Annotated in this window: 140 protein-coding genes, 1 other RNA gene, 3 pseudogenes and 1 riboswitch (1 of these 145 running past the window's edge); of the genes and pseudogenes, 93 read left to right on the top strand and 51 right to left on the bottom strand. The window is 72.7% G+C overall.

Annotation, left to right across the window (positions count from 1 at the left end; translation table 11 throughout):
• The 4 genes from glnA to ACGFS9_RS13220 all read left to right on the top strand — a co-directional run.
• A protein-coding gene (glnA, locus tag ACGFS9_RS13205; RefSeq protein WP_393252853.1) for a type I glutamate--ammonia ligase crosses the window boundary here: on the top strand, positions 1–164 show its end. 1,246 nt of this gene lie to the left of the window's left edge; only the last 164 of its 1,410 coding nucleotides appear in the window; its start codon lies beyond the left edge, outside the window; it ends in the stop codon at positions 162–164.
• 209 nt (positions 165–373) lie between these two features.
• Complete coding sequence (gene htpX, locus ACGFS9_RS13210) at positions 374–1,318, top strand: zinc metalloprotease HtpX (RefSeq protein WP_393252854.1); 945 nt, start codon at positions 374–376, stop codon at positions 1,316–1,318.
• 4 nt (positions 1,319–1,322) lie between these two features.
• Positions 1,323–1,907 (top strand): hypothetical protein, encoded by a 585-nt coding sequence (locus tag ACGFS9_RS13215; RefSeq protein ID WP_393252855.1) that lies wholly within the window; start codon positions 1,323–1,325, stop codon positions 1,905–1,907.
• A gap of 157 nt (positions 1,908–2,064) precedes the next feature.
• A complete protein-coding gene (locus tag ACGFS9_RS13220; RefSeq protein ID WP_393252856.1) occupies positions 2,065–2,805 on the top strand; it encodes a DUF1269 domain-containing protein in 741 nt (246 codons plus the stop codon).
• Positions 2,806–3,344: 539 nt separating this feature from the next.
• Here the strand turns inward: ACGFS9_RS13220 and ACGFS9_RS13225 are convergent.
• Positions 3,345–4,718 carry a DUF2252 domain-containing protein gene (locus ACGFS9_RS13225; RefSeq protein ID WP_393253075.1) on the bottom strand — a complete coding sequence of 458 codons (1,374 nt, stop codon included), beginning with the start codon at positions 4,716–4,718 and terminating at the stop codon, positions 3,345–3,347.
• The gene (locus ACGFS9_RS13230) at positions 4,715–5,221 is read right to left on the bottom strand and encodes a hypothetical protein (protein WP_393252858.1); all 507 of its coding nucleotides are present in this window, start codon (positions 5,219–5,221) and stop codon (positions 4,715–4,717) included. Before ACGFS9_RS13230 ends, ACGFS9_RS13225 begins: the two co-directional genes overlap by 4 nt.
• A gap of 185 nt (positions 5,222–5,406) precedes the next feature.
• Here ACGFS9_RS13230 and ACGFS9_RS13235 point away from each other — a divergent pair, with 185 nt between their 5' ends.
• Complete coding sequence (locus ACGFS9_RS13235) at positions 5,407–6,597, top strand: winged helix DNA-binding domain-containing protein (RefSeq protein ID WP_393252859.1); 1,191 nt, start codon at positions 5,407–5,409, stop codon at positions 6,595–6,597.
• Between the two features lie 107 nt (positions 6,598–6,704).
• Here the strand turns inward: ACGFS9_RS13235 and ACGFS9_RS13240 are convergent, their stop codons facing one another.
• Positions 6,705–7,013, bottom strand: a complete 309-nt coding sequence (locus ACGFS9_RS13240) for a hypothetical protein (RefSeq protein WP_393252861.1) — start codon at positions 7,011–7,013, stop codon at positions 6,705–6,707.
• A gap of 268 nt (positions 7,014–7,281) precedes the next feature.
• On the opposite strand from ACGFS9_RS13240, the gene ACGFS9_RS13245 reads away from it, so the two are divergent.
• The 7 genes from ACGFS9_RS13245 (at position 7,282) to ACGFS9_RS13275 (ending at position 13,861) form a co-directional block, all read left to right on the top strand.
• Positions 7,282–7,644, top strand: coding sequence for an ArsC/Spx/MgsR family protein (locus ACGFS9_RS13245; RefSeq protein WP_393252862.1), 363 nt, complete (start codon positions 7,282–7,284; stop codon positions 7,642–7,644).
• 189 nt (positions 7,645–7,833) lie between these two features.
• Entirely contained in the window at positions 7,834–8,520 is a 687-nt protein-coding gene (locus ACGFS9_RS13250) for a hypothetical protein (protein WP_393252864.1), read from the top strand.
• A gap of 413 nt (positions 8,521–8,933) precedes the next feature.
• Positions 8,934–9,962: a glutamine synthetase gene (glnII, locus tag ACGFS9_RS13255; protein ID WP_393252865.1), complete on the top strand. Its 1,029-nt coding sequence runs from the start codon at positions 8,934–8,936 to the stop codon at positions 9,960–9,962.
• A gap of 105 nt (positions 9,963–10,067) precedes the next feature.
• Positions 10,068–10,190 (top strand): hypothetical protein, encoded by a 123-nt coding sequence (locus ACGFS9_RS13260; RefSeq protein WP_393252867.1) that lies wholly within the window; start codon positions 10,068–10,070, stop codon positions 10,188–10,190.
• Positions 10,191–10,306: 116 nt separating this feature from the next.
• Positions 10,307–10,900 carry a winged helix-turn-helix domain-containing protein gene (locus ACGFS9_RS13265; RefSeq protein ID WP_393252868.1) on the top strand — a complete coding sequence of 198 codons (594 nt, stop codon included), beginning with the start codon at positions 10,307–10,309 and terminating at the stop codon, positions 10,898–10,900.
• Between the two features lie 109 nt (positions 10,901–11,009).
• Entirely contained in the window at positions 11,010–12,017 is a 1,008-nt protein-coding gene (locus ACGFS9_RS13270) for an NAD-dependent epimerase/dehydratase family protein (RefSeq protein WP_393252870.1), read from the top strand.
• Between the two features lie 308 nt (positions 12,018–12,325).
• Positions 12,326–13,861: a DUF1996 domain-containing protein gene (locus ACGFS9_RS13275; protein ID WP_393252871.1), complete on the top strand. Its 1,536-nt coding sequence runs from the start codon at positions 12,326–12,328 to the stop codon at positions 13,859–13,861.
• Positions 13,862–13,929: 68 nt separating this feature from the next.
• Here ACGFS9_RS13275 and ACGFS9_RS13280 read toward each other — a convergent pair whose 3' ends face one another.
• Entirely contained in the window at positions 13,930–14,364 is a 435-nt protein-coding gene (locus tag ACGFS9_RS13280; protein WP_393252873.1) for a hypothetical protein, read from the bottom strand.
• A gap of 158 nt (positions 14,365–14,522) precedes the next feature.
• Here ACGFS9_RS13280 and ACGFS9_RS13285 point away from each other — a divergent pair, with 158 nt between their 5' ends.
• The 5 genes from ACGFS9_RS13285 (at position 14,523) to ACGFS9_RS13305 (ending at position 20,044) form a co-directional block, all read left to right on the top strand.
• The gene (locus tag ACGFS9_RS13285) at positions 14,523–15,032 is read left to right on the top strand and encodes a tetratricopeptide repeat protein (RefSeq protein WP_393252875.1); all 510 of its coding nucleotides are present in this window, start codon (positions 14,523–14,525) and stop codon (positions 15,030–15,032) included.
• Between the two features lie 52 nt (positions 15,033–15,084).
• Positions 15,085–17,013 (top strand): hypothetical protein, encoded by a 1,929-nt coding sequence (locus ACGFS9_RS13290; protein WP_393252877.1) that lies wholly within the window; start codon positions 15,085–15,087, stop codon positions 17,011–17,013.
• A gap of 312 nt (positions 17,014–17,325) precedes the next feature.
• Positions 17,326–18,237 carry a metal-dependent hydrolase gene (locus ACGFS9_RS13295; RefSeq protein ID WP_393252879.1) on the top strand — a complete coding sequence of 304 codons (912 nt, stop codon included), beginning with the start codon at positions 17,326–17,328 and terminating at the stop codon, positions 18,235–18,237.
• Entirely contained in the window at positions 18,234–19,286 is a 1,053-nt protein-coding gene (locus tag ACGFS9_RS13300; RefSeq protein ID WP_393252881.1) for a PDR/VanB family oxidoreductase, read from the top strand. Before ACGFS9_RS13295 ends, ACGFS9_RS13300 begins: the two co-directional genes overlap by 4 nt.
• Before the next feature lie 56 nt (positions 19,287–19,342).
• Positions 19,343–20,044: a TetR/AcrR family transcriptional regulator gene (locus ACGFS9_RS13305; RefSeq protein ID WP_393252883.1), complete on the top strand. Its 702-nt coding sequence runs from the start codon at positions 19,343–19,345 to the stop codon at positions 20,042–20,044.
• A gap of 221 nt (positions 20,045–20,265) precedes the next feature.
• On the opposite strand, the gene pulA is transcribed toward ACGFS9_RS13305, so the two are convergent.
• From pulA to ACGFS9_RS13335, 6 genes are all read right to left on the bottom strand, one after another.
• Positions 20,266–25,665 (bottom strand): pullulanase-type alpha-1,6-glucosidase, encoded by a 5,400-nt coding sequence (gene pulA, locus ACGFS9_RS13310; protein WP_393253077.1) that lies wholly within the window; start codon positions 25,663–25,665, stop codon positions 20,266–20,268.
• Positions 25,666–25,809: 144 nt separating this feature from the next.
• Positions 25,810–27,192, bottom strand: a complete 1,383-nt coding sequence (locus ACGFS9_RS13315; RefSeq protein ID WP_393252885.1) for an alpha-amylase family protein — start codon at positions 27,190–27,192, stop codon at positions 25,810–25,812.
• A 236-nt stretch (positions 27,193–27,428) separates the two neighbouring features.
• A complete protein-coding gene (locus tag ACGFS9_RS13320) occupies positions 27,429–29,108 on the bottom strand; it encodes a glycoside hydrolase family 13 protein (protein ID WP_393252887.1) in 1,680 nt (559 codons plus the stop codon).
• A gap of 250 nt (positions 29,109–29,358) precedes the next feature.
• Positions 29,359–30,267, bottom strand: a complete 909-nt coding sequence (locus ACGFS9_RS13325) for a sugar ABC transporter permease (protein ID WP_393252888.1) — start codon at positions 30,265–30,267, stop codon at positions 29,359–29,361.
• A gap of 13 nt (positions 30,268–30,280) precedes the next feature.
• A complete protein-coding gene (locus ACGFS9_RS13330) occupies positions 30,281–31,285 on the bottom strand; it encodes a carbohydrate ABC transporter permease (RefSeq protein ID WP_393252889.1) in 1,005 nt (334 codons plus the stop codon).
• 136 nt (positions 31,286–31,421) lie between these two features.
• A complete protein-coding gene (locus tag ACGFS9_RS13335; RefSeq protein WP_393252891.1) occupies positions 31,422–32,696 on the bottom strand; it encodes an extracellular solute-binding protein in 1,275 nt (424 codons plus the stop codon).
• 466 nt (positions 32,697–33,162) lie between these two features.
• Between ACGFS9_RS13335 and ACGFS9_RS13340 the strand changes: the two genes are divergently transcribed.
• Both ACGFS9_RS13340 and ACGFS9_RS13345 read left to right on the top strand, forming a co-directional pair.
• Positions 33,163–34,197, top strand: coding sequence for a LacI family DNA-binding transcriptional regulator (locus ACGFS9_RS13340; RefSeq protein WP_393252892.1), 1,035 nt, complete (start codon positions 33,163–33,165; stop codon positions 34,195–34,197).
• Between the two features lie 125 nt (positions 34,198–34,322).
• The gene (locus tag ACGFS9_RS13345; RefSeq protein ID WP_393252894.1) at positions 34,323–35,192 is read left to right on the top strand and encodes a phosphatase PAP2 family protein; all 870 of its coding nucleotides are present in this window, start codon (positions 34,323–34,325) and stop codon (positions 35,190–35,192) included.
• Here ACGFS9_RS13345 and ACGFS9_RS13350 read toward each other — a convergent pair.
• Positions 35,180–38,176 carry a bifunctional [glutamine synthetase] adenylyltransferase/[glutamine synthetase]-adenylyl-L-tyrosine phosphorylase gene (locus ACGFS9_RS13350; protein WP_393252896.1) on the bottom strand — a complete coding sequence of 999 codons (2,997 nt, stop codon included), beginning with the start codon at positions 38,174–38,176 and terminating at the stop codon, positions 35,180–35,182. The two genes, ACGFS9_RS13345 and ACGFS9_RS13350, sit on opposite strands and share 13 nt — an antisense overlap.
• Before the next feature lie 274 nt (positions 38,177–38,450).
• Here ACGFS9_RS13350 and ACGFS9_RS13355 point away from each other — a divergent pair, with 274 nt between their 5' ends.
• The 4 genes from ACGFS9_RS13355 to ACGFS9_RS13370 all read left to right on the top strand — a co-directional run bounded on the left by ACGFS9_RS13355 (position 38,451) and on the right by ACGFS9_RS13370 (position 43,145).
• Entirely contained in the window at positions 38,451–39,323 is an 873-nt protein-coding gene (locus ACGFS9_RS13355; protein WP_393253078.1) for an alkaline phosphatase family protein, read from the top strand.
• Between the two features lies 1 nt (position 39,324).
• A complete protein-coding gene (locus ACGFS9_RS13360) occupies positions 39,325–40,968 on the top strand; it encodes an MFS transporter (RefSeq protein WP_393252897.1) in 1,644 nt (547 codons plus the stop codon).
• Complete coding sequence (locus ACGFS9_RS13365) at positions 40,965–41,984, top strand: TolB family protein (protein WP_393252899.1); 1,020 nt, start codon at positions 40,965–40,967, stop codon at positions 41,982–41,984. The genes ACGFS9_RS13360 and ACGFS9_RS13365 overlap by 4 nt, the downstream gene beginning before the upstream one ends.
• A gap of 330 nt (positions 41,985–42,314) precedes the next feature.
• Positions 42,315–43,145 (top strand): hypothetical protein, encoded by an 831-nt coding sequence (locus ACGFS9_RS13370; protein WP_393252900.1) that lies wholly within the window; start codon positions 42,315–42,317, stop codon positions 43,143–43,145.
• A gap of 83 nt (positions 43,146–43,228) precedes the next feature.
• Here the strand turns inward: ACGFS9_RS13370 and ACGFS9_RS13375 are convergent.
• A pseudogene (locus ACGFS9_RS13375) lies at positions 43,229–43,315 on the bottom strand (glutamine synthetase); the annotation flags it as partial.
• Between the two features lie 433 nt (positions 43,316–43,748).
• On the opposite strand from ACGFS9_RS13375, the gene ACGFS9_RS13380 reads away from it, so the two are divergent.
• Positions 43,749–44,798: an HNH endonuclease gene (locus tag ACGFS9_RS13380; RefSeq protein ID WP_393252902.1), complete on the top strand. Its 1,050-nt coding sequence runs from the start codon at positions 43,749–43,751 to the stop codon at positions 44,796–44,798.
• A gap of 311 nt (positions 44,799–45,109) precedes the next feature.
• Here the strand turns inward: ACGFS9_RS13380 and ACGFS9_RS13385 are convergent, their stop codons facing one another.
• Both ACGFS9_RS13385 and ACGFS9_RS13390 read right to left on the bottom strand, forming a co-directional pair.
• On the bottom strand, positions 45,110–45,907 hold the full coding sequence (locus tag ACGFS9_RS13385) for an HNH endonuclease (RefSeq protein WP_393252904.1): 798 nt from the start codon (positions 45,905–45,907) through the stop codon (positions 45,110–45,112).
• A 195-nt stretch (positions 45,908–46,102) separates the two neighbouring features.
• A complete protein-coding gene (locus tag ACGFS9_RS13390) occupies positions 46,103–46,924 on the bottom strand; it encodes a class I SAM-dependent methyltransferase (protein ID WP_393252906.1) in 822 nt (273 codons plus the stop codon).
• Positions 46,925–46,980: 56 nt separating this feature from the next.
• On the opposite strand from ACGFS9_RS13390, the gene ACGFS9_RS13395 reads away from it, so the two are divergent.
• The 6 genes from ACGFS9_RS13395 (at position 46,981) to ACGFS9_RS13420 (ending at position 50,487) form a co-directional block, all read left to right on the top strand.
• Positions 46,981–47,697, top strand: a complete 717-nt coding sequence (locus ACGFS9_RS13395) for a GntR family transcriptional regulator (protein WP_393252907.1) — start codon at positions 46,981–46,983, stop codon at positions 47,695–47,697.
• A 461-nt stretch (positions 47,698–48,158) separates the two neighbouring features.
• Positions 48,159–48,422 (top strand): DUF6284 family protein, encoded by a 264-nt coding sequence (locus ACGFS9_RS13400; protein ID WP_393252908.1) that lies wholly within the window; start codon positions 48,159–48,161, stop codon positions 48,420–48,422.
• Positions 48,419–48,760 carry a hypothetical protein gene (locus ACGFS9_RS13405; RefSeq protein ID WP_393252910.1) on the top strand — a complete coding sequence of 114 codons (342 nt, stop codon included), beginning with the start codon at positions 48,419–48,421 and terminating at the stop codon, positions 48,758–48,760. Before ACGFS9_RS13400 ends, ACGFS9_RS13405 begins: the two co-directional genes overlap by 4 nt.
• Positions 48,753–49,787: a DUF2637 domain-containing protein gene (locus ACGFS9_RS13410; protein WP_393252911.1), complete on the top strand. Its 1,035-nt coding sequence runs from the start codon at positions 48,753–48,755 to the stop codon at positions 49,785–49,787. Before ACGFS9_RS13405 ends, ACGFS9_RS13410 begins: the two co-directional genes overlap by 8 nt.
• Positions 49,787–50,128 carry an RRQRL motif-containing zinc-binding protein gene (locus ACGFS9_RS13415; RefSeq protein ID WP_393252912.1) on the top strand — a complete coding sequence of 114 codons (342 nt, stop codon included), beginning with the start codon at positions 49,787–49,789 and terminating at the stop codon, positions 50,126–50,128. The genes ACGFS9_RS13410 and ACGFS9_RS13415 overlap by 1 nt, the downstream gene beginning before the upstream one ends.
• A complete protein-coding gene (locus ACGFS9_RS13420; RefSeq protein ID WP_393253080.1) occupies positions 50,128–50,487 on the top strand; it encodes a DUF6251 family protein in 360 nt (119 codons plus the stop codon). The genes ACGFS9_RS13415 and ACGFS9_RS13420 overlap by 1 nt, the downstream gene beginning before the upstream one ends.
• A gap of 6 nt (positions 50,488–50,493) precedes the next feature.
• Here the strand turns inward: ACGFS9_RS13420 and ACGFS9_RS13425 are convergent, their stop codons facing one another.
• Complete coding sequence (locus ACGFS9_RS13425; protein WP_393252914.1) at positions 50,494–50,679, bottom strand: hypothetical protein; 186 nt, start codon at positions 50,677–50,679, stop codon at positions 50,494–50,496.
• A 362-nt stretch (positions 50,680–51,041) separates the two neighbouring features.
• On the opposite strand from ACGFS9_RS13425, the gene ACGFS9_RS13430 reads away from it, so the two are divergent.
• From ACGFS9_RS13430 to ACGFS9_RS13450, 5 genes are all read left to right on the top strand, one after another.
• The gene (locus tag ACGFS9_RS13430; protein WP_393252916.1) at positions 51,042–52,883 is read left to right on the top strand and encodes an ATP-binding protein; all 1,842 of its coding nucleotides are present in this window, start codon (positions 51,042–51,044) and stop codon (positions 52,881–52,883) included.
• Between the two features lie 94 nt (positions 52,884–52,977).
• Positions 52,978–53,841, top strand: coding sequence for a bifunctional DNA primase/polymerase (locus ACGFS9_RS13435; RefSeq protein ID WP_393252918.1), 864 nt, complete (start codon positions 52,978–52,980; stop codon positions 53,839–53,841).
• A complete protein-coding gene (locus ACGFS9_RS13440; protein ID WP_393252919.1) occupies positions 53,834–55,309 on the top strand; it encodes an ATP-binding protein in 1,476 nt (491 codons plus the stop codon). The genes ACGFS9_RS13435 and ACGFS9_RS13440 overlap by 8 nt, the downstream gene beginning before the upstream one ends.
• Before the next feature lie 461 nt (positions 55,310–55,770).
• Complete coding sequence (locus tag ACGFS9_RS13445) at positions 55,771–56,016, top strand: helix-turn-helix domain-containing protein (protein ID WP_393252920.1); 246 nt, start codon at positions 55,771–55,773, stop codon at positions 56,014–56,016.
• Between the two features lie 72 nt (positions 56,017–56,088).
• Positions 56,089–57,354, top strand: coding sequence for a tyrosine-type recombinase/integrase (locus ACGFS9_RS13450; RefSeq protein WP_393252922.1), 1,266 nt, complete (start codon positions 56,089–56,091; stop codon positions 57,352–57,354).
• Positions 57,355–57,431: 77 nt separating this feature from the next.
• On the opposite strand, the gene ACGFS9_RS13455 is transcribed toward ACGFS9_RS13450, so the two are convergent.
• Positions 57,432–58,793 (bottom strand): glutamine synthetase family protein, encoded by a 1,362-nt coding sequence (locus ACGFS9_RS13455; RefSeq protein WP_393252924.1) that lies wholly within the window; start codon positions 58,791–58,793, stop codon positions 57,432–57,434.
• Positions 58,794–59,734: 941 nt separating this feature from the next.
• Here ACGFS9_RS13455 and ACGFS9_RS13460 point away from each other — a divergent pair.
• On the top strand, positions 59,735–61,675 hold the full coding sequence (locus ACGFS9_RS13460) for a protease pro-enzyme activation domain-containing protein (RefSeq protein WP_393252925.1): 1,941 nt from the start codon (positions 59,735–59,737) through the stop codon (positions 61,673–61,675).
• 253 nt (positions 61,676–61,928) lie between these two features.
• Entirely contained in the window at positions 61,929–63,983 is a 2,055-nt protein-coding gene (locus ACGFS9_RS13465; protein WP_393252926.1) for an NAD(+) synthase, read from the top strand.
• A gap of 167 nt (positions 63,984–64,150) precedes the next feature.
• Here ACGFS9_RS13465 and ACGFS9_RS13470 read toward each other — a convergent pair whose 3' ends face one another.
• The 4 genes from ACGFS9_RS13470 to ACGFS9_RS13485 all read right to left on the bottom strand — a co-directional run bounded on the left by ACGFS9_RS13470 (position 64,151) and on the right by ACGFS9_RS13485 (position 69,165).
• Positions 64,151–65,377: an MFS transporter gene (locus ACGFS9_RS13470; protein ID WP_393252928.1), complete on the bottom strand. Its 1,227-nt coding sequence runs from the start codon at positions 65,375–65,377 to the stop codon at positions 64,151–64,153.
• Between the two features lie 167 nt (positions 65,378–65,544).
• Positions 65,545–66,582: an endonuclease/exonuclease/phosphatase family protein gene (locus ACGFS9_RS13475; protein WP_393252929.1), complete on the bottom strand. Its 1,038-nt coding sequence runs from the start codon at positions 66,580–66,582 to the stop codon at positions 65,545–65,547.
• 200 nt (positions 66,583–66,782) lie between these two features.
• Positions 66,783–67,403, bottom strand: a complete 621-nt coding sequence (locus ACGFS9_RS13480; protein WP_393252930.1) for a TetR/AcrR family transcriptional regulator — start codon at positions 67,401–67,403, stop codon at positions 66,783–66,785.
• A gap of 151 nt (positions 67,404–67,554) precedes the next feature.
• Positions 67,555–69,165, bottom strand: coding sequence for an MFS transporter (locus ACGFS9_RS13485; protein WP_393252931.1), 1,611 nt, complete (start codon positions 69,163–69,165; stop codon positions 67,555–67,557).
• A gap of 309 nt (positions 69,166–69,474) precedes the next feature.
• On the opposite strand from ACGFS9_RS13485, the gene panB reads away from it, so the two are divergent.
• The 3 genes and pseudogenes from panB (at position 69,475) to ACGFS9_RS13500 (ending at position 72,726) form a co-directional block, all read left to right on the top strand.
• Positions 69,475–70,362 (top strand): 3-methyl-2-oxobutanoate hydroxymethyltransferase, encoded by an 888-nt coding sequence (gene panB / locus ACGFS9_RS13490; protein WP_393252932.1) that lies wholly within the window; start codon positions 69,475–69,477, stop codon positions 70,360–70,362.
• A 510-nt stretch (positions 70,363–70,872) separates the two neighbouring features.
• Positions 70,873–71,905: pseudogene (locus ACGFS9_RS13495) on the top strand (ATP-binding cassette domain-containing protein).
• The gene (locus ACGFS9_RS13500; RefSeq protein ID WP_393252934.1) at positions 71,902–72,726 is read left to right on the top strand and encodes an ABC transporter permease; all 825 of its coding nucleotides are present in this window, start codon (positions 71,902–71,904) and stop codon (positions 72,724–72,726) included. The pseudogene ACGFS9_RS13495 and the gene ACGFS9_RS13500 overlap by 4 nt, the downstream one beginning before the upstream one ends.
• 99 nt (positions 72,727–72,825) lie before the next feature.
• Here ACGFS9_RS13500 and ACGFS9_RS13505 read toward each other — a convergent pair whose 3' ends face one another.
• The gene (locus ACGFS9_RS13505) at positions 72,826–76,353 is read right to left on the bottom strand and encodes a BTAD domain-containing putative transcriptional regulator (protein WP_393252936.1); all 3,528 of its coding nucleotides are present in this window, start codon (positions 76,351–76,353) and stop codon (positions 72,826–72,828) included.
• A gap of 266 nt (positions 76,354–76,619) precedes the next feature.
• Between ACGFS9_RS13505 and ACGFS9_RS13510 the strand changes: the two genes are divergently transcribed.
• Positions 76,620–77,420 (top strand): site-2 protease family protein, encoded by an 801-nt coding sequence (locus ACGFS9_RS13510; RefSeq protein WP_393252938.1) that lies wholly within the window; start codon positions 76,620–76,622, stop codon positions 77,418–77,420.
• Here ACGFS9_RS13510 and ACGFS9_RS13515 read toward each other — a convergent pair.
• Positions 77,410–77,598 (bottom strand): hypothetical protein, encoded by a 189-nt coding sequence (locus ACGFS9_RS13515; protein ID WP_393252940.1) that lies wholly within the window; start codon positions 77,596–77,598, stop codon positions 77,410–77,412. The two genes, ACGFS9_RS13510 and ACGFS9_RS13515, sit on opposite strands and share 11 nt — an antisense overlap.
• Before the next feature lie 119 nt (positions 77,599–77,717).
• Positions 77,718–78,422 carry an NADPH-dependent F420 reductase gene (npdG, locus tag ACGFS9_RS13520; protein WP_393252942.1) on the bottom strand — a complete coding sequence of 235 codons (705 nt, stop codon included), beginning with the start codon at positions 78,420–78,422 and terminating at the stop codon, positions 77,718–77,720.
• Positions 78,423–78,710: 288 nt separating this feature from the next.
• Here npdG and ACGFS9_RS13525 point away from each other — a divergent pair, with 288 nt between their 5' ends.
• Positions 78,711–79,313 carry a hypothetical protein gene (locus tag ACGFS9_RS13525; protein WP_393252944.1) on the top strand — a complete coding sequence of 201 codons (603 nt, stop codon included), beginning with the start codon at positions 78,711–78,713 and terminating at the stop codon, positions 79,311–79,313.
• A 196-nt stretch (positions 79,314–79,509) separates the two neighbouring features.
• A complete protein-coding gene (locus ACGFS9_RS13530) occupies positions 79,510–80,835 on the top strand; it encodes an MFS transporter (RefSeq protein ID WP_393252946.1) in 1,326 nt (441 codons plus the stop codon).
• Positions 80,836–81,164: 329 nt separating this feature from the next.
• On the opposite strand, the gene ACGFS9_RS13535 is transcribed toward ACGFS9_RS13530, so the two are convergent.
• A complete protein-coding gene (locus ACGFS9_RS13535; RefSeq protein ID WP_393252948.1) occupies positions 81,165–81,398 on the bottom strand; it encodes a hypothetical protein in 234 nt (77 codons plus the stop codon).
• 58 nt (positions 81,399–81,456) lie between these two features.
• Here ACGFS9_RS13535 and map point away from each other — a divergent pair, with 58 nt between their 5' ends.
• Together map and ACGFS9_RS13545 are read left to right on the top strand one after the other, a co-directional pair.
• On the top strand, positions 81,457–82,314 hold the full coding sequence (gene map, locus ACGFS9_RS13540; protein ID WP_393252950.1) for a type I methionyl aminopeptidase: 858 nt from the start codon (positions 81,457–81,459) through the stop codon (positions 82,312–82,314).
• A gap of 231 nt (positions 82,315–82,545) precedes the next feature.
• Positions 82,546–83,229: a heme oxygenase (biliverdin-producing) gene (locus ACGFS9_RS13545; RefSeq protein ID WP_393252951.1), complete on the top strand. Its 684-nt coding sequence runs from the start codon at positions 82,546–82,548 to the stop codon at positions 83,227–83,229.
• A gap of 37 nt (positions 83,230–83,266) precedes the next feature.
• Here the strand turns inward: ACGFS9_RS13545 and ACGFS9_RS13550 are convergent, their stop codons facing one another.
• Positions 83,267–83,911, bottom strand: coding sequence for a PhzF family phenazine biosynthesis protein (locus ACGFS9_RS13550; protein ID WP_393252953.1), 645 nt, complete (start codon positions 83,909–83,911; stop codon positions 83,267–83,269).
• A gap of 340 nt (positions 83,912–84,251) precedes the next feature.
• Between ACGFS9_RS13550 and efeO the strand changes: the two genes are divergently transcribed.
• From efeO to ACGFS9_RS13570, 4 genes are read left to right on the top strand one after another with little or no spacing between them, the layout of a single operon-like run.
• Positions 84,252–85,400, top strand: a complete 1,149-nt coding sequence (gene efeO, locus ACGFS9_RS13555; protein ID WP_393252956.1) for an iron uptake system protein EfeO — start codon at positions 84,252–84,254, stop codon at positions 85,398–85,400.
• A 22-nt stretch (positions 85,401–85,422) separates the two neighbouring features.
• Entirely contained in the window at positions 85,423–86,706 is a 1,284-nt protein-coding gene (gene efeB, locus ACGFS9_RS13560; protein WP_393252958.1) for an iron uptake transporter deferrochelatase/peroxidase subunit, read from the top strand.
• 2 nt (positions 86,707–86,708) lie between these two features.
• Positions 86,709–87,584, top strand: coding sequence for an iron uptake transporter permease EfeU (gene efeU / locus ACGFS9_RS13565; protein ID WP_393252960.1), 876 nt, complete (start codon positions 86,709–86,711; stop codon positions 87,582–87,584).
• Positions 87,541–88,563, top strand: a complete 1,023-nt coding sequence (locus ACGFS9_RS13570; protein ID WP_393252962.1) for a hypothetical protein — start codon at positions 87,541–87,543, stop codon at positions 88,561–88,563. The genes efeU and ACGFS9_RS13570 overlap by 44 nt, the downstream gene beginning before the upstream one ends.
• 37 nt (positions 88,564–88,600) lie before the next feature.
• Here the strand turns inward: ACGFS9_RS13570 and ACGFS9_RS13575 are convergent, their stop codons facing one another.
• Entirely contained in the window at positions 88,601–89,338 is a 738-nt protein-coding gene (locus ACGFS9_RS13575; RefSeq protein ID WP_393252964.1) for a bifunctional DNA primase/polymerase, read from the bottom strand.
• A gap of 360 nt (positions 89,339–89,698) precedes the next feature.
• Between ACGFS9_RS13575 and ddaH the strand changes: the two genes are divergently transcribed.
• Positions 89,699–90,520 carry a dimethylargininase gene (gene ddaH / locus ACGFS9_RS13580; RefSeq protein ID WP_393252966.1) on the top strand — a complete coding sequence of 274 codons (822 nt, stop codon included), beginning with the start codon at positions 89,699–89,701 and terminating at the stop codon, positions 90,518–90,520.
• Between the two features lie 202 nt (positions 90,521–90,722).
• Here ddaH and ACGFS9_RS13585 read toward each other — a convergent pair whose 3' ends face one another.
• The 3 genes from ACGFS9_RS13585 to ACGFS9_RS13595 form a co-directional block, all read right to left on the bottom strand.
• Positions 90,723–91,715 carry a small ribosomal subunit Rsm22 family protein gene (locus tag ACGFS9_RS13585; protein WP_393252967.1) on the bottom strand — a complete coding sequence of 331 codons (993 nt, stop codon included), beginning with the start codon at positions 91,713–91,715 and terminating at the stop codon, positions 90,723–90,725.
• 246 nt (positions 91,716–91,961) lie between these two features.
• The gene (locus ACGFS9_RS13590; protein WP_393252969.1) at positions 91,962–93,143 is read right to left on the bottom strand and encodes a serine hydrolase domain-containing protein; all 1,182 of its coding nucleotides are present in this window, start codon (positions 93,141–93,143) and stop codon (positions 91,962–91,964) included.
• Positions 93,089–94,462 (bottom strand): multidrug effflux MFS transporter, encoded by a 1,374-nt coding sequence (locus ACGFS9_RS13595; protein WP_393252971.1) that lies wholly within the window; start codon positions 94,460–94,462, stop codon positions 93,089–93,091. The genes ACGFS9_RS13590 and ACGFS9_RS13595 overlap by 55 nt, the downstream gene beginning before the upstream one ends.
• 82 nt (positions 94,463–94,544) lie before the next feature.
• On the opposite strand from ACGFS9_RS13595, the gene ACGFS9_RS13600 reads away from it, so the two are divergent.
• On the top strand, positions 94,545–95,555 hold the full coding sequence (locus ACGFS9_RS13600) for a Gfo/Idh/MocA family protein (RefSeq protein ID WP_393252973.1): 1,011 nt from the start codon (positions 94,545–94,547) through the stop codon (positions 95,553–95,555).
• A gap of 37 nt (positions 95,556–95,592) precedes the next feature.
• On the opposite strand, the gene ACGFS9_RS13605 is transcribed toward ACGFS9_RS13600, so the two are convergent.
• Positions 95,593–97,239, bottom strand: coding sequence for an alkaline phosphatase D family protein (locus ACGFS9_RS13605; protein ID WP_393252975.1), 1,647 nt, complete (start codon positions 97,237–97,239; stop codon positions 95,593–95,595).
• A 145-nt stretch (positions 97,240–97,384) separates the two neighbouring features.
• Here ACGFS9_RS13605 and ACGFS9_RS13610 point away from each other — a divergent pair, with 145 nt between their 5' ends.
• On the top strand, positions 97,385–98,170 hold the full coding sequence (locus ACGFS9_RS13610; RefSeq protein WP_393252976.1) for an SDR family oxidoreductase: 786 nt from the start codon (positions 97,385–97,387) through the stop codon (positions 98,168–98,170).
• A gap of 434 nt (positions 98,171–98,604) precedes the next feature.
• Here ACGFS9_RS13610 and ACGFS9_RS13615 read toward each other — a convergent pair whose 3' ends face one another.
• Entirely contained in the window at positions 98,605–99,795 is a 1,191-nt protein-coding gene (locus ACGFS9_RS13615) for a D-alanyl-D-alanine carboxypeptidase family protein (protein ID WP_393252978.1), read from the bottom strand.
• Positions 99,796–100,047: 252 nt separating this feature from the next.
• Between ACGFS9_RS13615 and ACGFS9_RS13620 the strand changes: the two genes are divergently transcribed.
• The 3 genes from ACGFS9_RS13620 (at position 100,048) to ACGFS9_RS13630 (ending at position 102,681) form a co-directional block, all read left to right on the top strand.
• Positions 100,048–100,593, top strand: coding sequence for a DoxX family membrane protein (locus tag ACGFS9_RS13620; RefSeq protein ID WP_393252979.1), 546 nt, complete (start codon positions 100,048–100,050; stop codon positions 100,591–100,593).
• A gap of 75 nt (positions 100,594–100,668) precedes the next feature.
• Positions 100,669–101,148, top strand: coding sequence for a MazG-like family protein (locus ACGFS9_RS13625; RefSeq protein ID WP_393252981.1), 480 nt, complete (start codon positions 100,669–100,671; stop codon positions 101,146–101,148).
• A 138-nt stretch (positions 101,149–101,286) separates the two neighbouring features.
• Entirely contained in the window at positions 101,287–102,681 is a 1,395-nt protein-coding gene (locus ACGFS9_RS13630) for a hypothetical protein (RefSeq protein WP_393252983.1), read from the top strand.
• A 686-nt stretch (positions 102,682–103,367) separates the two neighbouring features.
• Here ACGFS9_RS13630 and ACGFS9_RS13635 read toward each other — a convergent pair.
• Positions 103,368–103,982, bottom strand: a complete 615-nt coding sequence (locus tag ACGFS9_RS13635) for a LuxR C-terminal-related transcriptional regulator (protein ID WP_393253082.1) — start codon at positions 103,980–103,982, stop codon at positions 103,368–103,370.
• 257 nt (positions 103,983–104,239) lie between these two features.
• Between ACGFS9_RS13635 and ACGFS9_RS13640 the strand changes: the two genes are divergently transcribed.
• On the top strand, positions 104,240–107,344 hold the full coding sequence (locus tag ACGFS9_RS13640; protein WP_393252984.1) for an AAA family ATPase: 3,105 nt from the start codon (positions 104,240–104,242) through the stop codon (positions 107,342–107,344).
• A 294-nt stretch (positions 107,345–107,638) separates the two neighbouring features.
• On the opposite strand, the gene ACGFS9_RS13645 is transcribed toward ACGFS9_RS13640, so the two are convergent.
• From ACGFS9_RS13645 to ACGFS9_RS13660, 4 genes are all read right to left on the bottom strand, one after another.
• Positions 107,639–108,238, bottom strand: a complete 600-nt coding sequence (locus ACGFS9_RS13645) for a copper resistance protein CopC (protein ID WP_393252986.1) — start codon at positions 108,236–108,238, stop codon at positions 107,639–107,641.
• Positions 108,217–108,978 carry a superoxide dismutase family protein gene (locus ACGFS9_RS13650; RefSeq protein ID WP_393252988.1) on the bottom strand — a complete coding sequence of 254 codons (762 nt, stop codon included), beginning with the start codon at positions 108,976–108,978 and terminating at the stop codon, positions 108,217–108,219. The genes ACGFS9_RS13645 and ACGFS9_RS13650 overlap by 22 nt, the downstream gene beginning before the upstream one ends.
• Before the next feature lie 208 nt (positions 108,979–109,186).
• Positions 109,187–109,888, bottom strand: coding sequence for a hypothetical protein (locus tag ACGFS9_RS13655; protein WP_393252990.1), 702 nt, complete (start codon positions 109,886–109,888; stop codon positions 109,187–109,189).
• Between the two features lie 647 nt (positions 109,889–110,535).
• Complete coding sequence (locus tag ACGFS9_RS13660; RefSeq protein WP_393252991.1) at positions 110,536–111,129, bottom strand: DUF4291 domain-containing protein; 594 nt, start codon at positions 111,127–111,129, stop codon at positions 110,536–110,538.
• Between the two features lie 505 nt (positions 111,130–111,634).
• Here ACGFS9_RS13660 and ACGFS9_RS13665 point away from each other — a divergent pair.
• A pseudogene (locus tag ACGFS9_RS13665) lies at positions 111,635–111,995 on the top strand (transposase family protein); the annotation flags it as partial.
• A gap of 17 nt (positions 111,996–112,012) precedes the next feature.
• On the opposite strand, the gene ACGFS9_RS13670 reads toward ACGFS9_RS13665, so the two are convergent.
• Positions 112,013–113,866 carry a DUF262 domain-containing protein gene (locus ACGFS9_RS13670; RefSeq protein ID WP_393252993.1) on the bottom strand — a complete coding sequence of 618 codons (1,854 nt, stop codon included), beginning with the start codon at positions 113,864–113,866 and terminating at the stop codon, positions 112,013–112,015.
• A gap of 183 nt (positions 113,867–114,049) precedes the next feature.
• On the opposite strand from ACGFS9_RS13670, the gene ACGFS9_RS13675 reads away from it, so the two are divergent.
• The 6 genes from ACGFS9_RS13675 (at position 114,050) to ACGFS9_RS13700 (ending at position 126,518) form a co-directional block, all read left to right on the top strand.
• A complete protein-coding gene (locus ACGFS9_RS13675) occupies positions 114,050–114,454 on the top strand; it encodes a hypothetical protein (protein ID WP_393252995.1) in 405 nt (134 codons plus the stop codon).
• 365 nt (positions 114,455–114,819) lie between these two features.
• Entirely contained in the window at positions 114,820–116,091 is a 1,272-nt protein-coding gene (locus ACGFS9_RS13680; RefSeq protein WP_393252997.1) for a protein kinase, read from the top strand.
• A 207-nt stretch (positions 116,092–116,298) separates the two neighbouring features.
• Positions 116,299–119,211, top strand: coding sequence for a DEAD/DEAH box helicase (locus ACGFS9_RS13685; RefSeq protein WP_393252998.1), 2,913 nt, complete (start codon positions 116,299–116,301; stop codon positions 119,209–119,211).
• A gap of 83 nt (positions 119,212–119,294) precedes the next feature.
• The gene (locus ACGFS9_RS13690) at positions 119,295–124,544 is read left to right on the top strand and encodes a class I SAM-dependent DNA methyltransferase (protein ID WP_393253000.1); all 5,250 of its coding nucleotides are present in this window, start codon (positions 119,295–119,297) and stop codon (positions 124,542–124,544) included.
• Positions 124,545–124,617: 73 nt separating this feature from the next.
• Positions 124,618–125,844 (top strand): AAA family ATPase, encoded by a 1,227-nt coding sequence (locus ACGFS9_RS13695; RefSeq protein ID WP_393253002.1) that lies wholly within the window; start codon positions 124,618–124,620, stop codon positions 125,842–125,844.
• Entirely contained in the window at positions 125,844–126,518 is a 675-nt protein-coding gene (locus ACGFS9_RS13700) for a hypothetical protein (RefSeq protein ID WP_393253003.1), read from the top strand. The genes ACGFS9_RS13695 and ACGFS9_RS13700 overlap by 1 nt, the downstream gene beginning before the upstream one ends.
• A 25-nt stretch (positions 126,519–126,543) precedes the next feature.
• On the opposite strand, the gene ACGFS9_RS13705 is transcribed toward ACGFS9_RS13700, so the two are convergent.
• From ACGFS9_RS13705 to ACGFS9_RS13715, 3 genes are all read right to left on the bottom strand, one after another.
• The gene (locus ACGFS9_RS13705) at positions 126,544–126,738 is read right to left on the bottom strand and encodes a DUF397 domain-containing protein (protein ID WP_393253005.1); all 195 of its coding nucleotides are present in this window, start codon (positions 126,736–126,738) and stop codon (positions 126,544–126,546) included.
• Positions 126,735–127,574 (bottom strand): helix-turn-helix domain-containing protein, encoded by an 840-nt coding sequence (locus tag ACGFS9_RS13710; RefSeq protein WP_393253083.1) that lies wholly within the window; start codon positions 127,572–127,574, stop codon positions 126,735–126,737. The genes ACGFS9_RS13705 and ACGFS9_RS13710 overlap by 4 nt, the downstream gene beginning before the upstream one ends.
• A 144-nt stretch (positions 127,575–127,718) precedes the next feature.
• Entirely contained in the window at positions 127,719–128,708 is a 990-nt protein-coding gene (locus ACGFS9_RS13715; protein WP_393253007.1) for a hypothetical protein, read from the bottom strand.
• A 630-nt stretch (positions 128,709–129,338) separates the two neighbouring features.
• Between ACGFS9_RS13715 and ACGFS9_RS13720 the strand changes: the two genes are divergently transcribed.
• From ACGFS9_RS13720 to ACGFS9_RS13750, 7 genes are all read left to right on the top strand, one after another.
• Positions 129,339–131,132 (top strand): hypothetical protein, encoded by a 1,794-nt coding sequence (locus tag ACGFS9_RS13720; protein ID WP_393253009.1) that lies wholly within the window; start codon positions 129,339–129,341, stop codon positions 131,130–131,132.
• A gap of 138 nt (positions 131,133–131,270) precedes the next feature.
• Complete coding sequence (locus ACGFS9_RS13725; RefSeq protein ID WP_393253011.1) at positions 131,271–132,497, top strand: DUF262 domain-containing protein; 1,227 nt, start codon at positions 131,271–131,273, stop codon at positions 132,495–132,497.
• Positions 132,490–133,629: a DUF3696 domain-containing protein gene (locus tag ACGFS9_RS13730; RefSeq protein WP_393253013.1), complete on the top strand. Its 1,140-nt coding sequence runs from the start codon at positions 132,490–132,492 to the stop codon at positions 133,627–133,629. The genes ACGFS9_RS13725 and ACGFS9_RS13730 overlap by 8 nt, the downstream gene beginning before the upstream one ends.
• A gap of 144 nt (positions 133,630–133,773) precedes the next feature.
• Positions 133,774–134,628, top strand: a complete 855-nt coding sequence (locus tag ACGFS9_RS13735) for a hypothetical protein (RefSeq protein ID WP_393253014.1) — start codon at positions 133,774–133,776, stop codon at positions 134,626–134,628.
• A gap of 45 nt (positions 134,629–134,673) precedes the next feature.
• Positions 134,674–136,086 (top strand): CBS domain-containing protein, encoded by a 1,413-nt coding sequence (locus ACGFS9_RS13740; protein WP_393253015.1) that lies wholly within the window; start codon positions 134,674–134,676, stop codon positions 136,084–136,086.
• Positions 136,087–136,201: 115 nt separating this feature from the next.
• Complete coding sequence (locus ACGFS9_RS13745) at positions 136,202–136,771, top strand: ATP-binding protein (protein WP_393253016.1); 570 nt, start codon at positions 136,202–136,204, stop codon at positions 136,769–136,771.
• A gap of 10 nt (positions 136,772–136,781) precedes the next feature.
• Complete coding sequence (locus tag ACGFS9_RS13750; protein ID WP_393253017.1) at positions 136,782–138,188, top strand: hypothetical protein; 1,407 nt, start codon at positions 136,782–136,784, stop codon at positions 138,186–138,188.
• A gap of 43 nt (positions 138,189–138,231) precedes the next feature.
• On the opposite strand, the gene ACGFS9_RS13755 is transcribed toward ACGFS9_RS13750, so the two are convergent.
• Positions 138,232–139,272, bottom strand: a complete 1,041-nt coding sequence (locus ACGFS9_RS13755; protein ID WP_393253019.1) for a beta family protein — start codon at positions 139,270–139,272, stop codon at positions 138,232–138,234.
• Between the two features lie 277 nt (positions 139,273–139,549).
• Here ACGFS9_RS13755 and ACGFS9_RS13760 point away from each other — a divergent pair, with 277 nt between their 5' ends.
• Positions 139,550–146,602, top strand: coding sequence for a DEAD/DEAH box helicase (locus tag ACGFS9_RS13760; protein WP_393253020.1), 7,053 nt, complete (start codon positions 139,550–139,552; stop codon positions 146,600–146,602).
• Complete coding sequence (locus tag ACGFS9_RS13765) at positions 146,599–148,860, top strand: UvrD-helicase domain-containing protein (RefSeq protein WP_393253021.1); 2,262 nt, start codon at positions 146,599–146,601, stop codon at positions 148,858–148,860. The genes ACGFS9_RS13760 and ACGFS9_RS13765 overlap by 4 nt, the downstream gene beginning before the upstream one ends.
• 235 nt (positions 148,861–149,095) lie before the next feature.
• Here the strand turns inward: ACGFS9_RS13765 and rnpB are convergent.
• Positions 149,096–149,498: RNase P RNA component class A (rnpB, locus tag ACGFS9_RS13770), an RNA gene on the bottom strand.
• A gap of 177 nt (positions 149,499–149,675) precedes the next feature.
• On the opposite strand from rnpB, the gene yaaA reads away from it, so the two are divergent.
• Together yaaA and eda are read left to right on the top strand one after the other, a co-directional pair.
• Positions 149,676–150,476, top strand: a complete 801-nt coding sequence (yaaA, locus tag ACGFS9_RS13775; RefSeq protein ID WP_393253022.1) for a peroxide stress protein YaaA — start codon at positions 149,676–149,678, stop codon at positions 150,474–150,476.
• A 73-nt stretch (positions 150,477–150,549) separates the two neighbouring features.
• Positions 150,550–151,194 carry a bifunctional 4-hydroxy-2-oxoglutarate aldolase/2-dehydro-3-deoxy-phosphogluconate aldolase gene (eda, locus tag ACGFS9_RS13780; protein WP_393253024.1) on the top strand — a complete coding sequence of 215 codons (645 nt, stop codon included), beginning with the start codon at positions 150,550–150,552 and terminating at the stop codon, positions 151,192–151,194.
• 122 nt (positions 151,195–151,316) lie between these two features.
• Here eda and ACGFS9_RS13785 read toward each other — a convergent pair whose 3' ends face one another.
• The 3 genes from ACGFS9_RS13785 to ACGFS9_RS13795 are packed head-to-tail and all read right to left on the bottom strand — an operon-like array spanning position 151,317 to position 154,323.
• A complete protein-coding gene (locus ACGFS9_RS13785; RefSeq protein ID WP_393253025.1) occupies positions 151,317–152,705 on the bottom strand; it encodes a bifunctional RNase H/acid phosphatase in 1,389 nt (462 codons plus the stop codon).
• A 26-nt stretch (positions 152,706–152,731) separates the two neighbouring features.
• Entirely contained in the window at positions 152,732–153,475 is a 744-nt protein-coding gene (locus ACGFS9_RS13790; RefSeq protein ID WP_393253084.1) for a zinc ribbon domain-containing protein, read from the bottom strand.
• Positions 153,472–154,323 (bottom strand): Nif3-like dinuclear metal center hexameric protein, encoded by an 852-nt coding sequence (locus ACGFS9_RS13795; protein WP_393253026.1) that lies wholly within the window; start codon positions 154,321–154,323, stop codon positions 153,472–153,474. The genes ACGFS9_RS13790 and ACGFS9_RS13795 overlap by 4 nt, the downstream gene beginning before the upstream one ends.
• A gap of 378 nt (positions 154,324–154,701) precedes the next feature.
• Here ACGFS9_RS13795 and ACGFS9_RS13800 point away from each other — a divergent pair, with 378 nt between their 5' ends.
• The 10 genes from ACGFS9_RS13800 to ACGFS9_RS13845 all read left to right on the top strand — a co-directional run bounded on the left by ACGFS9_RS13800 (position 154,702) and on the right by ACGFS9_RS13845 (position 167,390).
• Positions 154,702–157,770, top strand: coding sequence for a hypothetical protein (locus ACGFS9_RS13800; protein ID WP_393253027.1), 3,069 nt, complete (start codon positions 154,702–154,704; stop codon positions 157,768–157,770).
• 37 nt (positions 157,771–157,807) lie between these two features.
• Positions 157,808–157,984, top strand: coding sequence for a hypothetical protein (locus tag ACGFS9_RS13805; RefSeq protein ID WP_393253087.1), 177 nt, complete (start codon positions 157,808–157,810; stop codon positions 157,982–157,984).
• Between the two features lie 430 nt (positions 157,985–158,414).
• Positions 158,415–159,326, top strand: a complete 912-nt coding sequence (locus ACGFS9_RS13810) for an ABC transporter ATP-binding protein (RefSeq protein WP_393253029.1) — start codon at positions 158,415–158,417, stop codon at positions 159,324–159,326.
• Positions 159,326–160,045, top strand: coding sequence for an ABC transporter permease (locus ACGFS9_RS13815; protein ID WP_393253031.1), 720 nt, complete (start codon positions 159,326–159,328; stop codon positions 160,043–160,045). The genes ACGFS9_RS13810 and ACGFS9_RS13815 overlap by 1 nt, the downstream gene beginning before the upstream one ends.
• A 14-nt stretch (positions 160,046–160,059) precedes the next feature.
• Positions 160,060–161,316, top strand: a complete 1,257-nt coding sequence (locus tag ACGFS9_RS13820) for a sensor histidine kinase (protein ID WP_393253033.1) — start codon at positions 160,060–160,062, stop codon at positions 161,314–161,316.
• Between the two features lie 165 nt (positions 161,317–161,481).
• Positions 161,482–162,123, top strand: a complete 642-nt coding sequence (locus tag ACGFS9_RS13825; protein WP_393253034.1) for a response regulator — start codon at positions 161,482–161,484, stop codon at positions 162,121–162,123.
• A gap of 614 nt (positions 162,124–162,737) precedes the next feature.
• Positions 162,738–164,483, top strand: a complete 1,746-nt coding sequence (locus ACGFS9_RS13830) for an MFS transporter (protein WP_393253036.1) — start codon at positions 162,738–162,740, stop codon at positions 164,481–164,483.
• 139 nt (positions 164,484–164,622) lie between these two features.
• The gene (locus ACGFS9_RS13835) at positions 164,623–165,273 is read left to right on the top strand and encodes a class I SAM-dependent methyltransferase (RefSeq protein WP_393253038.1); all 651 of its coding nucleotides are present in this window, start codon (positions 164,623–164,625) and stop codon (positions 165,271–165,273) included.
• Between the two features lie 147 nt (positions 165,274–165,420).
• Positions 165,421–166,395, top strand: a complete 975-nt coding sequence (locus ACGFS9_RS13840) for an N-acetylmuramoyl-L-alanine amidase (protein WP_393253040.1) — start codon at positions 165,421–165,423, stop codon at positions 166,393–166,395.
• Positions 166,396–166,568: 173 nt separating this feature from the next.
• Complete coding sequence (locus tag ACGFS9_RS13845; protein WP_393253041.1) at positions 166,569–167,390, top strand: hypothetical protein; 822 nt, start codon at positions 166,569–166,571, stop codon at positions 167,388–167,390.
• Between the two features lie 287 nt (positions 167,391–167,677).
• Here ACGFS9_RS13845 and ACGFS9_RS13850 read toward each other — a convergent pair whose 3' ends face one another.
• The gene (locus tag ACGFS9_RS13850; protein ID WP_393253043.1) at positions 167,678–168,238 is read right to left on the bottom strand and encodes a hypothetical protein; all 561 of its coding nucleotides are present in this window, start codon (positions 168,236–168,238) and stop codon (positions 167,678–167,680) included.
• 160 nt (positions 168,239–168,398) lie between these two features.
• Between ACGFS9_RS13850 and ACGFS9_RS13855 the strand changes: the two genes are divergently transcribed.
• Positions 168,399–168,692, top strand: a complete 294-nt coding sequence (locus ACGFS9_RS13855) for a hypothetical protein (protein ID WP_393253045.1) — start codon at positions 168,399–168,401, stop codon at positions 168,690–168,692.
• A gap of 54 nt (positions 168,693–168,746) precedes the next feature.
• Here the strand turns inward: ACGFS9_RS13855 and ACGFS9_RS13860 are convergent, their stop codons facing one another.
• From ACGFS9_RS13860 to ACGFS9_RS13870, 3 genes are read right to left on the bottom strand one after another with little or no spacing between them, the layout of a single operon-like run.
• Entirely contained in the window at positions 168,747–169,823 is a 1,077-nt protein-coding gene (locus tag ACGFS9_RS13860; RefSeq protein WP_393253046.1) for a prenyltransferase, read from the bottom strand.
• On the bottom strand, positions 169,820–170,593 hold the full coding sequence (locus ACGFS9_RS13865; RefSeq protein WP_393253047.1) for a class I SAM-dependent methyltransferase: 774 nt from the start codon (positions 170,591–170,593) through the stop codon (positions 169,820–169,822). The genes ACGFS9_RS13860 and ACGFS9_RS13865 overlap by 4 nt, the downstream gene beginning before the upstream one ends.
• Positions 170,587–172,017 carry a glycosyltransferase family 4 protein gene (locus ACGFS9_RS13870; RefSeq protein WP_393253049.1) on the bottom strand — a complete coding sequence of 477 codons (1,431 nt, stop codon included), beginning with the start codon at positions 172,015–172,017 and terminating at the stop codon, positions 170,587–170,589. The genes ACGFS9_RS13865 and ACGFS9_RS13870 overlap by 7 nt, the downstream gene beginning before the upstream one ends.
• A gap of 238 nt (positions 172,018–172,255) precedes the next feature.
• Between ACGFS9_RS13870 and ACGFS9_RS13875 the strand changes: the two genes are divergently transcribed.
• On the top strand, positions 172,256–172,951 hold the full coding sequence (locus ACGFS9_RS13875) for a TetR family transcriptional regulator (protein ID WP_393253051.1): 696 nt from the start codon (positions 172,256–172,258) through the stop codon (positions 172,949–172,951).
• A 378-nt stretch (positions 172,952–173,329) separates the two neighbouring features.
• Here ACGFS9_RS13875 and ACGFS9_RS13880 read toward each other — a convergent pair whose 3' ends face one another.
• On the bottom strand, positions 173,330–173,998 hold the full coding sequence (locus tag ACGFS9_RS13880) for a phosphotransferase (protein ID WP_393253053.1): 669 nt from the start codon (positions 173,996–173,998) through the stop codon (positions 173,330–173,332).
• A gap of 101 nt (positions 173,999–174,099) precedes the next feature.
• Positions 174,100–174,165: riboswitch (cobalamin riboswitch) on the top strand.
• A gap of 132 nt (positions 174,166–174,297) precedes the next feature.
• Here ACGFS9_RS13880 and ACGFS9_RS13885 point away from each other — a divergent pair.
• The 6 genes from ACGFS9_RS13885 (at position 174,298) to ACGFS9_RS13910 (ending at position 181,020) form a co-directional block, all read left to right on the top strand.
• Entirely contained in the window at positions 174,298–175,533 is a 1,236-nt protein-coding gene (locus tag ACGFS9_RS13885) for a prenyltransferase/squalene oxidase repeat-containing protein (protein ID WP_393253055.1), read from the top strand.
• On the top strand, positions 175,530–176,201 hold the full coding sequence (locus ACGFS9_RS13890) for an SCO2322 family protein (RefSeq protein ID WP_393253057.1): 672 nt from the start codon (positions 175,530–175,532) through the stop codon (positions 176,199–176,201). The genes ACGFS9_RS13885 and ACGFS9_RS13890 overlap by 4 nt, the downstream gene beginning before the upstream one ends.
• 373 nt (positions 176,202–176,574) lie before the next feature.
• Positions 176,575–177,648 (top strand): CbiQ family ECF transporter T component, encoded by a 1,074-nt coding sequence (locus tag ACGFS9_RS13895; protein ID WP_393253085.1) that lies wholly within the window; start codon positions 176,575–176,577, stop codon positions 177,646–177,648.
• Entirely contained in the window at positions 177,645–179,351 is a 1,707-nt protein-coding gene (locus ACGFS9_RS13900; RefSeq protein ID WP_393253059.1) for an ABC transporter ATP-binding protein, read from the top strand. Before ACGFS9_RS13895 ends, ACGFS9_RS13900 begins: the two co-directional genes overlap by 4 nt.
• Complete coding sequence (locus ACGFS9_RS13905) at positions 179,348–180,229, top strand: ECF transporter S component (protein WP_393253060.1); 882 nt, start codon at positions 179,348–179,350, stop codon at positions 180,227–180,229. The genes ACGFS9_RS13900 and ACGFS9_RS13905 overlap by 4 nt, the downstream gene beginning before the upstream one ends.
• Positions 180,230–180,600: 371 nt before the next feature.
• Positions 180,601–181,020 carry a transglycosylase SLT domain-containing protein gene (locus ACGFS9_RS13910; protein WP_393253062.1) on the top strand — a complete coding sequence of 140 codons (420 nt, stop codon included), beginning with the start codon at positions 180,601–180,603 and terminating at the stop codon, positions 181,018–181,020.
• A gap of 711 nt (positions 181,021–181,731) precedes the next feature.
• On the opposite strand, the gene ACGFS9_RS13915 is transcribed toward ACGFS9_RS13910, so the two are convergent.
• Positions 181,732–183,783: a bifunctional glycosyltransferase 87/phosphatase PAP2 family protein gene (locus ACGFS9_RS13915; protein WP_393253064.1), complete on the bottom strand. Its 2,052-nt coding sequence runs from the start codon at positions 183,781–183,783 to the stop codon at positions 181,732–181,734.
• 403 nt (positions 183,784–184,186) lie between these two features.
• Between ACGFS9_RS13915 and proP the strand changes: the two genes are divergently transcribed.
• Complete coding sequence (proP, locus tag ACGFS9_RS13920; protein ID WP_393253066.1) at positions 184,187–185,572, top strand: glycine betaine/L-proline transporter ProP; 1,386 nt, start codon at positions 184,187–184,189, stop codon at positions 185,570–185,572.
• Positions 185,573–185,705: the final 133 nt, after the last annotated feature.

The raw sequence follows: 185,705 nt of genomic DNA on the forward strand, positions 1-185,705 counted from the left end.
CCGTCCTGGACCGTCTGGAAGCCGACCACGAGTTCCTCCTCGCGGGCGACGTCTTCACGTCCGACCTGATCGAGACGTGGATCGACTACAAGCGCACGAACGAGATCGCGCCGCTCCAGCTGCGCCCGCACCCGCACGAGTTCGAGATGTACTACGACGTGTAAGCCCGTCGCCCCGGCGTACCGGCCGTGCCCTTCCTCCGGGAGGGGCACGGCCTTCGTGCTGTCCGGGGCGAGACGCCGGGGCGGCCGGCGCACATGACGTGCCGCAGGGCGGTTCTTTGCCCGGCCGGGGAACATCGGCCCTCGGCACCACGGGGGCGCGGGCGCACAATGGAGGTGGGACGAGTGCCCTGACTGCGGGGTGATGCGAGATGCGGAGCCGTTTCCACAGCGATCGGCAGCTGACCGTGCGGATGACGGTCACGCTGTTCCTGCTCGGACTGCTGTACGTGGCGTTCGTCGCCGCGCTGGTCGTGCTGCTGAAGTCGTGGGTGCTGGTCGTGGTCGTCGCGGCCGGGCTCCTGATCGCGCAGTACTGGTTCTCGGACCGGATCGCGCTGTGGGCCATGCACGGGCGGATCGTGGAGCGCGAGGAGTACCCGCAGCTGCACGGCGTGGTCGACCGGCTGTGCGCGGTCGCCGACATGCCCAAGCCGCTCGTCGCCGTGTCGGACGTCGACATGCCGAACGCGTTCGCCACCGGCCGCAACCCCGACCACGCGGTGCTCTGCGTGACCACGGGGCTGCTGCGCCGGCTGGAGGCGGACGAGCTGGAGGGCGTCCTCGCGCACGAGCTGTCGCACGTGGCGCACAAGGACGTCGCCGTGATCACCGTGGCGTCCTTCCTCGGTGTGCTGGCGGGCCTGATCGTACGGTTCGCCTTCTACTCGCAGCTGTTCGGCGCCCGCGGCCGCAAGGACCAGAACACCGTCGCGATCTTCGTGGCGGTGATGGCGGTGTCCGCGGCCGTGTACGCGATCAGCTTCGTGCTGATCAGAGCGCTCTCCCGGTACCGGGAACTGGCCGCCGACCGGTCCGCGGCCCTGCTCACCGGCCGGCCCTCCGCGCTGGCGTCCGCCCTCACCAAGGTCACCGGTGAGATCGGCCGCATCCCCACCCGCGACCTGCGGACCGCGCAGGCGTTCAACGCGTTCTACTTCACCCCGGCCCTCGGCCGGGAGCCCGGCATCGCCAACCTCTTCTCCACCCACCCGAGCCTGGAGCAGCGGCTGGAGCAGCTGGCCCGCATCTCCGTGGAGCTGGGCGGGCCCGCGGCGCCGGACCCGATCACCCGCACTCCCGGAGAGGCCGTCTGACCGCATGGGGTTCCTGGACATCCTGCTCGGCCGGAGCAAGCCCGCCGCACCGGACCTCGACCGGCTCTTCGGCCTGCCGTCGGCGGCGGTGACCCTGGAGGCCGCGGCGGGTTTCACCCCGACCGGCACGGGAGCGGTGTGTTTCGCCTCCGCGGAGGGCGCGGCCTTCCTCGAGGCGCAGCGGGAGGCGCAGGCCCTGCTCGACGCGGACAGCGAACGCACGGGGCCGCCGGTCGAGAGCAGCCGGGACGAGTACGGCTACTCCTGGCTCGTCTCCCGGCGCTCCCCCGGCGACCTGCCCGCCCTGGTGAGTGATCTGCACGCGGTCAACAGCGCCCTGGAGGGCACCGGGTTCGGGCCGCAGCTGCTGTGCTCGGTGGCCGCCTTCCAGGACGGCCGGCAGCGCCGCCTCGGACTCGTCTACCTCTACAAGCGCGGGACCTTCTATCCCTTCGCCCCGCTCGGCGGAGCGGGTGAGCGCCGCGACAACGCGCTGGAACTCCAGATCAGGGCGGTACTGGCGGACGACCTGCGCATCGAGGAGGACCTCGGCCGCTGGTTCCCCATCTGGGGGGCGCCGGGGCTGTGACCGGGCGGGACCGGCGGGCCGGGGCGCCGCGGCCGTAGGCCGGTGCCGCTCCCCGGTGCCGACGGGCGCCGGCCCTGGCCCGTCCGGGTTTCTCCCGACTGCACCTCATCGGATATCGCTATAAAGTCGACCGAAATCGACATAAGGGGTATCCCTCATGAGCAACCTGTTCGTCGTCGCCTACAACGACGTCGCCACCGCCAACCAGGTGCGCGACAAGCTGTTCGAGCTCTCGAAGCAGCATCTCGTCGAGCTGGAGGACGCGGTCGTCGTCGAACGGTACGAGGACGGCCGGATCAAGCTGCACCAGGCGGTCAGCCACACGGCCGTGGGCGCGGCGGGCGGGGCGCTGTGGGGCGGCGTGATCGGACTGCTGTTCCTCGCGCCGCTGCTGGGCGCCGCGGTGGGTGCGGCGGCCGGTGCGGCCGGCGGGGCGATGACGGACACCGGAGTGGACGACCGGTTCATGAAGGACCTGAGCCAGAACCTGCGGCCCGGTGCCGCCGCGCTGTTCGTGCTGGTGAAGCAGGCGGCCGGGGACAAGGTCGTCCCCCGGATCGCCGAGTTCGGCGGGCAGTTGGTGCAGACGTCGCTGAGCCAGGAGCAGGAGGACGCGCTGCGCGACGCGGTCGCGGCGGCCCGGTCGCGGGCCGCGGAGCCCGCCGCGGCGCCGGGCGCGGGCGCCCCGGCCGCGTCCGGCGCCCAGCCCGGATCTCCCGCCGGCCCCCCGCCCGCTCCGCCCGCCGGTGGTGCGGGAGGGGGAACCGGCGGCGCGGGCGCGGGCCCGGCGCCGAAGGCGGGGGCCGCCACCCCGCCCAAGCCGGCGCCGCCGAAGCCCGGCCCGCCGAAGCCCGCTCCGCCCTCCCCGGGACCGAGCAGCGCGGCCGCCTCCTCCTGACGGCCCGTCGCCCTCGCCGGCCGGGTGGCCGCCCGCCGGGTGCGACGCTCACGGCACCACACCGCACGCCGCCGTCCGAGACCGGATCATCCGCGTCCCGGACGGCGGCGTCCGGCGTCCACGGGCCGCGGCTCGCTCCCCCGTGGAACACGCGTCCCTCCGGCCCGTCCACCAGGTCGGCTCGGCCTCCGTGACGGGCCCGCAGGCGGTGAGCCGGCGGCCCGGCCGGGCGGACCTGGCCCCGTCGGGCGGCACGGCGGGGTGCGGCGAGGCCGCCGGCCGGCGGACACCGGGCCGCGGAGGCGTCGCCGGAGGACACCGGCCGCCGAGCAGACCGGCCGCGGCGAGACCCAGCGGAGCAGGGGCCGGCAGCGGCGGGCGGCCGACGAGCCCGGCTCCGGAGCGACAGGCCGCGGAACGGCCCGTCGGGGCGGGGCCGCGCGGACGGGGGGTGCGCGGGTTGCCGGCCCCGGGGGCCCCGCCGCCCGGCGGGGCCCCCGGGCGGGGTGCGGCAGCCGCGCCGGCCGGGCGGCCCGGTGTCACACGCCGGGGGCCGCCGGCACGACTCCCGCCATCACGGCCGCGCCGAGCGCCGCGTGGTCGGCGGCCGTGCGCTCGGCGTAGCGCAGCGCGAACGCGGCGAGGGCGCGGTCGAAGGTGTCGGCGCCGCCGAGGTACGCGGCGATGGCGACGCGGTCGCCCGACCGGGCGTGCGCGCGGGCCAGCGCGGTGCCGCACAGCCCGGCGTAGCCGCGCAGGTCCGCGGGGCCCATGCCGGCCACGTCGGCGGAGCCCTTCACGTCGCGCACCTGGCGCCAGTAGAACGCGCGCCCCTCCGGGCCGGTCGTCCAGCCGAGGAAGAGGTCGCCGGCGGCCTGCATGAGCCGCTGCCCGGCGACGACGCGGCGCCCCGGGTGCAGGTAGGGGCCGCTGGGCAGGTGCTCCTCCAGGACGGAGCGTCCCGCCTGCTTGATCTGGAGGAACAACGGGTCGCCGGCGTCCCGTCCGGCCAGCAGCACGAGGAAGCAGCGGGTGCCGACGCTGCCCACGCCGACGACCTTGCGGGCGGCGTCGACGAAGCGGTACCGGTCGAGCAGGAGCCGCCGCTCCTCCGACAGGGTGGAGCGGTAGTCGTGGAAGATCTTGCGGAGCGAGGCCGTGTCGAGCGTGCCGGCCGGTTCCAGCAGCGGCGGGTCGCGGACGATCCGGGGACGTCCGTCCACGGTCTCGACGAGCTTGCCCAGCGCGTGCAGGCTGGTGCGGCGGCGGGCCCGGGTGAGTGTGGCCTCCGCGCGCCGGCGTCCGCGGCCCGAGCGGACCAGCGGCAGCAGCAGGTCGGCGTCGACGTGCTCGTACCAGACGGTGAGTTCGCCCTGCCGGGCCAGGCGGCGCATCGTCTCGCGGTAGTGCCGGGCGACGGCCCGCGCGGCGGCGAAGGCGTGTTCCTCCTTGTGCCCGTTCTCGCGGGCGGCCACGGCCGCGCTGGCCGCGAGCCGCTTGACGTCCCATTCGAAGGGGCCCGGATACGTCTCGTCGAAGTCGGCGAGGTCGAACAGCAGGGGGCGCGCGCGTTCCGGCGACGCGTAGAGGCCGAAGTTCAGCAGGTGGGCGTCGCCGCAGAGCTGGACGGTGAGCCCGGTGTGCGGCTGCGCGGCCAGGTCGGCGGCCATGACGGCGGCTGCGCCGCGCAGGAAGGCCGCCGGTGACGCGGCCATCCGCCCGTAGCGGACGGGCAGCAGCTCCGGGAGCCGGTCGCGCCCCTGGCGCTGGAGCACGCCGACCGGGTCGGGACGGTCGGCGGCGGGGATCCAGGTGCCGTGGGCGGAGCGGGAGACGCGTTTGCGGGCCGCGCGCCCGCGGGCGGCCCGGTCCGCCGGGGTGGCCGTGACGCCGGTGCGGAGCACGGCCGTCAGTGCCGCACGGCGCGGGCGACGGTGGCCTTCACGTCGCCTTCGAGGTCGCGGTTGCTGCGGGCGGTGGCGTCCTTGGAGGCGTTCGCGGCCACGTCGTCCACGGTGAGGACGGTGGTGTCGAGGAGGTTGCCGCCGGTGTCGCGGAAGTCGACCTGCACGACGTAGGAGCGCGTGGACGACGTCGGGTTCGACGCCGTCACGGTGACGGCGGCGCGGCCGTCGGAGCCGGCCTTCGCGGCGCCGTCGGTCCTCACCTCGTCCTTGGCGTCCGTTCCGTCCTTGAACTCCTCGAACCTCCGGCCGGCCTCGGCGGTCGCGGAGGCGAGCGCGTCACCGGCCCGGGTGGCGGCGGACGCGGCCCGGGAGGCGGCCGAGGCGGCCTTGGACGCGGCGCCGGAGGGGCCGCCGTCGTCCGAGCACGCGGTGAGCGACGCGGCCAGCGACACCACCGCGAGCGCGGCCAGGGCGAGCCGGACCGGTCCTCGTGCGCCGTTGGTCTGCATCGCGTCTCCCGTCGTGTTCCCGGTCGGCCTCCGGGTCCGCTCCCCGCGGTGCGTCCCAGTCAAGGCGGCGGCGGCGCCCGCCGCATGCCCGCGGGGGACGAACGGGTGAGAGGGGCCGCGCCGCGGGCGGGGGTCGGGGAGGATGGGCGGCACGAGCACGACCGGGACCGGCGGGAGGCGGCACGGTGGGACGTCCACGGCACATCGGGGTCCCGGAGCGGCGGGCGCGGCTGGCGGTGCGCCACCGGCTCGCGGTGGCGGCGCGGGCGGAGCGCCCCGAGGAGGTGGCCGACTCGCTGGTCGCCCTGCACGGCACCGATCCGGCGACGGTCTACCTGGCGGTGGGCGCCCGGCTCGCGGAGTGCGGGGCGACGGTCGCCGAGACCGAGCGCGCCCTGTACGAGGACCGGACACTCGTGCGGATGCACGGCATGCGGCACACGGTGTTCGTGTTCCCGTCCCCGCTGGCCGCCGTCGTGCACGCCTCGACCGGACTCGACATCGCGGCGAAGGCGCGGGCCGCGCTGGTGAAGGACATGGCCGCCGGGAGCGACGGGAGGCTGACCGGGGACTGGCTCGCCCGGGTCGAGGAGTCCGCGCTCGCCGCGCTGGCCCGCAGGGGCGAGGCCACCGTGGACGAACTCACCCGGGACGAACCGCGGTTGAGGGAGCGGTTCACCTACGCCGCGGGCAAGAGCTACGAGGCCCCGCACACGGTGTCGTCCCGGCTGATGCGGGTGCTGGGCGTCGAGGGCCGGGTGGTGCGGGGGCGCCCGCTCGGTTCCTGGACGTCGAGCCGGTTCCGGTGGGCGGTGGCACCGCCGCACCCCGCGATGCCGCCCGACGAGGCCAGGTCGGACCTGCTGGGCCGCTGGCTGACCGCCTGCGGGCCGGCCACGGAGGCCGACCTGGTGTGGTGGACGGGCTGGAGGGTCGGCGACGTCCGGCGCGCGCTGTCCGCGGTCGACGCGGTGGCCGTGCTGCTCGACGGCGGGGTCACCGGCTACGTGGCGGCCGGTGACGAGGAGCCGGTCGCGGCGCCGGAGCCCTGGGCGGCGCTGCTGCCGGGCCTCGACCCGACGCCGATGAGCCGCCGGGAACGGGACTGGTATCTCGACCCGTCGCTGCGGGGCGCCCTGTTCGACCGCAGCGGGAACATCGGGCCGACGGTGTGGTGGGACGGCCGGGTGATCGGCGGCTGGGCGCAGCGGCCCGACGGGGAGATCGTCTGGCGGCTGATGGACACGGAGGGCGTCGGGCGCGAGGCCCGCGACGCCGTGGCGGCGCAGGCGGAGCGTCTCGGGGAGTGGGTGGGCGCGACCCGCGTCACGCCGCGCTTCCGGACGCCTCTGGAGCGGGAGTTGGCGGCGGGCTGAGGCCCGCGGCGCCCTGGCGGCCCCGGCCCGGCGGTGCGGGCGCTCCGCCCCCGCCGGGTGCCCGCCCCGCCGCCGGGGCCGGTCCGGCGGGTGGGCGGGCGGTCGGGTCAGCGCGTGTACCGCATCAGCGCGCGGACCATGTGACAGGTGGTGGCCGACGGCGGGTGGACGCCGATGCGTTCGGCGGCGCCGCGGATCGTCTCGTCGCGGGCCTGGTTCGGCACGTACACCCCGGAGTCGAGCAGGGCGATGGCCAGGCGCATCGCCTTGAGCCTGCGGTTGTGCGCGACGTACCAGTCGCGGGGGCGGCCCGGCGGCAGCCGGCGCTTCTCCAGGGGTTCGTGACGCAGGTCCGGCCGGACCTGCCTCCGGGCGGTGGACCGGGTGGGCGGCAGATTGAGTGCGGCAGCGGGCACGGGCATCCTCCTGTCGCGTCAGAACCCCTCCGGACCGCCCGGCGGGGCTCTCGAACACTGCTCTCAGTCTACTGCGCGGCACTGACATCGAGGGAGTGCGGAAGACGACTGAAACAGCATGTGGGAACGGTGTTTGATGATCCGTCAGCCCTGTTTCGGATGGGACGCAGGAGGTCGCCATAAATCGAACACCGAGGGGGTTGGGCCGTCGGGCGCGGGCGGTGCTCCGGTCCCACGAGGCGGCGGAGCCTGCCGTAGCGTGTGCGCCATGGAGATCTGGATCAACCCGGCCTGCTCGAAGTGCCGCGGCGCGCTCGGGCTGCTCGACGCGGAGGGTGCGGCCTACACCGTCCGCCACTATCTGGAGGACGTGCCCGGCGAGGACGAGATCCGCGCCGTGCTCGACCGTCTCGGTCTCGAACCCTGGGACATCACCCGGACCCAGGAGGCGGCGGCCGGTGAACTCGGGCTCGCCGCATGGGCGCGCGACGCCGGTTCACGGGACCGGTGGATCGCCGCGCTCGGCGCCCATCCGACGCTGATCCAGCGGCCGATCATCACCGCGGACGACGGGACGGCGGTGGTGGCCCGCACGGACGCGGCGGTGCGGGAGGCGCTGTCCCGGCGCTGAGCGCCCACCGCGGGTGGCGGCGGTCGCCCGCCGGCGGCCGTCCGCGGCCCCGCGCCCGGGCCGGCCGCCCGGGCCGAGCCGCACTCCGCTGTGAGCCAGGTTACGCGGACGTGCCCCGCGGCCTTTGAGCAACTCCGTTCGGCATCCCGTACATAGCGGCGTAACGCTCCCCCCGTACTGGAGGCGCGCATGTCGCGTAGGAGAACACTCGGCACCAGGAAGAAGATCGCCCTGCTGACCGGGGCGGCCGTCGTGGCCGGAGGCGGGGCCTTCGCCCTCGCCGCCACCTCGAACGCCGCGTCGGTGCAGAACGCGCAGACCTCGACGGTCTGCAAGGGCCTGGCCACCGCGCTCGGCAACAACGAGAGGTTCATCGCGGACCAGCGGGCCGCTCCGGACGCGCAGTCGGCGGCCCGGATCACCAACCGCGAGGCCGTCATCGCACAGATCAAGGTGCAGCAGGAGGCGTCCGGGTGCGAGGTCGGGGAGTCGGCTCAGGACTCCCAGACCGCTCCGCAGCCGGGCGGGTCCGCTCCCGCCGAGGCGGCGCCCGCGCCCTCGGCCGCGGACCAGAGCGACCAGGCCGGGACCCCGCCCGCCGGCGACGCGGGCGGCGGCGCCGCGCAGGGGCAGCAGGTCTGCGCCGGATCGACCGTCACGCTCTCCGGCGAGGGCGGCGCGCCCGCGGCCTCCAGCGACCGGTTCCCGGCCGGCACGAAGCTGAAGGTCACCAACCTGGACAACAACAAGTCCACGACGGTGGAGGTCACTTCGGTCTCGGGCAGCTGCGTCCTGCTGAACGACGCGGCCTTCGAACAGGTCCGGGAGCCGGGCAAGTTCCTGATCCGCAAGGCCCGCATCGAGAAGGTGGGGTGACGGCGGTCCGGTAGCGGACGCAACGAGCCCGGGCCCTGTCGCCGGCGGTTCCTCCGGACCGCGGGCGGCAGGGCCCGCGCACGCCCGGGCAACCCGTGCGCAACGGGACGACACCGCCCGTACCGCCGTCACGCCCATCGCATACGAGCCGGCGGCGGCCCGGGCCTTTTGGGGCCGGGCGCGACGGCGGGCGGCGGATCGCGGTCGCGAACACCGGGGCGCCGGCCGCGGGGTGCGGGGCGGGGCGCGTGAGACGGGGCACACACAGGGCGGGTAACACGGGGTTCACCTTCGGGCAACGGCCGGGAAATCGCCGGTTGGCAGGCTGCCGGGCATCCCAGCGGCGTCCCGGTGCCGCAGCGCCGCAGCACCCGCGAAGTGCGCCCCAAGACACACCCCGAAGGATGTGGCCCGTGACCTTCAAGGCTGAGTACATCTGGATCGACGGCACCGAGCCGACGGCCAAGCTCCGTTCCAAGACGAAGATCCTGGGCGACGACGCCAAGGGCGCTCCGCTGCCGATCTGGGGCTTCGACGGTTCCTCCACGAACCAGGCCGAGGGCCACGCCTCCGACCGCGTACTCAAGCCGGTGGCCACCTACCCGGACCCGATCCGCGGCGGCGACGACGTCCTCGTGATGTGCGAGGTCCTGAACATCGACATGACGCCGCACGAGTCCAACACCCGTGCCGCGCTCACCGAGGTCGCCGAGCGGTTCGCCGCCCAGGAGTCGGTGTTCGGCATCGAGCAGGAGTACACGTTCTTCCAGGGCACCCGCCCGCTCGGCTTCCCCGAGGGCGGCTTCCCCGCGGCGCAGGGCGGCTACTACTGCGGCGTCGGCTCGGACGAGATCTTCGGCCGTGACATCGTCGAGGCGCACCTGGAGAACTGCCTGAAGGCCGGCCTCGGCATCTCCGGGATCAACGCCGAGGTCATGCCCGGCCAGTGGGAGTTCCAGGTCGGCCCGCTGTCGCCGCTGGAGGTCTCGGACCAGCTGTGGGTGGCCCGCTGGCTGCTGTACCGCACCGCCGAGGACTTCGGCGTCTCCGCGACGCTGGACCCGAAGCCGGTCAAGGGCGACTGGAACGGCGCGGGCGCGCACACCAACTTCTCCACGAAGGCGATGCGCGAGGGCTACGACGCGATCATCACCGCCTGCGAGTCGCTCGGCGAGGGCTCCAAGCCCATGGACCACGTCAAGAACTACGGCGCCGGCATCGACGACCGCCTGACCGGCCTGCACGAGACCGCCCCGTGGAACGAGTACTCCTACGGCGTCTCCGACCGCGGCGCCTCGGTCCGCATCCCCTGGCAGGTCGAGAAGGACGGCAAGGGCTACATCGAGGACCGGCGCCCCAACGCGAACGTCGACCCGTACGTCGTGACGCGCCTGATCGTCGACACCTGCTGCACCGCGCTGGAGAAGGCCGGCCAGGTCTGATCCCCCCCACCCGTTTCGGGCTTCCGGGTTCCGGCGCCTCGGCGGGGGCGTCCGGTCCGTGGAAAGCGCCTGCCCGTGGGGCGGTTCGTCTGCTTCAATGGCGGCATGGTCGGCTACCGGAGGGGCATCGTGACGGGCCGTCACGACCTCGAACCCTTCTGGCCCTCCCGTCAGCACCACGACTTCGACCGGCTCTGTCGCCGCGCGACGCACGCGCCGGCCCGCTGAAGCCGCTCCGCTCCGGCCCGGCCAGGCGCGCACGACGTACCTCCCCGGCGGCCCGCCCACGCTCGCGCGGCCCCCGGCCCCCCGTCGGACCCCTCGCGCGAAAGAGCTGACCTCTCATGGCGACCACGCGTTCCCTCCCGTCCCCCGCGACGACTCCCGCCCCCGCCTCCCCGGCCGAACCGGGACGGCACCGGCTGCGTGCCGTCGACCGGGACGAGCCGGCCGGCGTCCCCGGCCTCCTGCCGCCGGGCACCACCTGGCTGCCCGCTCCCCCGCACACGCTCCCGGTCCTGCCGGGGCAGCCGCCGATGATCGGTTACCTGGTGCTCGTACCGGCCGACCATCCGTCCGCGCCGCCGGCGGCCGTACCCGGCCCGGTGGCGCCCCCGGCCCCGGCCACCGGCGGCGCGGACGCCGACCCGCTGGTGCGCGTCGGCCCCCTGCGGCGCACCGCCGAGGTCGACGGGCGGCCGCTGGAGCTGACGTACCTGGAGTTCGAGCTGCTCGCGCACCTCGTGCGGCATCCGCACCGGGTGCATACCCGCGACCAGCTGGTGTCCACGGTGTGGGGATACGGGCACGTCGGCGACGGACGGACCGTCGACGTCCACGTCGCGCGCCTGCGCCGCAAGCTCGGAGCCGACCACCGGCACGTCATCCGGACGGTGCGCCGGGTGGGCTACCGGTACGCCCCGCCGGGCGGCCGCTGACCGGGACCGGGCGACGCGGCCCGCTCCGCGACCGTGGCACGCCGCTCCCGGTTCTCCTGTCGGCAGATTCCCGTTCCGCCCGCCGGGCGGGGCGGGCAGAGTCGTCGCCATGACACGGAGACTTCTGGTGCTGGGCGGAACGGAGTTCGTGGGACGCGCCGTCGTGGAGGCGGCACTCGGCCGGGGGTGGGAGGTCACGGTCTTCCACCGCGGCCGGCACGAACCACCGGCCGGGGTGCGGCAGGTGCTCGGCGACCGCACCGCCCCCGGCGGAGCGGACGCGCTCGCCGCGGAGCCGGGCGGCGGCTGGGACCTCGTCGTCGACACCTGGTCGGGGGCGCCTCGCGCGGTCCGGGACGCCGCCCGCCTGCTGGCCGGGCGGGTCTCCCGGTACGTGTACGTGTCGAGCTGCTCCGTGTACGCCTGGCCGCGGGCCGCCGGGGCCGGGGAGGACGCACCCGTGGTGGACGGGGCGTCGCCCGGGGCGGAGGCGACCGACTACGCGCGGGACAAGCGCGGCGGGGAACTGGCCGTGCTGGACGCCTTCGCCGCGCGGGACGCGCTGCTCGTGCGGTGCGGGCTGATCCTCGGTCCGTACGAGAACGTCGGGCGGCTGCCGTGGTGGCTGGAGCGGATCGCCGCGGGCGGTCCGGTCCTCGCGCCGGGACCGCGGGACCTGCCCGTCCAGTACGTCGACGTGCGGGACCTGGCGGAGTGGACGCTCACGGCGGCGGAGGCCGGGCGCGGCGGCGCCTTCGACGTGGTGAGTCCGCGCGGGCACGCCACGATGGGGGCGCTGCTCGACGCGTGCGCCGAGGTCACCGGCGGGCGGGCACGGCTGCGGTGGACCGACCCGGAGGCGGTGCTGGCGGCGGGCATCGAACCGTGGACGCAGTTGCCGGTGTGGGTGCCGCCCGCGAGTGAACTGCACGACGCCCTGCACGCCGTCGACGTCTCCCGGGCGGTCGGCGCGGGACTGCGCTGCCGGCCGGTGCGGGAGACCGTCGCCGACACCTGGGCGTGGCTCCGCTCGCTGGGCGGCGCGGCCCCGCTGCGCCCCGACCGGCCTCCGGTCGGCCTCGACCCGGCGGTGGAGGCCGCGGTCCTGGGCGGGTGAGTTCGCGGCGCGTCCGGCGGGCGCCGGCGGGGGCCCGGGAGCCGGCGGGCGGCACCCTCCCGCCGTGCTCCGCCCGGCGTCAGGACGCCCGCTGAATTCCAGTCAAAAAGCGCCCTCAAACCTTTTCGACGAGATCAACTTCCTTGAATTCGCCGCCTTCTGAGCCCATTGTTCCCGAATTGGGCTTGCGTTGCTCCAGGTTTCTTCCACGGTTTCTGAACACCCCACCCGCACCCCGCGTATGAAGAGGAGCCGCTTCACTCCTGTCGGGCGCCCTCGATGCCCCGCAAGGAAGTCAGAGGAGTTCCATGGGACGCAATATTCGAAAACGCCGCTCGCCGCTGGCCGTCCGGGCCATCGCCGCATCGGCAGCGCTCGCGATCGGCGGGGGCGGACTGGTCTGGGCGAACTTCTACGCCTCTGCCCACGAGGAGAATTCCTCGACCGGCACCACGAAGGCCGCCACCGCCCAGGTGGCCACCATCACCTGCCCCGACGTGGGCCAGCGGCTGACCGACGTGCCGAGCCGCGCCCGGGGAGAGGTCGACGGCGAACTCGCCACGCTGGACCAGCAGATCACCTCGGCCTACCAGCGGCTGGCCACCACCCGGGACGCGCAGACGCGCGACGCGAACTTCGTTCAGAACGCCATCCTCGGGCCGCTGAAGAACAACCGGTCGGTGATCATCGACCGGATCAAGCTGGAGATCAGCCGGGTGGGCGGCAAGGCCCCGTCCTCGCTCGACGGCCTGTCCTCCTGCCAGGGCACGCCCGCCGACCAGACCAACGCCGGGCAGGACAACGGGGGTCAGGGCGGCGGCGGATCGGCCGATCCGGCCCCGTCCGCCTCCGCGGGCGACGGCGGCCAGCAGAACGGCGGGGGCCAGCAGGGCGGCGGCCAGCAGGCCGGCAACGGCGGCCAGGCCGGCAACGGGCCCGTCGCGGCGGACTTCGTGGACATCACCAAGGTCAGGCCGAACGTCCCCCGCAAGGCGCGCACCCGGTCGGGCGGCTCGACGGGCGTGTTCACCTCGTCCTGCGGCGTCAACGCCAACAAGAAGTACAACACCGACAACATCATCGTGGCGCCCGGCGTGACCAACGGCGCGCACCACACCCACGACTACGTCGGCAACCAGTCGAACGACGCCTTCGCGAACAACGACACGTTCGCCGCGGCCCGGACCACCTGTGCGAACCAGGGCGACAAGTCCTCGTACTACTGGCCGGTCGTGCGGATCCAGAACGGCAAGCAGGACTTCGACCAGAACAACGACGGCGGCGGCAAGGAGGGCAACGTCGGCATCATCCAGCAGGCCAGGCAGGCGCAGATCAAGTTCGTGGGCAACCCGCGGAGCAAGGTCGTCGCGATGCCGAAGTTCCTGCGGATCATCACCGGCGACGCGAAGACCACCACCAACGGCCTGGCGAACGCCAACGCCCACTGGAGCTGCACCGGCTTCGAGAGCAAGGTGCAGCTCACCGAGCAGTACCCGATCTGCCCCAGGGGCAGCAGCGTGGTGCGCACCTTCGCCTTCCAGAGCTGCTGGGACGGGGTGAACACCGACAGCGCCAACCACCGCACCCACGTGGCCTTCGCGGACGCCCGGGGCAACTGCTCGGGCGGCTTCAAGGCGATCCCGCAGCTCACGATGCGCCTGGTCTACGACCTGCCGGCGCCGACCGTGCAAAACGGGCAGATCAAGAACGCCTACGCGGTGGACGGGTTCCCCGAGCAGCTGCACAAGGCGGCCACCGACCACGACGACTTCGTCAACGTCTTCGACGAGGGTCTGATGAACAAGGTGGTCAACTGCATCAACAGGGGCCAGCGCTGCAAGTGACCCCGTGAGGAAGCCGGTGGCGGGATCGTCCGCCACCGGCTTTCCCGTGTGCCGCGGGGGCCGGGCCGTCAGCCGCCGTGCTCGTGGTCGCCGTGCCCTCCGTGCGCGATGCCGGCCTCCACGGTGCCGCCGAGCCGGCCGCGCAGCGTCGTGACCGTCTTCCGGTCGCCGATCGCCACCCATTTGGTGCCGACCAAGTACAGGCCGCCGTAGTCCTTGGCCCCGTCGAGCCACTCGCGCTGGCCGCGGTCGGTGGCGAAGGTCGCCAGGATGAACCGGCCGCCGGCGACCTTGCACACGCCCTGGCGGATCTCGTCCGCGTCGGTCTGGATGTCGGGACGGCACTCCACCTCGGCCGCCAGGTTCTCCAGGCTGCCGGTCATCGTGACCGGGACGCTCTCCCGCGCGGTGTCCGCGCCGTCGCCCGATCCGCCGCAGCCGGTCAGCGTCAGCAGCGCGGCCACGGCCGCCCCGGCCAGCAGCCGCTCGCGTGTCAACCTCATACGTCCCTCCGGTGCCTGTCGGCGCTCACGCCGAAGCGAGCCCCCGGCAGGGGCTCAGCCATCGATACGGCCCCGGTCCCCGCGCTGCTCAACGGGAGGCCGTCTTCCCGCGGGGAACCCGATACCGCCGGGCGCACGGCTGTGCGAGGGTGTCCCCCGTGAACGAAGACTGGGAAGCGCGCGCCGAGGCCGCCTGGGCAACTTTCGACAGCTACGAGGAGGACCGGGCCGCGGAGTTCCGCGCGGTGATCGACGCCCTCGTCGCCGAGCTGCCCGACGACAGCCCCCTCGGCCCCTTCGAGCGGGCCTGCGCCTGGGACTCCACGGGGCACTCCGACCGGGCGGTGCCGCTCTACCGTGAGGCGCTGGCCCGCGGGCTCGCCGGATACAAGGGCCGGCGCGCCCGCATCCAGCTCTCCAGTTCGCTGCGCAACATCGGCCGGCCGGAGGAGGGCGTCCAACTGCTCACGCCCGAACTCGTCGCGCCGTCGGACGAGTTGGACGACGCCGTACGGGCCTGCCTCGCGCTCTGCCTCGCCGACCTCGGCCGCGAACGCGAGGGGCTCGCCCTGGTGATCGGCGCGCTGGCCCCGCACCTGCCGCGCTACCAGCGGTCGATGGCGAACTACGCCCGCCTGCTGGTGGAGCCGGGGGAACCGCCGGCCTGAGCGGCACGCCGGGGGCCGGTGACCATCCACCCGTTCGCTCGTTTTGCTGAACGTGCAGTCACAGGATGTAGCCAAGCGCCCCGCACCCGCCTCCGGAGCTGTCGTCGACGTCGCGCAGGCCGAGGCGGCCCTCGTCGAGCACTACCCGCGGCTGGTCCGGCTCGCCTACCTCGTCCTGCCGCCGAGCCTCGGGCGCAACAGGCGGGTCCTCACCGCGCACGCCCTCGCCCAGCGGGCCCTCCCCCGCGGCCGGGCGTCGGGCGACCCGTCGGTCATCCCGGCCCAGCAGAGCGGCTCCGGGCGGGACGGCGATCCGGGATACTCCTTCGTCCGCCTGCGGGTGATCCGGACGGCGCTCGACGCGGGGGCACCGCTCGGCTGGCGGGCGTGGCCCAAGCGGGCCCAACTCCCGCCGCTGCTCCCCCAGGTGCGGGGGCTGCGGCTGTTCCCCCGCTCCGGCGGAGCCGAGGAACTCGCGCTGGACCAGCGGCTGTCGGCGCTCTCCGGGCCGGCCCGCGCCGCCTACGTGCTGCGCGGCCTGGAGAAGCTGGCGGACCCGCAGCTGCGCACGGTGCTGTCGGCGGCCGGTGTCGCGGACCCGGCGGCGGCGCTGCGGGAGGCCGCCGGCGTGCCGCCCGCGGACGCGCTGCTGAACTCCGCCGAGTTCGACCCCTGCTCCCTGCACGCGCGCCCCACCGACCTGATGCGGCGCAGGCAGCACACCCGGGCCGCGCTGGCCGCCGCCGCCGCGCTGGCGGTGTGCGGGGCGCTGGTCGCCCTGCCGGGCGACGGCTGGGGGCCGGACGGCGCGGCGGCCCCCTCCTACGCGCGCAATCCGGCGGCCGAGGCCGCACTCGACCCGGCGCGGCTGGAGCGGGTGGCGCCCGCCGCCTGGGAGTCGTCCGCGCGCACCGACTTCTCGGTGTGGCCGGCGCGCGGCGACCTCGTGCGGGACACCGGGCTGCTGCGCCGGGCGCTGGCGGTGTGGGCGCGGCCCGGGGAGTCCGTCCAGGCGTCGGCCACACCCGGCACACCGTCGGGCGGCCCGGCCGGTCCGCCGCAACTGCTGTACGCGGGGACCGTGGACGAGGCGCGGGTGGTGCTCCTCTACGACGGCCTGCGCATCGCCCGGTACGCGGAACCGAAGGACGGCACGGGCGGGGCGGCGCTCGACTTCGCCCGGGTCGACGGGGCGACGCGGGCCGAGGCGAGCGCGGTGGTGCTGAGCCGCGCCGACGGCAACGTCCGCTATCTGACGGCGCCCTGGGTGAAGAAGGCCGCCGAGCGCGACCTGCTGAAGCCGAACGCGGGCGCGATGGACCTGACCCTGACCGCCGACGGTGCGACCTCGCCGCTGGCGGGCCCGCCGCAGACCGGCGCGTGCACGTCATGGAACGTGCTCCAGGTCTCCGACGGCACGGGCACCCGCCTGCTGAGCGACCTCGGGGAGCTGGTCCCGGCCCACCTCACCTCGGGGCGGCCCGGTGCCCCCGAGGAGGCGTCGGGTGCGGCGAACCTGCGGGGCTGGGCGCCCTACGCGTGCTCCCTGGCCTCGGTGCGCTCGCAGGGCGTGCGGTCGGTGAACGCCTGGCGGTTCGCGGAGCAGGCGCTGCCCGACGCGAGCGGGTCGGCGGCCTGGGTGTGCACCCGCGCCGACACCTGGCGGGGCGGCGGCACCCGGGTGCTGGCCCAGTTCCGGACCCCCGGCGGGACGTACGGGGCGGTCGCGGCGAAGGCCGAGAACTCCCCCGCGTGCGGCCCGCGGGACCCGCACGTCCTCGCGGGGGTGCTGTGGAAGTCGGGTGCGGGGTCCTGGTACCTCCTCGCGGCCGGGACGCGGGACACGGCGTCGGTCACGGCGAGCGGCGGGGTGACCGGCTCGGCGCGCGGACCGGTCCTGGCGGTACGGGCCGAACAGGGGGCCCAGGCCCGGTTGAAGGGGACCCTGAAGGACGGCCGGAGCGTCGCGGGGCTGCGCTGAGCCAGTGCCGTGGCCGGAGGTTCGCCGGACGGCTCGCGGCGTCCGGTGCGGTGCAGCGCACGGCGATGCACCGCACGGCGGAGCGTCGCCCGCTACGGGAGGTACTCGGGTGACGCGGCACCGCGGCGAGCGGCCGTGCCGGGCGTCGCGCGCCGGTGAACCCTTCCGGCCAGGGCACCGGACGACCGCGGCGCGGCCGGCCTCCTCGGGCGGGGTGGCCGGCCGCGCCGCACCCCGGCACTGTTGACAGTTTCGTAAACAAGTCCGCGCAGAGGGGTTCTCCGCGCGCCTACCCGTCAGTACATTGACGCCATGTCCAACACGCAGGCCCGGCCGGTCGAGTCCGAGCGGACGTCGCTCAAGGCGCGGAAGGTGTCGTTCTCCTGGGACGGCACGCCGCTGCACTGGGTGCCGGACGACCCGTTCGCCACCCACACCATCAACGTCCTGCACCTGCTGCTGCCCGCGGGTGAGCGCTGGTTCGTGCACGTCTACCGGCAGGCCCTGCCGCTCGTCCGCGACGAGCGGCTGCGCGCCGACGTCATCGGGTTCATCGGCCAGGAGGCGATGCACGCGCAGGCGCACGACGAGGTGCTCCCGCACCTCCGGCGGCTGGGCCTCGACCCGACGCCGTACACCGCACAGGTCGACTGGCTGTTCGAGAAGCTGCTCGGCGACCGGACGCTGCCACCGGGCAGGGCCCGACGGTGGTGGCTGCTGGAGCGGGTCGCCCTGATCGCGGCCATCGAGCACTACACCGCCTTCCTCGGCGACTGGGTCCTGAACGCGACCGAACTGGACCGGCGCGGCGCCGACCCGACCATGCTGGACCTGCTGCGCTGGCACGGCGCGGAGGAGGTCGAGCACCGCTCGGTCGCCTTCGAGCTGTTCCAGCACCTCGACGGCGGCTACCGGCGGCGCGCCCGCACCTGGGCGACCGCGTTCACCGCGCTCGTCTTCCTCTGGCAGCGCGGTGTGCGGTTCTTCATGGAGAACGACCCGACCCTGGCGGACGGCCGCGCGACGTTCAAGGACTTCCACGTCCGCGGCCGGTGCGGGGTGCTGCCCTCGACCGGGGACATGCTCCGCTCGATCCCCCGCTATCTGAGCCGCTCCTACCACCCCTCCCAGGAGGGCTCCACCGAACAGGCCGTGGCCTACCTGGCGTCCTCGCCGGCCGCCGTGGCGGCCTCGCTCGCCGAGAAGGAGGCGGGTGCCGCGTGACGCCCCGGCTGCGGACCGCCCTCGCGGTCGCGGGCACGGCCCTGCTGGTCCGGCGCGGGCTGCGCCGCCGGATCGCGGCGTCGCCGCTGTGGCCGCTGCCCGCGCTGGAGGAACCGGTCTCGGGCCGTCCCCGCACCCGGGCGCTGCGTCTGCGGGTCGCCCGGTACGAGCGGATCGCCGACGGTGTGGTCCTGCTGCGCCTGGAGGGGACGGACCTGCCGTCCTGGGAGCCCGGCGCCCATCTGGACCTGGTGCTGCCCTCGGGGCTCGTGCGGCAGTACTCGCTGTGCGGCGACCCCGCGGACGGCACGTCGTACACCGTCGCGACGCGCCTGGTCGAGGACGGCCGGGGCGGCTCGCGGGAGGTCCACGAACACGTCCGGGAGGGCACCGAGGTGGAGGTGCGCGGCCCGCGCAACCGCTTCCCGCTGGTGGACGCCCCGGCCTACGTGTTCGTCGCCGGCGGGATCGGCATCACCCCCGTCCTGCCGATGCTGCGGAGCGTGCGCGACCGCGCCGACTGGCGGCTGCTGTACGGCGGCCGGACGCGCGCCTCGATGCCGTTCCTGGACGAGATCGGGAAGCTCGACGGCGCCCGGGTGAGCGTCGTCGCCGAGGACGAGGACGGACGGCCCGACCTGGACGCGCTGCTCCGGGACCTGCCCGAGGGCACGGCCGTCTACTGCTGCGGCCCCGACGGGCTGACGGAGGCCGTGGCCGCCCGTGTCCCCGGGCACGCCACGTTCCACCTGGAGCGCTTCTCGGCCCGTCCCGCGCGTACGGGGGACGGTGCCTTCGAGGTGGAACTGCGGCGCAGCGGGCGGACGGTGACCGTGCCCGCCGACTCCACGGTCCTCGCCGCCGTCCGCTCCGTGGCCCCCGACACCCTGTACTCGTGCGAGCAGGGGTTCTGCGGGACCTGCCAACAGCGCGTCCTGGAGGGGGAGATCGAGCACCGCGACGAGCTGCTGACGGACGCGGAGCGTGACGACTCCATGCTGATCTGTGTGTCCCGCGCGCGAGGGGAGCGCATCGTGCTGGACCTGTGAGCGCCGGCGAGCGGACCGGCCCGTTCCGGGCCGGATCCGGTCGGTAAGGTGTTCGCATGACAACCGGTGTGCGCCGCAGGATGGGTGTCGAGGAGCGACGGCAGCAGTTGATCGGCGTCGCCCTCGAACTGTTCAGCCGGCGCTCGCCCGACGAGGTCTCCATCGACGAGATAGCCTCCGCCGCCGGCATCTCCCGGCCACTCGTCTACCACTACTTCCCCGGCAAACTCAGCCTGTACGAGGCCGCCTTGCAGCGGGCCGCGGACGATCTGGCGGGCCGCTTCGTGGAGCCCCACGAAGGCCCCCTCGGGGCGCGGTTGCTGCGCGTGATGCGCCGCTTCTTCGACTTCGTGGACGACCACGGGCCCGGTTTCGCCGCGCTGATGCGCGGCGGCCCGGCCGTCGGCTCGTCCACCACCAACGCCCTGGTCGACTCGGTCCGGCAGGCCGCCTACCTCCAGGTGCTGTCCCACCTCGACGTGCGGGAGCCGCCGGCCCGGCTGGAGCTGGTGATCCGGTCCTGGATCTCGCTCGTGGAGTCGACCGCGCTGATCTGGCTGGACGGGCGGCGGATCGAACGCGGCGAGCTGGAGGTCCAGCTGGTGCACGACTTCGCGGCACTGGCGGCGGTGAGCGCCGCCTACGACGACGAGGTGGCCGCGCTGCTGCGCCGGGGCGTGGCGGGCGAGCCGGGCGACGGGCCGTTCAGCGACCTGGCCGTGCGGCTCATCGCCCTGGCCGGCCCGCCCGCGCCGTAGCGCCGCGGGCGAGCGGTCCGCGCGACGCGGTCACCGCCCGGACGGCCGCGTCCCGCGGTGCCGCCACGTGCGCCGTCGCCGGACGGCGCACGTGGCGGGCCGACGGCGTCTGCGAGGACGCTCCTCCCGAACAGTCCGGGACAGCGGTCACCCGTCCCGCCCGGCCGTGACGGCCGGGCGGGGCGGGTGGGTTGCGTGGAGCGCCGGAGCCCGGCGCCCGGTCACGGGGTCCGGGTGAACACCGCCACCGTGCGGGCCGGGACCGTGAAGGTGCCCGAGGTCCGCGCGTAGGACGAGGACTTCACGACCGGGTCGGCGCCCCGGGCCTGCACGGGGTGCAGCGCGTACGCCGTCCCCGCCGCGGAGCCGACCGTCTGCTCCTGCCGCCGCGGGGTCGCGTTGAAGACGATCACGAGATCGCCGAGCCGCGCGGTGACCACTCCGGGGGTCTCGTCCTTCCCCGACAGCGGGAAGGAGAGCTTCGACTGGACCTGCGCCGCCGTGGAGAGCGAGAAGACGTCCTCGCCCGTCCGGATGCGCTGAAGATCCCGGTAGGCGGCCGAGGCGCCCTCGATCTGGGCGCAGCCCACCGACACGGACGTCAGCAGCGGCTTGGCGTAGGGCCACTTCTCGGCGTTGTCGGCGGCCGGCGGCAGGCCGCGCCCGAACCCGTTGCCGTCCCGGCAGTTCCAGTGGACGGCGTTGAACCAGTCGCCGCTGTCGTAGGAGTTGCGGTCCAGCGACTTGGAGCGCAGCAGGTCGGAACCGGCCTGGGAGAGGGACGGTCCCTGCGAGAGGGTGGCCGTCGCCATCGCCAGGACCTGCATCCTGGCCCGGTCGGCGGCACCGGTGTCCGCCGGCAGCTTGTAGGTCAGCGCGTCGAACAGCGACTCGTTGTCGTGGGCGTCGGCGTAGGCGAGCGCGTCGCCCGGAGCCTCGGCGTAACCGGCCGGCCGGCCGTTGTAGTCGACCTCGGCGCCCGTGACCTCCTTGCCCGCGGAGTCGGTGAAGCGGTACGCGGCCAGGTTGCCGCTCAGGCCGATCTTGACGAGGTCCTGGTAGTGCAGCAGGCGGGCCTTCTGCTCGGCCGGCGTGCCGTTGGCGGTCGAGGAGTTGGGGTCGGTGAACAGGCCCGAGGCGAAGCCCTGGACGCCGGGGTCGGCGTCGAAGGGGCTGCCGCCGCGGACGGCGTCGCGGGCCCGGTCGGAGAAGGTCGCGATCCCGGTGCCGGCCATGTTCTCCTGGGTGGCCTGGACGAAGCGGGCGTCGTCGGCCACCTCGCCGAAGTTCCAGCCCTCCCCGTACAGCACGATCTTCTTTCCGTCGACGCCGTCCTTGGCGAGCGTGAGGGCGTCGAGGGCCTTGCGGACCGCCAGGATGTTGGCCTTGGGGTGGTGCCCCATGAGGTCGAAGCGGAAGCCGTCGACCTTGTACTCCCTGGCCCAGGTGACGATCGAGTCGACCACCAGCTTGCCCATCATGGCGTTCTCGGTCGCCGTGTTCGCGCAGCAGGTGGAGTTGGCGACCGATCCGTCGGCGAGCAGCCGCTGGTAGTAGCCGGGGACGATCCGGTCGAGGACGCTGGTGGCGGCCTGCCCGCTCGCCGCGGTGTGGTTGTAGACGACGTCCATGACGACCCGCAGGCCGTCCTCGTTCAGCGACTTGACCATGTCGCGGAACTCGACCGTGCGCCGGGTGCCGTCGGGGTCGGTGGCGTACGAGCCCTCGGGGACCGTGTAGTGGTACGGGTCGTAGCCCCAGTTGTAGGCGTCCTTCGCCGCGGTCTTCGCCACGCACTCCTGCTGCTTCTCGGAGTCGGCGGCGTAGGAGGCCAGGTCGCAGTCGGTGCTCTGCCGGTCCGCCTTCTTCTCGAGGATGGTGGCGATGTCGAACGCCGGCAGCAGGTGCACGTACGAGGTGCCGGACTCGGCCAGTGCCTTCAGGTGCTTGGAGCCGTCGCTGTTCTTGTCGGTGAAGGCGAGGTAGGTGCCCCGGTCCTTCGCGGGGACGGTCGTGTCCGCCACCGAGAAGTCACGGATGTGCAGTTCCTGGATCTGCGCGTCCCGCAGCGGCACGGCCTTGGGCTTCTTGAGCGCCGACCAGCCGGACGGGGCGAGGGACCCGGCGTCGAGGTCGACGACCAGGCTGCGCTCGGAGTCGGTGGTCAGGGCCACCGAGTACGGGTCGGTCACCTTGTTGGTGACGACCTTCCCGACGCTCGGGGCCCACACCTTCACGACGTAGCGGTAGGGCTTGCCCGTCCAGGACCGGCGGCCCCTGACGGACCAGACGCCGGTGGCGGCGTCGCGGTGCATGGCCACGGTGTCCCCGTCGAGGTCGAGGCTCACCGCCTGCGCCGTCGGCGCCCACACGGACAGAGTGGGGACGCCGTGGCGGAAGACCGGCCCGAGCCGCGCCGTCCGCGCGTCGTAGAGGTCGTCCAGCGCACCGGCGATCTGCACGCCGGTCGCCGCCAGCACGGCGCCGTTCGCCGCGCGCTGCGAGGCGACCAGCTGACCGCCCAGCGCCGCGCGGACCCGGTCGCGGTCCCGCGGGTCGACCGACCAGGCGGTGGACGACTTCAGGTGCGGGAAGGCGGCCTTCTGGGCGTCGGTCAGCGTGGTCTTCGCCAGTCGCAGCCAGCGCTCGTCGTCGCTGGTCAGCGTCCCGTCCTTGACCGTGATCGAGCCGTCGCGGGAGGACAGCAGCTGGGTGGAGGCAGCCGCGTCGGACCCGTTCCAGACGACCGTGTCGCGGTCGATCCAGATCGCCTTGGAGGTGGTGAGGTCCAGGGCGGCGGCGCTGCCCGCGGGCTGCGGGAGGAGGTAGCCCTCCCGGCCCGAGAGCAGCCACGCCTCGTGGCCGTTCGCCGTCAGGTCCAGGGACTGGTCGGCGGGCAGGTCCTTCTCGTCGCCCTTGTGGAGGATGTAGGCGAGGCTGGTCGCGCCCTCGGCGAGCGGCACCTCGAAGACCGCCCCGTAGGCGTCGGTGCGCACCGGCTCCAGGGGCTTGGTCCAGTCCGTGGGCGTCGCGGCCCCGGTCCAGGTGTGCAGGCCCCAGCCGGTGTAGTCGCCGTCGGCGCGGTGGTAGTGCAGCACCGCCTTGGTCTTGTCCTGGGCGGGCAGGTCCGGCCGCTCGGTGAGGACCGTCTCCTTGCCCTGTTCGACCCAGACCTCGCCGGTCTGGGTGACGTCGATCGTGCGGTCACTCGCGACGTCCTTGGTGCCGTCCTTGTCGATGACGAGGAAGCCGACACTGGAGGCTCCGGGCTTCAGCTTCACGTAGGCGAACGCGCCGTAGGCGTCCCGGCCGACGAAGTCGTGGCCGGCGGGCCAGGTCGTGGCCTCGCCGTCGGCGAGGTCGCCCCAGGCGTAGAGCCGCCAGTCGGTGTAGTCGCCGTCGGTGCGCCGGTAGTGGACGACCGCGTAGTCGCGGGAGGAGGCCGTCGGGACCTCCGCGGCGGCCGGGGTGCCGGTGACCGAGGAGGCGGTGGCGCTCGCGGTGCGGCCCGCGGAGTCGACGACGACCGCCTTGTAGCGCAGCGGGGTTCCGGCCGGCACGTCCGCGTCGAGGACCTGGGTGACCTTGTAGGGGGCGTGGTCGGCGGAGCCGAGGGTCCGCCAGGAGCCGTTGCCGACCTGGGCGGCGAAGACGACGCGGTCGAGCTGCCCGCCGGTGACGTCGGCGCCGAGTTCGACGGTGCCGGTGGCGCCGGCGTCCGGGGCGTTCAGGGTCAGCGACGGCTTCGCCGCGGGGGCGGCGAGCCGGCCGGCGGCCTTGAGGACGATCGCCCTGCCGGCCGGGACGGAGACGGTGACCTTCCTGTCCGCGTCGCTGCGCACCGTGGCGGAGGTGCCGTAGATCCCGCGGAAGTCCATGCCCGCCGAGCCGGTGGCGAACGTCGCCGACTTCGCCGCGTCCGCGTTGTTCACGGCGACGACGTACTCGGTGCCGGAGCGCGCGTCGGTGCGGGAGAAGGCGTACACGCCCGCCCCGTCCGCGGCGTAGCGCTCGGTCTGGACGCCGTCGGCGAGGGCCGGGTTGTCCTTGCGGAGCTTGGACAGGGTGCTGATGGTCTTGTAGAGCGGCGCGCTCGCGTCGTAGGCGTCGCTCGCGGCCGTGCGGTCGGTGCCGATCTCGTCGTCGTCGAGGTAGTCCGCGATCTTCGAGGCGAACATCGGCTGGCGGGCGTCCTTGTCGCCGCCGGAGCCGGTGAAGCCCTGCTCGTCGCCGTAGTAGACGACGGGGTTGCCGCGGCCGAGGAACATCAGCTCGTTGGCGAGCCTGTCCTTCTCCAGCAGCTCGGCGTCGCTCGCCTTGGGGTTGTCCTGGTTCAGGAAGTACCCGATGCGGCCCATGTCGTGGTTGCCGAGGAAGGTGACCTGCTCGTAGGCGTTGGCCTTGTCGGTCGTGTACTTGTAGTCGTCCCCGAACACGGCGGCGAGCTTCTGCGCGCTGCCGCCCTGCGAGGCGTAGGCGCGGGCCGCGTCCTGGAAGGGGAAGTCGAGGGTGGCGTCGAGCCGGCCCCGGGTGACGTACGGCGCGGTCACGGAGGTGTCGGCGGAGTAGACCTCGCCGAACATGAAGAAGTTCTTGCGCCCGTGGCGGGCGGCGTACGCGTCGAGGGCGGTCGCCCACTGGGTCCAGAACTCCATGTCGACATGCTTCACGGTGTCGATCCGGAAGCCGTCGACGCGGAAGTCCCTGACCCACCGCTGGTAGATCTTCTCCATCCCGCGGACGACCTCGGGGCGCTCGGTCCACAGGTCGTCGAGGCCGGAGAAGTCACCGTAGGTGGTGGACTCGCCCGTGTAGGTGGAGTCGCCGCGGTTGCTGTACATCGTCGGGTCGTTGAGCCACGACGGGACCTTGACGTCCTTCTTCGCGGCGGGCACCGTCGGCGTGCGCGGGAAGGAGTCGCCGTCCACCGCGGGGAACCCGCGGCCGCCGGCCGCGTAGTCCGCGTCGTCGAAGGGCCGGCCGTCCCGGGTCAGGTAGGGGAAGGCGCCCTTGGAGAGGTAGTCGTAGGACTTCTCCCGGTAGTCGACGACGTCGGCGGTGTGGTTGGTGATGACGTCGAAGAAGACCTTCATGCCCTTGGCGTGGGCCGCGGAGATCAGCTTCCGCAGGTCCGCGTTGGTGCCGAAGTGCGGGTCGACCCGGGTGAAGTCGGTGATCCAGTACCCGTGGTAGCCGGCCGAGGCGTCCTTGCCGGTTCCCTGCACGGGCTGGTTCTTGAAGATCGGCGCCATCCAGATGGCGGTGGTGCCGAGGCCCTTGATGTAGTCGAGCCGCTTCGTCAGCCCCTTGAGGTCGCCGCCCTGGTAGAAGCCCTTGTCGGTCGGGTCGTACCCGGTCGACAGCCGTGAACCGGTCAGCCCGCCCCGGTCGTTGGCGGTGTCGCCGTTGGCGAAGCGGTCCGGCATCACGAAGTAGAACTGTTCGCGGGTGGCGTCGTGCCGCGCCGGCTGGGCCGCGAGCCGGGCGTCGGACGGGGGTGCGGGCGGGGTCTGGGCCCGCGCCGCGAGGGGTTGCGCGAGCGATACGGCCAGTGCGGCGGCGAGGACGGCTGCGCGCAGCCGCGGACGGCCGGGGCGACGCGCCGGCCCTCTCGGTATCAGGTCCACAGCAGTGAACTCCTAGCGATGACGGCGTACTCGGGTCCGACCCCGCGCTGCGTTCCGGCCTCGGTGCCGGGCGCCCGCGTGACCGTATCGCTCACGCAAGGTTTACAGCAAGAGTCTTGCAACATGCGGAAAGGCTTTTCAGCAGCTGGACTTGCCCGCGTAGAGGGCGAGGGCGGTGTTGGCGCCCAGCATTGCCGTGAACTGCCCCGAACCGTTCACCGTGACCTGGGAGTTGTTCTGCACGTTGCAGTAGGTTCCGGCGGCGAGGGAGGTCTGGTACGTCCGGCTGAGCGAGGAGTTCTCGTGGTTCACGGCCACGAAGCCCTTGCTGCCGCGACCGAAGGCGATGGCGTTGTTGCCGTTGTCCCACCAGTTGCTCAGGCCCTGCCCGCGGGTGGCGTTGCGGAAGGCGACCATCGCCTTGATCTCCGGCCAGGCGTGCTGGCACTTCCAGCCGTCCTGCCAGCAGGCGTTGACGGTGCCGCCGTTGGGCGGTCCGGCGTCCGCGTTCGACCACTCGTAGCCGGAGTTGATGTCGGGCGCGCCGTAGGGGTAGGCGAGCATGAAGACGTTGGCCAGCATGTAGTTGGCGCCGCTCTTGTAGTTGAGGGTGGAGCCGTTGCGCTCGGTGTCGTGGTTGTCGACGAAGACGGCCGCGCCGGAGCTGTTCAGGTAGCCCCAGCCCTCGCCGTAGTTCTTCAGGTAGGCGAGCTTCTCGTTGTTGAAGACCCGCTTGAGGTCGTAGGCGTAGCGGAACTCCTGGACGTCGCCGTTGCCCGTGTACTCGGTGGGCTGGACCGCCTCGCCCGCGCCGTAGATGACCTCCTGCTTCCAGTAGGCGGAAGGGTTCGTCAGCCGGGACTTGATGTTGGCGAGGTCACCGGCGGGTATGTGCTTGGCCGCGTCGATGCGGAAGCCGTCGACGCCGTAGCCGAGCAGGGTGTTCAGGTACCCGGCGATGGTGGACCGGACGTACTCCTCGCCGGTGTCCAGGTCGGCGAGGCCGACGAGTTCGCAGTTCTGGACGTTGGCGCGGTTGCCGTAGTCGGTGATGCTGGCGGTGCAGTCGTCCATGTCGTACGAGGAGTACAGGCCGGGGTAGTTGTACTTCGAGTACGACGAGCCGCCGGTGCCGGTGCCGGAGCCCGCGGACATGTGGTTGACGACCGTGTCCGCCACCACCTTCACGCCCGCCGCGTGGCAGGTGTTGATCATGTTCTTGAAGGCGGTGGCGTCTCCGAGCCGGCCGGCGATCCGGTAGCTGACGGGCTGGTACGAGGTCCACCACTGCGAGCCCTGGATGTGCTCGGCGGGCGGGGAGACCTGGACGTAGCCGTATCCGGCGGGTCCCAGGGTGGTGGTGCACTCCTTGGCGACGGAGTCGAATTTCCACTCGAAGAGGACGGCGGTGACGTCCTTGGTTCCGGGCGGTGCCGCCTCGGCCGTGCCGGCGGGGAGGAGCGCGGACGCCGCCATGCCGGCGGCCAGCGCGAGCGCGGTGGCGAGGGGTCTCTTGGCCATGTCATCTCCTGCACGTCGTTGTGCGGTGGGGGTGTGCGAGCGCGGGTGACCGGGGCTCCGGGGTGCAAGTGGGGTGCCCGGGAAGGAAGTTGCCCGGTAAATCAGTCGGGCGTGTGCCGGAACGTATCTCTTGCCGGCAAGTTTCAGCAAGATGTCGTAAGGGTTTTCAGGGCGTCAAAAAAGCGGTGCCCCGGTCCGGGAGGACCGGGGCACCGCTCGGCAGTGGCGGGACAGGGTCAGGCTGCCCACCACACGGTCGTGTCGGCGGGCAGCTTCGCCTCGCCGCCCTCCGGCACGCTCACCTCGCCGCTCGCGACGAGCATCCGGCCGTATACGGGGACGGTCGCCGCCCGGCCGCCGGTGTTCGCGGTGCAGACGAATCCGCCGCGCCGGAAGGCGAGCACGCCCTCCGGGGCGTCCAGCCACTCGACGGTGTCCCCCGCCCCGAGGTCGGAGCGCTCGCGGCGCACGGCGAGCGCCTCGCGGTAGAGCTCCAGCGTCGAGCCCGCCGCACCGGTCTGCGCCTCGACGCTCAGCTCGGCCCACTCGGCGGGCTGCGGCAGCCAGCTCCCGCCGTCACCGAAGCCGTACGAGGAGCCGGCGCGGGTCCACGGGATCGGCACCCGGCAGCCGTCCCGGAACCCGTCCTGGCCGGCGCCCCGGAAGTAGGCCGGGTCCTGGCGCACCTCGTCGGGCAGGTCCACGACGTCCGGCAGGCCCAGCTCCTCGCCCTGGTACACGTAGGCCGAGCCGGGCAGGGCGAGCATCAGCAGGCTCGCGGCGCGGGCCCGGCGCAGTCCGGCCTCGCGGTCGCCGGCGGTGCGGATCTGGGTGCCCAGGCCGGCCTCGTTGGCGAACCGGGTCGCGTGCCGGGTCACGTCGTGGTTGGACAGCACCCAGGTGGACGGGGCGCCGACCGGGCGCATCGCGTCGAGGGTGCGGTCGATCACCGAGCGCAGCTCGGCCGCGTCCCAGTGGGTGCCCAGGTACTGGAAGTTGAACGCCTGGTGCAGCTCGTCGGGGCGGACGTAGTTCGCGGTGCGCTCGATCGTCGGCGTCCACGCCTCGGCGACGAAGATGCGCTCGCCGGAGTACTCGTCGAGGATGGTGCGCCACTGCCGGTAGACCTCGTGCACGCCGTCCTGGTCGAAGAACGGCATGACATCGTTGCCCAGCAGTTTCAGCTGGTCGTGGTCCCCGAGGTCCGGCAGGCCCTCCGCCTTGACCAGGCCGTGCGCGACGTCGATCCGGAACCCGTCGACGCCCATGTCCAGCCAGAACCGCAGGATCGAGCGGAACTCGTCGCCGACGGCCGGGTGCTCCCAGTTGAAGTCGGGCTGCTCGGGGGCGAACAGGTGCAGGTACCACTCGCCCGGGGTGCCGTCCGGCTCGGTGACCCGGGTCCAGGCCGGGCCGCCGAAGATGGACTCCCAGTCGTTCGGGGGCAGTTCGCCCTCCGCGCCCTTGCCGGGCCGGAAGTGGTAGCGCTCGCGCACCGCGGAGCCGGGGCCCTCGCGCAGGGCGCGCTTGAACCACTCGTGCTGGTCGGAGGAGTGGTTGGGCACCAGGTCCACGATGATCCGCAGGCCGAGACCGTGGGCGTCGCGGATGAGCGCGTCGGCGTCGAGGAGGTTGCCGAACATGGGGTCGACGGCCCGGTAGTCGGCCACGTCGTAGCCGGCGTCGGCCTGCGGCGAGGCGTAGAAGGGGCTGAGCCACACGGCGTCCACGCCGAGGTCGCGCAGGTACGGGAGTCGGGAGCGTACGCCCTCCAGGTCGCCCATGCCGTCGCCGTTGCTGTCGGCGAAGCTGCGCGGATAGACCTGGTAGATCACCGCGTCCCGCCACCAGTCGCGGTGCGCGGCGACGGTGGCGAGAACGGAGTTCGGGGCCTGGTCGGCGGAGTGCTGGCTCATGGCGTCCTTGATGCGATGGGTTCCCCGGGGCGGGCTCGGCCGCCGGTGGGGAGGAGTTCGGTGGGGGCGGGCCCCGGCTCGCGCGGGGCGGGAGCGGGGGCGGAGGAGGTCCGGGGCGGGCCGGGGGGGGTCGGACGGGCGGATGAGGCGGCCGCGGAACCGGCGGGGTCGGATGGGCACCGCGGCCGCCACCCGCGCGTGAGGCACGCGCGGGAGTCTTTCGGGCGGGACCTTCCGGGCCCCGCCCGGATCAGCCCTTCGTGCCGCCGGCGGTCAGTCCCGTCACCAGGTTCTTCTGCACGAGGTAGAAGAACGCGGACACGGGTATCGCGACCAGGACCGCGGTCGCGGCCATCAGGTTGCGCTGGGCGTCGTGCTCGCTGACGAAGCTCTGGAGTCCGACGGCGAAGGTGTACTTCGAGTCGTCCAGCATGAACGTCGAGGCGAAGGCGACCTCGCCGAAGGCGGTGATGAAGTTGTAGAACGCGGCCACCGCCAGGCCCGGCTTGGCGAGCGGCAGGATCAGCCGGAAGAAGGTGCCGAAGGGGCTCAGCCCGTCGACGCGTCCGGCCTCGTCGATCTCGAACGGGATGGTGTCGAAGTACCCCTTGAGCAGCCAGGCGCTGTAGGGGACGGCCGTCGAGCAGTAGACGAGGATCAGGCCGAGGTAGGAGTCGATCAGCTGCAGGTCCGAGAGGATCTGGTACATCGGCACGATCAGCACGGCGATGGGGAACATCTGGGTGACCAGCAGGACCCACATGAACTTCCGGTAGCCGGGGAAGCGCATGCGCGAGACCGCGTAGCCGGTGCTGGCCGCCACCATCACGCCGATCACGGTGGTGCCGAGCGAGACGATCAGCGAACTCTTCATCCAGTCGAAGAAGTTCGTGTGCCCGAGCACGAAGGAGTAGTTGTCGAACGTCATCGTGTCCCAGATGCGTCCGGGGTGCAGGTAGTCGTCCTTGTCCGGGCCGAGGGACAGGAAGACCAGCCAGGCGATCGGGAACAGCGCGATCAGGCTCGCGACCGTCAGGATGCCGTGGGAGGCGAGCGAGCCGGCGAGGCCGCGCCGACCGCGCCGGCGGGCCGGACGCGGCGACTCGGCGGGGACGGGGGCCTCTTCGGCCGGTGGCGTCCGCAGGGTGGTGGTGCTCATGGAGACTCCCGCCTCAGATCGCGAGCTGCTGGTCATTGCGGTTCAGCCAGCGGCGGTAGAAGGAGGTGAAGACGACGAGGATGGCCAGCAGCAGGATGCCGTAGGCGGCGGACTGCGCGAAGTCCCGCGGCTGCTGCCCGAAGCCGAGGTAGTAGGCCCAGGTGACGAGGATCTGCGCGTCCGGTGCGGTGTTGCCGAACAGCAGGAAGATCACGGCGAACTGGTTGAAGGTCCAGATCACGCCGAGGAGCACCACGGTGGAGCTGACCGACCGCAGCCCCGGCAGGGTGACGTAGCGGAACTGCTCCCAGGCGTTCGCGCCGTCCATCTCGGCCGCCTCGTACAGCGTGGAGTCGATGGACTGGAGCCCGCCGAGCAGCGAGACCATCATGAACGGCACGCCGCACCAGGTGTTGACCATGATCGCCGCGAACCGCTGCCAGAAGGTGTCCTCCAGCCACAGCGGCGTGGGCAGGTGCACGGCCTCCAGCATGCCGTTGACGACGCCGCCGTCGGCGAGCATGAACCGCCAGCCGAAGACGGTGACGAAGGTCGGCACGGCCCACGGCAGCACCAGGATCAGCCGGTAGACGGTGCGTCCGCGCAGCTTCTGGTTGAGCAGCAGGGCGAGGCCGAGACCGATCGCGTAGTGCAGGGCGACGCACAGGACGGTCCAGGCGATGGTCCAGATGAAGTGCGACCAGAAGCGGTCGTACGACGTCGGGCCCCAGAGGATGTCCTTGTAGTTGTCCAGGCCGATGAACTTGTAGGTGGCGTCGATGTGGTTGACGCCGATCGTGCGGGCCGAGTTGAGGCTGTTGGCGTCCGTGAGCGTCAGGTAGAAGCCCCGCACCAGGGGATAGAGCACCAGACCGCCGAGGACGACGACGACCGGGGCGATCATCGCGTACGCGTACCAGTACCGCTGGTACGAGTGCTTCAGACGCTGCATCCGGCCGGGGCCCGGTGCTCGGTCACCGCGGCGCTTGCCGGTCGCTCGGTCGATGGCGACTGTCATGGTTCGACACCTTCTGCAAGATCAGGAGTTGGGCGCACACGGCCGGTGGCCGCCGGGTCCCTCCGCCCCGCTGGCGGGGTCCCCGCGGCCCGACCGGAGTCGGGCGCGGCGGGGTGGGTCCGGCGGCCACTCGGGCTCACTTGCTGAAGTCCGGGACCAGCTTGGCGATCGCCAGTTCGGCGTTGCTCAGGCCCTTGTCCAGGGACTCCTTGCCCCCGGCGATCTTCGGCAGCTCGGTGTCGAGCGGGCCCCACAGCGAGCTGTACTCCGGCAGCGCCGGACGGGGCTGGGCGGCGGAGAGGACCGTCTGGTAGCCGGCGATGCCCGGGTCGGCCTTGACCTCGGAGGTGTAGGCGTCGTCCCGCGTGGGGAGCGTGGAGTTCTTGAGCGCGATGGTCGCCTGCGACGTCGCGGAGGTCATGAACTTCACGAACTTCAGCGAGGCCTCCTGGTGGGCCTTGTCCGAGCCCGCGTACACGGAGAGGTTGTGGCCGCCGGTCGGGGCGCCCGCCTTGCCGCTGGAGCCGGCCGGGACGGTGGCGATGCCGAGGTTGGCCTTGTCCGAGAACGCGGAGCCCTTGTAGAAGTTCGTGATCTCCCAGGGGCCCTGGACGATGGCGGCGACCTTGCCGTTGACGAACGCGTCCTGGATGTGGGCGTAGGCGTCGGCGGTGGTGTCGGCCTTGTGCAGGCCCTTGCCGGAGAACAGGCCCTGCCAGGTGCCGTACGCCTTCTTCGCGGCGGCCGAGTTCACGGTGATCTTCTTGGCGTCGGCGTCGACGGTGTCGGTGCCCTCGCCGTAGAGGAAGGACTGCGCGTAGTAGGCCTGGGTCGAGCCCCAGTAGCCGTCGACGCCCGTCTTCGCCTTGATCTTCGCGGCGTCGGTCTTCAGGTCGGCCCAGGTCTTCGGGGCGTCGGTGATGCCGGCCTTCTCGAACAGCGCCTTGTTGTAGACGAGCGCGAGGGTGTCGGTGACGAACGGGACACCGTAGGTCTTGCCGTCGTACTTGGCCTGCTCGATCAGGTTCGACTTGAACTTGGCCTGGTCGGCGAGGGCCGCGGTGCCGTCGAGCGGCAGGAAGTAGCCCTTCTTGGCGAAGGCCGGGGTCCAGCCGACCTCGGAGCGCAGGATGTCCGGGGCGCCCTTGGAGCCGGCGGCCGTGTCGAACTTGTTCTGCGCCTGGTCGAAGGGCACGTTGACGTACTTGACCGTGATACCGGGGTTGGCCTTCTCGAACTTCTTGGCCAGGGCCTTGTACGTCGGCGCCTCATTGGTGGCGTTGGAGGTGTCCCACCAGGTGATGGTGAGGGGGCCGTCCGCCTTGTCGCTGCCGCTGTCACTGCCGCCGCAGGCCGTCGCCGCGAGGGCGAGGGACGCCACCAGCGCGGTGGCCGCTATGCCACGCCGCATGAGATCTCCTTGAGGGTGAAAGCCCGAGTAGGTGGGGATGCGGTCCCGCCCGATCCCCCTGCCGACTTGCCGACTGCGCCGTTGCGTCCGCCGGGCGACGTGAACGTAACAGCGTTGTAAGCGGCGCGAAAGACCTTGCAGCAAAAAAGTGCAAGAGCTGCCGAGAGTTACACCCCCGTGACCTCGGCTGCATCGGGCCGCAACCCGTCTGTGAGGCCGCTCAGCGGACATCCGCACGTCTGTGCAAGACTCTGCAAGCTCTTGCCATGGGCGGCGCGCACGGGGATCATCGGGCGTCAGCGCCTTGCAGGAGCCACCCTTTCCCGCGGCGCACGCCCGGGACGCCGATCCGACCGGAACACGAGGGAGCGCGATGACGCAGCAGCCCGCAGCGGGCCGCACAACCGCCCGCACACGGCGTCCGGTTGGTGGGCAGGGCGAGACGCGACCGGTACAGTCCAATCCCGTGACCACACGGCTTGCCGACATCGCAGCTCAGGCGGGGGTCAGCGAAGCGACCGTCAGCCGCGTCCTCAACGGGAAGCCGGGCGTCGCCGCGACCACCCGCCAGTCCGTGCTGGCCGCCCTCGACGTCCTGGGCTACGAGCGCCCGGTGCGTCTGCGGCAGCGCAGCGAGGGCCTGGTGGGCCTGATAACCCCCGAGCTGGAGAACCCGATATTCCCCGCGCTCGCGCAGGTCATCGGGCAGGCCCTGACACGCCAGGGCTACACCCCGGTCCTCGCGACCCAGACACCGGGCGGTTCCACCGAGGACGAGCTGACCGAGATGCTGGTCGACCGGGGGGTCGCGGGCATCATCTTCGTCTCGGGCCTGCACGCCGACACCTCGGCGGACATGCAGCGCTACGAGCAGCTGCGCGGCCAGGGCGTCCCCTTCGTCCTCGTGGACGGCTTCTCGCCGAAGGTGCAGGCTCCCTTCATCTCCCCGGACGACCGCGCGGCGATGGCCCTCGCGGTCACCCACCTCGCCTCGCTGGGGCACACCGGCATCGGCCTGGCCCTCGGCCCGAAGCGCTTCGTGCCGGTGCAGCGCAAGATCGAGGGCTTCGTGCGCACGATGCAGGAGCAGTTCGCTCTCGCGCCCGCCGACGTCGAGGAGCGACTGGTCCAGCACTCGCTGTACACCCTGGAGGGCGGCCAGGCCGCCGCGAGCGCCCTGATCGACCGGGGCTGCACGGCGATCGTGTGCGCCAGCGACATGATGGCGCTCGGTGCGATACGGGCGGCGCGCCAGCGGGGGCTGGAGGTCCCCACCGACGTCTCGGTGGTGGGATTCGACGACTCCCCGCTCATCGCGTTCACCGACCCGCCGCTGACGACGATCCGCAAGCCGGTGCCCGCCATGGGCCAGGCGGCGGTGCGCACGCTCCTGGAGGAGATCGGCGGGACACCCGCCCCGCACAGCGAGTTCGTGTTCATGCCCGAACTGGTGGTGCGCGGTTCGACGGCCTCGGCGCCCGGGGACCGGAGCCGCCCCTGAGGCGGATTCCGTCCCCTGAAGGACGGTCCGGGCGTTTTCGGCCTGATTCCGGTGCAGAACGTGCGACTCGACCCCATCCGCGGGATGATCGGTGGTCGAAGGCTTTTCTGGCAGACTCTGCGCCTATGGGTGAGACGACCGTGACGACACTGGAAGGCCGGGAAGCGGCCACTCCACAGCCCGTCGCGGAGGAGAAGGCGGGGCCCCACCTCCTGCGCCGTATGCGGGCTCCGCGTCGCCCCCGCCTCTGGTTCGAGATCCTGCTCATCGCCGTGAGTTACTGGACCTACTCGCTGATCCGCAACGCCGTCCCGGAGCAGCGGCGCGAGGCGCTGCGCAACGCGGACTGGATCTGGCGGCTGGAGCACCACCTCGGCATCGCCGTCGAGGAGTCGGTCAACCACGCCGTGAACTCGGTGACATGGCTGATCATCGGGATGAACTACTACTACGCGACGCTGCACTTCGTGGTGACGCTGGGTGTCCTCGTGTGGCTGTACCGCCGCCATCCGGGCCGCTACGCGGCGGCCCGGCTCGCCCTCTTCGCGACCACGGCGGTCGCGCTGGTCGGCTACTACTTCCTCCCGCTGGCGCCGCCCCGGCTGATGACCGGCGGCTCGTTCGTCGACACGGTCATGGTCCACCAGACCTGGGGGTCGATGGCCTCCGGCGACCTCAAGGACATGTCGAACCAGTACGCCGCGATGCCGTCGATGCACATCGGGTGGTCGCTGTGGTGCGGTCTGACGATCTTCGCGCTGGCCTCGGTCCCGTGGGCCCGCCTCCTCGGCCTGCTGTACCCGGCGGCCACCCTCCTGGTGATCGTGGCGACGGCCAACCACTTCTGGCTGGACGCGGTGGGCGGCATGCTCTGCCTCGCCTTCGGCTTCCTGGTGGCCCGCCTCTGGTACGGGGCGCTGCCCTACGCCCTCCCCCAGGGGGTGCCGGGCCCCGGCGCGGACACCGCACCGGGGCGCGAGGCTCACGCTCCGTAGAACAGCTCGTCCACGACCGCCCTCGCCCGGCGGGTGGTGCGCCGGTAGTCGTCCAGCATGTCCCCGACGTGGCCGGGGCCGTAGCCCAGGTAGCGCCCCACGGCGGCCAGCTCGCGGCCGTCGGAGGGGAAGGTGTCGCCTGCCCGGCCGCGCACCAGCATCACGGCGTTGCGCACCCGGGTGGCCAGCACCCATGCCTCGTCCAGGATGGCCGCGTCCTCGGCGGACAGCAGCCCGGCGGCACACGCGGCGGCCAGCGCCGGGCGCGTCCGGGTCGTCCGCAGGCCCGGCTCGGCCCAGCCGTGCCGGAGCTGGATGAGCTGTACCGTCCACTCCACGTCGGACAGCCCGCCCCGCCCGAGTTTGGTGTGCAGGGTCGGGTCGGCGCCGCGCGGCATCCGCTCCGACTCCATCCGGGCCTTCAGCCGCCGGATCTCCCGTACGGCCTCCTCGCCGAGCCCCTCCGCCGGGTACCGCAGCGGGTCGATCAGCTCGATGAACCGGCCGCCGAGGTCCGTGTCGCCCGCGACGACCTCGGCCCGCAGCAGGGCCTGCGACTCCCATCCCAGCGACCAGCGCCGGTAGTACGCCTCGTAGGACTTCAGGGTGCGCACCAGCGGGCCGGACTTGCCCTCGGGCCGCAGGTCCGCGTCGATCAGCAGGGGCGGGTCGGCGCTCGGGATCTGGAGCAGCCGGCGCATCTCGGCCACCACCGCGCCCGCGGCCCGCGCCGCCTCCTGCTCGTCGACGCCCTCGCGGGGCTCGTGGACGAACAGCACGTCCGCGTCGGAGCCGTAGCCGAGTTCGTGGCCGCCGAAGCGGCCCATGCCGATCACCGCGAACCGGGTGGGCAGGGTGTCGCCCCAGCCGTCGCGCACCACGGCCCGCAGCGTGCCGGCGAGCGTCGCGGCCGTCAGGTCGGACACCGCCCCGCCGACCAGGTCGACCAGCGCGCCCTGATCGGCGACCGCGGGGGTCTCCTCGGTGCCGTAGGAGGCGACGATGTCGGTGGCGGCCGTGCGGAACAGCTCCCGCCGCCGCACACCGCGGGCCGCGGTCACGGCCTGCTCGCCGCCGTCGGCCCGGCGCACCGCGGCGAGGATCTCCTGCTCCAGGTGGGCGCGGTCGCGCGGTTCGAGCCCGCCGCCGTCGCCGTCGCCCAGCAGCGCGACGGCCTCCGGGGCGCGCAGGAGCAGGTCGGGGGCGAGCCGCCCGGCCGACAGCACCCGGGCGAGGTTCTCCGCGGCGGCGCCCTCGTCCCGCAGCAGCCGCAGGTACCAGGGTGTCTTGCCGAGCGCGTCCGAGACCTTGCGGAAGTTGAGGAGTCCGGCGTCGGGGTCGGCGGAGTCCGCGAACCAGCCCAGCAGGACCGGCAGCAGGGTGCGCTGGATGGCCGCCTTGCGCGACACCCCGGACGCCAGCGCCTCCAGGTGCCGCAGGGCGGCGGCCGGGTCGGCGTAGCCGAGGGCGACGAGGCGTTCGCGGGCCGCACCGGGGCTGAGCCGGGTCTCGCCCGGAGCGAGTTGGGCGACGGCGTCGAGCAGCGGGCGGTAGAACAGCTTCTCGTGCAGCCGGCGGACCACGGAGGCGTGCCGTCGCCACTCCCGGTTCAGTTCCCTGACCGGATCGACGCGCAGGCCGAGCGAGCGCCCGATCCGCCGCAGGTCGGCGTCGTCCTCGGGCACCAGATGGGTGCGCCGCAACCGGAAGAGCTGGATGCGGTGCTCCATCGAGCGCAGGAAGCGGTAGGCGTCGTCGAGCTGGACGGCGTCGGCGCGGCCCACGTAGCCGCCCGCGGCGAGTGCCTTCAGGGCGCCCAGGGTGCTGCCGCTGCGCAGCGAGGTGTCCGCCCGGCCGTGCACGAGTTGCAGGAGCTGCACGGCGAACTCGACGTCGCGCAGGCCGCCGGGGCCGAGCTTCAGCTCCCGCTCGATCTCGGCGGCGGGGATGTTCTCGACGACACGGCGGCGCATCTTCTGCACGTCGGCGACGAAGTTGTCGCGTTCGGCCGCCTGCCACACCAGGGGGGCCAGGGTGGCGACGTACTCCCGGCCGAGGTCGGGGTCCCCGGCCACCGGGCGGGCCTTGAGCAGTGCCTGGAACTCCCAGGTCTTCGCCCAGCGCTGGTAGTAGGCGAGGTGGCTGCTGAGGGTGCGCACCAGCGGGCCGTTGCGGCCCTCGGGCCGCAGGTTGGCGTCGACCGGCCAGATGCTCCCCTCGACGGTGGTCTCGGAGCAGATCCGCATCAGGTGCGAGGCGAGCCGGGTGGCGGCCTGCACGGCCTTGGCCTCGTCGGCGCCGTCGGCGGCCTCGGCCACGAAGATGACGTCGACGTCGGACACGTAGTTCAGTTCGTGCCCGCCGGTCTTGCCCATCGCGATCACGGCGAGCCGGCACAGCGCGGCGTCGTCGGGCGCGGCGGCCCCGGCGATGCCGAGCGCGGCGCGCAGGGTGGCGGTGGCGAGGTCGGCGAGTTCGGCGGCGGACTGGGCCAGGTCGGTGGTGCCGCACACGTCGCGCGCGGCGATGGAGAGCAGGCAGCGGCGGTAGGCGACGCGCAGCTCGACGGGGTCGTCGGCGCCGGCGAGCCCGTCCTCGAACTCCGCGACGCCGGGGTGCAGGTCCGCCGCCTCGTAGGTGACGAGGGCCTGCCAGTCCCGGGGGTGGCGGGCGAGGTGGTCGCCGAGCGCCTCGGAGGCTCCGAGCACGCCGAGGAGGCGGTCCCGCAGCGGCTTGGCGGCGATGAGCGTGTCGAGGAGCTCCCGCCGGGCGGCGTCGCCGTCCTGCGCCTCGACGAGCCGGACGAGTCCGAGCAGGGCGAGGTCGGGGTCCGCGGTGGCGCCGAGGGCGTCCAGGAGGACCGGGTCGGTCCTGACCGGCGACAGCTCGGGGCTCTGGAGGAGGCGTTCGGCCGCCGACGGGTCGGTGAAACCGTGCCGGAGCAGCCGTGTGAAGGTACTGCTCCTGCGCCCCGGCGCCGTCATCCCGGCCTCCCGTCGGATCGGACCACGCACCGGCCTTCGGATCAAGGTCGTGCGAAGTGAGCCTAACCCCGGGGGGCGCGGTGGCGCCCCGTGCGGTCACGGGCTCGTGCGGTCCGGGCCGGGCGGCTCCGCGCGCGCCGGCGGGAGCCGTTCACCCGCTCTTCATCCCACCGGTTCGGGGACGTGGGGTCCGGGAATATTGGCGTGTGCATGCTCTGTCCGCACCGCCACCGTCGTCACCCCTCACCGGAGGTCTGCAGTGCCCGGCAGAAACGTGTACCGCCGCCGTCGTGCCGTCGTGGCATCCGCTCTCGCCTTCGCCGCGGCAGCGGCCGGTGTCTGGACCGGCCTGGCCGGCTCGGCCCCCGCGCACGCCGCGGCGGCCGTCCCGACCCCGGACCACGTCGTGGTCGTGGTCTTCGAGAACCACGCGTACAACCAGGTGATCGGCTCCTCCAGCGCCCCGTACCTCAACACGCTCAGGACCGGCGGGGCCAACCTCGCGCAGTCCTACGCCGAGACCCACCCGAGCCAGCCGAACTACTTCGCCCTGTTCTCCGGCTCCACGCAGGGGATCACGGACGACAGCTGCTACACGCCCGGCTTCTCCTCCGCCCCGAACCTCGCCTCCGAGCTGATCGCCGCGGGCAAGACCTGGGGCAGCTACAACGAGACGCTGCCCGGCCAGGGATCGACGACGTGCGGCAGCGGCAGGTACGCCCGCAAGCACAACCCGTGGTTCGGCTTCTCCAACGTGCCCACGTCCAGCGCCAGGACGTTCGCGCAGTTCCCCACCGACTACACGACGCTCCCCCAGGTCTCCTTCGTCATCCCGAACCTGTGCAGCGACATGCACGACTGCTCGGTGTCCACCGGCGACACCTGGCTGAAGAACAACCTCGGCGCCTACGCCACCTGGGCCAAGAGCCACAACAGCCTCCTCGTCGTCACCTTCGACGAGGACAACCGGCTCGCCGGGAACCGCATCCCCACCGTGCTGTACGGCGGGCAGGTGACACCGGGCTCCTCCTCGTCCACCGGCTACAACCACTACGACCTGCTGCGCACGCTGGAGGACATGCACGGCCTCCCGCACGCCGGCAACGCGGCCTCCGCCAAGGACATCACCGGCATCTGGACGTCCTGACATGTACGTCGCGGACAGCCGCGCCGGCACTCCGCGGAGTCCGGCCGCCGCGTCCGCGCAGGGCGCCGTCCGGCCCGTTGCCGGACGGCGCCGTGCCGCGGTCGCGCCCACCGTCCTGGCCCTCGGCACCGTCAGCCTGATCACCGACGTCTCCTCGGAGATGGTGACCGCGGTGCTGCCGCTGTACCTGGTGGCGGGCCTCGGCCTGTCCCCGCTGGGCTTCGGACTCCTCGACGGGATCTACAACGGCTTCTCGGCGCTGGTCCGGCTGGCGGGCGGCCACCTCGCCGACCGGGGCGGCGGACGCCACAAGTGGGTGGCGGGCGCCGGATACGCGCTCTCGGCCGCGTGCAAACCCCTGCTGCTGGTGGCACACACCCTCACCCCCATCGGTCTGGTCCTCGCCGCCGACCGCGCCGGCAAGGGCCTGCGCACCGCCCCGCGCGACGCGCTGATCTCCCTGTCGAGCACGCCGGAGAACCGCGGCCGGGCCTTCGGCGTGCACCGCGCGATGGACACCGCCGGCGCCCTGCTCGGCCCGCTGGCCGCCTTCCTCCTGCTGCGCGCCACCGTCGACGGCTACGACGCGGTGTTCACGGTGAGCTTCTGCGTCGCCGTCGCCGGGGTGCTGGTCCTGGTCCTGTTCGTACCGGGCCCGGTACGCACGCGGCGAGCCGCCGGACCGTCCGGGTCGGAGGCGCCCGCCGAGCGGGACGCCGAGGGGGCGGCCGGGTCCGGAACCGACGCGGACCCGGAGACGACGGGGGCGCCCCGGTGCGGCGCGATCACGGCACCCCCGGCCGACGGGACGGCCGGGCCCGGCGCGAACACGGCACACTCCGCCGCCGAGCCGTCCGAAGGCGACGCCGACGCGGACCCCACCCCCACCGGGCCACCCGGGTCCGGCGCGAACACCGCTCACCAGGTCGCCGAGCCTGCCCAGCCCGGCGCGGACACGGCACGCGAGACCGACGGGCCTGCCGGGTCCGGGGCGGGCGGACGGGCGGGCTCGGCCGCCGCGTCCGGCGGCGCGCCGCGTCCCACGCTGCGCGCCGCCCTGGCCCTGCTGCACCGGCCGGAGCTGCGGCGCGTCGCGCTGTGCGCGCTGCTGCTCGGACTCGCCACGGTCAGCGACTCGTTCGTGTTCCTGCTGCTCCAGCGCCGCCTCGCCGTGCCCGACCGCTGGTTCCCGCTGCTCCCCCTCGGCACCGCCGCCGCCTTCCTGCTGCTCGCCGTCCCGCTCGGCCGGCTCGCGGACCGGGCGGGCCGGTGGCGGGTCTTCCTCTGCGGCCACGGCGCCCTGCTCCTCGCGTACGCCCTGCTCCTCGGCTCCTGGCGGGGCACGACCGCCGCCTGCGCCGTCCTGCTGCTGCACGGCGCCTTCTACGCGGCGACCGACGGCGTGCTCATGGCGGCGGCCTCGGACAGCGTGCCGGGCGAGCTGCGCGCGTCCGGACTCGCCCTGGTCCAGACGGGCCAGGCGACGGCCCGCTTCGCCTGCTCGCTCTGGATCGGCGCGGCCTGGACGGCATGGGGGGACCGGACGGCGCTCGCCGCGTCGGCCGTGCTGCTCGCCGCCGGAGCCCTGTGCGCGCTCGGCCTGCGTCCGCTCCGCCCCGGCACCTCCCCGGAAGGTCTCGTATGACACCGCGCCACCGCGTCCTGGTCCTCGCCTGCGCCCTGGTCCTCCTCGCCGGCGTCGGGGCGGCGGCCGTGCTGCACGCCTCGGCGCGCGCCGAGCGCAGGAACCAGGCCCGGCCGGGCGGACCCCCGATCACCTCCGGACCGGTGTCGCTGACCGGCTCCCGGCGGCTGGTGTTCCGCAACATGGCCTGGGGCCCGCACCGCGACGAGCTGACGGCCGTCGCCCCCTCGGACCCGGCCGGCCCGCGCGTCGCCTCCAAGGTCACCTGCCTGCGCTTCCACGCGGCCGCCGGCACCGGGGTGTGCCTCCAGGCCGTGCACGGCGCGGTCCAGGACACCTACCGCGCGGTGATCCTCGACGCCTCCCTGCACGAGCGGGCCCGCTACGACGTGCCGGGCATCCCCTCCCGGGCCCGGGTGTCGCCGAGCGGACGGTACGCGGCCTGGACCGCCTTCGTCGGCGGCGACTCCTACGCGGGCACCGACTTCTCCACCCGGGCGGCGATCGTGGACACCCGCACGGGACGGCTGACCCCGTCGCTGGAGGCGTACCGCGTGATCAAGGACGGCCGGACCTACCACGCGTCCGACGTGAACCTCTGGGGCGTGACGTTCGCCGCCGATGACCGCACCTTCTACGCCACGCTGGCCACCCACGGCACCACCCACCTGGTCCGCGGCGACCTGCGGGCCCGCACCCTCACCACGCTGCACCCGAACGTCGAGTGCCCCTCCCTGTCCCCCGACGGCACCCGCGTCGCGTTCAAGAAGCGGGTCGAGGGCCTCCCCGCGGACGCCCCGTGGCGGCTGTACGTCCTCGACCTCGCCTCCGGCCGGGAGACTGCGCTGGCCGAGTCCCGCAGCGTCGACGACCAGGCTCTCTGGCGCGACGACCACACCCTCGTCTACGCCCTCCCGGGCGACTACGGAGCCGACCTCTACACCGTGCCCGCCGACGGCACCGGAGCGCCGCGGCGCGTCAGCACCGCGGCCGTCTCCCCCGCCTACGTCGGCTGACCGGGCACCGGGCGCACCCGGAGCCGGTCCGCCCGGCCGACGCCCGCCGGGGTGGCCGCCGCCGCGTGCGCCCGCCCCCGCACGGCGTGATCGGCCGGACCGGACGGCCGGTGGACGGGCGGCCGGACGGCCGGAGGCGGGCGTCCGGACGAACCCGCTATCGAACGCCTGAACGAAAGGGTGCGCCGGCAGGCCGGGCAGGCGAACAGCCGCGCGAACAGGCGCGCGGCCAATGTCCCGACTTCGCCACGGGAGCGAAGGACGGCCCGCCGTGCGGCCCCGGGCCCTGCTTCACTTCCGCCGACGGCCGACAACAGGATCGAGGGCGGCATGCCGACGTTCTCCGAGGGATATCTCGCCTCGAACGACTTCTGGAACACGGCGATCGGCGTCGTCGTGGCGGTGGCCCTGGCGGCGGTCGCCACCTGGGCGACGCTGCGCAGCGCGCACCCCCGCCGCGGTCTCGTCTGGCGGCAGCACGTCAACACCGCCCTCCTGTCGCACGTCGACCCGGCCTCGGGGATCGGCGTGTCGTTCGGCTCCCGTGCGCTGCGCGAACCGCGGCTGGTGGAGCTGCTGGTGAAGAACTCGGGCCGCCGGGACGTCCGGAGCGAGGACTTCACCCGGGCCGAGCAGTCCCTGGTCTTCGACTTCACCGTCCCCGTCGTCTCCGTCCTGGAGGCCCGGGTGCAGCCGGACACGGCGCCGCCGGCGGTCGTCTCCCACCGGGGAAGCCTGCTCGGCATCCATCCCGGGCTGATGTCGCGCGGCCAGATCGTGCGGCTCTCGGTGCTCGTGGACGGCGCCGAGCACGAGGCGCGGCTCGCCACGGCCGCGCTGGTCGACACCCCGGTGGCGAAGGGCGGGCAGAGCGATTTCGAGCCGGCCGGCAGGCGGCTGGCCCGCCTGGCGGTCCTGGCGGCCTTCGTCGTCCTGGCCGCCGGCACGGGGTACTCCTTCCACGCGGCCGGGGCGGCGGCCCGGTCGGCGGCCGACGCGCTCCGGCGCGACCAGGCGTATCTGCGGACCGCGGCGGAGAGCGTCCAGCGGACCGGCGAGACCCTGACCCTGTTGCAGAACTGCCGCTACTGGGACCTCCACGATCCCGAGCGGGCGCGGAGCCGGTGCCCCGAGATCGTCACCCCGCCCCTCGCCCCCTGACGGCGCCCGCAACGGCCGGAAGGCCCGCGGCCGAGACCGCGGACCCTCCCGGTGAAGACGGCGCAAACCGCCCTGACCTGCCCTTACAGCACCGGCAGGTTCTTCCGCAGCTCGAAGGCCGTGACCTCGCTGCGGTACTCCTCCCACTCCGACTTCTTGTTGCGGAGGAAGTGACGATGCGGCTTCTCTACCTTGACTGCCTGCTTGAGCTGTGGCTCTGACCATGAGAAACGCAGTCGTTGTCTGTCGTCGTTGGTGGTCGCTGGCTATCCTCGGACGGCCCAGAGACGGCCCAAAGGCCCCCACCGGCGGCCCTCGCGTCCCTTACTTCAACGGCCGCTTTGGAGGCACGCTGCGGGGCCATCCGCTCCGAGCCCAGTGACTGGCACCTGGCCTCACCTCACTGGCCTTAGGAACGGTCCCGGTGTCGATTCGGTGGCGGTCTTCTGGGGGTGGCGAACTTCGGAGACCCTGGCTGGTGGGTAGCTGAGGCGGGACCAGGAGACCTCGTGCCGCCCCCTGACGGCACGTTGCATGGTGCCTCGCCGCTACGGGGGCGGTGACTCCCAGTCGGTTGTCAGACCCAGCCGGTACGCTCCGCCCATGGAAAAAGGGGCCATCTCGCGTGACGACATCCTGAAGACGTTGCAGGAGTATGACGAACTGGGTGCGGAGGCGTTCCTCGGCCTCTACAACTTCAAGCCGGCACGGAAGTTCCTCATCTTGCACGAGGGTAAGGAATACGACTCGAAGGCTGTAGCTGCGGTGGCCCACAAGCACTCTCAGGGGCGGCCCCTGGCCTGGGACGAGCTAAGCGGCGGCATCGGGCACGCAGTTGACTGGCTCAAGCGCGAAGGCTTCCATGTGGGAGTCTCCCGTAGCCCCAAGTGGACGAGGGACGAACTGATCCTCGCCTGCGATGTCGTCGCCAAGAACGGGTGGCGAGGGCTCTCCTCCTCGGACCCGCGGATCGCCGAACTGTCCGACCTCCTCCAGCTTTTGGCTGCGTACCCACCGGAGCAGCGGGCGGCCGAATACCGCAACCGCAATGGTGCGGCGCTGAAGACGTTGAACATCGCCAGCTTCCACCCCGACTATCAGGGCAGTCCGACCAACGGCGGACAGTTGGATCGCGAGGTTCTACAGGACTTCTTGGACCGGCCGGCCGAGATGGTGCGCGCTGCTGAGCTGCTTCGCGAAGGACTGCGGTCCGGTGATCTGCAACCCGTAGTACAGCCTGAGGACGACGACATCGATGACGACGTCAGTGCACCTGAGGGTCGAGCGCTCTACCGACGCCATCGCACACGTGAGCGCAACAAGGGACTTCGCAAGAAGAAGATCGAGTCGGTACTCAAGCGGGGCGGCACCCTCGCTTGCGAAGCCTGCGGATTCGACTTCGCGAAGGTGTATGGCACGCGAGGGGAGGGCTACATCGAGTGTCACCACGTAGTGCCGCTCCACGTGGCGGGAGAGGGCACCACGAGGCTGGCGGACCTAGCTCTGATCTGCTCGAACTGTCACCGCATGATCCACCGCAGCGCGCCGTGGCCTACACCGGCGGAACTTCGCCGCCTGGTGCTGGAGCAGGTCAACGGAGGGCAACCCGATCTGCCGGGGCCCCGGTCGTCGGTGGCGCCCGCAGACGCATGACCGGTCCGACCGTTCTCCACAGTCACAACTGACCCCGGAGGCCGTGACCTGCGGCCGTCCACTCGATCACCCCTCTGAACTGCGGCGGACCCGTCGCCAGTTGTCAGCGGTGGTCACCAACGAGCGCCCTTCTACGGCCCCAGGACGGCCCGAGAGGGCGCTCGTTGCCGTTGGGCGCTGTACCGCAGGTTGGGCAGAGGTTTCTTGCCGGTTGACTCATGGCCTGCGTGAGACATCGGATTCTTCTGCGCCGGGAGCTTGGAAGCCAGGGCACGTGGTGCTTGTCTGAGGTCGAATGTGCCTGTGAAGATCTACTCATCCACGGGCATACACAAAAATGCACCTTCGCACCCATCGGTTTTGTGATGCTTGTCGTAGGCGACAATTCCCTTGGTGTAAGTTCCAGCCCAAATTCCCCCACCGAGATGGATATCGTGATCCGGCACATGGACGCCTTCGGGGTCGATTTCCACTTGTAGGCCGTCATGGTGGAATAGGGCTCTCTGGAGGTGCAGTCGCCGAGGAGGATCGAATGCCAGCCTGGCTCGAATCTTCCCCTTTCCTTCTCGCACAGTAAGGGCTCGCCCCTTGAATTGCACATCCCAACTGGCCGTCTTGTATGTCAGTTCGTTATCGTCGATAGTAACCAGAGGCGATCCGTCACTTCCGTAAAGCTTAAGGCTGACCAAGAGGCTACCTTGGTCAACCCTAAGGTTCAAAAGAGACTCCGAATTTACCTCCACGAGGTTGCAGGCTCCTCCCGGGCTGAGCGTTTGTGTAAATTGAGTAGATCCCATAAAAACCTCGAAGCTGTCTCCGTAGTAGTGAAGGACGTGCGCGGGTGATTCTGTCCTGGATCGGTTGAACGGATTCTTGTTAGCCTGTCTCACCTTTTCAGTAGGGAGCAGTTTCTTTGTCTTCTCTTCGTGGTGACTAGCGCAAAGTAGCGTCAAGTTATCCGGTTCATGAGTTCCGCCTTGTGACCATTCATGCATGTGATCGTATTGGTAAATTGGTGCACCGCAGAGCACGCAGCCAAATCCGCATCTTTTGCGGACTTCTCGCTTCACGGTTTCGTGAATATCGGGACGAGGTTGCCTGGCGGTCATCTTGATCCATTCTGTTGAGCGTCAACTGGCCGTTTCGCATGGTTTGATTAGTCTCATCGAAAGCTCGCGTGATTTGTTAACTACCCCAAAGATCGTTACCTGTGGTCACCAGTGCGGCGATAGTGGCAAGTGCCGCGATTGGGAACCCCTGCGCGAAGGAGGCTGCTGCTCCGTAAGTGCTCGCCACCGACGCCATCAGACGCTGATGCCAGAAAGGGTCCTTCCTACGGCCAGGAGATGTGAACTGGCAGCAAGCAGCTCCGGGTACGGCTCGGCCATGCGCGCCGCCTCCATTGCGGACGCGATCAGCTCATCGGTGGGCCCCTCGCCCGGTTGCTGCTCCGCCGCCTTCACCAGCGACCATGCGGGGCCCTCGATCCCGAACACCTGGACGTCGGTGAGTCCGGATGCCGTCAACTCCGCGGCCAGCTCCTGAGCCCGGTGGAAGTAACTCAGCGTGAATCCGCGTGCTCCGTCATAAACAGCTGTCTCAAGGATTTTGGAGACAGAGTCACGGATGCGTTCCTTCTGGAGGTGGGCATACGTCACATGCTCAAAGAGTGAGGCGTATCGGTTGATAGCTGCTGCGGCGACCAGGCCACCCGGCCGCACCACGCGCTGAGCTTCCGCCAGCGCGGTACGCCGGTCCTCGGGGTCGGGCAGGTGATACAGCGGTCCCAAGAGCTGTACGACGTCGAAGCTGTCATCTGGTTCGTTGAGAGCGCGGGCGTCTCCCACAACTGCTGAACACACGGCTGACGCGGTCTCGACATGACGGGGGACCGGGTCCACCAGCGTCACGTCATAGCCGTCTTTCACCAGCCATTCAGCATGGATTCCGGTCCCTCCGCCTACATCGAGCACGCGGGCCGGCGCAGGCGGGAGAAACCGCCGGAGAAGCTCTTGCGTCCGGGCCAGCTCCATCCGTCCGTCTGCCGAGGTGCGCAGGCGGTCGTCCTCGTTCACCGTCTCGCCGTAGAACCGCATCACGGAGGGAGCCAATTCGAGATTCGACATGGTCGCAGTATCGTGTGTACCGGTGGACCAGTCCAGTGTGCGAGGTAGAGGGAACCATGGCTGTTCTGAAGTACGAGGAGATCGCCGAGTCGCTTCGGGCACGCATCGCTGCTGGCGAGTTCGCCCCGGGCGAGACCATCCCGTCCGGCCGAGACCTGGCCGAGCAGTGGGACGTGTCGCGCGCCACAGCCATCAAGGCTGTGGATGTGCTCCGCAACGATGGCGTTGTGGTGGCCAAGCAGGGCACTGGCTTCGTGGTCACAGAGACGCCCGTGGCGAGGCCCGCTGGCGCACGCCGTGCGGGGTCGGCGCGCATTCTCGGCGGGATGCCTTTCCTGCGGGTCGGGACGCCCGACTGGGTCGAACCTCCCACGCGCGTGGCCAACGCGCTTGGCCTGGCGCCCGGCGTACAGGCCCTTCGTCGTGTCCGCATTCTTCAACTCCCCGACGGAAGTCCCAACAGCTGCGTGGAGGCGTGGTTCCCTCCCGAGATCGGAGAGGCGGCCCCCCGGCTTTCCGACACGGCACCCATTGCTGAGGGCACGACTCGCTACGTCCGCCGGCAGACCGGACGGTTCCCGGTCGAGGGAGTGGACGTAACGACCGTCCGACTGGCCACCGACGTTGAGGCGGAGCGGTTGGCGGTTGAGGAAGGCAGTGCTGTTGCCGTCCTCCTGCACACGGCGCATGACCAAGAGGGGCGACCGCTGGTCTGTGAAGAGGGTGTTACGCCTGCGTCGCTCTTCGAGCAGGTGGACACCTACGCGATGTAGGTCCGACGTCAACCAGAGCTGGACCGGTCCGCCGGTCCAGCTTTTTTGATGCCCTGTCAGTAGCTCTGAGCTGGCCAAACGTGCGAACTCGCTCACCAACTCAGAGTTCACCGCTTGACTGGACCGGTCCACCGGTCCAGTCTGTTCATGCGACGCCGCACCGCTCTCCGGCGGAACGGTTCTGGTTCGGGATGGCCTGCCGCAACGGGAGGCCCCGAGTTGGGAGTTGCTTGATAACTGCATAGGTGGGCCCCGCCTCCCCGAGTCGAAAAGGCGGACCGCGCGGCGATTGGCTGCGCTTCAACCTCGCGGCGTGCGCCGCGCCGGTTGCCTCCGCTGCTCGTCTCGTACGAGCAGCGCTGAGGGGAGCCGGATCTACCGACTTCAACGGCGCGCGGCCCCGGTGCTGGAACACCGGGGCCGCTGTTCGGGCCGTTCCTGTATGAGAGGAACACGACCCAATGAAGGACATCGTTACTGTTCAGGACGTTGTTACCGCGTTCGCTCCGTGGATGGAGCCGACGGACGCGGAGCTGGACGCGATCGAGACTGAGATGCCGGTCATCCTCGCGGACATCGAGCTGATCGACGCGTACATCATCACCATGGACCGGGTGCCGTCCGAGCTGGACGCGCGCCGGCTGCGCAGGGCCCGTCGCCGGGCGTTGGCCGCGCGGGTGGCGCTGACTCGCCGGTCCGCTTCGACCAAGGGTCTGGGCGCATGAGCGGCCTGTCGAGGCTGGCCGGCTTGTCCGTGCCGATGCGGGCCCTGGTTGCCTTGGCCGCCGAATGTGGCCATCTGCCCGCTCCCGCGGTGGGTGTGACGCCGATCTTCCCCGAGCGTGTGGACCTGGCCCTGCACAACGGGCTGGGGGAGTTCGAGGTGTGGCGGGTGGCTCTCGGTATCCGTCCGGAGTCGGTGGAGTTCGGTGAGCAGACCGGCGACACGTGGGTGCTTAAGGCGTTCGCCCGCTACGCCGGTGCGGAGGTTCGCCTCATCGCCTACGGGCCCACCCTCGCCAGCGTGCGGGCGGTCGCTGGGGACGGGGGTTGGGATGCTTGATTCCCTCTCCCCGGGGCAGATCCGCTCCGCTGAGAAGACGCTCTCTTGTGGGACGTGGGCCATCACCGCCGGTGCGGTGCTGTTCTCCGTCCTCACTGTCACGCCGCTGGTCGAGCGGGTCACCCCGGATGGCTGGACCGGCACGGCGCCGATCCTTCCCCTGGTTGTGGATACCGCGGTGGTCATCGTGGTCCGTCTCGATGCGACCGTGGCCCGCCTCGGGGGGAGTTCCGGGGCGTGGCCGGCGGTGCTGCGGTGGATGACCGGTCTGATGACGCTGCTTCTGAACATCGGGGACAGCGCGCTGGGCGGGGACGCGGTCGGCGTTGCCGTTCACTCGGTGGCGCCGCTTCTGCTGATCGTCACCGCTGAGGCGGGCCTGGCATATCGGCGGGCGATCAACCGGGCCATTGAGCGGATCGAGCGTTCACGGGCCACTGAGACCGAGCAGCGTGAACGGCAGGAGCGCGCCGACCGTGAACACGAACGGGCGGACCGTGAACACCGTGAACAGCAGGCTCGCGATCACGCCGAAAGGGTCGAACGCGAACGGGCGGATCGGGAGGCTTCCGAGCGTGCTGCGGAGCGCGAGCACGCCGCGCGGATGGAGCGTGAACGCCAGGACCGCGCGGCTGAGGAACGCCGTGAGCAGCGCGAATACGAGGAGCGGGTCCGGCGCGAGGAGCAGCAGCGCCAGGACGCGGTGCGACGTGAACAGCGTGAACAGGCGGAGCGTTCACGGCTCGAACAGCAGGCCCGCAACGTCGTCTCGATCGCCTCCCGCGAGGCTGTTGAGCGGGAGAGCGTGAACACCGCGAACGGCGCCGTGAACACCGCCGTGAACGGTGGTCCGGCCCCGGGCCGGAAGATGCGTGAGAGCGACGCTCGCTCCTACCTCCGCTCGTTCGGTGAGGGTGAGAAGTCGGTTCGCCAGCTTGCGGAAGAGACCGGCTGGTCGATCGGATGGGTCGCCAACCGGCTGCGCGAGAGCGCGCAGGACAGCGAGCCGGCTGAGGCTTCCGTCTGATGACCACGCTGCCCGTGTACCGGTGGCGCCTTGCTCCTGAGGGTCTGGCTACCCGCCGGCAGCTCCGCGCGATGGGGCTGCGTCCGGGTGGCCAGAGCGTTGCGGCTGAACTACAGCGCCCCCGCCGCCACCGGGGCCCGCTGGTCGCCTACCTCTACCGCGTCGACCGTGCGAAACCAGTGCGGCCGATGACGCCGGGCCGGTGGGCGGCCCTGGAGCGGGCGAATTCCGCCCGCCGCATCTGCCCGCAGTGCCGCCGCGATGTGGGGTACGTCATCCCGCCCACGCTCGGCACGTGTACGACCTGCGCTTTCCCTGACAACGCCCCGGAGGGTGCGTGATGGAGAACAACCTGCCCGCACAGCGGCCGTTGACCGTGATCCAGCTCCCCAACGGCCAGCACGCCTACACCGAGCCCGCCAATCTTCCCGCCCCGCAGCAGCCGACCGGCCCGCAGGTGGTCCACATCCACCAGGCCGCCCCGGACCGGACGGTGCAGCGCATCGCGCTCGGCTCCGGCGTCGGCGCCGGGACGGTCGCGGCCGGCGTCTACTTCGGCCCGCTCCTCGTGGGCGTGCTGACCGCGATCGCCGCGAACCTCGCGATGCTCGCCTTCATGGTCCTGATCCTCGGATGGGGCGTTGTCACCGTTGTCCGCGCGGTCAACGCTCCCCGGCCTGGGCGGCGTGGTCGCAATTGACCTGCGTCAACGCCGTTGGCTGTAGCGCTCCATGAGCCGATTGCCGGCCCAACCGCCCGCCACGGCGGCCCCGGCGGCTGCCGCCCACGTGAGCGTGCCCGGCGCTCCCAGGGTGGAGAGCACGAGCCCGACCGCACCGAACGCAGCCACGGCACCGGCGAACCACAGAGCCACCCGGAGCCGATCTGCCATCCACGGTTGCTGCGCCATTGATCCCCCATTCCGTCGGGTGCGGACGAAACCCGCAGAGGCCCCATAGGGCGCCGCATACCCCCTGTGGATGGGGTTTGACCCCCGACTCTCTGCGCGGCTCTCCATCGGCCCGCCAGGGGGTTGCACGGCCCTCTTTCCGCCCGCTCTACGCGCGCGTGCGCGTAGGGCCCCCACCCTTCCCCATCGCTCAACTCTGCAACTTCGCAGGTCACAGGTGGTTGCAGGGGGTCAACCGGTTCTGTCGACGCAACCGACAGTCGCGCCCCCTGCAACCAGGGCGGGCCGGTGACGCCACGCAACGGCGCACCGGCCCTCATCCACGGTCTTGAAGGGACCCTTTCGTGGACTGGAAACAAGCATGGTCGACCACCACCCACACCACCAACAGCGCGCTGGACGCGCTCGCCCCCGTCTGCGTCCCGTTCGCCGTCCGCTGGGATCTCGCGGCAGACCGGCGGGACAAGCTGCGCACCCCCGAGCACTTGAAGGCGCTCATGGCGGCGCAGAAAGAACACAACGCCGCACGGTCCACGCACGCCACGGCCAAGTCGCAGCAACTGACCGCGCGGGCCGCGTCGAACAACCCGTTCGCCGCGGGTCGTCGTGCGGCTCGGGTGGCGAGCAAGGCAGCCTCCCGACACGAGCAGGACACCCGGGCCAAGCTCAAGGCGGCGCGGGTGAACTACCCGAGCACCCTCAAGACTCGGGCGATCCAAGCACACGCGCTGCACACCGCGCCCACGGTCATCACGTCCGTCGTCATGTCCGCCTCGCATCTGACGGTGTGGCCGGCCGCCACGTCCGCTGTGCTGATCGGAGCGAACGTGGCCGGTCTCGCGCTCGGCCGCCGCAAGCTGCGGGTCCCAGTCGATGAGTCGGTCTCGGAGGAGGAACGTCAGCTCATGGAACGGCTCGACCCGTCGTACTGGGTGGAACACGCCCCGGACCGTGGCCTGTCCGGCACGGTGACCACACCGCCCGCGATGGAACCGGGCGGCATCCGCTGCGAGATCCGGCTTGACGGCACATGGACGGTCAAGACCCTCGCGGACAAGGCCGACTCCATCCGCGCCCTGCTCGGTGCCCGCACCGCGCTGCGCATACGGATCACGTCCGCCTCGCGCGGCGGGTGGGCTGCCCTCACGCTGGCGACGCGGTCGGCAGCCGCGGGCGTTTCCTCGCTGTGGACTCCGGACCGCATCCCGGCCGATCCGCTGTCGATGAGCCTCGGTCTGGACACCGAGACCGGCGATGAGGTCCTGATCCCCTTCGATGAACGGCTGCTGGTGTCCGGCGCGTCCGGCACCGGCAAGTCCTGGTCCTTCCGGCCGCTGATGGCAACCGCTCACCTGCGTGGGGACCTGCTGCTCATCGACGGCAAGGGCGAAGAGGCCACCGTCTGGGAGCACGCATGCCGCGTCGCCGTAGAGAGCGACGAGATCACCGACGCCGTGGACGACGCGCACGCGGAGATGACCCGCCGCAAGGCGGACATGAAGCAGCGCGGCATCTCGGTCTGGGACGGTCGTCAGCTCACCGTTGTGGTCGATGAGGGACAGGTGATCCTGGCTCTGATCAGCAAGGACAAGGACCGGCTGCAACGGCTGATCGAGCTGTCCTCGCTCGGTCGCTCGCGCGGTGTCGTCCTGTGGTGGGCGACGCAATATCCGCTCACCGATGGCGGGGCACCGGGCGTGCACAAGCTGATCGCGCCGAACCTCCTGACGCGTTTCTCGCTGCGGGTGGCCGGCACGACACAAGCACAGGTGGCGCTGGACGACTGCGCGCACTACGCCCCGCACCAGATCCCCGAGGGCCGCGAGTACCGCGGGCACGGCTACCTCAAGGGCTACGGGCCACGCATGCTCCGCACCTGGACCCTGGACGACGCGGGCGTCCGCACGCTGCCCAAATCGATCTGGGCTCCGGGCCAGTCGACCGGCGGACAGTCGCCGCGCCCCCTGGCCCTGGTCAAGGAGACGGCCGCACCGTCCGGGGCGCTGAGCAACCGGGACAAGGTGCAGGCCGCCGTGCAGGCCGGTGCCCGCACCGCGAAGGACGTCGTCGACCGGACCGGGCTGAACAAGGGCACCGTCTCCCGCGAGATCAGGGCACTGACCGCCGACGGAGCCGTGCACCGGACCGCCGACGGGCGACTCCTGCCCGGCCAGCAAGCGGCCTGACCACCCCCAACGAACGACAACGGCGGCCCCCTTCCGCCAAGAACTGGGGCCGCCGCAAATCCAGCACGCTTACACCGAACTGGAGACCCCCAGCATGACCCAACCGACCGACATTCGGCGAGACCTCCTGGCTACCGCTCTTTGGCTGGCAGCCTCCGGGGTGCCTCCGCTCCCGTTACGAGCGGGGAAGGTGCCGTTCGGCAACTGCCCGGCCTGCGCCAAGAACGCGTGCGGTGGCCGACCGAACATGAAGACCCCCGGCCCCTGCGCCTGCCCGGCGCCGTGCCACGGCTGGGCCGCCGCCACCACCGATCAGGGTGTCATCGGCTCGCCTAGGTGGGTGCCGGCGTGGCGAGAGGCGGCGGGCGTCGCCTACCACCCCGGCGGAGCCGGCCTCACCGTCGTGGACCTCGACAACGCCGAGGCCATCGCATGGGCCCGAGCAAGCCTGCCCACCACACGGACCGTGCCGACGACCCGGGGCGAACACTGGATCTACCGCGGCGCGATGCAAGGCGCCAACAACGTGCGGTCCGGCGTGGACATCAAATCGACCATGGCCTACACCCGATGGCTCGGACCCGGCACCGGCCTCATGGCGCCCCTGCCGGACGTAGTGCGGGCCCTGACCGTGAAGGCGCCAGCCCCGGTCCGCCCGGTGTCCGTCGCGGTGCCCGCACCGGTCGGGGGCGGGACGTGCCCGCACCGCACGCCGACCTACCTCGATCGCGGCATCGCCATGGCGGAGCAGCGCATCACCGAGGCCCGCAGCGCCGTGCACGCCACCGTCTACCGCACGTTCCTCGCCGTGCTGTCCACCCACGGCCGCTGCGGCTGCCTCACCGAGACACACACTGGCCGCCTGTTCACCGCAGCGCAGACCAAGGGCGAGACCGCCCGGCACTGCACCGAGGCGTGGACCAACGCCCTGACCACGTTGGGACTCACCCATGGCTGACGACGACAAGACACCCGCCCGCCAGATCATCGCCGACTACGCCCAAGACCACTTCCGCTACTTCCGCACCGCTGATGGGACCGTGTACGCGCAGCGCAACGGCCACCCCGTCGCACGGCCGATCCGCTCCCAGGGCACCACGGGCAGCCACCGGCAGGAACTCATGGTCGGCCTGTACCGGGACGGGCGCGGGGCGTTCAACGGGTCCGCGATCAGGGAGGCGTTGGACCTGATCGAAGCTCTCGCACTGACTGAGCAGGTCCAACCGGTTCATATTCGCGTGGCCCCGGGATTCGACGGGGCGACGTGGCTGGACCTGGGCCGCGACGACGGCAAGTCCGTCCGCATCCACCCCACCGGGTGGGACATCCTCACCCCCGACCCGCGGGAAGTCTGCTGGCGACGCACACAGCTCACAGGGGAACTCCCGTTGCCGGCCAAGGACACCGACGGCAAGGGCATCGACCTACTGATGCGGCTGTGCAACTTCGCCACCGCGGAAACCGAGTGCCTGGCCATCGTGTGGCTGATCGGCTGCCTCGGACCCTCCGTGCCGGTCCCCGCACCGTTCCTCACCGGACCGCAGGGCGCGGGCAAGTCGACCGGGGGCCGGATGCTCACCCGGATCATCGAGGGCATGAGCGGTGACCTGCGCCGGGCCCCGAAGGACGAGGAAAGCCTCATCGCGGCCGTAGCGGCGGGATGGGTCACCGCACTGGACAACCTCTCCCACGTCACACCGGACCTGTCGGATGCGATGTGCTGCATCGTGACCGGAGCCGAGAGCGTCAAGCGCGCTCTGTTCACCGACGGGGACGTCTTCCGCGTCGGCTACCGCCGGCCCCTCCTACTCACCGGAATCGACGTCGGCGTCATCCGCCCCGACCTCGCGGACCGACTCCTACCGCTGCGGTTGGAACGGCCCAATATCCGGCGGACCGAAGCCGAGCTGTGGGCCGACTACGCGGACGCTCTGCCGGTGGTCCTCGGCTCGCTCCTGGACCTCACGGTCAAGGTCCGGGCCGTGGAAGCGGACACCCCGACCGACCTGCGTATGGCGGATTTCGCTCACCTCTGCGCGCAGTTCGACGCGGCCACCGGCCTCGGGGCACTGCCCTCGTACCGGGCGAGCCTGGACGACTTGAACGACGACGTCATTGAAGGTGACCTCCTCGCCCAGACCGTCCTCCAGCACGCCGACACGATCGAGCCGGGCACGGCGCAGCGGATGACGTCGACCGAGTGGCTTGCCTGCCTCAGCAGCCTCTACAGCGGCGACGGATGCCGTCCCCTGCCGAAGGGGTGGCCGACCACCGGCAAAGTCCTCTCGGACCGACTCAAGCGCCTCCAGCCCACCCTGGCGGCGCGCCGCGTGGTCGTGGACGCGGGCCGTACCAAGGCGGGCCGCTACCTCGAAATGACCCGCACACTGCCCCCGGCCCCGCACGAGCAGTCGCGGGCGTTCTGACCCGCAGCCCGCAGGCTCAAGCGAACTGCAAGAGGAGCACCGGCCGCGGCGATGTGTGCTCCTCTTGCAGTTCGGCGGAACGCCGCCCAAGGGTCGCGCCGCGCAGCGGCTCCTTCTTCGCTCTGCAAGGGCAACCAACTACTACAGACAGCCCCTTCTTTGTCTTAAGTAGGAAGACGCTGCGTCACCCGCGTCACCCGGCCCGGAAAAAGGCCACTGACCTGCGACAACAGTGATGACGCAGACGGCTTTCTCTGCGTCATCGTGCGTCACCTGCGTCACCCGGTGACGCAACCGATGACGGACCGGTGACGCAGGGCCAATCCACCGTGTCACCCAAAACCGCAGGTCAGAGCCCCCAATGACGCTGATGGCGAGGGTGACGCAGAAACCCGAGCCTCGGACACATAGGGAGCCCGAGGTCCCCGACACCAACGTGACTCAACTTCTGAGGACACCCCATGAGCCGATCCCGCTCCGCTCAACCCGACCCTTGCGCCGCCCTCCGCGGCGGCTTACCCGATCGGTACCTCACCCCGGGCGACCTCGCCGAGATCTTCGGTGTCCCTCTCGAAACCGTCTACCAGTGGCGCAAGAAGCGGACCGGCCCGGCAGGGTTCCGGATCGGCAAGCACCTGCGCTACGACCCCACCGACGTTCAGGCGTTCGTCGCTCAGCAGCAGCGCGCCGAGATTGACGCCGCCTAGACCTGTCATCGCTGTTCCCTGGGAGGGCCATCTCGGTGGCCCTCCCTCTGTATGAGGAGACGCAGACACCACATGGCCGGCCACATCCAGGACCGCTGGTTCAAGACCGAGAAAGACGACGACGGCAAGACAGTCCGCACGAAGTCCGACCGCCACGGCACCGGTCTCCGCTACCGGGCCCGCTACATCGGCCCCGATGGCACGGAGAAGTCGCAGAGCTTCCCCGATGGGCAAAAGCGCAGAGCCGAGCAGTGGCTGACGAAAACCAAGGCCGACATGGACGGCGGCCGCTACATCGACCCCAAGGCCGGGCGAATCACATTTCGACAGTACGCGGAAAAGTGGCTTCAGTCGCAGACAACAGACCCCACCAGCAGGGAGCCAGTAGGCGTCCAGATCCGGCGTCACGCCATCCCCTACCTGGGGCCTCGTCCCCTCGGCACATTCAAGCCCGAGCACATCCGCAACTGGCTCGCCGACCTGGAGCGGGCAGTCCCCGCGTCCAGCTACCGGCGGGTCATCTTTGCGAGCGTCTCTGGAGTCTTCGCCGCGGCTGTGGAAGACGACCACTTGCACCGGAACCCCTGTAAATCCAGCACGGTCCGCGCCCCCGGCCCAAACAATCGCCGTGTAGTCCCGTGGACCGCCGAGCGCACGTTCGCCGTGCGCGCCGCCCTCCCAGCGCAGCACCGCGCGATCATCGACCTGGGGGCCGGCTGCGGGCTGCGACAAGGCGAGATCTTCGGGCTTCCGGCCGATGAGATCAGGTTCGACACTGGATGGCTGCACGTCGCGTACCAGGTGAAGGTGTCCAGCGGAAAGCTCGTGTTCGCTCCTCCGAAGCGGGAGAAGGAACGGGACGTGCCGCTCGCCGGCTCTGTCGCGCGCGTCCTCAAGGAGCACATGGCCGCTCACCCTCCCGTACCGGTGACATTGCCGTGGCAGCGTCCCGACGGCCGCCCCGTCACGAAGCAGCTTCTGTTCGTGCGGCCAGATGGCCGGGGTGCCTTGCGCCGAACGGACTTCAACACGCACTTCTGGAAGCCCGCACTCGTCGCAGCCGGCGTCATTCCTAGGCCCATGCCGGGCGAGCGTCACCAGTCAGCCCGCGAGCACGGCATGCACGCGCTGAGGCACTTCTACGCGTCCGTGCTCCTCGACGCGGGCGAGAACATCAAGGCGCTGAGTATGTACCTGGGGCACACCGACCCCGGCTTCACGCTCCGGGTGTACACACACCTGCTGCCGAGCAGCGAAGGCCGCAGCCGGAAGGCTGTGGATTCCGTGTTCCAACGCCCCGACTCAGCATCCGACGGCCCACAGACGGCCCAGCCGTAGCCGGACAGCCGACAGGGCCCGCGGCCGAGGCCGCGGACCCTCCCGGTGAAGACGGCGCAAACCGCCCTGACCTGCTCCTACAGCACCGGCAGGTTCTTCCGCAGCTCGAAGGCGGTGACCTCGCTGCGGTACTCCTCCCACTCCGACTTCTTGTTGCGGAGGAAGAAGTCGAAGACGTGCTCGCCCAGGGTCTCGGCCGCGAGTTCGCTGCGCTGCATGAGGGTCAGGGCCTCGCCCAGGTTCTGCGGCAGGGGCTCGATGCCCATGGCGCGGCGCTCGGCGTCGGACAGGGCCCAGACGTCGTCGTCGGCGCCCGGCGGGAGCTCGTAGCCCTCCTCGATGCCCTTCAGGCCCGCGGCCAGGAGCAGCGCGTAGGCCAGGTAGGGGTTCGCGCCCGAGTCGAGCGAGCGGACCTCGACCCGCGCCGATCCGGTCTTGCCGGGCTTGTACATCGGGACGCGGACCAGCGCGGATCGGTTGTTGTGGCCCCAGCAGATGTACGAGGGGGCCTCGCCGCCGGCCCCGGCGGTGCGCTCCGAGCCGCCCCAGATGCGCTTGTAGGAGTTGACCCACTGGTTCGTGACCGCGGAGATCTCCGCGGAGTGCTTCAGCAGGCCGGCGATGAAGGAGCGGCCGACCTTGGAGAGCTGGTACTCCGAGCCGGACTCGTAGAAGGCGTTGCGGTCGCCCTCGAAGAGGGAGAGGTGGGTGTGCATGCCGCTGCCCGGGTACTCCGAGAACGGCTTCGGCATGAACGTGGCCTGCACGCCCTGCTCCAGCGCGACCTGCTTCATGATCAGCCGGAAGGTCATGATGTTGTCGGCCGTGGAGAGGGCGTCGGCGTACCGCAGGTCGATCTCCTGCTGGCCGGGGGCGCCCTCGTGGTGGCTGAACTCCACCGAGATGCCCATCGACTCCAGCATGGTGATGGCCTGGCGCCGGAAGTCCTGGCCCACGTTCTGCGGGGTGTGGTCGAAGTAGCCCGAGTTGTCCGCGGGGGTGGGCCGCGAGCCGTCCAGCGGGCGGTCCTTGAGCAGGAAGAACTCGATCTCGGGGTGGGTGTAGAAGGTGAAGCCCAGGTCGGAGGTCTTGGCGAGGGCGCGCTTGAGGACGTAGCGCGGGTCCGCGAAGGACGGGGAGCCGTCCGGCATCAGGATGTCGCAGAACATCCGGGCGGTGCCGGGGGCCTCGGCGCGCCAGGGCAGGACCTGGAAGGTGCCCGGGTCCGGCTTGGCGATCATGTCGGACTCGTAGACCCGGGCGAAGCCCTCGATGGCCGAGCCGTCGAAGCCGATGCCCTCGTCGAAGGCCTGTTCCAGCTCGGCCGGGGCCACGGCCACCGACTTGAGGAAGCCGAGCACGTCCGTGAACCACAGACGTACGAACCGGATGTCACGCTCCTCCAGCGTCCGGAGCACGAACTCCTGCTGCTTGTCCATCTTCCGCTTCCACCCATCCTTGCTGGTCAGGCCGCCTGCTCCCACGCATCGGAGACGATCGGGGCACCTGAGCATCCCACCACAACACCATTTCGTGCGCGTTGCGGACCTTGATCGGCCGGGCGACCTCGGTCTGAACGCCCCGCGTACGGGGGGTGTCCCGCTCCGGTGCCCATACTGCCTGCTCACGGACCCTGCCGTAAGGCCCGCCCCCCACCGGCTCCCCGGCCCGCCGGGAGGGGCGCGGGCCGGGGAGCGGTCGGGGCCTCCGACGGGGCCCGGCGGGCCCGTACGGGCAGCGCACCGGCCGTCGCTCGCGTCCCGGCCGTCCCCTTCTCCGAGGGACGCGTCACGGGTTCCGCCCGGCCCGCGGTCACGGTGCCGCGCCGGGCCCGCGGGGAGGCCCGCGGCCGTGCCGGGCGGGTCCCCGCCCGGCGCCACCGGGTCGCAGCGCGCCTCCGCGGTGGTCGTGGTCGCGGGTCCCGCGGCGGGCGGCGCGGTGCTCGCGCCGCCCCGGTCCGCCGACGCGGCCGCTCCGCGAGCACCGCGAAGGGCGACGAGCACCCGTCGTCCGGGCGGCGTCCACGCGGGCCGAGGCTGCGTCGAGCGGTGCACGGCCCGGAGACCCCGGCCCCGGGCCGTGGCGTCCCGCTGCGCTAGCAGGCCCGCCGTCCCGCGCGGGAGCCGCTCCTGCGTGCCGCTCCGACAGACCGAGGGAAAACCCTCGTTCTTGGGCATGAGGTCACGTCAAATCGCCCCAAATGGCGGCTAAACAAGGCTACTTGGGGTTTCCTTGGCACTTTCATTCCCCTGGCATGAACGGTTCATCGCAAGAGTGGCCCCCATCCGTGATCCATTCCTCCCGCCCGGACAGGGCGCGGGGTCCCACGTGGTTCACCGACCGACCACTACATGCGACGAACCGCATCGCAGGGGGTTCTATGAGATCCAACCGCGCCACCAGGCGTGCCGGAGTGAGCATGGCGGCGACACTGCCGTTGCTCGCCGGCGCGCTGGCGTTCGGCATACCCGCGGCCCACGCCGCGGACGGTCCGAGCCGCGACACCCTCGCGGGCACCAAGCCCGCGTGGGCGACCGCCCAGGCCGACAAGGGCGCCGCCTCGGACGGGTCCCGGGTCTCGGCCCGGGTCTACCTCGCCGGCCGCGACGCCAAGGGCCTGGCCGCGTACGCCCGGTCCGTGTCCGACCCGAACTCGGCCTCGTACGGCAAGTACCTGAGCGCCGGGAAGACGCAGGCCCGCTTCGGCGCCACCAAGGCGCAGGTCGCCGCGGTGAAGTCGTGGCTGCGTTCCGCCGGCCTGAAGGTCACCGGCACCACGCAGCACTACGTCTCCGTGACCGGCGACGTGGCCGCCGCCGAGAAGGCGTTCGGCACCCGGCTGCACAACTACACCAAGAGCGGCAGGACCTACCGCGCCCCGTCGCGGACGGCCTCCGCGCCGGCCGCCCTGGACGGCGCCGTCCTGACCGTCACCGGACTGGACAACGCCCCGCACAAGGCGCGGCACGCCGACCAGCTGCCGCCCCCGGACGCGGTGTTCAAGAACTCCGGGCCGTTCTCCTCGTACTACGGCTCGAACACGGCGAGCAGCCTGCCCTCCGCCTACGGCGGCAAGATCCCGTACGCCGTCAAGGGGTACACGGGCAAGCAGCTGCGCGCCGCCTACGGCGCGGGCAGCCGCACCGGCAAGCACGTGCGGGTCGCCATCACCGACGCGTACGCCTCGCCGACCATCGCCTTCGACGCGGCCACCTACGCCCGCAAGCACGGTGACGCGGCGTACTCGACCAGCCAGCTCCGCCAGGTGCTGCCGGCCGGCTACACGAAGACCGAGGAGTGCGGGGCGGCCGGCTGGTACGGCGAGGAGACCCTCGACGTCGAGGCCGTGCACGCGGTCGCACCGGCCGCGAGCATCACCTACGTGGGCGCCGCCTCCTGCTACGACGACGACCTGCTCGACTCGCTGAGCAAGATCGTCGACGGTCACCTCGCCGACATCGTCTCCAACTCGTGGGGCGACATCGAGGCCAACCAGACCCCCGACCTCGCGGCCGCCTACGACCAGGTCTTCCAGTTCGGCGCGGTCGAGGGCATCGGCTTCTACTTCTCCTCCGGTGACAACGGCGACGAGGTAGCCAACACCGGCACGAAGCAGGTCGACACCCCGGCCAACTCGGCGTGGGTGACGGCGGTCGGCGGCACCTCGCTGGCGGTCGGCAAGGGCAACACGTACCTCTGGGAGACCGGCTGGGGCACCGAGAAGGCCTCGCTGTCGACCAACGGCAAGCGCTGGACCGGGTTCCCGGGCGCCTTCACCTCCGGCGCCGGCGGCGGCACCAGCAGGACCGTGGCGGAGCCCTACTACCAGCGGGGCGTCGTCCCGAACAAGCTGGCCAAGGCCAACAACGCGGCGGGCAACCGGGTCGTCCCGGACATCGCGGCGATCGCCGACCCCAACACCGGCTTCAAGGTCGGCCAGACGCAGTCCTTCCCCGACGGGACGGAGCAGTACAGCGAGTACCGCATCGGCGGCACCTCGCTCGCCGCTCCGGTGATCGCGGCGGTCCAGGCGCTCGCCCAGGAGGCGCGCGGCGGCAAGGCGATCGGATTCGCCAACCCGTCGATCTACGCCAAGGCCGGCTCGAAGGCGTACCACGACGTCACGGACCGGCCCACGGGCACCGGACTCGCCGTGGCACGCGTGGACTTCGCGAACGGCTTCGACGCGTCGGACGGTCTGCTGACCTCGGTCCGCAGCCTCGGCAAGGACAGCTCGCTGAAGGCCGTGAAGGGCTACGACGACGTCACCGGCGTGGGTTCGCCCGCTCCCGGCTACGTCGACTCCTACCGCCGTCACTGACCGGCACCCACCCACGATGCGCCCGTCTCCCCCGGGAGGCGGGCGCATCGCGCGTCCCGGGCGGCGGGGCCGCCGGCCGGCGGCGCGCCGGGGGCCGCCGTGGGCGAGGGCCTCCTGCCCACCGCGGGCCCGGAGCCGGAGCCGGGATGCGCCGGGACGGGACGTGGCCGAGGGCGGCCGTCGGGGGCCGTGCCGGAGGTCCGCCCGCCGCACCCGCCCGCCATCGCGTCGCTCTGACGATTACACTGGCCGGGTGCCTCCTTCGAACTTCCGGTCGCTCTATCAGCACGGCTTCGCCCGCGTCGCCGCCTGCACGGGCCACACCGTCATCGCGGACCCGCACGCCAACGCCGAGGCGGTCCTGCGCCAGGCGCGCGGCTGCTCCGAGGAGGGGGTCGCCGTGGCCGTCTTCCCGGAACTGGGCCTGTGCGGCTACTCCATCGAGGACCTGCTGCTCCAGGACGCGCTGCTCGACCAGGTCGAGCAGGCGCTCGCCGAGGTGGTCGCGGGGTCGTCGGACCTGCTGCCGGTGCTCGTCGTGGGAGCCCCGCTGCGCCGCCGCAACCGGCTCTACAACTGCGCGGTGGTCGTGCACCGGGGCCGCGTCCTCGGGGTGGTGCCCAAGTCGTACCCGCCGAACTACCGGGAGTTCTACGAGCGCCGGCAGATCGCCGCGGGCGACGACGAGCGCGGCGGCACGATCCGGGTCGGCGGGCAGGAGGTGCCGTTCGGCGTGGACCTGCTGTTCGCCGCGGACGACGTCCCCGGGCTCGTGCTGCACGCGGAGATCTGCGAGGACATGTGGGTGCCGGTGCCGCCGAGCGCCGAGGCCGCGCTCGCGGGTGCCACGGTCCTCGCCAACCTCTCCGGCAGCCCGATCACCGTCGGCCGGGCCGAGGACCGCAGGCTGATGTGCCGGTCGGCCTCCTCGCGGGGCATCGCGGCCTACGTGTACGCGGCGGCCGGACTGGGCGAGTCGACCACCGACCTGTCCTGGGACGGGCAGACCATGGTCTACGAGAACGGGGCCCTGCTCGCCGAGTCCGACCGCTTCCCGCTCGACGACCGCCGCTGCGTGGCCGACGTCGACCTCGACCTGCTGCGCCAGGAGCGGATGCGGACCGGCAGCTTCGACGACAACCGGCGCACCCACGCGGCCCGCACCGCGGACTTCCGGACGCTGCCGTTCCGGCTCGGCCCGCCGACCGGCGATCTGGGCCTGCGGCGCCGTGTCGAGCGCTTCCCGTTCGTCCCCGCGGACCCCGACCGGCTCGCCCAGGACTGCTTCGAGGCGTACAACATCCAGGTCGCCGGGCTCCAGCAGCGGCTCGCCGCCATCGGCGGCCCGAAGGTGGTCATCGGGGTCTCCGGGGGCCTGGACTCCACGCACGCGCTGATCGTCGCCGCCCGGGCCATGGACCGGGCGGGCCGCCCGCGCAGCGACATCCTCGCCTTCACCCTGCCCGGCTTCGCCACCAGCGACCACACCAAGGGAAACGCGCACGAGCTGATGCGCTCCCTGGGGGTCACCGCGGCCGAGCTGGACATCACGCCGACCGCCCGGCTGATGCTGCGGGAGATGGACCACCCCTTCTCCTCCGGGGAGCCCGTCTACGACGTCACGTTCGAGAACGTGCAGGCCGGGCTGCGCACCGACTACCTGTTCCGGCTCGCCAACCAGCGGGGCGGCATCGTGCTCGGCACCGGCGACCTGTCGGAGCTGGCGCTCGGCTGGTGCACGTACGGCGTGGGCGACCAGATGAGCCACTACAACGTCAACTCGGGCGTCCCCAAGACGCTGATCCAGCACCTCATCCGCTGGGTGATCGGCAGCCACCAGTTCGACGCGGACACCGAGCGGACGCTGGCCGCGATCCTCGACACCGAGATCAGCCCGGAACTCGTGCCGGGCGAGGAGCTGCAGTCCACCGAGTCGAAGATCGGCCCGTACGCGCTGCACGACTTCACGCTCTTCCACGTGCTGCGCTACGGCTTCCGGCCGTCGAAGATCGCCTTCCTGGCCTGGCACGCGTGGCACGACGCGGACGCCGGTGCCTGGCCGCCGGGCTTCCCCGCGGCGGAGCGGGTCGCCTACGACCTGCCGGAGATCCGCCGCTGGCTGGAGGAGTTCTGCCGCCGCTTCTTCGGCTTCGCCCAGTTCAAGCGCTCGGCCATGCCGAACGGGCCGAAGGTCTCGGCGGGCGGTTCGCTCTCGCCGCGCGGCGACTGGCGTGCGCCGTCGGACGGCTCGGCCCGCACCTGGCTGCGCGACCTGGCCCGCTTCGACCCCCCGGAGACGGCGAGCTGACGCCGCGGAGCCGCCCCGCTCCCGCGCAGTGGGCGGGGCGGCGCCGGCGCACGGAACGCGCCGCCCCCGCAAGCCGACCGAGGCCGCCGGGCCCCAGGGGGGGCGGCGCACGGCGCGGTGTGCCCCTCCGTCCGATCGGCCGCGCCCCACCGCCGCCGGGCGGCACGTCACCCGGTGCGCCGCAGCGCCTCCGCGCGCTCGGGGTGTCCGGTGGCCACCACACGGGCGGGACGGGCCGGCCGCCGCGTACGGCCGCGGTCCACGGCGTACGCCACGCCGGCCACGCCGATGCCCAGGACCGCGAGTCCCGCCCCGGCGACGGCCGGTGCCGTCACGCCGAAGCCGGCGGCCAGCGCGAGCCCGCCGATCCAGGCCCCGCCGGCGTTCGCCAGGTTGAAGGCGGCCTGGTTCGCGGACGACGCCAGCGACGGCGCCGCCGCGGCCTTCTCCATGGCCATGAGCTGGAGGGGCGAGCCGGTGACGAACGCCGCCGCGCCGAGCAGGGTGACGCCGGCGGCGGCGCTCCACCGGTCCGTCATCAGGACCGGGAACAGCGCGAGGACCGCGGTCATCGCGAGCAGTCCGCCGAAGAGCGTGCCGCGCGTGGAGTGGTCGGCCAGCCGGCCGCCGAGCAGGTTGCCGGCGGTGGCGCCGACGCCGAAGAGCGCGAGCAGCAGCGTGACGCTGCCCTCGCCGTAGCCGGCGGCGTCCGTCAGCATGGGGGCGATGTAGCTGTAGGCGGCGAAGAGCGCGCCGAAGCCCGCGACGGTGGTGGCGAGGGCGAGCCAGACGGGCAGGGAGCGCAGGGCGGCCAGTTCGCCGCGCAGACCGGCCTGCGAGGGGTGCGCGCGGTCGTGCGGGACGAGCAGGTACAGCGCGGCGACGGCGGCGAGACCGATCACGCTCACGCCGAGGAAGGCGGCCCGCCAGCCCAGGTGCTGCCCCAGGGCCGTGGCGACGGGGACGCCGGCGATGTTCGCGACGGTGAGGCCGAGGAACATCAGCGAGACGGAGCGGGCCTTGCGCTCGGGGGCGACCAGCCCGGTGGCCACGACGGCGCCGACACCGAAGAAGGCGCCGTGCGGCAGGCCGCTGAGGAAGCGGGCGGCGAGCAGCCAGTGGTGGCCGGGGGCGACCGCGGAGAGGGCGTTGCCGGCCACGAAGAGGACCATCAGGGCGATCAGGACGGTGCGGCGGGGCATCCGGGCGGTGGCCGCCGCGAGCAGCGGGGCGCCGACGACCACGCCGAGCGCGTACGCGGAGACGAGGTGCCCGGCGGTCGGCAGGGAGACGTGCAGGTCGTCGGCCACGTCGGGGAGCAGCCCCATCATGACGAACTCGGTGGTGCCGATACCGAACGCGCCCACGGCGAGGGCGAGCAGGGCCAGAGGCATGGTCGGCCTTTCGGACGAGCGGGGTGGGCGGGGTCCGTGCGGGGCGCGGGATCGCGGGGGCGTCCGCGCGCACGGCGGGGACCCGCACACGGCCCTGTGTGCGGGTTCCGGGACGAACGTTAAGTTCAGTCGCTAAACAAAGTCGAGGGGGCCCAGTATTCCAGACGTCAGGAACCGGTCGCGCCGAGGCGCACGCGGGCCGCGATCGGCAGGTGGTCGCTGCCGGTTCCGGGCAGGGTCCACGAGGTCACCGGCTCGACGCCCTTGACCATGATCTGGTCGATCCGCGCCATCGGGAACGACGCCGGCCAGCTGAACCCGAACCCGCTGCCCACCGCCCCCTGGGTGGAGCGCATCTGTGCGGTGACGGCGTTCAGGGCGCGGTCGTTCATGGTGCCGTTGAGGTCGCCGAGCAGGACGGTCCGCTTCAGCGGTTCGTCGGCGATGGCCTCGCCCAGCGCGTCGGCGCTCGTGTCGCGCTGCCGGGCGGTGAACCCGGCCTCCATCTTCACGCGCACCGACGGCAGATGGGCGACGTAGACGGCGACCCGGCCGGCCGGCGCGGTCACCGTCGCCCGCATGGCCCGGGTCCAGCCCAGCTTGATGTCCACCGGACGCGCGTCGTCGAGCGGGTACTTGCTCCACAGCCCGACGGTGCCCTGCACGGAGTGGTACGGGTACGTCGGGGCGAGCGCCCGCTCGTACACCGGCACGGCCGACGCGGTCAGTTCCTCCAGGGCGAGCACGTCGGCGCCCGAGGACGCCACGTCGCGGGCGGTGCCGACGGGGTCGGGGTTGTCGGCGTTGACGTTGTGGGTGGCGACGGTGAGGTCGCCCCCGGTGCCGGTCTTGTCGGTGAGCAGCCCGCCGAAGAGGTTGAGCCAGACGACGGCGGGCAGCAGCACCGCGATCAGGGCCGTGGCCGACCGGCGCACGAGCGCGAGGACGAACAGCACCGGGACCATCAGTCCGGCCCAGGGCAGGAACGTCTCGGTGAGACTGCCCAGGTTGCCGATCCGGTTGGGGATTTGGGCGTGCGCGAACATCACCAGGGCGAGGAGGACCGCGACGGCGGCGAGGACCAGGCCGCGGCGCCAGATGCCGCGGTCGCCGCGCCAGCCGTCGAACAGGCGCCGGATCCGGGACCCTCCGCGGTCCGGCCCCTGGCCGCCGCCGCCCGTCTCCGTCATATACGCCTGCGCCATTTAGTCGCCTCACAAACTGCCGTGCGCACCGTCTGCCCCTCGGCTACGACCCTAGGGGATGTCCGGTGTCGTTCTCGCCGTCCGGGACGGCCGTACAGGCAAGGGGACGAACGACGTCGCGTCCGGAGTTCCGCGGGACGGCCCGCACTGCGCCCTCTGTGACGAAACGCGCACATACGCACCGTCAGGAGGGGGCCCTGTCACGGCCGGGCGGGGCGCAGGCCCTCCAGGAGCGTGTCGACGACCTGTTCGGCGAGGCCCTCGGGGAGGTCGGTCTCGGGACGCAGCACGGTCCGCACGAGCAGCGGGCCGACGAACATGTCGTTGAGGAGTTCGATGTCGACGTCGTCGCGCAGTTCGCCGTCGCGCTGGCCGCGGCGCAGCACCTCGTAGCCGAGCCGGCGGCGGGGCGCGATGACCATCGCGTCGTAGGCGGCCCACAGCCGGGGGTTGCTCTTCATCTGGGCGTGCACGTTGTGCAGGATCGCCGAGGAGCGGCTGACCAGGCCGCGGCGGCGCAGCGATTCGAGCAGGACGACGAGGTCGTCGCGCATGGAGACGCCGGGGAGTTCGGGGTCCTGCGGCTCGGCGGCGCGCATCACGTCGACGAAGAGTTCGTCCTTGCCGCTCCAGCGGCGGTAGATGGTCGCCTTGCCGACGCCGACGGTGCGGGCGAGCCGCTCGATGGAGAGGTCGGCGAGCGGCACGCCCTCTTCGAGCAGCTTCATCACACCCTCGATGATGGCGCGCTCCACGGCCTCGCTCCGGGGCCTTCCCCGGCCGGGGCAGCCCTGCCTGTCCGGGCCTTCCGCGAGGCTCACGTCGAACTCCGTTCCCGTCGTCTGCCTGCTGTCATTGTCCCCGGTGGGCGGAACGGGCGGGCACCCGCCCCGGGCGGGGAGGCGCCCGCCGCTCCGCACGGCGCGGGTCCGTGGACCCTCCCGCCCGTCCGTCCCCCGGCGCGGGCCGGCCTCAGTCCTGTCCGGTCCGCCCGTCCGCGGCCGTCACCAACTCGGCCTGCTCCGCGCTCTCCTGGGGGGCCGGGGGGCGGCCGGGCAGGAAGAGCGCGACGACGACCGCGCCGAGGACCGCGACGCCGGCGCCGCACAGGGCGGTGACGTGCATGGCGTGCAGGAAGGCGTCGTTCGCCGGGGCGACGAGGGCGCTGCCCCGCGGGCCGAGCCCGGCGGCGACGCCGAGCGTCGCCTCGATCGACTCGCCGGCGGTGTGCCGCAGCGGGGCGGGGACGAGGGCGAGCTTGTCCTCGATGCCGTTGCGGTAGGCCGTGGAGAGCACGGAGCCGAGGACGGCGATGCCGAGGGCGCCGCCGACCTGGCGGAAGGTGTTGCTGAGGGCGGAGGCGGAGCCCGCCTTCTCGCGGGGCAGGGCCTGCATGATGACGACGCTGGTGGGCGTCATGATGTGCGCCATCCCGGTGCCCATCAGGAAGAAGACGACCTCCAGGATCCAGATCGGGGTGTCGGCCTCCAGCGTGGCGAACGCGGCGAGCATCGCGGCGATGGTCAGCAGGCCGGCGGTGCAGGTGGCCCGGTTGCCGAAGCGGTCGACGACCAGCCGGGCGCGGGGCGCGAAGACGAGCTGGGCGACGGCCAGCGGAAGCATCAGCAGACCGGTCTGGAGCGGCGAGTAGCCCCGCACGCTCTGGGTGTAGAAGACCGAGAAGAAGGTCACGCCCATGAGAGCGAAGAAGACCAGCGCGATGGCGGAGATGGCGGCCGAGAAGACCTTGTTGCGGAAGTGGGTGACGTCGATCGACGGGTGGTCGCTGCGCTTCTCGAAGACGACGAAGCCGACGAGGACCGCGAGGCCGGCACCGGTGGTCGCGAGGACCTGCGGGTCGGTGAAGTCGGCCAGCTGGCCGCCCTTGATGATGCCGTAGACGAGCAGGACGAGGCCGACGACCGAGAGGACGACGCCGATCGGGTCGATGCGTCCGGGGCTCGGGTCGCGGGAGTCGGGGACCAGCCAGATCATCAGGCCGATCGCGAGGACCACGATCGGCACGTTGACGAGGAAGACCGACCCCCACCAGAAGTGGTCCAGCAGCACGCCGCCGGTGATCGGCCCGATGGCGATGGCGAGCCCGACGCCGCCGGCCCAGATGCCGATGGCCTTGGGCTGCTCGTCGCGCTCGAAGACGTTCATCAGGACGGCGAGGGTCGCGGGCATGACGAAGGCGGCGCCCAGACCCATCACCGCGCGGAAGACGATCAGCTGCACCGGTGAGCCGGACTCGGCGGCCAGCGCGGAGCCGAGGCCGAACACGGCGAGGCCGGCGAGCAGGACCTTCTTGCGGCCGAGCCGGTCGCCGAGGAGGCCGGCCGTGAACAGCAGGCCGGCGAAGACGAGGGTGTAGGCGTTGATGGCCCACTCCAGCTCGCCCTGGGTGGCGCCGAGACCGGTGGGCGCCGGGGTCGAGATCGTCTTGATCGCGACGTTCAGGATGGAGTTGTCGAGCACCACGATCAGCAGGCTGAGCATGAGCACGCCGAGGATCGCCCAGCGGCGCCGGTGCACCGCCTCGGGGACACCCGTGCCGGACGGAGGAGCGGAGGTTGTCATGGCGACCACCCTAGACGTAATTCGATACGGCACCGTCTCGTATCGGAAATGCTTTACGCAGAACTTACGATCGGCACGGCCCCCGGCCCCGTCCCCGCCCGCCGGGGACGGGGCACGGCGGGGACGGCACGGCGCGCCCCGCCGGGGACGGGGCCGGGACCGGCCCGGCGGCGCGCCGGGGAGCGGCGTGGCGCGGCAGACACCCGGGCCGGCGGGCCCGGTCTAGCCGCGCGTGCCGTCAGGTGCCACCATGGGGGTGATCCGGGGACGCCGTCAGGGCGCCTCGAGATGACAGAAGGAGCCGTTGCGATGACGCAGCTTTCGGCTGCCCCCGAGCAGTCCGCGAAGGGTGCCCTCAAGTCCGCCGACGGCGGCAAGGCGCTGTACGGCGGCAAGAGCACCCGCCGCATCACGGTGCGCGACATCACCGCCGCCAAGGAGCGCGGCGAGAAGTGGCCCATGCTGACCGCCTACGACGCGATGACCGCCTCGGTCTTCGACGAGGCCGGCATCCCGGTCATGCTCGTCGGCGACTCGGCCGGCAACTGCCACCTGGGCTACGAGACCACCGTCCCGGTCACCCTGGACGAGATGACCATGCTGTCCGCCGCGGTCGTACGGGGCACCCGCCGGGCCCTGATCGTCGGCGACCTGCCCTTCGGCTCCTACCAGGAGGGTCCGGTCCAGGCGCTGCGCTCGGCGACCCGGCTGGTCAAGGAGGCCGGGGTCGGCGCGGTCAAGCTGGAGGGCGGCGAGCGCTCGCACCGCCAGATCGAACTGCTGGTGGAGTCCGGCATCCCGGTGATGGCGCACATCGGCCTCACCCCGCAGTCCGTGAACGCGATGGGCTACCGGGTGCAGGGCCGCGGCGAGGAGGCCGCGCAGCAGCTGCTGCGGGACGCCAAGTCGGTCCAGGACGCGGGCGCCTTCGCCGTCGTCCTGGAACTGGTCCCGGCGGAGCTGGCGGCCGAGGTCACGCGCACGCTGCACATCCCCACCGTCGGCATCGGCGCCGGTGCGGAGACCGACGCGCAGGTCCTGGTGTGGACCGACATGCTCGGGCTGACCGACGGCAGGGTGCCGAAGTTCGTCAAGAAGTACGCCGACCTGCGCCGGGTGATGGGCGACGCGGCCCGGTCGTTCGCCGAGGACGTGGTCGGCGGGACGTTCCCGCTGGACGAGCACGCGGTCCACTAGGGCCCCTCGGGCGGCGTCCGCCCGTCGGCGAGCGGCATCCGGTGCGCGCTCCGCGCGCGCCGGGTGCACCGCCCTCGTCCCGGACGTCCCCCGGACCCCGTACCCGGTGCGGCGGGCGAGCGCGCCGGGCGTCGCGGCGGGGTGAACGCCGACCCCCGGGACACCCCCTCGGGTCACCGTCCGAGGCAATGCCCGGCACGCCGGGCCCACGAGCCACTGCGGCACCACGGCAGCCCGCCGATCTTCCCCCGTCGGCGGGCTGCCGCCTTTCCGGGCGCTCCTGCGCACACCTCCTCCCGCGGCCGGCGGGGCGCCGGATCAGCCGGGTCCGGGCCCTCCTCGGGCGCGGACGCCCTCGGGCCGCGAACCGCCCGCGCCGTGGCCGCGCGCCCCGGGAGCCCCCTCGGCCCGCGCCGCACCGGCCGGCTGTCGGCGACCTGTCGGCGGCGGCCGGCGGGCTGTCGGCGTCCTGTCGGCCGTTTGTCGGTGGGCACCGGCACCGTGGTCGGCATGACGCGAATCGACAACACGTCCCGACACGCTGCGACCGGCCGCAGCGCCGTCACCGTACGGGGGCTGGTCAAGCACTACGGCGAGACCAAGGCGCTGGACGGCGTCGACCTGGAGGTGCGCGAAGGCACCGTCCTCGGCGTGCTCGGCCCCAACGGCGCTGGCAAGACCACCCTCGTCCGCTGCCTGTCCACCCTGGTCACCCCGGACGCCGGGCAGGCCACCGTCGCCGGGTACGACGTGCTGAGGCAGCCCCGGCAGCTGCGCCGGGTGATCGGGCTCACCGGCCAGTACGCCTCGGTCGACGAGAAGCTGCCCGGCTGGGAGAACCTCTACATGATCGGCCGGCTGCTCGACCTGTCCCGCAAGGACGCCCGCCGGCGGGCCGACGAGCTGCTGGAGCGCTTCTCGCTGACCGACGCCGCCAAGCGGCCCGCCGCCACCTACTCCGGCGGGATGCGCCGCCGGCTCGACCTGGCCGCGTCCATGATCGGCAACCCGGCCGTGCTGTACCTGGACGAGCCGACGACCGGGCTCGACCCCCGCACCCGCAACGAGGTGTGGCAGGAGGTCAAGCGCATGGTCGCCGACGGTGTCACCGTGCTGCTCACCACCCAGTACATGGAGGAGGCCGAGCAACTGGCCGCCGAGCTGACCGTCATCGACCGCGGCAAGGTCATCGCCGGCGGCCTGATCGACGAGCTGAAGGCGCGCGTCGGCGGGCGCACCCTGCGCATCCGGCCGCTGGACCCGCTGCACCTGCGCCCGCTGGCCGACCTGTTCGACGAGGCGGGGCTCACCGGCCTCGCGACGACGACCGTGGACACCGAGACCGGCAGCGTGCTCGTCCCGGTCCTCAGCGACGAACAGCTCACCGCCGTCGTCGGCGCGGTCAGCGCACGCGGCATCCATCGCCGCCATCTCCACCGAACTGCCCAGTCTGGACGAGGTGTTCCTGTCCCTCACCGGCCACAAGGCCAGTGCCCCGCAGGACGAGATCCCCGCCCGCGCCTACGAGGAGGTCTCCGCATGAGCACCGCCGTCGCCGAAACCCCGCTCGCCGTCGAGGGCGACGCGCGCATCTCGCCGCGCGCGCACGCGCGCCACGTCGGCGCCCTGGTCCGCCGCAACCTGCTGTGGATCCGCCAGGACCCCGAGTCGATGTTCGACGCGGTCCTGATGCCGGTGGTCTTCACCCTGCTCTTCGTGTTCGTCTTCGGCGGCTCCATCGGCCAGTCGCTGGGCGGCGGGCAGCAGCAGTACGTGCAGTACGTGGTGCCCGGCCTGCTCGCCATGATGGGCATGAACATCGCCACGGCCGTCGGCACCGGGTTCAACCAGGACTTCCACACCGGCGTCATGGACCGCTTCCGCACCCTGCCGATCGGCCAGGGCTCCGTGCTCTTCGCCAAGATCGTGGTGGAGTTGCTGCGCATGCTCGTCGCCACGACGGTCCTCCTCGTCGTCGGCGTGCTCGTCGGATTCGACGTCGAGAACTGGCCGGGCCTGTTCGCCGCCGTCGGCCTCGCGACGCTGTTCGGCTCCGCCCTGATGTGGATCTTCCTGGTGCTGGGCGTGACCATGAAGAACGCGCAGTCCGTGCAGGCGATGGGCTTCCTCGTCCTGATGCCCCTCCAGTTCGGTTCGTCGATCTTCTCGCCGACCGGGACCATGCCGGGCTGGCTGCAGACCTTCACCGACTACAACCCGCTGTCGGCCCTCGCGGACGCCGCGCGCGGCCTGATGGTCGGCGGTCCGGTCGCCCACGACCTGTGGGTGACCCTCGCCTGGACCGCCGGACTCACCGCCGTGATGGCGCCGATCGCGATCCACAAGTTCCGCACCAAGGCGTGACGCCCGGGGCGGGCCCCTGCCCTCCCCGGCCGGCACCGCCGCGCTCGGCGGGGAGCTCCCGCCCCGGTGCCCGACGCCGTGCTCGCGGCGCACGCCGGGTCAGACGAGGGCGGCGGCCTCCTCCTCGGAGAGGCCGCCGCCCTCCGCGTACGCCGAGGCGAACGCCGCCTCGTCCAGCAGGGCCCGCGCGCCCGCCTCGGCCCGCCGGCGCACCTCGGCCTCCATCGGCCCGGCGACGTAGCCCGGCGGCAGCAGACCGTCGGCGGCGCCGAGCAGCCGTGCGGCGTCCCGGACCCGCCGGCCGCCGTCCAGCCCGCCGAGCGCTATGGCCGCGGTGGTCAGATGCGCCGAGGTCATGTGCGGCGCGATCATCCGCGCCAGCGGGTCCAGGGACTGCGCCAGCGCCCGGCGCGCCTTGTCCAGGGCGCCGGCGTGGTGACCCTCGACGGTGTCCAGCCAGGCGTCCAGGCCCACCACGAACCCGTCGAAGACCGCGAACGAGACGGCCCCGAACTGCTCCCGCAGCAGCCGCAGCTGCTCACGCGCCTCGGCGACGCGGTTGCTGCGGCCGAGCCAGGTGGTGAGGAACAGCCGGGCCGCGGGCATCGCCTCGTTGTGCGCGCCGTCGCGGTCGGCCAGCACCTCGCGGAGCATCCGCTCGCCGCGTGCGGCGTCCCCCAGCTCGATGTGCATGCCGGCGAGCCGGACGGTCAGCACCGCCTGCTGGGCGCGGGCGCCGAGCCGTTCGGCGTGCCGGGCGGCCTCCGCGTAGTCCGCCGCCGCGGCGGCGTGGTCGCCGGTGCGTTCGTGGGCCTCGCCGCGGGCGGACAGCGACTCGGCCGCTCCCCAGGCGTCGCCCAGCCGGATGAAGATCTCCAGGGCCTCGTCGGCGTCCGCGGCGGCGTCGCCGGCCAGGTCCGCGCGGTTGGCGAGGATGTTGGCGCGCATCTGGAGGGCGGCGGCCAGCTCCCACGCGGAGCCGAGTTCGCGGCAGGTGCGCACCGAGGCGTCGACGACCTCGGTGACCTGCTCCAGCGTGCCGGTGAGCAGCACCGCGAAGAACCACAGGCTGCCGGGGCTGCGGCAGGTCTGCGGCGCGCCGGGTTCGTAGCTGGCGGCGATCGTGCGGAGCTTCTCCTGCGCCCCGGGGGTCTGCCAGGCCGCCATGTCCATGTCCATGTAGGCAAGATGGAACAGGTGGACCCCGCGCCGGGCCTCGTCGAGGATCTCCGGGCGCATCGGCGGCGGCGCGTCCGTGCACCGCTCGTACACCGGGGCGACCCGGACGGCGGGCGGCCGGAACGGGTCCGGGCCGAGCGCCATCACCTCGGCGGACCAGGCGCGCGCGTCGAGGCGCTGGTCGCGGATCTGCCAGTACCAGGCCAGCGAGAGCACCATGCAGAGCGCCTCCTGCTCGTCCCGGGCGGCGACGGCGCGCCGCAGGGCGGTGCGCAGGTTCTCGTACTCGCGCTCGATCAGGTCGATGGCGGCGCGCTGCCCGGGGCCGCGCAGCAGTGGATCGGTGGTGCGGGCCAGTTCGCGGTAGTACGTGAGGTGGGCGCGCTCGGCGGCCGCGCGGGCGCCGGAGGCGTCGAGGCGTTCCGCCGCGTACTCGGCGACGGTCTCCAGGAGCCGGTAGCGCATCCCGTGCCCGCCCGAGGGGGATGCCACGACCAGGGACTTGTCGACGAGCGAACCGAGCACGGGCAGCGCGGCGGGACCGCACACGGCCTCGGCGCCGGCCGGTCCGCAGCCCCCCGCGAAGACGGACAGCCGGCCGAGAGCGTCCCGTTCCTCCGCGTCGAGCAGGTCCCAGGACCAGTCGACGACGGCCCGCAGCGTCTGCTGGCGGGGCAGCACGGTGCGGCTGCCGGAGGTCAGCAGCCGGAACCGGTCGTCGAGCCGGTCCGCGATCTGCCGCGCGCTGAGCATCCGCAGCCGGGCGGCGGCGAGTTCGATGGCGAGCGGGAGGCCGTCGAGGCGGCGGCAGATCTCGGCGGACGACTCCGGATCGTCCTCGACGCGGAAGCCGGGGCGGGCGGCGCCGCCGCGGTCGGCGAGCAGCCGCAGCGCGACCGGCTCCGGCAGCGGTTCCACCGGGCGCAGCACCTCGCCCGGCACGCCGAGCGGTTCCCGGCTGGTGGCGAGCACCGTCAGCCCCGGGCAGCGTTCCAGGAGGGCCTCGGCGAGGTGGGCGGCGGCGTCCACGACGTGCTCGCAGTTGTCCAGGACGATCAGCATGCGGCGCCGGGCGCAGTGCTCGGCGAGCCGGGTGAGCGGGTCGTCGTGCCGCTCGGCCACGGCCCGCATCTCCTCGGCCCCCGCGCCGCGCAGCACGGTCTCCCGGGCGCCGACGGCGGTCAGCACGGCCTCGGGCACGTCCTTGGGGTCGTCCACGGGGGCGAGTTCGGCCAGCCACACGCCGTCCGGAAGCACCGGGGCCAGCGACTCGGCGGCCTCCTGCGACAGCCGGGTCTTGCCGGCCCCGCCGGGACCGAGCAGCGTCACGAGCCGGGCGCCCGCGAGGTCGGCGCGCAGGGCGTCGAGGTCGGTCTCGCGGCCGACGAACGAGGTGAGCCGGGCCCGCAGGTTGCCGGGCGGGGCCGAAAGGGGCACCGGGGGCTGCGGCTCGGGGACGGCGGGGGGCGTGCCGGGCCCGGCGCCGTTCCGGGACGGTGCCGGGGCCTGGGCCTGGGGGGCCGTGGGGCCGTCCGCGCCTCCGGCGCCGCCGGCCGGGTGGACGGCGAGGCCGCCGCCCGACGGGGCGCCGGACGCGGTCCGCGGGGCCGCGGCGCCGGGGGCCGGGACGCCGGCGCGGGCGTCCGCGGCGGGGCGGGCCGCCGCGTCGGCGGCTCCCGGCACGCTCCGGCCGGGCGCGCGGGCCGGTTCCGGGGCGGTGCCGCCGGTGAGCAGCTCGGCGTGCAGGGCGCGCAGCTCCGGTCCCGGATCGGAGCCCAGGCGGTCGGCGAGCAGGGCGCGGACGGACGCGTAGGCGGCGAGCGCGGCGGCGGACCGGCCGGCGTCCCGCAGCGCGCGCAGCCGCAGCACGTGCAGCGGCTCGTCCAGCGGGTGCAGGTCGCACAGGGCGGTCAGCTCGGGCAGGACCTGCTCGGCGCGGCCGAGGGCGAGGGCGGCGGCCAGCCGGGCCCGCTGGGCGTCCAGCCGCCGGGCCTCCCGGCGGACGGACTCGGCGGCCCGGTCCGGCAGGTCGGCGAGGGCCGGGCCCTGCCAGAGGGCGAGGGCGTCGTCCAGGAGGGCGACCGCCCCGGCGGGGTCGCCGTCGGCCAGGGCGCGGGTGCCCTCCGCGGCGAGCCGCTCGAAGCAGTGCAGGTCGACGTCGTCGGGGTCGGCCGCGAGCCGGTAGCCGCCCTCGGCCGACCGCACGGCGTCCGCGCCGAGCGCCCGGCGCAGCCGCCCCACCAGCGCCTGGAGCGCGCCGGGCGCGTCGGCGGGCGGGGCGCCGTCCCACACCTCGTCGACCAGCACGCTCGCCGGGACGGTCCGTCCGGGCCGCAGCGCGAGCACCGTCAGCAGGGCGCGCAGCCGCGCCCCGCCGACCGGGACGGCCGTTCCGTCGGGCCGGACTGCCTGGGTGGTTCCGAGGATGCGGTAGCGCACGGGGTCCATTGTCTCCGGTGGTGCGGGGCGCGGCCGCGGGGCCCGCCCGATCCGGGCGCGGCAGGGGCGGGCGCGGCGCCGGCCGGGACGGCGGCCGCCGCGCGTCGGGGCGCGGGCCCTCCGGGGCGCCCGTGCGCGGACCGGCCGGCGAGGGCCGCGGACCCCGCCCTCCCCCGGAACCCGGGGGACACGGCGAGACGTTCTCCGCGTGAGCCCGGTACGGTCGGGCAGGCCCGCACACCCGGGCCGTCGGTCCATCCAGTGCAGGGAGCCCCATGACCACCGCCGCGACACGCCGCAGCGACCGGAGGATCAGCCCCGTCTTCGTCGGGATCGTGGCCGTCATGGCGGTGACCGGCTGGGCGACCTGGACCGGGTTCGCCGAGCAGCCCGGTGTGGCCGTCTTCCTCTTCGTGACGGCCGCCTGGATCGTCTCCCTGTGCCTGCACGAGTACGCCCACGCGCGCACCGCCCTGCACAGCGGCGACATCTCCATCGGCGCCAAGGGCTATCTGACGCTGAACCCCCTGAAGTACACGCACGCCCTGCTGAGCATCGTGCTGCCGGTGATCTTCGTGATCATGGGCGGGATCGGTCTGCCCGGCGGCGCGGTGTTCATCGAGCGCAACCGCATCCAGGGGCGCTGGCGGCACAGCCTGATCTCGGCGGCCGGGCCGCTGACGAACGTGCTGTTCGCGATCGTGTGCACGGCGCCGTTCTGGCTGGGCGGCCTGGACGGCGTGCCGGACGCGTTCCGGTACGCGCTGGCGTTCCTCGCGCTGCTCCAGGTGACGGCGGCGATCCTGAACTTCCTGCCGGTCCCGGGCCTCGACGGCTACGGCGTGATCGAGCCCTGGCTGTCCTACGGGGTGCGGCGCCAGGTCGAGCCGTTCGCGCCGTTCGGTCTGCTCGCGGTGTTCGCGGTGCTGTGGATCCCGTCGGTGAACACCGCGTTCTTCGACGCGGTCCACGCGATCCTGGGCGGGCTCGGCATCGACGACGTGGAGCGGTACTGCGGTCAGGACCTCTACCGCTTCTGGGACGGCTCCGACCCCTTCTGCACCGTCAGCCGCTGACCCGGCCGGAGTCGCCGCGCATCCGGCCGCGGCGGGCGTAGTACCAGGTCATGTTGGACGACAGGCCCGCGAGCAGCACCCACACGACGCCCAGCCAGCTCCCCTGGACGAACGAGACGACGGCCGCGGCCACGGACAGGACGCAGACGGCGAGGGCGTAGAGGGCGAGGCGGGGCATGGGGGCTCCTGTCGGGGGGACACTGCTTGCCCCCCAGTGTCCCCCACCCGCGCCCGGCGGCCGTCCGCGGACCGCCCGCGCCGGGCCCCGGCCCGGCGGAGGTCCGGTCCTCCGCGGTCCTACACGTCCGTCACGCGCAGGCCGGCGTGGGCCTTGTAGCGCCGGTTCACCGAGATCAGGTTGGCGACGAGGGACTCGACCTGGTGCGCGTTGCGCAGCCGGCCCGCGAAGACGCCGCGCATCCCGGGGATGCGGCCGGCGAGCGCCTGGACGATCTCGACGTCGGCGCGCTCCTCGCCGAGGACCATCACGTCGGTGTCGATCCGCTCGATCCCCGGGTCGGCGAGCAGCACGGCGGAGAGGTGGTGGAAGGCGGCGGTGACCCGCGAGGCGGGCAGCAGGGCCGCGGCCTGCTCCGCGGCGCTGCCCTCCTCCGGCTTCAGCGCGTAGGCGCCCTTCTTGTCGAAGCCGAGCGGGTTGACGCAGTCGACGACGAGCTTCCCGGACAGTTCCTCGCGCAGCGCCGCGAGGGTGTCGCCGTGGCCCTCCCACGGAACGGCGACGATGACGATGTCGCTGCGGCGCGCGGTCTCGGCGTTGTCGGCCCCCTCGACGCCGTCGCCGAGTTCCGCGGCCGCGCTCCGCGCGCGGTCGGCGGCGCGCGAGCCGATGATCACCTTCTGGCCGGCCCGCGCGAGCCGGTGGGCGAGGCCCTTGCCCTGCGGGCCGGTGCCGCCGAGCACGCCGACGACGAGCCCGGACACGTCGGGCAGGTCCCAGGGGTCCTTGGCCGGGGCCTTCTGTGCACTGTCAGTAGAGGTCATGCGCCGACCCTACGTGCGGGCGACGGGCTCCGGCGTGCCGGTGCGTGCCGCGCCCCGGGCGCGGGCGGTGACCCGGGCGCGGACACCGGGACGCGGCGGGCGGCGGCGTCCCCCCGGCGGCCGGTGCGGGCCGCGTCCCGCCGCGCTGCCGGACGGTGCCGCTCGGACCGGTCACGGGGAGTCCTCCGGGGCCGCCGGCCGGGCCGGAGGGTGCGCTCGCGTCCCCGGGTCGGGCGAATTCGCGGTGAACCCCGGGCCACGGAGGGGCGGTTGCGCCAGGATGCGGACATGGACGCCGTTCGGGTCGCATTGCTGCGTGAGGTGCTCGCCGGGACCGAGTGGCTGGAGGCCACCCGCCGGTTCGGAGGGACCCTGCGCGGGTCCGCGGTGGCCCACGGCGGCGGGCTGCTCCTGGTCGGCTCCGAGCGGTACGAACCCTGGCACCTCGCGGCGCACCTGGTGGACGAGGCGGCGTGGTCGGGGACACCGGAGCTGGCGCCGACGCTGGTGCGGCACGGGGCCCGGGAGGCGGACCCGCCGCACCTGGCGGTCGGGCTCGGGCGCATCGAGGCGGCCCGGCGCGGCGAGACGCTGCTGGTGGTGGCGCCGGACGCGCCCGGGGCCCCGCTGCTGGAGCGGGTGCACGACGCCCGCCGCGCGGGGGCGACCGTCCTCGCCCTGTCGGCCTCGGGCGGTGACCTGCCGGCGCTCGCCCACGAGTCGCTGGCCGTGCCGCCCGATCCCGAGCTGGACCTCGACACCGTGCAGCACCTGGTCAGCGCGGCGGCCGGGGAGAGCGCGACGCCCTCGCCACGGGGCCGGCGGCGGCTGCGTGACCGCTTGTCACACCTGGTCGAGCAGCTCACGGCACCCCCGTCGTACCGCTGGTAGCCGGGGCGGCCGGGCCGCCCGTGCGTCCCGCCCCGCGCCTCCGGGCGCGGTGACGGCGCGCCGCCCCCGCCCGTGCGCGCTCCCGCGCGGCGCCCTCCGAGCCCGTCCCGGGGGTGACGGCGCCCGGCCGTGGCCCCGGGGCGGGGCGGGGAAAAGCATTTGCCCGGCCCCCGGGTTCGTCCGAGCATGTCCCCTCGTGAGTGATGACAGCCCCGCTTCCCGGCCGCGCGCCCTGCTGCCCGATCTGGCGCCCTGGCGGACGTCCGCCGACTTCCGGCGGATGTGGGTGGCGGGTCTGGTCACGAGCTTCGGCAGTTTCCTGACCTTCGTCGCGCTGCCGGTGCAGATGAAGGAACTGACCGGCTCGGCGGCGGCGGTCGGCGCGATCGGCGCCGCCGAACTGGTCCCGCTGATCGTCTTCGGGCTGTACGGCGGCGCCCTCGCCGACGCGCTGGACAAGCGCGCGCTGATCCTGGCGACGGAGGCCGGGCAGGGCGTGCTGTGCGCCGCCCTGCTCGTCAACGCGACGCTGCCGCATCCGGCGGTGTGGCCCCTCTACGCGATCGCCGCGCTGTCCGCCGCGCTGAGCGCGGTCCAGCGCCCGGCGATGGACGCCCTCACCCCGCGGATCGTCGCCCACGAGCACCTGACGGCCGCCGCCGCGCTGAACTCGCTGCGCTGGACGGTGGGCGGCGTGGCCGGCCCGGCGCTGGCGGGCGTCGTCGTGGCGTACGCCGGGCCGGGCTGGGCCTACGGCGTGGACCTGGTGACGTTCGCCGTGTCGGTGGCCGTGATCGCCCGGATCGCCGCGTCGCCCGCCTCCCACGCGGCGGCGAGACCGTCGCTGCGGTCCGTCGCCGAGGGCGCCCGCTACGCCTGGGGCCGCAAGGAACTCCTCGGCACGTACGCGGTCGATCTGGCGGCGATGTTCTTCGCGATGCCGCTCGCGGTGCTGCCGTTCCTCGCGGACGACCTGGACGCGGCCTGGTCGCTCGGGCTGATGTACGCCGCGCTTCCCGCGGGGGCGCTGGTCGTCAGCCTGACCAGCGGGTGGACCACGCGCGTGCACCGGCACGGCCGGATGGTGGCGCTCGCGGCGGCCTGCTGGGGTCTGGCCATGGTCGCCGCGGGGCTGGTGCACGGCGTCTGGCCCGTGCTGCTCTGCCTCGCCGTGGCCGGCGGCTGCGACATGGTCAGCGGGATCTTCCGGGCCGCCATCTGGAACAAGACCATCCCGGACGAACTGCGCGGGCGCCTCGCGGGGATCGAGTTGCTGTCGTACTCCGTCGGGCCGCAGCTCGGGCAGGTGCGTTCGGGCGGGATGGCCGCGTTGACGACCGTGCGGACGTCGGTGTGGGCGGGCGGCGCGCTCTGTGTCGCGGCGGTGGGGCTCCTCGCGCTCGGGCTGCCCCGGCTGATGAGCTACGACGAGCGGACGAACGAACACGCCCGGCGGATGCGGGAGCTGCGCGCCGGGGCGCTGCCGCCGGAGCCGCGGGAGAGGCCGGCGGCGGCTTCCTGAGCGTCCGGGCCGGACGGGCTCGCCGGCCGCGTCCGGGACCGCGCCCACCGGCGGGGCGCCGGACGGGCGGTGGCGGTCCCGCCGCCTGGGACGGCGGACCGGCGCGCCCCGGAGCGGAGGCGGACCGGGGCCGGCCCTGCCGTTCCGGCGTCCGGCCGCGGCCGTCGGGGAGGGCCCGAGAGCCGCGCGCGCCCGCCGGAAGGCGCGGGCCGGGGCGTGGGCGGCGGAAACCCGGCGCACGATGCGGTTGCGCGGGGCCGCACCCCGTGCCGCCGGCCGGCGTCAGGCCCGGGCGGCGGGCCCGGTCCCCGCGCCGCGCCCGGCCGGTGTCAGCCGTCCTCGGAGCCGGGTGCCTTCGGGGCGTCGTGCCACTTCGGGTCCGTCTCCCATTCGAGGTTGCGCTCCCGCGCGGTCTCCATCGCGTGCTGCGCCTCCTCACGGGAGGTGTACGGGCCGAAGCGGTCCTTGGCGGGGCAGTCGGGGCCCTCCTCGACCTTCTTGTGCTCCAGGCAGTAGTACCACTCACCGGGCTTGCCGGCCGTCCGCTTCTTGAACAGGGCCATCACCAGCTCCTTTCGCCAGGGACATGTTCCCCCAGGACGGCTGGTTAGACTCGCTGGCATGTCTGGCCAGTCGCTGCTCGTACCCGGGGAGCTCTCCCCCACCCGTCCCGTGCCGGGAAACATCAGGCGCCCCGCGTACGTGGGGAAGCCCGCTCCCGCGCCGTACACCGGACCGGAGGTGCAGACCCCCGAGACGATCGAGGCGATGCGCGTCGCCGGGCGGATCGCCGCGCAGGCGATGGCCGAGGCCGCGAAGGCCATCGCGCCCGGTGTCACCACCGACGAGCTGGACCGCATCGCGCACGCCTACATGTGCGACCACGGCGCCTACCCCTCGACCCTCGGCTACCGCGGCTTCCCCAAGTCGCTGTGCACGTCCGTCAACGAGGTCATCTGCCACGGCATCCCGGACTCCACGGTCCTGCGCGACGGCGACATCGTGAACCTCGACGTGACGGCCTACATCGGCGGCGTGCACGGCGACAACAACGCCACGTACCTGGTGGGCGACGTGGACGAGGAGTCGCGGCTGCTCGTGGAGCGGACCCGCGAGTCGCTCGCCCGCGCGATCAAGGCGGTCCGTCCGGGGCGGCAGATCAACATCATCGGCCGGGTCATCGAGTCGTACGCCAAACGGTTCGGGTACGGGGTCGTGCGGGACTTCACCGGGCACGGGATCAACACGTCGTTCCACTCCGGGCTGATCATCCCGCACTACGACAGCCCGCACGCGACGACCGTGATCCAGCCCGGCATGACCTTCACCATCGAACCCATGCTGACGCTGGGCACCCACGAATACGACATGTGGGACGACGGGTGGACGGTGGTCACCAAGGACCGCCGCCGGACGGCGCAGTTCGAGCACACGCTCGTCGTCACCGACACCGGCGCGGAGGTCCTCACGCTGCCGTAGCCGCCGACCCGCCCGCCGCGTCCGCGCACCCGCGGCCCGTCGAACCGGGCGTGTGAAATCCCGAGAGCCCGCCCTGTCCACAGGGCGGGCTCTCGCGTGTGGCCGACCCGGATAATCGGGGTAGGTTTACCGACAGAGTGTCGGAAAGCCATTGACTTAGGTAACCCTAACCGAGCAGGATGCGGACGTCCCGCACCAGCTCCCGCCCCTCCCCTCGGCCCCGGAGGCTCCATGAACGCGTCGGACTCGGACACCGTGTCGCCGGCGAGCACGCCCTTCTCGACGCTCATCCGCACCGCGTCGCACGAGCAGCACACCGAGGCGGAGACCTCGGCGTTCATGGGCGACCTGCTCGGCGGCCGGCTGGGCATCGAGGCGTACGCGCGCTACACCGAGCAGCTGTGGTTCGTGTACGCGGCGCTGGAGGCGGACGCCGGGCGACTGGCGGCCGATCCGGTGGCGGGCCCCTTCCTGCGGCCCGAACTGCTGCGCGGCCCGGCCCTGGAGCGGGACCTCGCCCACCTGCGGGGGCCCGACTGGCGCGCCTCCCTCAGCGCGCTGCCCGCGACCCGCGCCTACGCGGAGCGGGTCGCGCAGTGCGCCCGCGCGTGGCCCGGCGGCTACGTCGCGCACCACTACACCCGCTACCTGGGCGACCTCTCCGGCGGCCAGATCATCCGCGGGACGGCCGAGCGGACCTGGGGCTTTCCCCGCAAGGGCGACGGCGTCCGGTTCTACGTGTTCGAGGACATCGCCAACCCGGCCGCGTTCAAGCGGGGTTACCGGGAGCTGCTGGACGAGGTGCCGGCCGACGACGGGGAGAAGGAGCGGATCGTCGCGGAGTGCAGGCGGGCGTTCGCGCTGAACACCGCGGTGTTCGGGGATCTCGCCGCGGAGTTCCCGACCCCGGCGTGAGCCTCCCGCCGCCGGCGCCGGAGCGCGGCCCGGGAGGTCAGCGCTCCAGGTGGACCCGGCCGCCGACCTCCACCCAGTCGTGGGGCTGCGGAGCCGTGAGGATCTGGGAGCCCCTGCCCTGGGTGATGTTGAGGGCGCGGCCGAGTTCCTGGGTGAGCAGGATGGCCGCCGCCCCGGTGGCCTCGTCTTCGTCGACGCCGTCTCCGCGGCCGGGGAACGCGCGGGCCCGGACCCGTCCGGCGGCCTCGTCCTGCCAGGCCCAGGCGTAGATCCACTCCCCCGGTTCCGGCACGTCGAGGGCGTCGACCTCCGCGGCGGACGCGTGGCGCCGCAGGGTGCGCGGCGGGGCCCAGGCCGCCTGCGCCTCGATCCAGCTGAACTCACCGTCCAGCCGCACCCCCACCACGCCCGCGGGCGTGACCAGTTCGGGCACGTCGAGCAGCCAGCCCACCCCGACGCAGGGGTACCCGGCGAAGGGCAGCCGCAGGCTCGGCGTGTAGATGTCGACCACCCCGCGCTCGGGGTCGTCGACGAACACGGTCTCGCTGAAGCCGAGCTTCGCGGCGAACTCCTGCCGCTCGGCCCGGTCCGGCAGCACCGAGCCCTCGCGCACGACCGCGAGTTCGTTGCCGTACCCGCCATCGGGCCCGCAGAAGACCCGCAGCACGTCGTAGTCAGTCACGGGGGCATTCAAGCATCACCCCGGCCGCGGCCGGGTCCCCCGCCGCAGGCCCCCGCGCTCCGCCCCGGCCGGAGGGTCGCGTGCCCGGCACGGCTCCGCCCCGGCACCGGGCCGGGCGGCGCCGCACCGCACCCCTCCCCTCGGTCTCTTGACCTTCTCTTGACCCTCCCTTGACCTCCGATGGGATTCACCGTGACCTCGCCGTTTCCCCGGCGCGCCGGTGAGAGGTGAATCACCGGACCCCCGGGTACCACCAAGGCAAGCCTCAGATAAGTTAGGTCAGCCTCACCATGCCGACGCGGAGCCGCCGTGTGGTCTGTCCGACTTCTCTGGAGCCTGAATGCGAGCCGTCCGACTCTCCGTTGTCACCGCCGCCGCCACCGCGGCTGCTCTGGCCGCCGTCACGGGCTGCACCGAGAAGAGCGACGCCGAGAGCAGTGACGCGATCCGGGTGACCGCCGCCGACACCACGTGCGACACCTCGGTGACGTCGGTGCCGGCCGGCCAGGTCACGCTGAAGATCGAGAACAAGGGGTCGAAGGCCACCGAGGTGGAGATCCTCTTCCCCGACGACCGGATCGTCTCCGAGAAGGAGAACATCGGCCCCGGCACCAGGTACACGCTCACCGCCGAGGTGAAGGCCGGCTCGTACGAGATCGCCTGCCGGCCGGGCATGAAGGGCCGCGGCGTGCGCCAGAAGCTCACCGTCACCGGAGGGAAGGTCGCCCGGCGCGACCCCCGCCTGGACAAGGCGGTCGCCGCCTACCGCGAGTACGCGCAGGAGCAGGCCGACGCGACGATCCCCAAGGTGCGGACGTTCGCCGCCGCGATCAAGGACGGCGACGTCGAGGCCGCCAAGAACGCCTACGCCCCCTCGCGGGTGGGCTGGGAGCGCACCGAGCCGATCGCCGAGTCCTTCGGGGACATCGACCCCAAGACCGACACCCGCGCCGACGGCCTGGAGAAGGGCCAGAAGTGGACCGGCTGGCACGCGCTGGAGAAGGCGCTGTGGCAGGACGGGAAGATCGGCGCCGAGCAGAAGAAGCTCGCCGACCGGCTCGTCACCGACCTGCTGGACTGGCAGGAGCGGGTCGGCAAGGCCGACATCACCCCCACCTCCATGGCCAACGGCGCCAAGGAACTGCTCGACGAGGTCGCCACCGGCAAGGTCACCGGTGAGGAGGACCGCTACTCGCACACCGACCTCAGCGACTTCCAGGGCAACGTCGACGGCGCGCGCAAGGCCTACGAACTGCTCAAGCCGGTCGCCGCGGAGAACGACAAGGAGCTGACCACCGAGCTCGACAAGCAGTTCGCGGCACTGGACAAGACGCTCGACGCGCACCGCTCGGACGACCCGAAGGACAAGGCGCAGAACGGCTTCGTGTCCTACGACACGGTCGGCGAGGAGCAGCAGAAGGAGCTGTCGGACGCCGTCAACGCGCTGGCCGAGCCCCTGTCGAAGCTCGCCGCCGCCGTCGTCAAGTAGTCGCGGACGGAGGAACACCACCATGACGAACGCCCAGGACAGTACGGAACCCACCGCACCCGCCGACACCGGCCGCGCGCCGTCCCGGCGTTCCCTGCTCGGCTGGGGCGGGGCCGGGCTCGCGCTCGGTGCCGCCGCGGCCGGCGGCGCGGTCGCGATGACCCGCACCGGCGACGACGTCGACCCGGCCGGGTCGGGCACCTCCGGCGCGGTGCCCTTCCACGGCGCCCACCAGGCCGGCATCGCCACCGCCGTCCAGGACCGGCTGCACTTCGCCGCCTTCGACGTCAAGACCGACGACCGGGAGGCGTTCGTCCGGCTCCTGAAGGACTGGACCCGCGCGGCCTCCCGGATGACCGCGGGGCACGCGGTCGGCGACGGCGCCTACGGCGGCCTGGCCGAGGCCCCGCCGGACGACACCGGCGAGGCCCTGGGCCTCAGCCCCTCCCGGCTCACCCTGACCATCGGCTTCGGCCCCTCCCTGTTCGAGAAGTTCGACCTCGCCGACCGCCGGCCCGAGGCGCTCGTCGACCTGCCGCAGTTCCCCGGCGACAACCTCGACAAGGCCCGCAGCAACGGCGACCTGTGCATCCAGGCGTGCGCGGACGACCCGCAGGTCGCCGTGCACGCCATCCGCAACCTCGCCCGCATCGGCTTCGGCACCGTCGCCATCCGCTGGTCCCAGCTCGGCTTCGGCAAGACCTCCTCGACCACACCGGACGCGCAGACCCCGCGCAACCTGATGGGCTTCAAGGACGGCACCCGCAACATCGCCGGCACCGAGACCGACCGGCTGAAGAAGTTCGTCTGGGTCGGCGACGGCGACGGCACCGACTGGATGACCGGCGGCTCCTACCTCGTCGCCCGGCGCATCCGGATGAACATCGAGACCTGGGACCGCACCTCCCTCCAGGAGCAGGAGGACGTCTTCGGCCGGGACAAGGGCGAGGGCGCCCCCGTGGGCAAGGCCAAGGAGCACGACGAGCCGTTCCTGAAGGCGATGAAGCCGGACGCGCACGTCCGGCTCGCGCACCCCGACGCCAACCACGGCGCCACCATCCTGCGCCGCGGCTACTCCTTCACCGACGGCACCGACGGCCTCGGCCGCCTCGAAGCGGGCCTGTTCTTCCTGGCGTACCAGCGCGACGTCCGCAAGGGGTTCATCCCGGTGCAGCGGAACCTGTCGCGTTCCGACGCGCTCAACGAGTACATCCAGCACGTGAGTTCGGCGGTCTTCGCCGTCCCGCCCGGCGTCCGGGACCGGGACGACTGGTGGGGCCGCACGCTGTTCTCCGAGGAGGCCTGACCGTGTTCTCCAACTACCTGATCGGGCTGCGCGAGGGCCTGGAGGCCAGCCTCGTCGTCTGCATCCTCATCGCCTATCTGGTCAAGACCGGCCGCCGGGACGCCCTCAAGCCGATCTGGACGGGCATCGGCGTCGCCATCGCCGTCGCCCTCGGCTTCGGCTGCGCCCTGGAGTTCGGCTCCCAGGAGATGACCTTCCAGGCCCAGGAGGCGCTCGGCGGCTCGCTGTCGATCGTCGCCGTCGGCCTGGTCACCTGGATGGTCTTCTGGATGCGGCGCACCGCCCGCCACCTGAAGAGCGAACTGCACGGCAAGCTGGACGCCGCCCTCGCCATGGGCACCGGCGCCCTGGTCGCCACCGCGTTCCTCGCGGTCGGCCGCGAGGGCCTGGAGACCGCCCTGTTCGTCTGGGCCTCCGTGCACGCCGCCAGCGACGGCACCCCCCGTCCCCTCGTCGGGGTCGCCCTCGGCCTCGCCACCGCCGTCCTGCTCGGCTGGCTCTTCTACCGGGGCGCCCTGAAGATCAACCTCTCCCGGTTCTTCACCTGGACCGGCGGCATGCTCGTCGTCGTCGCCGCGGGCGTCCTCGCCTACGGCGTCCACGACCTCCAGGAGGCCGACTTCATCCCCGGCCTGACGAACCTCGCCTTCGACATCAGCGGCACCGTCGACCCCACCAGCTGGTACGGCACCCTCCTCAAGGGCGTCTTCAACTTCCAGCCCGACCCCACCGTCCTCCAGGTCACGGTGTGGGCGCTGTACCTGGTCCCGACCCTCGCCGTGTTCCTCGCCCCGGTAGGGTTCGCCTCCGGGAAGGGGAAGGTGACGGCACCTGATGAGCAGGGATCACACGGGTCGCAGCCCACGAAGGCCCCGTAGGTCAGGGGGCGTTCGCCGTTTCGTCCTGGCGGCGGGAGCGGCGACCGCGCTGTCCGTCTCCGCGAGCGGCTGCGTGGTGGTGCACGGCGAACGGGAGGTCGTCCCCGCGGCGACCCGTGCCGAAGCGGCCCGTGCGCTCAAGGACTTCACCACCGCCTACAACGCGGCGGACAGGACGTACGACCGCACGCGGGACGCGGACCGGGTGACCGGTCCGCTCGCGGCCATCGACGCCGCCAAGCTGAAGGCCGGGCACCGCAACCACCCCGACGGCAACCCCGCGCACTCGGCGCTCGTCTTCCGCGACAGCGAGTTCACCCTGCCGGCGAAGGCGGCGTGGCCCCGCTGGTTCCTGGTGAACACCGCCGCCAACAAGGGTGCGCCGGGGAGCCGCTGGCTGATGGTCTTCACCCGGGGCGCCGCCGCCGAACCGTGGCGGGTCTCGTACCTGACGGTGCTCGGCGCCGACCAGGTGCCCGCGTTCGCGAAGGACGACGCCGGCCGGGCCGAGCCCGTGCCGGCCGACGACCCCGCCCTCGCCGTCGAGCCGGGGAAACTGGCCGGCGGCTACGCCACGTACCTGCGGTCCGGCGGTGACGCCTTCGCGGCGGGCACGCACACCTCGCAGTGGCGGGCGCAGCGCAAGAAGTTCGCGAGCAAGCCGGGGCTCGCCCGGCAGTACCTCGACGAGCCGCTGACCGCGGGCGACTACGCCCCGGTGGGCCTGCGCACCGCGGACGGCGGGGCGCTGGTGTTCTTCAGCACGCGCCGCTACGAGAAGCAGACCGCCGCCGAGGGGACGGCGATCCCCACGCCCGGCGCGGACGTGACGGCCCTGACCACGGGCGAGATCAAGCAGACCCTGACGCTGGAGTTCGTCTCCAACCAGGTGGCCCTGGACCCGGCGCGGGACGCGCCGGACCGGCGGGTGTCGGTCCTCGGCAGGGTCGAGGGCCTCACCGGAGCCAAGGGCGAGTAGGCCGGCCCGGCGGCCGGCCTCCGGGCCGGCCGCCGCCTCAGCTGCGGTGCGGCCAGGCGGCGAGCTGCTCCGCGTCGCCGTTCTCCCCCGCGTGGCGGGCGCAGGCGTCGGTGAGGTGCTCCAGGAGGGTCAGCGGGTCCGGCAGCGGGTGCTCGGGGCCGCGCACCCAGTCGACGCCCAGCCCGCCGGGAAGCCGGGCGGGCGGCACGAGGACGTACGAGCCGCGGCAGTGCCAGCGGAAGCCGGGGTGCTCGTCCATCGTCTCGGGGTGGCAGTCCAGCTCGCAGGGCCACCACTCGTCCTCGTCCTCGGGGGTGCCGCGGGTGAGGGTGAAGAACATCATGCGGCCGTCGCCGGTCTCGGCGACGGGCCCGACCTCGATGCCGGCGGCCAGTATCCCCTCCAGCGCCTCCCGGCCCGCCTCCAGCGGCACGTCGAGCACGTCGTGCACCATGCCGGTGGCGGTGACGAAGTTCGCGTCCGGCTGGTGCCGGGCCCAGCGCTCGATCTGCGCGCGGTCGGTGGTGGACTGGGTCTGCCAGGCGAAGGAGACGGGGTGGCGCGCGGGCGTGGGGCAGCCGACACGGTCGCAGGAGCAGCGGTAGCCCGCCGGGTACGCGGCCTGCGCGAGCGGCAGCCCGGCGTCGGCCGCGGCGAGCAGCAGTTCCTCGCGCCGCGCCTCGGACGGCCGGGCGGGGGGCTTGGGCCGGCGTCCGCGCAGCCACCGGGAGATCCCGCCCTGCGCGCCGGAGCGGCGTCCGAACTCTGCGCTCATCTATCCCCTCGCCAAGCCGTAGTGCACACGTCGTCCTTGCCCATGGTCCCACCATCCTGCGCTCCGGGTGGCCGGAGCCGACAACCGGGGTAGGTGGGACGATGCCATCGCGCGACCCTGATCAGGGCTTATTGCATGATGTGTGGTGATTTCACGCCGCCGGCGGGCGCCCCTGCCGGCCCCTCGGACGAACGCGCTCCGGCCGTCCGGCATTCCGGGGCGGGGCGGACACCGGCTGCGAGGGCCGGGCGGGGCAGGTGACGCGGACGGCGGACACCACCCGTTCGCCTGCGGGCGGCCGGGCCGCGCACACCGCACCATGAGCATCAACTGCCCCTGCGGTCGCGTAAGGAGCCTTCCTTGCACCCACTGCGTCGCGCCACGCCCCGCCGCTACCTCATGTGCCCCCCGGTGCACTTCGACGTCACGTACGCGATCAACCCGTGGATGGACCCGGCCAAGCCGGTCGACGTGCCGCTCGCCCTCGCCCAGTGGGAGGACCTGCGCGACCGCTACCGCTCGCTCGGCCACACCGTCGAGGAACTGGCCCCCCGGCCGGGTCTGCCGGACATGGTCTTCGCGGCGAACGGCGCGACGGTCGTGGACGGCCGGGTGCTCGGCGCCCGGTTCGCGTTCCCCGAACGCGGTCCCGAGGCGGCGGCGCACCGGGAGTGGTTCCGCGCCCGGGGCTTCGCGGACGTCCGCGAGCCGGTGCACGTCAACGAGGGCGAGGGTGACTTCGCGGTCACGTCCTCGTACGTCCTCGCCGGCCGCGGCTTCCGGTCGAGCCCGCTCTCGCACGGGGAGGCGCAGGAGTTCCTCGGCCGCCCGGTGATCGGCCTGGACCTCGTCGACCCGCTCTTCTACCACCTGGACACGGCGCTCGCCGTCCTGGACGACGCCGCCGACGAGGTCATGTACTACCCGCCGGCGTTCTCCCCGGGCAGCCGCGAGGTGCTGCGCCGGCTGTTCCCGCACGCGCTGACCGCCGCCGACGAGGACGCCGCGGCGATGGGGCTGAACGCCGTCTCGGACGGCCGGAACGTCCTGCTGCCCCAGGAGGCGGCGGGTCTCTTCGCCCCCTTGCGGGAACGCGGCTTCACCCCGGTCGGCATCGACCTGGGCGAACTGCTGAAGGGCGGCGGCAGCGTCAAGTGCTGCACGCAGGAACTGCGGTGCTGAGCGCGCGGGCCCCGGGAGGCCGCCTCCGGTGCCGGGCCCGCGCGGTCCGGCACCGGGGTCCGGGCCGCGCGTCACGGCACACGGCGCACGGGGACGGGGACGGGGACGGGGAAGCCCGCCCGCGGCGGCGCCGTCCGGTGTCCGCGCCCTCCGGGCCGCGCCCGGCGCCCGACCGGCCGCCGCTCCCCTGCCGGCGGCCGGGTCAGTCGCCCTCGGGCGGCGGCCAGGCGTCGCCCCAGTCCGCGTCCCGGGCCGCCCGGTAGAGGGGTCCGTGGCGTTTGGTGACCGTCGCGCGGCGCAGGCTCTCGTCCGGTTCGCACAGGTCGAGCAGGACCTGGCCCTTGCGGATCTGCGGCCTGCGCACGACGCGGGCCGGTGCGGGCGCGGGCGGGAAGCGGGTGGCGGCGACGTAGGAGAACTTCTCGTCCTCGTAGGACAGGGAGCCGCCCTTGACCTGGCGGTGCAGCGAGGACCGGGCGACCCGGGCGGAGAAGTGGCACCAGTCCTCGCCGGGCACGACGGGGCAGGACGCGCTGTGCGGGCAGGGGGCGGCGACGTGGAAGCCGGCGCCGATCAGCCGGTCGCGGGCGGCGAGCACCCGGGCGTAGCCGTCGGGGGTGCCCGGCTCGACGACCACGACGGCCCGGGCGGCGCTCGCGGCGGCGTCCACGACGGACGCCCGGTCGTCCTCGGTGAGTTCACCGAGGACGTAGGAGACCGTGACGAGATCGGTGCTCTCGATGGTGAGCGCCGCTCCGATGCGGGAGTGCCGCCACACGGCACCCGCCAGTTCGGGGTTGGCGGCGGCGATCTCCCGGCCGAGGGCGAGCGCGGGCTCGGCCCAGTCGAGCACCGTCACGGGCCGCGCGCCCTCCCAGGTGGCGTTGACCGCCCAGGTCGCCGCGCCGGTGCCGCCGCCGACGTCCACGTGAGCGCCCGGCACCCAGCCGGGCACGGCGTCCGCGAACGCCTCCAGCGCCGCGCCGACCGCGGCGAAGGTCGCGGGCATCCGGTAGGCGGCGTACGCGGCCACGTCCGAGCGGTCCCGGAGGACCGGCGCGTGGGTCGGGGTGGTGCCCCGGTAGGTCGTGATCAGCCGCTCGACCGCCTGCGCGGCGCTCTTCGGCGGCAGGCCGTCGAGCAGTCCGGCGAGGGCGCTGCGCAGGGCGTCGGCGGGGGGCAGGGGGGCGTTCACGGGCCCGATTCTCTCAGGTGCCGCACCCCGCCCGCGCCGCCGTGCCCCTCGCCCGGTCCGGGAGCCGGCCCCGTCCCCGGACCCGTGCGCCGGGGCCCCGCCGGGTCCTCCGGGACGGGCCGGGCCTGCGTCCCGCTCCGCCGGGCCGGAACGCCCCGCGCGGGCGGCCGGGCCGGGGGACCCTCCGCGGACCTGCGGGCCCCGGGGCGCCGCTCGGGCGGCGGGGCCCCGCCCCCGCCGCCGGGCTCAGGTGCCGCGTACCGCCCGGCGCAGCCGGGTGGCCGCCGCCGCACGGGGGGCGTTGTCGGCCGGGCGGCGGCGCGGGTGGACGGTGTTGGCGAGCAGGACCAGGAACGTGCCGGTCACCGGGTCGACGACCAGCGAGGTGCCGGTGAAGCCGGTGTGCCCGGCCGCGCCGCCGCCCGCGAGGGCGCCCATGAACCGCGGCTGGTCGACGGCGAACCCGAGGCCCGGCGGGGCCAGCAGGAGGTCGACGAAGTCGGGACCCAGGATGCGGGCGGGGCCGTAGCTGCCGCCGGCGAGCAGGGCGCGGCAGAAGACGGCCAGGTCGCGCGCGGTGGAGAAGAGTCCCGCGTGACCGGCGACGCCGCCCAGCGCCCAGGCGTTCTCGTCGTGCACGACGCCGCGCAGCATGCCCCGGTCGGCCTTGCCCCACGGCCGGCGCTGGTCCTCCGTGGCGGCGGCGCCGGGACAGGGCCCGAACGCGGTGGCGTTCATGCCGAGCGGGCGGGTGATGCCGTCGCGCACGAGGACGTCGAGCGGCCGGCCGCTGACCCGCTCCAGGACGAACTGGAGGTAGATGAGGTTGAGGTCGGAGTACCGGTGGACGCCCCGTTCGGACGAGGGTGCCTCGGCGCGCAGCAGCGCCAGCCGGGCCGCGTCGTCCGGGCAGTCGTGGAGCGGGAGTTCGGGGCGCAGACCGGAGGTGTGGGTGAGCAGCTGCCGCACGGTGACGCCGTGGTCGCGGACCCCGGGGAACTCGGGGAGGTAGGCGCCGACCCGCGCGTCGATGCCGAGGGTGCCGCGCTCCAGTTGCTGCACCGCGGCGACGGCCGTGAACAGCTTGGTGAGCGAGGCCAGGTCGAAGGGCGTGTCCACGCCGGCCGGCACCCGTGCCTCGGCCGGCAGCTCCCGGCCCGCGTCCGCCGTCTCGTCGTAGGACGCGTACCGCACCGCCCAGCCGGCCGCCTCCTCGACGGCGATGACGGGTCCCCGCCCGGCGACCAGCACGACGCCCGGCGCCCACGGGCGGGGCCCGGTGGTCAGGGCGCGGACCTCGCGGGCGAGGTGCCACAGCTCGTCGGCGTCGAGTCCGGCGCGTTCCGGTGTGTCGATCCGCAGTCTGGGGGTGCTCAGCTGTCCGCCGCCTTTCCGTCCGGCCGGTTCCCCGTGCGCCGGGGACGGCACAGTCCCACGAAGCAGGCGACGGCCACCAGTACGGCCGTCAGCTGGACGACGGCCATCGGGACGGCCGTCCGCTCCCCCGCGACGCCGACCAGCGGTGAGGCGACCGCGCCGACGAGGAACGACGTGGTGCCGAGCAGCGCGGAGGCGGAGCCGGCCGCGTGCCGCACCCGCATCAGGGCGAGTGCCTGGGTGTTGGGCAGCGCGAGGCCCATCGCGGACATGAGCACGAACAGCGCGGCGGCGACGGGGGCGAGACCGACCGGGCCGAAGACGCCGGCCGACAGCAGGAGCAGGGCCGTCGCGGCGAGGGTGACGAGGGCGAGGCCGGTGCCCAGGACCTTCTCCAGGGCGACCCGGCCGACCAGCACCTTGCCGTTGATCTGGCCCGCGACGACCAGGCCGACCGAGTTGGCGCCGAAGAGCAGGCCGAAGGTCTGCGGGGAGGCGCCGTAGATCTCCTGGACCACGAACGGGGAGGCGGAGATGTAGGCGAACAGGGCGGCGAAGGTGAAGCCGCCCGCGAGCGTGTAGCCGGCGAAGACCCGGTCGGCGAGCAGGCCGCGCATCGCGTGCAGCGCCTCGGCGACGCCGCCCGCGTGCCGGTCCGCGGGCGGGAGCGTCTCGGGCAGCCTCGCCCAGACGAGCCCGGTGAGCGCGATGCCGACGGCGGTGAGGACGACGAACACGCCCCGCCAGTCGGTGACGCGCAGGATCTGCCCACCGATGAGCGGGGCGACGACGGGGGCGACCCCGGAGATCAGCATGAGGGTGGAGAAGAAGCGGGCCATGGCGTCGCCGTCGTAGAGGTCGCGGACGACGGCGCGGGCGATGACGATGCCGGCCGCACCCGCCAGGCCCTGGGCGAGGCGGAAGGCGACGAGGAGTTCGACGGTGGGGGCCAGCGCGCACAGCACGGTCGCCACGACGTAGACGCAGAGTCCGCCGAGCAGCGGGCGCCGGCGGCCCCAGCGATCGCTCATCGGGCCGACGACGAGCTGGCCCAGCGCCATGCCGGCGAGGCAGGCGGTGAGGGTGAGCTGCACCGTCGCCGCGGAGGCGTGGAGGGAGCCGGTGACCTGCGGCAGCGACGGGAGGTACATGTCCATCGCGAGCGGCGGCGTGGCGGTGAGTCCACCGAGGACGAGGGTGACCAGGAGCCCGGTCCGGCCCGCGCCGCCGGGCCGTCGATCCCGGGGTACCGCCCCCGCGCGCGCCCGGCGGGCGGCGGGCGGCGCCGCCGCGGGATCGACGGCGGTCGCGTCCGGTGGATGCCCGTGCGGGCCTTCCTGGTCCCGCGTGGTGCGGCCCCGCTCGGGCATGTGCCCCTCCCTCTCCGAGTGATGCGCCCCCTATGCTCTCAGTTCGAACAGCGTGTTCGGGGTCACAGAACGAGGTGCGGGCATGGCGGGCGGGGACGGGCGCGTGCGGTGGGGGATTCTGGCGACCGGCGGGATAGCCGCGGCGTTCGCGGCGGATCTGGTGGACCTGCCGGACGCCGAGATCGTGGCCGTCGCCTCCCGGACGGACGCGGCGGCGAAGGCGTTCGCGGAACGGTTCGGCATCGAGCGGGCGTACGGGGACTGGGCGTCGCTCGCCGCGGACGGGGACGTGGACGTGGTGTACGTGGCCACCCCGCACGCGGCGCACCGGGCGGCGGCCGGGATGTGCCTGGAGGCCGGCCGCCACGTGCTGTGCGAGAAGGCGTTCACGCTGAACGCCCGGGAGGCGGCGGAGCTCGTCGGCCTGGCCCGGCGGCACGACCGCTTCCTGATGGAGGCGATGTGGATGTACTGCAATCCGCTGGTGCGGCGGCTGAAGGCGCTGGTCGACGACGGGGCGATCGGCGAGGTCCGCACCGTGCAGGCGGACTTCGGCCTGGCCGGTCCGTTCCCGGCCTCGCACCGGCTGCGGGACCCGGCGCAGGGCGGCGGGGCGCTGCTCGACCTCGGGGTGTACCCGGTGTCGTTCGCGCAGCTGCTGCTCGGGGAGCCGTCGGACGTCGTCGCGCGAGCGGTGCTCTCGGACGAGGGCGTCGATCTCCAGACGGGTGCACTGCTCTCGTGGGAGAGCGGCGCTCTCGCCTCGGTGCACTGCTCCATCAACGGCGGCACCCCCGTGGCGGCCTCGGTCACCGGCTCCGCGGGCCGTATCGACGTTCCCGACGGCTTCTTCTTCCCGGACCGCTTCGTGCTGCACCGCGACGGCCGTGAGCCCGAGACGTTCCGGGCGGACCCGTCGGCGGGGCCGCGGGCCAGCATGCGGCACGAGGCCGTCGAGGTGATGCGCGCGCTGCGGGCCGGCGAACGGCAGTCGCCGCTGGTCCCGCTGGAGGGCACGCTCGCGGTGATGCGGACGCTCGACACGATCCGGGACCGTGTCGGCGTCCGCTATCCCGGCGAGTCCGCCGCGTGAGACGGGGCTCCGCCGTCCCGCGGCGCGGCCCCTGACGTCAGACCCGGTGGAGCCCCTGGTCGCCGACCTGCGTCACGAAGGACGCGGCCGTGGTGACCGGCGCCCCCGGGGTGGTCACCGCGGACACGGTCCGGAAGTCGGCCCGCGCCGCCTTACGGCCCAGTTCGACGGTCACGTAGCCGCGCCGCCCGTTGTAGAACTTCAGGTGCGGGTTGGCCTGGGTGTAGGTGGCCCAGTTGGCGGGCCGTTCGGCGCCGTCCTTGCCGCTGGACACGGAGGTGGCGACGATCTCGGTGCCGAGGACGGCCGAGGCGGGGTCGTCGAAGTCGTCGAGGATGTCGAAGGCGTAGCTCACGTGCACGTCACCGGTGAGCACCATCAGGTTCTCGATCCCGGTGGCCCGGGCGCCGGCCAGGACCCGCTGCCGTGAGGCCCGGTAGCCGTCCCAGGCGTCCATGGACACCTTGGCCACCGGGTTGAGGTCCAGCCGGCGCTGTGAGAAGGCGACCTGCTGGGGGACGACGTTCCACAGGGCGCGCGCGTCGCGCCAGCCGTCGATCAGCCAGCGTTCCTGCGTCGCGCCGGTGATGGTGCGCGCCGGGTCGTCCGACTCGGGTCCGGGGACGTGCGCGCCGTCGCCGTAGGCCTGGTCGGATCGGTACTGCCGGGTGTCGAGGATGTCGAACTGGGCGAGCCGGCCCCAGCCGAGCCGGCGGTAGAGGCGGGCGTCCGGGCCGACGGGGCGCTGCTGGCGGCGCAGCGGCTGGTTCTCCCAGTAGGCGCGGTAGGCGGCGGCGCGGCGCAGCAGGAACTCCTCCGGCGGGCCGCCGTTCTCGTCGACGTCGTCGGCGTAGTTGTTCTCCGTCTCGTGGTCGTCCCAGGTGACGGCGAAGGGGTGCGCGGCGTGCGCGGCCCGCAGGTCGGGGTCGGACTTGTAGAGGGCGTAGCGCAGCCGGTAGTCCTCCAGCGTCACGGTCTCGTGGGCGAAGAGGGCGGGGAGGGTGCGGTCGGTGTAGTTCCGGGCGCCGCCCACGGCGTCGACGGCGTACTCGTACAGATAGTCGCCGAGGTGGAAGACGACGTCGACGTCCTCCTGCGCGAGGTGCCGGTAGGCGGTGAAGTAGCCGTCGTGGTACGCCTGGCAGGAGACGGCGGCCAGCCTGAGCGCGGACACGTGGGCGCCGGCGGCGGGCGCGGTGCGGGTGCGGCCCGTCTCGCTGATCCAGCCGCCCACCCGGAAGCGGTAGTGGAAGACCCGGTCGGGGGCGAGCCCGCCGACCTCGACGTGCACCGCGTGGTGGTATTCGGGGTGGGCGGTGGCGGAGCCGCGGCGGATGATCCGGCGGAAGCGGTCGTCGTGCGCCAGTTCCCAGTGCACGGTGACGCGTTCGGCGGGCAGGCCGCTGTCGGGCTGGAAGGGGGCGGGCGCGAGCCGGGTCCACAGCAGCACCGAGCCGGGCAGCGGGTCGCCGGAGGCGACACCGAGGGTGAAGGGGTTCGCGGTGATTCTCGCCGCGTCGAGTTCGGCGGCGCTCGCCGTGCCGGCGGCCGGCAGGTCGACGGCGAAGGCGAGCGCCGCCGCGGCGCCGGTGGCGGTGAGGAAGCGGCGCCGGCCGATGCGGCGTGCCACGGCGCGCAGTTCGGGGGTGTGCTGCGAGGGATGCTGCTGGGCTGCGGGTGTCATCGGGCCCTCCCCTGACGGTGGTGGTACACGGCATTGGAGTGGCCCGGACCGACGCCCGATTGGCGCGTACACAACATCCACATGGCGGGCGGATGAGTTCCGGATGCCGGCCCGGTCACCGGCCCCTCCCGTACGCTGCGGGCCCATGAACGCCATGAATCCCCCGGACACCCGGCAGCCCCTGGAGACGAGGACGGCGGTGGTGACCGGAGCCGGCTCCGGCATCGGCCGCGCGGTCGCCGCCGAACTGCTGCGCACCGGCTGGTCGGTGGCGCTGGCCGGGCGCCGCGCCGAGACCCTGGACGAGACGGCGGCCCTCGTGCCCGGGGCGCCCTCGATCGCCGTCCCCACGGACGTGTCCGAGCCCGGCGAGGTGACCCGCCTGTTCTCCGCCGTGCGCGACCGGTTCGGGCGGCTGGACCTGCTGTTCAACAACGCCGGGACGTTCGGCCCCGGCGGAGTGCCGTTCGAGGAGCTGCCCTACGAGGCCTGGCGGCACGTCGTGGACACCAACCTCAACGGCGCCTTCCTGTGCGCGCAGGCGGCGTACCGCCAGATGAAGGAGCAGGACCCGCAGGGCGGACGGATCATCAACAACGGCTCGATCTCCGCGCACACGCCCCGGCCGCGCTCGGCGGCGTACACCGCGACCAAGCACGCGCTGACGGGCCTGACCAAGGCGCTGTCGCTGGACGGCCGCCCGTACCGGATCGCCTGCGGGCAGATCGACATCGGCAACGCGGCCACCGACATGACCGAGCGCATGCGGACCGGAATCCCGCAGGCGAACGGCGAACTCGCCGTCGAGCCGGTGATGGACGTCGCCGACGTGGCCCGCACGGTGCGGCACATGGCCGAGCTGCCGCTGGAGGCGAACGTGCAGTTCGCGACCGTCCTGGCCACCGCGATGCCCTACGTCGGACGCGGCTGAGCCGCACCCGTCCGCGCCGTCGCCCCGGAAGCGGCCCGTCCGCCGCGTACGCGAGGCACGGGGCGGGCGTTCACTCCATCTGGTCAAGGCCTCAACCTACACAAACGGAAGCTGAATCTCCGGACCATACGTGCCTCCGATGGGCTTATGCTCGACACCTCCTCCACGAGAGCTTCACACATGGAGGAGAGCACTTCGGTACGGCCAACGGTCCCTACCGAGGGGGGAGGTGACGGTCGCTCCGCGGTCCGGAGGGGGGCCTCGCGCGGGACCGCGAGGAGAGCACCGGGCCGCGGAGCGGGCGTCGCCGTCGGCACGGGCACCGCGCGGTGGTCAGGGCCGCGCGGTGCCCGTGCGCACCGGCCCGCCGCGGCACTCCGGGCCCTCACGGGCCGCCGCGCTTCGGTGCCCCCGTTTCCCCGCCGCGCCCGCCGTCAGCCGCGACCGCTTCCGCCGGGCGGCGCCTCGGTCCCGGCCGGCTCGGCCGCGGCGCTCCGGCGCCTGCCGCGCAGCGCCAGCACCCCGCCCGCGAGCAGCGCGACGGCTCCCCCGGCCCCGCCGACCAGCCCCCACGGCGCGCCGCCGCTCCGGCCGGCGGCCCGCGGCGGGCCGGCCGCGGGGCTCGCCGTCGCCCGGGGCGAGGGGGCCGCGCTCGCACCGCCCTCGCCGACCGGCTCGACGAGCGTGCCCACCGGCTCGGCGTCCGCGGCGTTGCGGAAGCCCCAGTCGAGCAGCCGGGCGGCCTCCTCGTAGACGGCGTTGCCCCCGCTCTTGGGGTGCATCACCGTCACCAGCAGGGTCCGGCCGCCGCGCGTGGCGGCACCGGTGAAGGTGTTCCCGGCGTGACTGGTGTAGCCGTTCTTCACGCCGATCAGACCGTCGTACGTCTTCATGCCCCACGCGCCGGTCAGCAGGCGGTCGGTGTTCTGGATCTGGAAGGTCTTCTTGCCGCCGGCCGGGAAGTCGGCCGTCCTCGTCACGCAGTAGCCGCGGAAGTCGGCGCCGGCGAGCCCGTGCCGGGCGAACAGCGTCAGGTCGTAGGCGGAGGACAGCTGGCCCGGGTGGTCGAAGCCGTCCGGGCTGACCACGTGCGTGTCCAGGGCCTGCAGGTGCTCGGCCTTGGCCTGCATCTCGGCGACGGTCGCGGGGACCCCGCCGTTCATGTGGCTGAGCACGTGCACCGCGTCGTTGCCCGAGCGCAGGAAGACGCCCTGCCACAACTGCTCGACGGTGTAGGTGATGCCGGGCTTGATGCCGACGAGGCTGGAGCCCGCGGGCACGTCCGCGATCTCGGCGTCGGTCACCCGGTGCGTCGCGGTCCGCTCGAACTTCCCCAGCACGGTGTCCGCGAAGAGCATCTTCAGGGTGGACGCGGGGGCCAGCCGCCGGTGCGCCCGGTACGCGGCGAGCACCTGCCCGGTCGTGTGGTCCGCGACCAGCCAGGCCCGCGCCGTCAGATGCGCCGGCGGCGGCGCCCCACCGCTCGCCTGGACCCCGGCCAGGCCCAGCCGCTCCCCGCCGATCGGCGTGGCGGCGGAGGCGGTGGGGGCCGTCGCGGCGGCGAGCGGCAGAGCGGCGGCCAGGCCCAGGGCCGCACGGCGGGAGACAGCGGAGTAGTCGCGCATCCCGGGACCGTACAAAGCCGCCGCACGGGCCCCGTCGGCGGGGTGACCAAGGGGAGGGAAGGCGCGTCCAAAGGAGCGGTAAAGGCGCCTGCGGCACGGCCGGGACCGGCCACACGGGGACACGGTTCCGGCCGCGTCCGGGGGGTGGCCCCGCCACCCGAACGGCCCCGCGGGGCCGCCGGAGCCGGCCGATCGGTGCGACCGTGGGGACCCGGGAGGGAACCGTTGCCGCTGACTGCACTGGGAGTCGACGTGAGCTGTTACGACCGGCGTGACCTGGGACTGCTGCTGCTCCGTCTGAGCACGGGCGGGGCGCTGGCCGCGCACGGGGCGCAGAAGCTGTTCGGCTGGTTCGGCGGCGGAGGCATCGAGGGGACGGGGGCGGCCATGGAGTCCATGGGCTACTCCCCCGGCAGGGCCAGCGCCACGGCCGCGGGGCTCGCCGAGGCGGGCGGCGGCACCCTTCTCGCCCTCGGTCTCGCCACCCCGGCGGCCGGCGCCGCGGCGGCCGGCGCGATGGCGGGCGCGGCGGCGGTGCACGCGCCGAACGGGTTCTTCGCCCAGGGCGGCGGCTACGAGTACGCGGCGACCCTCGGACTGGCGGCCGCGGGCCTGGCGGTGGCCGGTCCGGGCCGGCTGTCCCTCGACCACGCGTCGGGGCACACGGTCAACCGCGGCTGGATGGTGCCGACCGCGCTCGGCGTGACCGCGGCGGCCACGGCCCTCGTCGTCGGCACCCGCAACCGGCGGGTCCGCACGGCCCGGGAGGGCGAGCAGCAGGCCCTGTTCGAGGAGTAGGAGCGGGCCCCGCGGGCCGGAACCCCGCCCCCGGGAGCAGGAGTCGGGCCCCCCGGGACAGGGGAGGCTGCGGGCATGAGCGACCACGCCCCCGACGACCCGACCGATCCCCGCACGGCGGCCGAACCGGTGCGGCCGGCCGGACCGCCCGGACCGACCGCGCCGGCCTCGTTGCCCGGCCCCGCGGACGAGACGGACCCCTGGGAGACCGTCGACCGGTTGCACGGCTGGCTGGACGCCAACCCGGCGCACGGCGGCACGGACGGGCTGCTGCTGCGGGTGCTGAAGCTGTCGGAGGAGGTCGGCGAGGTCGCCGAGGCGGTGATCGGCGCGACGGGCCAGAACCCGCGCAAGGGCGTCAGCCACAGCTGGGACGACGTGCGGTCGGAACTGTGCGACGTCGTGGTCACGGCGATGGTCGCGCTGCGGGGCCTCACCCCGGACGCCCGGGAGGTGTTCGCCGCGCATCTCGCCGCGGTCCGCGACCGCTCGCTGAGCACCGCCCCGCGCCCCTCGTCCGCCCCGCCTCCCGGGCGGACCGGACAGCAGACCTGACGGACCGTCACCAGCCGTGCGCGGCGACCGCGGTCACCGTGACCGGATCTGTTCACCCTCCGGTCGGGGCCGCTTGGCCCGCAGTTGGCGGGCGCGGCCCAGCCTTCTCGTCGACATCGCGCCGACGAAAGGGTCCCCGTGCAGGACAACGCTCTCCCCCGAGGCCGCCGGACGGCCGCCGTGCTCGGCGCGGTGCTGACGCTCGCGGCCCTGGGACCGGGAAGCCCGGCGCACGCGGCGGGCTACGGCACGCCGAGCCTCTCGCTGTCCGCCTCCTACCTGTCGGGGGCGGTGGGCGCGACCGGTGACCCCACGGTGAGCGTGACCGTCGCGCAGCGCGGGGCGGACGCCGGCGCGCTCGCGGTCACCGTCACCAGGAGCAGCCGCACCTCGGTGGCGACCACCGGCGACGTCACCGTGTCGGGGACGGGCGCCACCCGCACGGTCGCCGTCGCCGCACGCGGCCGGGGCTACACCGACCTCACCGTCCAGGTCACCGGGGCCGACGGCAGGAAGGCGGCCACGACCCTGCACTACGCGGCCTCCGCCTCCGTGCGGTTCCCCTCCGACACCCGCTACCTCACCGGGTCCAGCGACGCCTCGGCGGCCGTCGACGCCGGTGGCGGCTATGCCATCGTCGCGGACGACGAGTCCAACACGCTCCGCCTGTACAACCGTTCGCAGTCCGGCGGACCGGTCAGGACCTGGGACTTCGGCGCGCAGGCGGGCGTGACCAAGGAGATCGACATCGAGGCCGCGGCACGGGTCGGCGACACCGTCTACTGGACGGGCTCGCTCGGCAACAACAAGGACGGCGTGTACAAGCCCGACCGCACCACCGTCTTCACCACGAAGGTGTCCGGTTCCGGCGCCGCCACGACCCTCACCTACGGCAGCTCGTACGGGAGGCTGCGGGACGACCTCGTGGCGTGGGACGAGGCGAACGGCGGCCGGTACGGCTTCGCCGACGGTACCGCCGACGGCCGGGCGCCCAAGCGGATCGACGGATTCAACGTGGAGGGGCTGGAGTTCGCCCCGGGGTCGTCGACCACCGCCTACCTCGGCTTCCGCGCACCGCTCGCCCCCGCGGTCCCCGGCGGCAAGGCGCTCCTCGTGCCGGTCACCAACATCGACAAGGTGCTGGGCAGCGGTGCGCGGGCCGCGTTCGGCGCGCCCGTCGAGCTCGACCTGGGCGGCCTGTCGATCCGCGACATCCGCAGGAACGCCTCGAACCAGTACCTGATCGTGGCCGGTTCCTGGGCCGCCGACGACAACAGCGACCCGCACGCCCTGTACTCCTGGGACGGCGACCCGGCGCACGCCCCGGTCAAGCGCGCCGACCTGCCCACCACCGACCCCGGCGGCTGGGAGGCGGTCGTGGACGTCCCCGACCTCGACGTGCCCGGCGCCCGCGCCCAGTTGATCACCGACGACGGCTCGGCCGACCTCTACGGCGACGGGACCGACGCGAAGGACCTCGACCACCCGGAGTGGCAGAAGTCCCGCGCGACCTGGTTCACGGTCGGCGGCTGACACCCGTCCCCGCGCCGACCCGACCAGCGGACCAGCGGACCGCGCCGAACGGGCAACAGCCATGTTCCGCACGGCCCTTGACCGTGCCGCCGCGGGCACCCCGAGCCCGCCTCGACGGACCCGCGGCCCCGCGGAGAAGGGTCACGGGCCCTCGTCGCGCCCCGCCGGGTCCGTCGCGGGCCCCGCTCGCCGCAACCCGCCCGACCGGCCCGTGAGGCACCGCGGGTGCGGGCCCGAGAGGCACCCGCACGATGCCCGCACGCCCGTCGGCACCGTGTCCCGCTGGAGCGGAAATCGGCCGTTCTCCGAGGTCGGAGGGGTGGCGGGCCACCCCATAGGGCGTGCCGCCGACCCGCGCCACCGACTCCGGTCCGGCGCCCGGCGGACGCCCGACCGGGGGCGGCCCACCGATCGTTCGGTACGCCCGTCCTGCCCGATCGACCCTCCCCAGAGGGGAGTCGATGCCCGAACGGGCACCGCGTGCTGCCCCGCCGGCCGGACCCGCGCTCCCGCCGTCGAGGACGTCGCCGCCACCGGGACGGGCCCGCATCGGAGACCGGGCCGCGAGCAGGACGGGCCGCGACGGACGGGCCGCGACCGGGACGCGGCGGACTCCCGCCGCCACGGCGGCACGGTGCCCGCGACCGGACCGTCCCCGCGGGCCCGGCAGCGGGCGCCGCCCACGGTCAGATGTAGCCCTCCCGCAGGGCGTGGGCCACGGCGTGGGCCCGGTTGCGCAGGTGGAGGCGGGTGGTGAGCCCGTGCATCACGTTCTTGACGGTGCGTTCGGAGTAGGACAGCTTGGTGGCGATCTCCGCGGTGTCGAGCCCCTCCGCCACCAGGCGCAGCACGTCGACCTCCCGCGGGGTCAGGCCCGACACCGGCGTGCCGGAGTTGCCGGCGGCCGAGCGCTGCAAGGTGCCCACCTGGCTGAGCAGTCGGCCCAGCAGATCGGCCGGGAGGTCCCCGTCGCCGCGCGCCGCGGCCAGCACGGCCTGCGACAGCCGCTGCGCCGTGGCCTCGTGGCGCCAGACGACGGCACCCGCACCGCAGGCGATGACGTCGAGGAGTTCGGCCTCCCGGACCGCGCTCACCACCAGGACGGCGCGCGCCCCCTCCCCGCGGACCAGCCGGCGCAGCCGCGCCAGGGTCGTGGCGTCGGGCGTCTCGCTGATGAGCACCGCCACGGTGTCCGGACCGGCCTCCCGCTCGTCCCGCAGGTCGATCACCGGGTTGCCGCGCAACTGGCTCAGGGCGCCGGCGCGCGAGATGGGGTCCGAGGTGTGGACCACGACCGGTATGCGGCTCCCCGCCGTGCCCGCGGGGCCCTTTTCGGTGCCCGTTTCGCGTGGGGAATCCGGGGACGGTTCGAGGTCTGTCGTCCGGGCTGAACTGTGCAACCGCTTCTCCCGAGTCAACGTGCCCGCCGTCGTTGTGGGGTCGGTGACAGAGGGCTGAAATCACACTCCTGTGCCACAAGTGGTCAGCACAATCGTGGAGGACCACGAGAAACACCACGAGATCGGCGTCAGCGGATCGACGAATGCGGGAGGCAGTGATGTCCGAACGCGGACCGCTCCGCGAACGCGGCGAGGCGCTGGAACTGGTGGCCGCCGAAGCCGCCCGGGCGCGCGCCGGCACCGGCAGGCTCCTGCTGCTCTCGGGTGCCACCGGCACGGGCCGCACCGCCCTGCTCGAAGCCGCCGCGCGGCACGGGGAGGCGCACGGGATGCGGGTACTGCGCGCCCGGTGCTCCCCCGGAGCGAACACGCCCTTCGCCGCCGTGCTCCGGCTGCTGTCCCTGGAGCCGGACGCGCTGTGGCCGGCACCCGACCGCGAGCCCGGGCCGCGGCCCCCGGCCCGCACCGGGCCGGCGGCCCGGGATGCCGCCGCGCGGGCCGCCGCCGGCGGGGCAGGGGACGACGCCCCGCCCGCGCCCGGACCCGTCCCCGCCCGGCACGACTCCCCGGGCCGCCCTCCCGCCCGGGACCACGGCGCCCTCGCCGGGCCGAAGGCCCACGACCGCTCGGCCGCCCGGCTCTGGCGGCTGCTGCTGGCGCACGCGGGTGACGCGCCGCTGCTCGTGGCGGTGGACGACGTGCACCGCGCCGACGAGCACTCCCGCCGCTGGCTCGTCGACGCGGCCCGGCGGATCGACCGGCTGCCGGTGCTCCTGGTGGTGACCGAGCGCAGACAGTACGACGTCGACCCGCCGGAGCCCGGTCTCGCGCACGCGCTGCCGCCGGACCTGGTCCGCACCCACACCCTCGCGCCCTTGAGCGCCGGGGCGGCGGCGGGACTGGTCCGTGCGGCCTTCGCCGACGCCCTCCCCGACCCCTCCTGGGTGGAGGACTGCGTGCGGGCCTGCGCCGGCAGCCCGCTGCTGCTCCACGCCCTCCTGGACGACCTGCGCTCCGCGGCGCCCGGCCCGCGGACCCCCGCCGCCGTCCCGGCGACCTGCGCCGCCCTGTACCCGGGGGCCTATCCCGCCGCGGTGGCGTGGTGGCTGGACTGCGCGGGCCCGGCGACCGCCGAGGTGGCCCGTTCGCTGGCGCTCGCCCTCACGGTGACGGATGCCGCCGGCCGCACCCCCCGCCCCGACCCGGAACTCCTGGCCGGCATGGCCGGCGCGGACCCCGCCCGGGTGCCCGGCTGGCTGACCTCGATGACCCGCCTCGGCGTACTGGGCCCCTCCCCCGGCATCGCGGCGGCCGACCCCGCCGGCGCCCCCGCTCCCGGTGCCGCCGCACCGGCCGGCACCACCCGGCCCAATCCGGGCCGCCCGGCCGGCGCGCGCGGATACGCACCGGTGGGCGGCGAGCGCGCCGCCCACCCCGGCTACGTCCACCCCCTCCTCCTCGACGCGGTGTTGAACGGCTGGCCCGGTGCGCGGCGGCAGGCGGCGCACCGCCGGGCGGCGGAGACCATGCTGCGGCGCGGCGATCCGGCGCAGGACGTGGCCGGGCACCTGCTGCGGACGCCCGCGGTCGGCGCGGTGTGGGCGCTCGGCACGCTGCTGGACGCCGCTGCCGCCGCGGTCCGGGCGGGCCGGGCCGGCGACGCCACCGCCCTCCTGCGCCGCGCCCTGGAGGAGCCCCTCCCGCCCGAACGCCGCTCCGCGGTCCTGACCGAGCTGGGCTCGCTGGAGTTCGCGACCGTCCGCCCGGCCGCCGGACTGTCCCGGCTGGCCGAGGCGGTCCGCCTCCCCGGCACGCCACGGGATCGGGTGCGCGCGGCCGTCGCGCTCGGCACGGCCCTGACCGGCCAGGGCGAGACACGGGCCGCGGTCGACGTACTGCGGTCCCTGGACGGCCAGTTGCGTGACCACCCCGACCTGGTGCGGACCCTCCAGACCGCCTCGACGCTCCTCTCCGACCAGGACCCGGACGTCCGGCGGGAGATGTACGGCTGGCTGCGCGAGACCGCGGCGCGTTCCCCGCACCTGGTCGGGGCGGCGGGCCGGGCGCTGCTCGTCCGCTACGAGTCGACGGCGGGGCTCACCTCCGCACGGGAGGCGGTGCGCCGCGTCCGCGCGCTCCTGGAGGAGCCGTCCGACCCGCTCGGCGAGCCGTTCCTGCTGGGCACGGCCGCCGCGGTCGCCCAGTGGGCCGACGAACTGGACGAGGCGGAGCGCCTGGTGGAACGGGGCCTCGCCGGACAGAGCGTGTCCTTCCTGCACCCGATGCACGCGGCGCTGCTGAACACCCGCGCGGACACGGCGGCGGCCCGCGGGGCGCTGCCCGCGTTCCCCGCCTCCGGCGGGCCCGCCGGCCGCCCGCCGGGCAACCGGGACGCGCTGGCCGTCCTCGGCCTGGTGGACCGGGGCCGTATCCGGCAGGCCGCCGCCCTGGCGGACACGTTCGCGCTGCGGGACGCCCCCGACTCCTGGGAGGCGAACCGGTTCCTCTACGCCAGAGGGGTGCTGCGCGTGGCCTGCGGTGACCCGGCGCGGGCTCTGGACGACTTCCTGGAGTGCGGGCGCCGGCAGTCGGCGCGGGACGTGCTGAGCCCGGTCGTGACGCCCTGGCGCACGGCCGCCGCGGAGTGCCGGGTGACGCTGGGGCGCCCCGAGGAGGCCATCGCCCTGGCACGGGAGGAGCTGCGCCTGGCGCGGATCTGGAACACGCCCCGGGTGGTGGGCCGTTCACTGAGCGCCCTCGGCACCGCGACCGGCGGCCGGCAGGGTCTGGAGCTGGCGGAGGAGGCCGTACGTCTGCTGCGCGAGGCGCCCGCGGGTCCGGAGCTGCCCGCCGCGCTGGTCGCCCAGGGACGCCAGCTGGCCGCGGCGGGGGAACGGGCACGGGCCCGCGGACCGCTGCGCGAGGCGGCCGAGCACGCCGAACGCCTCGGCTCGGTACGGCTGCACACCCTGGCCGAGGAGGCGCTGCGCGGGGCCGGGGCCCGGCGCGCGGCAGCCCCCCGCACCGGAGCGGACGCCCTCACGCCGAGCGAGCACCGCATCGCCACCCTGGCCGCGAACGGCAGCACCAACCCGGAGATCGCCGCCCTCCTCCACCTGGCCCGCCGCACCGTCGAGACCCATTTGACCAGCGTGTTCCGCAAGTTGGGGATCAGCAGACGCGGACAACTGGCGGAGCGACTGGGGCCGGGCGGGCAGGCACCGCAGGAACACGCGACGCCGCGGACCCGCCTGCCCGCCTGAACGGGACCGGGCAGAACGAGACCGGGCTGTACGGGACCGGGCGCCGGGTCCGACCGAGACCGGGCTGAACCGGACCAGGCTGAACGGGAACGGGCTGTACGGACCCGGCCGGGCTGCACGGGACCAGCCGCCAGGTACGACCGGGGCCGGCTGAACCGGACTGGGGTGAACCGCCCGGTGGGTGGGACGACCTTGGTGTCCGCCGGGGCTGACACGCCTACCGGGACCGGCCCCACGGCCGCCGGGGCCGGCCCTCAACCGCCGGGGCCCGGTGGGGCCCCGGCGGAGGCGGCGTCACATGGCGTGTCTCCCTCCCTCCGGCCGAGTCCGACGTGAGCGTCGCAGCATCAGCACGGCCCCGGCGACGAGCGCCGCGACCGCCGCGAGGACGGCCACCGCAGCGGTGCGCCCGAGCCCCAGGACCGTGCCGTCCTCGTCGTCGGCCGACGGCCCGGCGGGCGCGGCGGCCAGGCTCAGTCCCTTGCAGGCGGCCGGTGCGGCGACGGCCGCGGCGTTGTCGGAGACCCGGAACTGGAAGGCGCTGCTCTGCACGTCGTCGTCCACGGCGGTGACGGTGTAGGTGAGCGTGGCGACACCGGCGGGCAGGGCCCCGACGGACGCGCACGCCACGGTTCCGTCCGCCATCGCGGGACGCCCGACGGGCACGGCGGTGCCGTCACCGGCGATCAGGCCGATCTGCGGTGTGGTGCCGGGCTTGAGGCTGCTGAAGGTCAGCGCGATGACGCGGGTGCCGGTGCCGACGGTGGAACCGGGCGCCGGCGCCGCGTCCTTCAGTGCGGTGTGGGCGTACGCGGGCGTGCCGCCGGACAGCAGCAGCACCCCCAGGCACCCCGTCAGGGCGGCCGAGGCCCTCAGAAGTCGAAGTCCGCGCATGCGATCCGGTTGTCCATCGCTTCCATGGGGTGGACGACGAGGGCGACCGCGCCCTTGCCGGTCTTCTTCTCGTTGGTCACCGTCGTCGTGCCCTTGCCGGACTTGTCGGCGGTGAAGGTCAGCCACACCTCGTTCGGCGGCTTGGCCGCGCCGCCCTTGTCGAAGCGGAAGTGCTCGCCGCCGTTGTCGGCGGAGCAGTGGCTGGAGTGCAGGTGGGCCATGTAGTGGTGTCCCGGCTTCAGACCGGACAGCGACACGGTCACGGTGGTGCCCCCGTCGCCCTGCCCCAGCCAGGCCGTGCCCTTGGCGTCGTCCATGCCGGGCGGGCGGGTGTCCAGGAGTTCGAAGGCGCCCTTCACGACGGACGCGCCGGCCACCCGGTAGGCGGGAGTGGCCGAGGGGTCCCCGTACTTCATGTCCATGTCGGACATACCGTCCATGCCCTTGTCCTTGTCCATGCCCTTGCCCGTCCCGGAGGAGGCGGACGGCGCCGACGAGGCAGCGGAGGCGTTTTCGTCGTCCGCGCTGTCGGAGGAGCCGCCGCAACCGGACAGCAGAGCCGTGGCGGTGAGCACGGCGAGGCAGCCGGCGATGCGCCGGCGCGGGCCACGCGGACGCGGCGCGGAGCCGGGAAGCGGCGCGGCCGGTCCGGCGACCGGTGTGGTGACGGACCCGGTGATGGGCCCGGTGACGGGCCCGGTGTCCTGAGGGGACGCGTGGTCGAACGTGGGGTGGTACATGCAACTTCCGATCTCGGCGGGGCCGGACCCGCATCGGCGCGCCGTTGCGCCGGCGCGGCGGAGAGCCACGGCGGCGGACGGTGCGGCACGGCGGTCGCGAAGGCGACGCGGGCGCGGCCCGGGGCGAACAGAACAGGCCGACGCGCGCACGGGCGCGACGGCACCCCGCTGCCCTCCGGGCCGGACCGGCCGCGACAAGCGGACCTGATCAGGCCCGCACCGCGAACGACGGGGCACGGGACAGCGGACTGCGGATCACTCCGCCCGCAGGCGGCCCTCTGCGGACGATGACGTACTGCAACGCGGCGGGTGGGGGCCACCGGCGGTCCCGGCTGTCCGCCACCGCGCGCCAGGAGGGCACCTTGCCGCCGCCCGGCCTGCCGAGGAGCGCGCGGAAGGCGCGGTGCAGCGGCGCGAACAGCACGGCCGCCAGGGCCCGTCCGAGACGGTGGACGGCGGCCTCCCCGCGCCACACCCACAGCCCGCAGACGACGGCGGCCAGCACATGGGCCGCGAACATCCCGGCGCCGCCCGCCTGGGCGAGGGTGGAGGCGAAGGGGGCGGCCGGGGGCTCCGCCACCATGCCGGAGCCCTCCGGCGCGCCGATGTGACGCATCGTCATGCCCGCGTGGCCGAGGAGCATCCCGCCCATGCCGGCGCCTCCGTGGTGCGACGCACCGACGCCGGCCGCGGCGTCACCGCCCGGGTGGTGCGAGAAGTGGAAGAGCAGGTGCAGCAGCACCTGGGTGGTGACGGTGGTGGCCACGACGGTGAAGACGCCGCGCTCACGGCCGGTGAGCCACCACCCGCAGAGCATCGCCGCGCCGAAGGCCAGGCCGAGCGCCCACCACTGAGGGGCCCGCACCGAGGACATCAGGGCGTGTCCCAGCGCCGTCGTGACGACGCACACGGCACCGAAGACGGCGGCCCGCGCCGGGCGCACGACGCCGGCCGCGACCGCGGGGCCACCGCACGGACGGCACCCCCGACCCCCGCCGCCCTCACGACGGCGCCCCCGGGCGGACATGGAACAACTCCTCACGGCCTCGGACGACTCGACAGTGTCCCCGTCCCATACGGGCCTCGGGGCGGGGGCGTTCATCCCCGCGTGCCAGGACATCCGTCCGCGCCCCCGGACCGTGCTGCCGGAGCACCTACCGCGGCACCGGGCCGACACGCCCCCGGCGGCATTCGGCCCGCATCGAAGAGGGGCGTCCCGAATAATGTGCCGATCGGCTACCAGCCGGCCAAAGGGGGGAACGGGTGGACAACGAAGGGCGCCGTCCTGATGCAGCGGACATCGGGACGGCCGGATGCGGATGGCTTCTGATCGTGGCCGTCATCGCCATGCCCGGACTCATCCTGGACGACAGACCGCTGACCGTGTATCTGGTCGCCGTCGGAGGGGTGATCGGACTTCTTTGGGCGCGTACAAGGCTCCGCCGCTGACAGGACTCTCCAGCGAGCGTGGCTTGACCTGCACCATCAAGCGGTGCTCGCAGAACTCCCCGCCATGTGGCCCATGGGTGATGCCCGCCGTTGTTCCCGGGCTACCGCTCAAGGACACAGGTGGGCCGCCAGCTCCTCGCCGGCTGGGTATGCCTGTTCCCGGGGGAGCAGTCGGGCCGCCGAGTCCAGTCGGCCGTCCTTGACGAGGGCGTGGATCTCGTGGGCGAGCGGGGTCACGTCATTGATGGACACGATCCACTCGTTCGCGTAGCGCGCCGACGCCTCGCCCGAGAGCCCCAGTTGCAGCGAGCGGTACGGCAAGGGGCGCAGGTGCAGATCGCGTTCGGGGTCCCACTGGACGCGGGCCGGTGCGCGCTTGAGGTCACGCTGCCAGGTGTCGCGGTCGGGGTGCAGGCCGCGGACGTAGTGCGACAGGCACGCGTTGCGCAGCGCCCAGTCGAACCCCTCGCGGGTGATCTCGACGGCGAGGACCGTCTCCTGACCTTCCTTCGTGCCCCAGCCGCAGCGGTACATCATCCACAGGAAACTGGGCTTGATCCATGTCATGCGGTCGGGCTTCCACGCGGCAGGGAATCGGCCCTTGCGGGCGGCGGGGCCGCCGATTTCCGGGCGGTACGCCTGGTAGACGGTGATCGTGGACGCCGTGTGGAGCGCGCGGATCTCGCGGAGCGGTTGTTCCATGGCGTACAGCGTGGGCCCGGTCGGCTTGGGTGACCACTGATTTTCGACCCGTTGCCCGATCCGACGGAGCACGTCGGCCGCGGGCGGCGCGCAGTCGCCGTGCGAGCCCAGGAACATCCGTCGTCAGAACGGAGGTTTCGCCGTACAGCCGCCTGCCCAGAGGTCGTGGACACATCGAGCGCGTGCGGCAAAAGTGACGCTCGGCGACGGCAAGGCACTCGTCGTCGGCGTCATAGGCGAGTGGTCCGAGCCAGTCCGGCAGAGCCGCCCTCACCGGACACTCTCTTCCCGATTCAGCCCGACGGCCGGGCCCGACGGTCGCTGTCGCGGGGTGAGCGAGGATCGCGGCCACATACAGCGCCACGGGGCGCCGAACGTGCTCGGGATCAGATGCTGCTCGCGGCGAGGTACGCGTGGGCCCTGGCCGCGGAAGCACGGAAGGAGATTCCCGACTCGGCCGATCCCAGGACGACCGGCGCAGGACCTCTTTCTCCTGCTCCAGCACCGCCCCGACGGAACACCGCTCTGGGTCTCCCGCGCGACAACCGGCCGCACCCACGTCCTGACCACGGCCCGTGCCCACGGCATCGTCCAAGCCTGCCTCACCCGGCAGATTCTCGTCCTCGCGGACCACGCCTACCAGGGCGCCGGCGCCACCTTCGGCACCACGTACTACCGTCACCGCGAACAGCCCGAGCACTACCAGCAGTTTAACCGCCATCACGGCCGCCTCCGTGCACCCGCGAACGCGCCTTCGCACAATTGAATCCTGGCGCTCGCTCCGGCGAGCCGGATGCTCCACCCGACGCATCGGCACCATCCTCCAGGCCGTCCACACACTGCTGACTTGCCGCTATTCAGGATGAAAGAGGCTCAGTCGGTGTCACCCCTTGGGCTTCGGCCATGCCTGTAGGGCGATACGGGCAAGCCACAAGGTGCGCAGCTGAATCCGGTCCTCGTCCCAGCACTCGGTCCATCGCTCATTGCTCCACTTGTCCCGAAGCCCATCCGGCGCGGAGAGCACTGACGAGGTCGTCAGCCGCAAAAGGCTGTGAGCGCCCAAACGGTCCTTCTTGTGATTCCATTCCCGGTTACTCAACGACGGGTTGAGCTTCGAGGTGGTGAGCGTGAGATTGCCGAGCTGATGGACCGCCTCATGTCGTTTCTTCAAGCTCTCCTCGCCGTCACCGTCGTTCAGCGGCCAGTGCGTCTCCCATTTCTGCGGCAGAACATGCTCGATGTTCAGCCGGGGGTCCGCACTGGAAAGTACTGGCGCGGGCTCGGTCTTCGGTGTCCGCAGGTGATTCTCCAGTCCGACCAGCAGGGCCTTCAACCGGGCACGGTAGGAACGACGGTAGAGATCGTTCGCGATCAGGGCGGCGAAGAACGTCTGGTCGTCAGGCCACAGCCGGGCGTCGGCCGTTTGATTCCACAGGCTACGCACGACGGCGTCACCTGCCCGGGTGGGATCGCTCTGCTGAGCATCGGCCAGTACCTGGACGAAGAGTCGGTTGTAGTCCTTCGTCGTCATCAGGCACACGGCTCGCCGCATGAGAAAGGAGTCGATGGCGCGGGCCGCGATCGTTCGCTGGTCGTTCGGTACGTCGTCCGTCGCGTGCAGATAGAGCAGCACCGGCCATGGCGTCGTCGTCATGGTCTGCATGCGGTCGAGCAATCGGCCGGTGGGATCGGTCAGCGGCAACTCCCGAACCCGCTGATACGTCTCGGCGTAATGCCTGATGTCCCGGATCACGTCCGAAGCCTGCCGGCCGCTTTCCGGTAGCCACTTCTTGAAGTCGGCGAACAGGTGCTCTACCAGGACGTCTTGACGCCTTTGAACTGTCAGCCAATAAGCCAGGAGCAGGTCGATCAGGGCACGCCTGATGCGTCCGGTGGTGACCTGACCGCGCCAGGGTTCGGCATCCAGAGGCAGCCAGGCGTTCATCAACAGCTCTTCGGAGTGCTGGTGCTCTCCCTGCGACTCGACGGTCTGGAAAAGGAGGTTCTTCACGAGGTCCGCGGCGTCGAGGCGCACTCCACGGTGGTTCAGCGCCTCGAAGATCACCTGCGGGTCGTCACCCGCGTCCAGGACGATCTCGACGAGCTGCATGCGCTCTTGAAGCGTGTAGAACAAGTCGTCGAGCCGCTGGGCCGGGTTGGGCGCGGCCTTGGCCCAGTCGCCGATCTCCTGCTCGAACCACACGCGGGCACGGACCAGCCGGTGGTCGGGGGCGGGCGCCGTACCGTCGTCGTCGCTCCTGCGTACGGCCCAGAGGAATGCCGCACGGTCCTGAGGGAGCGGCCAGACCTTGTAGCGGTCGTCCGGGAATGCCTCGTGAACCGTGTCCGCCCGGTTTTCCAGCAGACTCGTGAAACGCCCGACGACGCTGTCGGCGGCAATGTCGTGGGCGACAGCCCGAGCTGCTGCGAAGAGGATCTGCAGCGTTGTCATACGCTGCTGGCCGTCGATGATGTGGGACGAACCGAGGCGCCGGGGCGGCCGGTACCGCTCCTGTAGGACCACGGCGCCCAGGAAGTAGGTGCGCGGCTTCGACTGCCCCGTACCACTCTGGGGCTCTGTCTCCGCCTCCACTTCCTCCGCCGCCGTCCGGACGTCCATCCACAAGGGTTCCCAGTTGTCTTCCTGATCCCATACATAGGGTCTCTGGAAGATCGGGATCACGCTCTGGTGGTCGTTCGCGAAAACCTTCCCCAGCTTGACGTCGCCGGCCTGCATCGCCCCTCCGGTCCCCCAGCACCTGCATGGTCATCGCAGCGTAACGGCGCAGCGCCGCTCCTAATCGCCCTTCCCGTGAACGTCCACACTCGCAACGCCAATTGAGCTAACGGCCCTTGGACCAAGCATCATGAGCGTTCACCCTGGCATCCGCCGGGAGAGGGCGGAGGAGGATCGGCACTCATGTGGTTCGGGGACCCCGGGCACGTCAGCGATGTCACGATCCGGGCCGCCGCCGAGAAGGCACTTGCGGACATGCCCGGCAGCGTGCGCGCCGCATGGACAGCAGCGATGGAGGAGGCAGGTAAGGACATCCTCGGCAGCGGCACCGTGCTGGAGTCGAAGCAGTACACGGGCACCTACGACCACCGGTACGACTCCTGGGACATGCCTGTCGAACTGGGTATCGGCATCGACGCCGTCGACGACGGCCACGCCACCGTGCGGCTCGTTCAGCACCGCGCCGAGGGATTCGACACCATCAGTCAGGTCGTGTCGTACATCAACGGCAGACGGCTGTTCCACAAGGTGACCGTGGGCAAGATCCTGCCCGCAGGATCCCGGACCAGCTACAGCCCGGAGAACTAGACCTTCCGACTCCGTGAGGTGGATGACGCCTACCGCACTCTCCAAGCCGCCTTCGAGTACTCCGACGGCTACGCAAGCGCAGGTAGGCCCTCTCATCGAACGCCGCGAGGTCCGGGCAGGAAGCGGCACAGTTCCCCGTTTACGGAATCAGCCTTCGTGCAGTGGTCGCGGACCTCCACGCCCGCTGCAAACCGGCAGCACCTGCCGCCGTCGTTCCCAGCGTTCCGGCCCGAGGGCTTCATCGCCATCGGGAGTTCAGACGGTCCGCTCGATGTGCTCAGGTTGTCCGCCGTATCGGCTAGCTTGTTGCGGAGCCGCTTCGACAGCTCCCGACCGGCGGACCCGACCGAAGGACGGACTCAGACGTGCAGACCACGCCGCTCAGCCCCGAGGATCCGGCACAGATCGGCGGCTTCGAGCTGCTGGGCCGGATCGGCCAGGGCGGCATGGGACAGGTGTACCTGGGCGAATCTCCGGGCGGTGAGCCGGCCGCGGTGAAGATCATCAAGCCGTCGGTCGTCGATTCGACCGCCCGGCTGCGCTTCGCGCAGGAGATCGACATCCTGAAGACGGTCTGGGGCGCGCGGATCGCGCAGCTCCTCGATGCGGATGCGGAGGCGGAACAGCCCTGGCTGGCCACGGAGTATGTGGAGGGCCCGGACCTCGGCAAGCATGTGGTGACCCACGGCCCGCTGCCCGCGCTCCTGGTCCTGTCGCTCGGCGCCACCCTCGCCGAGGGCCTGGGTTATGTGCACAAGCAGGGACTGCTGCACCGGGACCTGAAGCCCGCGAACATCCTGCTCGGCCCTAACGGTCCCAAGATCATCGACTTCGGCCTCGCGGTTTTCGCCGAGTCGAGCGCTTCCCTCACCGCCGCCAACACGGTCGTGGGCACCCCGTCGTGCATGCCGCCCGAGCAGGCCAACGGCGTGAAGCCGCTGACGAGCGCCGTCGACGTGTACGCGCTGGGTACGGTTCTGCTGTTCGCCGCGACGGGCCACCTGCCGTACCACGCGAACAACATTCACGTGCTGTTCCACATGGTGACCGATCCGACGACTGCTCCCGATCTGACAGGGGCGCCACCCGAGCTGGCCCCCCTCCTGACGGCCATGCTGTCCCACCATGTTCAGGACCGGCCCACGATCACCGAGGTCGTCCAGCAGTGCCGTGGCCTGGTCGAGGCGCAGGGGCTGAAGCTCGCCCAGGCGCGTCGGCGTCTCACCACCTACACGGCCGCGCCGCCCCAGGATTTCCCGACGCTGCTGTCGGCGCCGGCGCCGGAGAACTCCCCTCCTGCTGCCGTCCCCGCTATGTCCGATCCGGCAGCCGGGCCGCTTCATGACGAACCGCCGACCCTACCCGTGGTCATGGACGGGCCCGCTCCGGATACCCGGCCCACCATGCATCTCGCCGCGCCACAGCAGACGGCACAGGCCGAGCAACCCGCTCAAACGGCGCCCACGGCCCCGGTGCCTCCGAACGCGGAGCACCAGCAGAGCGCTCCGGACAAGGACGTGCCACGGCGGCCCCGCCCCACCGGACGGACCCCGGCTCGTTCCCTGCGCCATTCCGCCCAGGCCCGCCGCACCGCCCAGCAGCTGCGCGAGGCGTACGCGGCGCGCGCCGCGTTCTGACCACATCCCGCGCACCGCTCCAGGTGCCTCCCCGGCACGCCCCCACCGCGCACCCTTGACCTGCGGGTCTGCCCCGGTGAGGGTGGTTCACGCGCTTTGCCGCCCATACGGCACAGTGGAGCGGTACAACAGCGTGAGCGGCAGGTCTGCCCGAGCCGGGAGTCGGCCGCGACAACAGCACAGCATGACGGACACGGGAGGCAGCGGGTGACCGCCCAGCAGAGCAGCACCGCACCGGTCGGCCCTCGCCCCGACGGGGAGGACCAGTTCCCGGCAGGCGCGCAGGTCTTCGTGCGCGACGAGGTGTGGCTCGTGCGGAACTCCGTACGCACCGAGCACGACGGCGCGAAGGTCGACGTCGTCGGCGTGTCCGACTTCGTACGGGACCAGGAAGCCGTGTTCTTCACGGGTCTGGACACGATCGAGCTGATCGACCCCCGCCGTACGAAGCTGGTCCGGGACGAGTCGTCGAACTTCCGCCGCTCCCGTCTCTTCCTTGAGGCGGTCCTGCGCAAGACCGCGCTCCCCCAGTCCGAGCGCCGGCTGGCCCTCGCCGACTCGTTCCTCCTCGACTCCCTCCCCTACCAGCGCCGCCCCGCCGAGCTGGCCCTGTCGGGCCGCAACCTGCGCCCGCGGCTGCTGATCGCCGACGTGGTGGGGCTCGGCAAGACCCTGGAGATCGGCCTGACGCTGGCCGAGCTGATCCGTCGGGGGCGCGGTGAGCGCCTCCTGGTGGTCACCCCGCAGCACGTCCTGGAGCAGTTCCAGCACGAGCTGTGGACCCGGTTCGCGATCCCTCTCGTACGGCTGGACTCGGTCGGCATCGAGCGGATCCAGCGAGAGATCCCGGCGGGCCGGAACCCGTTCACGTACTTCAAGCGGGTCATCGTCTCGATCGACACCCTGAAGAACACCGACCAGTACAAACACCACCTGGAGCGCATCAACTGGGACGCGGTCGTCATCGACGAGTCGCACAACCTGATCAACCGCGGCTCCCTGCGCAACCAGCTCGCGCAGATCCTCGCCCCGCGCACGGACGCCCTGATCCTGGCCTCGGCGACCCCGCACAACGGTGACGCGAAGTCGTTCGCGGAGCTGATCGGCCTCCTCGACCCGGCGGCGATCCGCGACCCGGAGCACTACCGCGCCGAGGACATCGAGCACCTCTTCATCCGCCGTACGAAGATCAGCCCCGAGGTCCGCGAGCAGATGAAGGGCCAGTGGGCGGACCGTGGTCCCTCGCAGTCCGTGCGGTGTGCGGCGACACCCACCGAGGAGAAGATCTTCGAGGAGCTGGCGGCCGTCTGGCTGCCCGGAGAGAACGGCACCTCGGTGAGCGGCGTCCCCCTCTTCCCGTACACGCTGCTCAAGTCGTTCCTGTCCTCGCACGCCGCCCTGAAGGCGACGGTCAGCGCACGTATCAAGACGCTGGAGAAGAAGGACGAACCGACGGCGACCCGCGCCGAACTCGCCGCGCTGCGCACGCTCCAGGAACTGGTGGAGCCGCTGGCGGAAGCGGACTCTGCGAAGTTCGCGGCGCTGGTCGAGCAGCTGAAGGCGATCGGTGTCGGCCCGAAGTCGGACGCGCGGGTGGTGGTCTTCTCCGAGCGGGTGCAGACCCTGGAGTGGCTGCGCACGGTGCTGCCGGCCGCGCTCGGTTTCCGGGGCCGGGCGGCCGAGGAGTCGACGCGGGTGATGCACGGCGGGCTGTCCGACGAGCAGCAGATGCAGTGTGTGGAGGACTTCGGCCTGGCGGACGCTCCGGTACGCGTCCTGCTGACCGGCGATGTGGCGTCCGAGGGCGTCAACCTGCACCGCCAGTGCCACCAGCTGATCCACTACGACGTGCCGTGGTCGCTGATCCGCATCGAGCAGCGCAACGGCCGTATCGACCGGTACGGGCAGGCGCACCAGCCGCAGTTCCGCGCGCTGATCCTTACCAGTGAGGTGGAGGGCGCCAAGGACGACACGGTGGTGGCGGAGCGGCTGCTGGACCGCGAGGACCAGGCGCACCGGGCGCTGGGCACGGCCGAGGCGGTGACGGGCCTGTACCGGGCGGAGGCCGAGGAGAAGTCCCTCATCCAGGATCTGCTGCGCGGCCGTACGGTGGACGAGTCGCTGGACGCGCACCGGGCGGAGGCCGAGGCGGACGCGGCCATGGACGACTTCCTGGCGGACTTCTTCGGTTCGGTGGGTGACGCCGGACCGGGCGCGGAGAACGCCGATCCGCAGGACACCGAAGGAAAGGGCGCCGGCACGTCCGCACCGGGCAACGCGGCGGTACCCCGGCTGTTCACGTCGACCGCCGAGTTCCTCGACGAGGCGCTGAGCGAGGTGTTCCCCGACGCGACCACCAGCCTGGACCTGCACCGGGACACCGAGTCGGGCCTGCTGTCGTTCCGCCCGCCCACCGACCTGGTGCACCGCCTCAAGGCGCTCCCGCTGGACTACGTACGCGAACAGCGCCTGCGCGAGCGGCTGCTGGTGACCTTCAACCGCCGGCTCGCCGAGCACTCCCTGAAGCGGGCCCGTGAGTCGTCCACGTCCAGCTGGCCGGAGATCTCCCTGCTCACGGATCTGCATCCGGTGGTGGAGTGGCTCACGGACAAGGTCCTGGTACGCCTGGGCCGGCAGGAGGCGCTGATCATCACGGCGGACGTGCCCGAGCCCACGTACCTCGTGCAGGGCGTCTACTCCAACGCGCTGGGCCGTCCGACCGTCGTCAAGTGGATGGGCGTGACGCGGGGCGGCACGGTCGAGGACGACATGGTCGGCCTGCTGCACCGCTCCGGGGTCGGACCGACCATGGCCAACCCGATGCGCCACAGCGAACCGGCGACGGCGCTGGAGGCCGGCATCCCCGACGCACTGGCCGCCGCCGAGCAATTCCTCGACCGGCACCGCGACGCCTGGGACGAGCCGCTGCGCAAGCCGATCGACGACTACAAGGCCCGCCTGGGCGACTGGGAGCAGCCCACCCTCGCCGGGGAGCGGACTAAGAAGTCGCTCGCCTCGCTCGCGGACTCGCTGCTGACCACAGGCCGCCCCCTGATGCGGGTCCTCGCCGTCCTGGTCCCCGACCCGGAAGCGCCCGCTCCTCCGCCGCCCACGGCCTGAGCCCACGCCCGCCCACCGCCCGGCCCGCCGCCCCGTCGCCCGCCAGACCTCCCGACCTGAGATTCCCTGAGAAGAGACCGGACATGACGTACGACTCCCTGGTCAACCGAGGAGACTACTTCTCGGCGCACTACCTCGCCGAGGTGCTGCCCAAGGACCTCAAGTCGGGCCTGCTGGCCGCCTGGAAGCAGCGCGAGGACGAGGCGAGGGCGGAGGCCGAGCGGGCGGCCACGGCGGGAGCCGACGCAGCGGCCGAAGCGGTCCCGGGAGAACCGGACGCCGACGCCCTGCCGGTCACCCCGCGCGCGGGCCTGCGTGAGCTGCGCCGCCGCTACTTCCGGGCCCGTTCCTCCTTCGCGCTCCCCGAGGACGACGAGGACGGCACGGCGGCCGCCCAGGACACCGAGGACGACTCGGCGACGTACGACTCCCCCGCCTGGTGCGAGCGGGTCCGCGCCCTGAACGCGGAGGTGCTGCGGGCGCTCGGCTACGACGCCAAGCCGCGCACGATGACGGTCACGCGCGCCGACCAGCCGTACGAGGTCCGGGTCGCGCACGCCGAGAAGGGCCTGGTCGCGATCGACTGCGGCTGGGCCGCCGAACCGGACGCCGCCCTCGACCCGGAGGGCCCCGGCCGCCTCCTGGACCCGGTACCGCTGGACGGCCGCAACACCGTGCCGACGGGCTCGAAGCTCGCCTCGTTCCTCTTCGCCTGTGAGGACGCGCCCCGTTACGTGCTGCTGCTGGTCGGCGGGGTCGTCGTCCTCGCGGACCGGATGGTGTGGGGCGAGGGCCGCTACCTCGCGGTCTCCCTCGACGCGGCCCTCCAGCGCAACGACACCAAGGCGGGCGGCGAACTCGACACGATCGCCGCCCTGTTCGGCGCGGACTCGCTGCGCACACCCGAGGAGGGCGGCGAGAACCCCCTCGCGGAACTCGTCGGCAAGTCCACCAAGCACGCGGTGGGCGTCTCCAGCGAGCTGCGCGACGGTCTGCGGCTGAGCGTGGAGCTGATCGCGGGCGAGGTCCTCGCCCGGCTGCGCGAGCAGGGTGTACGCCCCGAGGACATCGGCGAACTGGCCGACCTCGGCAAGCAGTTGACCCGCGAATCGCTCCGCTACCTCTACCGCGTGCTGTTCCTCCTCTACGCGGAGGCCCGCCCCGAGCTGGGCATCCTGCCCGCCGACTACCCCGAGTACCAGCAAGGCTACGGCCTCGGCCGCCTCGGCGAACTGATCGCCGAACGGGACCTGGTCGACGAGAAGTCACGGCAGGGCACGTACCTGTACGAGTCACTGGACCTGCTCTTCCGCAAGGTCCAGGAGGGCTACCGCTCGCGCCGGACTCACGGCCCCGCGGAGGCGGAAGCGGACGGCGTGGAGGCGGCCCCCAAAGCCAGCGAGGACGTGGGCCTGCGTTTCGAGCCGCTGCACTCCAAGCTGTTCGAACCGGAGTCGATCCGGCTGATCGGCCTCGGCACGATCCCGCACCCCCACGACGACACCGACGACGATGACGACGAGGCCGGCCTTGAGGGCTCAGGCGGCGTCCTGGACACCCGGCTGCGGAACGCCACCCTCTACAAGGTGCTGCGCCTGCTGATGATCACACGCGGCAAGAAGGGCGAGCGCGGCGGTTTCATCTCGTACGCCCAGCTCGGCATCAACCAGCTCGGGGCCGTGTACGAGGGCCTGATGTCGTACAGCGGGTTCATCGCGGGCGACGAGGAGCTGTACGAGGTCGCGAAGAACGGCGACCCGAAGGACGGTTCCTGGCTCATCCCGAAGTCGAAGGTCGACGACTATCCGGGGAACGTGTTCGTGCACCGCCGCGACGAGGAGACCGGAGAGGACGTCCGCGTCCGCTACACCCCCGGCTCGTTCGTCTACCGCCTGTCCGGCCGCGACCGCCAGACCTCCGCCTCGTACTACACCCCCGAGTCCCTGACCAAGGTCACGGTCCAACTGGCCCTCCAGCACCGCCTGGACCAGGACGGCACGACGACCGAGGCACGCGAGCTGCTCGACTGGAAGATCTGCGAGCCGGCGCTCGGCTCGGGAGCGTTCCTCAACGAGGCCATCAACCAGGTCGCGGCCGAGTACCTGCGCCGCCGCCAGGAGGAGCTGGGCACGCCGATCGACACGGAGAAGTACGCGGTCGAGTTCCAGAAGGCGAAGGCATACGTCGCCCTGCACAACTCCTACGGCGTCGACCTCAACGAGACAGCCGTGGAGCTGGCAGAGGTGTCCCTGTGGCTCAACACCATGCACCCCGGCATGGAGGCTCCGTGGTTCGGCCTGCACCTGCGGCGCGGCAACTCCCTGATCGGCGGCCGGCGTGAGGTGTACCCGCCGGAGAAGCTGAAGAAGGCGGCCTGGCTGGGGACGACGCCGGAACGCTTCCCGCTGACGGAGGTGGCGAACGGCCTCCCGGTGACGGTGACCGAGCGCACCACCCGAAGCGGCTCGGTGCAGCGGGTCACCGAGAACGCCGTCCACCACTTCCTCCTCCCCGCGAAGGAGTGGGGCGCGGTCGCGGCCGAGAAGGAGGCGAAGGCGCTGGCCCCGGAGGCGGCGCGGGCGCTGGGTAACTGGCGCAAGGTGATCACTCGGACCCCAACTGCCAAGCAGGCGGAGCGACTTCAGGCGGCGGCCCGGAGGGTCGAGTTCCTGTGGGGGCTGGTCGTACGGCGCCTGGAGATCTCCGAGCGGGACATCTCGCGGCGGATCGATGTGTGGGGCGCGGAGGACGGCTGGCTGCGGTCGCCTGAGGTCGCGGTGCAGCGGGACAAGGTCGTCGCTGATTTGACGGCTCCGGACACTCCGTACTGGCGCCTGAAGACACTGATGGACGCGTGGTGTGCGCTGTGGTTCTGGCCGGTGCAGGAGGCCGGGCTACTGGACGGTACGGCGGCGGTGTACGAGCGGGGGGCTGAGGAACTTCCCTCCGGTGCTGTGGCGGAGGGGCTGCGGGCTGCGGATGAGTCGGGTGTCCTGATGTCCTGGGAGACGACCGACCTGTTCGGTGAGGTGACGGGTGCTGGTGAACTGACGGCGGCGTCAGTGGAGCGGCGGCGGGCCGGGCGCCGCAAGGAGGCCATCGGGGGTACGCGCAAGCGGGCAGTGGTTCCGCTGGCGGGGCTGGACGACTGGCTGGAGTTCGCGGAGGCGTTGGTTGGCACGGAGGATGTGCCGACGGACTCGCTGGTGGCGGAGTTCGGGTCACTGGCGGAGCTGGAGCCTTATGAGGATGCCCTGCCGGATTTGATGGGCATGGAGCATTTTCAGCAGCTGGAGCTGCGGTTCCCCTGGGCGGGGGTTGCGGGGGATGTGGCGCGGACGCAGGGGTTCTTCCATTGGGAGTTGGACTTCGCGCAGGTGTTTGCCAAGGGTGGGTATGACCTGCAGGTGGGGAATCCGCCTTGGGTACAGCCACGCTGGAAGGAGAATGTTGTTCTCGCCGAACTAGACCCTTGGTTCACTCTTTCCGAAAAGCCAAGTGTCTCCGATTGGCGACACCGGAAGGAGGAGGCACTTAATACAAGCCCAGACACCAAGGGTTTCTTCCTGCAGGAATTGGCAAAGAACTCCGGGATTGCAGCATTCCTGGGTAACGCATCAACGTATCCACTACTGTCCGGCACCCAACCGGATTTGTATCGAGCATTCATGTGCAAAGTATGGGATCACCTTGCCACCGACGGAACAGCAGGCCTAATCCATCCGGACAGCCACTTCAGCGGAGTAAAAGAAGGCCCCTTGCGGGAGTCGACCTATAAGCACCTGCACATTCATGCACATTTCAGCAACCAGCGGAGACAAAACCTATTTAGCGAAGTCGACAACCACGTCGAATTCGGCGTACACATCTATGGCCGCAAAAAGCCCGTTGACTTCCTCCAGGCCGCCTGGCTCTATGCTCCCGAAACGCTCGTCGAATCACTTAGCCACAATGGGATCGGAGCCATTCCAGGTCTAAAGAATAATGGCGATTGGGACCTGCGTCCGCATCGATCTCGGCTCGTGAGAGTGAACGCTAGTCGACTGACCGAATGGAGTCGCCTCACAGGAGATCTAGCGGTGCCCACCTCACAAGCAGCCCTCCTCTATCCAGTCACAACTTACGAGGAGGGCGCAATTGCGGCCCTAGCCGGAACTCCGAATCGCCTGGGAGGAGAAAATCCGCAAATCAGCGCCGGATATCACGAGAAAACCGCCAAGGAGAATGGATATATCCGCTGGGCATCATCTGCACCGGACGATCTCTCACAAGTAGTACTCCAGGGGCCACACTTCAGCGTATCCACCCCATTCAACAAGCAGCCCAATATTCCATGCAAGAGCAATAAGGACTATGCCGTTTGGGATCTCACATCGATCCCAAAGGAGGCCGTACCTCACACAAACTACGTACAAGCTTGCGAAACGCCAAAATATGTGTCGGCCCAAGATCATTGGAATGGAATCCCATACACTCAGTATTTCCGCCTGGCTTGGCGCGTGATGATTCCATTGGGCAATGAGCGCAGCCTATTCGCCGCGCTCATCCCACCTGGGCCCACCCATGTCGACGCAGTTGATTCAATGGCCCTACATGACAACCGATCAACTGTCCTGAATGGTGGATTCTGGTCATCACTACCCTTGGATTACCTTCTCCGCATCACAGGTCGATCACACCTCCGTGTCGCCGAGGCATACAAAATGCCAGCTTCAAACAGTAACCACCCCCTTGCACACCCTCTCATGGTGCGAACCCTCCGCCTGAATTCACTAACTAACGCCTACTCTCCAATCTGGCAAGAGCTCTTCCATCCTTCTTGGCCTAGATGTGAAGATTGGGCCTATGACTGGCCGAACCTCAATCCGCTGGCCAGGAACCTAACGCCCTCCTGGGAGTACGGAACCCCACTGCGTACCGACTACGAACGCCGTGCTGCTCTCGTCGAGTTGGATGCTCTCGTTTCTGTATGGCTCGGTATCACGGCTGACCAACTCGCGGCGATTTACACAGGGCGTTACGCCGTGTTGTATGAATACGAATCAGACATGTACTTCGATGCACGGGGACGCAAGATTGCCAGGAGTTACCACGCTCAAGGGGTAAACCAAATCAAGGAGGACTACTCGGCCCTCCTCACTCACCTCGAATCCCCGGAGACCACACCATCCCCCGAGGGATACGAGCCCCCCTTCTACAAGGCGGACCGAGAGGCCGAGATGCGAGCCGCGCACGCGCACTTCCAAGCGCGGTTGGACACCGAGATCGCCGCAGGCCGGTGGACTCCGCCCGAGCCTGCGGACGGTGGGCGTGAGGTGCCGGTGGATGGCTGATCGTCAGCGCCGTGTGCCGACGCCACACCCGCCGCACCTCATCCCGCCCCACGCCTCCCGATAGGTTCCGTCCATGCCAGGACAGTTGCTCGAACTGCACGTAGAGAATTTTCGGAGTCTGCGGGACGTGACGATCCCGTTAGGTCCTCTGACAGTTCTCGTCGGTGCCAACGGTGTCGGTAAGTCGAACGTCCTCAAGGTCTTCGACCTGCTCGCCGACATCATCCGCACCGACCTTGAACCCGCACTCGAAAGCCGGGGCGGGTTCGATCAGGTCGCGTTCTGGGGCGGGCCCAAGCCGCCGACCACCCTCCGGATCCGGCTCAAGGCCACCTGGACCACCCACTCCAGCCCCAACGCCCCCGACGAATACGACCTCAAGGTCCGGCGCTACTCGGCACCCAGCAACAAAGACAGCGGCCGTTACCGCCTCACCCGAAGCGAGAGCTTCCAGTTCAAGCGGACGCGGGGGCGAGGCCGCCGCATCACAGTGTCGGGCGAGCGCGCCACAGTGGTCGACACCCGGCCGAGCAGCGGTCTTGAGGACAGCAGCGAGTTCGGTATCCAGCGACTCAGCAGCGGTCTGTCCACCCTCCCCCGCTTGACCAGTTCCGAGGGTGGAACCGAGGTGGCCCGGGTGGCGCACCAACTCTCCTCGTTCCGCGTGTTCGACGTGAACGTCGACGCGGCTCGCCGTCCTTCCCGCGTCGACTACGACGACCTGTCATCCGACGCGGACAACCTGGCCGCCTTCCTGTACGCGCTCCACACGGGCGACGACGACCTCTGGAACCGGCTGGTCGACGACGCCCGTTCTGTCCTTCCGCAACTGCTGGACATCGAATTCGTCCACGTCGGAGGCCGGGCCGATCAGGTCACTGTCATCCTGCGGGAGCGCGGGCTGCGGCAGCCCACCCCACTCGCCGACGCCTCTTACGGGACCGTCCGCCTCCTCGGTCTCCTGGCGCTGCTCCACGACCCCACACCTCCCGCACTCACGTGTATCGAGGAGATCGACCACGGTCTCCACCCTCAGGCTCTGAGGTTGATCGTCGAGCGCCTGAGGGAAGCCAGCGAACGGACCCAGTTCATCGTCGCGACGCACTCCCCGGCGCTCACCGACCGGCTCCTGCCCGAGGAGATCGTGATCTGCGAGCGGGACGACGAGGGCGCCTCGCTCATCCCCGCGATCAGCACGGACGAGGTGAGTGCGATCGTCGAGGAGAGCGGGGACCTGCCACTCGGCGAACTGTGGTTCTCCGGTGTTCTCGGCGGTGACCTGACGGGAGAGGAGCTGTAGTGGCCGGGAGTAGAGGACCGCACGGGCGCGGCGTCATCGTGCTGGCCGGCGAGGACTCCAACGACTGCCGGATCGTCGCCGAGATCATCAAGCAGCACCATCCAGATCTGGGCAACGCCCGCCTGGTCGAGATCAGCGACAAAACCCGCCTCAAGACGGCTACCGGGCCCGACCTTGCGGCCCGCGTCCGCACCATCATCGGCAAGGCGAAGGGTCGCGCGCTCCGGGCGAAGGGCCCACTCGTCGGCCTGGTAATCCACGAAGACCTGGACGGCTACACAGACGCCGAGTACACCCGTGTTCGCACGAACGTCGCCGGAGCGCTCTCCCGCGAGAGTCCCTGCAACTCGGCGTTGGCGCTTGCCGCTTGGGAGTCGGAGGCATGGCTCTTACTCTTCCCGGACGCCTTCCCGGCCGTCCGGCCCAACTGGAAGGTTCCCGCGCAGCTCCAAGGCCGCGACACCGGAACCATCAAGAGCCCCAAGGAAGACCTGAAGCGCAGACTCGGTTCCCCGGCATTCCGCGAGAGCGACGGGCCCAAGGTCGCCGAGCAGGCCCGATCGCTTGGCCTACTGGCCTCGGGCCCGACCGGTACCAACCGCTCCTACAAGGATTTCGTCCACGAACTCGGCCAGTGGTCCGAAGGGTCTGCCCCGAATTCGAGCCGCCGCTGAGCCGTCCAGAAGCCTGCCGACCAGATCAGACGGCCTGATCCACCGTGTACCCGACGAACGCCGCCCAGGCGCCTGCGCCAACAACCAGCCCCGGGCGAGCGGTGTCCTTGGAGTCCCGCACATGGACCGTGTGGGGGCATGTGGCGACCTCGACGCACTGGCCACCCTCACCGCTGCTGTAGGTGCTCTTGACCCAGGTCAGTTCCGTTGCGCCCTTCATAGCTCCCCCAGCAGTCCCTCAATGAAAGCCATCGACTCTCGTGGAGTGAGAGCCTGAGCCCGGATAATCCCATACTGCGCCTCAAGCTCCCGAACGGGTGTCCGCTCGGTGTAGAGGTGGCTACTTTTCTGAACCTCTGCGTATGCGATCCTCTGCCCCGCCTTGGTCTCGATCAGGGTGAAGGGACCTGCGAGTCCCGCGTGGTCCTCCCGCTGCAAGGGCATGACTTGGATCTCGACGTTGCGGTTCTGCCCGGTGAGTATGGTCTGCTCCAGTTGCCCGCGATAAACCTCAGCGCCACCGATGGGGCGGCGCAGCACAGCCTCCTCGATAACGAAGCTCATCAGCGGTGCTGGCCATCGCGAGAAGATCTTTTGCCTGACGATCCGAGCGGCCACCCTCTGTTCGATCGTCTCCTCATCCAAGAGTGGTCGGCGCATCGCGAACACGGCACGCGCGTACTCCTGCGTCTGCAAAAGCCCGTTGATCAAGTGTGTGTCGTAGACATGCAGCTCGACCGCCTCCGCCTCCAAACGAGCCGCATCCCGAAAGAACGCCGGATACTGGGCTCGCGCCACCTCCTCCTTCATCTCCTGGAGGACCCCGCCCGCGTCCAGCAGCCCGTCCGCCACGTCGATGAACCGAGGAGGCGGTAATCGCCTCCCCTGCTCGAACGCCGCGATCGTGGACGCCGAGTAGCCGGTCCGCGCACCGAACTCGGCCCGTTCCAACCTCGCCCGCAGCCGGAAGCGTTTCAACTGCCGTCCGAACACCCGGAGGATGCCCGAGTCCGGCTCGGGTGGCCTCGGAGACTCCGTCCCGACGTCCGAGCCCATGCCCGCAGCCGCGGTTCCGTCCGGCTCCCCTGCCAGTTCGCCCACCCGCCCGCTCACCTCCACCGCCCTTACCGACCAACAGACACCGTAGAAAGCACACGCTGACCACGCCGCCGAACCTCGAAAGTTCACCCGCACACGCGTTCAGGCGGCCGAGTGGACCGCTCCGGCCTTACGGCGGTCATGGCGTTCCCTGCACTCTCGGCACACTGCGCGCGGATCATGCGTACGGATCGCGCGTTCGCAGCCGTCGCAGGTGACCAGCGGCGCCCGCTGTGCTGCGGGCGTCGACGCCGTCGCCGTACGGAGAGGCGCCGTCGGCAAGGGCGGCGGACGAAGGGTCGTCAGGCGGTATTCGACGAAGCTCGCCGGGTGGCGGATAGGAACAGCCTCGGAAGGCAGGCCCGTGGTCAGCGTTCGGGCGATCTGGTCCGGCGTCGCGGCACGGGCGAGCCAGGTCTCGACGGCGGGCAAGAGCCGCTGGACGTCCCGTTCGGACAGCAAGGGGCGGGTGTCAGCGAGTCGTAGACGCGCGAGCAGGTCAGCCGCCGGACCGGTGGGCAGGGTGACGGGTTCCGCGGCAGCACGCCTCGTACGTACGGAAGCCGCCACCGAGACCTCCACCGCCGCCGGAACAGCCACCGGCTCCGGCGCAGACAGAGCCTGGGGCGCAGGCCCGGCCGCCGCAGTGGCAACGGCGCCCAAGTCGCCGCCCTGCACCGAGGCGCGTGAAACAACCCCCGGAAGATCGAGAAAGAACGTACGCGTGGCGATCCGGCCACCCCCGAGCGGCACCCGCCGCCGAACGAGATACCCGGCCTCCTCCAGCTCCCTCAACGCCCTGCCAATCGTCACCTCGCCCTCGCGGAAGCGCAGGGTCAGCGCCTTGATGGTGACCGAGGCGCCATCCGGCAGGGACTGGATGTGGACGCCGATACCGATCGCCGTCGCGGAGAGGCGGGGGTGCTGGGCGAGGTGGTTGCCGACGACGGTGTAGCGCTCGGTGTGGCGGTGCCGTACGTGGAGGACTCCGGCGCGGGGCGCGTCCGGCGGGAAGGCTGGAGGCGCGGGCGGCGACTGCCGCTCAGACGACGGGTACGCGGACACAGCCGCGTTAGACTGCGGGTCAGCCATCGGGAAGCTCTCATCTTCCTGGTTGGTCAGGCCCTCGCCGGGATTGCCGTCCTGCCGGGGGCCGTCCTCTGTCTGTGATTGTGTGCGGCGACCGTACCCCACCCACCCGACCAGCCGACCCTCCCATCACTCGAACGAGTGGCGCCCTAGCTGGTTGGCGAACAGGCCGGGTTTGGTTGGGTCGGTGGTTACACCAAGGGCTTTCAAGAACATCGCGCACCGCCGCGTCGCGGAATCCCGCGCCCCGGTGCCGAGCTGGGCGGACCGTCGGCCACTGGGCCGCCCGACTGCCCCTCGACAGCTGCCGTCTCTGGCCTCAGCCCAGGCGACCCGTCAACGCGGGTTAGAGAGGCACGCCTGGCCGCGTTGATGACGTCGTGGGCGTTGGACCCGTACACCGCCGACTAACTGAGAGTGCGCCAGACCATCGCGTAAAACGCGATGTTGTCGCCGCTGTCCAACCGCAACTCGGCTTGGACAACGACACCCAGAGGAACAAGCCAGGTCCTCCGGACGGCTGCCCGCTCCACCTGGTGGATTCGGGGTCGACGACCGGGCGTCGAACCGTAGACTTCGGCGGCGAACGCCGAAGAGGTCCGGCCGTCGCGCGCTTTTGGGGGAGGACAGGGCATGCAGAATCCTTCGGACTCATCGGACTCGATGGAGATCGCCGAGCCTGAGGAGAACGGCCGGAGCGATACCGCCGACTCGCCTGTCGTGGACGATCCGACACCCGACTCGGACGTCGACTCAGCGACGGCATCGACGGTCCTGGTGGAGGTGCTGCCAGGTATTGCTGTCGTCTGCGGCACTGAGGTTCCGGCGGAACTGAAGCCCGATCTACTCGACTTCGGGATCGTGTCGGCCGCCGACCGTAAGCAGATCTCCACGGTCCTGGCCGCGATCGGGAACACGGCGACCGTGGCCGGCAATCTCGGAAACGCATTCGCCAGCGTGCAGGGGCTCTACAGACTCGGCGCCGCGACACAGGCCTGGCTGAATGCCGGTGCAACGCTCGCCGTCAAGGACGGTGCGAATCTCGGAGCGGTGCTCCTCCGCAGTGGTGGTCGGGTCCGCATCGTGCACGCGGCCCGCCTCGAGGCCGTGACTTCGGTACGCAAGGCACAGTCCGCCGCCTCGATCGGGCCGGCGCTGGCCATGGTCGGCCTTCAGATGCAGCTGAATGAGGTCACGGACCTTGTCAGGACTAACATCGCGCTGACGAGCCAGGTACTCACAGCCATCCGCAACGAGCAGTGGACCGAACTGACGGGGCTCGTCGCCACCATCGATCGCGCGGTCGACCAAGCGCGGGAAATCGAATCGGTCCCCGCCTCCTTGTGGGACAACGTCGCGGGTAGCGAAGCGGCGCTGCGTAAACAGCTCGACCTGTACCGGCTGAACGTCCGTGGCCACGTCAAGCAGATCGATCGGGCCGACGCGAGTCGCCGCCGCGAGTATCTCCAGATAAACGCGGAGGCGATCGTCTTCGACGCCAACGCCCTGCTGTCCTCCCTCAAGGCATGGACCGGGTATCAGGCACTCCGCGCCGGCAGGGCGAGAGCCGCTGGACGCGAAGACGCTGACGAGGCACGGCTCGTCGAGGTCATCGCGCGCGACACTCGCGCGGAGCTCGACTCCGCTCTCACCGAGGCGACGAGCCTCGCCGACTCGCTGACGCGGGAGCTGCGCATCATCGCCGAGCTCCCCGGACGCGACACACTGCCACTGCCAGGGAAGCGGAAGGAGTCGATCGCAGCCCGCCAAGCCTCCGCCCGTCTTCTGGAGGCAATCGAGCCTCTTGCCGATGCTCTCCATCCGCCGGCCCCTCCGCTGGAGGCTCCGGGCGTCGTCTGCGCACCCACATCGCTGGATCTCGAGCCGCACCTTCGCATCCTGCGGTGGTTCCTCGAGGACGGTGAGACCCTGCGCGTCCTCGGCTTCCCCGATCAGCTCGATGCTCTCGGTCCCATTTCCGCGATCTTCGGCGGAGCGAAGGAGAAGCTGACCGCCGGGAGGGACAAGATGGCGGCGAAGACACTGGTCGCTGCCACAGATCGCCGCATCATCACGGCCAAGTCGAACGCGTTCCTTGAACAAGGCGAGATCCGTCAAGTCATCCCGATCGACCAAGTGCGATACGTCCGGACAGCGACCACCCAGGACAAGAACGCGCGCTTGGCGATCGACCTCATCACACGCGACGAGAACATCCGGTGGCTCTTCCAGGCAGACATGGACGCCACTCAAGTGAACGCGCTCGCCGCCGTGCTCGCCGAGTCGATGACGATCCCTGACGTGGAACGCGATGAGCTGCAGCGGCGGCGCCACGTGGCCATCGAGGCGGGCGGGCAGGGCGAGAGGACGGACCCGACGTCCAAGGAACCGACTGGATCCGAGGCCACTTCCCACGATGCCGAGTAGCTCTCCGAGTGGACTGCCCGGTCACCCGCCCGACTCGGCACCGTCCGGGCGGCACGCGGGGCGCTGGCCGTAGTCGATCAGCTACTGTACGGACACGTTCGATTCGTGGGCGGTTCTACGTATGCGGAGGGGCACATCTTGGTCGGCAGCGCTCCCGTGCCAGGGCCGGAACAGTCGCCGGACGTTCCGTCCGTCAAGCAAACGGCACCCCAGGCGGACGAGCCACCGGTCGAGTTCACCGACACCGGACGCAGTACCGGTATCGAAGCCGAGGACATCGGTGAATCCGGGCGGACGCCCTTCGATCCGGAGCTCATCGAGGTCCATCCCCGCAACCCGACGGTCGACCTCGTCATCCAGCGGCTGAAGCGGGGCCTGATCGACCTCCAACCCGACTTCCAGCGGAAGTCCGGTATCTGGAACGAGAGGGCGCAGAGCCGACTGATCGAGTCGCTCCTGCTACGTATCGCACTGCCCACGCTCTACGTGGCAGAGGAGGACGACGAGTCCTGGTCCGTGGTCGACGGAGTGCAACGGCTCACCACCATCGTCAGATTCGTCAAGCCCGACGTCTCCGGTCTGGAGCCGCTTCGACTGGGGGGCTTGGAGTACCTCACCCAGTTCGACGGCAGCCGCTTTGAGGACCTGCCCGGTCGGATGCAGACCCGCATCCTGGAAACCGAGCTCTCGGTGTTGGTGATCCGGCGGGGAACCCCCGAAGAGGCCAAGTTCAACATCTTCGCGCGGATCAACACCGGCGGCCAGCCGCTCACCCGGCAGGAACTGCGACACGCGCTGATCCCCGGTTCCGCGCGCAGGCTGCTGGCCACACTGGCGGAGAGCGAGTTCTTCTTGTCGGCGACGGTACGCAGCGTCTCCCCCGCCCGCATGGCAGAGCGGGAACTGTGTCTGCGCTTCCTCGCGTTCGCGATGACACCGCCCGAGCGGTACGTGACGCAGGACTTCGACGGCTTCCTCCGCAAAGCCATGCACCGCATCAACGCCCTGCCGATTGACGTGCTGACAGGGCTGGAGCGGCGTTTCTACCTCACGATGGTGGACTGCAGACGGATCTTCGGAGACCAGGCGTTCCGCAAACAGTTCAGCGGAGTCAGCCGCCGGTATCCCATCAACAAGGCACTGTTCGAGACGCAAGCGGTGATCGTGGAGCGGTGCACCTCCAAGGAGATCGAGATCCTGTGCGAGCGGGCACCGGTCCTCCAGGAGAAGTTCCAGAAACTGATGGACGACCCTGCCTTCTACGACGCCATCTCCTCAGGCACCGGTGATGCCAACAAGATCAACTACCGCTTCCAGTCCATGAAAGAGCTGTTCCGCGAGGTGTTGGAGTCCCCGAATGCTTGAGTCGCTCACTCTCACCAACTTCAAGGCGTTCGCCCACCAGGAACTCCGTCTGGCCCCCTTCACCCTGCTGACCGGGCTCAACTCCTCCGGCAAGAGCTCCGTGCTCCAGTCTCTGGCCCTGCTGCGGCAGTCGTACGAGTCGGGAGACCTCGCCCCCGTGGGTGACCGTGAGGCCGGCCTGCTCCTCAACGAGGAGCTGGTCCAGCTCGGTACCGGGCAGGACGTACGGCACGAGTCGTACGACGACACGGGGCCGCACATCGCGTTCGCCGTACAGGGGGACGGAGGATCGGAACAGTGGACGGCGCTCTACGAGCGTGAGGCCGACCACCTGAAACTGCTTCAGCAGGTGGACGGGGAGATGGCGGAGGCGTTCGTCGAGCCGGCGGCGCTGCTGCCGACGTTGTTCGGGCCGGGCTTCCAGTACCTCAAGGCGGACCGGGTCTCCCCGCAGGTCAGTTACCCCCGTTCGCACCACGCCGTCACCACGCGCGGATTCCTCGGCGCACACGGCGAGCACACCGTCAACTACCTTCGCATTCACCAGGACGAACCAGTCGCGGCAGACCCGCTCATCCTCTCGGACGTCTCCTCCAACAGTCTCCTCGGGCAGACCCAAGCTTGGATGCAGAAGCTCTGCCCGGGGGTGACACTCAAGGCGGAGGACATCGCCGGCACGGATGCCGTCCGCCTCAGCTATCGATTCGGCTCCGGTGCGTTGGCCTCCAACAGCTTCCGTCCCACCAACGTCGGGTTCGGACTCACGTACGTCCTGCCAATCGTCGTGGCCTGTCTGTCGGCCAAGCCAGGGACGCTGATCCTGCTGGAGAACCCGGAGGCGCACCTGCATCCGCAGGGGCAGACCTGGATGGCGTACCTGGCGAGCGCGGCGGCGGCGAGCGGGGCGCAGATCGTGATGGAGACGCACAGCGACCACGTACTCAACGGTCTGCGGCTACGGGTCAAGCAGGAGCTGCTGAGCGCCGACGCGACCGCCGTGCACTACTTCCGTCGCAAGGATCAGACCTCTGAGGTCGTCAGCCCGGTGATCGGGCCGGACGGGCGGCTCTCCGAGTGGCCCGAGGGCTTCTTCGACGAGTGGGAGAACTCCCTCGACCAACTGCTCGACTGATTTGCAGCACGGAGTCATTGAAGCGCCCCGGGGGGTCGGGGTGATCGGTGCGGAACGAGAATGGGGTGGGGCGTGCCGCTGCACGTGTTTCTCAACGAACAGTCCTGTGCGTCCGATTGCGGAGCGGACGAAGTCTCGGAGGGCATGCGCGCCTTCGTGGGCGTGCTGAGGCGGTTACAGCGTCTGCGCGGCATCAGCATCGCTACGCAGAATCCGTTCGACGAGACGGAACTCGCGCGAGGTTATTACTACGCGCAATGGCGCAACGACGCCCGCAACAAGGAAGAAGCTCTCTACTTCCAGCGGATGCGCGACCGATGTGTCACCTTCACAGCCGCTCTGCACGCGGCGGCGACGGAGGAGCGGGACGACATATGGCACCGCTTCAAGGGAGTCGACGTCCATGGACTTCGCGCGGCCTTGATGGCGGACGGACTCGCCCTCAGCCTCCCGCTGGCCCCGGAGTGGGACACCGCCTGGCTGGATCTGGACATCGAGGAGCTGTCTGAGGGCCCCGAGCCCGGAGACGTCGTCGCCGACGAGTACACGGACCAGGTCCGGCACACCTCCCGGAAGGCACACCTCGTCGAACACGAGGAGTGGATCCTCAGGGAAGGACTGGACCGCGTCTCCAGTGGAGCCGAACTCTGGGCGGGACGAGCGGACTTCTTCCCCCACCTCCAATTTCTCGACCGGGTGAAGGACGATCTGGAAAACCTCGACCCGCGGTGGTTCAAGGGAGCCCGCCAGTTGCTGCGACAGCTTGAGGCCACCGCAGCCCAGTGGGACCCGGCTTCCCCCACCGGGCCGCACTGGGAGGCCCCGAACATCAGAGGCGAGCACGAGAACGCCCGCAAGGACCGGATGTGGGAGGACAACGGCAAGGACGAGTGTTTCCAGTTGCACGGAAACCTCAACCGAGGCGCCGGCCGCATCTACTTCCGGCTCGTTCACGACGAGAAGGCCATCCGCATCGCCCACATCGGGCGCCACCTCTGAAGCAGACACTCCCGTCCCTCCCCCACCGCCAAAGGCGCAGGTGCCATGACTGATTCCACCGCCGACCCCGCAGAGACGCAGTCCCGCGCCCGCTACCTCCTGGACGGACGACGGGTGACACTCACCGACCTCCTCAGCGCCGGGCTACTCACAGAAGGCGAGCACCTGAAGTTCGTACGGCCCCGGATGGGCGAGTCGCACGACGCCACGGTCACGCCCCGGGGATGGATCCGGCTGGCGGACGGGGAGGAGTTCCGCTCGCCCTCCAAGGCGGCCATGGTCGCTGTCGGGTACGGGACGTTCGACGGATGGCAGGCGTGGCAGGTGGACGACGGCACATTCCTGACGCAGTTGCGCCAGGAGCTGCTGGACCGGGCCGCCGAGGAAACCGAGCCCACGGAACCGGAGGAGGAGCGACAGACGTCGCTGTCGCCCAGCGAACGCCATGCCCGACTGAAGAAGGCACGTGAGTCGGCCGAGGCAGGCAGCCCGTTCACCCTCACCGTGCAGGAGCTGCTGGCCTGGTGGGGTGCGACCGGCCGGGGACTGGTCAATGAACAGATCGAGGCCGACCTCGCCAACCACAGCCTCATCACCTCGCCCGAGTTCGACAAGGTCCCCCTGACCGCCACGGTCCAGCTGGTCAAGGCTGCGGAAGAGGACGCGGAGGACATTCCTCTCGCCGGGGCTTCAGCGCCCCTCACAGCGTCGGTCGGCACGTCCGAAGAACAGGAGTCACGCGAGACCGGGCTCACCGTAGGCACCCTGCCCTCCGCCCTCGGCGGTGTCGTCAGCGTGAAGCCGACCGCCACCTTTGAGGAGGTCATCACACTGATGGTGCTCCACGACTTCTCACAGCTCCCCGTCCTAGCCGGTCCGCACAACCTGCGGGGATCCGTCTCGTGGAAGTCGATAGCGCGTGCCCGGCACGCCGACCCCGGCGCCCATCTCTCCCAGGCCATCGTGGACGCCCGGGACGTGCGCTACGACCACGACCTGATCGATGTCCTTCCCACACTGGCCGAACACGACTTCGTCCTCGTCCGTGACCAGCGGAACGCCATCGCCGGTATCGTCACCGCCGCCGACGTGGCCCAGGCCTACGGCGATCTGGCCGGACACTTCCTCCTGATCGGGGAGATGGACCGCAGGCTGCGGCAGGTCATCGCGGGCGCCTTCACCCTGCCCGAGGTCACAAAACTCTGCGACCCGAAGGGAGAACGCATCACCTCCTTCGGAGACATGAGCGTCGGCGACTACAAACGCGTACTGGAGAACCCCGACCTGTGGCAGCAACTGGGATGGCCACTCGACCGCAAGGTGTTCATCGACCGGCTTGAGGAGATCCGCAGGATCCGCAACAACGTCATGCACTTCAACAGCAGCGATCCCCTGCCGAAGGACGACGTGGACAAGATCCGCAACCTCAACAAGTTGCTGCGGGAGTACGGGGAGTAGGTCCAGGGACCTGCCGCACACCGCCGCCTACACGCCACACACCGTCGCCTACGACGGCTCGCTGTGTGCGCGTCGGCCCTGGGCACGGCCGCGTGCGCCCGGCAGCGTAGGCGCCATGAACAGGAAGCACTCGCCCACCTCCGTGACGGCGGCCGCAACACCTGACGCGGCAGAAGTGAACGCCACGACCGCCGAGTTCACGATGCGCTTCAGCTCCACTCCACGCGGCGCCCGCCTCGCCCGCCGCCTGGTCGCGGACCGGCTCGACGCGTGGGGCCATCCTCATACGTCCACCGCCAACGAGACGCTGACCCTCATCACGGCGGAGCTGGCCGCCAACGCCGTGCGCCACGGGCACGTACAAGGACGCGACTTCGAGGTGCGACTCGTCGCTACCGGCGAGACGCTGTGCGTGGAGGTCTCCGACACGCGTGCGGAGCGCGTGCCACCGCTCTCCCCGCGCGAGGCTCCCGGTGACGCCGAGACCGGTCGTGGGCTGATGCTCGTAGCCACTCTGGCCGACCGGTGGGGCATCGAGCCCCGGGCGATGGGCCCCGGGAAGACTGTGTGGGCGGAGACGGGCTGTCCCCCTCAGCAGCCGCTTGCCCGCCCTCGGGATGCCGCGATGACTCGCGTACTCTCCGTGCATAGTTTACGTCATAGCGCTCAGCGAGAAGGAACTTGACCGTATTGACATGGACTTACGGCTGAAGCGGTCCATCACCAAGACTGTCGCCGCCGAGTCCTTGCCGAATGGTTCCGAGCCGCAGATCACTCTGCTCGTCAGACGGTCGTCCGTGGCCGGGCAGGCTCCGCTGGTTTGGCTGGGGGTCGTACGACAGCCACGCGGAGAGAAGGTGGCCGCAGTCGACTCCCGGGTCAACGTGGAACTGCTACGAGAGTGCCCCGTCTCGGTCTCGTTACAGGCCATCGAAGCGAAATTGCCCCTTGATGTCCGCAACGTGATCGTTGCCGCTTCGGGCCGGGAATTCACCATCCTCGACGACGTTGCGTCCGAAGCTCTCCTCTCGGCCCTCGCCCAGCACCATGAGAAGCTGCGCCAACTGCTCCACTTTCTGGGTGAGGCCGCCGAGCCAGAACGCCTTGATCCGCTGGGTCGGGCCGAGGACGCCTCTTGGCAGGAGCAACTCGAAGCTGCCCGGCTGGCTATGGCAACCGTGGGGATTCCGCCTGCCCGACTTGCCGCGTGGCGCCGTCCGACCGATCGCCACGCGCCGGCTCTGGCCGGTCTGATCGCCGAACCCTATGAACCGTCGCTACTCGACTACGACATGCATCACTTCTTCGACGGGGACGACGTCTTCCAGTCCATGGGACCTCCATATGTCGGCGGCTCTCTCGGCTCCGCCTTTCGATGCGATATCCAAGTCTTCGAACACCTCGGCCGCCGAATCGAAATCGCGAACGTCAACGCATCACCGGTCGAAACCCGCCTCGGCACCGACCTGATCTTCTACCACGAGCCGACGCAAAGCTTTGTGCTGGTGCAGTACAAGCGCCTACCGCAAGAGGCCGGAAATCGCTGGATTCGCGTCGACAAGAAACTGCTGAGTCAGCTGGACCGACTGGAGCGCGTGGCAGCCCTCAGCCGCCCAGCGGGCCTCCCCCACGAATGGCGGCTCGGCCCTGATCCGTGCTTTGTGAAGCTCTCCTACTGGCCCCTGACGGAAACCATCGGCCCAGGCCCCTCGCCCGGCATGTATCTGCCCGTACCGTACGTGCGGCTTCTACTGGAAGACGACGTCACGCGGGGCCCCAATGGCGGACGGCTGCTCGGGTACCCCCAGATCGACCGGTATCTGACGAACACCGAGTTCACCACGCTCATCAAGAATGGATTGGTGGGCACCGTCGGCACAACGATCGAGGAACTCGCGGCAATCGGTGCGCAACGGGCCGAGGAGGACAAAATGTCCGTAGTCCTCGCCGTCGAGAGGGCCACGGGCCCACTGCGGGAGACGGTCAAGGAGCGGCACCAGCGCAACCACGCTCAGGGGTACGACAAGGCGCTCGCCAACCGCTTGCGCAGGCAGCGTCGTTACGCACCCATGCCCGGTCAGCAGACGTTCCCCGAAGCGTAGGGCTTGGCAGTCTCGGGCCCGGTCCGACTCAGCTCGGGAACACTCACAAGCCCAGGCTCCGCAACACGAAACTCATGTGCTGGATGTTGCCCACCTTGTTCCACGTCGAGTGGTTGCCCGTACTGACTGAGCCTTCGGTCCGGTCGCGCAACCACCTCTCTCCTGTTCCCGCCTCCGCGCCCCGGAAGTCCGCGAGCCTGGTGAGGCAGCGCGCGGCCTCCCGGTTGGCGTCGTCGTACTGCCTGCCGTGCGGCACCTTGGACAGGTGGTAGGAGCGGGCGGTGGTGTAGCGGAGGATGCCCCACGGCGGGCCGCCGCCGCGCGCGGGCGGGGTCTGGGTGACGTACGTGGCGGGGTGGATGCCGTAGTCGCCGTAGCGGAGTCGGGGGAGGTACGGGCGTTCGCCGTGCTGGATCTCGTGCCAGGTTTCCCAGTCGGTACGCGGGGCCTCGTACGGGACGCCTTCCCGGAAGTCGGCCGGCGGTTCGGGGAAGCCGCCCACCACCACGGTCACGGTGTGCCACGAGCTGAGCGGGATCAGGGAGTCCAGGGCTCGCAGCGCCTCCTTGGCGGCTTCGGGTCGGTCGGGCAGGACCGTGCAGAGGTCGAGGAAGAGGGCGGCCGGGTGGTTCGCGGGAAGCCGGTCCAGTAACGCGCGGACGTCCGAGGCCGTCCCGTCGTTCCAATCGCCCGGGAGATGCACGCGGATACCGAGTACGTCCTCGCGTCGCCGAGCCACGGCGAGGGCGAGTGACTGCTGCGCGACGGGGCGTCCGGGTCCGGTTACGGGCCGCAGGTTGCGGTGGTCCCACCAGTCGAGGGTGAGAGCCTCGGCCAGGACCGCGGCTTCGGTGGCGTCGGCGAAGGGCGCGTCCAGCCACGCGGATCCGTGGCGCTGTGCGGCGGTGACGCCGTCGGCGTCCTTGCCGATCCGTTCGGCCAGCGGCTTCGGCAGCATGCCGGGGCGGGGAGGCAGTGTCCACAGGGGAGCGACCCGGCGCTGTACGTCCGGCGTCAGCTCACGGTAGGCGGCCGTGGCGTGCGGCCGGGTCGGCAGGACGGGAACGTACAGCGGTACGGACATGACGTCCCCCTCGGCGCTGCCCGTGCACGGTGTTTTCCTTGTTTCCTTGTTTTCCTTCAGGGTGAAACCATTGGCCGGGGCCGGAAAGGGCGCCAATCAGCCATCGGTTCGTGGCTGGGCACGTCCGATGCGGCAGCGGGCCGGCGCCGGATCACCCGGACACGGTGTACCCGTCCCCTCACACACTGTCCGACCTGCGCTATACGGTTGATCCGCACCACACGAGGCGACCGTTGCCACGCGCGCGTCTCGGGATCCACGGACGAAGGGGAGCGTCGTGAAACCCACTCTGGCCGCCGCGCAGCTGCGGGGCAGTCTGACGCAGTACCTCACGACGACCTACGCACTGGCCGACGACGACACCCGGCGGGCCCTGGAGCGGTTTCTGGGGGACCCGGAGTCGGGGATCTTCCGGGGGCCGTATCTGCGGATCAGGACGCCGTTCCACAAGGCGGACGACGGGTGGGAACGGCATCTGGAGTGGCGGCCCGGGTTCACACCGTGGCGGCACCAGGCCAAGGCATGGCAGCGGCTCAGCACGCTGGGTGGCAGGGAGGCCGAGCCGACGCTCGTGACGACCGGCACGGGTTCCGGCAAGACGGAGTCGTTCCTAGTACCGGTGCTCGACCACTGCCGACGGCAGAAGGCTCTCGGGCGGCGCGGTGTGAAGGCCGTACTCCTGTATCCGATGAACGCGCTGGCCACCGACCAGGCGGGCCGCATCAGCGATTACCTGACCGCGACCGACCTCGCCCAGGTGACCGCGGGTCTGTACATCGGCGACCGGCCGGACACCGACTTCCGGCGGGTCCTGACCCGGCGCGAGGAGATGCGTGTCTCCCCGCCGGACGTGCTGATCACCAACTACAAGATGCTGGACCTGCTCCTGCAGCGCGGTGAGGACCGGGCTCTGTGGGAGGGCGCGGACGTCGCGTACGTGGTGCTGGACGAGTTCCACACCTACGACGGCGCGCAGGGCACCGACGTGGCCATGCTGCTGCGTCGGCTGGCGACGGCGGTCGGGGCGACGCGGCCGGACCGTCCGCTGGGGCGGATCTGCCCCGTGGCGACCTCCGCGACGCTCGGCGCGGGGCGAGCGGGCACGTCGGCCGGGGGCATCCTGGACGTGGCGGCGCAGGTGTTCGGCATGCCGTTCACGGCGGACGCGGTCATCGGCGAGGAGCGGATGACCGCCGAGGAGTTCACCGGCGAGGTCGACTACGCGCTTCCCGAGCCGCCCACTCCGCAGGAGGTCATCGCGGTGTCGGGCGGCGTCGGCGTGGAGGCGAAGCCGGACCTGCTGGACCTGGACGGGCTCGCCGCCCGCATGCTGGGGCGGCAGGGCCTCGACGCGTTCCGTATCGGCCGTCTGCTGAAGCGGCACGACTTCACGCAGGGCGTCCTCGCGTTGCTCGACGGCGAGCCGCTGGACGAGTGGGGTCTGCGGGACCGGCTCGCGCGCTTCGGATACGCCTGGGGGCGCACCGCCCGGGAGAATCCGCAGCTGGTGCTGCAAGCCCTGTCCCGTTTCGTGGCCCTGCTGTCCGCCGCCCGGGACCCTGACTCCGACGAACGGCGTCCGCGTCCGCTGCTGCACGTGGAGGCCCATCTCTGGGTGCGGCCGGTGACGCGTGTGCTGCGCGGGGTAGGCCGGACACCGGAGTTCCGCTGGTACGAGGACGACCGCGCGCAGGCCCGGCGCGCTGCCCTGGCCGCGGCTCCCCCCTCGGACGAGGAAGACGGGGCCTCCTCGGGCAACGGGTTCTCGGGCGGGGCGAACCGGCCGCGGCCCCTGGCAGGCACGGATACGGCGGTGCGGCCCGCGCAGGTGCATCTGCCCGCCGTCTACTGTCGCGCGTGCGGGCGATCCGGCTGGGCCGCGCTGTCCCCGGAGTCCGATCCACAGCAGCTCGTCATGGCGCAGGACCGGATCTGGCGGGCCGGCGTCGGCCGTGACAAGCGCCGCATCCGCTACTTCATCTCCGCGACCGAGCCGGAGCGGCGCCAGGCACTCGACGCGCCGGCCGGGCGACTGCCCGCGGGCAGCGGCGTCGATCCGCTCTCCGTGGTGGTACTCGACGGGGCGCAGGGCACCTACCGGCTGCCGACGGCGGGAGACGACGGGGACCTGGTGGAAGCCTGGTTCGCGCTAGCGCTGCTAGACAAGAAGACCGCCGACAAGGCGGCCAGGGACGACCGCTGTCCGGCGTGCAACACCGACAACAGCATCCGGTTCCTCGGTACGGCACAGGCGGCGCTCGCCTCGGCCACGGTCACCCAGCTCTTCACAGGCGGGGACATCGCGCTGGTACCGGAGGAACGCAAGACACTGCTGTTCAACGACTCCACCCAGGACGCCGCGCACCGCGCCGGGTACGTTGCCAACGCCTCGTACAAGTTCTCGCTGAGGTCACTGCTCGCGCACAACCTCGACGACTCGGGCGCGGCGACCGCGCTCAACGACCTGATCGGCAACGTGCTCGACTCGGTGGACGACCCCGAGGCGCTGGCCGCCGTCGTACCGCCGGATCTGCACGACGAGCCGGGTGTCGACCGGGTGTTGTCGGGGCGCGGTACCGGAGACGCCCGTACCTGGCGGCTGATCGGTGAGCGGCTGGCGTTCGCCACGGTCATGGAGTTCGGGCTGCGGTCACGGCTCGGTCGCACCCTGGAGCTCACGCGGACGGCCGCCGCCGAGGTCGTCGTCGAGAACCCTGAGCGGGTCACCGACCTCGCCCGTGATCTGCACCTCGCGCTGCCGGGCCAGATGGTGATGACGGGCGGACTCCCGACACCTGAGCGGTATCTCGCCTATGTGCGTGGCCTTCTGGAGCGGCTGCGGCTGCGCGGCGCGGTCCGGCACCGGTGGTTGGAGCAGTGGATGCGGGAGGCCGGTGCCGACCGGTTCCTCATCAGTGGGCGGCGACCGGACGGCATGCCCGCGTTCCCGGAAGGGGTCGCCCCGCCGAGGTTTCTGCTGGACGGCCAGAAGGACAGGACAGAGTTCGACGTGGTGACCGGTCGGCAGGCCTGGTTCCAGGACTGGACCCGCCGCTGTCTGGGGCTGGACGCCGTCGGGGCCACCGAGTACCTCCGTCGGCTGCTGCCCGCCCTGGCCGACGAGCACGTGCTCAGCGTGCGGACGGCGAAGGACCGCACCACACGCGTCTACGGTCTCCAGCCCGGCCACATCCAGGTACGGCTGCTGGACGACTCGATCGTCAACAAGGCGTTCGTGGCGTGCGAGGACTGCGGCTGGCAGCAGGTCGTGCCCCCGGAGCGGCGTACTCGCTGGTACGGCCATCCGTGCCCGCGCTACCGGTGCAAGGGCTACCTGACACCGCCGCAACCAGGGATGCGCCTCTCGGCACCGTCCGAACCGGACGGCGTCAGCGGGGGCGTCACGGGGGCGGGCTTCGGTGCTCTGCAGGAGCGGGACTACACAAACGACTACTACCGGCGGCTCTACCTGACCGGTGGCACGTTCCGAGTCGTGACGGCCGAGCACACCGGCATGCTGACCCGTGCGCAGCGCGAGCAGGTCGAGCGGACCTTCCGCGCCGGCACGCACTACACCGACCCGAACGTGCTGTCCTGCACGCCCACGCTGGAACTCGGCATCGACATCGGCGACCTCTCGGCCGTCCTGATCGGCTCGCTGCCGAAGGGGCCCGCGAACTATGTGCAGCAGTCGGGCCGCGCGGGACGCAAGACGGGCAACGCGCTGGTCGTCGCGTTCGGCGGGCGCCGGGCTCGGGACCTGTACTACCTGGACCAGCCGCGAGAGATGATCGCGGGCGACATCGTGCCGCCGGGCTGCTATCTGTCGGCGGTGGAGATCCTGCGCCGCCAGTACACCGCGTGGCTGCTGGACCTCGCCGCGCGGGGCGGACTCAGGACCGCGGACGGCGAGCAGTTGCAGCCGGTGCCCCGGCTGGCGTCCGCTCTCTTCGGAACGACGGGTTGGTGCCAGGACCTCGCGGATGCCGCACAAACGTATGGGGCGACACTCGTCGAGCAGTTCCTGGCCCTGTTCCCCGAGGGTGGGTCCCCCGTGCAAGGCCCAGGTGACTCCCCCTCGCGGGACGGTGACGACGCCGGGGTGTCCGCGCACGCCGCCGACGCACTCCGGGAGTACGCGAACGGCGGCATCGTGCGCGCGCTCCAGGAGGCGGAGGAGGACTGGACGGAACGGCGAGAGGAGCTGCGGCGCAGGATCGCAGCGATCGACGAGGCGGTCGACGCGCTTGCCCGCACGGACGAGATCCAGGACCGCGAACGACGGGAGCTGCTCGCCGAACGCCGCAGCACCGGCGATCTGTTGCGGGACCTGAGCCGGACCAGCGCACACGGCACGCTCGTCGAGCTGGGTCTCCTGCCGAACTACAGCCTGGCCGACACCACGACGCAGCTGGAGGCCACGCTGTACTGGTCCGAGGTCCCCTCGGACACCGACGAGACCGCCCAGACGCCCGGCGGGACCGAGGCGCCCAGGGAACACCGCACCCCCGCCGGTACACCTCGCGTCTACCGCAGCGAGACCCGCGACTACGAGCGCTCCCGCAAGATCGCCCTCACCGAACTCGCCCCGGGCAACAGCTTCTACGTCAACGGCTACAAGCACGTGGTACGGGCCCTCGACATCGGCAGCCCGGAACGCCGGGCCTGGTCGGTGTGGCGACTGTGCCCGGCCTGTGGGTACGTGCGCACACGCGACGCACAGACCGACACCTCGCCCTGTCCGCGCTGCGACGGACGTGAGATCGCGGACGCGGGGTGTGTCCAGTACGTGCTCCAGCCGCGTCGGGTCGTGGCGCGCGACAAGCGGGACGACGCACGGGTGCGCGACGACCGCGACGAGCGCGCCCGCCGGCAGTACGCGGTCCTCACCACCGTGGACATCGACCCCGCGCACCTGGCGACCGGTTCCTGGCGGCACGACACGGCGACCTTCGGCGTGGACTTCTCCCGCCGGGCCGTCATCAGAACGCTGAACCTGGGACTCGACCGGCAGGACGGCAGCTCCACGGTTCCGCTGGCGGGCGAGGATGTCCGGATCAACCCGTTCTACGTCTGCACGAGTTGCGGCGGCGCGACGGCGGACGGCCGGCCGGTCGTCGACCAGTCGCAGCATGCGCTGACCGAATCGGGGGCCGCTGCCACGAAGGGGAGCGCCCACCATCTGCTGTGGTGCCCCCGGCGACGCACTCAGGGCTCCGGGCACGGCGAGAGGCGAGGGACGGGTCAGGACGTACCGCTGCTTCTGGCCCACGAGTTGACCACGGAAGCCGTGCGCATTCTGCTGCCCGCCTCCGTGACACGAGCCCGGGAGCGGCTCGCCTCGTTCACCGCGGCGCTGTTCGCCGGTATCGCGGCGCGCTACGGCGGCGACCCCGACCACATCGAGATCGCCGCGGCCTCGATGCCGGACAGTCCGGAACAGCTCGGCTCCGACTTCCCGCGGCGCTTCCTCGTCGTCTACGACCGGCTGCCCGGCGGCACCGGCTATCTGCACCGGCTGGCATCCGCGGCCGGGTTCCGCGAAGTGCTGCTGAAGGCACGCGAGGTCATCGAGAACTGCCCCTGCCAGCAGAAGGAGCTGGACGGCTGCCACCAGTGCCTCCTGCGCAGGGTGCCCCCGTCGGACTACGACCGGGTCTCCCGCCGCGAAGTGCAGTCCATGCTGGACGAACTGCTGGGAGCCGATGGCGAACGCTGGCGTACCTCACCGGTCTCGACGACCCGCCAGATCCCGCTGGAACAGCAGGCGGAGAGCGACTTGGAGGTCATGTTCGTCGACACGCTCGAGGAGTGGGCCAAGCAGCCGGAGTCCCGTGCGGCGGCGGACACGTACACCACCCCGGCGGGCACCCGGGCGCTGGACCTGCGGCTGACTTCCGGCGACGGAGCGACCGTGAGCTGGCGGGTCTCGCAGCAGCGCGTCCTGGACGGCACCCGACCCGACGTGCTCTTCGAGCGACTCGACGCTCCCGGACCACGGCTCGCCGTCTATCTGGACGGATATCGGTATCACGCGAGCCCCGAGCACAACCGTCTCGCGGACGACGCGACGAAACGGGCCCGGCTGCGGGCCGACGGGCTGAGGGTGTTCCAACTGACGTACTACGACGTCAAGGAGTGGCGACTCCGCGTCCGCGACACCGGCTATGCCGGAGTCTCCCCCGTCGATCCGGTCTGGATGCCGTACGACCGGGCCGCGCAGGACCGGGCGCGCTCCTACTACGCCCAGACCCGGGGTGGGCTGCCCGGAGAACTGTCGGAAACCGTCTGGGTCAACCCGGCCGAGCTGCTGCTCGCCTACCTTGGTGACCCTGACGCGCGACGGTGGCACCATCGCGCCGAAGCCACGGTGGCCGGCCTCATCGGTGCACCCGGCCTGCGGGACGCACCGGTCGGGGCGGAAGCGGTCGGCCGAGCCGTCGAGGCGGCGTTGCGCGACGAGGTCGTGGACGAGCCGAAGGGGCCTGTGCGTGTCCTCGCGGCGACGGACAGGTCCGGATGCCGCCTCGTCCTGGTCGCCGACGTGCGGCGCCGGCCCCCGACCTGGACGGGGCTGACGCTCCTGGACGACAGCGCCCAAGCCGTCACGGAGGAAAAAACCCACAAAAGGCGTTGGCAGGCCTGGCTGTACTGGAGCAATGTGCTGCAGTTCCTGGAGCACGGCGGGGGCGACAGCGCCCAGCTCACCACCACGCTGCTCGACGGCTTCACCGCCGACGTGCTGACCGTGACCGGCGGCCAGGGCTGGCTGTCCTCGACGCGGGTCACGCCAATCGTCGAAAGAGAGCTTCAGCGGGCATCGGACAGCCTGCCACCGGTTGCTGTGACCGCCGGGCTGCCCGCGGTACCGGCGCGAACGACCGAGGAACCGCCGTCCGGCACCGGGCCCCGGCGGGACGGCGCCTGGGACGCGGTACTGGAGTACGTGGACCCCGACGAAGCCGGCCTGGCCGAACTGGCTCACGCGCTCGCGGACCTGGGCGTACCCGCGCCTGAGGACGGCTTCGAACTCGACGAGCACGGCTGGCAGGCCGAACTGGCCTGGCCGGACGCCCGGCTCGGCGTGGTGCTGGCGCCACAAGGGACGCCCGAAGAACCGGATCACGAGGCACAGGACCGTGACCGTGCCTTCGCCGCCGCCCATTGGGACGTACGTCCGGCGGGCGAATGGACCGCGGAGGAGATCGCCGGACGCCTCGGCGACGCTGCCGCGCCGACAAGCGACGGCAGTCCTACGGGAGCGGGACGGCCGGAAGCCGGCACGACCGGGAACGACAAGAACGAGAACGAGAACGGGGAGTTGGCATGACGAGGAACGGGGGCGTGACGCTGCGCCTGCTCGACAAGGCGGACAAGGAGATCCTCCGGCTCCCGCGCACGGTCAAGGGTGCGCTGTTCGACTTCCAGCACAAGTTCAAGGAGAACCCGCGGACCCCGGGACTCAAGCTGAAACAGCTCAAGGGCGACAGCCGCATCTGGTCCGCTCGAATCAACGACGAGTACCGCGCCCTCCTGCTCAGACTGGCCGAGGACGACTGGCTCATCGTCTCGGTCAAGCACCGCAAGGAGGTCTACGATCGGCTGGCGTACGGAATCAACACCGTCACCGGCGGTATCGAGTACGTCGACCTCCAGGTGGTGGAGGACAGCGTGCTGCGGCGCATCCCGCCGCAGGAGCCACCGACCGCCGCCCCGGCCGTTCCAGCCCCTTCCGCCGAAGCCCAACCCCGTGCTCCCGAGCCACTGTTCGCCGCCTGGACCGACGGACAGCTGATCCAACTGGGCGTGGCCGAGCCCCTGGTTCCGGTCATCCGCTCCCTCACCACCGATGAACAGCTCCTCGGTCTGATCGAGTACGCGCCGCAGCTCACCGGCGAAGTCCTGCTCGCGCTCCACGACGGAAAGCCGTTCGAAGAAGTACGGGACGAGGTCACCGCCCCCGTCGCCGCTCCGGAGCCCGTCGACACCGAGGACTTCCAGACGGCCGCCGAACGGCGGGCCACGGTGGTCACCACTTCCGACGACGCGCTGCGCGAGGCGCTGGAGGCAGGGGACTTCGGCCGTTGGAAGGTCTTCCTCCACCCTGCCCAGTCCAAGCTGGTCGAGCGCCGCTACTCCGGCCCCGCACGGGTCGGCGGCGGCCCCGGCACCGGAAAGACCATCGTCGCCCTGCACCGCGTCCGCCACCTCGTGTCCCAGCTGCCGCCCGGTCACAACAAGCCGGTGCTGCTGACCACCTACAACAAGAATCTCGCTGCCGACCTGCGCTCCCGCCTCCTGGAACTGGGCGGTGAACAGCTGCTGTCACGGGTGGAGGTTAGCCACGTCGACCAGCTCGCGCTACGCGTCGTGCGGGAAGCCGAGCCCGGCAGCCGCAAGCAGACCATCGACGACAGCCAGGCCGTACGGGAATGGCGGGCGATGCTCGACGAACTCGGCGAGAGCGACTGGGACGCGGAGTTCCTGCACGACGAGTGGACGCAGGTGATCCTCGGACAGGCGGTCGGCACCCGCACCGACTACTTCCGGGCCCGCCGGGCGGGACGCGGTAAGAACATCGGCCGGGCGGAAAGGGCCGCCATCTGGCAGCTCGCCGAACGCTTCACGCAGCGTCTGGACAGGCTCGGGCGTCAGACGTGGGACCAGGTCGCCGAACGGGCCGCCCGTCTGGAGATAGGGCGCGAGCAGCGCATCCGCGCAATCGAACGGCAGCGGGAGGAAGCGGGTGGTCTGGACAACATCCACCTTCAGGACGGCTCGGGCGGATGGCTCCGCTACCGGTACCGGCACATCGTGGTCGACGAGGCTCAGGACCTGCGCCCCGCGCACTGGAAGATGCTGCGCGCCATGACAGCCCGCGACTCGGATGACCTGTTCCTGGTGGGTGACACCCATCAGCGCATCTACAAGAACCAGGTGACGCTGGGCAGCCTCGGTATCAACATCCGGGGCCGGTCCGCGAAGCTCAGCCTCAGCTATCGCACAACACGGCAGATCCTGCGCTCCGCGCTGGGGGTGCTGGGTGAGGAGACGTACGACGACCTCGATGGGAACTCGGAGACCCTCGCCGGATACCGTTCCGTGCTCAGCGGCAGCGCACCCGGCATGCACCCGTGCACGGACTGGCAGACGGAGCGTGGAGCGATCGCCGCACACATCCTGGCCTGGGACGCCCACCCGGACGAGCGGATCCCACACGAGCAGATCGCTATCTGCGTTCCCACCAATGTGATGGCAAGTGAGCTCGGAAACACACTCGGGGAACACGGCATCCGGGCCCTGGAGATCGGCGCCGACGGCGCCCGGGGCGAGCCCGGAGTCCACATCGGGACCATGTTCCGTTTCAAAGGGTTGGAGTACCAGCGCATGATCATCGCCGGGGTCAGCGACGGTCTGGTCCCCCGCGAGCAGGTCAACCGATTGCGTCAACTGGACCCAGCCCGCTACCGGAGGGAACTCCAGCGGGCTCGATCCCTGTTGTTCGTGGCGGTGACCCGGGCACGCGACAGCCTCGACATCTTCTGGCACGGCACCCCGAGCCCGTTCCTGCGTCGTCTGCCATCCTGAGCGGCGCGCAGCAGCGGAAAATCTCAAGGAATTGACAATTGGCCGGGCTCCAAGGCGCGGAAATCACCGCAACCCAGTGATCAGCACGAGTGCCCGCAATGGCTACCTTCGTGGCTAAGCTCGTCGCCGTGAGGTCCGGTTTGAACCGGTACGGACCGGAGTTCGACCAAGCTCGAGACTCGGCAAGAAAGGACATCTGACCAGTACGTTCCCTGGTCGCGATGCCCTTTGGCGGCAGACGAGTCGGGCTGTACGCCGGGTTCTGTGCCCCGGGTCCTCGCGGACGTCGGGGCGACGGCCATCCATCTAGGGCCGGCGTTGCCGCCGGCCTCGTGCGGTCTACCCGCGGACTCGGGCGGGCAGCCCTCGAACGTCCGCGCAGAGCGCTTTTCAGGGCGCTCCTCTTGACCTTGCTCCGGGTGGGGTTTACCTAGCCGCCTGAGTCACCTCAGGCGCTGGTGGTCTCTTACACCACCGTTTCACCCTTACCGGGAACCGGAGTTCTCGGCGGTCTGTTTTCTGTGGCACTGTCCCGCGGGTCACCCCGGGTGGCCGTTAGCCACCACCCTGCCCTGTGAAGCCCGGACGTTCCTCGGGGAGGTCCACAAGAACCTCCACGCGGCCGCCCGCCCGGCTCGTCTGCCGTGCCGACCATGGTACCGGCCGGCCGGGGTGACACGGACCGGGCGTCGGCGGGACGGGTCCGGGCCCGCCCGGGGCCGCCCCGCGCCAGCCGCGGCACCGGCGGGGCGCGGGCGGGTGTGCCGCACCCTTTAGGCTGGCGCCGGGCCTGTCCACCGTGAGGAGATCCAACCGTGCTCGTGCTGCTGCCGCCCTCCGAGGGCAAGGCCCCCTCCGGCCGGGGCGCCCCGGTCAAGCTGGAGTCGCTGGCCCTGCCCAGCCTCGGCGCGGCCCGTCAGGCGGTCCTGGAGGAGCTGACCGAGCTGTGCGCGGCCGACGAGGAGAAGGCGCGGGAGGTGCTCGGGCTCAGCGAGGGGCTGCGCGGGGAGGTCGCGAAGAACGCCGGCCTGCCGACCGCGGGCGCGCGCCCGGCCGGGGAGATCTACACCGGCGTGCTCTACGACGCCTTGGACCTCGCCTCGCTGGACACCGCGGCCAAGCGGCGGGCGGGCCGTTCGCTGCTGGTGTTCTCCGGTCTGTGGGGCGCCGTCCGGACGACCGACCGGATCCCCTCGTACCGCTGCTCGATGGGGGTGAGGCTGCCCGGCCTCGGCGCCCTGGGCGCCCACTGGCGCGCTCCCATGGCGAGCGCGCTTCCCGAGGCGGCCGGCGAGGGCCTCGTCCTGGACCTGCGGTCGTCCGCGTACGCGGCGGCGTGGAAGCCGAAGGGCGAGGTGGCGGGGCGGACGGCGACGGTGCGGGTGCTGCACGCGCAGCTCGTGGACGGCGTCGAGAAGCGGTCCGTCGTCAGCCACTTCAACAAGGCCACCAAGGGGAAGATCGTCCGGAGTCTGCTGACGGCGGGCATCGCCCCGAAGGGTCCCGCCGAGCTGGTCGAGGCGTTGCGGGACCTCGGCCACACGGTCGAGGCCGAGGCGCCCGGCCGGGCGGGCCGGCCGTGGGCCCTCGACGTGGTGGTCACCGAGATCCACTGAGAGCCATCCCTCTACGTTGCAGCATGCGCAACGACCTTTGCGCATGCTGCATACCGCGGGCAGGATGGGCGCCATGACTTCGCCGCTGCCCGCGTCCCCCCATGCCTCCGTCCTGGATCTCGCGCCGGTCGTGCCCGTCGTCGTGGTCGAGGACGCCGCCGACGCCGTCCCCCTGGCGCGGGCGCTGGTCGCCGGCGGGCTGCCCGCGATCGAGGTGACGCTGCGCACCCCGGCCGCCCTCGACGCGATCCGGGCCGTCGCGTCGCAGGTGCCGGGGGCGGTGGTCGGCGCCGGTACGGTGCTGACCCCGGAGCACGTGGCGGCGTCGGTCGCGGCGGGCGCCCGCTTCCTGGTCAGCCCCGGGTGGACGGACACGCTGCTCGCCGCGATGGAGGCGGCCGGGGTGCCGTTCCTGCCGGGGGTGTCGACCACATCGGAGGTGGTGGCGCTGCTGGAGCGCGGGGTCCGCGAGATGAAGTTCTTCCCCGCCCAGGCCGCGGGCGGCACGGCGTATCTCAGGTCGCTGGCGGGCCCGTTGCCCGAGGCCCGGTTCTGTCCCACCGGCGGTATCGGTCCCGGCACCGCGCCGGACTACCTCGCCCTCCCGAACGTGGGCTGCGTGGGCGGCAGTTGGATGCTCCCGGCGCAGGCGGTCGCCGCGCGCGACTGGCAGCGGGTGGAGCGGCTGGCCCGCGAGGCGTCGGCGCTGGGCGGTTAGGGCCTCCCCGGGCGCGGCTCCGTCCCCGGGCGCGCGGCCCCGGCCCTCCTATCCGGCCCTGTCCCCGTCCCCGACTCCCCTCTCCGCGCCAGGCCGGGGAGGGAAGTCAGCGGGGCGGCGCTTCAGCGCAGGTGGGAGGTGTCGTTGAACAGGCGGACGCTCGCGTTGCCGTCCGCGTAGTAGGCGACGGCCGACAGGGACGCCGCCGAGAGTTCCATCCGGAACAGCGCTTCCGGCGGGGCGCCCAGGGCCAGTCGCACCAGCGTCTTGATCGGGGTGACGTGCGTGACGAGGAGGACCGTACGGCCCGCGTGGGCGGCGGCCAGCCTCTCGCGGGCGTCCGCGACACGCAGGGCGGTCGCGGCGAAGCTCTCGCCGCCGCCGGTGGGTTCGGCGTCCGGCGAGGCGAGCCAGGCCGTCAGGTCCTCCGGGTGGCGTTCGCGGACCTCGCCGAAGGTCAGCCCCTCCCAGGCGCCGAAGTCCGTCTCGCGCAGGCCCTCGTCGAGCGTGACGTCGAGCCCGAGGCGGGCGGCGACGACGGCCGCCGTCTCCCGGGTCCGGGCCAGCGGGGAGGCCACGACGGCCTGGACCGTGCCACGGGTGGCGAGTGCGGCGGCGGCCCGCTCGGCCTGCTCCCGGCCCGCGGCGGACAGCGACGGATCGCTGCCGCCGCTACCGGAGAAGCGCTTCTGCGGGGTCAGGGGCGTCTCGCCGTGGCGCAGCAGCACGAAGGTGGCGGGGGCGCCCATGTCGGGTGCGGCGCCCCAGCCGAGCGTGGGGGTGCCGGCCGCCACGTTCCGCGCGGCACGGCGGTCGTCCGCCGCCGTCGCCGGCCCGTCGCCGGAGGACGGTGCGGGGCCCGTCGCCCCCGTCGGCCGATCGCCGGCCCGCTCGTCCGGGGCGGTGCCACCGGTTCCGCCGGCGCCGCCCGTCCCGCCGGTTCCGCCCGTCCCGTCGGTTCCGCCGGTTCCGGCGTGCCGGTCTCCGCGCTCCTCGGCGGGCGCCGCGCCGCTCCCGGCCGCGCCGCCGCGCACCGCCGTGGCGGGCCGGGCGGGCGAACCCTCACCCGCGACCGCGCCGTCCGCGGGCGACCAGGTCTCGCCCCGGGCGCCCGCGTCCATCGCCTCGTTGGCGAGCCGGTCCGCGTGCCGGTTCAGCTTCCGGGGGATCCACTCGTACGTCACCTGGTCGCGCGGGACGGTCCGCGCCGCCTCCGCGGCCAGCGGCCTCATGTCGGGGTGCTTGATCTGCCAGCGGCCCGACATCTGCTCCACGACGAGCTTGGAATCCATCCGGACCGCGATCCGCGCGCCGGGGTCGAGGTCGCGCGCCGCCCGCAGCCCGGCGAGCAGACCGCGGTACTCGGCGACGTTGTTGGTGGCGACGCCGATGTACTCGGCCCGCTCGGCCAGCGTCTCCCCGGTGACCGCGTCGAGGACCACGGCCCCGTAGCCCGCGGGCCCCGGGTTGCCCCGGGACCCCCCGTCGGCCTCGACGACGAACTCGCGCACGCGCCCGGCTCCCGGTCCCCCGGGCCCTACAGGCCCGACTCGGACGTACGCACGAGGATGCGACGGCAGTTCTCGCAGCGCAGCACGGTGCTGGGGGACGCCGCCTTCACCTCGTTGACCTCGGTGATGTTCAGCTCCAGGCGGCAGCCCTCGCAGCGGCGCTGGTAGAGCCGGGCCGCGCCGACGCCGCCCTGCTGCTCGCGCAGCTTGTCGTAGAGCTTGAGCAGATCGGCGGGGACCGTCGCGGCGATGACCTCGCGCTCCTTGGTCACCGTCGCAGCCTCGGTGTCGAACTGCTCGAAGGACGCGTCGCGGCGCCCGGTCGCGTCGTCGATCCTCGACTGGACGGAGGCGTCGCGCTCGGTGAGTTCGGCGACCCGCTCCTGCGCGGACTCGCGGCGCTCCATGACCTCCAGGACCACGTCCTCCAGGTCGCCCTGCCGCTTGGCGAGCGAGGTGATCTCGCGCTGGAGGTTCTCCAGGTCCTTGGGGGAGGTGACGGCGCCGGAGTCGAGGCGCTGCTGGTCGCGGGCGGCACGCTGGCGCACCTGGTCGACGTCCTGCTCGGCCTTGGTCTGCTCGCGGGCGCAGTCGCTCTCCTCGGTCTGCGCGGCGACGAGCAGGTCGCGCAGCTGGGCGAGGTCCTTGGTCAGCGACTCGATCTCGGCGTGCTCGGGAAGCGACTTCCTCCGGTGCGCGAGCTGCTGGAGGCGGGCGTCGAGTGCCTGGACGTCGAGAAGTCGGATCTGGTCGGCGGGCTCGGCGTTCAGTTGGGGGCTCCTGATGAGTCGTCGGGGGAGGCCGCGTGGGCGGTCCAGGGGTCGGTGACCGTCCGGGAGACGTGGACGCGCAGTCCCCATCCCTTCCGGTCGGAGATCTCGTCGAGCTGGGCGGAGGCCAGCTCGCACCAGGGCCACTCGGTGGCCCAGTGCGCCGCGTCGAGCAGCGCGAGAGGACTGTGGGCGCGGGCCTCGGAGACCGGGTGGTGGCGCAGGTCCGCGGTGAGGAAGGCGTCCACGCCGGCGGCGCGCACGTCGTCGAAGAGGCTGTCGCCCGAGCCGCCGCTGACGGCCACGGTGCGGACCGGCGCCTCGGGGTCGCCCGCGATCCGGATGCCCTGCGCGGTGGCCGGCAGCCGCTCGGCGGCCCGGGCGGCCAGCTCGCCCACGGTCAGCGGGTGGTCGAGTTCGCAGACACGGCCGAGGCCCCGGCGGCCCGCGGGGTCGGTGGGGTCGGGCACGAGGGGCCGGACGACCCGCAGCCCCAGCGCGCCGGCCAGGGCGTCGCTGACCCCGGGATCGGCGCGGTCGGCGTTGGTGTGGGCGACGTGCAGCGCGATGTCGTTCTTGATCAGGGTGTGCACGACCCGGCCCTTGAAGGTGCCGGCCGCCACGGACGTCGTCCCGCGCAGGTAGAGCGGGTGATGGGTGACGAGCAGGTCGGCGCCCAGCGTCACCGCCTCGTCCACGATGTCCTGCACCGGGTCGACGGCGAACAGCACACGGGTGACGTCCTGGTCGGGATCGCCGCACACGGTGCCGACCGCGTCCCAGCTCTCGGCCTGCCCAGGGGGCCAGAGCGAGTCGAGCGCGGTGATGACTTCAGACAGACGGGGCACGGGGAAAGGCTACCTGGCCCCGCCGCCTCTCCGACCGGCCGCGGACCACCCGGCCGGCGCCCGGGCCGCGGACCGTCCGCGACCGCCCCGGGACCGGCTCTCCCCGCGGCGTCGGCCGGGCGCGCGGACCGCTCCCGACGGCCCGGGCGGCCGGGTGCCCGCAGCGCCGCCTCGGCCGTCGCCGCCGGCGCGCGCCCCCGTCGCCCGGACCCGGCGGGCCGGGCGGCTGCGCCCCCTCCTCGCACCGCGGTTCAGCACATGAGCCCCCGTTCCCTCAGGCGAATCCCGGCACGGCCACCCTTATGTGTGAAGCCGCCGCCCGTCGGTCCCCCGCCTGTGCGTGCGAAAACTACCGTCGTCGTCGGAGGTGACCGAACGATGACGGCCGGTGCGACGGAGCCCGAGGTGGCGGGCGGTTGGGGCGAAGCGGGCGGCGACGCCGCGGGCCGGTGGCCCGCTCCGCCCGCCTGCGTCATCACCGCGGACGGGACGTACGGAGCGCGGCTGGCCTGCGACGGCACGTCCTGGTACCCGGAGCGCTGGACGCTGGACGGGCCGGAGCCGTACGCCGTCCCGCTGCCCGCGCACCAGCCGGAGGAGCCCGGCACCGAGGTGCTGCCCCTGACGGACGGCAGGGTGCTGATCCACCGGGTGGCCGACGGGCGCCACGCCTTCTCCCTGCTCTACCCCACCGGACCGGGCACGGGTGAACTGCAGCTCGGCGCGGTCGAGTGCCCCGACCCGGGCACCCGGATGCGGCTGCTGCCGCCGGCACCGGACGGCGAGCGGGCGTACGCCCTCGCCGTGGGACGGGGGTCCACGGCGGTGTGGCTGGTGGCGGGCGGCACGTTCGGCCCGGAGCATCTCGCGGAGGTGCCGGGGCACTGCTCGGGCGGCGTGTGGCTGGACGGCACGGGACGCCTGCTGGCGCTGGACCGGTTCCACGGCGGCCGGACCAAGGCGGTGGTCGTGGACCTGGAGCGCCGCGGGGAGGTGTCGCCCCTCCTCCAGATCGCGGACCACAGCAACGACCGGCTGCTCCTCGCGGACGCGGACAGCGGGCTGCTGCTGATCCGCTCCGACGCGCCGTCGCCCGGCCGTGAGCGGCTCGGCTGGGGTGTGCTGGGCAGCAGCCTTCCGGTCCGCTTCCCGGAGTGCCTGACCGCGACCGGCTGCTCGATCACGCCGTTCGCCATCCAGCCGGGCCAGGTGCTGACCCCGGAGACCTGCGCGGTCGCCCTGCGCCTGGACGGACCGGGCGGCACCTGGGTGGGCATGTGGCGCCCCTCCGAACGGCGCATCGATCACCGGCCCGCCCCCGAGGGCTGGCTGGCCGGCACGGGACGGTGGTCCGGCGAAGGCGTCCTCCACCTCCCCTACGCGACCGAGGGCGTGCGGTGCGGCGTCGCCCGGCTGGTGGTGTCCGCGCCGTCGCGCGAGCCGGAGGCGGGGGAGGCGGCTGCGCCGCAGCGCCCCGCGTCGCGTCCGGTCCCGCTCCAGCAGGCCCCGCTGACGAGCCGGCCGGCACCACCGCGGCAGCCGGCGGTGAGCGCGGGGCCGGTCGCGGTGAGCGCGGGCCCGGTCGCGGGGGCCGGCACGGCCCTGTCCACGCGGAGACCGGACGGCTCGGCGACGGCCCCGCGGGCCGTCCCCGGGCCGGTCACGCCGGCCGCGGGCGTCCCCGCGCCCGGTGCGCCGGCCGACGCCCCGCCCCCGCCGGTACCGGCGGCTCCGGCGCCGACGCCCGCACCGGCGGAGGGAGCGGGGGCCGGCGCCGCGCCGCGCTGGACTCGTCAGGACGTCGACCCCTTCCCCGCACCGGCCCCGGCTTCGGTAGCACCGGTGCCGGCACCGGAACCGGCCGGGGCCCTGCCGGCGGCCCCGGGTCCGTACCCCGGCGGTATCGGCGGGCGGTACGACGACAGGGACGCCGAGCCGGACTCCGCCGGTACGGGAACGGACCGGCGGCCGTACAGCGGCGCCGACACCGAACCCCGGACGGGCGGCGGCGGGGGCGAGCGGTATCCCGGGGGTGGCGTCCACCCGTCCGCCGGTGACCTCCACCCGTCCGCCGCTCGGGGCGACGGGCCGTCGGCGGACGACGGCGCCGGCCCTCGCGTCGACGGGCGACTTCCGCGGGCCGGCGCGGTCGCCGCCCCGGCCGAGCCGGACCCGCCCGCGCCAGTGACCGCCGAACCCGCCGGAGCCACCGAGGTCCGCCGGCCGAGACCGGGGCTGTGGACCAAGATCGCCGCCACTCCCCCGCCCGGGAGAAGCCTCGGCGCCGGCTTCATCGCGACCCTTCCGGCCGAGGTCGAGCTGCACCACCCGGGGCTGCCCGGCGGCGCCGGACTCCCCCCGGAGCGGGCCGCGTTCGGCGGCACCCGGCCGGGGCCGCACAGCGCGGCCTCGCCGCTGCCCGGGCCGACGGACGCCTGGGCCGCCCCCGCACCCGCCCCCGCTCCCTTCGCTCACCCCACCGCCGGACCCACGCCCGACTCCCTCACGCACCCCACCGCCGAACCCGGGGCCACCTCCTTCGCGCACCCCACCGCCGCACCCGCGCCCGCCGCCTTCGCCCCCGCCCCGTTCGCGCAGCTCGCCGCCCAGCCCGCGGCCACTCCTCCCCCGCTCCCCGGTCCCGGGGCCCTTCCCTCCGCCTCACCGCTGCTCGATCCCGAGTCGCCCGCCGGAGTCTCACGCGAGCCGGGCCCCGGGCACCTCCCGGGACCCGCACAGCCTTCCGGGCCGGAGCAGGCCCTCGTTGCGGGTCCGCCCGCGCCGCCGGAGCAGCCGCTTCAGGGCCCACCGCCGCCTCCCCCGGCCCCGCCCGTCGCGTCCGTACCGTCCGCAGAGCCCGCAGGGGAACCGGCGTTCACGGATGCTCCCGTGTTCACCGGGGCCGAGGCCGCGGGCCTTCCCGGTGCCGGGGTCTACGCCGATTTCACGGAGTTCCGGGGCGCGACGCCCCTGAGGAGCTTCCCGCCGGAGGGCCCCGCCCCCGAGTCGTGGGACGCGGGGCCCGAGACCGCCTCACCGACCCGTGCGGACCGCCAGGCCCCCGCGGGCCACGGAACCCAGGCGAACCCCGCGGGGGACCACTCCGACGGTGCCGGCGCCCGGCCTCTCACCGCCCCGGGAGCCCAGGTCCTCCCGCCGCACCGCACGTCTCCGGCCCACCGCCGCCCGTTGCACGCGGGCCCGCCCGTGCCCGCTGGGGCGCCCATGCCCGCTGGGGCGCCCGTGCCCGCGGGGTCGCCGCTGCCCGCGGGGCCGGCCGTCGCCGAGGAGGGCGTGGCGCCCGGCGCGGGAGGCCCGGAGGCCGGTGCCCCGGCCGCCGCCCCGCCGGAGGGGAGCGGGACGGCCGCTCCCGGGGGCGGGGAGGAATCGCGCGGAGCGGATGAAGAAACGTCACCCTCCGGGGCCAGGGAGATGACGGCACGTTAGACTCCCCCGGCTGAAAACGAAGGATCTTGTATACGGGGTGAGTACTTCCATGAACGACATCAGCACCGCCGAGACGCGGGGCTCGGACGTCCACGAGACGTCGACGGCCCTGCCGGAGGGGCACGGAAAGCACCGCGGTCCGGTCTCGGGGCACGACGACGAGGCGGCGCCGCAGGGCCGTCACCGCAAGCCGGCCGGTGGCACCACCGCCTGACGGGCTGCCGGGACCGGCAGACCGCCGGCCCCGGCAGCCGGGCCGACCAACCGGGTCCGCAACGGACCCGGCAGGGACGGCGTACGGCCCCGCTCCCAGCCGGCGGATCGCGGCACACGGGGTCGACCGGCCGTGGCCGGAGGCTTGACGAGACGCCCGGCCGGGGTTTCCCGGCCGGGCGTCTCGCACGACCGGCTCGTCGGCCCGGCGCGCGGGCGGGCCCCGGCGCCGGGGCACCGGCGAGTACCGGGCACGGGCGGATGCCGGGCCGCGGGCGGGAGCGGCGCGGCGTTCGGCGCACCGGTGACGGCAGCCGGGCCGTGTGAGGCGAGGCGACGGGGGCGGTGCCGGGCGGGCATGACATTTGTCCCGGCGCGGTGCTGACACCTGCATCTGCCGGGCACCGGCGCGCGCCTCTAGCGTCGTTCCCATGACACAGACGACGGGGACACCACCGGCCGTGTCCTTCACGGGGGCGGTCAAGACGTTCGGCGCGGTGCGCGCCGTGGCCGGCGTCGACCTGGACGTACGGCGCGGGGAGACGGTCGCGCTGCTGGGACGCAACGGGGCGGGGAAGTCGACGGCCGTCTCCCTGCTGCTCGGGCTGGACGAGCCGGACGCGGGATCGGTCGCGCTGTTCGGCCGCCGGCCGGAGGAGGCGGTGCGGGCCGGGCGGGTCGGGGCGATGCTCCAGGACACCCGGCCGGTTCCGCGCGTCACCGTGGGAGAGCTGGTCTCCTTCGTGGCGGGCCGCTACCCGGCGCCCCGCCCGGTGGCCGAGACGCTGCGGCTGGCGGGCGTCGCGGAGCTGGCGGGGCGGCGCGTGGACCGGCTGTCCGGCGGGCAGGCGCAGCGGGTGCGGTTCGCGGTGGCCCTCGCCGGGGACCCCGAGCTGATCGTTCTCGACGAGCCGACGGCCGCGCTGGACGTGGAGGCGCGGCACGCGTTCTGGGAGTCGATGCGGGCCTACGCCCGGCGCGGGCGCACCGTGCTGTTCTCCACGCACTACCTGGAGGAGGCCGACGCCCACGCCGACCGGATCGTGGTGCTCGACCGGGGGCGGATCGTCGCGGACGGGACCGGTGAGGCGTTGCGGCGGTCGGCCGGCGGCGGACGGGTCGCCTTCGACCTGGCGGGACGCAGCGGAGCGGACCTGGCGCTGCTGCCCGGTGTGCTGGCCGTGGAGATCCGCGGGGACCGGGCCAGGCTCCGGACGGACGATCCGGACGCGACCGTGATCGCGCTGGCGGACAGGGGGGCGATCCGCGGCCTGGAGGTCGCCCCCGCCTCCCTGGACGACGCCTTCCTCGCCCTCACCTCACCGGCCCTGGAGACGGTGTGATGGTCGACTACCTGTGGCTCGAAGTGCGCCGGACCCTGCGCGACACCGGCTTCGTCGTCGGCGGCGTGGCCATGCCGGTGATGATGTACCTGCTGTTCACCAACCTGGGCGCCGGGGACGACGGCGGATGGAAGACGGCGTCCATGGTGGGGATGGCCGCGTACGGCGCGGTGGGCTCGGCGCTCAACACCGGCGGCGGGGTCGCCGAGGACAAGGTGACCGGCTGGCTGCGGCACCTGCGGGTCACCCCGATGACGCCCCGCCAGGTGGTGCTCGGCCGGGCGCTGACCGGCTCGGTGACCGTGCTGCCCGCGATCACGGCGGTGCTGGCGGCGGGCGGCCTGGTCAATGGAGTCCGGCTGGAGGCGTGGCAGTGGGCGGCGACCGCCGTGCTGCTCTGGATCGGGTCGGTTCCCTTCACCCTGCTGGGCCTCGGCAACGGCTACCGGCTGACCGCGCAGACGACGGGCGTCGTGAACATGGTGTGCAACCTCGGGCTGTCGGTGGTCGGCGGCCTGTGGTTCCCGCTCGCCCTCTTCCCCGGCTGGCTGCGTTCCGTCGCGGCGTACACGCCCGCCAACCGGTTCGCGGAGCTGGGGGTGTCGGTCACCGAGGGCCGGGCGCCGTCGGTCGCGGCGGTGGCGGTGCTGTCGGCCTGGCTGCTCGTCTTCGGTGCCTACGGCGCCGTCTCGTACCGTCGATCCGCACGAACCGTCTGAGCAGGGAGCGGGACATGGCGAAGAGAAGCGGCCCGACCTGCCGGGTGCGGGAGCTGCGGGCCGAGCGGGCCCGCTGGAAGGCGGACATGGAGCGGTTCAAGGCGGAGAGCCGTGCCGCCCGGCGCAGCGGCCGGCCGATGCCCGAGAACCCGGGGCCGCCGCCCACCGGTTTCGCGCTGCTGCCGTGGCTGCTGATGGGCCTGGGCTCCTTCTCCAACCTGCTCCAGGGCAAGACGGAGCAGCCCTGGATCGGCGGGCTGGGCCTGCTCGCCTTCAACTCGCTCTACATCTACGTGACGTTCCGGGCGTTCACGAAGGTGACGCGGGAGGCGCGCTCCACCCGGCTGGCGCTGGCGCTGATGGGGCTGGTCACCTGCGGGCTGGCCATCGGGTACGGCGGGAGCTGGCTGTACTTCTTCCCGCTGCTCGGGCTGGCCACCGGGGCGGTGCTGCGGGGCCCGTGGCTCGGGAAGGCGGGCCTCGCGCTGACGGTGCTCGCCGCGGTGGTGTCCTCCGTGCGCGCGGGCTGGGACGCGGTGAACGTCGCGTACGGCACGTTCCTGTCGACGATGGTGACGGCGGCGATCCTGTCCCTGTCGGAGGCGGTGCGTGAACTGCGGTCGGCGCGGGAGGAGCTGGCGCGGCAGGCCGTGGAGAAGGAGCGGATGCGCTTCTCGCGGGACCTGCACGACCTGCTCGGGCACACGCTGTCGGTGATCGTGGTGAAGTCGGAGGCGGCCCGCCGGCTGGCTCCGCGGGACATGGACGCGGCGCTCGTGCAGGTGACGGACATCGAGTCGGTCGGCCGGCAGGCCCTGACGGAGATCCGGGAGGCGGTGACCGGCTACCGCGAGGGCAGCCTCGCCACCGAGCTGGACCGGGCCCGCTCGGCTCTGTCGGCGGCCCGGGTGGAGACGGTCGTGGAGCGGTCGGGGCCGCCCCTGGTGCCGCAGACCGAGGCCCTGCTGGGCTGGGTGCTGCGCGAGGCCGTCACCAACGTCGTGCGGCACAGCGACGCGGCCCGCTGCGAGATCACCGTCGAGGGCACCGGGGACCTGGTGCGCCTGACCGTCACGGACGACGGCACCGAGGGCGGTGCGGCCACTCCCCCGCCGGGCGTCGGCGGGACGGGTCTGACGGGCCTGACCGAGCGCCTCGCCGCGGCGGGCGGTTCGCTGGAAGCGGGGCGCACCCCGCGCGGCGGCTTCCGGGTGCGGGCGGAACTGCCCCTCCAGACGGCGGACCTGGCGGATGCGGCGGGCCGGCCCTGACGCCCGTCCGCCGTCCCCGGCGCCGACGGCGCCCGCGGGGCTCCCTACGGCACGGGGGCTCCCTGCGGCACGAGGGCGCCCCCTGGCACGAGGGCGCCCCCGGCGCGGGCGGCCGGCGGCGCCCGGTGCGGCTCCGACCAGCAACTCCGCGCTTACTCTGGGCACATGGACGAGATGCCGCAGGACCACCGCCCCGCCACGTCGCTGCGCGTCCTGCTCGCCGAGGACCAGGGCATGATGCGCGGGGCGCTGGCCCTGCTCCTCGGCATGGAGGCGGACATCGAGGTGGTGGCGCAGGTCTCCTCGGGCGACGCGATCGTCGACGCGGCGCTGACCACCCGGCCCGACGTGGCGCTGCTGGACATCGAGCTGCCGGGGATGAGCGGGCTGGACGCCGCCGCCGCGCTGCGCGAGCAGGCGCCGGACTGCCGGGTGCTGATCCTGACCACCTTCGGCCGCCCCGGCTACCTGCGGCGGGCCATGGAGGCGGGAGCCGCCGGGTTCCTCGTCAAGGACGGGCCCGTGGAGGACCTCGCGCAGGCGATCCGGCGGGTTCTGACGGGCGAGACCGTGATCGATCCGGCGCTCGCCGCCGCCGCGCTGAGCGCGGGACCGAACCCCCTCACCCCGCGCGAGTGCGACGTGCTGAAGGCGTCGGCGGACGGCGCGACGGTCGCGGACATCGCCGCCCGCGTCCACCTCTCGGAGTCCACCGTCCGCAACTACCTGTCCTCGGCGATCGGCAAGACCCACACCCGCAACCGTGCGGAGGCGCTGCGCGAGGCGCGGCAGCAGGGCTGGCTGTAGCGGCGGTCACCGGCCGGCCCACCGCGCCCCGCGCCCGGCCCGGCGCGTCGCCCCCGGACGTCCGAGCCGCCCGGACCCGAGGAAGAGGCCCCCGGCGGCCCGAACAGCACCGGTCCGGTCCGGAGGAAAGCCCCTCCCCCGCGGCCCGAGCCACCCCGGCCGGCCGGGAGGAGAAGCCCTCCCCGCGCGTCCGAGCCGCCCCCGTCCGGGCCGGAAGAAGACCCCTCCCCCGGGACCCGGCCGCCCCGGCCGGCCGGGAAAAGAAGCCCTGCCCGTGGGCCCGGGACGCCCCGGTCCGGGCCGGGAGAGAAGCCCTCCCCGCGCGTCCGAGCCGCCCCCGTCCGGGCCGGAGGAGAGGCGCTCCCGTCCGCTGACGGCGAGTCAGATCCTCACGGAACGGTCAAGGATTCGTTAGTACGCCGAAGCATCGGAATAGTTGCCCGGGCACACCGGGTTCCCCTTGCACGTATCCCGCACGCACCCGCGGATCATCCGACCGACGTCCCCGCATCCGCCGGGGCCGGCTCGCCCGGCCCCGCATCCGTGCGGATCACCCCGTTCAGCTCCGTCGCTCCACCGAGCACCGGCATTCCCAGGCCTGGAGGCCCCACGCAATGACGCACACGACGACCGACCAGCCCGCGCGGAGGCCGAGCGGCGCGACCGTGCCGGTGCTCGCCTTCGCGGGCATCGTGGTCGCGGTGATGCAGACCCTGCTCGTCCCGGTCATCAAGGACCTGCCGACGCTGCTGGGGACCGCGCCCAGCAACGCCACCTGGGTCCTGACCTCGACCCTGCTCTCGGGCGCCGTGGCCACCCCGATCATGGGCCGCCTCGGCGACCTCTTCGGCAAGCGGCGGATGCTGCTGACCAGCCTGGCCATCATGGTCGTCGGCGCGCTCGTCAGCGCGCTGACCAGCACCCTGCTGCCGATGATCGTGGGCCGGACGCTCCAGGGCTTCGCGATGGGCGCCATCCCCCTCGGCATCGGGCTCATGCGCGACATGCTGCCGCGCGAGAAGCTCGGCTCGGCGATGGCGCTGATGAGCTCCTCGATCGGCGTCGGCGGCGGTCTCGCGCTGCCCGCCGCGGCCCTCGTCGCCCAGCACGCCGACTGGCACGCCCTCTTCTACGGCGCCGCCGGCCTCGGCGCCGTCTCCATCGCCCTCACCCTGCTCGTCGTGCCGGAGTCCCCGATGCGGGCCAAGGGCACCTTCGACGTGCTCGGCGCGGTGGGCCTGTCCGCCGGGCTCGTGCTGTTCCTGCTGCCGATCACCAAGGGCAGCGACTGGGGCTGGACCTCGCCGCTCACGCTCGGCCTGTTCGGCGCCTCCGTCGCCGTGCTGCTGCTGTGGGGCGCGATGGAGCTGCGGCTGAAGGCACCGCTGGTCGACCTGCGCACCACGGCCCGCCCCGCCGTCCTGTTCACCAACCTCGCCTCGATCATGGTCGGCGTCTCCTTCTACGTCGTCTCCCTCGTCCTGCCGCAGCTCCTCCAGCTGCCGAAGTCCACCGGCTACGGCCTCGGCCAGTCGATGGTCAGCGCGGGCCTGCTGGTGATGCCGCTCGGCCTGACGATGATGGTCACGGCGCCGGTGTACGCGCGGCTGTCGGCGAAGTACGGCCCCAAGGTCACGCTCATCATCGGCATGGTGATCATCGGCGTCGGCTACGGCGCGGGGCTCGGCCTGATGAGCGCCGCCTGGCAGTCGCTGGTCATCGCCGTGGTCCTGGGCGCCGGCATCGGCCTGGCCTACTCCTCGCTGCCCGCGCTGATCATCGGCTCCGTGCCGGCCTCGGAGACGGGCGCGGCGAACGGCCTCAACACCCTGATGCGCTCCATCGGCACGTCCGTGTCGAGCGCCGTCATCGGCATGGTGCTCGCCAACACGGCGCACCACGCCGGGGGCGTCGCGATCCCGACCATGCACGGATTCCGGGTGTCCTTCGTGATCGCCACCGGCGCCGTCGCGGTCGGGCTGCTCATGGCCCTCTTCCTGCCCCGCCAGCGCCCGGCGTCCGCGCCGCAGCTGCGGGCGAGCAGCGAGGAGGAGGCCGCCCTGGAGCGCGCCCACGAGGTGCTCGGCGGTTTCCGCGGCCGAGTGCTGAGCGCCGACGGCGCGCCGGTCGCCCGCGCCAAGGTCACCCTGATCGACCGGCGGGGCCGGCAGGCCGGCGCCACCCTCTCCGACGAGCTGGGCGGCTACGCGCTCGCCGTGCCGGCGCAGGGCGCCTACGTGCTGGCGGCCCGTGCCGCGGGCCACGGCCCGCTCGCCTCGTCGGCGACGCACGCCGGCGACGACAGCCCGGTCGACCTGGACCTGTCGCTGCCCGGCGAGGGCGCGGGCGTCACCGCCTGACCCCCGGCCCCACCCTGCGCGATCACGCACACCCCCGTCGCCCGCGCGGCGGGGGTGTGGTGCACGATGGGGCGGCCGATCGACCGCACCGCTCGCGGCGTCCGCACCGCCCACGCCGTCCCACCGATGGAGGACCCCCATGCCCGCGGCTCCCACGCCCGAGATCCTCGCCGCCTTCGAGGCGGCGAAGGGGTTCATGCCGACGGACGAGGGGCTCGCCCTGTACGAGGCCGCCGCCGAGGCCGGGCGCCTCGGCCTGCCGCTGCTGGAGGTCGGCACCTACTGCGGCCGCTCCACGGTCCTGCTCGCCGACGCGGCACGCGCGGCGGGCGTGACCGCGATCACCGTGGACCACCATCGCGGCAGCGAGGAGCAGCAGCCGGGCTGGGACTACCACGATCCCGCCACGGTCGACCCGGAGATCGGCCTCATGGACACCCTGCCCGCCTTCCGCCGGACCCTGCACCGGGCGGGGCTGGAGGAGCACGTGGTCGCGCTGGTCGGCCGCTCCCCGCAGATCGCCGCGTTCTGGGGGTCGCCGCTCGGCCTGGTCTTCGTCGACGGCGGCCACACCGACGAGCACGCGAACGCCGACTACGAGGGCTGGGCGCCCCATGTCGCGGACGGCGGACTCCTCGTCGTCCACGACGTCTTCCCCGACCCCGTGGACGAGTTCACCGGCCAGGCGCCGTACCGCGTGTACCTGCGGGCCCTGGCGTCCGGCGCGTTCACCGAGGCCGCGGTGACCGGCTCCCTGCGGGTGCTGCGGCGCACCGGGCCGGGCATCTGAGCCGCGCCGCCCGGTGCCGCGGTGCCGGCGGGCCCGCGCATCCGTGCGCCGGGCCGGGGGCGAGGCGGGGCGCACCGGCTCCGACGCGGACGGCGCGCGGCGCCGAGGAGTCGGCGGAGCACTCGAACGGCCCTTAAGGTGGCTGACGTGTCGTACGCAGGCCCTGACTTCGATCCGCCTCCGCCGCGCCGTCTCCGGCGCGGGCCGCTGACCGTCGCGGTCGCGGCGCTCGTCCCCGGCGCGCTGGCCGGCTGGCTGGTGTGGCTGGCCGTGGGCGGCGACGCGGGGGACGGGTCCGCCCCCGCCGCCTCGTCCTCCGCGTCCGGCTCCGGCGCGCCCTCCTCGGCCGGCTCCGCCTCCGCCGCGGCACCGGACGACGGCAAGGCGGGGACGTCCCCGGAGCCGTCCTCCCCGGCGTCGGCCGCCGGCACGCGGCCCGCGGGCTCGGGCCCGCTCAAGGGCAAGGTCGTGGTGATCGACCCGGGCCACAACCCGGGCAACTTCCAGCACACCGCGGAGATCAACCGCACGGTGGACATCGGCACGAACCGCAAGGAGTGCGACACCACGGGCACCTCCACGAACGCGGGGTACGCGGAGGCCGTCTTCACCCTCGACGTGGCGCAGCGGATGCGGACGATCCTCCAGGACGAGGGCGCGACCGTGAAACTGACCCAGGACGGCGACCGCTCCTGGGGCCCCTGCGTCGACGAGCGGGCCCGGATCGGCAACACCGCCCACGCGGACGCGGTGGTCTCGGTGCACGCCGACGGCTCGGCGTCCGGCAACCGCGGGTTCCACGTGATCCTGCCCGGGTCCGTGCACGCGGGCGGTGCCGACACCCGCCCGATCGTCGGACCCTCGCGCGACCTGGGCGAGCGTATCGCCGGGCGGTTCGTGCACGAGACCGGCAGCGCGCCCTCCAACTACATCGGCGACGGAACCGGGCTGGACGTGCGCACCGACCTCGGCGGTCTCAATCTGTCAACGGTTCCCAAGGTGTTCATCGAGTGCGGCAACATGCGCGACGCCAAGGACGCCGCGCTGCTGACCAGTGGCGCCTGGCGGCAGAAGGCGGCGCGGGGGATCTCCGAGGGAATCGTGAGTTTCCTGCGCGGTTAGCGATCGACCCGGCGAACCCGGCGGACACCCAGATCGGGCGGGCGATAGTGTCGTCCCTACGACGAGGGGCCGCCCCCGCGCTTCCCACCGGGACCCGACGACGACACCATGACGGCGACACGGTGAGCAGCGATGCCTCCACCGAAGACGAGACGACTGACGAAGGACCTGAAGTGAATATCCGCTCCCTCACTCGAGGCGACGGCGTGGTGATCGGAGCAGCGGTGTTGCTGTTCATCGCGTCGTTCCTGAAGCTCTACTCCGTTTCCGGTTTCAACGTGGACACAACCGCATGGGACGGCCTCGGAACCGGCATGGGGGTCTACATGGGCGGGGTGATCGGTGCCGCCCTGATCATCGCCAACCGCTCCCTGCCGCAGCAGCGCAAGCTCGCCGGCCTCGACTTGGGCACGGTCGGAGTGGCCTTCACCGTTCTCGTCGCGTGGATCACTTTCTGGTCCCTGGTGGACGTTCCTGACTCGGCCAGCCCTGGCGCCGGAACGATCCTCGGTTTCCTCGCGGCCCTCGTCCTCGCCGCGGGCGCCGTGGCCACCCCCCTCGTCCCCGCGCTGAAGGTCGCTCTCGTCGGCGCCCCCAAGCCCGCCGCCCCGCAGCCCTACGGCGGTCAGCCGCAGGGTGGTTACGGCTACCCGGGGGCCCAGCAGCAGGGACAGCCCGGCCAGCCCTACGGGGCGCAGCCGGCGCAGCACGGCCAGCCGTTCGGCGGTCAGCAGGGCGGTCAGCAGGGCGGTCAGCCGCAGACCTCGGCCGCCGCGCAGCCGCAGCAGCCCGCGCAGGACTTCTCGCCGTTCTGGTTCGCCGTACCGGTCGCGCGGCCCCTGTACTCGGAGGACGGCGGGCAGTCGCCGATCGCCGAACTGGCGCCGGGCACCTGGTACCTGGCCGTCGAGCAGCGGGGCGGCGCCCTGGTGGCGCAGACGCAGGACGGCCGGCGCGGCGTCCTGCAGGACACGTCGGGCATCCAGCGCGGCTGACCCGACCCGCTCTCACACCGGCCCCTCGCCCTTCGCGGCGGGGGGCCGGTGCCGTACGGTCGTGCCCCGCCCCTGGACGGGCGGACCGACGTGACAGGCCGTCAGAAGTGCTGTACCGGAGAGTTTCTGCGGGTCGCTCTCGTGGTCGGCGCCGGGGACGCGGTCCCCGGCGGACCGGGTGGCGGCGGCCCGGACCGGCCTGCCGGTGCCGCCTCCGGCCCCCGCGGCCGCCGCGCGTCCTCGCCGGCCCCACCGCGTGGGACCCGCGGCGCCGCTCAGCCCCCCGCTCAGCCCCCGCTCAACTGCGCGGCCGACGGCACCCGGTCGGTGACCTCGGCTCCCGCGCTCCGGCCCGCGTCCTTGATCCGGCCGATGACATCGTCGAAGGAGTTCGCGACGGAGTCGGTCGACTCGCCCTTGCGGAGCTTGGCGGGCAGCCCCTTGAGCGCCTCGATGCCCGCGGCGAGCGGGGCGACGGCCCGCGCGAGCGCCGGATCACCCTGGGCGTTGTCCGAGGCGGCCTTGAGGCGGTTGTACGCGAAGGCGCCGGCGAGGCCGGCCTTGACCAGGGCGAGCCTGCGGCCCTTGGCTCCCTTCGCGAACGAGCCCGCCCGGTAGGGCTTGACGATCCACTGGTAGGTCGCGCCGGCCGCGAGCCCCGCGTTCGCCACGAAGCGGGTCTTGGCGAACTTCTGCCGCTCGGCCGAGGCCGTCGCGCCGGGGGTGCGCGTGGCGGAGGCGGAGGTGTCCTGCGCTCCCGACCCGTCGCCCCCGCAGGCGGAGGTCCCGCCGGCCAGGGCGCAGCAGAGGGTGAGCGCCACCAGCAGGCGCCGCAGGGATGGGGGCACGGCATCCTCCGGGTGGGCAGGGGGGTTCTCCCCGGTGCGCCGCGTCCCCGGGTCCCGGCTGACGCGGCTCTCCCCGGCAGCCTCACCCCGTTCGCACACCTGCGCCACCCGGCCGGGCCCGTTCGGGTTTCATCCCGCGGAAGGGGGCAACACGCCGGTCATGTCCCCTAGATATCGCAGCGGCTCGAACTCCGCGGGGACGGTCATCGCGATCGTCGCGGACGTCATGGCCGTCATCCTCGGTCTCTGGATTCTGATGTATCTGCTCGACGCCAATCGCGGCAACGACCTCGTGCAGTTCATCCACGACGCGGCAAGCTGGCTCGCCGGCTGGTCGCGTGACCTGTTCACCTTCGACGAGGAGTGGGCGCGCGTGGTCGCCGGCTACGGACTCGCCGCCGTCGTCTACCTGTTCATCGGCCACGCGGTCGCGAACCGCATCCACCGGCACTGACGGCCGGGACATCCGGGGCGTCCGGATGTCCGGCCGCGAGCGGCCGACCGCGGGTCAGGCCCGGGCGCAGCAGTCGGGGTCCAGACCGGCGGGCAGCCGCTCGCCGCCGAAGACGGAGCAGGTCGGCTCGTCGCCGCCGAGTGCGGCGACGGCCAGCAGCAGGGAACCCGCCGTCCAGGTGGTGAGTTCCTCGGGCCACACCGCCCCGTCCTCGTAGACGTACCCCGTCCAGTACAGCCCGCTCTCCGGATCGCGCAGGTGCTGGATGGACTGGAGGATCTCCAGCGCACGGTCGGACTCGCCCACCGCCCACAGGGCGAGGGCGAGTTCGGCCGATTCGCCGCCGGTCACCCACGGGTTGGGGACCACGCAGCGCACCCCGAAGCCGGGCACCACGAAGCGCTCCCAGTCCGCGTCGATGCGGGACTTGGCCTCCGCGCCGGTCAAGGCGCCGCCCAGCACGGGGTAGTACCAGTCCATGGAGTACCGGTCCTTGTCCAGGAACCGCTCCGGATGGCACCGGATGGCGTGCCGCAGCGCGCCGGCCGCCAACTCCCAGTCGGGCTGCGGCTCCTCGCGCTGCTCGGCGATGGCCAGCGCGCAGCGCAGTGCGTGGTGGACGGACGAACTCCCGGTCAGCAGGGCGTCGGCGACCGCCGTGCCGTCGTCCTCGCGCTTCCAGCCGATCTGCCCGCCGGGCTGCTGGAGCCGCAGTACGAACTCGACGGCCGCGTAGACGGCCGGCCACATGCGGTCCAGGAACACCTCGTCGCCGGTGGCGAGGTAGTGGTGCCAGACGCCGACCGCGATGTAGGCGCAGAAGTTGGTCTCCCGGCCGCGGTCGGTGACCTCGTCGAACTTCCCGTCGGCGTAGGCCGCGTACCACGATCCGTCGGCGTTCTGGTGGCGGGCCAGCCACGTGTAGGCGCGCTCGGCGGCCTCGTGTTCGCCGGCGGCGTCGAGCGCCATGGCGGCCTCGGTGTGGTCCCACGGGTCGAGGTGGTGGCCGCGGAACCACGGGATGGCCCCGTCGGGGCGCTGCACGGCGAGGATGCCGCGCACGGTGGCGGCGGCCTCCTGCGCGGTGAGGACCCCGGGCAGGACGAGGTGTTCCGTCCGGGGCGTGGTCACGTGGCGTCCGCCTCGGACGTGCCCGCGCCGGTGTCCGCCGCGCCGGGCAGGCGGGGCAGGTGGGGCTTGGTCGCGTAGGCCACGAAGCTCTTGCCGATGAGCGGGTTCAGCGCCCGTTCGGCGGCCCGGGTGGCCAGCGGCTTCTTCATGATGTCCCAGACCAGCAGCTTGTGGTAGGCGCGGACGGGCAGCGCGCGGTCGTTGTCGACGCCGAACGCGCACTTGAGCCACCAGTAGGGCGAGTGCAGGGCGTGGGCGTGGTGGGAGCCGTAGGGCCGCAGTCCCGCCTCGCGGATCCTGCCGAGCAGTTCGTCCGCCTTGTAGATGCGGATGTGGCCGCCCTCGACCTCGTGGTAGGCGTCGGACAGGGACCAGCAGACCTTCTCCGGGCCGTAGCGGGGCACGGTGACGGCGATGCGGCCGCCCGGCCGCAGGACGCGGACCATCTCGGCGAGCACGCCCTTGTCGTCGGGGATGTGCTCCATCACCTCGGAGATGATGACGACGTCGAAGGACTCGTCGGGGAAGGGCAGCGCGAGGGCGTCGCCCTCCATCGCGGTCGCGGTGGCCCCGGCGGGGGCCTCGCCGGCCTCCTTCATCGCCGCGAACCACTTGGCGACCTCGCGGATCTCCTCGCCGTTCTGGTCCAGCGCCACGACCTGCGCGCCGCGCCGGTAGCACTCGAACGCGTGCCGGCCGGCACCGCATCCGAGGTCCAGGACACGGTCGCCCGGGGCGAGCGGGAACCGGGAGAAGTCGACGGTCAGCACGTGGCCCTGCTTTCGCGGTTGGCTGCAACGGGTTCGGTGGCGGGGGTCGGGTCCGCGGAGGCGGTGGCGCCGGCCGCGGGCGCCGCGGCGGCCGTCCGGCGGGAGCCGGGCCGCGGGGCGGAGTGGGCCATGGCGGCGCGGTAGTGGGCGACGGTGCCCTCGGCGGCGCGGGCCCAGGTGAACCGCTCCAGGACCCGGGCGCGGCCGGCGGCGCCGAGACGGGCGCGCAGCGACCGGTCGCCGAGGAGCCGGCCGAGAGCGGCGGCCAGAGCGCCCGGGTCGCCGGGCGGGACGGCGAGGCAGGTCTCGCCGTCGGCGCCCGCGACCTCGGGGATCGCGCCGCCGGTGGTGGCCACCAGCGGGGTGCCGGTCGCCATGGCCTCGGCGGCGGGCAGCGAGAAGCCCTCGTACAGGGAGGGCACGCAGGCGACGTCGGCGGAACGGACGAGGTCGACGAGTTCGGCGTCGGAGATGCCCTTGACGAACTCGACGGCGCCGTGGAGGCCGTAGCGCTCGATGGCCTGGGCGACCGGGCCGTCCTCGGCGCGCCGGCCGACGACGACCAGATGGGCGCCGGGGTGCTCGGTCCGCACCTTCGCGAGCGCCTCGACGAGGAAGACCAGGCCCTTGAGCGGCACGTCGGCGCTGGAGGTGGTGACGATGCGGCCGGGGACCCGGGGCACGGAGGGGTCCGGCGAGAAGAGGTCGGTGTCCGCGCCGATGTGGACGACGTGGACGCGGTCCCGCTCGACGCGCAGGTGGTCGACGATCTCCTGGCGGGAGGTGCCGGAGACGGTGAGCACCGACGGGAGGCGGCGGGCGACGCGCTTCTGCATGCGGGTGAAGGCGTACCAGCGGCGGACGGAGGCGCGGCGCTTGAGGCCCTCGGCGGCGTCGAGTTCCAACTGCCGGTCGACGGTGATGGGGTGGTGGATGGTGGTCACCAGCGGGGCGCCCACGTCGCCGAGCAGTCCGTAGCCGAGCGTCTGGTTGTCGTGGACCACGTCGAACTCGCCCCGCCGGGCGCGCAGATGACGGCGGGCCCGCAGCGAGAAGGTCAGCGGCTCGGGGAACCCGCCGGTCCACATGGTGGCGACCTCCAGGGCGTCGACCCAGTCCCGGTACTCGCCGCGCCCGGGGGTGCGGAAGGGGTCGGGCTGGCGGTAGAGGTCGAGGCTGGGCAGTTCGGTGAGGCTCAGGCCGGGCAGGCCGTCGTCGTCGTCGAGGACGGGGTAGGGCTGCGAGCCGATGACCTCGACCCGGTGCCCGAGCCGGGCCAGTTCGCGCGAGAGGTGCCGTACGTACACCCCCTGGCCGCCGCAGAAGGGGTTTCCCTTGTAGGTGAGGAGCGCGATGTTCAGGGGTCGGTCCCCGTCGGCCGCCGTCCCCTTCCCGGGGCCCGCCTCCATGGCCTCAGCGGTCACTTCCGGTCCCCTTCTCCCTGCACTTTCCCGCGAGGTTACGCCGGGACGCTAATCTAGAACAAGTTACAGACTTGATCGTTCAAGGAGCATTGAATCTACCGGCAGGTAGCGCCGCTGCGAGCGGTGGACCGGGTGATTCACGCCACGACCGGGTGGCGGGATCGGCCGGTCCGCGGTGCGGCGGGCGGCCCCGCCCCGCCGATTCCTCGCTCCCCACCTGCTGTCACGGAGCGGAACCATGTCTGCGGAAGCCAAGGCGGACCCGAAGAACGCACGCCCGGCGGCGGGGGCCGGGCGGGCCGCGGCCCCCGGCCGCGCGCACCCCTCGTCCTCCGAGCCCTCCGAGCCCTCCGCACCGCTCACCGAGCGGCAGGAGGCGCGCCGGCGCCGCATCCTGCACGCCAGCGCCCAACTGGCGGGCCGGGGCGGCTTCGACGCCGTGCAGATGCGCGAGGTCGCGGAGTCCTCGCAGGTGGCGCTCGGCACCCTGTACCGCTACTTCCCCTCGAAGGTGCACCTGCTGGTCGCCACCATGCAGGACCAGTTGGAGCGCATGCACGCCACGCTCCGCAAGAAGCCGCCGGCCGGGGAGAGCGCGGCGGAGCGGGTGGCGGAGACCCTGATGCGGGCGTTCCGCGCCCTCCAGCGCGAGCCGCAACTCGCCGACGCCATGGTCCGCGCGCTGACCTTCGCCGACCGCGGCGTCAGCGCCGAGGTCGACCGGGTGTCCCGGCAGACCACCATGATCATCCTGGACGCGACGGGCCTCACCGACCCGACCCCGGCGCAGCTCTCCGCGGTCCGCGTCATCGAGCACACCTGGCACTCGGTGCTCATCACCTGGCTGGCAGGCCGGGCCTCCATCGCCCAGGTCAGGACGGACATCGAGACGGTCTGCCGGCTGATCGACCCCCCGGGGCCGGAGGGACCGTAGGGGCCGGAGGGACCGTAGGGGACGGCCGGCGGCAGGTCGCCGGCGCTCCTCCGGGCCCTCGTCCCGGGCGCTCCCGCCGGCACCGGCCCGCCGCACGGGCCCAGGAGCCCAGGAGTGGAACCGCCCGCGGGCCGGCAGCCCGCACGGTGGGGCATCGCGGCCCCGGCCGGCCGGGGCCCGTACGCACCCCGGGGAGCGCGGACGGGCCGGGGCGGTGCCGGGCAGCGACCGGCGACTCACGCGGCCCGGTGTCGGGCGCCGGGCCGCGCCGGCCCACGGAGCCGCCGATCCGCGGACCGGTACGGCCCGCCCGGACCGGCCGCGCCCGCGCCCCCACTCCGCGGACACGGGCCGCGGGGCCGGTGTCGGCGGGCGGTGTCAGCGGGCGCCGAGCAGCGACCGGACGGACGCCTGCGCGGCGCCGAGCAGGCCGGTCTCGCGGGCGCTCATGGTCGGGTTGGCCGCCCGGCGGCGCAGGGCCTCGGCGAGACCGTCGTCGGTGACCCGGTCCTCGTTCGAGTCGAGCAGGGCCCGCAGGGTCCGGTCGGCCGCCGGCGCCATCGCTCCGCCGCCCACGGCGACCTGGGCGAGGATCACCGCCGACACCGCCCAGTCCAGGCCCGGCGGGCCCTCCTCGGCGTTGGCCCAGTCGATGACCTTCGGCCCGTCCGGGGTGAGCATCACGTTGTCGGGGTGCAGGTCCAGGTGCAGGACGCGGGCGGCGGGGTCCGCGCAGCGGCGGGCGGGCACCGCGTGCAGCCGGTGCAGCAGCCGGGCCAGCACGAGCCCGGCCTCGGCGGCGGACAGCAGGTCCCGGCCGAGCGCCTCCAGCATCGTCGGTCCGGGCAACCGCTCCATCACCAGGTCGGCGCGGGTCGCCGCCCGGACCTCCGGGACCGGATAGCCGTGCGCGTGGACGTGCCGCATGACCGCCGCCTCGGCCCGCGCGTCGCCCCATCCCTCCCGGTCCCGTCGCAGCACCCACGCCTCGTCGATCTCGTAGACGTCCGCCGAACGCCCCGAGCCGAGCAGTCTCCCCGTCGCCATGCCCCGCAACCTAGTCGGGCCGGCCCGGGGTTGCGCAGGCCACACCCGGGCTCGCACGTACGGCCGGTAGAGTGAGCCCGTCGTCATCACACCCGTACGAGGAGAAGCCGGTGCGAATCCGGCGCTGACCCGCAACCGTGAGCCGCCTGTCGGCGGTGAGCCGGATCGCCTCGCCCGGGACGTGACCGGCTCGTGCCCTCGGCAGCCCGCCGACGGCAGGCACCGTCGAGGGATACGGAGCCGGAGCCCCCGGGAGCCTTCTCGTGCCCGGTGCTGCCCGGCTCCCCGCAGGGAGAGTCATGTTCGTTCGCCGCACCGCCGCGGTTCTGGCCGCCACCACCGTGATCGGAGCGGCCCTCGCTCCGGCCGCCCTCGCGGCGGGCTCCTCCCCCTCGCCGTCGACGGCGGTCCCCTCGGGCCTGTACGGCACCGCCGACCCCACCTACGACGGGGTGTGGCGGCAGTCGCTCGCCCTGCTCGCCCAGCACACCGTCGGCGTGCGGCCGGCCCCGAAGGCGGTGGACTGGCTGACCGGCCAGCAGTGCGCGAACGGCGCGTTCGCCGCGTACCGGGCGGACGCCTCCGCCGCGTGCGACGCCACGACGCAGACCGACACCAACAGCACCGCCGCCGCCGTTCAGGCGCTGGCCGCGCTCGGCGGGCACGACGACGCCACCGGCCGGGCGGTGGCCTGGCTGAAGTCCGCGCAGAACAAGGACGGCGGCTGGGGCTACATGGCCGGCGGCCCCAGCGACACCAACTCGACGTCCGTCGTGATCGGGGCGCTCGCGGCGGCCGGCACGAATCCGCGGAGCGTCGCGAAGGACGGCGCCTCCCCCTACGACGCGCTGCTGAAGCTCGCGATGCCGTGCAAGGGCAAGGACGGCGGCGCCTTCGCCTACCAGCCCGACAAGAAGGGCGCGCTGGCGGCGAACGCCGACGCGACCGCGGCCGGTGTGGTCGGCAGCCTCGGCAAGGGGCTCGCGCCCGCGGCGGGCGAGAGCCACGACCCGGCGCCGTGCGCCACCCCCGACTCCCCCGGGCCGCGCGACGCGGCGGCCAACGGTGCCGCGTACCTGGCCACCGCGCTGGCGAAGACCCCGTACCTGAAGTCCGCCCTCGCCGGGGCCGAGGACCAGCCCGACTACGGCAACACCGCCGACGCGGTGGTCGCCCTCGCCGCGGACGGCGCGGCCGAGGACGCGCAAAAGCCGCTCGCCTGGCTGGAGAAGAACGCCGCCGGCTGGGCCGCCAAGTCCGGCCCCGCCGCGTACGCCCAGCTGATCTTCGCCGCGCACAGCACCGGCACCGACCCGCGCGACTTCGGCGGCCAGGACCTCGTCGCGCGGCTGAACGCGACGGGCCCCGCCCCGTCCGCGGCCGGCGCCTCGGCCACCCCGGACGAGACCAAGGACGACGAGAAGAAGGACGACGGCGACGGACTCGGCGTGTGGTGGATCGTCGGCGTCGGTCTCGTCGCCGGCATCGGCGTCGGCTTCCTGATCAGCGGCCGCAACAAGAACCGGCAGCCGTGACCGTCCGCCGGACGGCCGCGCCGGCCCTGGCGCTCGCTCTCGGCCTCCTGCTCCTCGTCCTCGGCGGCGCCGGGCGGGCGCACGCGGTCGGCTACCGCTACTGGTCCTTCTGGGAGCTGGCCAGCGGGAAGTGGACGTACGCCACCGAGGGCCCGTCGACCGCGCGGCCCTCCGACGGGGCCGTGGAGGGCTTCCGCTTCGCGGTGAGCGAGGACTCCCGGCACGCGGTCCAGCCGCGCGGGGAGCGCGCGTTCGACGCGATCTGCGCCGGCACCGCCGCGCGACCGGGCACGAAGCGCGTGGCGCTGGTCATCGACTCCGGCACGGCCGCTGACGCGCCGTCCGGCGAGCGTCCGCCCGCCCCGCGCACCGCCTGCGCCCGCGTCGCTCCGGACGCGTCCGCCGCGGAGGCGCTGGCCGCGGTGGCGAAGCCGCTCCGGTACGACACCAACGCCCTGCTGTGCGCGATCGCGGGATACCCGCGCACGGGCTGCGGCGACACGGTCGCGGCGGACGAGGCGACCGGGTCCGAGGCGACCGCGTCCGCCCGTCCGCATGCCGCGGACCCGGCCGGTGGCGGCCCGTCCCTCGGTCTGTGGGCCGGTGTGGCGGCCGTGGCGGCGCTCGGCGGGGCGGCCGTCTGGCAGGCCCGCCGCCACAGGAACTGAGCGGCACGCCATGACCGAGGCCCGGCACGAGGGTCCGGACGCGACACCGGTCCGCGTTCCGGCCGGGGACGCCCCGGCCGGAACGCCGCGCCCCCCGCAGGCACCGGCCCGCCGCGTCCCCGCCCCCGGCGACCCCGCCCCCACCCGCCCGGCCGGGGGCGCCGACACCGGGCCCCCGGAGCCCGCGGCACGCACCGTCCGGGCTCCGGGGACCCCCGGCCGGCCCCTCCCGGGCGCGCGGGCGGCCGGGTCCGCCCGGACCGCGGGCGACCGCGTCGCGGACGCCCGGAGACGGCCGGAGCGCGGCGGTCCGCCGGCGTCCCCCTCGGCGGCGGGCGGCCGGACCGCCGCCCGGTCGGCCCGCGGCAACGCCCTGCATCCGGGCGCCTGGTGGGTGTGGGCGCTGGGTCTGGGCACGGCGGCCTCCCGGACCACCAACCCCCTGCTGCTCGCGCTCCTCATCGCGGTGGCGGGCTACGTGGTGGCCTCCCGTCGCGGCGAGGCGCCCTGGGCCCGCTCCTACACGGCCTTCGTGAAACTGGCCGCCGCCGTCCTCGTCATCCGGCTGGGCTTCGCCGTGGTCCTCGGCTCGCCGATCCCGGGCACCCATGTGATCGTCACGCTTCCCGAACTGCCGCTCCCGCACTGGGCGCAGGGCATCCGGGTCGGCGGCCGGGTCACCGCCGAGGGCGTGGTCTTCGCGCTGTACGACGGCCTGAAGCTGGCCGCCCTGCTCGTCTGCGTGGGCGCGGCGAACGCCCTGGCGAACCCGGCGCGGCTGCTCAAGTCGCTGCCGGGCGCGCTGTACGAGGCGGGGGTGGCGGTGGTGGTCGCCCTGACGTTCGCCCCGCACCTGATAGCCGACGCGCAGCGCCTGCGCGCCGCGCGCCGGCTGCGCGGCCGTCCCGACCGGGGGCTGCGCGGACTGCTCCAGGTCGGGCTGCCGGTCCTGGAGGGCGCGCTGGAGCGCTCGGTGGCCCTGGCCGCGGCGATGGACGCGCGCGGCTACGGCCGGACGGCCGAGGTGCCGCCCGCCGTCCGCCGGACCACCGGCGCCCTGACCCTCGGCGGGCTGCTCGGCGTCTGCGCGGGCACCTACGGGCTGCTCACCTCCGAGGGCGGCGGCTACGGACTGCCGGTGCTGCTGACCGGACTCGCCGCGGCGCTCGGCGGGTTGTGGCTGGGCGGCCGGCGCACCCCGCGCACCCGGTACCGGCCCGACGTCTGGGGGGTGCGGGCCTGGCTGGTCGCCGGTTCGGGGGCGGTCGTGGCAGCCCTGATGATCCTTGCCGCGTCCGGCGACCCCGCCGCCCTGCACCCCGGCGTCGTCCCGCTCGTGGCGCCCGAACTGCCCCTCGGGCCCGCGGCGGCGGTCCTGCTCGGGCTGCTGCCCGCCTTCGCCGCCCCGAGCCCCCAGCACGCCCCTGCCCCCGAGGAGCCCTCATGATCCGCTTCGAGGACGTCTCCGTGACGTACGCCGGCGCGGCCGGTCCGGCCGTCCGGGGGGTCGACTTCGCGGTCCCCGAGGGCGAACTCGTGCTGCTCGTCGGCCCGTCGGGGGTCGGCAAGTCGACCGTGCTCGGGGCGGTCGGCGGGCTGGTGCCGCACTTCACCGGCGGCACCCTGCGCGGCCGGGTCACCGTGGCGGGGCGGGACACCCGCACGCACCGGCCGCGCGAACTGGCCGACGTGGTGGGCACGGTGGGCCAGGACCCGCTGTCGCACTTCGTGACGGACACCGTGGAGGACGAACTCGCCTACGGCATGGAGTCGTTGGGCCTCCCGCCCGCCGTGATGCGGCGGCGGGTCGAGGAGACGCTCGACCTCCTCTCCCTGACCGACCTGCGGGACCGTCCGATCGCCACCCTCTCCGGCGGCCAGCGCCAGCGCGTCGCGATCGGCTCGGTCCTGACGCCGCATCCCCGGGTGCTGGTCCTGGACGAGCCCACCTCGGCGCTGGACCCGGCCGCCGCCGAGGAGGTGCTCGCCGTCCTCCAGCGACTGGTCCACGATCTCGGCACCACGGTCCTGATGGCCGAGCACCGCCTCGAACGCGTCGTCCAGTACGCCGACCGGCTCGCGCTCCTGCCCGCGCCGGGCGCGGGCGTGACGCTGGGCACGCCGTCGCAGATCATGGCCGTCTCCCCGGTCCGCCCGCCGGTGGTGGAACTGGGGCTGCTGGCCGGCTGGTCCCCGCTCCCGCTGACCGTGCGCGACGCCCGCCGCCGCGCGGGCCTCCTGCGCGAGCGCCTCGCCGGACCGCACGAGGAGACCGGCGCGCCGCCGCGGCCCGGCCCCCTCCCCTCGGCTCCCACCCGGCCCGGACGTCCCGCACCGCTCCTCGCCCGCCTGCTGCGCCGGCGCTCCGCCTCGGCGGAGCCGGTCGGCTCCGCCGAGGCAGAGGTGGCCGTCGTGAAGTCGCTGGCGGTCCGGCGCGGGCGGGTGGAGGCGCTGCGCCGGGTGGATCTCACCGCGGGCCCCGGCGAGACGATCGCGCTGATGGGCCGCAACGGCGCCGGCAAGTCGACCCTGCTCGCGGCACTGGTCGGGCTGGTGGAGCCGGCCGCCGGGTCGGTGCGGGTCGGCGGCGCGACGCCGCACCGCACGGCGCCGCGCGATCTGGTCCGGCGCGTGGGGCTGGTGCCCCAGGAACCGAGGGATCTGCTGTACGCCGACACGGTGGCCGCCGAGTGCGCGGCGGCCGACGAGGACGCCGGGGCCGCCGCCGGGACCTGCCGGGACCTGGTGTCGCGGCTGCTGCCGGAGATCGGCGACGCCGCGCACCCCCGCGACCTGTCGGAGGGGCAGCGGCTGGCCCTGGCGCTGGCCGTGGTCCTGACGGCCCGGCCCCCGCTGCTGCTGCTCGACGAGCCGACCCGCGGTCTGGACTACGCGGCGAAGGCCCGGCTGGTCACCGTGTTGCGAGGGCTGGCCGCCGAGGGGCACGCCATCGTGCTGGCCACACACGATGTGGAGCTGGCCGCGGACCTGGCCCACCGGGTGGTGATCCTCGCGGACGGCGAGGTCGTCGCCGACGGGCCGGCCGCCGAGGTCGTCGTCGCCTCGCCGTCGTTCGCCCCGCAGGTCGCGAAGATCCTCGCGCCCGAGCCGTGGCTCACCGTCACCCAGGTCGAGAAGGCCCTCGCATGAGCACCCCCGAACCGTCCGGCCCCGCCCCCCGGGGCACCGCCCCCGTGCCGCGGGCCGGCGGGCCGGCGCAGCCCCAGGCGCGGGCCGTCCGTCTCGGCCCGCGGTCCGTCGCCGCCCTGGCGCTGGTCAGCGCCACCGGTGTCGGGGCGTTCGGCTGGCCGCTGCTCGCGGGCCCGGGCTCGCAGGTCGGCGCGCACGCCCAGGACGCCCCCTGGCTGTTCGCGGGTCTGCTGGTGCTGCTGGTCGCGGTCGTCGCGGCGACGATCTCGGAGTCGGGCCTCGGCCCCAAGGCGGTCGCCATGCTCGGCGTGCTGGCCGCGACCGGTGCCGCGCTGCGGCCGGTGGGAGCGGGGACCGCGGGCATCGAGCCGATGTTCTTCCTGATGGTGCTGAGCGGACGGGTGCTCGGGCCGGGCTTCGGCTTCGTGCTCGGGTCGGTGACGATGTTCGCCTCGGCCCTGCTCACGGGCGGCGTGGGGCCGTGGATGCCGTTCCAGATGCTGGCCATGGGGTGGTTCACCCTGGGGGCCGGGCTGCTGCCGGGGCCCGACCGGCTGCGCGGCCGGGGCGAGCTGCTGCTGCTCGCCGGGTACGGGTTCCTCGCCGCCTTCGCGTACGGCACCGTCATGAACCTGGCCGGCTGGCCGTTCATGGACACGCTGGCCTCGAACGTCGCCTACGACCCGCAGGCCGCGCTGCCCGCGAACCTGGCCCGCTTCCTGGCGTACTGCCTGGCCACGTCCCTCGGCTGGGACCTGGGCCGGGCGGCCGTCACGGTCGTGCTGACCCTGACGCTCGGCACGGCCCTGCTCAAGGCGCTGCGCCGGGCCACCCGGCGGGCCGCCTTCGAGACCCCGGTCACCTTCGGACCCGGCTGATCCGCGACCCGCGTCACACCGCGGGGCGACACGGTGTCGGGGACCGCGCACCCTCCGTCAGACCCGGAGTGAGGCGCCCCACAGGACGCACGTCACGTCCGAAGCGGCTTCGTAGGCGCACGGCATGACATGCGCGCATCAAAACAGCCGCTGACCTGCACGTTGAGAGCCAGGTCACACGCAGGACATTCACCCCGGATGCGACCACGACTAGTAAAAAGGGTCATTGCCGACAGCCGCCGAGCCTGTTTCTCTGGAGCAGTCGCCAGGCGCCGACGGCCCACCCGGGTCGCGGCGCCGACGTACGCCCCGCCACCCCCGGTGGTCACGGCATGCAAGCGGCCTCATGTCCCCGAGGAAAAAGGTTCTCCGTGTCCGTCTCCGTCATCCGCCGCGCCGTCTCGTCCCCGAAGAAGGCCCTCGCCGGCGCCGCCGTGGCCGCCGCCACCGCCGGCATGGTCCTGGCCGCGGCGCCCGCCCAGGCCGCCACGCCGACCAGCGCCTCCTCCGCGAAGGCGATCGCGCACAAGATGATCCCGGACTCCGGCCAGTTCAACGCCTTCAGCAAGATCGTCGAGCACGAGAGCGGCTGGAACCCCACCGCGACGAACTCCTCCTCCGGCGCGTACGGCCTGGTCCAAGCCCTGCCCGGCTCGAAGATGGCGTCCGCCGGCTCCGACTGGAAGACCAACCCCAAGACCCAGATCAAGTGGGGTCTCGACTACATGAACTCCCGCTACGGCAGCCCGGCCGGCGCGTGGAACTTCTGGCAGGCGAACGGCTGGTACTGATCAGCCGCACCCCCCTCCGAGCAGGCGGCGGCCCCCTGATCCCCGGGGCCGCCGCCTTCCGCCTGTCCGGACCCGCCGCACCGGCCCGTCCGACCGCCGCCGCCTCGGCTCGGCTCTGCCCGCGCCCGGACACGAGCGGGCGGCGCGGGAACGAGCGGGCGGCGCGGGACGCCGCGCGCGGGCCGCAGGTTGCGGGCCGAGGCCGTCGAGACGGCCTCCCCCGCGCCCCTGCCCGCCCCACCCCTCCTCACAGCCCCTCCCGCCGCCCGCGGGAGGGGCTGCGCCCGTTCCGGCCGGGTGCACGACCAGGCGGTGCGGGCAACGTCCGGAGTCCGGCCGGCGCCGACGACCGGACTCCGGCCCGCACAGCCGCCCTCGGCAGGGCCGCTCCGGTGCGGTCCGGCCCGCGCACAACCGCTCCCGGCGGGACTCCGGCGCAGGCGGGCGCGCGCACAGCCGCCGCCCGGCGGGACTCCGATGCCACCGGCCCGCGCACAGCCGCCCCCCGGCGGGGCCGCTCCGGTGCAGGCCGGCCCGTGCTCAGCCGCGCCTCCGGCGGGACTCCAGTGCGGGTCGGCACGCGCTCAGCGCCCCCGCAGCGCGCTTGGTGCAGGTCGGCGCGCGTTCAGCCGCCCCCCGGCGGGACTCCGGTGCGGGCCGGCGCGCGCTCAGCCGCCCCCCGGTGGGACTCCGGTGCAGGCCGGCGCGTGCTCAGCCGCTGGTGCGGCCGGCCGCCGGGACCGGGCTCGGCGTGGAGCCGGTGCGGGCCGGCGGCACCGGCGTCCGGGCCCGCGGCCCCTGGAGCAGGTGGGTCAGCCCGAACCCGGCGGCCACCACGGCCGCTCCGCCCACGGCGTCCAGCACCCAGTGGTTGCCGGTCGCCACGATGGCGGAGACGGTGAACAGCGGGTGCAGCAGGCCCAGCGCCTTCACCCACCACCTGCGCGCCAGGACGGCGACGACGAGCCCGCACCACAGCGACCAGCCGAAGTGCAGCGAGGGCATCGCCGCGTACTGGTTGGTGAGCGCCGTCAGCGTGCCGTAGTCCGGCTTGGAGAAGTCCTGCACCCCGTGCACGGTGTCGATGACGCCCAGGCCCGGCATCAGGCGCGGCGGGGCGAGCGGGTAGAGCCAGAAGCCGACCAGGGCCAGCAGGGTGGCGAAGCCGAGGGCGGAGCGCGCCCAGCGGTAGTCGGCGGGGCGGCGGACGTAGAGCACGGCGAGGACGGCGAGCGGGACGAGGAAGTGGAACGACGCGTAGTAGAAGTCGAAGAAGTCCCGGAGGAACCCGATCGTGGACACCGTTCGGTTGACGCCGCGCTCGATGTCGATGCCCAGGAACCGTTCGACGGCCAGGATCCGGTCGCCGTGGCGCTCGGCGGTGGCCCGGCCCCCCGCGTTGGTGCCACCGGTCGCGGCGAGCCTGACCTGCTGGTAGGCGGAGTAGCCGACGCGGATCAGAAGCAGTTCGAGCAGCAGGTTGGGGCGGGTCAGGACGCGGCCGGGCAGCGGGGGCAGCGGCACCCGCCGCCACCGGGTGCGCACCGGCTCGGCGCGCTCGGTGGGCACCGGCGTCCGGTGGTGGGCCGAGGCGCGGGGGAGGAACGGGACGAGGGTGGCCGCGGCGAGCGCGGCGATCAGCGCCACGTTGTCGCGCAGGGGGTACAGGGCCGCCATGTTCGGCAGCAGCATGCTCCCGGGCAGCGTCATGACGAGGACGACGGCGACGGGCCACATGTACCGGTCGGCGGCCTTCCTGCCCACCCGCCCGACGGCCGCGAGCAGCACCCACAGCAGCTGGTACTGCCAGGTGGTGGGCGACACGGCGACGGCCACGCAGCCGGTGACGGCGACCGCGAGCAGGAGCTGGCCGTCGCGGGCGTAGGACACCGCGCGGCGCAGTCCGAGGACGGCGACGACCGCGCCGAGTCCGAGGAAGAGGCCGATCTCCGGCGGCCCGGTCAGGCCGAAGCGCAGCAGCGCGCCGTGCAGGGACTGGTTGGCGAGGTCGTCGGCCGCTCTGCCCAGTCCGACGCCGGCCGGGTGGTGCAGCCAGTAGCCGGCCGAGTCCTCGGGCATCGCGGCCCAGGCGAGCGCGGTCAGGGCGGCGAAGGTGACGCCGGTGGAGGCGGCGGCACGGCGGCGGCCGGTGCACCACAGCAGCGGGGTGAACAGCAGCACCGTGGGCTGGAGGGCCGCCGCGAGGCCCACGAGGGCGCCGCAGGCGCGTTCCCCGCGGACGGCGAAGCAGCCGAGCAGGACGAGCAGGACCGGGAGGATGCCGCTCTGGCCGAGGTGGAGGGCGTTGCGCACCGGCAGCGACACCAACAGCAGGCTGACGGCGACGGGAGCGGCGAGCAGCGAGGTGCGGCGGCCGACGGGCTGCGGCAGGGCGCGGGCGGCGACCACGCCGAGGGCGACGACCAGCAGGAGGGTGCCGAAGGTCCAGCCCCAGCCGAGGGCCTCCTCGGCGGACCGGGTGAGGGGTTTGAGGGCGAGCCCCGCGAACGGCGTGCCGGTGAACCGGTCCGTGTCGTAGAGCGAGCCCTTCACGTGCAGCACGCCGTGCGGGCCGACCCAGGTCTCCAGGTCGGTCAGCCGGTCCGTCCGGGGGGCGCCGAGGACGGCGGCGACCTGGCGCGCGGCCAGCAGGGCCGCGACCGCCCAGAGCCCGGCGCGGAGCACGCCCAGCCGGGCTCCGGCCGTCCGCGCTCCCGCCGCGAAGGCATCTCCCGCTCGTCCGCCGTGCTCCACGTCCGCCACGCCCCGTCGGCCCTCCCGCCCCGCTCGTCCTGTCCGTCCCGTACGCCCCCGTATAGCAGTTTCCGGCCGGGCCCGCGCCGTCCGTGCCGCCCCCGCCAAAAGACGCCGGCAACCTCCGCGCCACCTGACGTCCCCCTGCGTTTTGTCCGAATGACGATAGTCGCCGGACGCCTCCGCACCACCCGGAGTCGGCGACTTACCTCACAGGCCGGCCCTCCGCACGGCGCGACGCGGTGCCGCGTCGCGCCTGCGCACAGCGCCTTTGGGCACGCTGGGCGACCGGACGGGCACCGCACGTGATCCGGACGAGTGGCTCTAAAGTCGCTTTTCGGCCTGCCCCCGGGCGGGCCGAGGTCCCGCCTCCGGGCGGACCGCGTCCCCGTCCCCTGCGGAAGGAAGGCCCTTGCCCACCGCGACCCCCGTAGCACCTCCGGCTCCCGCACCGGCCCCCGCGCGCCCGGCACCCCCCGAGGTCACCGTCACCGACCCGGCGCTGGTCAAGCGCGCCGTCAAGGCGGCAGCGCTCGGCAACGCGATGGAGTGGTTCGACTTCGGCGTCTACAGCTACATCGCGGTGACCCTGGGCAAGGCCTTCTTCCCCTCGGGCAACCCGACCGCCCAGCTCCTGTCGACCTTCGGCGCCTTCGCGGCGGCCTTCCTCGTCCGCCCCCTCGGCGGCATGGTCTTCGGCCCGCTCGGCGACCGCATAGGCCGCCAGCGGGTCCTCGCCCTCACGATGATCATGATGGCGGCGGGTACGTTCGCGATCGGCCTCATCCCGTCGTACGCCTCGATCGGTGTCGGCGCGCCCCTCCTGCTGCTCGCCGCCCGCCTGGTGCAGGGCTTCTCCACCGGCGGCGAGTACGCGGGCGCCTCGACGTTCATCGCCGAGTACGCCCCGGACAAGAAGCGCGGCTTCTTCGGCAGCTGGCTGGAATTCGGCACGCTCGCCGGATACATCGGCGGTGCGGGTCTGGTGACCCTGATGACCGCGCTGCTCTCCCGGGACGACCTGCTGTCCTGGGGCTGGCGCGTGCCGTTCCTGATCGCCGGCCCCATGGGTGTCGTCGGCCTCTACCTGCGGATGCGCCTGGAGGAGACCCCGGCGTTCTCGGCCGAGCTGGAGAAGGCCGAGACGGACCGCCCGAAGGTCCCGCTCCGCGAGATGATCACCGGCCAGTGGCGCGCCCTGCTGCTGTGCGTGGGCCTGGTCCTCGTCTTCAACGTCACCGACTACATGCTGCTGTCGTACATGCCGAGCTACCTGACCAGCGAGCTCAAGTACGACGAGACGCACGGCCTGCTGGTGGTCCTCGGCGTGATGGCGCTGATGATGATCGTGCAGCCCTTCGCCGGTGCGCTGACCGACCGGATCGGCCGCCGCCCGGTGATCGCCGCCGGCTGCGCCGGCTTCCTGGCCCTGTCCGTCCCCGCGCTGCTGCTGATCCGCCAGGGCTCCCTGGCGGCGGTCGGGCTCGGCATGGGCGCCCTCGGCCTGCTGCTGGTCTGCTTCACCGCCGCGATGCCGGCCGCGCTCCCGGCGCTCTTCCCGACCCGGGTCCGCTACGGCTCGCTGTCGATCGGCTTCAACATCTCCGTCTCCCTCTTCGGCGGCACCACCCCGCTGGTGGTCACCGCCCTCATCGGCGCGACGGGGAACATGATGATGCCCGCCTACTACATGATGGCCGCGGCCGTCGTCGGCGGTGCGGCGGTCTGGTTCATGAAGGAGTCGGCCGGCCGGCCGCTGCCGGGCTCCGCGCCGGCGGTGGAACCCGCACGCCGCTGACACCGCCCGCGAACGACCCGACCGCTCGGGCCGCGGTCGCGGCCCGCCGTCACCAGCATCACCGTCGCGGCCAACACGGCCGTCACTGCTCGACGTTGCACCATCAGTGTCCCTTCGACGCGGCGGTCCACCT

The organism is Streptomyces sp. NPDC048566 (assembly GCF_043199735.1).
Lineage (GTDB): Bacteria > Actinomycetota > Actinomycetes > Streptomycetales > Streptomycetaceae > Streptomyces.

Bases quoted from the DNA above. Each gene is read 5' to 3' on its own strand.
- htpX (WP_393252854.1), top strand. From the start codon at position 374: ATGCGGAGCCGTTTCCACAGCGATCGGCAGCTGACCGTGCGGATGACG.
- ACGFS9_RS13215 (WP_393252855.1), top strand. From the start codon at position 1,323: ATGGGGTTCCTGGACATCCTGCTCGGCCGGAGCAAGCCCGCCGCACCG.
- ACGFS9_RS13220 (WP_393252856.1), top strand. From the start codon at position 2,065: ATGAGCAACCTGTTCGTCGTCGCCTACAACGACGTCGCCACCGCCAAC.
- ACGFS9_RS13230 (WP_393252858.1), bottom strand. From the start codon at position 5,221: ATGCAGACCAACGGCGCACGAGGACCGGTCCGGCTCGCCCTGGCCGCG.
- ACGFS9_RS13245 (WP_393252862.1), top strand. From the start codon at position 7,282: ATGGAGATCTGGATCAACCCGGCCTGCTCGAAGTGCCGCGGCGCGCTC.
- ACGFS9_RS13250 (WP_393252864.1), top strand. From the start codon at position 7,834: ATGTCGCGTAGGAGAACACTCGGCACCAGGAAGAAGATCGCCCTGCTG.
- ACGFS9_RS13260 (WP_393252867.1), top strand. From the start codon at position 10,068: ATGGTCGGCTACCGGAGGGGCATCGTGACGGGCCGTCACGACCTCGAA.
- ACGFS9_RS13265 (WP_393252868.1), top strand. From the start codon at position 10,307: ATGGCGACCACGCGTTCCCTCCCGTCCCCCGCGACGACTCCCGCCCCC.
- ACGFS9_RS13270 (WP_393252870.1), top strand. From the start codon at position 11,010: ATGACACGGAGACTTCTGGTGCTGGGCGGAACGGAGTTCGTGGGACGC.
- ACGFS9_RS13275 (WP_393252871.1), top strand. From the start codon at position 12,326: ATGGGACGCAATATTCGAAAACGCCGCTCGCCGCTGGCCGTCCGGGCC.
- ACGFS9_RS13280 (WP_393252873.1), bottom strand. From the start codon at position 14,364: ATGAGGTTGACACGCGAGCGGCTGCTGGCCGGGGCGGCCGTGGCCGCG.
- ACGFS9_RS13295 (WP_393252879.1), top strand. From the start codon at position 17,326: ATGTCCAACACGCAGGCCCGGCCGGTCGAGTCCGAGCGGACGTCGCTC.
- ACGFS9_RS13305 (WP_393252883.1), top strand. From the start codon at position 19,343: ATGACAACCGGTGTGCGCCGCAGGATGGGTGTCGAGGAGCGACGGCAG.
- ACGFS9_RS13315 (WP_393252885.1), bottom strand. From the start codon at position 27,192: ATGGCCAAGAGACCCCTCGCCACCGCGCTCGCGCTGGCCGCCGGCATG.
- ACGFS9_RS13320 (WP_393252887.1), bottom strand. From the start codon at position 29,108: ATGAGCCAGCACTCCGCCGACCAGGCCCCGAACTCCGTTCTCGCCACC.
- ACGFS9_RS13325 (WP_393252888.1), bottom strand. From the start codon at position 30,267: ATGAGCACCACCACCCTGCGGACGCCACCGGCCGAAGAGGCCCCCGTC.
- ACGFS9_RS13330 (WP_393252889.1), bottom strand. From the start codon at position 31,285: ATGACAGTCGCCATCGACCGAGCGACCGGCAAGCGCCGCGGTGACCGA.
- ACGFS9_RS13335 (WP_393252891.1), bottom strand. From the start codon at position 32,696: ATGCGGCGTGGCATAGCGGCCACCGCGCTGGTGGCGTCCCTCGCCCTC.
- ACGFS9_RS13345 (WP_393252894.1), top strand. From the start codon at position 34,323: ATGGGTGAGACGACCGTGACGACACTGGAAGGCCGGGAAGCGGCCACT.
- ACGFS9_RS13350 (WP_393252896.1), bottom strand. From the start codon at position 38,176: ATGACGGCGCCGGGGCGCAGGAGCAGTACCTTCACACGGCTGCTCCGG.
- ACGFS9_RS13360 (WP_393252897.1), top strand. From the start codon at position 39,325: ATGTACGTCGCGGACAGCCGCGCCGGCACTCCGCGGAGTCCGGCCGCC.
- ACGFS9_RS13365 (WP_393252899.1), top strand. From the start codon at position 40,965: ATGACACCGCGCCACCGCGTCCTGGTCCTCGCCTGCGCCCTGGTCCTC.
- ACGFS9_RS13370 (WP_393252900.1), top strand. From the start codon at position 42,315: ATGCCGACGTTCTCCGAGGGATATCTCGCCTCGAACGACTTCTGGAAC.
- ACGFS9_RS13380 (WP_393252902.1), top strand. From the start codon at position 43,749: ATGGAAAAAGGGGCCATCTCGCGTGACGACATCCTGAAGACGTTGCAG.
- ACGFS9_RS13385 (WP_393252904.1), bottom strand. From the start codon at position 45,907: ATGACCGCCAGGCAACCTCGTCCCGATATTCACGAAACCGTGAAGCGA.
- ACGFS9_RS13390 (WP_393252906.1), bottom strand. From the start codon at position 46,924: ATGTCGAATCTCGAATTGGCTCCCTCCGTGATGCGGTTCTACGGCGAG.
- ACGFS9_RS13395 (WP_393252907.1), top strand. From the start codon at position 46,981: ATGGCTGTTCTGAAGTACGAGGAGATCGCCGAGTCGCTTCGGGCACGC.
- ACGFS9_RS13400 (WP_393252908.1), top strand. From the start codon at position 48,159: ATGAAGGACATCGTTACTGTTCAGGACGTTGTTACCGCGTTCGCTCCG.
- ACGFS9_RS13405 (WP_393252910.1), top strand. From the start codon at position 48,419: ATGAGCGGCCTGTCGAGGCTGGCCGGCTTGTCCGTGCCGATGCGGGCC.
- ACGFS9_RS13410 (WP_393252911.1), top strand. From the start codon at position 48,753: ATGCTTGATTCCCTCTCCCCGGGGCAGATCCGCTCCGCTGAGAAGACG.
- ACGFS9_RS13415 (WP_393252912.1), top strand. From the start codon at position 49,787: ATGACCACGCTGCCCGTGTACCGGTGGCGCCTTGCTCCTGAGGGTCTG.
- ACGFS9_RS13420 (WP_393253080.1), top strand. From the start codon at position 50,128: ATGGAGAACAACCTGCCCGCACAGCGGCCGTTGACCGTGATCCAGCTC.
- ACGFS9_RS13425 (WP_393252914.1), bottom strand. From the start codon at position 50,679: ATGGCAGATCGGCTCCGGGTGGCTCTGTGGTTCGCCGGTGCCGTGGCT.
- ACGFS9_RS13435 (WP_393252918.1), top strand. From the start codon at position 52,978: ATGACCCAACCGACCGACATTCGGCGAGACCTCCTGGCTACCGCTCTT.
- ACGFS9_RS13440 (WP_393252919.1), top strand. From the start codon at position 53,834: ATGGCTGACGACGACAAGACACCCGCCCGCCAGATCATCGCCGACTAC.
- ACGFS9_RS13445 (WP_393252920.1), top strand. From the start codon at position 55,771: ATGAGCCGATCCCGCTCCGCTCAACCCGACCCTTGCGCCGCCCTCCGC.
- ACGFS9_RS13450 (WP_393252922.1), top strand. From the start codon at position 56,089: ATGGCCGGCCACATCCAGGACCGCTGGTTCAAGACCGAGAAAGACGAC.
- ACGFS9_RS13455 (WP_393252924.1), bottom strand. From the start codon at position 58,793: ATGGACAAGCAGCAGGAGTTCGTGCTCCGGACGCTGGAGGAGCGTGAC.
- ACGFS9_RS13460 (WP_393252925.1), top strand. From the start codon at position 59,735: ATGAGATCCAACCGCGCCACCAGGCGTGCCGGAGTGAGCATGGCGGCG.
- ACGFS9_RS13470 (WP_393252928.1), bottom strand. From the start codon at position 65,377: ATGCCTCTGGCCCTGCTCGCCCTCGCCGTGGGCGCGTTCGGTATCGGC.
- ACGFS9_RS13475 (WP_393252929.1), bottom strand. From the start codon at position 66,582: ATGGCGCAGGCGTATATGACGGAGACGGGCGGCGGCGGCCAGGGGCCG.
- ACGFS9_RS13485 (WP_393252931.1), bottom strand. From the start codon at position 69,165: ATGACAACCTCCGCTCCTCCGTCCGGCACGGGTGTCCCCGAGGCGGTG.
- panB (WP_393252932.1), top strand. From the start codon at position 69,475: ATGACGCAGCTTTCGGCTGCCCCCGAGCAGTCCGCGAAGGGTGCCCTC.
- ACGFS9_RS13500 (WP_393252934.1), top strand. From the start codon at position 71,902: ATGAGCACCGCCGTCGCCGAAACCCCGCTCGCCGTCGAGGGCGACGCG.
- ACGFS9_RS13505 (WP_393252936.1), bottom strand. From the start codon at position 76,353: ATGGACCCCGTGCGCTACCGCATCCTCGGAACCACCCAGGCAGTCCGG.
- ACGFS9_RS13510 (WP_393252938.1), top strand. From the start codon at position 76,620: ATGACCACCGCCGCGACACGCCGCAGCGACCGGAGGATCAGCCCCGTC.
- ACGFS9_RS13515 (WP_393252940.1), bottom strand. From the start codon at position 77,598: ATGCCCCGCCTCGCCCTCTACGCCCTCGCCGTCTGCGTCCTGTCCGTG.
- npdG (WP_393252942.1), bottom strand. From the start codon at position 78,422: ATGACCTCTACTGACAGTGCACAGAAGGCCCCGGCCAAGGACCCCTGG.
- ACGFS9_RS13525 (WP_393252944.1), top strand. From the start codon at position 78,711: ATGGACGCCGTTCGGGTCGCATTGCTGCGTGAGGTGCTCGCCGGGACC.
- ACGFS9_RS13535 (WP_393252948.1), bottom strand. From the start codon at position 81,398: ATGGCCCTGTTCAAGAAGCGGACGGCCGGCAAGCCCGGTGAGTGGTAC.
- map (WP_393252950.1), top strand. From the start codon at position 81,457: ATGTCTGGCCAGTCGCTGCTCGTACCCGGGGAGCTCTCCCCCACCCGT.
- ACGFS9_RS13545 (WP_393252951.1), top strand. From the start codon at position 82,546: ATGAACGCGTCGGACTCGGACACCGTGTCGCCGGCGAGCACGCCCTTC.
- efeO (WP_393252956.1), top strand. From the start codon at position 84,252: ATGCGAGCCGTCCGACTCTCCGTTGTCACCGCCGCCGCCACCGCGGCT.
- efeB (WP_393252958.1), top strand. From the start codon at position 85,423: ATGACGAACGCCCAGGACAGTACGGAACCCACCGCACCCGCCGACACC.
- ACGFS9_RS13570 (WP_393252962.1), top strand. From the start codon at position 87,541: ATGAGCAGGGATCACACGGGTCGCAGCCCACGAAGGCCCCGTAGGTCA.
- ACGFS9_RS13575 (WP_393252964.1), bottom strand. From the start codon at position 89,338: ATGAGCGCAGAGTTCGGACGCCGCTCCGGCGCGCAGGGCGGGATCTCC.
- ACGFS9_RS13595 (WP_393252971.1), bottom strand. From the start codon at position 94,462: ATGCCCGAGCGGGGCCGCACCACGCGGGACCAGGAAGGCCCGCACGGG.
- ACGFS9_RS13600 (WP_393252973.1), top strand. From the start codon at position 94,545: ATGGCGGGCGGGGACGGGCGCGTGCGGTGGGGGATTCTGGCGACCGGC.
- ACGFS9_RS13605 (WP_393252975.1), bottom strand. From the start codon at position 97,239: ATGACACCCGCAGCCCAGCAGCATCCCTCGCAGCACACCCCCGAACTG.
- ACGFS9_RS13610 (WP_393252976.1), top strand. From the start codon at position 97,385: ATGAACGCCATGAATCCCCCGGACACCCGGCAGCCCCTGGAGACGAGG.
- ACGFS9_RS13615 (WP_393252978.1), bottom strand. From the start codon at position 99,795: ATGCGCGACTACTCCGCTGTCTCCCGCCGTGCGGCCCTGGGCCTGGCC.
- ACGFS9_RS13625 (WP_393252981.1), top strand. From the start codon at position 100,669: ATGAGCGACCACGCCCCCGACGACCCGACCGATCCCCGCACGGCGGCC.
- ACGFS9_RS13640 (WP_393252984.1), top strand. From the start codon at position 104,240: ATGTCCGAACGCGGACCGCTCCGCGAACGCGGCGAGGCGCTGGAACTG.
- ACGFS9_RS13645 (WP_393252986.1), bottom strand. From the start codon at position 108,238: ATGCGCGGACTTCGACTTCTGAGGGCCTCGGCCGCCCTGACGGGGTGC.
- ACGFS9_RS13650 (WP_393252988.1), bottom strand. From the start codon at position 108,978: ATGTACCACCCCACGTTCGACCACGCGTCCCCTCAGGACACCGGGCCC.
- ACGFS9_RS13660 (WP_393252991.1), bottom strand. From the start codon at position 111,129: ATGGAACAACCGCTCCGCGAGATCCGCGCGCTCCACACGGCGTCCACG.
- ACGFS9_RS13670 (WP_393252993.1), bottom strand. From the start codon at position 113,866: ATGCAGGCCGGCGACGTCAAGCTGGGGAAGGTTTTCGCGAACGACCAC.
- ACGFS9_RS13675 (WP_393252995.1), top strand. From the start codon at position 114,050: ATGTGGTTCGGGGACCCCGGGCACGTCAGCGATGTCACGATCCGGGCC.
- ACGFS9_RS13690 (WP_393253000.1), top strand. From the start codon at position 119,295: ATGACGTACGACTCCCTGGTCAACCGAGGAGACTACTTCTCGGCGCAC.
- ACGFS9_RS13695 (WP_393253002.1), top strand. From the start codon at position 124,618: ATGCCAGGACAGTTGCTCGAACTGCACGTAGAGAATTTTCGGAGTCTG.
- ACGFS9_RS13705 (WP_393253005.1), bottom strand. From the start codon at position 126,738: ATGAAGGGCGCAACGGAACTGACCTGGGTCAAGAGCACCTACAGCAGC.
- ACGFS9_RS13710 (WP_393253083.1), bottom strand. From the start codon at position 127,574: ATGGGCTCGGACGTCGGGACGGAGTCTCCGAGGCCACCCGAGCCGGAC.
- ACGFS9_RS13715 (WP_393253007.1), bottom strand. From the start codon at position 128,708: ATGGCTGACCCGCAGTCTAACGCGGCTGTGTCCGCGTACCCGTCGTCT.
- ACGFS9_RS13720 (WP_393253009.1), top strand. From the start codon at position 129,339: ATGCAGAATCCTTCGGACTCATCGGACTCGATGGAGATCGCCGAGCCT.
- ACGFS9_RS13730 (WP_393253013.1), top strand. From the start codon at position 132,490: ATGCTTGAGTCGCTCACTCTCACCAACTTCAAGGCGTTCGCCCACCAG.
- ACGFS9_RS13735 (WP_393253014.1), top strand. From the start codon at position 133,774: ATGCGCGCCTTCGTGGGCGTGCTGAGGCGGTTACAGCGTCTGCGCGGC.
- ACGFS9_RS13740 (WP_393253015.1), top strand. From the start codon at position 134,674: ATGACTGATTCCACCGCCGACCCCGCAGAGACGCAGTCCCGCGCCCGC.
- ACGFS9_RS13745 (WP_393253016.1), top strand. From the start codon at position 136,202: ATGAACAGGAAGCACTCGCCCACCTCCGTGACGGCGGCCGCAACACCT.
- ACGFS9_RS13750 (WP_393253017.1), top strand. From the start codon at position 136,782: ATGGACTTACGGCTGAAGCGGTCCATCACCAAGACTGTCGCCGCCGAG.
- ACGFS9_RS13755 (WP_393253019.1), bottom strand. From the start codon at position 139,272: ATGTCCGTACCGCTGTACGTTCCCGTCCTGCCGACCCGGCCGCACGCC.
- ACGFS9_RS13765 (WP_393253021.1), top strand. From the start codon at position 146,599: ATGACGAGGAACGGGGGCGTGACGCTGCGCCTGCTCGACAAGGCGGAC.
- eda (WP_393253024.1), top strand. From the start codon at position 150,550: ATGACTTCGCCGCTGCCCGCGTCCCCCCATGCCTCCGTCCTGGATCTC.
- ACGFS9_RS13800 (WP_393253027.1), top strand. From the start codon at position 154,702: ATGACGGCCGGTGCGACGGAGCCCGAGGTGGCGGGCGGTTGGGGCGAA.
- ACGFS9_RS13810 (WP_393253029.1), top strand. From the start codon at position 158,415: ATGACACAGACGACGGGGACACCACCGGCCGTGTCCTTCACGGGGGCG.
- ACGFS9_RS13815 (WP_393253031.1), top strand. From the start codon at position 159,326: ATGGTCGACTACCTGTGGCTCGAAGTGCGCCGGACCCTGCGCGACACC.
- ACGFS9_RS13820 (WP_393253033.1), top strand. From the start codon at position 160,060: ATGGCGAAGAGAAGCGGCCCGACCTGCCGGGTGCGGGAGCTGCGGGCC.
- ACGFS9_RS13825 (WP_393253034.1), top strand. From the start codon at position 161,482: ATGGACGAGATGCCGCAGGACCACCGCCCCGCCACGTCGCTGCGCGTC.
- ACGFS9_RS13830 (WP_393253036.1), top strand. From the start codon at position 162,738: ATGACGCACACGACGACCGACCAGCCCGCGCGGAGGCCGAGCGGCGCG.
- ACGFS9_RS13835 (WP_393253038.1), top strand. From the start codon at position 164,623: ATGCCCGCGGCTCCCACGCCCGAGATCCTCGCCGCCTTCGAGGCGGCG.
- ACGFS9_RS13855 (WP_393253045.1), top strand. From the start codon at position 168,399: ATGTCCCCTAGATATCGCAGCGGCTCGAACTCCGCGGGGACGGTCATC.
- ACGFS9_RS13875 (WP_393253051.1), top strand. From the start codon at position 172,256: ATGTCTGCGGAAGCCAAGGCGGACCCGAAGAACGCACGCCCGGCGGCG.
- ACGFS9_RS13880 (WP_393253053.1), bottom strand. From the start codon at position 173,998: ATGGCGACGGGGAGACTGCTCGGCTCGGGGCGTTCGGCGGACGTCTAC.
- ACGFS9_RS13885 (WP_393253055.1), top strand. From the start codon at position 174,298: ATGTTCGTTCGCCGCACCGCCGCGGTTCTGGCCGCCACCACCGTGATC.
- ACGFS9_RS13900 (WP_393253059.1), top strand. From the start codon at position 177,645: ATGATCCGCTTCGAGGACGTCTCCGTGACGTACGCCGGCGCGGCCGGT.
- ACGFS9_RS13905 (WP_393253060.1), top strand. From the start codon at position 179,348: ATGAGCACCCCCGAACCGTCCGGCCCCGCCCCCCGGGGCACCGCCCCC.